Genomic DNA, 220,795 nt, shown 5'->3' with positions numbered 1-220,795 from the left:
TCGGTAATGCCGACCCATTCGTCGGGCTGGTGCGCCAGCGCCAGCTCGCCCGGACCATAGGCGATACAGTTTTTCAGTCGCCCGATGCGGTCGATATGTTTCTGGTCATAGGTGCCGGGGCTGACGACATAGCGCGCCTCGCGGCCCAGAACGGCCTCGATCGCGGCGGCGGTGCTGCGCACGACGGGGGCGTCTTTTTCGGTCATACTGGGTTGGACTTCGAACAGGTCGCGGATCTCGTAGGTGAAGCTTTCGCGCCGCGCCTTGACGCGCTCCATCAGGGCGGTGATTTCGGCTTTTACCTCGTCGATCTGTTCCTCGATCAGGAAGCGTCGGTCGATTACGATGCGGCAGCGGTCGGGGACGACGGGGGCGGGCAGGCCGGTATAACCCGGCTCTTGTTCAGCCTCGCCGCCGTGGATCGAATTGATATTCAGCGTCGATTGCCGCGCGCCTTCGGGGATCACCGGCATGGCAGTGTGTTTGGTCAGCAAAAGGGGAAACAGGGTTTCCTCCATCTCGGCCAGCACAGCCCCCATATGGCGCACCGCCGAGTCGCCAAGGAAGGGCATCGAGCCATGCGCAATGCGGCCGTGGGTTTCGATCTCGGCCCACCAGACGCCGCGATGGCCAAGGCAGATCTGGTCCTTGTGCAAAGGCTCGGGGATGATGACGTGCTGCACCCGTTCGGGGGAAAAATAGCCCTGCTGCGCCAGATAGGCCACGCCGCCATAGCCGCCGGTTTCCTCGTCCGCGGTGGCCGAAATTTCGATGGCGCCGCGATGGTCGGGGCAGGCGGCGATGAAGGCCTCGGCGGCGATTACGCTGGCCGCCAGCCCGCCCTTCATGTCGCAGGCGCCGCGGCCATAAATCCGGTCGCCCTCGACTTCGCCTCCGAACGGGTCGCGTGTCCAGCCGTGACCAACCTCGACGACATCGTGATGCGAGTTGAAATGCACGCACTCGCCGGCGCCGCGCCCCTCGCGCCGCGCGACAAGGTTCCAGCGCGGGTAGGTTTCGCTGTCGCCAGGGCTGTCATGGGCGCGGATCAGCTTGATCTCGAAACCCTGCTGCAACAGCCGTTCGCCCAGATAGTCGCAGATCTGGTGATAATGCCGCCCCGGAGGGTTGAGCGTGGGGATACGGATCAGGTCTTGCGTCAGCGCGATCAGATCGTCGCGCCGTGCTGCAATTTCAAGCTTGATGCGGCTGTGCAGGTCCATAGGGTCAAGGCTAGCGTCGCCTTTCGCGCAGGTAAACGCAAAAGCGCTGGCGGCGCGCGATGGATTTCGCTAGCTTTTTTGCGGGCAGGCACTTCAAAATCGAAATCGGCCTCCCCAGATTGTAATAACGATTAACATTGGAGGGGCCGATGTCTGTCTTTGAAACCCAGATCGCCGAAAGCCAGAAGCAGGTGGCCGAAGCGCAGGCGAAGATTTCCGAAATGACGGCGCGGATCGAAGCGGCGCGGAAAATCTCGGGGGTTGAGGACGCTGCGGGACTGGACATAGAGAACGCCTCGCTGGCCGATGTTCAGGCGCACGCAGACGCGATGAACGCCAATATCGCCGAGCTGATCATGGGGCTGGACGACGTAACCGCCGGGTTCTCCAAGGATTTCGAGGGGCTGCGCACCAAGACCGCGTGGGAAAGTTTTGTCAGCATCTTCGCCAGCGGTAAATCTGAATCGATGCGCGCCGAGCGCCTGCGCGAAGCCTCGATCGACACCAAGCTGCAGGACCTGATCGCCAAGTCGGACACGATTGTCACGCTGTTGCAGGGGCAGCTTGCCGTGCTCGAAGAGCAGAAAACCAAGGTCGAGGGCAACCTGACCGGCACGCTGGACGAGCGCGAGATGACGGTCGCAGAACTGGAAGGCGTGCGTGCCGATATTCTGGCGATGGACCCGAAAATCATCGAGCTGGAAAACAAGATCGCGGTCGAGCAGGACGCAGGAGCCCGCACCAAGCTGGAAACCGAACTGGCCGATCTGAACGTGCGCTATAACGCGCTGGTGCAGGACGAGCAGGTCAAGATCGCCAAATCGCAAACACTTGAGCGCTATATCGAGAAGGGCAAAACTTGGGTCGACAGTCTGCAAAACCAGGCGGCAACCCAGATGGTGCTGATCAACAAGCTCCAGACAGATACGCAGCAGCGTGTGGTTCTGTATGATGCGCTGACGAAATCGCTGAAAACCGCGCAGCAGCAGGAAATCGCACACCGGATCAACGAAATTGGCATCGAGACCGACAAGCAGGCGCAGACCGCTATGGCGGGCATCGGCGCGGCAACCAACGCCAAGATGGCCGAGATGCTGGAGTCGCACGAAGAGAATATGGTCTTCGCGCGCAAGGTGCTGGAGCAAAAGGCCAAGGCGGACGAACGCTTTGCGCGCCGCTTTGCCGCGATCGTCGAGAAACACGACAAGAACCTTTACGGCAGCTAAGCGGTGAAGACAGAGCTGACAAACGATCACAAGGTGCTGGATGACGATCTGGCGGCACGGCGCTACTTTGCCAAGTTCGACCGGATCACCCGCATTTTGCGTCGCGTGGCTGACGAGATGGAGGTCGACCGGGCGCTGAGCGCGGCCGACGCCGGGGTTCTGTCGACCTATGTCGATGCGATGGCGGCGAGCTTTGAGGCGCTCTCGATGAAGTATCTGGTAGCGGGGCGCATGGGCGGAACGCTGGCGCGCCACCTGACGATTGATCTGCATGAAAGCGGCTTTCCGATCTATCAGGAGCTGGTCTCGATGGCCAATGATGCGGCGCAGGCGGGGCAACACCTGCGCGGGATGGCCTCGGCGGATGATCTGCGCGACCGGATGATCCGGCGGATCGTGGGCGAGCGGGCAGTGCCGACCGATCTGCAATACGCCATGAGCCAGCGGCTTTATTTCGAAACGCTGGCGCGGCGCGGGGCGGGGCTGTTCTGGCCTCAGATGCACCCCGAAGTGCTGCCCCAAGGCGATCTGACGGGCGAGCGGCGGTCCTATGTCGTGCATTGGGCGGTTTATGACAGCCAGCAGAACGTGCCGGTCGTCTATCTGATGGACCTGCAAGACAGTGGCCGCCACGCCTTGCCGCGCGACGAGGGCCGGTGGGAGCGGGCAAAGGCGCATCTTCTGGCGCAATCGGTGGGCGGGCTGAAGCTGCTGACCATCGCCAAGGGGTTCGATCAGGATTTCGACGATCTGCACCCCAAACGGCTGCGGCGCATCCATCTGGGGCCGATGTATTCCAGCGCGTTCACGCTCCAGACCGGGCCGATCCGCGATGTTCTGGACGAGGCTAAGGCGTCGGCGGGCGATGACTGGGCCTTTGCCTGGACCGTGGAAGAGCTGGAAAGCGCGCGGGCCGAGGTTGAAAAGGGTTGGTTCTCCAGTTCCGAGCGCGAGGTGTTCGATCTGGACCCTCTGGGGGCGCAGGCCACTGAGCATGGCGCAACGCGGCTGGAGCGTTCGGTGATCTTGCCGCAGCGGCCGTTTCAGGTTCTGGCCGAAAAAGACCCGCGCGGATTTCGCGAGGTGCGCAAATTCGTGGTGGGGCAGGATGACCGGGTTCTGGTCTACGGCTAACGCGGTATTGGTTTAGGGTAAGGCAGGCAGACAATGAGTGCAGCGCGCGACGAAATGGAACTTCGGGAAGAGGCGATCCGCGCCCATTACGGGGCTGCGGCGGCCATGCTGACGGGGTTTGACCATGCGCCGCGCTTCGGCAAACCCAAGGTCGAAACGCCTGCGCCCGAGCGCTCAAGCGGGGTGGCTGCGACGGGGCGGCGGTTCCGTTCTACCACGCCGGGGCTGGTGACGCGCGCGGTCACGCGCCCCGATGGCGTGCGGCTGGCTGACCGGATCGAGGCCGTGGGCGAGGATGACCTGCCTACACCCGCGCAGGCGCAAGTGCTGCAAAGCCTTCGTCGTGGGCTGGCGATCGCGCTGGCGATCGGCGAGGCGTTTTCGGAAATCACCGGCCTGAACGAGCTGAAAAAGGCCAATCTTGAAGGGCGCCTGCCCGAAGCGCGTCGCGCCGAATTCACCGATCTTCTAAGTGCCGAAGCCTTGGCCGTGCTCTCTGTTTTCGCCAACGCCAGCGCCTTTCTGTTGGCCCCCAATGCGGGCGAAACCAGCGCCGATGTTGGCGATATCGAGGAAATCCTGACCGATAACGCGCCACTCGCCCTGCACGGCGCCTTGTGGGAACTGGACCAGATCATCGGCGCGCGGGCAGAGGACGACGGGCAGCTTGTTTCGCTTGTCATGGCCTATGCCGAGGCGCTGATGGAGCGGGTCCGCCAGCGCGGCGAAGGGGCCGCGCGGATCGGCGCTTTCACGCAGGCCGTCTGGCGGATCGAGGCGGACGACCTGCCGATCTCGGGCTTTGCGCCAGCGCGTGCGGCGCGGGGCTCGGTCCTGACGATGCAGTTCAAAAAGCCGCATGAGGTGGTCGGCAACCATATCGCGAAATATCAGGCGATGCGTCTGGCCAAGATGCTGATGGCCTATGATTTCGAGCGCCGCCTCAATCCCTTTGCCGAAATGGGCGGCTTCATCTTTACCTTCATGGGGGACGGCAAACCCGGCACCGGCAAGACCACGCTTATCCAGATGATGGCGGGTCTGTTGAACGACTATTGCCAGAACGCAGGCTACCCGTTCCGCTATCAGAACTTCGGCATCGACAATATCGACAGCTATCAGGGCAAGTCGGGCCAGAATGCCAAGGCGTTTATCCAGAATGTGATGGACCCGCATGTGATCGGGTTTGGCACGGTGGACGACATCGACCAGATCGCGGGCAAGCGCGGCGACCGGCAATCCTCGGCGGGCCAGCAAGAGGTGACGGCCGTTCTGATGGAGGCGTTCGCGGGCGCGAATACCGTGGTGCGCGGCAATTGCACCTTCGGGATGTTCTCGAACTACCCCGAGAATGTGGACGATGCGCTGCGTCAACGGGCGGGGGCGCGGTTTCTGGTGGATGGCCCGCAAACCCGCGAGGATTACATTGATATTCTGGCGCTTTTGCTGGGCAAGAACCACGCGATCCCCTTGGGCGAGCACGAGCTTTATGCAGCCCAACAGATCAAACGCGCGGTGGCTGCCTCGTTCGAGGGGCACAGCCGCCCGCATGAGGCCGGGCTTCAGGCGGTCTTCGCGGCGGTTTCGGATCGCGTCGGGCCGCTGGATACCGTCGCGAAACTGGGCGCCTATCTGAAAGCCATCCAAGAGGCGGACGACCGCTTCACCGGCCGCGCGATCAAGAACATCACCGACGCGGTGAAGGTGCGGGCGATGGATTTCGAACTGCCCGATGAATGGATGGAAAACCCCGATCTGTTCCTGTTCAAACCCTATGACGAGAAATCCGCGATGATCGCCGATCTGCGCCGCCCGATCACGGTCGAGATGGTCATTCAAGAGATCAACCGCTATGCCGACAGCGAGTTCCGTTATGCGGATAAGTCTGACGAAGCCGCGATCGAGGGCATGGTGCGCGACATGAACCGCACCCAAGAGGCCAAGCGGCGCTATCTGGAGGGTAGACCATGAACAGTTTCCTCGCGTTTTTGCTGATTATTTGCCTGATGATCGGGTTCTGGCTGTCGAAGAACAGCTGGAGCAAGCTTTTCCTTGTCATTCCGCTCGGCGTGCTGGTGCCCGCCTTCTATGGGGCGGCCACGAATTGCGGGCTGGGGTTCTTGATGGATTTCTTCGCGGAAGGAAGCTGCAAGGGCGGGAACTCCCCGCGTGAGGTGCTGGCGGGCGTCTATGTGATCTCCTTCGTGCCGGTTCTGGTTTTTGCGGTTCTGGCCAAGCTCGGGCGGATCTGGGCGCAAAAGAAGGGGGCGTAACGGGGCACGATGAGACGCCTGATCGACAAAGGTCTGATGTTTGGAAACCTCGTGCGGGTCGATGCGCCGGCTCTTGTCGCGCGCTATAACCGCGCGCTGCGCCATCTGGGCAAGCCGGAGACCAAACAGACCGAGTTCCACATCGACATTTCGGGCTATAGCCCCGAGGTGGGCGATGAATTGGGCGATCATCTGTATCTCAACCCCAACGGTGTGAACCGGCAGTTCATTCTGCTTTCGACCGAACAGAAAACTGCGCCGCTGTTGAATGCGACCTTCTCGATGGAGCGCGCGATCCTGCGTCTCTTTATCGAGGAGAACGAGGCGCAGCTCTTCAGCCTGACGGCTCGCGATGCGGTGGCAGGCGAGCTTGAGGATACCGTCTACGAACTGGCCACGCCTGCGCGCCTGTTCGACATTCGCTCGATGGTGGTGGTGGCCGATACGACGGGCAACCATGTGGCCGAGGCGCAAAAGCTGGCGGGTCTGATCGAACGGTTCCGGCAAGAACGCGACGCCTGGTTCGATGAGGCTCTGATCGGGCAGATGATTGAAATCGCGGGAAAGACCGGAGATGTGACACGCAATCCGGTCTCCCTGAAGGCCACACAATTCGTGACCGAGGATTTCTGGACTTCGCATTTCGGTGGCATCTATATGTTCCGCTCGGTGACGCATCCGGCGGCGATTTGCATGGGCGATCGCGCTGCGCTTGGAACCTTGCCGATCCGCTATGTCTTTGGCCATGAGAACCGCAACGAGATCGCGAAGTTCCTGCAACTGAATGGCCTTGTTGAGCCGATCATCGGCGCGAAGGGGTTCGATGCGGGGGCTGTGCTGCGCCAGAAGATGGACTTTATCCTGATCGAGGCGGCCTCGCGGCTGGGGCTAAACCTTGGCGACGGATCGCGGCGCGAATTGCGCCAGATCGCGCAGCGTCTGGGGCCGGACCTGCCGGAGGAATTCCAGGCGCTCGCGGCCCTTCTGCGTTGGAAAGAGGCGGGCGGTCCCTGGCCGCGGATCGACAGCCGCCATCCGGGCTATTTCTATACGCTGCGGGCCGCGGAAGGGCCGCTGAAAACGTTGGTGAACATGCTTTTGTCAGAGCTTGGCCCGCTGGACGTGCGCCAGTTATTCATCTGCCACAAAGAGCTGTTCTACCGCCTCTACGCGACATGGCCCGATGCGAAAAAAGCCTATGTGGCGAAGTTCCTTGAGAAAGAGTATCAGATCGACAAGGCCGGTGTACGTGAGGCGCTGTTCGGAAGCGAACCCTCGATGCACGAGGACGAGGCCGGAGGGCGCGCCGAACCCGAGCGTGATCCGGTTGAGCTTGTCGGGCCGTGGGGCGCGGTGTTGCGGGGGCGGCGATGATCGGTTTCTTGCGGTTGATGATTTTCGGTCTGGTCGGGTTGACCATCGCCTATTGGCTGATGCTGATCTACATGCGCTCGCTCAAGCGCGAAGACCTTGAAAACGAATGGGATGAGGTGTCGGGCGAAGGGCTGCCCCCGCGCGACACCTATATCGACGAGGGGATGTCGGGCTATGAACATAGCCTCAAGCGCAAGCTGGTCTGGCTGGTGGTGATCGTGCCGATCTGCCTGTTCGGAGTGCTCCTCTATTTTATGAATTTCAACTCGTGAGGCTGTCATGGCTTATGTGAAATGGACCTTCTACGCGCTGGTTGCGCTGATCCTGTTTTCGTTCTTCCACTACAATCTGCCCCAGCATGATGTGGTGCGGATTGTTGGCACCTATCAGGAGCGGCAGGATCTGGGCGACTGGACGCGGATCTTCTGGGCCTCGCCCGAGGATCAGTCCGCGACGCTGGTCAATCGTGACGTCCAGTTCATTCAGGCGGTCAAGGCCGATGGCGCGACCATGGTCTATCGCAACGAGGATACCGGCTGGGGCTGGCCGCCCTATTTCAAGTTCGACACGGCAAGCCTGCAAACCGAAGCTGACGATCTGCGTTCGACCCGCGAGGCGCCGAAATGGGCGGTGGTCACGCATTACGGCTGGCGCTCCGAGCTGATCTCGATCTTCCCGAACGCGGTCGGTATCTACGAGGTCGACAGCCCCGATCAGCGGATCATTCCGTGGATGAACATCATCCTGCTGACCGTGCTTTTGCTGATCGTGCTGACGCTGCGCGCGATGTGGCGCCAGTTCCGCCAGCGCTCGATCGACCCGCTGATCGAGGATGCCGAAGACGCATGGGACGAGTTAGGAGACCGCGCGGATGCCGCAGGCGACAAGGCGCGCGGCTGGTTTGGCACCTGGAAGGGCAAGCCGCGGAAATAGGCCTTTCAGCAATGGCTGCGATCGCGCCGCGAGATAAAGCGCAGGGCCATTTGCGAGGCGGTCGGTGCGGTTTCCGATGCGGCTGTGTCAGCAGGCAAGCTGAGCGGGGCGGGAGCCTTACCGGCCGCGTTGTCGCCAACCAGCCGTAAAGTGTGCTGCAGGCCATGTGTATGCGGGATCTGGTAAAGCGGCTTGTCGCCGATGGCCCGCCGCACCCAGCTTTCATAGCTGAAATACATGGGCGTATAGCCCGCCAGCTCTTCCAGCCGGTAGCTGTTGGCGGTGCGCCGGTCGAGTTCACGATGCCACTGAATGAATGGCCAAGCCTCCATCCAGATGGCCACATGCACCCCGCTAAGGGAATTCAGAACCCAGAGCTCATCATAGGCGCCCTGCTGGATGCCCCGGGCTATATCATTGTAATAGTTGATGATTTCTTTGATCTTGGCGTGCTCTTCACTGCTGAGCGTATCGACCGCCTGATTGAGTTCATGAAAACTGGGCGGGGCGCTCGGGTCGGGGCGTTGGCCAAGCGAAGCCGCAAGCTTCCCTACGCCGGAGGCATAGTGAGTGTCGCGCAACGGAAAATCCTTGTCGACCTTTTCGATTGTGGCCTTGAGCTTGTTTTGACGAGTGTGTTCGGACAGCGAATGCGTTGCCACCACGATTGCCCCCATCGAGGAGAAGATCACCATCGCCGGGGCCAAAATTTCTTTGAGCGACAGAAATTCGGCCCAGACGGCGCTTCCCAGAAGCCCCAGCATCAGAAATTGCACGAGCAGAAAAATACGCAGATACATAGCAGACTCGCAAAACAGTTCCGGGCAAAAACTACCCGGATCAAGCTATCATGCGATGTGGGCATGGGCCTAGAGCTTGTTGCTACTCAGGTGCCGTAGGGCACCCAGATCGTTTTGATCTGGGTCGCGCGGGTCAGGAAATCGCGGCCCTGTGCATCTGTCCAGTCGCGGTTCCCGATGGCCCAAGTGGCCTTGAGGTCGCCCGCGCTTTCGGCCTCGACCATCGTGCGGCCCTGCGCGTCACCCACATACCAAAGCGCCGCTACGTCATCGTGCTGTGCGAGCGTCTTCGCTAGCTCATCCTTGGCACCCGTGACGATGTTCACCACCCCGCCCGGCAGGTCCGAGGTGTCGAAGACCTGATAAAGATCGGTGGCAGCAAAGGGCATCGAGGTGGATGGCACCACCACCACGCGGTTGCCCATCGCAATCGCGGGCAGGACAAGCGAGGCAAACCCTAAAAGCGGGCTGGCATCGGGGCAGACAACCCCCATCACGCCCCAAGGTTCGTTGATCGCAAGGGTCACCTTGGCGCTTTGGGTAGATTTGACGGCGCCGTCGAATTTGTCCGCCCAGGCTGCGTAATAGAAGGCGCGGCGGATGGTGGCGTCAGCCTCGGACGGGTCGGCGCCCATCTCGGTCAGGCGGGCTTCGAATTCGGCCTGACGGGCGGCAAGGTTCTCGGCCAGATAGTAAAGCACCTGTGCGCGGTTGTGGCCCGTGGTCTTGCCCCAGCTTCCGGCCTTGTGCGCGGCCTCGACGGCGTTGCGGATGTCCTTGCGCGAGCCAAGCGGCGCGAGGCCGATCTCGCGCCCCTGCGGAGCCACGCGGTAGCTGTGACCGCTGTCGGGGCGGGTCTGTTTGTCGCCGATATACAGCTTGGCCGTGCGGTCAATGGCGGGCTGCCCTGCGGACGGGGCGCCCGGCATCGGGGCGGCATCGAGCCCCCCCGCTGCCGCCTCGGGCATGGCCCTCGGGGGGGCGGACGGCTTGAGATAGGCCTCCATCCCCTCGCGCCCGCCTTCGCGACCAAAACCGCTTTCGCGCATCCCGCCAAAGCCCGCGGCGGCGTCGAAGAGGTTGGTGCCGTTGATCCAGATAACCCCCGCCTTCACTTGTGCGGCAATATCAAGCGCGAGCGTGATGGTTTCCGACCAGATCGAGGCCGCCAGCCCATAGCGCGTGTTATTGGCCAGTTGCACGGCCTCGTCAGGGGTGCGGAAGGAGGTCAGCGTGGCGACCGGGCCGAAAATCTCTTCGACCGAGGCCGGATTGGCGGGATCGGCCCCCATCAAAAGGCCCGGCGCATAGAACGAGCCTTGCGCGGGCAGCTGCCCCTCGCATTGGACGAGGGTCGCTCCAGCGGCTTCGCCTTGCGCGACCAGCGCGCGGATGCGCGAGAGTTGTTCGGGGCTGACGATCGCGCCCATGTCAGTGCATTTGTCCAACGGGTCGCCCGTGCGCAGCTTTTGCAGCCGAGCGGTCAGACGTTCGGTAAAGAGTTTGGCGACGCTTTCCGCAACCAGGATACGCGACCCCGCGCAGCAGACCTGCCCTTGGTTGAACCAGATGGCATTCACGACACCCTCGACGGCGGCGTCCAGATCAGCGTCAGCGAAAACGATGAACGGTGACTTGCCGCCAAGTTCCAGCGTCAGCGCCTTGCCGCTGCCGGCGGTCGCGCGGCGGATCATCCGGCCCACCTCGGTCGAGCCGGTAAAGGCGATCTTATCCACCTTGGCTCCCACCAGTGCCGCCCCTGTGCGTCCGTCGCCGGTGACGATATTCACGACGCCCGCAGGCAGGCCGACCTCGGCGCAGATTTCGGCGAAGGCAAGCGCGGTCAGCGGCGTCTGCTCGGCGGGTTTGAGGACAACGGTATTACCCGCCGCCAGCGCGGGCGCCACCTTCCACGCAAGCATCAGCAGCGGAAAGTTCCACGGGATGATCTGGCCGCAGACGCCATGCGGGGCAAGGGTGGGGAACTCTGCCTCGGCCATCTCGGCCCAACCGGCGTGGTGATAGAAGTGCCGGATCGCCAGCGGAATATCTATATCGCGGCTTTCGCGGATCGGCTTGCCGTTATCCAGCGTTTCCAGAACGGCCAGAAACCGTGCGCGCTTTTGCAGGTGGCGGGCCAGCGCATAAAGCCAGCGGGCGCGCTCGTGTCCAGACAAAGCGGCCCATGCAGGCTGCGCGCGCCGCGCGGCGGTAACGGCGGTTTCGATGTCGGCCCCGCTGCCCTGAGCGACCTGTGCCAAAACCTCTGCGGTCGCGGGGTTGCGGGTGGCGAAGCTGTCGCTCGCAAGGACGAACGCCCCGTCGATGAAATGGCCGAATGTGCCACGCGTCTCCAGCCAGGCCCGCACCTCGGTGGTGCTTTCGGGGGCAGGGCCATAGTCCATGGTGTCGAGGATTTCTTTCACTGTCGGCATCTTTCCCTCAGGCAAACGCGTGGCGAGACGAGGACGCGTAGCGTCCGGTGACATGGTGTTCAAGCTGGCGTTCGATGTCGCCCAGAAGCGAGGAGGCGCCGATGCGGAACAGATCGGGGCGCAGCCAATCGTTGCCCATCTCTTCTTTCATCAGGACTTGCCACGAAAGCGCGTCCTTGGCGGTTTTCAGCCCCCCCGCCGGTTTGAAGCCGATCTTCGCGCCGGTGCGCGCGCCGTAATCGCGCAGCGCACGGACCATCGTCAGCGAGACGGGCAGGGTGGCATTGACCGCCTCTTTGCCGGTCGAGGTTTTGATGAAATCGGCGCCCGCCTGCATCGCGACCATCGAAGCCTTGTAGACATTGCCAAGCGTTTGCAGATCGCCCGTGGCCAGGATCGCCTTCATATGGGCGTCGCCGCAGGCCTCGCGCATGGCGGAAATCTCGTCATAAAGGGCGGACCAGTTGCCGCTTAAAACATGGGCGCGGGTGATGACGATGTCAATTTCGGCGGCGCCCTCCTGCACGGCATAGCGGATCTCGGCCAGACGCAGCGCGAGCGGCATCAGCCCCGCCGGAAACCCTGTCGCGACCGAGGCCACGGGAATCCCCGAGCCATCCAGCGCGCGCACCGCTGCCCCCACCATCGTCGGATAGACGCAAACGGCGCCGGTCTGCACCGCCTCCAGCCCCAGCCCCTCAAGGATATGGTCGGCCAAAGGGCGGCGCGCCTTGGCGCACAGGCGGCGCACGCGCAACTCCGTATCGTCGCCCGCAAGCGTCGTCAGGTCGATGCAGCGGATCGCATTGACCAGCCATGCCGCCTGATAGTTTTTCTTCAGCGAGCGCCGCGTGCCGATCTCTGCCGCGCGGGCCTCGGCAGCGGGGCGGTTGATCCGGATATCCCTGAACCAGTCGGGCGAAAGCGCCGTGCCGGGATTGCGGGGATGGGCATCTGCAGCCATCTTTTGTCCTTTTGGTAAAATACGCCGGAATCGGGTAGAGGCTAGCGAAAGGACGCCCCGCCAGCAACGCGTAATCGTTCTTGGCACGGATGCCGAAAAAAGTGCAAAGTTTACGCGTTTGATTGATTTAGGGGCTGCGTCGGTCCAATTCATCGAGGTCGATGAAAAGGGCCGCAGCCATGATTACGTTGCGTGACGATGAATTGCGAGTGAGTTTTGCGATCGAGAGGTTGCTGGCGCCGGGTGCCGACTGGCGCGGGCTGGTCCGTGATCTGGTGAAACGCTGGCCGGATGAGCCGCCGCTGGAGCTGTCGCTGACGCTGGTGGCAGCCGCCTCGGCTATCGAGCAATCCTTCAGCTCCGTTGGCCCCAGCGGTCAGGCGGCGATGCACGGGTATCGGCTGGCGGCGCTTCTCAGTGTCGATTTCTATGCGATGCAGCTTTTGGATATGCCCCGAGAGCGCGCCGCCGATTTTCTGGCCTATTGGGAAATCGATCCGTTCTTTGCGCGGCTTTGAAACGAAAAAGCCCCGCCAATGGGCGGGGCTTTCGAAATCCGGTGCGGCGCAGATCAGGCGTTGGCTGCGCGGATCTGGTCTGCGGCCTCTTTATTAAAGGCAACGCCGTTGGTGTCGAACAGCTGATCCAGTTCGCCCGAAAGGGTCATCTCGGTGACGATATCGCAGCCGCCAACGAATTCGCCCTTCACATAAAGCTGCGGGATCGTCGGCCAGTCCGAGTATTCCTTGATGCCCTGACGGATTTCGTCATCCGCCAGCACGTTCACGTCCTTATAGGACACACCCATGAAATTCAGCACACCCGCCACGCGGCTGGAAAACCCGCATTGCGGCATTTCCTTGGTGCCTTTCATGTAAAGAACGACGTCGTTCTCGGTGATGTCTTGTTTGATCTGGTCCTGAGCAGTCATGTGCTATCCTTTGTTCGCGCTGTCGCCTTGGGGAGAGATGTAAGGCGCGCGGGCCAACCTTCAATTGATAAAAGTCATCCCCGCAGGGACGGAACGGTCAATCCGGCGCTTTTGTGTTCAGCGCCAGTGCGTGCAATTCGCCGCTGTCCATCTTGGACTTGACCGCAGCGTTGACCATCCGCTGCTGCTGCACGCGATTCTTGCCACGGAAGCTTTCGTCGATCACCTCGGCGGCCCAGTGGTTTCCGTCGCCAGCCATGTCGGTAATGGTGATCTTGGCGTCGGGGAATTCCGCGCGGATCAGGGCTTCGATATCGGTGGCTTCCATCGGCATGGGCGTCTCCTGAGTGCTTTGCCAAAATCTAGGCTGCTGGCGCGCGGGCTTCAAGGGGGCGTCGCGGCCGAAAATGGAACGGGGGGCCGTGGCCCCCCGCGTGTCTTAGCCTTCAATCGCGGCGGCAAAGGCCGTGCGGTAAAGGGTGGAAAGCTCTGTCATGCTGGCCGAGACGGAACCAAAGGCAATCTCGGACCCGCCGAAGCGGCCCACGCGCGACACCGGAACACCTGCGGCCTTCGCGGCGGCCTCAAGCGCATCGGCATTGGCGGCAGAGGTCGCGACCAGATAGCGCGCCTGATCCTCGCCAAAGAGCGTCGGGATGTCGTCCGCGTCCAGCGCAACGCCAAACCCTGCGCCTTCGGCCATTTCAAAGGCCGCCAGCGCAAGACCGCCGTCCGCAAGGTCGGTCGCCGCGTTCAGCAGCTTGCGGCTGGTGCGCAGGAAGGTGCCGTTGGCCAGTTCCGCGTCCAGATCGACATGGGGCGCGTCGCCCGCCTCGATCCCGAAGGCCTCGAAGGCAAGGGCCGACTGGCCAAGGTGGCCCTTGGTCTCGCCGATCACCAGCGCGATGTCGCCATCTGCCGGCAGGCCCGCGATCAGGTCATCCAGCGACTTCAAAAGGCCGATGGCGCCGATGGTCGGGGTCGGCAGAATGCCGGTGCCGTCGGTCTCGTTATAAAGCGAGACGTTGCCCGACACGATCGGCACATCGAGCGCGCGGCAAGCCGCGTCGATGCCTTTGATCGCGCCGACGAACTGGCCCATGATCTCGGGCTTTTCGGGGTTGCCGAAGTTCAGGTTGTCGGTGGTTGCCAGCGGCAGCGCACCAACGGCGGTCAGGTTGCGGTAAGCTTCGGCCACGGCCTGCTTGCCGCCCTCGAACGGGTTGGCCTTAACGTAGCGCGGCGTCACATCCGAGGTGAAGGCCACGGCCTTGTCGGTGCCGTGGATGCGCACGATGCCCGCGCCACCAAGACCCGGACGGCGCACGGTGTCGCCCATCACCTGCGTATCGTATTGCTCGTAGACCCAGTGCTTCGAGGCATAGTTGGGCGAACCGATCAGCGCTTTCAGTGCCTCGACCGCGCCGATTTCGGGCAGGCCAGCCAGCGGAGCGGCAGCGGGCGTCTCGACCCACGGACGGTCATATTCGGGCGCCGAGGAGGACAGTTTCGACAGCGGAATGTCGGCCTTGACCTCATTGTGGTGCATGATCAGGAAGCGGTCTTCGGCGATGGTCTCGCCGACGATCGCGAAGTCGAGGTCCCATTTTTCGAAAATCGCGCGGGCTTCGGCCTCTTTCTCGGGCTTGAGCACCATGAGCATCCGCTCCTGGCTTTCCGAGAGCATCATCTCATAGGCGGTCATGTTGGCTTCGCGCTGCGGCACGGCATCGAGGTGCAGCTTGATGCCAAGCCCGCCCTTGTCGCCCATTTCAACCGCCGAGCAGGTCAGACCCGCCGCGCCCATATCCTGAATCGAGATGACGGAATCGGTCCGCATCAGCTCCATGCAGGCTTCCATCAGGCATTTCTCGGTGAAGGGGTCGCCGACCTGAACGGTCGGGCGCTTCTCTTCGATGGTGTCGTCGAACTCGGCCGAGGCCATCGTCGCACCGCCCACGCCATCGCGACCGGTCTTGGCGCCAAGGTAGACCACCGGCATCCCAATGCCCGAGGCCGCGCAGTAGAAGATGTTGTCGGTGTCCGCGAGGCCCGCCGCAAAGGCGTTCACAAGGCAGTTGCCGTTATAGGAGGGGTGGAAGCGCACTTCGCCGCCGACGTTCGGAACGCCGAAGCAGTTGCCATAAGAGCCGACGCCTTCAACCACGCCCTTCACAACATGCGAGGTTTTCGGGTGGTCCGGCATCCCGAAAGACAGGCTGTCCATCGCGGCAATCGGGCGGGCGCCCATGGTGAACACGTCGCGCAGGATGCCGCCAACGCCGGTCGCGGCGCCCTGATGCGGTTCGATGTAGGACGGGTGGTTGTGGCTTTCCATCTTGAAGATGATCGCCTGCCCGTCGCCAATATCCACGACGCCCGCGTTTTCGCCCGGGCCGCAGATCACCTGCTCGCCGGTGGTGTGCAGCGTGCGCAGCCATTTCTTCGAAGATTTATACGAGCAATGCTCGTTCCACATGGCCGAGAAAATGCCAAGTTCAGTGAACGTCGGTTCACGCCCGAGAATCTCAAGGAGGCTATCGTATTCATCGGGTTTGAGACCGTGGGCTTCGATAAGATCGGTGGTGATCTTCGGCTCTTCCATGACATCCTCCGAGAAAGCGCGAAAGTTGCGGCTCTCTTAGGCTATGACGGCCAAGGGGAAAAGGGGATAGCGCGTTTTTACGGCGGAAAATGCGCCTGAAGCAAAGGGGGAGGGCCGGAAACCCCCGTGATGCCGCTGTGGACTTGGCCGCAGGGTAAAAAAAAAGGCCGAGACAAAGCTCGGCCAAAGTCCAACAGGGAGGTAGAAAACGATGAGAGTTTCCTCGTATCACCATCTTCTGTGCCGCATTTATGGGCAGTGTGTGTATCGTTCAAGGAAATTCACGCTGCAAGCGCAGCATTGCCGCTATGCGCTGAGGGCATAGCTGGTTAATTCCAAGGGGATTGAGCCTATTCGGGCAGGGAGTCGTCTATCTGCTGGCGACGGTAGAGCACGATCTCTTCCTGCACGAAGTCACGGAAGGCGTTGACGCGGCGCGATGAGCGCAATTCCTCTGGATAGGCAAGGAAAACAGGCACTTCGTTGGATTCGACTTCGGGCAGGATACGCTCGATCTCGGGGTGATCCATCGTCAGATAGTCCGGCAGGATGCCGATGCCGATATGGTTGATAACCCCCTGAAGCACTCCGAAATAGTTGTTCACCGTCATCGTCGAGGGGATGTCATTGGCCAGCGCCTGTTGCGCGAGGCGCACACCGGCCGAGACCTGCGGGGTCTCGGGGTTTTGGCAAATCAGGCGGTGCCCGCGCAAATCCTGCATGCTGGTCGGACGGCCCATCCGCTCCAGATAGGTGGGGGTCGCATAGAACCGCATACGGATATTCAGCAGGCGCTTGCGGATCAGGTCGGCCTGCGTCGGCTCTTTCATGCGGATCGCGACATCGGCCTCGCGCATCGGCAGATCAAGGACGCGCTCTTCCAGCATCAGGTCGATTTTCAGCTCGGGGTAGCGGGCATAAAGCTTGTTCAGGCGCGGTGCGAGCCAGAGCGTGCCGAAACCGGTCGTCGTGGTCACGCGCAGGTGGCCAAAGACCTCCTCTTCGGAATCGCGGATCCGCGCAGAGGCCGAATCAAGCTTTTTCGCCATCGCAGAGGTCGCATCAAACAGAAGCTCCCCTTGCTCGGTCAGGATCAGCCCGCGAGCGTGACGGTGAAACAGCGTTGTCGCCAGTGCCTCTTCAAGCGCGCGAATCTGGCGGCTGACAGCGGATTGGGACAGGTGCAATGTGTCGCCCGCGTGCGTCAAAGACCCCGCATCCGCAACCGCATGAAAAATTCGAAGCTTGTCCCAGTCCATCCGATCCGACCTGTGTTTGGGCGTTTTGCCCGCTTGATATGCTCATTACCGCTAACAGTATATGATAACAAACCTGTTTCAACGACCGCAGCAGCATACATTTTGTTCAGTTCCAACCTATGTGTTGCACAGGCAGCCCCGAGGGGCGAAGGGAATATATCGCGGTGCCGCCACGAACGTCTCATTTCGACCCTTTATTTTATTTGGCGTTAGAGCGTATTACGACTGTAACGGGCTGCGTATGTCGCGTGGTCTAATTCAGGCAGGCCTGAAAGGATTTTGTCATGGCAGTGGGCGTTTTTGACAGCGGTCTGGGCGGGTTGACCGTTTTTGATGCGGTGAGCAAACGCTTGCCGGACGTGCCTTTCGTCTATTTCGCCGATAGCGCGCACGCGCCCTATGGGGTGCGCGATGCCGATGACATCTACAATCTGACCTGTGCGGCGGTTGAGCGGCTTTGGGCCGAGGGCTGCGATCTGGTCATTCTGGCGTGCAACACGGCCTCTGCGGCGGCGCTCAAGCGGATGCAAGAGAAATGGCTGCCCAAGGACAAGCGGGTTCTGGGCGTGTTCGTGCCAATGATCGAGGCATTGACCGAACGCAAATGGGGCGATAACTCGCCGCCGCGCGAGGTCGAGGTGAAGCATGTCGCGCTGTTTGCAACCCCCGCGACCGTCGCCAGCCGCGCTTTCCAGCGCGAACTGGCGTTCCGCGCAATCGGCGTGGATGTCGAGGCGCAACCCTGCGGTGGCGTGGTCGACGCGATCGAGGCGGGGGATGAAATTCTGGCCGAAGCCTTGGTGAAATCGCATGTCGAGGCGCTGAAGCGCCGGATGCCGCACCCCGAGGCCGCTATCCTTGGCTGCACGCATTATCCCTTGATGCAAGAGACCTTTCAGGACGCGCTTGGCGCGGATGTGCAGGTCTATAGCCAGGCTAATCTGGTGGCCTCGGCGCTGGACGACTATCTTAAACGCCATCCCGATATGCTTGGCAGCGGGAGCACGCAGAAATTCCTGACGACGGGCAACCCGTCGACGGTATCGAACCACGCCACGCGCTTTTTGCGCCGTAAGGTCGAGTTCGAACAAGCCTGAGCGGGCGTTTTCGCCCTTAACGTTCCTGCATGGAGAGACCCATGACCAAGAAAATCGCGATCCTCGGTGCCTCGGGCTATACGGGGGCTGAACTCGCAAGGCTGATCGCCACCCATCCCGATATGGAGATCGTCGCGCTCTCAGGCGACCGCAAGGCGGGCATGTCGATGGGCGATGTGTTCCCGCATCTGCGTCATCTGCGCCTGCCCGATCTTCAAAAGATCGAAGAGATCGACTTCTCGCAGGTCGATCTGGCGTTTTGCGCGCTGCCACATGCCACCAGTCAGGCGGTGATCTCGGAACTGCCGCGTGACCTCAAGATCGTGGACCTGTCGGCGGACTTCCGTCTGCGCGATCCGGCGGCCTATGAAAAATGGTATGGCAAGCCGCATTCGGCGATCGAGATGCAGAAAGAGGCGGTCTATGGCCTGACCGAGTTCTACCGCGAACAGATTCGCAGCGCGCGTCTGGTGGCGGGCACGGGCTGTAACGCGGCGGCGGGTCAATATGCCATCCGCCCGCTGATCGAGGCGGGTGTCGTCGACTTTGACGAGATTGTGATCGACCTCAAGGCGGGTGTCTCGGGCGCGGGTCGCAGCCTGAAAGAGAACTTGCTGCACGCCGAGCTGTCAGGCGGAACGCATCCCTATTCGGCGGGCGGCGCACACCGCCACCTTGGCGAATTTGACCAAGAATTCAGCCTCTTGGCGGGCCGCGACGTGCGTGTGCAATTCACGCCGCACCTGATGCCGTTCAACCGCGGCATCCTCGCGACGGTCTATGTGCGCGGCGAACCCGCGAAAATCTATGACGCATTGGCCGCGCGTTATGCCGACGAGACCTTCCTTGAAGTGCTACCTTTTGGCACGCTCCCCTCGACACGGTCGATTGCGGGCTCCAATTACGTTCATGTCGGTGTGATCGGGGATCGCCTGCCCGGACGGGCGCTGGTGATCGTCGCACTCGACAATCTGGCCAAAGGGTCTTCGGGGCAGGCAATCCAGAACGCCAACCTGATGCTTGGCCTCGAGGAAACGGCAGGGCTGATGCTGGCACCTGTCTTCCCTTGACTTAGGTCAGTGCAGTCCGGGGCCAATCGCCCCAAAAGGCTGCGGATGGATTGAGGAAGGAAACGCGATGAAAAGCCTCAAGAAGAAGCGCCGGATTCAGGTGTTGCTTGTTACCACTTTGGCGCTGCTCGGCTCGGTTGCCCTGATGGGGACGGCATTCAAGGACGGGATCAACTTTTTCCGCGCGCCGACGCAGGTGATGGAAGACCCGCCCAAACCCGGCGAGGTGTTCCGCCTTGGCGGTCTGGTCGAGGCCGGGACGATCAAGCGCGGCGATGGTGAGACGGTTACCTTTAGCGTGACGGATGGCGGTGCGACGGTGCCGGTGCGCTTTACCGGCGTGCTGCCTGATCTGTTTGGTGAAAATCAGGGCATGATCGGCACCGGCCAGATGGAAGGCGCGGTTTTCGTGGCCGACGAGATTCTGGCCAAGCACGACGAAACCTATATGCCCAAAGAGGTCGTGGACGCGCTGAAAGAGCAGGGCGTCTACAAGGAAGCCGGTTCCTGAGCGTTCGCCTGCTATCGGGGGCATTAACCTGAGACGCGCAGATTTTCCCAAGGGATACCTTGGGGAAATCACACATGAAATCAGTTCAGGATTTGGCCAATGAGATCGTCGCCCGCGAGGGCGGCTATGTCGATGATCCGGATGATCCGGGCGGGGCGACGAAATACGGGGTGACGCTGGCGACGCTACGCCGCTTTGGAGCGGATAAAAGCGGCGATGGAAAAGTCACCGAGCAGGATTTGCGCGGTCTTACCCGAGCAGAGGCCGCGCAAATCTACATCCGTCATTATTACTATGGCCCGAAGCTGGATGCGCTGCCCGAGGCGGTGCGCGCATCGGTGTTCGATATGTATGTGAATGCGGGCAGCAATGCGGTGATCGTGCTGCAGCGCTTGCTGAACCGGATGGGGGAAAGCGTGACGGTTGACGGGGCGATCGGCCCCGAGACCATCGCGGCGGCCACGCGCGCGCATGGGGCCGCGCCCGATCATTTCGCGGATGCTTACGGGATTGCGCGGCGCAATTATTACTATGCGCTGGCCGATGCGCGTCCGGCGTCGCGCAAATACGCGCGCACGCGGGCGGGCGGGAAGGGCGGCTGGATCAGGCGTGCCGAAGAGTTCATCTCACCGCGTTATCATCTGAGCGAGGCGCAGCACCGCGCGCGGGTGTCGAAATGGGTGTGATCGGCAGGCTGATTGGCGGGGCAGGGGCCGCGCGCGCGCTTGGTCAGGCGGCGGGCGAGGTGGCCGAGGTTTTCGTGCCGAACGCAACCAAAAAGATGGAAGCCGCGCATGACGCCTATATCGCGGCGCTTGATGAGCACGGGGCCGAGTTTCAATACCTGCGCCCCGGCGCGTTCGACCGTTTCGTGAATGGTCTGAACCGCCTGCCGCGCCCGTTTCTGGCTTTCGGGACGCTGGGGCTGTTTACCTATGCGATGATTGATCCGGTGGGGTTCGCGCGGAGGATGGTGGGGCTGAACTATGTCCCCGAGCCGCTTTGGTGGCTTTTAGGGGCGATTGTGGGCTTCTATTTCGGCGCACGTGAGGCGCATTACCTGCGCGCGAAATCGGTCGTTATGCCCGCCGCCGAGGCCTTGCCCGAGGCAGAGAACCCCGCGCTGGAGGATTGGCGCAAAGGGGCATAGGGGGAACGAATAAAGGGGGCATCGAGTCCCCTTTATTCGTCAGGGGCGGTGCCCCTGTTTCGGTGCGCTTGGCTTAGCTGCGCGTGCCTGCGAAACGGGCCTGCCATTCCTCGCGTTCTTCATCCGCAATCTTGCGGAACAGAACCTCGGGGGTGACGAAGGCGTGCCCGACCGGCAGCGCGGTTAGCGCGGCTTTGGCGTCCGTCGGCCAGCTCCAGTCCTCGGACTGCATCCCGTCCATCATCGAGGCGGCAGCATCGGGAATGAACGGGGCCGAGAGGACCGCATAGACCCGCACGAGGTTCAGCGCGAGGCGTGCAATCGCCGCCGCCTGTGCCGGATCTGTTTTGAACACCGACCACGGCGCCGAGGATTGCAGGTATTCGTTGCCCGCGACCCAAATCGCACGCAGCTCGGTCGCGGCCTTGCGGACCTCTTTATCTTCCATGAAGGTTTCATAGGCGCGGATACGGGTGTTCAGTTCGGCAATCAGTGCCTCTTCCTGCTCGCCCCATGCGCCGCCCTCGGGCAATGCCTCGCCGAATTTCGAGCGCGTGAACTTGGTGATCCGGCTGACGAAATTCCCCAGCACATCGGCCAGATCCTTGTTTGCCGCCGTCTGGAAGTTGTCCCAGGTGAACTCGGCATCCGCAGATTCGGGGGCATGGCTCAGGAGCCACCAGCGCCAGTAGTCAGCGGGCAGGATCTCAAGCGCCTGATCCATGAACACGCCGCGCCCGCGCGAGGTCGAGAACTGGCCGCCGTCATAGTTCAGGTAGTTGAAGGACTTGATGTAATCCACCAGCTTCCACGGCTCGTTCGAGCCAAGGATCGTCGAGGGGAAGGACAGCGTGTGGAACGGGACGTTATCCTTGCCCATGAACTGTGTGTAGGTCACGTCGGAGGCGCCCTTGTCGGTGCGCCACCAGCGTTCCCAATCGCCGCCCGATTTGCCCGACCATTCCTGCGTCGCGGCGATATATTCGATGGGAGCGTCGAACCAGACGTAAAAGACCTTGCCGTCCATGCCCTGCCACGGCGCGCCCTCGAATTGCGCGGGAACGCCCCAATGCAGGTCGCGCGTGATGCCGCGGTCTTGCAGGCCGTCGCCGTCAAACAACCATTTCTTCGCGATCGAGGTGGTCAGCACCGGCCAGTCGGCCTTGCTGTCGATCCATTCGGCCAGCTTGTCTTTCATTGCGGACTGGCACAGGAACAGGTGCTTGGTCTCGCGCATCTCCAGATCGGTCGAGCCGGAGATCACCGAATGAGGGTTGATCAGGTCCACCGGATCAAGCTGCTTGGTGCAGTTGTCGCACTGATCCCCGCGCGCACTGTCAAAGCCGCAGTTGGGGCAGGTGCCTTCGATGTAGCGGTCGGGCAGGAAGCGGCCATCGGCCTTGGAATACATCTGCTTTTCGCTGACTTCGCGGATCAGGCCAGCCTCGGCCAGACGCAGGGCGAAATGCTGCGTCAGGGCACGGTTTTCAGCCGAAGACGAGCGCCCGAAATGGTCGAACGACAGGCGGAACCCTTCGGCGATGCGGGCCTGAACCTCGTGCATCTCGGCGCAGTAGTCCGCCACGGGTTTGCCCGCTTTGTCGGCGGCCAGCTCTGCCGGAGTGCCGTGCTCGTCGGTGGCGCAAATGAACATCACCTCGTTGCCGCGCGCGCGCTGATAGCGGGCGAACAGATCAGCGGGCAACTGCGACCCCACAAGGTTGCCCAGATGCTTGATGCCGTTGATGTAGGGAATAGCCGAGGTAATGAGGTGACGCGCCATATCCGATCCCTTTAAGCCTTGTTGCGCGGGGTTTTACCTAGGTTTTCCGCCCGTGGCCAGCCCTGCCTTTCAGGGCAGCGTCGGGCGCCCGAAGGCGGCGCGCCAGCGCGCGATAAACCCTTCGCGTTTTTGCTTGTCGCGGGCGACCAGAAGCACCGGATCAATGCGGATCGGGCGCTCGGCGCTTTCGGGGAGGGCGGTTTCCTCTGGGTCGCGTTTGGTCACAAGGCCCGAGCGTGTGAGGATCGCCTGCCCCTCGGGGGAGAGCAGAAAGTCCAGCAGCGCACCGGCAAGCGCGGGATGCGGGGCGCCTTGCGGGATCATATAGCCGCGCGAGAGGAACAGCGTGTAGTCACTCGGGCGGATCACGCCGACATCTTCGGCGCGGGAGCTGTCGACGTAAGACCCCAGCACGTTATAGGCGATCAGGTAGCGCCCGCTGGAGACGCCCTCGATGATCTCGGCCGAGCAGCAGGTGGCGATGGCGCCCGAGCGGGCAAAGCCTTCGAGAAGCGAGCCGAAGGTGCTGGCCTCAAGCGAATCCGCGAAGGCGAACAGGTAGCCAAGCCCCGAGGCGACAATATCATAGGTTGCGATCCGGCCCTGATAGCGCTGGTCCTGACGCCGCATCAGATCAAGAAGGTCGAAGCGCGTGTGCGGGACATCCTCGGGCGGCACGAGGCGGGTGTTGTAAACGATGACGGCGGCCTCGTGGGTGACGCCCCATAATTCGTCGCGCCAGATACGTTCGGGCGGTAATTCGGCCGTTCGGGTAGAGCGATACGGCTCGGCGCAGCCCGAGTTCACCAGTTCCACCATCTGATGCACCGCCGAGGAAAACACGGCATCCGCGCGGGGTCTTTGGGTCGTGCATTCAGCCGATGTCAGGGCGTTGAGGTCGTTCGATCCCCATTGCTCATAGTCGATGGCCACGCCGGGATTGCGGGCGATGAACGCCTCCATCGCGGGGGCGAGGATCGCGGTGTCGGTGGTCGAGCGGATCAGCAGCGCCGTGCCGGATGCCGGGCCAAAGCGCGTTTGCGCCTCTTGCGCGGCCAGCGGCGCGGCGAACAGGCATAATGCGGCAAGCAGGCGGATCATGCGGTCTCCTCGATCTGGTCAAGGGTCAGGGCGACGCGAAAGCCGGTCTCGCGGCGCTCGAATGTCAGTTCGCCCTCAAAGGCTTCGGCCACCGCGCGCACGATCGACAGCCCCAGCCCTGCGCTTTGCCCGCGCGAGGCGGCGTTGCGTTCAAAGCGTTGCCCCATCCGGTCCAGCAATTCAGGTGGCGGGCCATTACCCGCATCCTCGACCCAAAGCGAGACCTTGTCGCCTTCGGTCGAAACGCCGATGCGCACCGGCGCCTGCCCGTGGCGCAGCGCGTTGTTGAACATGTTTTTTGCCGCCTCGACCAGCGACATTTCGTCCCCCAGAACCATGGCCGGATCAGGGCCGATCCGCAGTTCCACCTCGGTTTGCGGCGACAGCAATTCGTGATCGCGGCTCTCGACCACCTCCAGCGCGACATCGCGCAGATCGACGGGCAAGCGCTGTGCGCTGTCAGTGCGATGGATCACCAGCGCGCGGGCCAGCATCTGGTCAAGCAGCGTCCCGAGCGAGCGCGTGCGCCGCGACAGCCGCCCGAGCATGAGGTCGCGCTTGCGGCTGTCGGGTTCCTCGGCGATGAGTTCGGCCTGCGCGCGGATGGCGGCAACAGGTGTGCGCAACTGGTGGGCAGTGTCGGAAATCAGGTTCTTCATCGAGCCGATCTGGCGATCAAGGCGGCGCATAAAGCGGTTCATCGCGTCGATCATCACGGCCACTTCGGCAGGCACAGCGCTGTCCATCGGCGTCAGGTCGCGCGGGTCACGCGCAAGCAGGTCTTCGGCCAGGTGGTCGAGCGGGCGCATCGCGCGGCGGATCACGGCCAGCGCCAGCCCCATCAGCGCCAGCCCACCGATGGCCGTCGCGATCAGCGCGTCGCGCGTCAGGCCAAGGGCCATATCATTGCGCGCGCGCAGGGTCTGGCCAACCGTGACGGTGACAGTGCCCGAGAAATCACGCTCGGCAAAGCGGCGCGTGACGGTGATAAAGCGGGCAGGCTCGCCCCCCATCGCAGCATCAGAAAACCATATGTTCTCTGCCCCGCCGTCACGTGGCGGATTGGCAGGGGTGACGGTATCTTGCCCGGTCAGCAGCGCCCCGTCCGGCCCGCGCACCGCATAGGCGATCCGGTCATCGGCAGCGAGCGCCAAAAGCTGGAACGCCGACAAGGGCAGGTCGGTGACGGGCTGGCCCGCGATGATGGTGATCGTTTCGGCAATGTCGTTGGCCGCGCCCAGAAGCAGCCGGTCATAGGCGCTCCGCGCGGCCTGACGGCCATAGGCAAAGCTTGCAATAGCCACGACGACGCCACCGACAAGCAACAGCGCGATCACCCCGATGGCGACGCGCGAGCCTAAGGACCGGCGCTCAGGCATCTTCGCTGATCCGGTAGCCAAGGCGCCTCTGGGTCTCGATCGTCACGCCCGCGCCCGCCAGTTTCTTGCGCAACCGCCCGATATACAGCTCGATCGCGTTCAGTCCGACGTCGGTGTCGTTAAAGGTGAACAGTCCGTCATACAGCCGCTCTTTCGACAGAACCTGACCAGAGTGCCGCAGCAACAACCCCAGCAACGTCGCTTCGCGCCGGGTCAGTTCCAGCGGCTCGTCCCCGATCCGGGCCGCCAGCGTCGAGGGTGAAAAGGCCAGCTTCCCGATTTGCAGCGTGTCGCTTTTCTGATCCGATTCGCGCCGCAGAAGGGCGCGTAGCCGTGCCTCCAGCTCGCGTTGATCAAAGGGTTTGACCAGATAATCGTCGGCCCCAAGGTCCAGCGCCGAAACCCTGTCATCTACCGAAAACAGCGCGGTCAGCATCAGAACCGGCGTGCGGTCGCCCCGCGCGCGCAGCGATTGTAGCAGTTCCGTGCCCAAGCCGTCGGGCAGGTTTATATCCAGTATCAGCGCATCATAGCGCTGCACCGCCAGAAAATCCTCGGCATCCGACAGGGTGTCGGCCAGATCGCAGGCCATGCCAACGCGCCCCAGACGGATCGCCACCGCCTCGGCCATATCGGTTGCATCTTCGACGATCAGAATCCGCATCGGTCTCCGGTCCGTTTTCGTGCCTGTCATGATGACAGGTTCGTGACAGCTTGCGCCGCTAGTGTCCTTCATAGCCCGTCGCAAGGAGGCCGCATAGTGCGGAGCGACGGCGTCAAGTTCCGGGGCTGATCCCGGCCACAATTGGAGGAGTTCAAGATGATCTTCAAGGCAACCCGCCTTACCCTCGCCGCTGCGCTGCTTGGCGCGTCCGCTCTGACCGCTGCTGCCGAAGGCTTCAAGCCCGAGAACCCCGAGTGCATCGCGCCCGCGAACCCGGGCGGCGGCTGGGACTTCACTTGCCGTCAGGTCGGTAAATCGCTGCAGGATCAGGGTCTGATCGACAAGACCATGCAGGTTGTGAACCTTGCCGGTGGCGGCGGTGGTGTGGCTTACGCGGAAGTCGTGAACAAGCGCGGCGCCGATAACGATCTGATCGTCGCGGCCTCGTCGGCAACGGCTACCCGTCTGGCGCAAGGCGCCTATCCGGGCAACTCGATGGATCAGGTCCGCTGGCTGGCATCCGTTGGCGCAGATTACGGCGTGATCGCCGTGGCAGCCGACAGTGCCGTCAACACGCTGCCCGAGCTTCTGGACCAGCTGAAAAATGACCCGACCAGCGTTTCGGTTGCAGGCGGTTCGGCTGTTGGCGGCTGGGACCACCTCAAGGTTCTGATCGCGGCCAATGCCTATGGTATCGACGACGTGCGCTCGGTCAAATACATCGCCTTCGATGGCGGCGGCGAGGCTGTGACGCAGCTTCTGGCTGGTTCGGTTCAGGCCTTCACCGGCGACATCTCGGAAGCCAAAGGCTTTGTCGACAGCGGCGACATCAAGGTGATCGCGGTTCTCGCTCCCGAGCGTCTGGAAGGTGAATTCGCCAAGTTCCCGACCGCGAAAGAGCAAGGCGTCGATGCGATCGGTGCAAACTGGCGCGGCTTCTACGCTCCGGGCAATATGTCGGACGAGGCCTATAACGCATGGGTCGAGAAAATCGGCACGCTTTACGCCTCGGACGAGTGGAAAGCTGTGATGGCGGCGAACGGCATGGCTCCGCTGAGCCTGCAAGGCGCCGAATTCCAGGCCTTCGTGTCGGACTCGGTTGCCAAGATCCAGTCGATCTCGCGCGAGATCGGGATCATCAAGTAAGCGCGCCCTCTCGCGCTGCTTGAAGACCGGGGGCGGCGGGCAATGGCCGCCCCCAATCATATCCAATTCCAGCCGTATCAGGAGATCCCCATGAGTGATCGCATCTTCGGCATAGTCGGTGTCCTGTTGGCGATTGCCTTTGCGCTTTCGGCGCTGGTGATCGAAGAGAGCTTCCTCTCGGATGCCGTGGGCCCCAAAGCCTTCCCGCTTATTATCGCTGCAATCCTCGGGATCAGTTCCGCCGTGATCGCGCTGAAACCGGACGCCGCGCCGCATTGGCCAAGCCTCGGGCGTCTGGCCGAGATCGCCGCTGCCGTGGTCGTTTTGGTGCTCTACGCCGAGTTCCTGCCGATTGCCGGTTTCGTCATCGCGACGGCTGTTGCGGCCAGCTATCTGGGCTGGCGGCTTGGGTCCGCGCCGCTGTCCGCGGTGATCGCGGGCATTGGCACCGCAGGCGGCATCTACGTTATTTTCCATCTGGTTCTGGGCCTGTCGCTGGCGCGCGGCCCCCTTGGATTTTAAGGAGGACGGGTCATGGAACTGATGAACTCACTGGCGGACGGCTTTGTCGTCGCGCTGACATGGCAAAACCTTGGTCTGGCTCTGCTGGGCTGTTTCCTGGGCACGATCATGGGTGCGCTGCCGGGGCTTGGCCCGTCGAACGGCGTGGCCATTCTGATCCCGCTGGCATTCACGCTTGGCCTTGGCGCGACGCCTTCGTTGATCCTGCTGACCTCGGTCTATTACGGGGCGATGTATGGCGGGCGAATCTCGTCGATCCTGCTGAATATTCCGGGTGACGAGCCTGCGATGATGACCTGTCTTGATGGCTATCCGATGGCGCAAAAGGGGATGGCGGGGCAGGCGCTCTCGATCTCGGGGATCGCGTCGTTTGTCGGCTCGTTCCTTGCGACCTGGGGGCTGATCCTGCTGGCGCCGCAACTGGTGAAAATCGCGCTGCTGTTCGGTCCGGCCGAGTATTTCGCGCTGTTTGCGCTGGCGTTCATGACGCTTGGCGGGGTGTCCTCGACCAATCAGGCGAAGTCGGCTTTTGCGGCCGCACTTGGGCTTGGCCTTGCGATGATCGGGGTCGATACGCAGACCGGCGTGCCGCGCTTCACCTTTGGCGAGGTGCACCTGTATGACGGGATCGACTTCCTTGTCGCTATCGTCGGGCTGTTCGCGCTGTCCGAGGTGTTCATCTTCCTTGAAGAGCGTCACGGCAACGCTGATGCGGCGGGCAAAAAGATGGACATTGGCCGCCTGACGCCGCCGATGTCGATGGTCAAAGACTGCACACCGACGATGCTGCGCACCTCGTTCCTTGGCTTCCTTGCGGGCGTTCTGCCCGGTGCCGGTGCCTCGCTTGGCTCGTTTATTTCGTATTCGATGGAGAAGCGGCTGGTCGATAAAGAGGGCACCTTCGGCACGGGCGATCCGCGCGGTGTTGCAGCCCCCGAGGCGGGCAATAACGCGGCTGCGGGTGGCGCGCTGGTGCCGATGCTGGCGCTTGGCGTGCCGGGGTCGGGGACGACGGCGGTGTTGCTGGCAGTGCTGCTGTCGCTGAATATCACGCCCGGGCCTTTGCTGTTTGCCAATAACCCCGATGTGGTCTGGGGGCTGATTGCGGCGCTGTTCATCGCGAACTTCATGCTGCTGGCGATGAATATCCCGATGGTGGGTCTGTTCACCCGCGTGCTGCTGATCCCGCCACGTGTTCTGATGCCCATCGTCGCGATGGTCAGCTTTGTCGGGATCTACGGCATCTCGGGGTCGAGCTTTGACCTGCTGGTGATGATCGGTTTCGGGATTTTGGGCTGGGTTCTGCGCAAGCTTGATGTGCCGCTGGTGCCGATCATCCTTGGCACGCTTCTGGGCAACGCGATGGAATCGAACCTGCGCCGAGCGATCACGATCGACAATGGCAACTGGTTCACCCTGATTGACAGCCCGCTTTCGATCGCGCTGTGGCTGATTGCGATTATCGGCTTTGTGATGCCGCTGATCGTGGGCCGGATTGTGCGCGCGAAAATGCATCGGCGCGGTGACGAAGAAGGCAGCCTCGCGGACTGATCCGTCCGATTTCGCGCGGCATGGCCCCTGCTCTGCAAAAGGGCGGGGGCTTTGCGTTATCTAGCGCCCGAGCGTGTAGAACTCGTCGTTCGGGCGCATGTTGGTGACATTTGCCATCCGGTTCGACAGCCCGAAAAAGGCAGAAATCCCCGCGATGTCCCAGACGTCTTCGGGGGTGAACCCATGCGCGCCGAGGGTTTCGAAATCGGCGTCGTTTACAAGATGCGCCTCGTGCGAGACCTTCAGCGCGAAATCCAGCATCGCCTTTTGGCGCGGCGTCAGATCGGCCTTGCGGTAGTTGATCGCGACCTGATCCGCGATCAGCGGGTTTTTCGCGCGGATGCGCAGGATTGCGCCGTGCGAGATCACGCAATACTGGCACTGGTTCGCGTTCGAGGTCGCGACGACGATCATCTCGCGCTCGGCCTGAGACAAGTTGCCGGGCTTGTCCATCAGCGCATCGTGATAGGCAAAAAACGCGCGGAATTCGTCGGGACGATGGGCCAGCACCAGAAACACATTCGGAATGAAACCCGATTTTTCCTGCACCGCCTCGATGCGCGCGCGGATGTCCTCGGGCAGCTCGGCAAGGGTGGGAACGGGAAAGCGGCTGATGGCTGGCTGGGTCATGGGCGGTCCTTTTTGCGTGGCTCCGCCCACTGAACCAAAGGCGCTTTCGTTACGTCAATCGCGGGGCGCAAGTGACGCAGCGTTCATTGCATCCGCGCGGCCTTCCACGCCTCCCAATCCGGGGCCGAGCCGCGATAGGCGTTCACGTCCACGATGCCGCGCACACCTGGAACGACGCCAGTGCCCGTCCACTGCCAGAACTCCCAATGCGTGCCGGTGTAGCGTTCGGAGGGGTGCGCCGTGACCGAACGCAGCCAGAGGTCATAGCCGCGAAATCCCTCAAGCCCGTTGTCGCGCCAGAAATCGGGCGTGGTGTAGATCACGGGGCGGGTGCCATAGGCGGCGGTCAGCTTTTCAAGGAAGACCCGCATCTCCGCCTGCACGATATGGGCTGCGGGGCGCTTGCGGCAGGAGGGAGAAGTATGGTTCCACTCGATGTCCAGAACGGGGGGCAGGTCGCCCTTGGCGCGGGGCACATTGGCGATGAACCAGTCGGCCTGTTCCGCCGCCGAGCGGCAGAAGTAATAGAAATGATAGCCCCCGACGGGGACGCCTGCGGCGCGGGCGCGGGCGTAGTTCTGCCGGAAACCGGGGTCAAGGAAATCGCCGCCCTCGGTCGCCTTGATCCATGCAAACCCGATGCCCGCATTCGCCGCCGAGCGAAAGTCGATCAGCCCCTGATAGCGGGCCGCATCAATACCGTGCACCGGATAGCGGGCCGGAACCGCACCCGCCCAGTCGTGCGGATCGGTGTCGCCCAAGCGCGCAGGCACCCCCGGCGCGCGGTAGTTGGCCGCGCTCAGCCGGTCGGGCTGCATCAGCGGGCGCGTGCTGTCCTGACTTTTGCACCCCGCCAGCGCCGTCATAACCAGAATTGCCGTCAAAATCCCCGAAACCGGTTTCATACACGTTACTCCACTGCTGATCGGGACAGGGTCGCGCAAAAACGCCCGACTGTCACGGGGACAACCGGGCGTTTTCTTCAGATCAGCGGTTTCTTGCGCTTAGCGACTGGCTTAGCGACCGGGGCCGAAATCCTCGACGGTCAGCGCTCCGTCACCGTTGCGGTCGCGCATCTGGAACCAGAGGTCCGAGCTGTCGATGAACTCGGCCTTGGTGACGGTGCCATCGCCGTTGCCGTCGAACATACGCATTTCCTCGGCGGCGGGCATGTCAAACTCGCTCATGCCCATCTGGGCGCGACCCTGACCCATGCCCTGCGCGCGGCCAAAGCCCATGCCCTTACCCTGGCCCATCGCGCGGCCCTGCCCCTGACCGGGAACCATACCCTCGGGCATGTTGTGGCCCGGGCCTTTTCCGGCTTCGCGCTCAAGCGCCTTATGCTCGTCGATACCGGCGTATTCCTCTTGCGAGAACTGCCCGTCGTCATCCTGATCGAACATATAGAAGATATTCTCACGCTGCTCGCGGGCCTCGGCGAGGGTCACGGCGCCGTTCCCGTCCAGATCCCACTGAAGCATGAAATCCTCGCCCGGAATGAAATTGGCGGTCTGGGCAAAGCCCGCACCTGCTGCGAGGGCGATAAGAGCGGTAAATGTTGCGATGCGTTTCATGGCTGGTCTCCTTACTGGCTGTTTGATCATAAAACGCGACAGGCTCCGCGTTCCGGCGGAGCCTGCCAAAATGTCGCACCCTTGGGGTTATTCGGCGGCCAGTTCGTCCCAGCAGGCCAGCGCGTGACCGGCATACATGACGCCCGGCCCGCCCGCCATCTGGATCGCCATCGCCAGCACATCGCCCAGTTCCTCGCGCGTGGCGCCCGCTTTCATCAACGCCTCGACGTGGAAGTTGATGCAAGGCTCGCAGCGCAGCGCCAAAGCCATGCCAAGCGCGATGAATTCCTTTTCCTTGACCGAAAGCGGGCCGTTGTCCTTGACCGCTTTCGAGAGGGTCGCAAAGCCTTTCATCGCATCGGGGATCTGCTTGTTCATCACGCGCAGTTCCGAACGCATGTCGTCGATTTTCTGTTTGTAGCTCATTTTGGTCTCCTGTCCGAAGGGATGAACCCGCATGGCATAAGGGGCCGCGGGCGGCCTTGACGTGAGTCAAACAGATGCGGATTGTTGAATGTTATGCGAAACGCGCGGGCGAGATGCGTTCGATAATGTCTGCGGGTAGCTCGCTGGCGCGGCCGGCGACCAGATCGGCAACAAGCTGGCAGATCGCGGGGCAGGACTGGAACCCGTAGCCGCCCTGTCCGCCGATCCAGAAGAACGACGGCTCGCGCGGATCGGGGCCGATCACCGGCACGCGGTCGGGTGAAAACGTGCGCAGCCCCGCCCATGAGGCCAGAAGGCGGGTGACAGGCTCGGTTACACATTCCTCGTAGCGCGCCAACCCCTCGGCCAGAACCATATCGTCAGCCCATGCGTCATGCGGCTCGGCAAGGTCTTCGTCGGCAGGCGAGACGATCAGCGCACCGGCGTCGGGCTTGCAATACCAGTCCTCGTTCCCGCCCACGACCATCGGCCAGCCGCTCAGGTCATGCCCGCCGGGGGCTGGCAGTCGCGCCATCGAGCGGCGCAGCGGCGTGAACCCGATGGGCGCCAGCCCCGCAAGCGTGGCGATCTGATCGACCCAAGCGCCAGCGGCGTTAAAGATCATGCGCGTGTCATAGGTTTGCCCGCCTGCCTCGACCTGCCATCGGTTGGCAGAGCGGGTGATCGCGGTGACGGGGGCGGAGGTGACGATCTGCGCCCCCTCCGCACGGGCCTCACGCAGGAATTTCTGGATCAGCAGGTCGGTATCCAGATCCCATGCGTGGGTTGCATAGGAGGCAAACCCCACGGTGTCGGGGTTGAGGATCGGGAAAATCTCTTGCGCCTCAGGGAGGCTCAGCTCGTCAAGGTCGAAATCCTTGACGTGTTTCAGGAACCGCTCGCGCTGATCGGTGCTGTCCAGAAACATGAACCCGCGCGGTGAGAGGGTGCCAGACGCCTGAAAATAGTCGTTCGAGGCCAGCGACAGCGCCACAATGGCTGGGTTGCCGTAGCGCGGCTCATAAAGCGCGGCGGAGCGTCCCGAGGCATGGTAGGCAAGATTGGCCTCGGCCTCCAGAACGGTGACAGAGCCAAGGGGCGCAAGACGGGCTGCGGCCGAAATTCCGGCTATGCCCCCGCCGATGATAAGAAAATCGCAGGTCATGGCGCGGACGGTGGCACGGCGCGCATGAAATGAAAAGCCCCGAGTCGTGTGGCGCTCGGGGCAGGTCAGAGATCGCGCGCTTCCGGCAAGCGCAGGATTTGCCGGAGGCGCGGGTTCGGGGCCGGATCAGACGCCGAGGCACCAGCGCATGACGGCCTTTTGCGCGTGCAGGCGGTTTTCGGCCTCGTCAAAGATCACCGAGTTCGGGCCGTCCATGATCTCGGAGGTCACCTCGTCATTGCGGTGCGCGGGCAGGCAATGCATGAACAGCGCGTCCGGTTTGGCGTGGGCCATAAGGTCTTTGTTCACCTGATAGCCGCGCAGCTGATTGTGGCGGCGCTCTTTCGCGGATTCGGGGTCATGCATCGACACCCAGGTGTCGGTGACGACCAGATCGGCGCCCTCGACAGCCTTGAACGGGTCGCGCTCGATCTCGGCCTTCACGCCTTTCGAACGGGCGAAGTCCATCCACTCGGCTTCGGGGTCGAGGGGCTTCGGGCCGGTGAAGGTCATGTCGAAGCCGAACTGCCCCGCTGCATGCAGGAACGAGGCGCAGACGTTGTTGCCGTCACCCGACCAGACGACCTTTTTGCCTGCGATCGGGCCGCGATGCTCTTCGTAGGTCAGGATGTCGGCCATGATCTGGCACGGATGGGTGCGGTTGGTCAGGCCGTTGATGACCGGAACCGAGGCGTATTCGGCCATCTCCAGAAGGGTCTCTTCTTCGAAGGTGCGGATCATGATCAGATCGACATAGCGCGACAGAACCCGTGCGGTATCGGCAATCGTCTCGCCGTGGCCAAGCTGCATATCCGAACCCGACAGCACCATCGTCTGGCCGCCCATCTGGCGCACGCCCACGTCAAACGAAACGCGCGTGCGGGTCGAGGGCTTCTCGAAAATGAGCGCAACCATGCGGCCCGCAAGCGGCTGCTCGTCGTCCAGCGCGCCGCGCGGGCGACCGTTGCGGGCGTCCTTCATGGCACGGGCGGCGTCGATCATGCCGCGCAGGTCTTCGGGCGAGGTTTTGTGAATGTCGAGGAAATGGGTCATCGGTCTGGTCTTTCTGGGTCGGGGGGCAGGCCATGCCGCCCCCGCAGGAAATGGTTAGCCCTTCAGCGAGGCGGCGGTGGCCTCAAGGCGGGAAAGGGCTTCGGAGATGTCTTCTTCGGCGATGTTCAGCGCGGGCAGCAGGCGGACAACATTATCCGCCGCAGGCACCGTCAGAAGGTGCTGCGCATAGGCCGCCTTCACCACATCCGCCGCGGCGGGCTTGCATTTAAGGCCCAGCATCAGCCCCGCGCCGCGCACCTCTTCGAACACATCGGGATGCGAGGCGACCAGCCCTTCAAGACCCTGACGCAGCATCCCCGCCTTGCGGGCGATTGCGTCAAGGAAAGCGGGGTCGGACACGATGTCGAGCACCTTCTTGCCGACCGCGCAGCCAAGCGGGTTGCCGCCATAGGTCGAACCATGCGTGCCCGCAACCATGCCGGATGCCGCCTCTTCGGTGGCCAGCACCGCGCCAAGCGGGAAGCCGCCGCCGATGCCCTTGGCGATCATCATGATGTCGGGGGTAACGCCCGCCCATTCATGCGCGAACAGCTTGCCGGTGCGCCCGACGCCGCATTGCACCTCGTCGAAAATCAGCAAGGTGCCGGTCTCGTCGCACAGATCGCGCAAGCCCTTGAGACACTGATCGGGAACCGGGCGGATGCCGCCTTCGCCCTGCACTGGCTCGATCCAGATGGCGGCCGTTTTGTCCGAGACAGCGGCGCGCAGCCCGTCATGGTCGCCCCATGCGATTTGCTTGAAACCGGGCAGAAGCGGGCCAAATCCCTTGGCCATCTTCTCGGTCGCGACAGCGGAAACCGGACCCATCGAGCGGCCGTGGAAGGCGCCGCCGAAGGTGATGATCTCGGTCCGGTCAGAACCCTTTTCATACCAGTATTTGCGCGCCATCTTGATCGCCAGCTCGGCGGCCTCGGTGCCCGAATTGGTGAAGAACACGGTATCGGCAAAGGTCAGATCGACCAGCTTGTCCGCAAGGGCGCGCTGTTCGGGGATCTCGTAGAGGTTCGAGACATGCCACAGCTTCGCGGCCTGCGCGCTGAGCACCTCGACCAGCTCGGGGTTGGCGTGACCCAGCGAATTGACCGCAATGCCTGCCCCCATATCAAGGTATCGGCTGCCGTCCGCCGTCTCCAGCCAACTGCCGGAGCCTTTGACAAAGGCAAGAGGGGCGCGGGAATAGGTAGGCAGGACAGAAGCGATCATTCTTTGCTCCATAGAAGGAAGGCCAAGGGGTGCAACAGCGCGCGGGGCTCTGTCAACGGTTTCGGCCAGATAGCGGTGATGTTTGAGAAAATCTGTGGCGGATAGCCACAATCGGGCGGACGTCAGGCGCTAAAGCGGCGACGTCGCGAACGGAGGATATGATTGGCCCGTTTGATCATGAGGCCGCAGATAGAGCGTTTGGCGTGCCTTGTAAAGCGGCTTGCTGCGTCTCAGGCTTTCATGCGAAAGCCGGTCTTCAGCCAATACCAGCACAGCGTCATGACCGCGGCGACAAACAGGGCGATCACCGCAAGTCCCTGAACGGGGCTGGCGTCCGAGGCGCCAATCATGCCGAAACGCGCGCCGTCAATCAGGTAGAAGACCGGGTTCCAGTGGGTCAGCGCGTAAAACAGCGGCGGCAGCACGGATGCCGAATAGAAGGTGCCGGACAGGAACGACAAAGGCGTCACGATGAAATTGGTGATCGCGGCCATCTGGTCGAACTTGTTGGCCCAGATCGCGGCGGCAATGCCAAGGCTACCCATCAGCGCGGCCCCCAGAACCACCACCAGCACCAGCCACAGAGGATGTGTGGGCCACAGCCCCAGCGTCACGCCGACGCCCGCGCTGATCAACAGCCCCACGCACAGCGCCCGCACGATGGCGCCTGCCAGATAGCCCAGCAGAACCTCGGTCGCAGACAGCGGCGGCATCAGCGTATCAACGATATTGCCCTGCACCTTGGCGATCAGGATCGAGGACGAGGTATTCGCAAAAGCGTTCTGGATTACCGTCATCATCAGAATGCCAGGCGCGAGGAAATGCAGGTAGGGCACGCCCATTACATCGGCTCGCCCGCGCCCGAAAGCCAGTGCGAACACGGTCAGGAACAGCCCCGCCGTAATCAGCGGCGCCAGCAGGGTTTGCTGCCAGACTGTCGCGAAGCGCAGCACCTCGCGCCAGGCAAGGGTCTTCATCCCCAGCCAGTTCCACCGCCCGAAACGCCGCTCGCCCATCTTGGCCATTGCACCCTCCATCATTGCCAGCGTGGTATCATCGCCGCAGGGGAGGGTGCAATCGGTGCTGTGGCGCCTTGAAATCCCGCTCTTCAACTTGTATCTCGGCATGTCCCCACTAGAATGGGGCAAGATCCATCCCGCGCCGGTGCGGGAAAAACGCAAGGGGATAGCCATGTCCTGGACCGACGAACGCGTCGAGCTTCTGAAAAAGATGTGGGCCGAGGGCCAGTCTGCCAGCCAGATCGCCAAAGAGCTTGGCGGCGTGACGCGCAATGCCGTGATCGGCAAGGTGCACCGTCTGGGCCTGTCGAACCGCGCAGGCGGGGCAGCCCCCGAAGCGCCGGCAAAGCCGGTGAAGGCCGCGGCCAAGCCTGCGCCAAAGAAGGCGGTCAAGCCCGAAGTGGCAGAGCCCGAAGCCTCCCCCGAGCCGCAGGCCGCCCGTCCCGCGCCGCAACCCGCCGCGGCGCCCGCCTCTGCGCCCGTTGTGCCGCTGCGCAAGCCGATTGTTCCGGCGGGGCAGCCGTTGCCGCCGCAACCCTCTGCCAATGAGATCAGCCCCGAGGCTCTGGCCAAGGTGGGCGAGGTCGAGAAAAAGGCCCGCAAGCTGACGCTGATGGAACTGACCGAGCGCACCTGCAAATGGCCGATCGGCGACCCCGCAACCGAGGATTTCTGGTTCTGCGGTCTGCCCTCGCAAGCGGGCAAACCCTATTGCGAGGCCCATGTCGGCGTCGCCTTTCAGCCGATGAGCTCGCGTCGCGACCGCAAACGGTAAGCCCCGCGTGCCGCGCAAAATATGATACCTTTCTTCAAGGCGGGCCGTCAGGCTCGCCTTCGCATTGAGAGCCGCCAATGAGCCAGAACCCGCCGAACCTCCGCCCCGATCTTGCGCCCAAGGCCCGTATCGAGGATGCGCCGCGTCCCGGTCAGCCGGTGGTAGGGATGGTCTCGCTTGGCTGTCCTAAGGCTCTGGTTGACAGCGAGCGCATCCTGACGCGGCTGCGCGCCGAGGGCTACGCGATTTCGCCCGATTACAAGGGCGCGGACGCGGTGATCGTGAATACCTGCGGTTTTCTGGATTCGGCCAAGGCCGAAAGCCTTGAGGCGATTGGTGAGGCGCTGGCCGAGAACGGCAAGGTGATCGTGACCGGCTGTTTGGGTGCTGAGCCCGAGTTTATCACTGGCGTGCATCCGAAGGTTCTCGCCGTCACCGGGCCGCAGCAATACGAGCAGGTTCTGGATGCCGTGCATGGTGCGGTCGAACCCTCGCCCGATCCGTTTGTCGACCTTCTGCCCGCGACGGGCGTGAAGCTCACGCCGCGCCATTTCAGCTATCTGAAAATCTCGGAAGGCTGCAATCACCATTGCAAGTTCTGCATTATCCCCGACATGCGCGGTAAGCTGGTCAGCCGTCCTGCCCATGCCGTTCTGCGCGAGGCTGAAAAGCTGATTGATGCTGGCGTGCGTGAGCTTTTGGTGATTTCGCAGGATACCTCGGCCTATGGTGTGGACCGCAAACATGCGGCAAGCCCGTGGAAAGACGGCGAGGTGCGCGCCCATATCACCGATCTGGCCCGCGAGATGGGCAAGCTTGCGCAACCGTCGGGGGCCTGGGTGCGGATGCACTACGTTTATCCCTATCCGCATGTGCGCGACCTGATCCCGCTGATGGCCGATGGTCTGGTGCTGCCCTATCTGGACATCCCGTTCCAGCACGCGCACCCCGATGTGCTTAAACGCATGGCGCGCCCTGCCGCTTCGGCCAAGACGCTGGACGAGATCGCAGCCTGGCGCGCGGCTTGCCCCGATATGACGCTGCGTTCGACCTTTATCGTCGGCTATCCGGGCGAGACCGAGGAAGAGTTCCAGTATCTGCTGGACTGGATGGACGAGGCACAGCTCGACCGCGTGGGCTGCTTCCAATACGAAAACGTGGCTGGCGCGCGTTCGAACGACCTGCCCGATCATGTGCCCGCCGAGCTTAAGCAAGAGCGGTGGGAGCGCTTCATGGAGAAGGCGCAGGCCATTTCCGAAGCCAAGCTGGAGGCCAAAGTCGGCACGCTCCAACAAGTCATTGTGGACGAGGTGGACGCCGAAGGCGCGACCTGCCGCACGATGGCCGACGCGCCCGAAATCGACGGAAATCTGTTCATCGACGAAGGCTTCGAGGATCTGACGCCGGGCGATATGGTCACGGTCGAGGTGGACGAGGCCAGCGAATACGACCTTTGGGGCCGGATCGTCTGATCCGCCTCAGGTCAGCCCCTCGGTGTCGATATGCACCGTCGCACCGCAGTGCTTGCAGTGGATGGCATCCGCGTCATGCAGGGACAGCCCGCAAGTGGTGCATTCGTAGCGGACCTTGCTGGGGCGGAACAAAACCTGCGCCAGCCGCAAGAACAGCGTCACCCCGAAGATCATGATCCCGACGGACAGCAGCCGCCCCGTCGTGCCATGCAGCGTGATGTCGCCAAATCCCGTCGTCGTCAGCGTCGTGACGGTGAAATAAAGCGCGTCAGCGTAGTTGCGGATGTCCTCATTCCGGCCGAATTGCGTGGCATAGATCAGCCCCGTCATCACGAACAGGAAAACCCCGAGGTTGATCGAGGCGAGGACGATGTCCTCGTGCTTGCGGAAAAAGGGAAAATCCTGCCGTAGCCGCGACAAGAGCTGATAGGTGTGCAACAGCCGCAGCGTCCGCATGACGCGCAAAAACCCGAAACTGTCGCCGATGAAAGGCGCCAGAAACGAGACCATCGCGATAATATCGGTAAGCGTGGCGGGGCGGGTCCAGAAGCTGATCTTGCGGTCGGAAATCGCGAAGCGCGCGGCGAAATCCAGCACGATCAGCACCCCGATCACCGCATCCAGCGCGGTCGTGACAGGGGTGCGGGGCAGAAACGAGGTCACGATCACAAACAGGATCGTCGCCAGATCGAACCCGAGGATCGCATAGCGGAACCGATGGGCCGCATGGGTCTCGCCCTCATACAAATCGCGCAGTCTGGACAGCATGGAACATCCTTTCGTTCCTGCCCGTTTAGCGCGTTTTCGGGTGGGCGCAAAGAGAGGCTATTTACTGGCGAGGCAGCACAGCGCTAGGTTGTGTGAAGGTATCGAGTGAGAGGTTTCAGATGCGGCTGACAAAACGCGCGCCCCAAATCGTGATCGGGACAAGCACCTTCGACGGCGATGCCGATTGGCTGGATCGAACGGCGTTTGGCCAAAAGTTGTCAAACCTCGTCGATGCGTTGGACAGCCCCACGGTCATCGCGCTGGATGGTGAATGGGGCAGCGGCAAATCGCATTTCCTGAAGCTTTGGGTCGGGGCGCATAAGCTCCAGTTCAAGGGACATGCCGAGGTCGTCTATTTCGACGCCTTCAAAGAGGATTTCCTTGACGACCCGCTGATAAGCCTTGTGGCGGCGATTGCCCCTGTGACCGAACCGGAGGGGAAGCTCGCGCAAGCCGGAAAAACCCTTCGTCGGCTCGCATTACCCTTGGCAAAAGGCGGCGCGCGTATTGGTCTTGCTGCGGCGAGTTATGGTGCGACGGCCGCGGTCGAGGGCGTCTGGGATTCTGTTGCGCTTGCTGCGGGGGGCGAGGCGCAAAAAGTGGTGGATGACATCGACAAACTTTGGGCGCAGGAAGCCACCAAACGTGCAGCGATGGAGGCTTTCCAGAATACGCTCAGAACTCTGGTCGAGACTTCGGCGGAAGGCGCCCCTGCCCAAAAGCTTGTCATCATCATCGACGAGCTGGACCGCTGCCGGCCCGATTACGCGCTGTCCTTGCTTGAGACGATCAAGCATTTCTTCGCGGTGGACGGGGTGCATTTCGTGCTGGGGGTGAACCTGAGCGAGCTGGAGAACTCGGTCAAGGCACGCTACGGGGCAGGGTGCGATGCGACGATGTATCTGCGCAAGTTCATCACCTTGATGGCGCATTTGCCCGATCTACAGGATCGGGCGGGGAAGGTTATTACTGTGCCAGCATATGCGGAAAAGATTGCTAAAGCCTATGATTTCGAAGAGGAAATAGCCAAGGCGTTCGTGGGTTGGATCGAGGCGCGAAATTCGAAGAAGCCGCTCACCCTGCGCGAGATTGGCAGATGTGCGCAGCGTTTCGCGCTGGTTGCGCCCAATCTGGCAGGTAAACGCCGTGACTGGGTCGGTGCGGTGACCGCCGTAACGATTGTCGATGTGGTCGAACCCGAGATGGGAAAACGGCTAAGACGTCAGGATTTTAACGGAGAGACTCTGAACTCTTGTTTTTCGGGGGGCGTAAGTGAGAAGTGGAACTTTGACATGCTGCTGAGGTTGACCACCGCGGATTGGGATGCGCGCGCCGAGGGTGACGCCTATTTGAGCGACTACAACAAGGATGGCCTCCGCCAGATCTATACCGACTATATCGACACCTGGCTTCCTATCAAAAGCTAGCCCCTTTCCTCGCGCGCCGCTTTCCCGTATCTAGCCCCAAACCCAGAAAGTCTTTGCGCGAAAGGTGCCCTATGGCCTCGTATCAATATGTCTACCACATGGATGGCGTCTCCAAGACCTATCCGGGCGGTAAGAAATGCTTTGAAAATATCCGTCTGTCCTTCTTGCCCGGCGTGAAGATCGGTGTCGTTGGTGTCAACGGCGCGGGTAAATCGACGCTTCTGCGGATCATGGCGGGCGTGGATAAGGATTTCACCGGCGAGGCATGGGCCGCGAAGGATGCGAAGGTGGGCTACCTATCGCAAGAGCCGCAGCTTGACGAAAGCCTTGATGTGCGCGGCAACGTGATGCTGGGGGTTGCGGGCAAGCAGGCCAAGCTGGATCGCTATAACGAATTGGCGATGAACTACTCGGACGAGACCGCCGACGAGATGGCGCGCCTGCAAGACGAGATCGACGCCGAGAACCTTTGGGATCTTGACAGCCAGATCGACGTTGCGATGGAGGCTCTGCGCTGCCCGCCGGACGATGCCAATGTCGCCACCCTCTCGGGCGGTGAGCGCCGCCGTGTCGCGCTGTGCAAGCTGCTGCTTGAGGCGCCCGACATGCTGCTTCTCGACGAACCGACCAACCACCTTGACGCGGAAACCATCGCCTGGCTGCAAAAGCACCTGATCGAGTATAAGGGCACGATCCTGTGCGTGACCCACGACCGTTACTTCCTTGACGACATCACCGGCTGGATTCTTGAACTCGACCGCGGCCGGGGCATTCCCTACGAGGGCAACTATTCGGCGTGGCTGGAGCAGAAAGCCAAGCGGATGGAGCAGGAGGCCCGCGAGGATAAGGCCAAGCAGAAGGTCCTTGAGAAAGAACTCGAATGGATCCGCGCCGGTGCCAAGGCCCGTCAGGCGAAATCCAAGGCGCGTATCTCGGCCTATGAAAAGATGGCTGACCAGTCCGAACGCGAGCGCGTTGGCCGCGCCCAGATCATCATCCCGAACGGCCCGCGTCTGGGTGGTAAGGTGATCGAGGTCGAAGGCCTGTCCAAGCACTACGGTGACAAGCAGTTGATCGAGAACCTGTCGCTCTCGATCCCGCCGGGTGCGATTGTCGGTGTGATCGGCCCGAACGGCGCCGGTAAATCGACGCTGTTCCGCATGATTACCGGTCAGGAAAAGCCCGATACCGGCACGGTCGAACTGGGCGATACGGTGAAGCTGGCCTATGTCGACCAGTCGCGCGACGCGCTGGATGCGAATAAAACCGTCTGGGAGGAAATCTCGGGCGGGGCCGAACAGATCGTTCTGGGTGACGCCTCGATCAACAGCCGGGCCTATTGCGGCGCGTTCAACTTCAAGGGCGGCGACCAGCAGAAGAAAGTGGGCCTTTTGTCGGGTGGTGAGCGCAACCGCGTCCACATGGCCAAGCTGCTGAAAGAGGGCGGCAACGTGCTGCTTCTGGACGAACCGACCAACGACCTTGACGTGGAAACCCTGCAGGCGCTGGAAGCGGCGATCGAGGATTTCGCGGGCAACGCGATCATCATCTCGCACGACCGCTTCTTCCTTGACCGCCTGTGCACCCACATCCTCGCCTTCGAGGGCGACGCGCATGTCGAGTTCTTCGAGGGCAACTTCGAGGCCTACGAAGAAGACAAAATCCGTCGCCTCGGCCCCGATGCGGTCGAGCCCAAGCGGGTGAAATACAAGAAGTTCTCGCGGTAACCCATTTACCCGCGCAGCTTAGAGTTGTAGCCTCCGCACAGTGATGTGCGGAGGTTATTGTTTCTTGCACGTCTTGCAGATCAGATGGTGATTAAAAGATTGGGCAACATGATCTCGAAGTCAAAAATTGATAAAGCCGGAAAAGTGTTGAGTGATAAAGGGCGGGTGTATGATGAACTCTCGCTCGAACTTGACTATATTTTTGAAGATTTTCGTAAAGCGCATTTGGAACCGCTTACTAAACTCACATTAGATATTCAAAGTTGGCTCCAAAATTATGGCCAACAATACTATATCGCACAGCGTTTAAAGAGACGCCCGCAAATACTGCGTAAACTCCGTCGATTTAGTGTTCGCTTGTCTCAGCTTCAGGACATTGGTGGCTGCCGTATTGTTGTCGAGACAAATGAAGATGCAAACAAACTAATTTCTTATCTGCTCGAAACAATCTCTTGTAATTCCGCGTATGAAATTGTCCGTGAAACAGATTATCGAGACTGGGGCAGAGACGACTCTGGGTATAGAGCGTTCCACTTTATTTTGAAGCATGAGGGGCGGATGATGGAGCTTCAAATCCGCAGCCGCCTTCAGCACTACTGGTCGGAAAGCATTGAACGCACATCCGTCATTTATGGGAAGCGCTTAAAAGAACAGGAAGGTGACGCAGAAGTTCTTCACTATTTTAAGTTATTCTCTGATGCGCTGCACTTTATTGAGCAAGATCGACGCATAACTTCCGAAAAAGAAATTGAACTACAGCGTCACCGAGAGCTTGCAGAAGCTATAATCGGCCAGTCAACAAGGCGAGGTGTGCTTTCTAGCTATGTTAATGAGAATATCATCAAGACATTAACAGAGGTTGAGAAAGGCTCCGAAAGTGAATTTAATAATTGGATTCTTGTTTTTGATTGGAGGGACGGAAACTTTTGCCTCTGGGATGTGGTCAAACGTCATGCCGATGAGGCTGTCGAGGCGTATCAGAAGTATGAGTCGCAATACTTGGAAGAAGACAAGTACGAAGTTGTTATGATCGGCTCTTCCGACATCTCTTCGGTTAAGCATACGCACAGTCATTATTTTGGTATTGAACATCACAGTAACGCGCTTGAGGAAATGGAAAACGCAATCATCGGGCTTTCCGCGCGGATGTCGATGGATGTGGGGGCTAGACGTATTCTATCTACTTTAAATCGCCAAGGTCGATGGGGAAAAAAGAACATTAAAGTAGACACCTTAAAGAACCATTTTTGCCAGAATGTTGCAACATTTCACGATTCATTGGAGCTTTTAAGAGGCCGAGGCTTTATCATCGGAGATGACCCCATCTCTCTTGATATAAAGAAGAATAGAGAAATTCGGGACTTAGTATAAAGAATGACCATCCTCCGCCTGCTCACCTACACCGCCACCCCCGAGGAGGCCCGCGCGATTGCGGCGGGGTTGCTGGAGGCGCGGTTGGTGGCTTGTGCGAATATCGGGTCGGTGTTTGAATCGCATTATGTCTGGCGGGGCGCGCGTGAGGTCTCGGACGAGACGCAGCTTTGGCTGAAAACGCGGGTTGATCTGCGCGAGGCTGTGATGGCCGAGGTCGCCCGTTTGCACCCCTATGAGGTGCCGCTGATTGCCGCCGATGAGGTGATGGTGAACGCGGCGTATCGGGACTGGGTGATCGCGCAGACCTCTTGAAGCCGGGCACGCAAGCCGGGGGCATCGAACCCCCGCCTTGCGTCGGGCGCGTGCGCCCGTTCAGGTTCCGCGGGGTTTGGCGCGCAGTGTCGGATCGGCCTCGCGCGGGTCTTCGGGCCAGGGGTGGCGCGGATAGCGCCCGCGCATATCCTTGCGGACATCGGCGTAGCTGCCCTCCCAAAAGCCCGGCAGGTCCATCGTCACCTGTATCGGCTTTTGCCCCGGCGACAGCAGCGTGATGCGCAGCGGCAGGCGTTCGGGACCGACGGTCGGATGAACCGTAACGCCGAACAGCTCTTGCAGGCGTAGCTCGATCGAGGGGGTTTCTGCGCCGTAGTCGATGGGCACCTTGCGCCCCAGTGGCGTGGTGAAATGCGCGGGGGCAAGGCGGTCCAGCTCTTGCAATTGCTCCCAGGTCAGCGCGCCGCGAAGCGCATCGGTCAGATCAAGATTGCGCAGATCGCCTTCGGTGCGTTTGCCGCGCAGATAGGGGCAAAGCAGCGCCTCGCCCTGCTCCAGAAGCGCTGCGTCCGAGAGGTCGGGGAAATCGCCACCCTGCGCGCGCAAGAGCGCCACGCGGGCCTGAAAGCGGCGCGCGGCGGGCGTCAGCCCCAACCCGATCTGGCGCAGCCCCTCAAGCGCGCCCAATGCCAGCGCCTCGGGTGGGGCATCTTTCCAGTGGCGGTCGGCCAGCACCAGCGCGCCGAACCGTTCCTGCGTGCGGGCGATGACGCGGCCCTCGCGTTTTGACCAGTCGCAGATGTTTTGCCACCCGATCTGATCAGCAAAAAGAGCGCGGACTTCGGCTTCGGAAATTCGTATCCCTTGCCGGATGCGGGTTTCGCGCGGGTCGCCATCAAGGTCGGTTGCGACGATCAGGCGGCAGGTGCCAAGCGCGTCGCCCTCTGGCGCGACAGCCCCTTTGCCGCCCGACAGCACATAACGCGGCGCATCGCCCGTGCGGCGCAGGCCGATGCGGTCGGGATAGGCAAGGGCTGCCATCTCGGCGGGGGAATAGCGCTGCGCGGGGACGGTTGTCATGCGGGCAAGGCGTTTGGCCTCTTGCCGCGCGCGTTCAAGCGTGCCGCGATGGATTGGCCAGGGGTGCGCGGCCTCGAACCGCTTCGGATCGTGATAGGCCTCAAGGCGCAGAGACAGATCGACCGGTGCGCCCTTAAGCAGGTCGCGTTCCGCCAGCAGCGCGGCAAGGGGGGCGGCATCGGGGCCGGCGGTCAGCAGCATATGGCCAAGGCGCGGGTGCAACGGCAGGCGCGCGAGCGCCCGCCCGTGGTCGGTTATGCGGCTGACCTTTAGCGCGCCAAGCTCGGTCAGAAGGGCGCGGGCCTCGGCCATTGCGGCGGCGGGCGGTGGCGTCAGGAAGGTAAGGTCTGCCCCGTCCGTGCCCCAAAGCGCCAGATCAAGCGCCAGCCCAGCCAGATCGGCAACCTGAATCTCGGGCGGCGCGAAGGCGGGCAGGGCGCCTTCTTCGCCCTTGGCCCAAAGGCGGTAGCACACCCCTTCGCTGACACGGCCCGCGCGGCCGCGGCGTTGCTCGGCCTCGGCGCGGCTGACGCGCTCGGTCACAAGGCGCGCCATGCCCGACGCCGGATCGAACCGCAGGCGCCGCGCGCGCCCGCCATCTACGACGGTGCGGATGTCCTGAATGGTCAGTGAGGTTTCGGCAATCGAGGTAGCCAGAACCACCTTGCGCCCGCTTGCGGCAGGGGTGATCGCCGCGCGTTGGGCGGCAAACTCCATCGCGCCAAAGAGGGGGCGCAGCGCGACGCCTGCGGGCAGGCAGGGTTTGAGCAATGCCTCGACGCGGCGGATTTCGCCCTCGCCCGGCAGGAACACCAGAACGCCACCCTCGGTTTCGGCAACCGCCTGTTCGACCAGCCCGGCAAGTGCACCCTCGAACCGCATCGAGCGGTCACTGGGACGGTCCAGCCAGCGGGTCTCGACGGGGAAGGCGCGGCCCTCGGAAACCACAACCGGCGCATCATCCAGAAGCACCGCGACGGGTTCGGCGTCCAGCGTGGCCGACATGACGACCAGTTTCAGATCGTCACGCAGCGCGCCGCGCACCTCCCATGTCAGCGCAAGGCCAAGATCGGCATTCAGGCTGCGTTCGTGAAACTCGTCGAAAATCACGCAGCCGATGCCCGAAAGCTCGGGGTCGGATTGCAGGATACGGGTCAGTATGCCTTCGGTCACGACCTCGATCCGCGTGACGCCTGATACTTTCGCCTCGCCGCGAATACGGTAGCCGACGGTCTGGCCGACGGGTTCGCCCAAGGTTTCCGCCATCCGCTCGGCGGCGGCGCGGGCAGCGAGGCGGCGCGGTTCCAGCATGACGATCTTGCCCGTCACCTCGGGGAGCAGGGCCAAAGGAACGCGCGTGGTTTTCCCCGCGCCGGGCGGCGCCATAAGCACCGCCACTCCCCGCGCACGAAGCGCAGAGATCAGCCCCGGCAGAGCCTCGTCAATGGGAAGAGTCGTTTGGTCACTCACACCGGCCTTATCGCCGTTCCAGCCGCCCTTGGCCATAGATTGTGTCGGTCGCAACGCGGGTGACTTGCAGGCGACCGTCCTTGGTCGGGCGGTAGGTCAGGGTAAAGGCCATGCGGCGTTTCTTGGCGATGTCCTTTTTCGAGAACCCGTCCAGGCGCTGATACTCGCCCGCGCAGGTCACGCCTTCTCCGTCAGGTTCGGGCGGGCCGATAGATACCCGTGTGCGCCGCGCGCCATCGAACATAAAGGTCGAGAAATTGCAGGCCGCACCCGCATCGACATCGCGCAATACGAGATAGAGCGCGCTGAGCGGATCAAGCGTGCCGCCCTGCGTCGCGGGGGCGACATCGCGCGCCTTCGGGGGGCGGGGCGGGGTGCGCTTTACCTTGACCGGCGTGCCATTGGCGTAGGTCATGTTGAACACGGTATTGCGCGAGGGGGTGTCGGCCGTCTCGGTGTACTGTGCGGGCACAAACCCGTTCGAGATCGCGCCGTTCACCCGCGCGGTATAGCGCACCTTGCGCAGCATCGCGGCGAGGCCCGTCGTTTCCAGAACTCCCGCGGCGGAATAGTGCGTCTCGTTGCGGCTGCCGTTGATCGCAAGGCGTCCAGCGGGAATCCCCTTGAGCACAACATCGAACTCGATCTTGTCGTCGATGGTTTCGGCGCTTGCGGGCGTCAGGGCGCAAGCCAGCACAAGGGCCAGAAGCGGGCGGGATAGTCGGGCGAAAGAACTGGTCACGGGCGGGAGGCTCCTGAAGAAAAACGCATCCACTCTGGACATACACCGCGCGGAGAGGGCAAGAAACCCAAACCCGTTCACATTCTCTGACGGTTTTGTCAGAGGCAGATGGAATTGCAACGTCCGAGGCCCAGATGACCGCACAGCTTCCCCCCGATATGGCGACCAAAATTCTGGCCGGAGATCGCCGGTCGCTGGCGCGGGCCATCACGCTGGTGGAATCGGGGCGGGCAGACCATCGGGCTCAGGCGACGGCTTTGCTGGAGGAACTGGCGGGCGCGGGCCGGCAGGCGCTGCGGATCGGTCTGTCGGGGACGCCGGGGGTCGGCAAATCTACCTTCATCGAGAGCTTCGGGATGCTGCTGACAGCGCAGGGGCTGAAGGTGGCGGTGCTGGCGGTCGACCCGTCTTCGGCGCGCTCGGGCGGGTCTATTCTGGGGGATAAAACGCGGATGGAACGCCTCTCGCGCGACCCGAACGCCTTTATCCGCCCCTCGCCCAGTCAGGCGCAGCTTGGTGGCGTGGCGCGGCGCACGCGCGAGGCGGTGTCGCTGTGCGAGGCGGCGGGTTTTGACGTGGTGCTGATCGAGACCGTGGGGGTCGGCCAGTCGGAAACGCTGGTCGCTGAAATGACCGATCTGTTCATTCTGCTCATGGCGCCTGCGGGCGGGGATGAGCTGCAAGGCGTCAAGCGCGGGATCATGGAAATGGCCGATATGATCCTTGTGAACAAGGCGGATGGCGACCTGAAACCCGCAGCGATGCGCACAGTTTCGGATTACGCAGGCGCGCTGCGGCTCTTGCGCAAGCGTCAGCAAGACCCCGAGGGTTTCCCCAAAGCGCTGGCCGTTTCCGCGCTTGAGGAAAACGGGTTGCAAAAAGCGTGGGACGAGATGACCGCACTGGCCGACTGGCGGCGTGAGAACGGGCATTTTGCCCGCCTGCGTGCGGAACAGGCGCGCCACTGGTTCGAGGCCGAGGTGCGCGAGGGACTTCTGGCGCGGCTCCACTCTGATCCTGAAATCCGCGCGCGGATGGTCGAACTGGGCAACGCGGTCGCCGAGGGTCACTCGGCCCCCGCAGCGGCCGCGCAGGATATGCTGGCCGCGCTGCGCCGCACCTGAAGCCCTGTCTGGTGGCTATTTGTCCTGTCGGGGTTTCGTCGAGCGTTTCGCATTCGCACGCCGCGCTTTAATCCGTTGACTGGGACGGGCGCCCCCCTTTTCCTTACCTGCTGAAAAGCCGCTCTTTCAGGGTCTCGCCAGCATAGGTAAGCCGAAGATCTGTTGCCACAGGCAGACCAGATCGAGCTATGGGCCGATCCCTCCCCCCGCGCGCAGGCCTGCCTTTGGTATACGCTTGCCGATCTGCACCGTATGGGCATCAGTCACGAACGCATTCGCCTGTGTCGCTTTGACGATCTGAAAAAGGAACGCGGCAAAGGTATCTGCAAGACACTTCTATGTGACGATCCCAAGCGCGAATTTCCGGCCGAACCGATCACCGCCGAAGACATGGAGAACGCATGCGCTCTGTGGCTGGCCGTCCAAGCTTCCCGCGCATAGTGAAATTTCAAAGCAGGATGACACGACAGCGCGGATTTTCACGCGGCTGGCCGGACGTTTCCCGAACCCCGAGACCGGCCTGACCGAGCTGCAACACCGCCTGCTTGACGCCACCCGATCGGATTGGCTTTCCATGGCCCCCTATAGGCGAGGCGATGACTGAAAGCAGCATACTCGGCGACCCTGTCGGAGATGAAATCCTGAGGCATGAGCTGGAACAGATGGCCTGCCTCACCCCTGCCCCCGTCGAGATCGAAGGCTCGGGGCAGATGCGTTTTTGCAAAGTCAGGCTTACTGATGCGGACGCTCTATACCTGCCTTAGTGTCCTTGATGAGGTCTTCGAAGGAAACATCTGGGGCGAACTGGCCCCAGATATAATAGTAGTCAATAATGCCGTCGATTTTGGGCCAATACTCTGCGAGAGCGGCGCGAAAATGGTCGGGCTTGTCCCAGTTCGAGCGTGGTCCGACGGTGAAATCCTCATGTGAGTAAAACCCGAAGATATTCTCGGGCAGGTGACGCGGAGCCTCAAAGAAGGGGTAAGCAAGCGCAAGCACAATGCGTATGGGGTAAGTAATCCTATTGATAATGCCCCAAGTTTGCACAGCGCGCAGGGGCGCTGCAATCCCGAGGTTTCCGGCGTGCTGAAAGCGCAGCTTGGCGCGCGGATCGGATTGGCCGTCATACCCGCGCGGCACGGCAGACACCGATCTCTGCATAAGGGCGGGACTGAAAATGCGTCCCTGTCCGGGGAGGGGAGTTTTTTCTGGGAACCATCCCCGCCACACCCTGCGAGGGCACGTAGGCCGGGCGGGGACGAACCCTGATCTTACGCGGCAGCTCCGTCGGGAACCGGCCTGCCGCGCCTGTCGAGGGATTAGTTCTGATGTTGGTGCTGCGGGGCCATCCCCTCGGGGGCGCCCTGCATCGTCTGCATCTGCGCGCCAGTCACCGAGACGGTGCCGCGCTCCAGATCAACGGGAACATCAATCTCGATTTCGCCCGCTTTCTCGAAGACCAGCGTCAGGTGAACCGTATCGCCATGCGCGAGGCGCTGCTGCAGCCCCATGAACATCACATGGTCGCCGCCGCGTTCCAGCAAATGCAGTCCGCCCGCCGGGATCGGGAACCCCTCGGGGACGTGAAGCATCTGCATCATGCCATTGGCGTCGGCTTTGTGGGTGTGCAGCTCGGTCCGCGCGGCGATTGCGGATTTCACGTCGATCAGCCGGTCCTCCTCGGGGCCGGAATTGTGGATCGCCAGAAAGGCGGCCCCCGAGGTGGACATGGCGGTCGAAACCCGCGCATAGGCATCGGATACGGAGATTTCGGCCCATGCAGGCAGGGCAAAAGCAATTGCGCCTGCGCACAGGAGCGATTGGGTAAAGGTCATCTGGTTCTCTCTGACTGATGAATTCGGTGGGACGAAGGGATCAGCCGAGAAAAGGGGGCGCGCGGGCGCGGGGGGCAGGGGCGGTAAGGCCGTGGGCGGAGACGATGGCGGCAAGCGCGATCACCTCGGTCGAGCCTTCGGGACGCGAGACGCTCGGGGCGGGCGTGTCGAGCGCCGACATCATTGCCAGCACCATGTCGGGACAGAGTTGAACCGGACCAGTAGGGTCGCCATTCTCGTCGACCGAGATCGTCGTCACCCCGTAACCGGTGCAGATGACCACTTCGCCCGCGACATAGGTATGCCCCCGCGCAACCGCCATTGTCAGGCTGGTCAGCGCAAGTATCACGACCATCAGGGCCGTTGTCATAATCGAGGCGGGGCTCCGGTTCATCGCGTTCATGCTAGCGTTTGGCGCCGGAAAAGGAAACGGTTTTGGTTGAGGTGGCATAAGCCACAGGTTGTTTCGCGCCAAAACGGGGGCAGATGGGACGTAAGGTCTTGAGGGATAGCCCGTTCAGCCCCGTTGACTTCGGAACGGGGCTGCACGATGCCGGTATCGGGAAAAACCAGGATGCCGCAGGAGGGCGCGATGGGGGATACGCTGAGATATGGGGCGATCATGCTGGCGGCGGGGATCGGGATTCCGGTGCTGGCCGCGCTGAATGCCCAACTGGGCGCGCGGATCGGCTCGCCCGTGGTGGCGGCGGTGGTGTTGTTTTGCGTCGCGCTGACGGGCGCGATTGTCGCGATGATGCTGACGCAAGGCCCGCTCGCGTTCCGCCATGTGCCCGCGCAGCCCAAGCATCTGTTTTTCGCGGGGCTTCTGGTGTGCTTTTATGTGCTGTCGATCACATGGGTCGCGCCGAAATTCGGGGTCGGGAATGCGGTGTTCTTTGTGCTGATGGGGCAGATGATCTCGGCGGCGGCGATTGACCAGTTCGGCCTGTTCGGTGCGATCCAGAAACCGCTGACGATGATGCGGGTGGCGGGGCTTGGGTCGATGGTTCTGGGGTTGATGCTGATCGTGAAGGCTTGACCCGTTGGCCTACGCGCAGTAGGTGCGCGCCCCATGACAGATACGCCCGAAACCCCCGAAACCGAAGATCAGGCCACGCCCGAGCGTGGCTGGCGCAACTTCTATGGTCGTCGCCACGGCAAGACGCTGAACCGCGCGCAGAAAGACTATCTGAACGAGGATCTGGAGGCGCTTTCGCCCGGGCATGTGTTCTGGGAGGATAACCCCGACCGTGTGCCGCTGGATCTGGCAGCGCGGTTTGGCGGGCGTCCGGTCTGGCTTGAGGTGGGCTTTGGCGGCGGCGAGCATCTGGCGCATATGGCCCAGACTTACCCCGATGTCTCCCTGATCGGCTGCGAGCCGTTCATGAACGGTGTGGCAATGCTTTTGGGCAAGATGCGCCGCGAAGGGATCGAGAATATCGCCGTTCATGCGGGCGATGCGCGCGACCTGATGGATGTGCTGCCCGACGGGAGCCTTGAAAAGGCGTTCCTGAACTACCCCGATCCGTGGCCGAAGAAACGCCATCACCGGCGGCGTTTCGTGACGCAAGAGCATCTGGAACCGCTGTTCCGCGCGCTGAAATCCGGCTCGGAGTTCCGCATCGCGACCGATATTCCCGATTATGTGCGTCAGGCCGTCGAAGAGGTGCCGAAGGCGGGCTTTGTGGCCGAGTTCGAGGTGCCTGCGGCCTTTGATTTCGAAAACCCCGCCGAGGTCTCGGGCGACTGGGACACGCCTTGGGCCGACTGGATCTCCACCCGCTATGAGCAAAAGGCGATCCGCGAGGGGCGCAAGCCGCATTACCTGACCTATCGTCGCCCTTAAGGCGCGAAAAACAGGGCGGATCGAAGGGGCGAGGATTGTCGCCCCTTTTTTCATGCGCTAACAGGACAGCAACACCTATGAGGGAGGCAACCCATGTCCGGCCACGGCGATCCTATTCCGATGATGTCCCGCAAGGGCGGGCCTCTTTCGGGCACGGCCAATGTGCCGGGGGATAAATCCATCTCGCACCGCTCACTGATCCTTGGTGCGCTGTCAGTCGGCAAGACCGAGATCACGGGGCTTCTTGAGGGGCAGGACGTTCTGGATACCGCCAAGGCGATGGAGGCATTCGGCGCCACCGTCACCCGCCACGGAGAAGGCGAATGGTCGGTTGAGGGCGTGGGCGTCGGCGGCTTCAAAGAGCCCGAGCAGGTGATCGACTGCGGTAACTCTGGCACGGGCGTGCGGCTTATCATGGGCTGCATGGCGACCTCGCCGATTTCCGCGACCTTTACGGGTGACGCGAGCCTGCGCAAGCGCCCGATGGGCCGTGTGACCGATCCGATTGGGCTGTTCGGGGCGCGCTCTTACGGGCGCGCGGGCGGCAAGCTCCCGATGACCATCGTCGGTGCGGCCGAGGCGGCTCCGGTCAGCTACACCACGCCGATGGCCTCGGCGCAGGTGAAGTCGGCGGTGCTGCTGGCGGGGCTGAATGCGCCGGGGCAAACCGTGGTGATCGAAAAGACCCCGACCCGCGACCATACCGAGCGGATGCTGCGCGGCTTTGGCGCCGAGATCAGCGTCGAGGAAACCCCCGAGGGCCACAAGATCACGCTTCAGGGCCAGCCCGAACTGGTGGCGCAGAAGGTTGCTGTTCCGCGCGATCCGTCTTCGGCGGCGTTTCCGGTCTGTGCGGCGCTTCTTGTGCCGGGGTCGGATATTCTGGTGCCGGGCGTGTCGCAAAACCCGACCCGCAACGGGCTGTTCCTGACGCTGAAAGAGATGGGCGCAGACATCGAGTTCCTGAACGAGCGCGAAGAGGGTGGCGAACCTGTCGCCGACCTGCGCGTGCGCTATTCCGAACTGCACGGCATTACCGTTCCGGCCGAACGTGCGGCGGCGCAGATTGACGAATATCCGGTGCTTTCGGTTGTGGCGGCCAATGCGACCGGCACGACGATCATGCCTGGCGTGCACGAGCTGCGCGTGAAGGAATCCGACCGGATCGACGCGATGGCGCGCGGGCTTGAGGCCTGCGGCGTGACGATCGAGGAAGACGAGGACACGCTGATTGTTCATGGTATGGGGCCGGGGAATGTGCCCGGCGGCGCGACCTGCAAAACCCATATCGACCACCGTATCGCGATGTCTTTCCTTGTGCTTGGCCTTGCCTCGCAACAGCCGGTCTCGGTGGATGACGGCTCGCCGATTGCGACCTCGTTCCCCGTGTTCGAAAGCCTGATGGCCGCGCTTGGCGCCCAGATCGAGCGGACGGCCTGATGACGGTGACGGGGCATTGCCTGTGTGGCGCGGTGCGCTACCGCATCGAGGGGCCGATGCGTCCGGTGATTGCGTGCCATTGCGAACAATGCCGTCGCAGTTCGGGGCATTTCGTGGCGGCCACCGCGGCCCCGCGGGAAAGCGTGACCATCGAGGGACCGGTGAGCTGGTATCAGTCCTCGGAAGTGGCGCGGCGCGGTTTTTGCGGTGCCTGCGGCAGCAACCTGTTCTGGGACGGGCCGGGGCCGGGGATCTCGATCATGGCGGGCACGCTGGATCAGCCGACAGGGCTGGTGCTGGACGGGCATATCTATGTGGCCGACAAGGGTGACTATTACGCCATTACCGACGGCTTGCCGCAGGCAGAGCAGGGCAGTGCCGACATCCAGCGCGGCAGCCAAAGGGGCTAATGATGAAATTCACGGTTGCGATCGACGGTCCGGCTGCGGCAGGCAAAGGCACCATCAGTCGCGCGGTGGCCGAGAGGTTCGGCTTTGCCCATCTTGATACCGGCGCGCTGTATCGGGCGGTGGGCGTCAAAGGCGGCGATCCGGTCGAGGCGGCCAATACGCTGGCGCCTGCGGATCTGGCGCGCGACGATTTGCGCTCGCTTGAGGCGGGGCAGGCGGCATCGAAAGTCGCCGTGATCCCCGAGGTGCGTGCAGCCCTTCTGGAGTTTCAGCGCAAATTTGCAGCCCAAGAGGGCGGCGCGGTTCTGGACGGGCGTGACATTGGCACCGTCATTTGCCCCGAGGCCGAGGTGAAGTTGTTTGTCACCGCCAGCGCCGAGGTGCGTGCGCATCGTCGCTGGCTTGAGGTCGGCGGCGACGAGGCGAAGGTGCTGGCCGAGGTGCGCGAGCGCGACGAGCGCGACATGAACCGCGCCGACGCGCCGCTAAAGCCTGCGCCCGATGCTGTTTTGATAGACACCTCCGAGATGAGTATCGACGAGGCGGTCGCGCGGGCCTGCGCCGAAATCACTGCCCGCCTGCCTGCCTGACGCGCCCCGGTCAGAAACACCAATAAAAGCTTGTGGAATTGGGGAATCGCGCCTATACGGGCGCGGTCCCGAGGGTCTGGCTTTGCCACGGCCCCTTTGGACGCATTCACATAAAGACCGGCGGAGCCAACCGCATGGCCAGAAAACCCATGTAAAGGAAACTCAGACGCATGTGCGCTAAAGCAACCATGGAAGAATTCGAAGCCCTTCTGAACGAAGCCTTCGAAATTGACACCCCCCAAGAGGGTTCGGTCGTCAAAGGCAAGGTCATCGCCATCGAGGCTGGCCAAGCCATCATCGACGTCGGCTACAAAATGGAAGGCCGTGTCGAACTCAAAGAATTCGCAAACCCGGGTGAAGCTCCCTCGATCGCTGTTGGCGACGAAGTGGAAGTGTTCCTCGACCGCGTCGAGAACGCCCGCGGTGAAGCCGTAATCTCGCGCGAGAAAGCACGCCGCGAAGAAGCCTGGGATCGCCTTGAGCAAGCCTACGCAAGCGAAGAGCGCGTCGACGGCGCCATCTTCGGTCGCGTCAAAGGCGGCTTCACGGTTGACCTTGGCGGCGCTGTGGCCTTCCTGCCCGGCTCGCAAGTCGACGTGCGCCCCGTGCGTGACGCTGGCCCGCTCATGGGTCTCAAGCAGCCGTTCCAGATCCTCAAGATGGACCGTCGCCGTGGCAACATCGTTGTCTCGCGCCGCGCGATCCTCGAGGAAAGCCGCGCCGAACAGCGCGCCGAAGTCATCGCGAAACTCGCCGAAGGCGAAGTCGTCGATGGTGTGGTCAAGAACATCACCGAATACGGTGCGTTCGTTGATCTGGGCGGCGTTGACGGCCTGCTGCACGTCACCGACATGGCATGGCGCCGTGTGAACCACCCGTCCGAGATCCTTGCGATCGGCGAGACCGTGAAGGTCCAGGTCGTGAAGATCAACAAAGACACCCACCGCATCTCGCTGGGCATGAAGCAGCTCCAGTCGGATCCGTGGGATGCCGTCGAGAACAAGTTCCCGCTCGGCTCGGTCCACAAAGGCCGCGTGACCAACATCACCGACTACGGCGCATTCGTCGAACTCGAAGCCGGTGTCGAAGGTCTGGTCCACGTCTCCGAAATGTCCTGGACCAAGAAAAACGTGCACCCCGGCAAGATCGTTTCGACCTCGCAGGAAGTGGACGTCATGGTCCTCGAGATCGACACCACGAAGCGCCGCGTTTCGCTTGGCCTCAAGCAGACCCAGCGTAACCCGTGGGAAGTCTTCGCAGAAACCCACCCCGTCGGCACCGAGATCGAAGGCGAAGTCAAGAACATCACCGAATTCGGTCTGTTCATCGGCCTCGAAAACGACATCGACGGCATGGTCCACCTGTCCGACCTCTCGTGGGAACAGCGTGGCGAGGACGCCATCCAGAACTACCGCAAAGGCGACATGGTCAAGGCCGTTGTCACCGAAGTGGACGTCGAGAAAGAGCGTATCTCGCTCTCGATCAAAGCTCTGGACGCAGACACCTTCTCGGATGCTGTTGACGGCGTGAAGCGTGGTTCGGTTGTGACTGTTGAAGTCACCGCAATCGAAGACGGCGGCATCGAGGTTGAATACAACGGCATGAAGTCCTTCATCCGTCGTTCGGACCTCGCTCGTGACCGTGCCGACCAGCGCCCCGAGCGCTTCCAGGTTGGCGACAAGGTTGACGCCCGCGTGACCAACGTTGACTCGAAAACCCGTAAGCTCGGCGTTTCGATCAAAGCACGCGAAATCGCTGAAGAGAAAGAAGCTGTCGAGCAGTATGGCTCGTCCGACTCGGGTGCGTCGCTCGGCGACATCCTCGGCGCAGCGCTCAAAGGCGACAAGTAATCGAACCTTTCAAAAGGTTTGTGGCTCCGTCCCTCGAAAGAGGGGCGGAGCTTTCTTTTGCCGATTCGTGATCCGCTGTCTTTGCAGTTGCAGCAAAAGGCCGCGCTGCGCGGATTGTTGCGCAAACGGCGCGAAAGCCGGGGCGGAAATGCCCGTTCGACGCGAAATCGGTCCAAAATTCTTACGAATTTCAAAGCCTTTCACTTTGAGCTGGCAAAAACTTTTCATATAGTCAGGGGAATAACGTTTAACCGGCGTCTGCCAGCCGGAGCCCTTGGGGGGATGAAAGATGATCCGATCGGAACTGATCGCCAAGATTTCGGAAGAAAACCCGCACCTGTTCCAGCGGGATGTCGAGAAAATCGTAAACACTATTTTTGACGAGGTCGTCGATGCGATGGCACGGGGCGACCGCGTGGAGCTGCGCGGCTTTGGCGCCTTCTCGGTCAAGAAGCGTGACGCCCGCACGGGCCGCAACCCGCGCACTGGCGAATCCGTTGATGTTGACGAAAAACATGTACCCTTCTTCAAGACCGGCAAGCTGCTGCGTGATCGCCTGAACGGAAACGAGAGCTAAGATGTTCCGACTGTTGCGTCTGTTGTTCCTCGGTGTGACCGCCGTGGTGTTGATTACCATTGCGATGGCGAACCGCGCGATTGTGACTCTGTCGGTGATCCCAGAAGAGGTTGCGGCCCATCTTGGCATGAACTGGACGTTGCAAGTCCCGCTGTTTGCCGCGATTTTTGCGGGCGTGCTGCTGGGGCTCTTGATCGGCTTCGTGTGGGAGTGGCTGCGTGAGTTCCGCATCCGCTCGACCGCGACCAAAGCCAGCCGCCGCGCGCAATATCTGGAAAAAGAGGTCGGTCGCCTGAAGAATACCCAGGCCGGTCCGAAGGACGACGTTCTGGCGCTTCTTGACGCCTCTGCCAAGTAAATGGTGACGCTGGCGGTCAATCACACCGGCCCCAAAGGGGTGCGGATCAAGATCTGTGGACTGCGCGATGCGGCCCATGTGCGCGCAGCCGCCGAGGCGGGCGCTGCCTATATCGGCCTTGTGTTCTTTCCGAAAAGCCCGCGCCATGTGACGATCGACGAGGCGCGTGCGCTGGCCCTCGAGGCGCCTTTCGGCATGGCGAAGGTCGCGCTGATGGTGAACCCGACGGATGCCGAGCTGGACGCGGTCCTGCAGGCCGTTCCCCTTGATATGATCCAGCTTCACGGCGCTGAAACGCCCGAGCGTGTGACCGAAGTGCGCGCGCGTGCGGGATTGCCCGTGATGAAGGCGGTCGGCGTGGCCGACGCCGCTGATCTGGAGCGTTTGCCTGCCTATGAGGCTGTGGCTGACCAGATCCTTGTTGATGCCAAGGCGCCCAAAGACGCCGATCTGCCCGGTGGTAACGGTCTGTCCTTTGACTGGCGCCTGATTGCAGGGCGCGAGTGGGAAAAGCCGTGGATGTTGGCGGGGGGGCTGACGCCCGAAAACGTGGCCGAGGCCATCCGCCTGACGGGGACGACTCAGGTCGATGTGTCGTCGGGTGTCGAAGCCGCGCCGGGCGTTAAGGATGCCGCCCTGATCCGTGCCTTTGTCGCGGCGGCGATTGGCTGATCTCACATGCTGCGGGTCGAGTCGAAATACCCTGCGCGGACCGCCTGACCGCCCGGCAAACCGGCATTCGGCGCGACACGGTTCAGGCACATGAACAGGTGGGTGTATTGCATCGCGTTCCCGTGTCCGCGGGTCGAGGCATATTCGGCATGTAGCCCCTGCGTGCGGCAGATACGCTCGGCCTCGTTATAGACATCGCGCGTGGCTTGGCGGGTGCCGGACTGAATGCGGATGCTGCTTCCGTTGTAATCTGTAACGGCGATCTGCGAGCAGGCGGTCGTAAGAAGGATCAACGGAAAAACAAGCCGCAGCATGGATAAGCTCCTGAAATGGATTGAGTTAAAATCACCCTGAGCGGGTATTTATTGTGATTTGATATGCTAATGGGTGCATTTTGTCCGCGCAAGCCGGATGCCTGCGTTTTCTGCGCGTAAGGATATTTTCAGTGAAGATATTGGCCCAACTTTACCAAGCCCTGTAATCGCGCTATCTGCGGTGGGGACAATTTGCGCGAGGACTGACGATGGACGATCTTCCCAACAGCTTTATGAATGCGCCGGACGAGAAGGGGCGTTTTGGCATTCATGGCGGGCGCTTTGTGTCGGAGACGCTGATGCCGCTGATCCTCGAACTTGAGGCGCAGTATGAGCACGCAAAAACCGACCCGAGTTTCTGGGCCGAGATGGAGCTGTTGTGGCGCGACTATGTTGGCCGTCCGTCGCCTTTGTATTTCGCGCCGCGCATGACCGAAGAGCTGGGGGGCGCGAAGGTTTACCTTAAGCGCGAAGAGCTGAATCACACTGGTGCGCATAAAATCAACAACGTGCTGGGGCAGATTTTGCTTGCGCGGCGCATGGGCAAGAACCGGATTATCGCAGAAACGGGCGCGGGCCAGCATGGCGTGGCGACCGCGACGGTTTGCGCGAAATTCGGCCTTCAATGCATCGTCTACATGGGCGCGACCGACGTCGAGCGTCAGGCGCCCAACGTCTTCCGTATGCGGCTTCTGGGGGCCGAGGTCGTGCCGGTAACCTCGGGTCGCGGCACGCTGAAAGATGCGATGAACGACGCGCTGCGTGATTGGGTAACCAATGTGCGCGACACGTTTTATTGCATCGGCACGGTCGCTGGCCCCGCGCCCTATCCGGCGATGGTGCGCGATTTTCAGTCGATCATCGGCAAGGAAACCCGCTGGCAGCTTGAGACGCACGAGGGCGAGGGGCGTTTGCCCGATACCGTCGTGGCGGCTGTCGGGGGTGGCTCGAACGCGATGGGGCTGTTCCACGAGTTTCTGGATGAGCCGACGGTGAATATCGTTGGCGTTGAGGCGGGCGGCCTTGGGGTTGATGACCGGATGCAGCATTGCGCGAGCCTGACCGGCGGTCGCCCCGGTGTGCTGCACGGCAACCGCACCTATCTGTTGCAGGACGAGGACGGCCAGATCCTTGAGGGGCACTCGATCTCGGCGGGTCTTGATTACCCCGGTATCGGCCCCGAGCATAGCTGGCTGCATGACACGGGCCGCGCGCAATATGTCTCTATTACGGATGCCGAGGCGCTTGAGGCGTTCCAGTTCTGCTGCCGGACCGAGGGGATTATCCCTGCGCTTGAAAGCTCGCACGCGCTGGCCCATGTGATGAAGCTCGCGCCGACCTTGCCGAAAGACCATATCATCGTGGTCAACCTGTCCGGGCGCGGTGACAAGGACATCTTTACCGTGGCCAAGCATCTGGGCGTGGAAATCCGCACCTGAACGCGCTGCTTATGAATGAAAAGCCCGCAGTCGTCTGCGGGCTTTTTGTTATCGGGCGGAAAGGCAGGCGATCAGGGTTTCGCTCATCTTTTCCAGCAATTGGCCATAAAGAGCAGGGCCGGGTTCCAGTGACGACCCCGATGGGTCCAGCGCGCCGCCAAGCCGGACCGATGTCCCCTCGATCAGAAGCTCCATCTGCTTGGGGTCGTGCTGCGCCTCTGGAAAGGCGCAGGCTGCGCCGCTGTCCTCAAGCGTCTGGCGCAGTGCAGAAATCCGCGCGACCCCCGGTGCGGCAGCATCGCCAAGCGCGACCGATCCGGCGTTCTGCAGGCCGAAATGGCTGGTGAAATAACCATAAGCGTCGTGAAACACGATGAAAGGGGTATCCTGCGCCATTGCCAGATCGGCGGTCAGTTGCGCGTCCAGCGCGGCAATGGCGGCGGCGGCCTTTTGTGCGTTGACCTCATAGGTAGGACGGTTTTCGGGGTCTTGCTGCGACAGCGCCCCGGCGATCACCCCAAGCCAGTGTTGCGCGTTCGTCGGGTCCAGCCAGGCGTGCGGGTCGATAGTGCCGTGATCGTGCTCGTCCTCTTCGTGGTGCTCGTCCTCTTCCTCGGCAAATTCGCGCAAGGTTGTTCCCTCTCTGTCGATCAGGGCGACCTGCGTGGCGCCTTCGCCAAGGCTATTGAGTGTCCGCTCCAGCCACGGGGTCATTTCCGGCCCGATCCAGAAGACCAGATCAGCAGACTGCAGCGAACGTGCCTGTGACGGGCGCAACTGATAGCTATGGGCGCTTGCCCCTGCGCCAAGAAGAAGCTCCGGCGCCCCTAATTCACCCATGACCTGCGAGACCAGCGAATGCACGGCGGGCAGGTCTGTCACAACATGCGGGGCTTCGGCCTGTGCCGCGAGGGGGAGCGCCAAAAGCGGCAAGGTCAGGGGGATACGGTGCAAAAGAGCCTCCATCGAACAGCTTGAACATCGGAGGTGACTTTTGTATGTTATATCGTAACACGTCAAGCGAAATGTGATAACGTAACATGCAAAGCCCCCCTGATCCAACATTGGCCTTTGAACGCCACGACCATGGTTGCTGCCTGCGCGACACGCTGGCGCGCGCCGAAGAGGTGGCCACGCGCGCAGGTGCGCGGCTGACGCCGGTCAGGCGACGCGCCTTGGAGATTTTGCTGGAAGAGCACCGTGCGATGGGCGCCTACGAGGTTCTGGAAAAATTGGCGGAAGGGGGCTTTGGCAGCCAGCCGCCGGTGGCTTACCGGGCGCTGGAATTCCTTGTAGATCATGGGCTTGCGCATAAGGTGCGCCGTTTGAATGCCTTTGCTGCCTGTATGCACCCGGGCGAGGATCACGCGCCGGTTTTCCTGATTTGCCGCGCCTGCAATGCTGTGGCCGAGGCTGAAGGGCAAGGAGTGCGTGCGGCCCTTGATGATGCGGCGGAAGTAGCAGGTTTCCGCGTGGAACGCGCCAATATCGAGGCGCTTGGCCTTTGCCCCGCCTGCGCAAAGGTGCTGAACGAATGAGCACCCTGATTTCGACCCGCGATCTTGCGGTGGGCTATGGCGAGACCCGTGTTCTGTCGCATGTGAATTTCGCGCTGGAGCCTGCCGAGATCGTGACGATCGTCGGGCCGAACGGCTCTGGCAAGTCGACGCTGATCCGCGCGTTGATCGGGCTGGAACCTGCCGCTGCGGGGCATGTCACGCGCAGGGCGGGGCTGCGGATCGGCTATGTGCCGCAAAAGCTCCATATTGACGCGAGCCTTCCGATCACCGTGCGCCGCTTTCTGTCGCTGCCCAAGCGGGTCAGCGATGCTGAGGCCGAACACGCGCTGGAGCGGACGGGCGTCGCGGGGCTGGGGCCGCGGCAGTTGGCGCGGCTGTCCGGCGGTCAGTTGCAGCGCGTTTTGCTGGCGAGGGCGCTCTTGATGCGGCCGCATGTGCTGATCCTGGATGAGGCGACACAGGGGTTGGACCAACCCGGCACGGCGGCCTTTTACCGGCTGGTCGAGGAGTTGCGGCGCGAAACCGGCGCGGCGGTTCTGATGGTGAGCCACGATCTGCATGTGGTGATGGCGACGTCGGATCGGGTGATCTGTCTGAACGGTCATGTCTGTTGCGAAGGCACACCGCAGGTGGTTTCCGAAGCACCCGAGTATCGTGCGCTCTTCGGGCTGGGGACGGGGGGCGCGTTTGCGCTGTATCGGCACGAGCACGACCACGCCCACGAGGGCAACGCAAGTTGCACGCATGAACATGAAGGCGAGCACGACCATGTTTGACGATTATCTGATGCGCGCGGCACTGGCCGGGATCGGCCTGACCTTTGCGACGGGGCCATTGGGCGCCTTCGTTGTCTGGCGGAGGATGGCCTATTTCGGGGATGCGACGGCGCATGCGGCGATTTTTGGCATCGCGCTCAGTTTTGCCTTCGGGATTTCGGTCTATGCGGGGACGCTGGCCGTGGCCTTGGGGATGGCGCTGACGGTGGCAAGCCTGTCGGGGCGGGGTCATGCGATGGATACGGTGCTTGGCGTTCTGGCCCATTCCGCGCTGGCCTTCGGGCTTGTGGCGGCGTCCCTCCAGTCGGGGCTGCGGGTCGATCTGAGCGCGTGGCTGTTCGGCGACATTCTGGCGGTGAGCCGTGCCGATCTGGCAATTGTCTGGGCAGGCGCGCTGGTGGTGGCGGGGCTGCTGGTCTGGCGCTGGCAGGGGCTTTTGACAGCAACGCTGAACGAGGAGTTGGCGCAGGCGTCCGGCATCAATCCGAGGGCCGAGCGGTTGGCGCTGACCCTTGCGCTGGCTTTGACGGTGGCGGTGTCGATCAAGATTGTCGGCGCGCTGCTGATTGCGGCCTTGCTGATCATTCCGGCGGCTGCCGCGCGGCAGGTGGCGCGCACCCCCGAGGCGATGGCCGTGGGGGCGATTGTCGCAGGCGGGGTTTCCGTCCTTGGTGGCCTGGGCGCATCGCTGAATTTCGACACGCCCGCAGGGCCGTCGATTGTCGCGGCGGCGGCGGTTCTGTTTGTGGTGTCGCTGTTTCTGAGGCGCGCGCACTGAGCGAGCGAACGCTCCAAGGGGGCATCGAACCCCCTTGGAGCGTAAGGGGCAAAGCCCCTTAGTCCGCTGCGCCGATGCCTTTGCGCCCGATGCAGGCGTAGCCCTCAAAGCCTGTGCGCTTGGCGTCTTTCGGGCTGTAGATGTTGCGCAGGTCGGCCATGCGCGGGGTTGTCATCTTCTTCGCCAGTTTCTTCAGGTCGAGGCCGCGGAACTCGTTCCACTCGGTCAACAGCACCACGCAATCGGCGTTCTGCGCGGCTTTGTAGGGATCATCCACCCAATGCACGCCCGGCAGCAGATGCTCGCCCTCGCGCTGGCCCTGCGGGTCCACCACGCGCACCTTTGCACCATTGCCGACCAGCGCAGGCACGATGGTCAGTGAGGGCGCCTCGCGCATGTCGTCGGTATTGGGTTTGAAGGTCACGCCCAGAACCGCGATGGTCTTGCCGTTGACCGAGCCGTCACACAGATCGACCACCTTATCGACCATGCGTCGCTTGACCTCGTCATTCACGCGGATCACGGTTTCAACGATCTCCATCGGAGAGGCATAATCCTGCCCGATCCGCGCCAGCGCGATGGTGTCTTTCGGGAAGCAAGACCCGCCATAGCCCGGCCCCGCGTGCAGGAACTTGTTGCCGATCCGGCCATCAAGCCCCATTCCGCGCGAGACCTGCTTCACATCCGCGCCGACCTTTTCGCACAGCCGCGCGATTTCGTTGATGAAGGTGATCTTGGTCGCCAGAAAGGCATTGGCGGCGTATTTGATCATCTCGGCGGTTTCCAGATCGGTGTAGAGGATCGGGAATTCGCGCAGGAAAAGGGGGCGGTAGACCTCGCCCATGACCTCTTCGGCGCGCTCCGAGGTGACGCCGACGACAACACGGTCGGGGCGCATGAAATCGTCGATCGCCGCGCCTTCGCGCAGGAATTCGGGGTTCGAGGCGACATCGAAGTCAAGATCGGGGCGAACTTTGCGGATCTCTTGCTTGACCTGACGATTGGTGCCGACCGGAACGGTGGATTTCGTGACAACGACGGCATAGCCGGTCATCGCCTCGCCGATTTCGCGCGCGGCGGCCATGACGTAGGACAGATCCGCGTGGCCATCGCCGCGCCGCGTGGGGGTGCCGACGGCGATGAAGATCGCATCCGCACCGGCCACTGCCGCTTTCAGATCGCCGGTAAAGCTCAGCCGCCCCGCTTCGACGTTTTTCGCCATCAGATCGTCAAGTCCCGGCTCGTAGATCGGCACTTTTCCCGCCTCGAGCATCTCGATCTTGCGCGGGTCTTTATCGACGCAAATCACCTCGTGGCCGAAATCCGAAAAACAGACGCCGGAAACCAACCCGACATACCCTGTGCCAATCATCACGATCTTCATGACGTATCCTCTTGCTGCCCGAAACGAGATCGCCGGGCTTTCCGTTAGGGTCTAGCAGATATGCCCCTTCCGGCAAGTATCGAGCGTTCGGCGTGGCCCAGATTTTCATCCAGTGATGCAATCTGTGTTTGAATCGGGCCTCGTGCCGGGGGCGCGGGAGGGGCGCCCATCGGCCTTTATTTATAGACCCGTGCTAAACTGCAACAGTTGTGGCGGGGTGAGTGGTTGCTCTCAGATTCGCTCTTTGCAATTGCGCGACGTTATGCGAGTGTCACCGCGATGCTGCCGAACAAGGCCGCACTTAAAAAGTAATGACGGAGATTACTATGAAAAAACTCGCTACTGTTGCTCTGGCCCTCGGCCTCACCGCTACCACCGCTTTCGCTGGCGGCTACGAAGCCCCGGTCGTCGCTGAAGAGCCGATCGTTGCTGAAGGCGCTTCGTCGTCGAACGCTGGCCTGCTGATCCCGGCTCTGCTGCTGGCAGGCATCGCGATCGTTGCTTCGAACAACTAATTCGAAGCGGCATACGCCGAAAAAAGAGACCGGAAAGCGTTTGCTTTCCGGTCTTTTTCTTTGTGTATGAAAGAGAGGCACGCGGGTCTTAGTCGCGCAAAGCCGTGATCGTCAGATAGCCCATGCGCGGCCCGATCCACTGGCGCGATGCGATGATCTGGCCCGCCTCGTTCACCATATAGCTGTTCTGGGCCTGGGCTGGTTCGCAAAGCTCTGTCACCGGCGTAACGGTCAGGCTTTGGTCGCCTGTGCCTTGGGTGACAGGCTCAGTGGGCGTGATTGTGCAGGTCATCGGATAGGGGCGCTCGCGCCCGTCGCCGTCAAGATAATACTGAACGCGGGGCACGGTGCCGCCTTGCCGCGCGCTGACAAGAGCCGCGCTTTGGGTGGCGTCGGAGGACATAACGTCGCGCCCGAAACCGCGTGTTGCGGCAATCATCCCGCCCCGCAGAGATAGCGAGCGTCCGTCGGGCGAAAGATAGGTCCGCATCTCGCCATTGCGCCCGCGTTCGGCAAAGATAACCGTTGCGCCATTATCGAACTGCGCCAGCAGCACCGGCCCCTCGATGGATTGCAGCGCGGATGCCGCGATCTGCTCAGCGCTGGCGGGTTGAGCAGGTGTCGGCTTGCCAAAGGGCAGCATCCTGGACAGCGTTCCCTTGGCCGGGCCGGCGCCGGATTTCGCGCCGATCTCGGCGCTGTCACGGCTGCACGCCGCCAGCGAGAGCGCCGTCAGGGCGGCCAGAGCGAGCGCGCGGCTCATCGCCACACGCGCCCCCAGTTCTGGTAAAGCTCGCCGATATGGCCCGAGCGGATGGTGTCGTAAAGCCGCCCGTCTACGTCGACCCGCGCGCCGCCGTCGCCCGAGTAGGGCCGCAGCGTCTGGTTGAAGGTGGCCAGAGACGGTTGCCCGATGGCCCAGCTCAGCGGGATCGAGAGGCGGATGCCCTTGTCAAACGCGCCGTTGCCGAACTCGGCCGAAGACATATCGGTGAGCGTCGCAAAGGCGCCGACCTTCCAGCCGTTTGCCAGTTCGCGATCGACCGCGATGGTCGCGCCCCAGTCTTCGGCAAGGTAGCGGCCCAGATCAAGCTGGCCGGTGATGCCTTCACCAAAATCGTAATAGGCCGACAGGTGCCCGCTGACGGTTTCGTAATCGGCAAACGAGAAATGCTGCTCGTAATCGCGCTTTTTCACATAGTCGATCTCGGCGCCAAGGGCGAGGCGCGAGTCGACGGGCTTCCACAGCAACTCACCCGAGATACCGCCATACATGCGTTCCAGATAGCCGACCGTCACGCGCGAATAGAGGTTCTCGGCCGGGCGGGCATACCAGGCCAGCGTCAGGTTCTGCACCGCCAGATCCGAGTTCGATTTGTAGGTGTTGATGTCCGAGCGCACGATCGCGGGCGAGGTGCCCGACGCGCTATAGCTGCCATCCGCGATGTTGCCGACAAGCTTCTGACGCACTGTCCCCGAGAGCAATAGCCCCGGCGTCAGCTCGATCTGGGCCTTCGCCTGAAGCCCCGCGTCGGCGCGCAGCGATTGGCCGGGCTCGTGGCTGGACAGCTCCAGATAGGGTGAGAAGGCGTATTTGACGCGCGGATAAACTGCCGTGGCAGCTGTGAACCCGTCACTGCCAAGGCCCGCCTCGGTGATTTCAGTGCGCGCCAGCAACTCATGCGCGGGACCGTTCTCCATCGCCTCGATGTCCGAGCGGCGCAGTCGGGTCGAGGAAACCGGCATACCCTTTTCGACCAGTGTGATGGTGAAATTCTCGACGCTGGCGGGCATCGCGCGGGTCAGCATCCGCGCGGCATGGCCGATCGCCTGCGGGCGCGCGTTATAGGTTTCGTTGCGCAGACGAATTTCGACGCCGGTCGTGGTCAGCTTCATCGCCTCAAGGATCTGGCCGTCGGATTTCAGCGCGTCGCCTAGCGCCTTCTGGATCGCGGGGCGGGCGGTCGGATCGGCGCTCCATGCGCCCGACCAGCCGCTTGCTGCGGCGGCACGCGGGCGCACTGGCAGCGGCGCCTTCTCCAGACCCGAGGGCGCCGGCGGGTCACGCGGGTCCATCGCGATGGTTGCCTGAAGCCCGATTTCAGAGCCGTGCAGTAGATAGGCGCCAAGCGAAACCGCCTTGTTTACCTTGTAATCCGCGCCGAAATTGAGCGAGGTTTTCCGTTCGAACCCGTTGCCAACCTCGGTCGTGTAGGCGTCCGAACTGATCTCGGCCTTGAGCGTCAGGCGGTCATTCGCCGCAAAAGAAAGCCCCGCGAAGGGCGCCACAGGGCCACGGAACCACTGATCCGCGTTAAAGCCGCCATCGCCCGACGGGGCAGGGCGGGTGCCGCCCGAACCGCCCTCAGAACCAAGCCGCCCCCAGCCAAGCCCGACGCTGGCGCGCAGGCGGGGGGTCAAGGTTTTCGTCGCCACAAGGTATTCGCTGCTTTGGCCGCTGTCGCCCACAATGTCACGCAGGCCCAATGCGATCGCGGGGCGCCAGCCAGCCTCTTCGAACACTTGCCAGTGCAGGTCGAAGCTGCGGTCCTTGAGTTTGCTGCCGCCCGTGCCCAGATCCTCGCTCTCCGAGAATCGCAGCGTGCCCGACAGGCTCGGCGCGATCTGGAAGTTGAACGCGGCGCGGCTGTCACCCTGCCGTGCGGCGACGGTTGCGGAAAACTCGCCGGCGGGGCGGGTTTCGGCTGTTGGCATGTCGATCAGGCCCGGGGCGCCGAAGCTGCCGAAGGAATAGCCGGTGGTCGGCTCGGACGATGCGCTTGCCGCCAGACCAAGCCCCGCCATCACGGCCAGAATGCTGATTTTTCCGAAATGTCCACCAGTCACAGCGCACCCCCATAATACTTTGCCGAGTCTTTAGCGCGGAATCCCGCTTTGTGCGAGGATAAAGCGGGATTTTGCACCCTTGCGAGGAGGTTTTGTCGCAGACTGTTGCCTTCGCCGCATGGCGGGTCTTGATTTTCCGCCCGGCTGTGCGAGCATGGGGGAAAGGAGGACATCCAGATGACGGAAATTTCCAAAGATTTCAACGGGCAGACGGTGATTTGCACCTTCGAGATGACACCAGCTACCGCGAGCGAGCTGATGGAGGCGCTGCAAGATGCCTATGATAATTGTATCAGCCGCCAGCCCGGTTTCCTTGGCGCAGGGCTGCATATGAACGATGCGCAGACGCGGATTGCGAACTATTCGAAATGGGAAAAGCGCGGCGACTATCAGGCGATGCTGCGCACCCCCGAGATGATCGAGCGTAACCGCAAAATCGGGCAGCTCTGCCGCCATTTCGAACCGGTCATGTATGAGGTGATGGCCGATTTCTAGGCCGGCAGCTAGCGGGCGAGTGCCGTGGGGGTGGCGGCAAAGGCGCGCAGGCTCCAGCCTTTGGCGGGGGCGGCGCGTGTTTGCAGCGCCCCGCGCAATTTGAGCGGCGTGCCGTCTGCCGTTTGCGCCAGCATCTCGAGTGTGGTGCCGATTGGCAAAAGGACGCTGGCGAAGACCTGATGCCCGTTCGGGCAAGCCTCGGAGCGATGCGCCCGCGCGCGCCGGACAAGCGTTTCGCACAGCGCGGGCGAGGGAGGATTGCTGGCAAATTCCACAAGCTGTTCGCGTGGAACCCAGATCAGATCGAGTGCCTGCTGAAGAGACCCGCTCGGCGTCGGCACAAGCGATTGGCATACCAGCCCTGCCGCTGACCCCGTGTCGTCCGCGGCAATGTCGCTGGGGTGAGCTTCCCACATGTAGTCAAGCAGGCCGGTCTCGCCCAAAAGGCACTCTGAAATCAGCACAGAAAATGTGCGTCCCTTCGGGTGCGTAAAAAATAGCGTCTGGTTCAATCGATTCATTCGGCGCGCCTAAAGAATTTTTGAAAATAGTATCTCAACGCGCGATGCAATGCGTTGATTTGACGCAAGTCAGGGTTGTCTTATTGGTTGGCCGAGATGCCTTTGGGCGAACGGAGTCTCACGCGTAATTGCGCGCCGGTCGTGCGAGGAATTCAGGGTGCCGCGATCACGCTCCTTTGCGCAACTCGTTCATGGTGGAGTGGATCAACTCGTGGATCGCGTCCGGATCGGTGATCTCCAGCCCGTCATCAAAGGATTTGACCCCAAAAGCTTTCAGCTTGGACAAGGCGCGCGACAGGCTTTCGGGTTTGATCCCAAGATAGGCCGCCATCAACCCCTTTTCATAGGGCAGACTTACGATCAGGCGTTCCTGACGCTTGCGTGCGTGTTGCAGCAGGAAAGCCGCCACGCGCTGCATCCCCGACAGGCATTTTAGCGTCTCGATCTGCTCGGAGAGCGCGTCGATCTGCTCGAAGCTGTTGGTCAGCATGATGGCTCCGAACTCGGGGTCTTTCGCGATCGTCGCGCGGATCGCGGCCGCCGGAACCTCAAGCGCGATACATTCCGAGGCCGCATCCGCGCCGGTCTGATAGGTGCCGCCGCGCAGCGCATCGGCGAAACCGATGGTCTCGCCGGATGTATGCATCCGCATCACCGCCTCGGCGCCCGAGGGCATGATCCGGTAAAGTTTGACCCAACCGTTCACGAGCACATAACAATTCGCCGCCTCGTCCTCGTGCAGGAAGATAGACTCCCCCCGCTCGAAACGCCGCATGCGCGCGTGTTTTATCAGGTAATCGCGGCTCCCGCTGGAAGCCTTGGACAAAACAGGACACTTGTTACTCGCGGCAAACAGATTCGGTTGCATTGTGCGTCTCCGTGAGTCTCGGAATGCTAAAATAGCGGTAGGATTGTGCGACGCTTTGACGCAGATCAAGGAAGTTCGGGCAGAAGAAAAAAATCGTCAGAACGATTCTAAACCGGTAGAGGAACTCGCATGACGCCACGCCCGATTCCGATCAGAGCGGGGCGTTTAGTCCGATTGTCGAAGAATGACAAGGGTTTGATTAGCGTCTTTTCTTGAAACCGCCCCGCTGCCCCGGTCGTCCGGCGGTCGAGCGTCCGCGCGCGGCAACCGCTGCCTCGGCGGCGCTGTCGATGGCGGACTGACGGGCAAGCGGGTCATCAGCCACCGCAAGCTCAACCGCCTCAAGGCGTTTGATTTCATCCCGAAGGCGAGCGGCTTCTTCGAATTCAAGGTTCTCGGCGGCCTTGCGCATCGTGGTGCGCAGCGCGTCAAGGTGGCTGGCCAGATTGCTGCCGACCAGCGGCTTTTCAACCTTGGCGGTGACGCGCGCCATGTCGGTGTCGCCTTTATAGAGGCCCGCCAGAACATCCTCGATATTCTTGCGCACGGTTTGCGGCGTGATGCCGTGTTCCTCGTTATAGGCGATTTGCTTGGCGCGGCGGCGGTTGGTCTCGGCGAGGGCACGCTCCATCGAGCCGGTAATCCTGTCGGCATACATGATGACCCGCCCGTCGGCGTTGCGTGCGGCGCGCCCGATGGTCTGGATCAGCGAGGTTTCCGAGCGCAGGAAGCCCTCTTTGTCGGCATCGAGAATCGCCACCAGCCCGCATTCGGGAATATCCAGACCTTCGCGCAGCAGGTTGATGCCGATCAGCACGTCAAACGCGCCAAGCCGCAGGTCGCGCAAAATCTCTATCCGCTCGATCGTGTCGATGTCCGAGTGCATGTAGCGCACGCGGATGCCCTGTTCGTGCAGATATTCGGTCAGGTCTTCGGCCATGCGTTTGGTGAGCGTCGTGACCAGCACCCGCAGCCCCTTGGCGGCGACGATACGGATTTCGTCGAGCAGGTCATCGACCTGTGTCTCGACCGGGCGGATCTCGACCACAGGGTCCAGAAGGCCGGTCGGGCGGATCACCTGTTCTGCGAAGACACCGCCAGCCTGTTCCATCTCCCACGCGGCGGGGGTGGCCGAGACAAAGACCGACTGCGGCCGCATCGCGTCCCATTCCTCGAATTTCAGCGGGCGGTTGTCAGTGCAAGAGGGCAGGCGGAAGCCATGCTCGGCCAGCACCGATTTGCGCCGATAGTCGCCCCGATACATGCCGCCGATCTGCGGCACTGTGACGTGGGATTCGTCTGCGAAAACAATAGCCTGATCTGGAATGAATTCAAAAAGCGTGGGCGGCGGCTCGCCTGGCGCGCGCCCCGTCAGATAGCGCGAATAATTCTCGATCCCGTTGCACACGCCCGTGGCTTCCAGCATCTCGAGGTCAAAGTTCGTGCGCTGCTCAAGGCGTTGGGCCTCAAGCAGTTTTCCCTCGTCATTCAACTGCTTCAGCCGGTGCTGCAGCTCGACCTTGATCCCCTTGATCGCTTGCTGGAGCGTCGGGCGCGGGGTGACGTAGTGCGAGTTCGCATAGATACGGATCACCTCGAAGCTGTCGGTCTTTTTGCCTGTCAGCGGGTCGAATTCGGTGATCGCCTCCAGTTCCTCGCCAAAGAACGAAAACCGCCAGGCGCGATCCTCAAGGTGGGCGGGCCACAGGTCTACCGTGTCGCCCTTCACGCGGAACGAGCCGCGCTGGAACGCCGCATCAAGGCGCTTGTATTGCTGTGCGACCAGCTCCGACAGGAATTTGCGCTGCTCCAGCAGATCGCCTACCCGCAAATCCTGCGTCATCGCCGAATAGGTCTCGACGCTGCCGATACCGTAGATGCATGACACCGAGGCCACGATGATCACATCGTCGCGCTCCAACAGCGCACGGGTGGCCGAGTGGCGCATCCGGTCGATCTGTTCGTTGATCTGCGATTCTTTCTCGATATAGGTGTCGGTGCGCGCGACATAGGCTTCGGGCTGGTAATAGTCGTAGTAGGAAACGAAATACTCGACCGCGTTATCGGGGAAAAAGCCTTTGAACTCGCCATATAGCTGGGCGGCGAGGGTCTTGTTCGGGGCCAGAATGATCGCGGGGCGTTGCGTTTCCTCGATGACCTTGGCCATGGTGAACGTCTTGCCCGTGCCGGTTGCCCCCAGCAAAACTTGGTCGCGCTCGCCCGAAGAAATCCCGCCTGTCAGTTCCGCAATCGCCGTCGGTTGATCGCCTGCAGGCGAAAATTCCGTTTTCAAAACAAAGCGTTTTCCGCCCTCAAGCTTGGGGCGGGTCAGAACATCGGGGCGCTCGGACGGGGCGTTGGTGTTGTTGTGGGGCATCCTGCCAGCCTTTCGTTGCCGGTATAGTTGATCTCTTTTCGTTCTCTTTCAAGGGGGCAGGGGAAGTTAATGGAAAATGAATCTATGGTGAAAATTTTATATTTTAAGTCAGTTGGTTATGGATTCTTTCTGTTGCGCAAAGAGTGAGGTTGTTCCTATATTGTTCGGGCAAGCAGCATAGGGCTGCCGACCGGCGCACCCACCCCACCCCTCGCTCCCCCGCCCGGTCGGCAGCCACCCCTTTATTTGCGGGCGCAATCGCCGCAGGCAGGCAATGGGGACTTGCGCTTTCGCGATGATCCACTAGAAAAGGCGGGACTTTCAGGAGGACGACCCATGCGCGCTCGCATCTATCAACCGGCCCGTAACGCGATGCAGTCCGGTCAGGCGAAAACCAAGCTCTGGTATCTTGATTTTGCTCAGGCCGAAGCGCGCGAGATCGACCCGCTGATGGGCTGGACCAGCTCGGGCGATACCCAGTCGCAGATCCGCCTGAAGTTCGAAAGCCGCGAGGCCGCCGAGGCTTATGCCAAAGAGAACGGTCTAGATTACGTCGTGACCGAAGGTCACAAGCGTAAGGCAAACATCCGCCCGATGGGCTACGGCGAGAACTTCGCCTCGGGCCGCCGTGCGAACTGGACGCACTAAGCCTGTTAAAGTCACCTAAGTTTTTCCCGTGGAAGGCTAAGTTCTTCCCGAGATCTGGGTTTAGTGCCGCAGGACGCAGTTCGGGCGAAAGTCGCGCTTAAATAGGGCCGGGTTCCCCCGGAATCGGGTAAAATTCTATAAGCCATTGAAATCACGTGTCGCCCGAACCGAGGCCGGTGCGGGCGAATGTCGTTTTGGCCGCCTCTCTCTGGCGTGAAGCGAACTGCCGGTCTCTTGGTTGCTGGAGTGCCAAGGGACTTTCGTTCAGCAGGGCATGAGAAAGCCGTGATGGCTCGGCGGTGCCAAAGGCCGAATTGCGGTTCGTGACGACACCTTGCCTTTGCCGGCGGTCTCCGGTTTTCTGACGGTCCCGCTAAGTGCGGAACCGGAGAGGCCCCGCACGATGCCAAAAATCCTGATCCTCGCGGATCTGCATCACGACTTCTGGCAAGAGGCCGGAAAGGACCCGTTGGCGAACGCGGATTTCTCGGGGGTTGATCTTCTGCTGATCGCGGGCGACCTGAGCAACAAGGCCCATGTGCGCTGGAAATATGCGCTGGCAAGCATCGGCCAACACATCAATCTTTCGAAGGTCTGCATCTTTCCGGGCAACCACGACTATTACGACGGGCGGCTCGACCGCGAGGACAAGCTCGAGGCCATCGCGCAGGGGATGGGCGCCCGCTTTGTGCAGCAGCACGAGATCATCCTCGGCCGCACCCGGCTCCTGTGCTGCACGCTCTGGACCGACATGATGCTCGGCGGCAATCGCGGGCGCAATGGCGCCGAGGCGATGGAGCGGATGAATGACTTCCGCTGCATCCGCGTCGAGCGCGAGCATTACCGCAAGCTCCGGCCGCATCACACGACCGATGTCCACGCGCGGCACCTTGGCTGACTGTCGCCCCGTTGCCCGGACAGCTGTAAAACCCGCGCAAGCGTGAGCGTGATCAGCCTGTCCACCGCGCGGGCCGTCCGCCCCGGAGTTGCGTCGCCCAGCAAGGGCAGGTTGGCGGACATGAAATGCAGCACATTGACCCGATCGGCGCCTCGTCCACGCGCCGCGCAGGCGCTTTGATGCCGCCAGCAAGGGTGATACTGCTCTGTTCAGCCATAATCAGATCTCCTCTGTAGATCAGGTGGTGGTGAGGCTCTAGTCGGCGTTGCAACCGCTGATTAGAGCCGCTTGCGGTGTATATGTGATGTATATACGATTGAATTTAAGATGTAAAGCGATTGTATATACAAAATGGCAAAAGAACTCAAAAGCACGCAAATCAACCTGCGTATCACACCGAGCCTCAAGGAGGTCGCTGATAAGGCCGCGGCTGATGACCAGAGGTCTCTAACCTCTCTGATAGAAAAGCTGCTGACTACCTATCTGAAAGAAAACGGCTACCTGCCAAAGTAGGCCGCCTCTTCCCTATCGACCGCCCAAATGGAAGGGCATTCAATATCTGCATTGGACGCTTTGGTGAGCTGCGAAGCGCACCATTACTATCGCTGCATGCTCATCGGTGAACATTTGGGCGGTTGCGGGTGAGCTTTTGCGCCCCCCCCCACCGTGCCCGTGGCATCGTGGTGCTGGGTCTGGATGCGCCGGAAGACGAGCTGGCCGCAAGCTTTGCGGTCGCGGCGGGCTTCCCGCTGGTCAAGGGCTTTGCGGTGGGCCGCACGATCTTCGGCTCGGTCGCACGGGCCTGGTTCGAGGGCGATCTGTCGGACGCCGAGGCCGTGGCCGAGATGGCACGTCGCTATGACCGGCTCTGCGGGATTTGGGATGCAGCGCGGGCCAAAGCGCAAGCCGTGGCTGCGGAATAAGGATGACGGGAATGGGCAATACACTCCGGCTGACAGCGGCGCAGGCGATGGTCAAATGGCTGTCGGTGCAAATGACCCCCGCCGCCTCAAGTAGCGAAGCGGTAGGCGAACAAAAACTTGAGCGCTTTATCGAGGGTATCTGGGCGATCTTCGGCCACGGCAACGTGGCGGGGATCGGCGAGGCGCTGCATGCCTATCGCGATACCTTTCCGACCTGGCGCGGCCAGAACGAGCAGACGATGGGCCACGCCGCCATCGCCTACGCCAAAGGCAAAAAGCGAACCCGCTTTGAGCAAAACATTACACAAATCGCGTAGCAGCGCCTGTTGAACTGAGAGGGTAAAAGATGACCAATCTTCTTCGCAAACCGTTTGGCTCGCATGGCAAGGTGCACGAGATTACGCCTGTAAGCGCAGGCTGGCGCTATGTGGGCTTCTCGCTGTATCGGCTGCGCGCGGGCGAAACTGCGGCCGAAGCCACGGGCAGCAACGAGGTGATCCTTGTTATGGTCGAGGGCAAGGCGCAGATTACGGCCGCAGGCCAGGATTGGGGCGCCTTGGGCGAGCGGATGGATGTGTTTGAAAAGACCCCGCCGCATTGCCTTTACGTCCCGAACGATCAGGACTGGGCCGCCGTGGCCGAGACCGATTGCACCATCGCCGTCTGTGCGGCTCCGGGGCACGGTGGGCATCCGGCGCGCCGGATCGGACCGGACGGGATCACGCTGACGCAGCGCGGCAAAGGCACCAACACGCGCCACATCAACAATATCGCGATGGAGGGTGAGGACTACTGCGACAGCCTTCTCGTGACCGAGGTCTTCACCCCCGCGGGCCACTGGTCGAGCTATCCGAGCCACCGCCACGACGAAGACGATTTCCCGCGCATCACCTATCTCGAAGAGACCTATTACCACCGCCTGAACCCGCGCGACGGCTTTGGCATCCAGCGGGTCTACACCGAGGATGGCTCGCTTGATGAGACGATGGCAGTGCATGACGGCGAGGTCGTGCTGGTCCCGCGCGGTCACCACCCCTGCGGCGCGCCCTACGGCTTTGAGATGTATTACCTCAACGTCATGGCCGGCCCCCGCCGCAACTGGCGCTTCATCCCCGACCCGGCCGTCGAATGGATCATGGAGCGTGACGCGAAGTCCGACGCGTAAGGGCGGCTCCTGCCGTGCCCCGCCTCTGGCCGCCATCCCCACGGATGAGCGGCCTTTTCTTTGGCATCAAGGCCAAGCGTTCAGATGGATCGCGACATTTAACAGGAGTGTCCAGAGTTGAGGCGCGTGGGCGGCGGCTTTGGGCCTGCGCGCCATTCGGCATGAGACGCTGGCGCATCCCATTGCCGATATTCGGGCCGCTCCTCCGCGTCCCGAGTTACCGCCTCCGGCGGGGAGACTCCGAAGAAGGGAGTGTGGTTGGGGGTGCGGGGAAAAGGCGCAGTGAGCCGCTGTCTGTGACGTCTGTCAGTTCTCTGGGGGTGCCGGTTCAGAGGGCCCGCTCCTTAGGTTCTTCGCGCACGGGAAATCTGATGTTTCTCGGGCGTGGGAAAACCTGATGCGTCTCTGGCCCGATAAATAGCCGCAACGCATTTCGGAATTTCTATGTCTTACCAATGATCTGGAAGAAGCCCCTCAGGGTAGGGGCGGCGCCGTGACGTGCCGCACCCTCCGAGTGACCGAAAAAATCGAAGTTCTCCACATAAAAGCGACAGGCGAGCCGATTTCACCGGGTTTCCCGCATTGGTTGCTTGTGCCGAGGGGGCTATAATCACCCACAGGCTCATAGGGGCCAACCTCAGAAAACGAACGGGCGGGGCGATGCTGATCGTGCAGCGCGTAAGCCAGCGCCGTGAGTGGGCAAGCGTGCAGGCGCGGGGCAAGATGCCGGTTGGGGTGTCGATGGCGCTGGCGACGGTTGCGTTTCTGGTGTCGCTATAATTTCGCACCCCGCCGCGAAGCCGCAGCGGGGTGCAACGCCGGAGGACACCGTTCGGCCCTGAGGGGCCCTCCGCCGGTTCTTAGCCGTGGTATTTCTGGTCGACCGCGTCGATAGCGGCGACATTGCTTGCCGAGCGCCCGTTCTGGTCAAATGTCTCGCGCAGGAAGGCGTCGACGATGGTTTTGGCGACTTCGGGGCCGATAACGCGCGCGCCCATGGTGATGATCTGCGCGTTATTCGACAGCGCCGCGCGCTCGGCCGAATAGGTGTCATGGGTCAGTGCGGCACGGATGCCCGGCACTTTGTTGGCTGCAATGCACACGCCGATGCCGGTGCCGCAGACAAGGATCGCGCGGTCATATTCGCCCGCCATGACGGCGCTGGCGACCCGGTCCGAGATATTCGCATAAAAGGCGTCGGGGCCTTCAGCGGTTTGCGAAATTTCGGAAACGTCATGTTTATCAGACAGATACTCGGCAAGAAGTTTGGCAAGCGCTTCGCCTGCGCTGTCTCCGGCAAGGGCAATCTTCATTTGGTCCTCCAAGGGGCGGTCACGCCTGTATCGGGCGTGGTGGTCAGTGCGTGCGTCACGCGGTGCCTTTGATGGCGGCCGAGCAGCGCGAGAGAATATCAAGGTAGCCTTCGGGCTCCCATGCGGAGCGCCCGATGAACAACCCGTCGATATGCGGGCAGGCAATCAGCTCTTCGCAATTGGCCGGATTGACCGAGCCGCCATACAGACAGGGCAGGGGGCGCCCCATGACTTCGGTGGCGGTGGCGATGATCTCGGCGTGGCGGGCGTCAGCATAGTCCGAGGTCGCGGGGATGCCATTCACGCCGATCGCCCAGACCGGTTCATAGGCCAGCAGAACGGGGGCATGCTTTTGCGCCTCCGACAGGCGTCCAAGGGCGCCACGCACCTGCGCGGCCAGAACCTCGGTCGCGCGGCCCGCTTCGCGCTCGGCCAGCGTTTCGCCGATACAGATCAGCGGGATAAGCCCGTGGCGCACCGCGGCTTCGGTTTTCAGGCCGACCGTCTCATCGGTTTCGCCAAAGAATTCGCGCCGCTCCGAATGGCCAAGCTCGACGATATCCAGATCGCAATCTTTCAGCATCAGGGGCGAAACCTCGCCGGTCCAGGCGCCCGCATCATCCCAATGCATGTTCTGCGCGCCGACCTTGACGGAGGTGCCTTTCAGCATCGATTTCACCTCGCGCACCGCCGTAAAGGGCGGGATGACAAAGCGCTGAATCGCCGGATCGCGCACCGCGTCGCTTGCGGCAAGGGCAGAGGCAAAGCGGGTCGCCTCGGCCAGGGTCTTGTTCATTTTCCAGCTGGTGCCGATCCAGAAACGGGGTGTCATGTCAGTGGGCCTCCTGTGCCAGAGTGAGGGTCAACCCGGCCCGCGCCAGCGCATCGCGCGCCGTGTCGGAGGGCTGTTCATCAGTGATAATCGCGTCGAATTCGGACAGGTCCGCCAACAGGTGCAGGGCGGTGCGGTCGAACCGCGCGTGGTTGATCAGCAGGATCGAGCGTTGCGCGCCATCCATCATCCGCCGCTTCACGCGCACGATGTCGTCGTCCATGTGAAAGGTCTGTGTGCCCGAAACCGCGGGGGTCGAGATAATCGCCAGATCGGCGCGCAGATGGGCCAGCGCATCCTCGGTCACGCGGCCAACCCAGGCGTTGTATTTTGACGAATAGCGCCCGCCAAGCGCGATCACCGTGATGCCCGGCTCGGATTTCAGGGCGCCGATCACCGCATCGTTGTTGGTGATGATCGTCAGCGGGCGCTTGTGGCGCAGCATGGTGCCGACGAAAGCGGCGGTGGAGCCATCGTTCAGCATGACGGTCATGCCCGGCTCGATGAAATCCAGCGCGGTTTGCGCCATGCGGGCCTTTACATCGGGGCCTTGGCGTTCGCGGAAGCGGAAATCGCTTTCGAACTGGGTGCCGGCCTCGATGGTGGCACCGCCGCGGATCTTGCGCAGCAGCCCCTCGGCCTCAAGGTCATCAAGGTCGCGGTGGATGGTCATCTTCGAGACGCCAAAGCGGTCGGCCAGTGCCTCAAGCTCTACCGCGCCCTGTTCGACCAGAAGGTCCATGATCAGCTGTCTGCGTTCGTCTCGTTTCATGTCCTCGCCTCCTCGAATGGGTCTCGAGTCGGTCTTAACCGGTCTCATGCATAACATCACCCTTGATGTTTGCAACAGTCATTATGTGATTTTGTGATTTACGCTTGTGAAGCTTCGGGGAGGGCGCTAACACGATACGCAGAGGGACTCGCCTGTGCCGGACCACCACACACCGCCCGCGCCAAGGCGCCTTGGGCATGAAAGGAGAAGAGGGATGAAGTTTTTTGTCGATACCGCGATTATCGGGGACATTCGCGAGCTGAACACGCTCGGGCTTTTGGACGGGGTCACGACGAACCCTTCGCTGATTGCGAAATCCGGTCGTGATTTCAAAGAGGTAATTGCTGAAATCTGTGCCGAGGTCGAAGGGCCGGTTTCGGCCGAGGTTGCCTCGATGGAGTATGCGCAGATGGTGGCCGAGGGCGAACATCTGGCCAAAATCGCATCCAACGTGGTGATCAAGCTGCCGCTGACGCTGGACGGGCTGAAGGCGTGCCGCCACTTCTCGGACAAGGGTATCAAGACGAATGTGACATTGTGCTTTACGCCGGTTCAGGCGCTTTTGGCAGCCAAGGCGGGCGCGACGTTCATTTCGCCCTTCGTCGGGCGGCTGGATGACCTGAACCTCGACGGGATGGAGCTGATCCAGGACATCCGCACTATCTACGACAATTACGATTTCCAGACCGAAATTCTGGCGGCTTCGGTGCGCTCGATCAACCATGTGAAAGAGGCAGCCCTTGCCGGTGCCGATGTTGCGACGATCCCGCCTGCGGTGATTAAATCGCTCGCCAGCCATGTGCTGACCGACAAGGGGCTGGATCAATTCGCGAAAGACTGGGCCGCGACGGGCCAGACGATCCTTTGATCAGAAAAGGGGCCTTCTCTGGCCCCTTTTACTTTGTTTCCAGCAGGTTGCGCGCTGTGGCCTCGTCGGTAATCAGCCCCGAAATCCGCCCCGAGCGTAGCACCGCACGGATCGCGGCCGCCTTGCGCGGTCCGCCCGCGATGGCGATGACCTCTTCTTCGGGGGCGTGGTCATGCGTGACGGCAATCGTGCGCGCCGACAGCGCCGTATCCAGCACGCGGCCCTCGGCATCATAGAAATAGCCCAGCATCTCGCCCACCGCGCCAAGGGCGGCGATCTCGTCGATCTCGGCGGGTTCGATCATCCCCGAGGACACAAGCTGCGCGCCCACATCCACCGTGCCTATGCCGACGATCTTCAGCGTCGCGGCCTCGGCCATGCGGAACACCTCGTCCACGCCGCGCTGCGCGAGCAGAACCTCGCGATCCTCGACGGTATTGGCGAAAAACGGCACCGGCATCACATAGGCCCGCGCGCCGGTCTTTTCCGCGATCCGGTGCATGACGTCATGCGGGTTGGCCGAGAAATTCCGCGTGAGCCCCCCCAACAGAGAGACAAACCGCAGCCCCGTCGCATCCATCTTGGGCAGCGCGCGGGTGGTTTCGGCCAGCGTGCTGCCGTGGCCAAGGCCGATGGTCTTATGCTCGCCCGCCTCGAACTGGCGACGCAGAAAGCCCGCGCCCGCCAGCGCAAGTGCGCGATAAGGCAAGCCTTCTTCGCCCAGATCCGGTGCAACCTCGCAATGGCGCAGGCCAAAGCGGCTGACCAGTTCGGCCTCAAGCCGCACACATTCGACGATGTCGCCCTCAATCGAGACCTTGACCTTCCCCTCGGCCACCGCTTTCGCGATCAGCCGGTGGGCCTTGACCGAGGGCACGCCAAGCCGCTTGGCGACGGCTGACTGGGTCATGCCGCCCACATAATGCAGCCAGGCTGCGCGCGTCGCGAGACTATCTTCACCCTCGGTCATCTTGGCTTATACCTCCAGATCCGCGACCATACGCACCGCTTGCGCGGCCTCGGCGCCCTTTTTCACGAAATGCCGCCAGTAGAATTGCTTATGTTCCTCGGTCGGCTGGAAGTGGTGCGGCGTCAGCGAGACGGAATAGACCGGAACGCCCGTGTCCATCTGCGCCTGCATCAGCCCGTCCACCACGGCGGCGGCAACGAAATCGTGACGGTAAATCCCGCCATCGACCACCAGCGCTGCACAGACAATGGCATCGTAATTCCCGCTTTGTGCAAGCTTTTTCGCCAGAAGCGGCATTTCGAAAGCGCCGGGCACATCAAAGGCGGCCAGCGTATAGGCGCGCCCGTCAACATCCATATCGTTTTCGAAACCTTCCAGCGCGCGATCGACGATCTCGGCGTGCCAGCGTGCCTTGATGAAGGCGATCTTGAGAGTCTTGGTCATGGAACCATTCCTTTGCGTTTACAAATGGCCCCAAGGCGACAAACGGCCAAAAAGGCGGGCCTTGACCCGTCTTTGACCATTCTCTTCCATCCGGACTATACCGTCGGCCCCGGAATTTCACCGGATCTGCTGACCCTGCCGATGGCAGGCGCTCGCGGGCTATCACCGCCGGTGGGGAATTTCACCCCGCCCTGAGAACGATCACGTTTTAGATCGGCCCGCTAAAAACGCAAGCCACGAGTGAACCCCGGCCTGAACGATGGGCCGGGGAGAGGGGTCAGAGGAGGAGGTCTCCGGCCCCGCTGTCGATATGCGGCGCCCAGAAGGCGATGCTTTCCGCGATTTGTGCGATGACCTGCCGGTCGTTCGGGTCGCGCTCTTTGAAGGACAGCTCAAGACAAATTTCGTTGTCCTGTGCTCCGCCCTCGTTGAAGGCCGCCAGCAGTGGTTCGGGCTGGATGCGGCCCTTGGCGTTGAACTCGGCGGTGAAGGGGCGGTGGCCGCCCTTGTCCATCAGAGATTGCTTGATATGGATGATCGGGCTGACCTTCGGCACCGCGCGCGCCCAGGCGTAAGGGTCGAAATCGTCGGGGTTTTCGCTGGTTACATCGCCGTGGTCGATGTCGGCCATCATCCACATCGGCACGGCCATATTTGCTGCGCTCAGGCGGTCTTGCAGAGCCATGCATGCCGAGATCGTCTCGCCGAACTCGCGCCCGACCGACATCGGCTCCCAGAACACATATTTCAGCCCTGCGGCCTTTGCGTGCTCGGCCACTTCGCCCCAGCAATCTATGGCGATCTGCGTCAGTTCCTCGCGCCGCGCCGGATCGTCAAAGTCGCGGTAGGTGAAAATCGCAAACTGCGTGCCGACCGAGGAGCCACCCAGATCGGCGGTGATGTCTGAGAAGGTCTTGAACCAGTCAAGGTAATAGCGGCGCACATCGCGGTCGGGGTGGCCAAAGTGGTTCAGCCGCCCGTAAGGCCCGGTCATGCCACTTGTCACCCGCACCCCTGTGCGCGCCAGAGCAGCCCCCATCTGCCGCGTGAGGCGGCGGATAACCGGCGCGGACCAGCTTGGGTTGATGAACTCGTGGGTGAGTTGCAAATCGCGGATGCGCAGATCGCGCGCGACCGTCTCGATCAGGTCGTCGGGATCGGCAAAGCGGTTCACCAGCGGGTTGGTGTTCAAGGAAAGCGTCAGCGCCATCTTATGCCGCCTTCGCCTGCGTTGCCGCGAACCACTCGGCAAAGGCGGCTTGCTCGGGCTCGCTCAGATGCAGCCGATGCTTGGTGCGCCGCCAAAGGATATCCTCGGCGGTTTCGGCCCATTCATGCGCAACCAGATAGCGCACTTCGGCCTCGTAAAGCGTGCCGCCAAAGTGCCGCCCCAGCCCGTCAAGACCCAGCGCATCACCCACGATCTGTTCAATCCGCGCGCCGTAAAGCCGCCCGTAATGTTTGCGCAGCTCGCGCGGCATCCACGGGTAACGCGCTTTGATGGTTTCGCGGAACGCCTCGTAATCGGCGTTTTCGATCTCGCCACCGGGTAGGGGGGCGCCATGCGTCCAATCCGCGCCCATCGCGGGGAAGAACTTTTTAAGCCGGTGCATGCCGCGCTCTGCCAGTTCGCGGAAGGTGGTGATCTTGCCGCCAAACACGTTCAGAAGCGGTGCGTTGCCGGTTTCGTCCAGATCGAACACATAGTCGCGCGTCACCGCCGAGGGGTTGCCCTGACCGTCATCGAACAGGGGCCGCACGCCCGAGAAGCTTTCGATCACATCCTCGCGGCGCAGCTTTTCCTTAAAGTAGCGGTTCACCGCCGCCAGCAGATAGGCAATTTCTTCCTCGTCGCAGGTCACGTCTTCGGCGCGGCCTTCGTAGGAAATGTCGGTCGTGCCGATCAGCGCCTTGTCGCCCTCATAGGGGTTGATAAAGATCACCCGCTTGTCGTGGTTCTGCACAAGATAGGCGTTCGCCCCCTCCCAGAACTTCGGCACGATGATATGCGAGCCTTTCACAAGCCGCACGTTGCGGGGCGATTGCGACCCGGCAACCCGCGTCACCACATCGCTGACCCACGGGCCTGCCGCATTAACCAGAACCTTGGCGCGGAAAGTTTGGGTCTCGCCCGTCACGGTGTTTGTCGTCGTTACGGTCCAGCCGCCGTTTTCGCGCCGCGCCGAGGTGCAAGGGCTGCGCGTCAGCACGACTGCGCCGCGCTCGGCGGCATCTACCGCGTTCAGGATCACAAGGCGCGCGTCATCGACCCAGCAATCGGAATATTCGAACCCGCGGGTGTAGCGGTCCAACACCGGAGCGCCTTCGGGGTCGCGCAAGAGGTTCAGAACCCGCGTGCCCGGCAGCTTTTTGCGCCCACCCAGATGGTCGTAAAGAAACAGCCCCAACCGCACGAGCCACGCCGGACGGTCGTCGGGCGAATGGGGCAGCACAAAGCGCAACGGCCAGATGATATGCGGGGCCGCATTCATCAGCACTTCGCGCTCGATCAGCGCTTCGCGCACAAGGCGGAACTCGTAATATTCAAGATAGCGTAGACCGCCATGCACAAGCTTGCCCGAGCGCGACGAGGTGCCCTCGGCCAGATCGTCCTTTTCGCACAGCACCACCTTAAGCCCGCGCCCCGCCGCATCGCGCGCAATCCCCGCGCCGTTGATGCCGCCGCCGATGACAAAGAGATCCACCTCTGTGTGGCTCATCTTATTCTCCTTCCGAAAGGCCCGCGCGATCTGCGGCGGGCGACTTGTTCTGATGGGTGCGGGCCGAGGCGGCGCGATGCGCGGCTAGATCGGACCAGACAGGGGCCAGCGCGTCGCGCGCACGGGCATAGGCGGGGTAAATCCCGCCGTAAATGCGTTGCAAATCAGGGGCAGGGGCTTCGGGTGCGCCCAGAAGCGGCGTGACCCATTCGGCGATGCAGGCGTCCATGTCGGGGTAGGCACCAATCGCCACCGCCGCCATCATCGCGCAGCCTGCGGCGCCTGCTTCTTCGCGTGCGGACACACGCACCGGCGCGCCGGTCGCCGCCGCCAGAACCCCGCGCAAGGCCTCTGATCGTGCGGCGCCCCCCGTCAGGCGCAATTCGGTCGGCATTTCGCCCATTGCGCCATAGCAATCACGCGCAGCCAGCCCCAGCCCTTCGACGACGGCGCGCAGAAGATCGGGGAAGCGGTGATGCGCCGACAGCCCGATAAAGCCCGCCCGCGCGGCGGCATTGACCATTGGCCCGCGCTCGCCCGCCTCGGAGATATAGGGGTGATAGAGGATCTGTCCGGGGTCCGAGCGCGCCATCCAGCCATCAATCCGGCGCACCATCTCGGCGTGATTTGGCGCGGGGCCAGTCTCGGCCTGCAGATCGGCGGCCATGTTCAGCACCCAGTCGATGTTCAGCGTCGCGGCCATATTGGTCTGGACCTGCGTCACCATCCGCGCAGCAGGCAGGCAGATCACATAGCCCGTGCCTGCGTCATTCAGGTGGATCGCGTCATCGCGCACCGCTTTCATATGCACGCCGGTTGAACCGATGGTCGAACACGCCGCCCCCGCATCGCCCGTATGCACCCCCGCGCCAAGCGCCGTCATCACCATATCCACATAGCCAAGGCTGACCGGCGTTCCGGCTAGAAGGCCGGTTTCGCGCGCGGCGGCCTCGGTCAGCGGATGGGTGGTTTCGGTGCCGTCGATGATCTGCGGCAAGAGCGCGCGCCGATGCGTCAGGCCAAGCGCCTCAAGCACCAGATCGTCATAGGCGCGGGTGCGGAAGTTGCCGAAGGTGAAGCTTGCCTCTGACGGGTCGGTCGCGCGGATGCCCGTGAGGTTCAGATAAAGCCAGTCTTTGCAGTGCAGCGCCGTTTCGCTTTGCGCCAGAAGTGCGGGGAAGTGACGCTCCATATAGGCAAGCTGCGCGCCCTGCTGGCAGGTATTGAGACCCGTTCCAGTCGCCTCGAACCGCGCGCGATTAAGTGGGCCAGCCGCCAAATCTGCCGTTGTCGCAGCCGCGCGCGCATCCAGCCAGAGCCACGCATCCGAGACGGGCGCATTACTCGCCCCCACCAGCCAGGTGCCATCGCCCTGCGCTGTAACTCCAAGCGCCGCTGTGCGTTTGGCCAGCCCGTCAACCTTGTCTCCAAGCCCGCGCAGCGCCGCCGCACAATCGGCCCATGTCCGCGCCATATCCTGCGTCGCGGCCCCGTCGGGGGTCGTTACATAGCGGTTTTGCACCGCCGAGGTCGCGATCTGTTGCCCGTCACGGCTGAACGCCACGGCCTTGATGACCGAGGTGCCGGCATCAATGCCGATGATAATGTCCCGTGCGGGGGCGGATGGCTCGGGGTGGGCGAGCATGGCATGTCCTCCTTGGGGCCGGTTGGCGCCTTCGGATATAATGTTATTTTGTGATAATTCAAAATAACGGTAGATCTGTTTATGTTAGATTATCGGAAAAATCTCCACTGTCGAGTGCAACTTTTTACTTTAAGCGAAAAAAATTTCATATACACTGAGTTGAGAGGGGGTTGGCTGTTTTGTTGGTCTGTATGTGGGAGGTCTTCGATCTGGGTGGAGCAGGTAATCCATTATAATTTAATTATAATTTGGTTTTGTGTAAGAAGAGATGCACTTCTGCCCCCGATGTCGAATCGTTGTGATGATAAGGTTTGTGATGTGTTTCTGAATCGTGCTGCAGGGTGTTTGGGTGATATGTGATCCTAAAAACGCCGATTGACAGTGTTTCGATGAAACAACAATATCACACAAAATATAACATCACGGAGTCGCCCGATGTTGGCGATGAAGGGTGTTTTCCGCTGAGGGGCGGGCGCCGGAGGGGCGCGGAATTGGGAGGGATGCGCGATGAGTGCTGCGAATGTCACTATCGGAAACAAGCCGCGGATCAGCCGCCGGTCGCTGGTTCTTGGCGGGGTCGGTGTGGCTGTGGTTGCGGCGATTGCGCTGGATACGACCGTTGTGCGGATCGGCTCTGAGGCGGATTTGCGCCAGCAGGCATTTTCGCCGGACAGCTATGGCGCGCAGGAATTCCCGCGTATCCGCAAGCATGTTCTGACCCGCGCCGCCGATGCGGGGGCGCTGGTGGCGCAAATTGCCAGCGATAAGGCGAGCGCGATCAAGGCGCATGGCACCGAGGGTGGTGTCGGCCCGATTTTTGCGGTGCGCCTGCATGGTGTTGTCGGCAAGGGCAAGGGCGGTATTCATGATGTCGCCGCCGAAGGGGTCGAAGGCGTGCGGGTGCGCGTCCAGTTCGGTCCTGCGATCAATGGCACCGATCTGCGTGACGTGCCCGGTGATATTGCCTTTGGCCAGTTCAAGAACCAGATCGAGTATCAGGACGCAGGTGCGGGGATTAACCGCGCGATGAAGGCGGCCGTGCTGGATGGCATCGACGGCGCTGCGCTTGAGGGCAAGCAGGTTTCCGTGACCGGCGTCTTTCGCCTGATCAATCCGAAAATGTGGCTGATCACGCCGGTTGAGGTGCAGGTCCAATGACGCTTCACCCGAACTCCTTTATTCCGCAAGAGGGTGGCGAGGTCGTCATGTCGGCGCGCCATGTCGAAAAGACCTATGGCGCGACCCGTGCGCTCAAGGGCGTGAATTTCGATATCCATCGCGGGCAGGTGACCACGCTGTTCGGCGAGAATGGGGCTGGAAAATCCACTCTTATGAAGGTCTTATCTGGGGTTATTCAACCGACGACGGGTGAGGTTTTGCTCGATGGCCAGCCGGTAATCTTTCACAACTCCAACCACGCCCGCGCGATGGGCATCTCGATTATCCATCAGGAATTGTCGCTCGCCCCGAACCTGAGCGTGCGCGACAACATCTTTATGGGCCGCGAGATCATGACGCGCGGCGGTGTCGATTTCGCCGAGGAAGAGCGGATTACCCGTGAGCTGATGGCCGAGCTTGAAGAAGAGATCGACCCGCTGACCCCGGTCGAGGAATTGCGCCTTGGTCAGCAGCAGATCGTCGAGATCGCCCGTGCGCTTCAGGCCAAATCGCGCATTCTGATCATGGACGAGCCGACCTCGGCACTGTCGGCCTCGGAGGTCGAGGTGCTGTTCAAGGTGATCCGCGATCTGACCTCGAAGGGCGTGTCGATTGTCTATATCTCGCACCATCTGGAAGAGGCGCTGCAAGTGACCGACCACGCGGTCGTTCTGCGCGACGGGGCGATGACGGCCTATGCGCCGCGCGCCGAGATTGATCTGGAATGGATCGTGCGCAACATGGTGGGCGACCATTTCGATCTGGGCAGCCCCCCCGAGACCACCTTTGGCGCGCCTGCGCTGACGATCGAGCAGCTTTGCGTGGCCGATCCGTCGGGGCATGGGCTGGCCGTCGATCACCTTGATCTGGAGGTCCGCGCGGGCGAGATCGTCTGCATTTACGGGCTGATGGGGGCAGGGCGCACCGAGATGATGGAATGTGCGGCCGGACGTATCCGGGCTGCGGGCGGGGCTGTGCGTCTGATGGGGCGCGATGTTTCGCATCTCTCGATTGCCGAGCGGATCGCGCAAGGGCTGGTGCTGGTCCCCGAAGACCGCCAGCGCGACGGCCTGGTGCAGACGATGACAGTGGGGCAGAACCTGTCGCTCGCCTCGATTGCCGCGTTCACGCGCGGGCTCTTTACCTCGACCAAAGCCGAGGCGCAGGTCGTGGAAAACTCGATCCGCGAAGTGACCGTCAAGACCGACGGTGGCGGTGCGATGATCGGCTCTCTTTCGGGGGGGAACCAGCAAAAAGTCGTTATTGGCAAGATGTTGGCGACACATCCTGATGTGATTTTGCTGGATGAGCCCTCGCGCGGGATCGACATCGGTGCCAAGGCCGAGGTGTTCAAGCTGCTTGCCAAAGGGGCCGCGGAAAAAGGGCTGGCGGTTCTTTATTCGACCTCCGAGGTGGGCGAGTGCCTTTCGATCGCGCATCGGATCATCGTGATGCATCGCGGGAAGATTTCTGCGGTCTTTGACCACACTGTCTCGAAAGAAGAGATCATGGCCGCCTCGGGCGAAGCCGTGGTCCACTGAACGCAACGGAACCGGAAAATGGCTGATATGACCACAAATCAAAAAACCACCGGAGCACCGGGCCTGAATATCGGGCGGCTTTTGCTGGAAGGGCGCGCGTTTTTCGCCCTGATCGCGATCATTGCAACCTTCTCGGTGCTCTCGCCCAACTATTTCAGCGCCTCGAACTTCCTGATTATGTCCAGCCATGTGGCGATCTTCGGCCTTCTGGCGGTAGGGATGCTTTTGGTGATCCTGAACGGCGGGATCGACCTGTCTGTTGGCTCGACGCTGGGGCTGTCGGGGGTGGTTGCGGGCTTTCTGATGCAAGGGGTCGAGATCCCCGCGATGGGGGTGATCCTCTATCCGCCGGTCTGGGCCGTGGTGGTGCTGACGCTGGCACTTGGAGCCTTTGTCGGCGCGGTGAACGGTGTGCTGATCGCCTTCTTCCGGGTGCCCGCCTTTGTCGCCACGCTTGGCACGCTTTATGTGGCGCGCGGTGTGGCGCTGTTGATGACCAACGGGCTGACCTATAACAACCTTGGCGGGGCGGAAAGCTTTGGCAACACGGGCTTTGACTGGCTTGGCTTCAACCGCATCGCGGGGGTTCCGATCGGTGTGATCGTGCTTGCGCTTGTTGCGATTGCGGCGGGCGTGATGCTGGCGCGTTCGGCCTTTGGGCGCTGGCTTTATGCCTCGGGCGGGAACGCCCGCGCGGCAGAGCTTTCGGGGGTGCCGACGCGCTATGTGCAGGTCATGGTCTATGTGCTTTCGGGGGTTTGCGCGGCGGTTGCGGGGCTTGTGCTTAGCTCGCAGCTGACCTCGGCTGGCCCGACCGCGGGAACCACCTATGAGCTGACCGCGATTGCGGCGGTGGTGATCGGTGGCGCGGCGCTGACCGGCGGGCGCGGCAATGTGCGCGGCACGATGCTGGGCGCGTTCGTGATCGGGTTTCTTTCCGACGGCCTCGTGATCATCGGCGTCTCGGCCTATTGGCAGACCGTCTTTACCGGCGCGGTGATCGTGCTGGCAGTGCTGCTCAACAGCCTTCAATACGGCGGTGTCGGGCGGCGCAGCTAAGCCTCGCCCCGCACCAAACGCTCTTCGAATTCTTCTGCGATTGAACCCGGGCCGGAGGAGCCCGGCATCGGAGAAGGCTTGCCGAATAACCGGCTTACAACCCCAAGGGAGGATCCCAATGAACCTGACCAAACGTGCTCTGCTCGCTTCTTTCGTTGCTCTGCCGCTGATGGCGTCGACCGCTCTGGCTGACGGGCTGATCTCGATCATCGTTAACGACCCGTCGAACCCCTACTGGTTCACCGAAGGCGAAGTGGCGAAGAAAACCGCCGAGGATATGGGCTATGAGGCGAATGTCGCGGCCCACAAGGGCGACACCAACACCGAGTCGAACCTGATCGACACCGCCATCACCAACAAGGCCCGCGCGATCATCCTTGATCCGGCGAATGCTGACGGTTCGGTCGGCGCGGTGAAAAAGGCTGTGGATGCGGGTATTCCGGTCTTTATCGTGAACGCCGAGATCAACACCGCCGGTCTGGCGAAGGCGCAGCTAGTGTCGAACAACGCACAGGGCGCGGCCCTTGGCGCATCTGCATGGGTTGAGGCTGTGGGCGGCGAGGGCGACTATGTCGAACTCTTCGGCGCACCGTCGGATAACAACGCGCAGACCCGTTCGAACGGCTTTGAGACCGTGCTGAGCCAATACCCCGACCTGACCAAAAAGGCGCAGGAAGTGGCCAACTGGGACCGCACGCAAGGCTACACCAAGATGCAGTCGATGCTTCAGGCGAACCCCGATATCAAGGGCGTGATCTCGGGCAATGACGAGATGGCTCTTGGCGCGATTGCAGCGTTGAAAGAGGCGGGCAAGCTGGACGGTATGGTCGTGGGCGGCTTTGACGGCTCGCCGGACTCGGTTGATGCGGTGAAGGCGGGCGAGCTGGCCTATACCGTGCTCCAGCCGGTCGCGATCTTCTCGGCCGAGGCGGTGAAGCAGGCCGATCACTTCATCAACACCGGCAATCTGGCCGTCGAGACCGAAAAGCAGTTGTTCGACTGCCTGCTGATCGACGCCTCGAACGCCGACAAATACACCGCAGCCTTCACGCTGTCGGAATAATCACGCGGGAAGGGGGCCATCTGGCCCCCTTTCATTTGCGCCCTTGACCCTTCTTGCTTCGCCCCGGAGGGTGCCAAGTTAGGCCGTCACATGATTTCCGTGCTAAAGTCAGCAAGAAAGCGCTCCAGCACATTGCCGCGTTGGGAACTTCGGCCTTAATTTCGTCGGTAGTCGGAGGCTGTTAGGGAGCCTGCTGCGTTATGATCGAGGGGCTCAACGAGATGGTAAATGCTCTGCCGCATCGTCGGCGCCGGCTTGATGACGAGACCTTCTGATCACCGCGTTTATGGCCATCCCTGAGACGGGTGCCAAAATGTAGGCGCGACCCATCACGTTGACACAGCAGAGTTTTTTAAGGTCTGGGGTGGAACCCGGCAAGAGCAATTCGACCTTATACCATCTTCTGATCTTCGTGGCTCGGATATTCACGCGGCCTCGCGGGTGTAGGATGTGACGATGCCGCCAAGCTGGCGTCTGCGGCGGATCGGGCCGTCACAGGTCGGCCGGAAGTCGACTTGCAGCACGTTGTTGCCGATTTCCCGCCCACGATGTGGTCGCTCAACGTTGTAGTGGCGCACCCAGGTCCGCAGGATGTAATCGAGTTGGGGGCGGCTGAAGCAGACGAAGAAGTCGAGGCATTCGCGCTTGAGGCTGCTAATGAACGATTCCGCGAAGCCGTTTGCGTCTGGCGCTCTGTGCGGGATCTGAATGACTCGAGCAGTTTCCGACTCCCAGACTGTATCGAAGCTTGCGCTGAATTTGGTGTCGGCATCGCGGATCAGGAACTCCGGCGTGATGCCTTGTTTTTCGCACCACATCAGAGCGTTGCGAGCCTGCTGGGTCACCCAAGCCGAGTCCGGGGCATAGGTCGGTGCGCTGCAGAAGACGCGGCGGCTGCCGAGATGGATGAACATCAGCACATAAGCCGTCCTTGGCCCGCGTAGCGTGAACACGGTCTTCGAGAAGAAGTCGCAGGCGACCATGGTTTCCCTATGCGCGCGGATGAACGTGGCCCAGGGCAGGGCGGGCTTCTTCTTGCGCTTTTCCGGACTCGGGTGGATGCCTGCCTCGTTCAGGATGCGTTTGACCGAGTTGGCACCGGCATAAAGCCCGAGCTTTTTCAGCTCGCCCGCGATCCGCTTGTAGCCCCAAAGAAGGTTTTCAGATCCGATACGGATGACGACATCGCGCAGCTCTTGCGTCAAACGCGGTCGCCCTAGCGCTTTGAAGGGGCGGCCCACGCGCATCTGGGCGAGCCAGCGCTTGTAAGTTGCGGGCTTGGCCACCTCCATCAGCCCGTCGATCTCGTGACCGAACTCCTCTCCAATGCGCAGCAGCTCGGCCTTGGGCGTACCTGACGAGATCGTGCAGGCGTTCCGCGAATTCAGCCTGTTTGATACCGGCGTGGCACTGTTGCAGGGTCTGTGGGATGGCATGGCCTCGCTTGTGCCACAGATGGTTTCCGCAATTTCCGCGAAACTCTCGGCCATTGTGCCGTCTTGGATGAAAGATGCCTGGAACTGGGTAAGCGGGGGCGGTGATGGCGCTGATGTGGCCGCTGCCGCAGAATCAGCCGCAGCGGTTGACGAGTTTGCAGGCGGGCGTGACAGTGGTGGACCGGTGCGTGCGGGCATTCCCTATCTCGTTGGCGAGCGTCAGCCCGAAATTTTTGTGCCTGGCGTATCGGGAAGCATTCTTCCGACGCGGGTTCTGAAGGCGGCGATGGCCGCGTCCGCATTGGCTACGCCAGTCGCGGCGATGCCTTCGAAGGCAGAGATCGCCGCAACCCTTGATCGGCGCCCTGTGATTTCGGCTCCGGCGGCAGCACCGCAGATTACCCGTCACGGAGACACAATCACGATCAACATCCATCCGCACGCAGGCATGAGCGCAGAGGACGTTGGTCGAGAGGTTGAACGCCGTCTGGCGCGCCGTGAAAACGCGCGCCGTGCGGATCTGCATGACGGGGTGGATTACTGATGTCGATCGGGTTGGTCATGATGGCGCTTGGCGGCTTCCGGTTCGGAATGACGAACGGGGCTTACCAGCAATTCTCACGCAGCGCCGGGTATCGCTGGAACAAGGTCGATCGGCTCGGTCGTGAACCCGCCTTGCAGTATCTCGGCCCCGACACGCAAGAGGTCACGATCGAGGGTGTGATCTACCCCCATTTCAAGGGTGGTTTGCGTCAGGTCGATCTGATGCGCCTGAAGGCGGACACCGGCATGCCGATGATGATGGTCGACGGGCTTGGCTGGGTCTGGAAAAAGTGGGTGATCGTGCGGGTGGAAGAGCGCAAGAGCTATTTCCTGCGTGATGGTGCGCCCCGCAAGATCGAGTTCTCGCTGACCCTGAACAGCTATGGCCCGGATGCGGGTGGCTTGGCCTCAATCGTCGGAGGGCTTCTCTGATGTGTTCACTTGAGGACGAGAAATGACCACCTATCGCACGAACGACGGAGACATGGTCGATGCCATTTGCAAGGCGCATTATGGCAGCGAGGAGATGACCACGGTTGTCTATACCGCCAACCCCGGCCTTGCCGCCCTCGGGCCGATCCTGCCGAACGGTATTCTGATTGATCTGCCAGATCGTGCGGAAACCACAACCCGCAAACCGATCCGGCTGTGGGGTTGATCCATGCACGTCGCGTATCAGATCATCGCGGATGGCACGGACGTCACCAGCAATTTTCAGGACCGCCTGATCAGTCTGACCATCACCGATGAGGCGGGCCAGAAATCTGACACGGCCGAGATCGTGATCAATGATCGTGATTACCTTGTTGCGCTGCCGAAAACCGGCGCAAAGCTCCAGATCGCGATGGGCTTCAAAGGTGATCTGGTCGATCTGGGAACCTTCGTCGTCGATGATGTTAGCGGCCAGCTCGCCCCCGATACGATGACGATCAGTGCCAAAGCGGCCGATATGCTGGGCGGCATCCGCGCCCGAAAAACACGCAGTTGGTTCAAGGTGACCATCGCAGACATTGTTGACAAGATCGCCGGTGAACACGGCCTTAAACCGCTTGTAAGTGAGGGCTTGAAAGCCTGTTCATACGCCTATCAGGCGCAGACCTCGGAAAGTGATCTGAACTTCCTTACCCGTCTGGCAAAGGGTCTCGACGCCGTAGCCAAACCCGCAGGCGGCTACCTGATTTTCTCCAAACGCGGCGAGGGTAAAGCGGCAGATGGATCGGAACTGCCCGTTTTCGTCGTAGATCGCCGCCAGATGAAAGGCGGGTCGTGGCAGATTACGGGGCGAGGCAAGTATGGGCGTGTCACCGCCGAATGGGGCGAGCGCGGCACAGCCACGACCCACAAAGTGACCGCCGGAGACAAAGAGCCAGAACTGGCGCTGCGCCATCGCCACCCCACCGAGGCCGAAGCCCAAAATGCGGTCGATGCTGCCCTTGCGCGTTCGCGCCGGGCCCGCGGCAAGATCAGCATCGAACTGGGCGGCTTTTGGGGCGATCTCATGGCCGAGGCCAAAGTCGATCTTCAGGGTATCAAGCCCGAGTTGACCGGGGAGTGGTTGATCACCCGCGTTCAGCACCGCCTGAGCAACACTCTGACCACCAGCTTCGATGCAGAGCGCGACAATGAGGGGTAATGAAATGAGCGCAACGCCTGACGTCTCATGGTGCCGCCAAGGCGGTAGCCGGGGCTATGTGTCCACAGTTTGCGTGAGCTGGAACCTGATGTGGAAGGGATCGCCCTTTGTCCTGGACATCCCGGCCGGGCGTGAATTTGAAAGCTCGGTGCCGCGCAGTCTGCGCTGGATTTGGTCGCCCGATGACCCGTATTTTCTGCGCGCGGCCCTGATCCATGACGTGCTGCTTGAAAGCGGCGCACGCGGTTTCGAGGCCGATAGCCAATGGCGCGCCGCTGCGCTGGCCAATCATGCGCCGCCATTCCGGACCGGTGTGGCCTACGCAGGCATGATTATGCGGCGCTACCTCCAGTGGGTCATTCAGCCCCCCGGCAACGCGGAGGGCCTGTAAGATGACCTATCGCGACAAAGTCGGGCATTTCGCTGTGGGCGCCCTGATCGCGACGGGCGTGGGCGGACTGACAGGCTGGCCGATTGGCTTCGGCTTGGCTGTCACCGCCGGGCTTCTTAAAGAGGCATGGGATAGTGAAGGACACGGCCATGTGGAGGCTATGGATTTCGTTGCGACCGCCGCTGGCGGTGTGCTGGGAGCGGTGATGGTAGCCGTAACGTAAGACGGACAACCCAAAGAAGACTCGCCGAATCGACATATCGCTGCGAAAAATAGTAAATAGCTGTTTCACGGAGAATATGTTGTTGAACGTTTTGGATTGCCTTCAGAGGCGAATGAATTGGACTTCCGCACGAACCGTCCTTGTTATGGCAGGCCTTCAGCCAGGCAAAGGGTTTGCCAAAACACAAGAGAAATACCAAACTGACTCTGAGGCTTTATTGAATGTTCAAGGAAAGCTAGAGGACAGCCTGAAAGAGCACATCCTTTGTGGAGGGAAGTTCACCAAGCTCTATCCTATCGACGAAGCACACAAAGAGCTCGTGCAGACGCGAATAGCCGCTCTCTCACCGAATGAGTGTGTGGCGGCGGAAACCTACCCGTTACTGCTTAGTGATGAACAGCTTTCCGCGCAGAAGTCCGGTAAAATTGATTTGGTTTCCGTCGAGAAAAACGATGATGGTATCGGGGCAGTATTTAGCTCCGTATTCAAAATGCGGGTTCGGGAAGAGATCGACTTTAATGATCTAGCTGAATTTGAAAACCTGCGTGAGAGCTTTGACGAAATCATTGGCCTAAAATTCAAGCCTGTGCAGTTGTTCCATGTGGTTTGGATGCCGCACTTTCGGCCGCAGCTTGAAATTCGCGCAGACTGTCCGCGTGGGATCAAAGAAGCGGATATACACAGCATTCACTCTGTGCTGAAGGCTATGATCATTGATCTAGGACTTGCGAACATTGATCAATCCATCAATCTTTTTCCTGCGGTGAAGGGCTTCTACGAAGATAAAAGGGATGGGCTCGTATCCGAGATAACTTTTTCAACAGTGACGTCTGCAATCAAACACGAAAAGATGCTGCGCCGTGGCGTTGTGATGGTCGACCAGAGGGAGGAAGCCTATCACCTAGCGGGTAAGGATGCTCTGGATGAGGATATACGAGTATTCAAAATCACGGTTGAGTGGCCGAAAGTCGAAGACAGCTTTAATTTCTGCCCTTCATTGTCTCTTGCCGCGAGCGGCCCATCTGGAGCAGAAGGCAATCGCGATCCAAGGATTTCAGGCGTGCTGATTGAGAATTGTTTTCGTGCTATAGATTATGAGTTTGTTATAGATCGGCTTGGTATCCAAGCACGGTTAGCCCCCGAGGAATAGGCCGTCGCCGATGGAAGCGATTGCACTCACATATGAAAGATTGAAGCGTCTTCCGTTACCAGAAGGCGTTCTTTCTCGGTGTGAGCATATCTCAAGGAAGCTCGATAAGCTTTCGCCGGGACAGGGCAAATTTCTTACCCTGGATTTTTTTGCTTCCGAAGGGGATCAAGACGTCGAGGTGATACAAGCTGTAAATCTGTTGTGTTCACAACCCAATAGCCCACTTAGATCGGGTGGGTACATCGTTGATGAGGGTGAGTTTGTTTTCTTGGAGAATGAGGATTTTCTAGAAACTCTTCGAACAGGAGACTTAGTTCATCCTGAAACGGGCGAGTTGATACGTGGCGGAAGCAATCAGGTCTTCCTGTATTTTTTCATCGAGCCAGAAGGAAAATAGGCGAGTTGAAAGTTGACCGACCGGTAGCGTTGGCGGAATTGCCGTTACCCTTGCAGTTAGGGCTGCAATTTAATGCTGCGACTTCACATGCTGACAGGTATCGTATCATTCGAGAACTGCTCGACCATTCATTTCTTCATCTGACCGACAGTAGGAAGGAATTCGCTGCGTCATCGGAAGACGCCCTGACTTGCACAGTCATCCTTGGTCTTACATCGGTCGGCGTATCGGCCATCCACGACAAGCAAATCGGTGGACATGCTGACTTAGTCGTCGAGGGCCGTGACAATTTCCGCTGGATAGGCGAAGCAAAGTTATATTCCGGACCATCGCAAGTGCATGGTGGCTATCTTCAGCTCACGACACGCTATGGCGTTTCACAGCCAGGGCGCGACAGTGGCGATTTGATCATCTACTGTAAAAGAGACAATGCGACGACCAAGTTGGAAGGGTGGAAAGGCTATCTTTTCAAAAAAACCACTGGTGTCACCCTGGTTGAACCACTCGATCCAGAACGGCCGTTCGAGTTTAAGACTGTAGCAACATGTGAAGCGACTGGGCTTCCTTTCAATACAAGGCATGTCATTGTGCCGATGTATCACAATCCCAAGAAGTGATTATCACAAACGGTGCTGCTGCAACTTTATCTGTCACTCACTGAAAAAAATTTTGGCGAGCTACACTAAGCGCCACGCTTGAAAATTTCCCTGCAAAAGCTGGCGCGCGGCTACAAGTGATACGAGCGCAAGCCTTTGTTTTATTGGGTAAAAATGGTGCCCGGAGGCGGATTCGAACCACCGACACGCGGATTTTCAATCCGCTGCTCTACCAACTGAGCTATCCGGGCACTGGGCGCTTGGCCTCGTGTGAGCGGGTTACTAGACGAGGGCGTGGGGGCTGTCCAGAGGGTTTTGCGGATTTTTTCGCGTGGAGCGAAATTTCTTCTGGGTGTAGCCGCGCGCCAGCTTTTGCAGAGAATTACAACGGCTTTTGCAGGGAAATTTTCAAGCGTGGCGCTTAGGCCAGCGCCACCATCACCGCTCCCGTCACTCCGCCCGCCACGGTCGCGCCGAAATCCAGAGCCTCCACATGGCTGTGTCCCTCGCTATCCCATGCCGCTTTGAGAAGTCCGGCGGTGCCAGCCAAGCCTAGGCCAAGCTGCCAGCAGGTTGACCCACCGGTGCCGATTGCGATCCCCGCGCCGAACGCAAAATGGCCCGCTTCATCGCGCCACGTCAAAACCCGCCCTCATCGACCTCTGGTGCGTCGTAAGACGGCAGGGTGACGGGCCCGTCTGTGGCTATTTCAAGCGGCGCTGGAAACAGCGTCTCCTGCGGCGCGTTTATCTCTGTGCAATCGAACTTTCATATCGTCAGCCACCCAATAGCGGCCCCGATCCCCTTGAGACGTTAGGTTTTTTGGCGCTTTTTGGGGGAATGAAATCCGCTTCTCTTTCAACTGCAAAAGTTAGCCCCCCACTGCACGGGGCCGCGAAATTCCCGCGAATACAGGCTAGTGAAGCGGGCCGTCATCCGTGCCAAACGGGTCGCTCGGGGCGCGCTCTTCCTCTTCGGCGATGTCGCCGGGGATCACATAAGAGCCGTTCAGCCATTTGGCCAGATCAATGTCGGCGCAGCGTTTCGAGCAGAAGGGGCGGAACTTTGGGTCTGCCTCTTTGGCGCAGATCGGGCAGCTCATTCCGTGCCCCCGATCAGCATGGCGCGGGCGACGCGGTCGCGCTTGCGCTGCATCTCGAAATTGCCAAGAGGGGTCCATCCGGCAAGGCTGGTTTCGGTCTCGCCCTTGATCGCGGCGCGTAGCTGTTGTTCGAGCGCCTGACGGTCGCGCTTGGGCATCGGCGCAAAGTCGATGGTGATCTGGCCACCAAGGCCGCGCAGACGCAACTGGCGGGGCAATTCACGCGCGGCGATGATATTGGCCTTGAGGGCGGCGGCGGGCGAGGTGTCGTTGCCGGTGTTCACATCGACCGCGACAAGCGCGCGGGTCGGCTCGATCATCATGTAGCCCGAGCCGGGCAGGTCGACGCGCGGAGAGGCCAGTGCCTCGATCGCGTCCAGCACGCCGTGGGTGGCGAAATCGCCCTCGATCACCTCGTCGGGGGCAGGTTCGGCCCATTCGCGCCAGGCTTCTTCATGGGGGGTGGGGGCGTCGACCAGCAACTCGGGCGCGCCGTCGAGATCGGCCATTACGGCCTCGGCCAGATCGCGCATCGCGGCGATGTCCTCGACGATCTCGCCGTCTTCGGTGCCCTCACAGGCCGAGCGCAGGATCAGCCCCATATCGGAGCCTTCCATCACCATATCGGCCAGCGCTTGCAGCCCATCGCGGGTCTCTTCGTCGCGGATGCGGCGCGAGATATTCAGCCCCGGAGCCCCCGGAGTCACGATAGCGTAGCGCGATTTGAACAGGACGCGCAGCGACACGGGCAGCGCTTTGCCGGGTTCTGCCCCGCCTGCGACCTGACAGATGACCGTGTCGCCCGGTCGCAGCCCTTTGCCTTCGCGCAGAAAGCCGGTCTGACCTTCGGGGAGATCGACGAACACCCCGCCTTGGCCCTTCATCTGTCGCCCAAGCTTCGCGCGGCATATCGCGCCAGGGGGCAGGGGAGCGAACCCGGAGCTGTCGATCAGCAGGTCTTCAAGCTGGCCATCCACCATCAGCGCGGCGGCCTCAAGCCCGTTGATCTGGCCCAGAATGACGCTGCGACCCTTCATGCCCGCTCTCCTTTGATGCCGCTCGCGGCCAATAGCGTTGCTGTTTCGGCCAAAGGCAGGCCCACCACGCCGGTAAACGAGCCTTGAATCCACGGTATGAACGCGCCAGCGAGGCCTTGAATTGCGTAGCCGCCAGCTTTGCCTTGCCACTCGCCCGAGGCAAGATAGCCGTTCACATCCTCGTTCGACAGCGGACGGAATTTCACGATGGTATCGACAAGGCGTTCACGCAATCCAGTGGGGCCGCGCACGGCGACAGCGGTCAGCACATGATGGCGCCGACCTGACAGAAGCCAAAGGAACTCGGCCGCCTCGGCCTCGTTTTCGGGTTTTCCAAGAATGCGCCGCCCGCAGGTGACGGTGGTGTCGGCGGCAAGGATCACCTCATCAGCCGCGCACTCCAGCGCCATCGCCTTTTCGCGCGCCATGCGCGCCACGTAATCGCGGGGAAGCTCGCCCTTCAGGGGCGTCTCGTCGATGTCGGCCGGGCGCAGATCGTCCGGCACCAGACCAAGCTGGCCCAGAAGCTCGCGCCGCCTCGGGCTTGCCGATCCCAGAACCAGTTTCATGAGGCGCTTACTTGAAGCGGTAGTTGATGCGACCCTTCGTCAGGTCGTAGGTGTTCATTTCCACCTGAACCTTGTCGCCAGCCAGAACGCGGATGCGGTTCTTGCGCATCTTGCCTGCCATATGCGCGATGATCTCATGGCCGTTTTCCAGCTCGACCTTGAACGTCGCATTCGGCAGGAGTTCCTTTACGACGCCGGGGAATTCGAGCATTTCTTCCTTGGCCATGGTCACTCCATATCTGAAAACCCGCCAAAATCTGCGGGCGCCGCCTAAATGCGCCCGGATCAGTTAAAATTCAAGCGCAATATCAGGGATTGAAGGGCTTTTCGCGCGCGATCCGCGTTTTCGCGATGCGTGCGGACTGTTCGGACCAGTGCTGGAAGGGCAAAACGGCCCCGTCCGCGCGCGATCTGACGACCAGATCAAGGTCCACGCGCGCGATCACCCAGCCGGAGGCATCCATATCGCCTTGCGCCAGAATGCCGGTTTCCGGCCAGCCGCGGTCCGCGGGGCCAAAGATTGCCGCAGCCCCTCGGTTTTCGTCGATCGCAGGACACCACATCGCGTCGCCCACGGTCGGCGCCTGCACCACGACGCACTGGTTTTCCAGCGCGCGCGCCATCGCGCCCACACGCACCCGCGTATAGCCCGCCACCGTATCGGTGCACGACGGCACAAGCACGATCTCGGCGCCCATCTCGCATAGCTGGCGCGCGAGCAGTGGAAACTCGCTGTCGTAGCAGACCGCTACGCCGATCTTGCCTATCGCGGTCTCGAACAGCGTTAGATCGCCGCCCGAAGAGACCGACCACTCCTCGCGCTCGAACCGCGTCATGATCTGCTTGTCCTGATGCCCGATCAGCCCCATCGGACCGAAGAGCGACGCGCGATTGACCCGCTTGCCGCCCTCGACCACCGGCCCCGAGGGCGCAAGGATATAGACGTCATGCGCGCGGGCGAGGCGGGCAAACAGCGCCTCCATCTGCGCGCGGTGGGCGACAACCTCGTGCAATGCGGCCTCAAGATCACCCGCGACCGCCGTGCCGCCAAGCGACGCCAGCTCCATCGCGCCATATTCGGGAAAGACCAGCAGTTCCGCGCCCTGATCGGTCGCATCGCGGACCCAGCCTTCGGCCTTGGCCTCGTAGGCGGCCCAATCTGCCAGCCAGTCAAGCGGGTAGGCAGCAGCGGCGATGGTCAGGGAATTCATAGGCTGCGCCCCCAGAATTGCAGCGGTTTCGTGGTTTGGTGGTCGTCGCCCAGATCGGTCCAGTCGAAATGCGCGATTACGCCGTCCATCGGCGCATAGCCGCGTTTGCGCCAGAAGGCGTCAAGCGGGCGGTAGCTGGCGGGGCGGAGCGGATGATCGACGGGCCGGATGACCGAGCAAAAGGCCGAATGCGTGCGGCCAAGCGCGCGGGCGTGCGCCTCTCGGTGGTCAAAGAATGCGTGTCCCAGACCGCGCCCGCGATAGTCAGGCAGCAGAACCGACTCGGCGCAGTAGAACACCTGCTCCAGATCCAGCCCCGTGCCCGCGAAGGGGGCGGCAAAATCGCGGGCGTGATCTTCAAGCGGGGTTCCGGTCGCCGCCCCCACAAGCTGCGCCCCGTCGAACGCCCCCACCACGACCGCGCGGGTGTTGTTGCGATAGCTTTCCAGATAGCGCCGTTCATAGTCCAGCGAGCCATCATAGATATAGGGCCAGTCGCGAAACACCGCGATGCGCAGCCGCGCCACATCGTCAAGTGCAGCATCCAGCGCGTCGCCCGTGAGGGTGCGAACCTCCATCACGAGACCTGACGGACCCAGTCCGCAAGGTTGTAATAGGTCGTCACGCGGGCAATCCCGCGCTCATCAAGGGTAAAGAACGTGCCTGCGGGCAAGACGTATTCCTGCCCTTTCGCGGTCGGCAGATCGCCGTCGGTTTCCAGATAAACACCGTTCACGACAAACTCGGCTGCCGCGCGGGTTCCTGCGTCATTGGCCATGATGACGATGTCGGTCAGGTGCTCTTTGTAGCAGCGCGTCATATGAGCGTTGAAGTCGCGAAACGCCTCGGCGCCCTTGCGGATATTGCCCTCGTTGACGTGATGCTCGAACCCGGGCGACAAAAGCGCCTCCATCGCGTCGGTGTCGCCTGCGTTGAAGGCAGCATAATAGCGGGAAATCAGATCAAGGGCGGTTGCGCGGGGCATTGGAAACTCCTGTTGGTTTGGCTAGTCGTGCCACGCGTGCCGCGCCTCGTCAAACCCCGCGCGCGACACAATTCGCCCCGCTTGCGTCAGGCGTTGGGCGGGCCGAAACGATCAATCATGCGGCTGCGGATCTGTTCGCGCGTCTGGCGGTAGGCAGAAAGCTTGGCCTCGCGGGTTTCACCGATGCCGGTCGGGTCCATGATGTGCCAGTATTCGACCTCAAGGTGATAGACCCGCGTCAGTTCCAGCGCCTGGCGCTGCGAGGCGGGCGACAACGCGATCACCAGATCAAAGGCCGACAGATCGTCGCCCCATTCGCGCAACTGGTCGAAGGAGCGCACCTTGTGTCGGCTCAGGTCGATGCCCATTTCGGCCATCACCGCGATGGTGAAACCGTCCACTTCCAGTTCGGATTTCACGCCGACCGACTGCACATAACAGCCCGTGCCGTAAAAATGCTTCATCATCCCTTCGGCCATCGGCGAGCGCGTGGAGTTGTGGTCGCAGCAAAACAGAACCGAGGAGGGAAGCTCACCCATGCGTTACGACCTCGGCGTGAGCGCGCAAACAAGGGTGAACAGGCGCCGCGCGGTGTCGATGTCGATGGTCGCTTTGCCCTCAAGGCGCTCCTGCAGCAGGCGCGCGCCCTCGTTGTGGATGCCGCGCCGCGCCATGTCGATGGCCTCGATCTGCGAGGGCGGCAGGCGTTTCACCGCCTCGAAATAGCTTTCGCAGATCTGGAAATAGTCCTTCACGGTCTGGCGGAAGGGGCCGAAAGACAGGTGGAACTCGGCCACCTTGTCGCCCGCTTCGGTCGCGGTATCAAAGACCAGCCGCCCGTTGCGCACGGCCAGCAAAAGGGCGAACGGCCCTTCGGGCGCGTCGGCACCATCGCGGCCCGGTATCTGGAACGAGTTATCCTCAAGCAGGTCGAACACCGCCACGCGGCGTTCCTGCTCCATCTCGGGCGTGGGCGCGGGCAGGCCCGAATCGTCGATCTCAAGCCGCACAATCCGCGACATCACTCGTTCCCTTCATTGAGCGCATCAAGGCGCGCACGCACAGACAGGCCGTGGGCCTGCAAACTTTCGGACTTTGCCAGAACCTCGGCCGAGGGGCCGATGGCTTTAAGCGCCGCAGGGGTCATCTTGGCCAAAGTCGTGCGCTTGAGGAAGTCCAGAACGGACAGGCCAGACGAAAACCGCGCCGAGCGTGCCGTCGGCAACACATGGTTCGGGCCACCGATATAATCGCCGATGGCCTCGGGGGTGTAGCTGCCAAGGAAGATTGCGCCCGCATGGGTGATTTCGTCCGCCAGCGCGTCAGGGTCCGCGACGCACAGTTCAAGGTGTTCGGGGGCGGCGCGGTTCGACAGGGCTGCGGCCTCGGACAGATCGCGGGTCACGATCACCGCGCCAAAGTCCTGCCAGCTTGGCCCCGCAATCGCGCGGCGTTCCAGCGTTTCGAGGTGTTTCTCGACCGCGGCGACGACCGCGCGGCCCAGATCGGCGTCGGGCGTAATCAGGATCGACTGCGCCGAAGCATCGTGTTCGGCCTGACTAAGCAGATCAATCGCGATCCAGTCGGGGTTGGCGGTGCTGTCCGCAATCACCAGAATTTCCGACGGCCCCGCGATCATGTCGATGCCGACCTTGCCGAACACGCGGCGCTTGGCTGCGGCGACAAAGGCGTTGCCGGGGCCGGTGATCTTATCGACCGGCGTGATCGTGTCGGTGCCATAGGCCAGCGCGGCCACAGCCTGCGCACCGCCGATGCGGTAGACGGTATCCACGCCTGCAATCTTTGCCGCCAGCAGAACAAGCGGGTTCACCACGCCGTCGGGCGTCGGGCAGACAACAACAAGGCGCTCGACCCCCGCGACCTTGGCGGGGATCGCGTTCATCAGAACCGACGAGGGATAGCTTGCCAGCCCGCCCGGCACATAAAGCCCCGCCGCCGAAACAGGCGACCAGCGCCAGCCAAGTTCCGCGCCGGTGGGTTCGGTCCAGCGCGCATCCTCGGGCATCTGGCGCAGGTGATAGTCGCGGATGCGCTCGGCGGCCAGTTCAAGGGCTGCGCGTTCCTCGGGCGAGACTTTGGCGATTTCCGCCTCGATCTCTGCCTCCGAGAACGCCAGCGTTTCGGGTGTCAGATCCAGCCGGTCGAATTTCGACGTCAGCGCAATCACCGCCGCGTCACCGTTCGCGCGCACATCGGCGATGATCCCCGCCACGGCGGTATCGACATCGGGGCTGTCCTCGCGCTTCATTCCCAGAAGCTCGGTGAAGCGTAGATCGAAATCGGCGGCGCTGGTATCGAGGAAATGCGGCATCGGTCTCTCCTTGGTCGCCAAGGGGATAGAGCCTTGCGCGACGCTTGCCAAGCGGGGTTCAGTCGGGATGGTGCGGCGCTTTGCCTGAAACGGCGCGGTAGGGGCGGGTGACATCGCGCAGATCGACCGAAAGGCACTCGACCGAGGCCGCGATTGCCCCGTCGCCCGCCACGGTCAGGATCAGGCGCCCCGCGCCCTCGGATGTCTCTTCGAAACTCAGGTCGAGGACCGACAGCACCAGTTCGCGGTCCTTGCGATCCACGCCCATGCTCTGCACCGAGGCCACATCCGAAATCACCAGCAGCGATTGCACGCGTTCGAACGGGCGGCCCTCGGCCTCGGCGGCGTCCTTGTCCTCCCATCGAAAGCGGTTGAGAAGGCACGCCAAACGCCGCGCCTTGGCATCCCAGGCAATCTCCGAGGTCGGCAGAACCGCGTCTTGCACGAGTGCTGCAATCACCGACAGGTCTTCGGCGGTTTCGGCCCGAAGTGCCAGCGGGCCTTCGCTGCCATCCTCGAAGCGCGCGTCGCGGGTCATTCTTCTTTCACCCGCTCGATTTTGGCGCCCACCGCCTTGAGCTTGCGCACGAGGCGCTCGTAGCCGCGATCAAGGTGATAGACGCGGCGCACGATGGTTTCGCCCTCGGCGGCAAGCCCCGCGAGGATCAGCGAGACCGAGGCGCGCAGATCGGTCGCCATCACCGGCGCACCGCGCAGGCCCGTCACACCATGCACCGTTGCATGGCCGCCGTGCACGTCGATCTTGGCGCCCATCCGCATCAGTTCGGGCGCGTGCATGAAGCGGTTTTCGAAGATGGTTTCCTCCAGCACCGAGGTGCCTTCGGCGGTGCACAAAAGCGCCATCATCTGCGCTTGCAGGTCGGTCGGGAAGCCGGGGTAAGGCTCGGTCACGATGTCGACCGCGCGGATGCGGTCGCCCTTGCGTTTGACCTTCAGGCCGCGCGCGGTTTCCTCGACCGAGATGCCCGCCGCGTCCAGTTTCTCGCAGAAGCTTTCCAAAAGGTTGATCCGCCCGCCCAGGCACTCCACCTCGCCGCCCGCAATCGCAGGGGCCAGCATATAGGTGCCAAGCTCGATCCGGTCGGTCACGACAGGGTGGGTTGCACCGTGCAGGCGGTCCACCCCCTGAATCTCGATGGTCGAGGTGCCGTCGCCCTCGATCTGGGCACCCATCTTGCGCAGGCAATCGGCCAGATCGACGATCTCCGGCTCGCGGGCTGCGTTTTTCAATACACTCGTGCCCTTGGCCAGAACCGCCGCCATCAGGAAGTTTTCCGTCGCCCCGACCGAGGCAAAGCGCATCTCGTGGACCGCGCCCTTCAGCCCGCCTTGGGTTTTCGCGTGCAGATAGCCGTCTTTCAGCTCGATCTGCGCGCCAAGGGATTCGAGTGCGTCGATGTGAATATCCATCGGGCGCGCGCCAATCGCGCAGCCGCCGGGCAGCGAGACAACCGCATGACCCAGCCGCGCCAGAAGCGGCCCCAGCACAAGGTTCGAGGCGCGCATCTTGCGCACGATGTCATAGTCCGCGACCGGGTTCATTTCGCCATGCGAGGCCATCGCCAGAACCTGACCGTCCTGCAACTGCGTCACCTCGGCGCCAAGCGAGGCCAGAAGCTGCTTCATCGTCGCAATATCTGACAGGCGCGGCGCATTGGTCAGCGTCAGCGGCTCTTCCGACAAAAGCGTCGCCGGCATCAGTGCCAGGCAGGCGTTCTTGGCCCCCGCAATCGGAATCTCGCCATTCAGCGGCCCGTTGCCCGTTACGATAATCTGATCCATGCGCTACTCGCCCTCTTTTGCCCCGTCATCGGTCTTGCGCGCGCGTGTTTGCGCCTTGCGCCGCTGCAGATTCGCCCGCAGCGCGGCACGCAAACGCTCTTCGCGCTCGATCTCGGACCGTGATTTTCCGTTGCCGGACTGGGATTTTTTCTCGTTCATGTTCTTCTCTCTATAGGGTTCGAAAATTCGTGTCGAGAGAAGTCGAGATTTGTGCTTGCGCCCCTCGGCGAATACCGCTAAATCCCCGCCCACGGTCGAAACGGACCGCGCCGGTGCTGTGGTAGCTCAGTGGTAGAGCACTCCCTTGGTAAGGGAGAGGTCGAGAGTTCAATCCTCTCTCACAGCACCATTATCCTCTTAAAATCAATGCCCAGATCTTAGCTAAGCATCTGTAAATGCTCTCGTTTTTCTTCAGGCTCGTCTTCGGGCTAAGCACGGGTGTTGATCAAATTGCTGACCAAGAGAATCCCTTATACGTTTAACCGTCATGGTTATTACTATTGGCGAATGGAGATGCTCTGGTTTGGCTTCTTTGCGGCTGGGCTGATGTATCTACTGTAGTGCTAGATGCGTTTGGCATTGGATGCTCCGGGTTGGGCCGGATCCCCGACGACGAGGACATCGGCACCGTGACCACGGATGTCTGGGCGCGTTCCGTGACCGTCGGGTTGTCCCATCCATTCCTTGCACCGAATATTCCAATCTTGCGCCTCTTTATCGCAGGACGAAGGCGGTTTCTTCAGCGCGTAGCGCCTCATATTGGCATGATCTCCCCCATCTATCCCCAGATTTTGTGGCGGCCTCCCGAGTTATCCACGACAATTTGCTTTACAGGTGGCGGTTTTGGGAACACGATATATTGTATGCACGGCGCGCTGCCACGCGCCAGTTAGTGCAGTCACCAAGGGTTAGGGGGTGTGATCCCCTTGGCGCAAAGAGCAGGGGGATTGGGGCAATGGCACTGAGCGAGGACTTCCTGTCGTTCGAAGATCTGCATCCGATTGATGTGGTCGAATATCTGGCCGAGGCGCATGAATGGGAATTCGACCGCGTCACCGAAGACCAGATCGCGATGACGGTCGAAGGACAGTGGCGCACCTATTCCATCACCCTGGCGTGGTCCGCACAGGACGAGACCCTGCGGCTGATCTCGACCTTCGAGATGGACCCGCCGACCGACCGGCTGCCGGTGCTGTTCGATATTCTGAACCGCGCGAATGACATGTGCTGGACGGGCGCGTTTACCTATTGGCACGACCAGCGCCTGATGGTTTGGCGCTACGGGCTGCTGCTGTCGGGCGGGCAGGTTCCGGCTCCTGACCAGATCGACCGGCTGATCGGCGCGGCGGTCATCGCATCCGAGCGCTTTTACCCCGCGTTCCAGCTTGGTTGCTGGGGCAATGAAACGCCCGAGGCCGCGATGCAGGTCGCCATTGCAGAGGCTTACGGGCGCGCCTAATCTGCACCCCGACGACAAAGGGGGTTTCATGGATTTTTCGGATATTGCAATGCGCGGCCTTGTGCTTCTGGGCTGTGGCAAGATGGGCTCGGCTATGTTGCAGGGCTGGCTGTCGAATGGGCTGCCCGCAACCAGCGTCTATGTGCTGGACCCGCATCCTTCGGACTGGCTTAAGGCGACGGGGGTTCATCTCAACGCAGGTCTGCCCGAGGCGCCGGCGGTGGTTCTGCTGGCGGTCAAGCCGCAGATGATGGGTGAGGCGCTGCCGCAACTGGCTGCGATGGGCGGTGGCAAGACGCTGTTCGTGACGGTGGCTGCTGGTATCACGATTGAGACCTACGCGCGGCTTTTGGGGGGTGATACGCCGCTTGTGCGCGCGATGCCGAACACGCCGGCGGCGGTCGGGCGCGGGATTACCGCGATTGTCGGTAACACCGTCGCGACGCCTGCGCATCTGGATCTGGCCGAGGCGCTGTTGCTCGCGGTGGGGCAGGTCGTGCGGCTGGAGGACGAAGGCCAGATGGATGCAGTCATCGGCGTTTCCGGCTCCGGTCCGGCCTATGTGTTCCACCTGATCGAGACGATGGCCGCCGCCGGTGTCGAGCAGGGGCTTTCGCCCGAACTGGCCATGCAGCTTGCCAAGACGACGGTTGCGGGGGCGGGAGAACTGGCTGAAAAATCCGACGACAGCCCCGCGCAACTGCGTATCAACGTGACCTCGCCAGGTGGCACAACCGCTGCGGCGCTTGAGGTGCTGATGGAGCCGGAGACCGGTTTCCCAGGGCTTCTAAGCCGCGCGGTCGCCGCCAATATCAAACGCAACCGGGAGCTTGCCGGATGACCATCTCCTTCGACGATTTCCTGAAGGTCGATATCCGCGTGGGGCAGGTGGTTCAGGCCGAGCCCTTCCCCGAGGCGCGCAAGCCCGCGATCAAGCTCTGGGTCGATTATGGCCCCGAGATCGGGGTGAAGAAAAGCTCGGCTCAGATCACGGTGCATTATGCGCCCGAAGATCTGGTCGGGCGGCGCGTGATGGGGGTGGTGAACTTCCCTCCGCGCCAGATCGGGCCGTTCATGTCCGAGGCGCTTGTGCTGGGGGTGCCGGATGAGGCCGGCGAGGTGGTGCTGCTGGTGCCCGACAAGGATGTCCCAATCGGCGGGCGCATGTTCTGATGCGCCTGCTTGTCACGCGGCGCCAGACCGCAACTGTCGAGGCAGCGATCGCGGCGGAATTTGATGCCGAGTTCCGCCACGATCCGACGCCGTTTTCGGTGGCGGACGCCCGCGCCGCGATGGCCGGGTATGATCTGATCCTGCCGACCTTGGGTGACGCTTTCCGCGCCGAGGCATTTGAGGGCACCCTGCGCTGCAAGCTCTTGGCGAATTTCGGGGTGGGCTATAACCACATCGACGTGGCGGCTGCGCGGGCGGCGGGTATCGCCGTGACCAACACGCCCGGTGCCGTGACCGATGCGACTGCCGACATCGCGATGACGCTGATCCTGATGAGCGCGCGCCGTGCCGCCGAGGGGGAACGGCTGGTGCGCTCGGGGCAGTGGACGGGGTGGCAGCCGACGCAGATGCTGGGCCTTCATGTCTCGGGCAAGCGGGTCGGGATTATCGGCATGGGCCGGATCGGCAAAGCTATCGCGAAGCGCTGTCATTTCGGCTTCGGGATGGAGGTTGTCTTTTGCAATCGCTCGCCCGTGGCGGAACCGGGCTGCCCGGCGACGCAGGTCTCGTTTGCAGAGGCGCTAAAGGCGGACATCGTGGTGATTGCGGTGCCTGCGACAGCGCAAACGCATCACCTGATCGACGCAGGCGCACTTGCACAAATGCAACCTCATGCGCATCTGATCAACATCGCGCGCGGGGACATCTTGCAAGAAACCGATCTTATCGCCTGTTTGCAGGCGGGCGGGATTGCCGGGGCCGGGCTTGATGTCTACGAGTTCGAACCGCGCGTTCCAAAGGCGCTGATCGGGCTTGATAACGTCACTTTGCTGCCGCATCTGGGCACCGCCGCCGAAGAGGTGCGCACTGCGATGGGGATGATGGCGCTGGATAATCTGCGCGCATTCCGTGACGGCAACCCTCCGCCGAACCTGCTTTGAGAACTTGACCTTTGCGGCAACGGGGCAAAGACTCCGCGAAAGCCCCGTGGAGGATAAGATGTTCAAAGTTGCGATCACCGGAACCGGCGTTTTTACCCCGCCAGAAGCCATCAGCAACGATGAGCTGGTGGTCGCGTTCAATGCCTATGCCGACCGCGTGAACGCTGCGAATGCCGAGGCGATTGCGGCGGGCAGCGTTGAGCCGATCCCGCATTCGTCGAGCGAGTTCATCTTCAAGGCGTCCGGCATCGAAAGCCGCTATGTGATGAACAAGTCGGGCGTTCTGGACCCTGCGCGGATGTATCCCGAGTTCCGCCAGCGCTCGGATGACGAGCCGGGGATCATGGCGGAAATGGCGCTGCGGGCCTGCGAAACCGCGCTGGCCAATGCGGGGCGCAAGGGGGACGAGATTGATCTGGTGATCTGTGCCGCCTCCAATATGGAACGCGCCTATCCGGCGATAGCGATTGAAATTCAAAAGCTTCTGGGCGCGGGCGGCTTTGCCTTCGACATGAACGTCGCCTGTTCCTCGGCGACTTTCGGGATACAGGCGGCGGCGGATATGATCCGTGCGGGATCTGTCCGGCGCGCGATCGTGGTGAACCCTGAAATCACCTCGGGGCATCTGGAATGGCGCGACCGCGATTGCCACTTCATCTTTGGCGACGTGGCCACCGCGACGGTGATCGAACGGATGGAGGACGCCACGCACGGGTTTGAAGTCCTCTCGACCCGCTGCGCGACCGAGTTCTCGAATAACATCCGTAATAACAATGGTTTCCTGCGCAAAACCCGCCCCGATGGCATGGCGGACCGGCGCGACATGCAGTTCATGCAAGAGGGCCGCAAGGTGTTCAAAGAGGTGCTGCCGATGGTCTCGGCGCATATCCTTGGCCATCTGTCCGAGGCGGGTATCGAGGCGGGCAGCCTAAGGCGCCTCTGGCTGCATCAGGCCAACAAGACGATGAACGATTTTATCGGCCGCAAGGTGCTGGGGCGCGATCCGGTCGAGGGAGAGCAGCCCAATATCCTGCAAGATTACGCGAATACCTCGTCGGCAGGGTCGATCATCGCGTTCGACACCTATTCCGGCGATCTGGCGGCGGGCGAGACGGGGCTGATCTGCTCTTTCGGCGCAGGATACTCGGTCGGCTCGGTCATTGTGCGCCGGTTCTAGCGCGCGGCCCGCTTGATCAGGTCTGCGCCACGCTCGGCGATCATGATCGTGGGCGAGTTGGTGTTGCCCGAGGTGATCGTCGGCATCACCGAGGCATCGACCACGCGCAGCCCCTCAATCCCGCGCACCCGCAGTTCGGGGTCGACGACCGAGGCCGCATCCGCCCCCATCCGCGCCGTGCCGACAGGGTGGAAGATCGTCGAGGCAATATCGCCCGCGCCCTCGGCCAGTTGCGCGTCGGTTTCGTAATTCGGGCCGGGTTTGAACTCTTCGGGGCGGTATTTCGCCAAAGGTTCTTGCGCCATGATCTTGCGCGCCAGCCGGATCGAGCGGGCCGCGACCAGACGGTCTCCCTCGGTCGAGAGGTAATTCGGCTGGATGTCAGGGTGCACGTTCGGATCGGCCGAGGTGATGCGGATATGCCCGCGGCTTTCAGGACGCAGGTTGCACACGCTGGCGGTAATCGCGGGGAAGGGATGGGGCGCCTGGCCAAAGGCCTCAAGCGAGAGCGGCTGGACATGGAACTCCAGATCTGGCGTCGCCATCTGATCCGAGGAATAGGCGAAGGCGCCAAGCTGGCTGGGCGCCATTGACATCGGACCCGAGCGTTTGAGCACATATTCCAGCCCGATCTGCGCTTTGCCGATCAAGGAGTTCGCCATTGTGTTCAGGGTCTTGACGCCCTGCACCTTATAGGCGCAGCGGATTTGCAGATGGTCTTGCAGATTGCCGCCGACACCCGCGTTTTCATGCACAACCTCAATGCCAAGCCCATTCAGATGCGCGCCGTCGCCAATGCCCGAAAGCTGCAAAATCTGCACCGACCCGATAGAGCCGGAGGACAGGATCACCTCGCCGCTGGCGCGCGCCATCGCGGGCTGACCCTTCAGGTTAAAGCGCACACCGCTGGCACGTTTGCCCTCGATGATCAGCTTTTCAGCCTGGGCATGAGTGACGACGCGCAGGTTCGGGCGGCCTTGGGCGGGGCGCAGAAAACCCTTGGCCGTGCTCCAGCGCCAGCCGTTGTGCTGGTTCACCTTGAAATAGCCCACCCCGTGATTGTCGCCGGTGTTGAAATCATCCGTCGCGGGCAGGCCTGCGGCAATCGCGGCCTCTTTCCACGCGTCCAGAATGTCCCACCGCAGGCGCTGGTTCTCGACCCGCCAGGGGCCGCCTTGCCCGTGCAGGTCGTCCGAGCCTGCGTAATAATCCTCGGACTTGCGGAAATAGGGCAGCACATCGTCCCAGCCCCAGCCGGTATTCCCAAGCTGGCGCCAATGGTCGTAGTCCGCCGCCTGACCGCGCAGGTAAAGCATCCCGTTGATCGACGAACACCCCCCCAGCACCCGCCCGCGCGGATAAATCAGCGACCGCCCGTTCAGCCCCTCGCAGGGCGAGGTGCGATAGCGCCAGTCGGTGCGCGGATTGTCGATGCAATACAGATAGCCGACGGGGATATGGATCCAGTGGTAGTTGTCCTTGCCGCCCGCCTCCAGCAGCAGAACCTTTTTCGAGGGATCTTCGCTTAGCCGGTTCGCCAGCACGCAACCCGCCGAGCCTGCGCCCACGATGACATAGTCATATTCGCCCAGATCCTGCATCTCACTCCCCCGAAAACCGGTCTCATCTGTCTGCGCTATTTAATCGCGCCTCCCCCCGTGATAGGAATGACTAAATTTGCACATATGCTGTCTGTTTTTGCGCGAGGGGCGATGAGCGGCTTTGACTGGGAAGATCTGCGCTATTTTCTTGAGACCGAGCGGGCGGGGCGCCTGTCGCGTGCGGCGCGGCGGCTGAAGGTGAGCCATACCACCGTTGCGCGGCGGATCGAGCGGCTGGAGGCCTCGCTGAAAACGCGGCTTTTCGACCGTGGCGATGACGGGATGGTGCTGACGGCGGCGGGGGCGGAAATTCTGCGCCATGCGGTCGCGATGGAGGCGGCCTCGCAGGCGATCGAGGATCATTCGGGCGCCTCGCTAGAGGCACTCTCGGGCACCGTGCGGGTGGGCGCGCCCGATGGCTTTGGCAATGCGTTCCTGTCGCGGATGCTGCCGCATCTGCTGGCGCGCGAACCGGAGCTGACGGTCGAACTGGTGCCGGTTCCCGTGAATCACAAGCTGTGGAAGCGTGACGTTGATATAGCAATCAGCCTTGAGCGCCCCGAGACAGGGCGCCTCGTGATGCGCAAGCTGCTGGATTATGACCTGCGCATCTACGGCGCGCCCGCGCTGTTTGAGGAGCGCGAAGTTCCCACCACGCGTGCGGCGCTAAGCGCGTTTCCTTTCGTCGGCTATATCGACGATCTGATTTTCACCCAAGAACTTGATTTCAATTATCAAATCGACCCGGATTTGCGCGTTTCCTATAAGGCCGCGACCGTCAAGGCGCAGTTCGATGCGGTGCGTGCGGGGGCGGGGCTGGGGGTGCTGCCGTGCTTTATGGCGAATAACGCGGGGCTGGTGCCGGTGATGGCGGACGACATCCCCTTTACCCGCAGTTATTGGCTGCTCTTCCCCGAGGATTACCGCAACGTCGCGCGCATCCGCTATGTCTGCGATTTTATCGCCGCCGAAACGCTGGCCCATCAGGCCGAGTTCACCTTCCGGCCCTAGGCGCCCATTTCCGCGCGCCAGTGGCGGCGACAGAGCGACACATAGGTCTCATTGCCGCCGATCTGGACCTGGTCGCCATCGCGCAGCGCTTGCCCGTCCGGCCCCTTGCGCACGACCATCGTCGCCTTCTTGCCGCAATGGCAGATCGTGCGGACCTCGCGCATCTCGTCGGCCAGCGCCAGAAGCGCGGCAGAGCCGGGAAACAGGTTGCCCTGAAAATCGACCCGCAGCCCGTAGCACATCACCGGCACGCCAAGGTCATCGACCGCGCGCGCCAGTTGCCAGACTTGCTCTTTGCTCAGGAATTGCGCCTCGTCGATGAACATGCAGGCGCAGGGGGCGGCGGCCAGTCGCTCTTCGATCACGCGGAACATATCGGTGCTGGCGTCAAAGGTGGCCGCATCCTCGCCGATGCCGATGCGGCTTGCGATCCGGCCCTCGCCCGCGCGCGCATCAAGGCGCGCGGTCATCAGCAAGGTCTGCATCCCGCGTTCGATATAGTTGTGCGAGGCTTGCAAGAGGATCGTGCTCTTGCCTGCGTTCATCGTCGAGTAGTTGAAATAGAGCTTGGCCATAGGGCCGCAATAGCGCGCCCGGTGCCTCCGTTCAAGCAAGACGGCGGAGGCGCCAGGTTCCTCCGCCCAACCTTAGAACTTTTTAAACCACTGCTCACTCATACGCGTCGGTCTGGCCCCTCCGAGGCTTGAGTGATGACATGAGGCGGCTGGCGGGCTAATGGGAAAGGGTGTGGTGATTTCCCCCTGTAAGGAGGCGTGGCGTGGCGGATCGTGTCGGTGGCTATCTGAAGAAACATACCGAGGCGCTGGTAAAGGCGATCGGGATCGAGCGGGCGGCAGAGATCTGCGGCAAGTCAAAGGCGACGCTCGGGCGGTATTACTCGATGGATGCCGAGAACGCCGATCGCTTCATGCCGGTCGATGTGGTGGCCCATCTGGAGGAGGCCGCAGGCTACCCGCATGTCACGCAGGCGCTGGCCGATCTGACGGGGGTGACGCTGTCCTTCGATGACGAGCGCCGCAACGAGGACGAGGGGCATCTGAACTCGGACATCGTGGCGCTGAGCCAGCGGTTTGCGATGCTGATGAGCGAGTATCACATCTCAATTCAGGACAACACAATCACCATCAACGAGGCAAAACGCCTGCTGTCCGAGACGCAGGCGCTGCAAAAAGTGCTACTGGATATCAAGCTGCATCTCGAAGACGAGACGACGCATTAACCGCGGCGTTTAGGCGGCGCGTTGCCGCCTGCGGCTTTGGGCGGGCCGTTGCGGCGACGCTTGGGCTTGGCCGCTTTGGGCGCCGAAGGGGCCGCCGATTGTGCCTCACCTGTGGGCTTTTTCTTTTTCTTCGGGCGGGATTTCTGCTGCTGATCGCGGCGGTTCTGCTGGCTCGCGCGCGAGCGCGCGCCGGGGCGCATCCCTTCGGGGTCTTCGTGCGGGGTGCCGCCGATCACCGGGATTTTCGCCTTCATCGCCTTTTCGATTTCCAGCAGGTCGCCCATTTCCAAAGGCGCACAGAAGGCAACGGCGCGGCCATGACGGCCCGCGCGCGCGGTGCGCCCGATCCGGTGGACATAGTTCTCGGGCACATTCGGCAGGTCGTAGTTATAGACGTGCTCGACCAGCGGAATATCAAGCCCGCGCGCCGCGACATCGGTCGCCACCAGCACCTCAAGCTCGCCCGCGCGGAACGCGGCCAGCGCGCGCTCGCGCTGGTTTTGCGACTTGTTGCCGTGGATCGCGCCGACCGACCAGCCCCAGTTCTCCAAGAGCTTCGCCAGCTTGTCCGATCCATGCTTGGTGCGCGAAAACACCAGCGCGTGCTCGCCCTTATGCTCGCCCAGATATTGCGCCAGCAGCGTGGCCTTTTCCTTTTGCGTGGTGAAATGCACGCCCTGTTCGATCTTGTCGACGGGCTTACCGGCGGGCGAGGCCTCAACGCGGATCGGATCGGTCAGATAAGAAGATGCGAGTTCCTCCATCAGGGGCGGCATCGTGGCCGAGAACAGAAGCGTCTGGCGTTCGGCCGGAATAAGTTTCGCGATCTTGCGCAGCGCGTGGATGAAGCCGATGTCGAGCATCTGGTCAGCCTCGTCCAGCACCAGATAGCTGGTCTCCGACAGCACCAGCGCGCGGCGGTCCAGAAGGTCCAACAGGCGTCCGGGCGTTGCGATAAGCACATCGACCCCGCGCGCCAGCCCTTGTTCCTGTTTGTTCAGCGAGGCGCCCCCCACAACGCGCTGGATCGACACGGGCGCGCCATCGGCGAACTGGCCAAGGCTCTCGTGGATCTGGTTCGCAAGCTCGCGCGTGGGGGCCAGCACCAGCGCGCGCACGGTTTTCGGGCGCGGGCGCTTGCCGTAATTGATGATGCGCGTCAGCATCGGCAGGCCGAAGGCGGCTGTCTTGCCGGTGCCGGTTTGCGCCAGACCCAGAAGGTCGCGCCCCTTCACCACATGCGGAATTGCCTTGGACTGGATCGGCGTCGGGCGGGTAATCCCGATCTTGCCGAGGTTTTCCAGAAGCACGGGCGCAAGGCCAAGGTTATCAAAGTTTTCCACGGGCGGCTTTCATTAGCAAAGGACCAGACCCCCTTGCGGGAGCGCGCCCGTTAAGTCAAGCGCGGTCCGCTGTATCCAGCCAGATCGTGACCGGTCCCTGGTTCAGCAGACTTACATTCATATCCGCGCCGAACTCGCCATTCGCCACTTGTAGCCCCAGCTTGCGCAGCGCCTCCGAGAAGTGCTGATACAGGCGTTCCCCCACCTCGGGCGGGGCGGCATAGGAAAACCCCGGTCGGTTCCCGCGCGAGGTATCGGCGGCCAGCGTGAACTGGCTGACGACCAGACAGTCCCCGCCGATGTCGGTGACAGACAGGTTCATCTTGTCGGCGTCATCCTTGAAGATGCGCAGCTTGGAAATCCGCGCGGCCAGCTTGTCGGCCTCGGCCTCGGTGTCGCCCTGCATCGCGCAGACGAGGATCATCAGCCCTTGGCCGATCTCGCCGGTGGTGCGGCCCTCGACCTCGACCTTCGCGTGCGAGACGCGTTGCAGCAATGCCCTCATGCGACCAGCTCCGCGCGCGTGGGCGGGTTGGCGCCCGCGCGGCTGACGGTGACGGCGGCGGCGCGCACGCCAAGGGTCAGGGCGGCCTCGATCAGCGCGGCATCCGCGTTTGCAACTGCCTCTTTCGACAGCGCGCCAGCCTCTTCCAGCGCGGCCAGAACGCCCGCGTTGAACGTGTCGCCCGCGCCCACGGTATCAACCACCTCGACCTTGCGGGCGGGGGCAAAGACGGAATGCGCGGCGCTGAACCCATGCGCGCCCTTCGCGCCTTCGGTGATGCAAACAAGCTTCGGCCCCTTCGCCAGAAGCGCGCGCGCCAAGGGTTCGATCTCGCCTTCGCCCATCAGCCAGACAAGGTCTTCATCCGAGAGTTTCACAATATCGGCCACCGCGATCATCCGGTCCAGCCGCGCACGATAGGCGGGTTCGTCCTTGATGAAACCGGGGCGGATATTCGGGTCGATCATCGTCAGCTTGCCGCGGGCCGCTTCGCGCAGCATCAGCGCCTCGTAGGTGCCGCCACAAGGGTCAACGGGCAGCGAGATGCCGCCAAAGAACAGCGCTTTGACATCGGGCAGGTCGGCGGGCAGATCGGCGGGCACCAGCATCCGGCCGGCGGTGTTCTCATCGTAGAACGCATAGCTCGCGTGGCCATTGACCAGTTTGACGAAGGCCAGCGTCGTGGGCCGGTCCGAGCGGATCGCGAGCGAAGTATCGACGTTCGACTGCGCAAGGGCCGCCTCAAGAACCTCCCCCATCAGGTCGGTCGAGATGCCGGACAGAAACCCCGCCTTCGCCCCGAGCCGCCCAAGTGCGATGGCAGTATTGAACACCGCGCCACCCGCATAGGGCGCAAAAGCGGCCTCGCCCGCGCGCGTTTCACGCGGCAGCATGTCGATCAGCGATTCACCACAGCTCAGGATCATAGGGGCCTCCGGTTCCGTCGGGTATGTTTGCGCTAACAGCCGTTACACCCTTAGCAGCCTCGGGACAATCGCTTTTGCGCGGAGTTAATTCAAGGCGCCAGTGTCATACAGGTATTTCAGATAGGCCGACCCGCCCGCAACCATCAGCCCCAAAGCCACCGCCAGTGCGATCTTGATGGCCGACCACGGGCGGTCGCCGCGCACCTGCCCTGTCTGAGCATTGACCACAAACCGGTAGCTGCGCCCGCGGTATTTGTAGGCGGCGGTCCAGATCGGCAAAAGGACGTGCTTGAAGGTCTCGTCGGTGAATTGCGGCTCCATCTGCGAGATGCGCTGCTCGTCGCCGCCAATGTCGCGGCGGACATCCGACTGGATCACATGGACCATCTCGGCGCGAGCCAGATGGTGCCCTTCCAAGAGTTCGACCGTATAGCCTTCGGCCTCGAACCCCGCCAGATAATCGGGGCGGTAAGGTTTGAGGTCCGACAGATCCCAGGGCCGCAACGCCGCCACATACTCGGGCGGCAGCGAGCGCGCGGCATAGACCAGCACGTCATCGAAGGCGCGCGCAACCCGCCCCGAGACCGAGCGCCAGCGGATTTTGCGCACCTGCTCGCGCCGCGTTTCCGACCGGCCATCCACGCGGACGGTGCGGGTGCGGGTCTCGTAATAATAGTCGCCGCGCTGTCCGGCGTAATCGGTGCGCGTGTCGGCGTCAAAGGTCCAGAACGGCGCGTAAATGCCGCGCATCCGGCGCCCCTTGCGCGCATAGTCCGACAGCCCCGAGGGCGCGAACCACAGCCCCTTGAGCCAGCGGCTCAGCGCCTTGCGCGCGGCCTCTTCGGTCAGGGCAAAAGGCACCACGCCTTGCGGTTTGATCAGCCGCCTTGTGCCGGTGTCGGTGACCACGGGCGTCGCGCAATAGGGGCAGTCGGTGGCGTGGGTCTCGCCCTGAAACTCAATGCTGGCGCCGCAATTCGGGCAAGAGGTGGTGCGCTGTTCCTCGGTCTCCGAGGCGGGCAGGCGCGCGGCCAGACCATCGGCAAGCGCGAGTTCCGTCAGCACGGCTGTGCCTTGGCCTGTTGCCTGCGGGATGTCCTGCACATGGCCGCAATAGTCGCAGACAAGCCGCGTTTGACCGGGCGCGAAACGCAGGTCCGCGCCGCAGGACTGGCAGGGGTAGTGATGCTCGCCGCTGACGGGCGCAGGCGTTGTCATGGGGCGATCAGGCCGCGGGCGGGGGCGGTGGCTGGATGGTGAAAAGCTGCGCCAGTTCCGCGATCTCTCCCGCCGCGATCCAGCCGTCCTGACCGGGGGTCCAGACCAGCGTTTCGCGTGTCAAAGACCCGTCCGCCGCCATCCGGCCCAGATGTCCGCGCCCGAAGGGACCGGTGGCCGCGCCGCTGGCTGCGACATGCCAGACCTTCTCGACCGCAGGCGGCAGGGGGGGCGGGGCGATCTGCTGCGGGGCAGAGGCGGCGGGGGAGGCGCCCCAAGGCCCGCTTGCCTGCACTATCTGTTGCCCGAACCCAAGGCCAAGCCCTGCGCCAACTGCAGCGCCCACGCCGGACCCCGGCTGCGCCAGCCCTTCGGCGGCGTTGAACTGCATATAGCCGCGCAGATCACCGACGATCCCCATCGAGGTGCGCTTGTCGAGCACCGCTTCGACCGCCTCGGGAAGCGAGATATTCTCGATGTAGAATTCGGGGATCGAGAGGCCGTAATCCGCGATCACGGGTTTAATCGCCTTGGCGATCATCTTGCCAAGCTCGGCGGTATTACCCGCCATATCCAGAATCGGTATCCCCGAGGTCGCGATCACGCGGCTGAACGCCTGCACGATCACATTCCGGATCTGGAAGCTGATCTCGTCAGCGGTGAACTCGCCGTCTGTGCCGACGATCTCGGCCATGAAGCGGGCAGGATCGGCGGCGCGCATCGAATAGGTGCCAAAGGCGCGGATGCGCACCGGGCCGAACTCGGGGTCGCGACAGATGATCGGGTTCTTGGTGCCCCATTTCAGGTCGTTGAACCGCGTCGTGTTGACGAAATAGATCTCGGATTTGAAGGGCGAGCGGAAGCCGTGGTCCCAGTGCTGGAGCGTGGTCAGCACCGGCATATTGTTGGTCTCCAGCATGTAAAGGCCGGGGCCGAAGACATCCGCGATCTGGCCTTCGTGCACAAACACGGCCGCTTGCCCTTCGCGCACCGTCAGCTTGGCACCGTATTTGATCGCGTGGCCTTCGCGCTCGAACCGCCAGACCATTGTATCGCGCGTGTCATCGACCCAGTGGATCACGTCGATGAATTCGCCGGTCAGGAAATCGAGAATGCCCATCGGAGCCTCCTTAACTGTCTCCGCCCATCAGTTCGGCGGCAATCATGTGAACAATCGGGCGCGCCTCGGCCTCGGTCATGCCGGGCTTGAGGCGCGGGTCGTAAAGCATCTGCAACAGCATCTCGTCATGGCGCGTCAGCAGCGCGAATTCTTCGTCGTCGTTAAAGATCGAGGGACGCGCGCGGGGGCTATCGTTGGCCAGCCCCATCCCCTGCGCCAGTTCTTCGTGGATGCATGAGGTGCGCAGCAGATCGGGGTGTTCGCCGCGAATGACCGCGACGACATTGCTATATTCGGGCGAGTTGCCCTCGGAAAAGGCAAAAGCGACGCAGAAGGTCGAGGGCGCAAGCCCCGCGATGGCGCGCACCGATGCCTCGTCGATGCCCGGCACGATCTGGCGCAGGCGCGGGCCGATGGCGCGACGCTCGTCCTCGTTCACGATCAGCACGGTGAAATTGCCGCGCCCGTAGCCAAGCCGGACCGGATGACCGCTGGCGCGCGCAAGCTGCCCCGCGTAGGCGGAAATGGCGGCGCGGTCGGCCTTGCGCTGCGCGGGCGGAACCGAGGTGCCAAACTCGACGCTCATCCGCACGGGCCGCGTCCAGCGCCGCAGCCGCGAGGCGCTTTGCTCGGCGACGAAATTGCCGTTGCGGGCGGAATATTCGTCATAAAGCGCGATGCGGATGAAATTCTCGGCCAGTTGGCGGGAGTTGAACGGCGCGTCGCGCGGGGCAACATCCTGGCGCAAAAGTCCCTGACCAACAAGCGTCGCCTCGATCCGTGCCAGATAATCCGACATCGCCTGCGAGGATTCCGAGCGCGGTGCTCCATCGTTCAGCGGTGCGTCAGGCGGGGGGGGAGATGTGCTTGGTGCGCCGCTTCCCAAGGGTGAAAAAGGCGGGCCAACACAGCCGGCAACAAGGGCCGCCAGCGCAAGCGCCAGCCCCCCTTTGCGCCAGGACAAGGCCCGCCCGCGCATTCAGGCGGCTCCGCCGGTTTGACGGGCCTTGGCCGAGGCGAGCGTGTCGCGCAGCTTCGCTTCCATCTCGATCAGATCCTTTTCGGCGGCGGCGCGGTTGCGCTTGCCTTCGTCGGCGATGCGCAGGCTGTCCTCAATCGAGCCGATCAGCTCGGCATTGGCGGTCTTGATCGCCCCGATGTCAAAGACGCCGCGCTCCATTTCCTCGCGCACGACCTGATTGGCCTGCCGCAGGTTCTTGGCGTTCGCGGTCAGCAATTCGTTGGTCAGGTCGTTCGCATCGCGCACGGCCTCGGCCGCCTCGCGCGAGCGCTGGATCGTGACCGCCTGCGCCAACTGGGTCTCCCACAGCGGCACGGTGTTCACCAGCGTCGAGTTGATCTTGGTGACGAGCGATTTGTCGTTTTCCTGCACCAGCCGGATCGAAGGCAGCGATTGCATCGTCACCTGACGGGTGAGCTTCAGATCATGCACGCGGCGCTCCAGATCATCGCGGGCCGAGCGCAGATCGCGCAGTTCTTGCGCGCGCATCACCTTGTCGGCCTCGGGCGCGGCCTCGACGGCGGCTTCGCACGCGGGGATATCTTTCGCGTCGATCTCGGCCAGCTTTTCCTCGCCCGCGGCGATATAAAGCGCGAGTTCGTCATAGAAATTCAGCGTCTTGTCATAGAGCACATCCAGCGACTTGATGTCTTTCAAAAGCGTATGCTCATGCCCCAGCAGGTTGTCGGTGATCTTGTCGATCTGGCCCTGCACCTCTTCGAAGCGGGCAAGAAAGCTGGCGAAGGGGGCGGCGCGACCCAAGAGCTTTTCCCACCAGCTCCGCTCGCGCCGGACGTCAAGCTCGGACACCGAGAACCCGCGCAGCGTAGTCACGATCTGGCGCAGGCTGTCACCCGCAGGGCCGACGTCCTTGTTCTTCACATCGGCCAGCATCGCCTGAGAGATTTGCTGCAACTCACCCTGCGCGCGGGCGCCGAAATGCACAATGGACCCCGTGTCGCCCAGATCAATTTCGGCCATGCGGGCGCGGATTTCGGCGCTCGTCGCCTCGGGGGCTTCGGCCAGCGGCACGATGGCGCCGGTCGGTTCGGGCAGGACGACCGCCGTTACGCTTTCGATCTCGGCCAGCGCGGCGGCGGCTTTTTCGCGGGTTGTTTCGGTCATCATTGGCCCTCCTTCGGGTCGCTTAATCTTTACGGGTTACAGGCGCCATTGCCAGCCCCTCGCGGGCGAGCCTGTCGCGCAAAACGTCGATCTCGATGTCCAGCCCGTCGCGCCCGTCGGCAATCAGCGCGCGGGTGCGGGCGGTGTAATTCGCTTCCATATCGTCCAGCAGCGCCTCGTAGGCATCGCGCGCCGAAGGATCGCGGGTCTGCGTCCAGAGGTCTGCAAACTTGACCGAGGCATCGCGCGCGCCCATCAGATAGACCCCCATGTAGCGCCGTGCCGAGGACAGGTCGCCGGGGTCTTCCTCGACCACGCGGAACATCTCGCGCGCGGTGGTGGTGAAGCGGTCGATGCGGGCCAGAAGGGCGTGGTCGCCCGTGCGGGTGATCGCGTCGCGCATCGCGGCAAGGTGCTTCTCGCCCTCGGCCACAATGCGCAACACGCGGTCTTGCTGGAAGGTGTCGACGCCTTCCATGCCCTTGCTTTTCAGCGGATCAAGACCAAAGGCCAGAAGGCTCAGCACCGCGCCTACCGCGCCAACAGTGATCGCGCCGATCAGCCCCATTTCCGGCGCCTGTGCGCCAAGCCCCAGCCCCGCGCCAAACAAGATTGCGCCGAAAATCTTGCGCGGGAAGGCGGGTTTGCGCGCTTTGCTTCGCGCGTCAAAGGCGGCCTCGGTCCGCAGCCCTTCGCGGGTCAGCATCGCGCCCGCGCCGATCAGGGCAAAAGCACCAAGCGCACGGATCAGCCCGACCAGCCCGTCACCAAAGGCTGTCAGCAGGAAGGGCGCGGCGGCAAGGGTAATCCAGAACGGCCGCCCCTCAAGGCGGTGCTTCAAAGGGGCAGGGGGGCGCTTGTCGATCTCGCGTCCGGCAAGGTCGCGCTTGGGGGAGGGGCTATACTGCCCGCCGAACCGTTCAGCCATATGCCCTATACCCCGCCGGTCAATGCAACGGTCAGGGTCAGGCCGAGAACCAGATAGAAGGCGATGCGCTGCATGGCCGTCTTGGACATCATACCCCCTCGCGGGGCGCAACAAATACCCCGACGCCATATGTATAGGTAGCAAAACGCCCCCGCGCTAGGGCGGGGGCGTGAAAAACCGATGACAGGCAAGAATTTGCGCGTGCCGCGTTACGAGCGCGGTTTCGGGCCGCGCGGGCCGCCCGAGTGCGGTTTGAAGCCGCCTGCGCGGGGTTTGCCGCCCATCGGGCGATCTCCGCGCGGACGGTCGTCACGGTCGCGGCCGCCAAAGCCTTTGCCAGCGGGTTTGCCGCCGCCGAATTTATCGCCGAACTTGCCGCGCGGCTTTGCATCGGACTGGCTGCGGAAGCCGTCGGATTTATACCGCTTCTGACCGTCGCCTTTGGGGGCGCCATCCTCGCGCGGCGGGCGCGGGGCTTTGCGGTCATCCGCGCTCCAGCGTTCCTTGCGGGGGCGGTCGCCTTGCGGGCGATCGTCGCTGTCGCGGCGCGGCTGATAGGGCTTTTTGTCGCCAAAGCTCTTGCGCTCGCCACCATCGCGCGAGCCGAAGTCGCGCTTGCCGAAGCCGCCCTTGCGCTCGTCACCGTCACGAGCGGGCTTGTCGCCCCAACGCGGCTTCGAGGGACGCTCGCCACCATCGCGCGATCCGAAGTCACGCTTGCCGAAGCCGCCCTTGCGCTCGTCACCGTCGCGAGCGGGCTTGTCGCCCCAACGCGGCTTCGAGGGTCGCTCGCCACCATCGCGCGATCCGAAGTCACGCTTGCCGAAGCCGCCCTTGCGCTCGTCACCGTCGCGAGCGGGCTTGTCGCCCCAACGCGGCTTCGAGGGACGCTCGCCACCATCGCGCGAGCCGAAGTCACGCTTGCCGAAGCCGCCCTTGCGCTCGTCACCGTCGCGGGCGGGCTTGTCGCCCCAACGCGGCTTCGAGGGACGCTCGCCACCATCGCGCGAGCCGAAGTCGCGCTTGCCGAAGCCGCCCTTGCGATCATCACCGTCGCGCGAGGGGCGATCACCGAAGCGGGGTTTGCGCGGACGATCCTCACCGTCGCGGTCTGCAAAATCACGCTGGCGGCCAAAGCCTTTGCGCTCGCCGCGATCATCCCCGTCACGGTCGCGACGCGGCGGTTTGTCACCGAACCCACGACGCGCAGGGCCGTCGCGGCGGTCATCCGAGCGGCCACGGGGACCGCGGGGCGCCTCTTCCTCTGGCCCTTCGCCGGTCAGCAGGCGGTCGCCAAGCTGGTCGCGCAGCACCTTGCGGCGGATTTCCATCACGTCGCCCGCCTTCATGTCATTCAGGCGGAACGGACCGTACGAGATACGGATCAGGCGGTTCACCTGCAGGCCGATCTCGGCCATCGCGCGACGGATCTCGCGGTTCTTGCCTTCGCGGATGCCGACGGTCAGCCAGCAGTTCGCGCCTTGCTGGCGGTCGATGGTCACTTCCATCGGCTGGAAGTCCTCGCCGTCGATGGTGATGCCGTCGCGCAGCGGGTCAAAGGTGGTGTCCACGGGGCGACCGTTGATGCGCACGCGGTATTTGCGCAGCCAGCCGGTCTCGGGCAGTTCAAGACGACGCTTCAGCCCACCGTCATTGGTCAGCAGCAACAGCCCTTCGGAGTTAAGGTCAAGGCGGCCAACGTTCAGCACGCGCGGCATACCCTCGGGCATTTCGTCGAAAATCGTGCGGCGGCCTTGTTCGTCCTTCTCGGAGGTAATCAGCCCGAGCGGCTTGTAATACAGCCACAGCCGCGTTTCCTGCGGCGCGTCGATCGGTTTGCCGTCGATGGCAACCTTGTCCTTCGGGGCCACATCCAGCGCGGGCGAGTTGATCGCCTTGCCGTTCACGGATACGCGGCCAGCGAGAATCATTTTCTCGGCGTCGCGGCGCGAGGCATAGCCGGAGCGCGCGATAACCTTGGCAACGCGTTCGACGGATTGGGGTTTTTCTGTGGGGGAGGTCATATCATCCATGTCCTTCTAGGGGAGGGGGCGCGCGATCATCGCGGGCGAAGGCCCGCTCATACATCTTTCCGCAGCACATGGGAAGCGGCTTGAATGGCCGCGAAATCCAAGCGATGAAGGGCCATGCGCTTTACGTCATTCATGGATCAGGCTTTGCTAGAGGCTCGCGCCGCCGCCGCGCGCGGTGAGGTTCCTGTGGGGGCGGTGATCGTCTCGCCGGACGGTGCGGTCGTGGCGCGCGCGGGCAACCGGACGCGCGAGCTGAACGACCCGACGGCGCACGCCGAAATTCTGGCGCTGCGGGCGGCCTGTGCGCTGGCTGGATCCGAGCGCCTGCCGGGCTATGACCTGTATGTGACGCTTGAACCCTGCCCGATGTGTGCCGCGGCCCTGTCGAACGCGCGGATTGCGCGGATTTATTATGGCGCGGCTGATCCCAAGTCGGGCGGCGTGGCGCAAGGGCCGCGCATTTTTGCGCATCCCCAATGCCACCACGTCCCCGAGGTCTATGACGGGATTGCCGCCGCCGAGGCCGAGAGGCTGCTCAAAGAGTTCTTCGCCGCGCGGCGTTAAAGCGTGATCGGCGCCATTACCTGTGGCTCGATCACCTGCACGCCCGGCAGCCCGGCTTTCAACGCATCGGCGTTTTGCTCCAAAAGCGGGAAGGTCTTGTAGTGGCACGGGATCACGGTCTTGAAGTCGAAATATTTTTGCGCCGCCCAGGCTGCCGCCTTCATATCCATCGTGAAATGACCGCCCGCGCAGAGGATGCCGATGTCGGGCGCGTGATATTCGCCCATCCAGCCCATGTCGGCCATGATGGTGGTGTCGCCCGAGACATAGATCGTATGGCCTTCCCCCGCGATCATATAGCCCGCCTCGCCCCCCGCGTAGACCGGCCCCTTGTCGGACCCGAGCGAGGACGAATGGATCGCCGGAACCATCGTGACTTTCGCGCCGTTCAGGTCGATCGTGCCGCCCTTGTTATAGCCGATCCCCTTGATCGCCTCGTGCTGCTCCCAAAAGCTGATCAGGTCATAGATGCCCGCAACGGGGATGCCTTGATCCTTCGCGATGGCCAGCGCGTCTGACGAATGGTCGCCGTGGCCGTGGGTCACCAGAATGTGGGTCGCGCCTGCGATTGCCTCGGCGCGGCGCTCGGCCGGGAAAGCCGGATTGCCGCTTAGCCACGGGTCGATCAGGATCACCGCGCCTTCGATTTCCAGCCGAAACCCCGAATGCCCAAGCCACGTCAGTCGCATCTTCCCCTCCGTTTTGCCGTGCCCTTAGACTAGCGCAGATCGCGCCAGAGGGAAGCGCGGCTTGAAAGCCACCCGCCTTGCCGCTAAACCCGTGCGCAAGACAACCGGAGAGCCCAATGTCCATTGACATCGACACCGCCCGCAAGGTGGCGCATCTGGCCCGCATTCAAGTGGCCGAGGACGATCTGCCCGAGCTCGCACGCGAGCTTTCGGGTATTCTGACCTTCATGGAGCAACTGAACGAAGTGGACGTGGAGGGGATCGAGCCGATGACCTCTGTCACGCCTATGCGCCTTAAGCGCCGCGTCGATGTTGTGACCGATGGCGGCTATCAGGACAAGATCCTCGCCAATGCCCCCGACGCCCGCGAGGGTTTCTTTGCCGTTCCGAAGGTGGTCGAATGAGCCTGAATAAACTGACGATTTCCGCCGCCCGCGACGCGCTGCGCAAGGGCGAGACGACCTCGGTCGCGCTGACCGAAAGCTGCCTTGCGGCGATTGATGAAGCCGGTGTGCTGAACGCCTATAGCACCAAGACGCCCGAGATCGCGCTGGAGCAGGCGAAGGCCGCTGATGCGCGCATTCAGGCCGGTGATGCCCCCGCGATGTGCGGTATCCCGCTGGGGATCAAAGATCTTTTCTGCACCAAGGGTGTCGCCTCGCAGGCCGCGAGCCGCATTCTTGAGGGCTTCAAGCCCGAGTATGAATCGACCGTGACCCAGAACCTGTGGGATGCGGGCGCGGTTATGCTGGGCAAGCTCAGCATGGACGAATTCGCGATGGGCTCGTCGAACGAGACCGCCTGCTATGGTCCCGTTGTGAACCCGTGGAAAGTCGATGATGTGCAGCGCACGCCGGGCGGCTCGTCGGGCGGGTCTGCGTCTGCTGTGGCGGCGGACCTGTGTCTGGCCGCGACCGGCACTGATACCGGCGGCTCGATCCGCCAGCCCGCCGCCTTCACCGGCATCGTGGGCATCAAGCCGACCTACGGACGCGTGTCGCGTTGGGGTGTGGTGGCGTTTGCGTCTTCGCTCGATCAGGCGGGGCCGATGACCAAATCGGTGCGCGATGCGGCGATCATGCTGGGCACGATGGCCTCGCATGACCCCAAAGATTCGACCAGCGCCGACATTGCGGTGCCGGATTTCGAAGCGGCGCTGACGGGCGACATTCGCGGCAAGAAGATCGGTATCCCGAAAGAATACCGCATGGACGGTATGCCCGCCGAGATCGAGAAGCTTTGGGCCGATGGCGCCGCGATGCTGAAGGATGCTGGCGCCGAGATCGTCGATATTTCGCTACCGCACACCAAATACGCGCTGCCCGCCTATTACGTTGTGGCGCCGGCCGAGGCGTCTTCGAACCTCGCGCGCTATGACGGGGTGCGCTATGGCCACCGCGCCAAGCTCGGCAAGGGCGACGGCATCGTCGAGATGTATGAAAAGACCCGCGCCGAGGGCTTTGGCCCCGAGGTGCAGCGCCGCATCATGATCGGCACCTATGTGCTGTCTGCGGGCTTCTACGACGCCTATTACAACCGCGCCCGCAAGGTCCGCGCGCTGATCAAGCGCGACTTCGATCAGGCGTTTGCCGCGGGTGTCGATGCGATCCTGACGCCCGCAACGCCCTCGTCGGCCTTCGGTCTGGGCGAGATGGCTTCGGCTGATCCGGTCGAGATGTATCTCAACGACGTCTTCACCGTGACGGTGAACTTGGCGGGCCTTCCGGGGATTTCGGTTCCGGTGGGTCTGGATGCCAAGGGACTGCCGATGGGGCTGCAACTGATCGGTCGCCCGTGGGAAGAGGGCGATCTGCTGAACCATGCCTATGTGCTTGAAAAAGCGTCAGGGTTCACGGCCAAGCCCGAAAAATGGTGGTAATCGTAAAGGTGGTATGATGCGCAAATTCGCCCTTATCCTTCCGGCTCTTCTGGTCGCGGCCTGCGATCCGGTGATCCCCAATTCAGGGGCAGGTGTCGGGTTTGGCGATTACGCGAATTATGCCGCCAAGCGCGAAGCAGAGTTGCGCGGCCAGCAGGCCGCGGCGCAAATGCCGATGTCGTCCGAAGCCTCTGCCGCGCAAAGCGCGCCGATGAGCGCGCTTGCGCCGCAGCCCGTGACCGCACCGGCCCCGGCTGCAACGCCCGAGGCATCGCTTGGCGCCGATGCGATGGCCTCGCTGGGGCTGTCTGCCCCTGCGGCTCCGGCCCCTACGGGGCCTGTTGTCACCAGCGGCACGGCAGGGCCGAACCTTGCCGCCTATGCCTTGTCCACGACCCATGCACCGGGCACGGCGCTGTATCAGCGTGGCGGTATCCATCTGATTTCAAATGAAAAGGCTTGCGCCAAGTTCATCTCGCCCGATCTGGCGCAGATGGCGTTCCTTGAGGCGGGTGGCCCCGCGAAAGACAGCAAGAACCTTGATCCCGACGGCGATGGCTTTGCCTGCGGCTGGGACCCGCGCCCGTTCCGCGCCGCGCGGAACTAAGGCCATGACCTTTCCGTCGCCTAATTTCGGCGCGCGGCGCGATGGGGCGGTGCCCGAACTCGTGGTGATCCATTACACGGCGATGACCTCGTGCGAGGCGGCGCGCAAGCGCCTGTGTCTGCCCGAGGCCGAGGTCTCGGCGCATTGGCTGATTTCCGAGGATGGCCGCGCCGAACAGCTTGTCGATGAGGCGATGCGCGCGTGGCACGCGGGCGCCGGAAGCTGGGGCGGGCGGGGCGATGTGAACTCGCGCTCCATCGGGATTGAGCTGTCGAACACCGGGTTTGCGCCCTTCCCCGAGCCGCAAATGGCGACGCTGGAGCAGGTTCTGGGCGGTATCCTGACGCGCTGGTCGCTGGGGCCAGAGGCGGTGATCGGGCATTCCGATATGTCCCCCGACCGCAAGATCGACCCCGGTCCGCGCTTTGACTGGCTGAGGCTGGCACGGCAGGGGCTTGCGCTCTGGCCCGAGCCGATGGCCGCGGCCCCCGCGCCCGATCCGGCGCGCTTTGCAGCTTTGGCGATGGCGTTTGGCTACCCTGATTTGTCCCCCGAGACCCTTCTGGCGGCCTTTCGGCTGCGGTTTCGCCCGCGCCACGACGGGCCGCTGGATGCCACCGACATGGCGATGATTGCTGACCTCTCGCTGCGCGCGGGCGCCGATGGCGGGGCGTGGCGCTCGTGCTAGTTCTTGACGCGCCCTGCCTGTGGGGCGTAAGGCACTCCTCGCGCGGATGGCTGGATGGCTGCGGCGCCCCGTAGCTCTGCGTTCGCGGATAGCCGGGGGGTCGAGGAAAGTCCGGACTCCATGAAGTAACGGTGCCGGGTAACGCCCGGCGGGGGCAACCCCAGGGAAAGCGCCACAGAGAACAAACCGCCCTGCATGTCGGGGTAAGGGTGAAACGGTGGGGTAAGAGCCCACCGCGGGACTGGTAACAGGACCGGCACGGCAAGCCCCACCGGGAGCAACGCCGAATAGGGACCGTGCGCCGCAATGGCAGGGGAACTTCGCCCCGAGCGGTCCGGGTTGGCGGCTAGATCCTGCGGGCAACCGCAGGGCCAGAGGAATGGTCATCCAGAGGGGTCCGCCCCTTGGACAAAATCCGGCTTACAGGCCATCCGCGCATATTCACACGGAAATGTAGGCCCATGCGGCTTGACGGGCGCGTCTCTTCGCGCGCCAATGGGGCGACCAGAAGGAGCTACCCCATGAGCTATACAATCGACCGTGTGATCTCTGACGCCGATTTCGCCACAGTCGAGGCGCGCACCCGTGCCGCCCTTGCCGATGCCGGTTTCGGCGTGCTGACCGAGATTGACGTCTCGGCCACGATGAAAGCCAAGATCGACGCGGATATGCCTGCCTATAAAATTCTGGGCGCGTGCAATCCGAAGCTCGCGTTTCAGGCGATCACACATGAACCGAAAATTGGCTCGATGCTGCCGTGCAACGTGATTCTGCGCGCGGTCGAGGGCGGCGTCGAAGTGTCGGCGGTGGACCCGATCGCCTCGATGCAGGCGATCGAGAACCCACATCTGGGCGAGGTCGCGACCAAGGTCAAAGGAATGCTTGCAGAGGTTGTCGCGGCGGTCTGATGCCCGCCCGCGTTGTTCAAAGGAGAGTAGGATGAGTTTTGTCAAAACACTGGCCACGCTGGCGGTCGGATTCGCGGCAGCCAAAGGCGTCGACAAGTTCCGCAAGATGGGCGGGATGGACGGCATGAAGGAGGCGCTGCGCGGGGCAGGGACTCCGGGCGGCATTGGCGACCAGATGGGCGAGATGGCCGAGAAATTCGGTGTGCCGGGCGGCAAGGATGCGGTGCGCGACATGTTCGCCAAATTCGGCGCGCAGGCCGCCACCGCAACCGAGGCGACCGAGGCCGGTCTTGGGTCGCTCATGGGGGCGATGACGGGGGCTGCGGCGGCTGGGGCCAAAGGCTTGGGCGACATGATGTCGGCAGTCACCGCTGGCACTCCGGTCAACGCGATGATGGAAGATCAGGCCAAGCTGATGATCCGCGCGATGATTCAGGCCGCCAAATCGGATGGCGAGATCGACGCGGAAGAGCGCCAGAATATCCTCGATCACCTAGGCGATGCCACCGACGAAGAGATCGCCTTTGTTCAGGCCGAGCTTGACGCGCCCGTTGACGTAGCGGCCCTTGCGGCGGCTGCGGGCGATGCCACCAAGGCGCAGGTCTATTCGGCGGCCCTGATGGCGATTACCGTCGATACCGAGGCCGAAAAGCAATATCTCGCGCAGCTTGCCTCGGCGCTTGGGCTTGAGACCGCAAAACTGTCCGAGATCCACAAGGCGATGGGAAAACCCTTTATCTGAGGGGGCGCAAAAATATTTCTGCGCTCGGGGAACGAATTTTTCACCCGAGCGCGGGTTTCATGGTTGACTCCGCCCCGATGCTGGCTAAAAGGCGGGCTTCAAGGATTTCGCGGGCGAGCGGGCCATTCCCGACCGCCCAGTGCTATGGAGACGAAAATGGCGAAGCCGACGACGATCAAGATCCGTCTGAACTCCTCGGCGGGCACCGGGCACTTCTATGTGACCAAGAAGAATGCCCGCACCATGACGGAAAAGATGACCGTGAAGAAATACGACCCGGTTGTCCGTAAGCACGTGGAATACAAAGAAGGCAAGATCAAGTAAGATCTGCCCTCTTGGGTTTCCAAAGGCCGCGCCTCGTGCGCGGTCTTTTGCGTTTTGACCTCGGTCATGGCGCGGGCACGCGGGGCGGCGCATGATCCCTTTGGCGCGCGGGAAAGGGGTATTCATGCGAAACACTCTCGGAATTGCAGTGGTGGTGGGCCTGATGGCGGGGAATGCGGGCGCCGAAGTGTGCGACGTCAACCCGATCATGACCGAACTGGTTGACGGCTATACGGTTTGCGCCTCGTCGGCCCTTCCGGCGGGCAAGTATTCCTATCGGCCCGCAGGGGTGTTTGCGCCCGATGCTGCGGGTTGGTGCGAGGGCGTGGCGGGCGATGGCACGGGCGAGTGGATCGAGTTGCGCCTGAACGAGCCTTACCCGCTGGACCGGCTGGTTCTGTATAACGGCTATGTCCGGCGCGGGGAGGTCAGCTATTCTGAAAACGCCCGCCCACGCCACCTGCTGATCGAGACCGACACGGGGCTTTCGGTGTTTCTTGAGGCGCGCGACACGCACGAGCCGCAGGAATTGCTGCTGGGGGATTTCCACAGGCTTCAGCGCATCCGCGTGACGCTGCTTGATAGCTATCCGGGCAGCAAATACCACGACACCTGCATTGACGCGCTCTTCCCCGATTTCGAGGCGATCCGCACGCTGGAATGGGAGCAGATGCAGGAGAGCGGCGGGTAGGGGGCTTGGCGCGCCCCGTGAGGGGCCGCAAGGGCTAGTCGCGCCGGAAGTGGTCCTTGAGCCGCTCGAACGGGCTGAGAGGGGCGCTGTCGGGCTTGGGCGCAGGCGTCGCGGCTGGCGCCTTCGGGGCGCCGGTGCCGGTGGACGAGCGCGGGGGTGCCACGCGCAGCGAGACCGCGTTCAGGAACTTTTGCGGCTCGCCCGCCGCCAGCATCGGAGCACCATCCGACAGCCCGCGCAGAAGGTCGTCCAGCAGGTCGCCCTCGGCCTTGGCGAAATCGGAAAGGACATAGCCCGCGACCCGCGCCTTATCGCCCGGATGGCCGATGCCAAGGCGCACGCGGGCATAGTCTGCGCCCATGTGCTGATGGATCGAGCGCAGCCCGTTATGGCCCGCGTGCCCGCCGCCAACCTTATGGCGGCATTTGCCGGGGGCAAGGTCCAGCTCGTCGTGGAAAACGGTGATGTCCTCGGGCGCGACCTTGTAGAAATCGGCGGCTGCGCGCACGGATTGACCGGACAGGTTCATGAAGGTCTCGGGCTTGAGCAATACCACACGGGCCGAGCCGAAGCGCCCCTCGCTGACCTGCCCCTGAAACTTGGCGCGCCACGGGCCAAAGCCGTGATCGGCGGCGATGCGGTCCAGCGCCATGAAGCCGATGTTGTGACGGTTCATCGCATATTTCGCCCCGGGGTTCCCGAGACCAACCCAAAGCTGCATGGCACTCTCCTTTGTCCTGCGGGTGATAGCGGGTCAGGGCCAAGGGCGCAAAATGAAAAACGCGAGGCCGAGGCCTCGCGCTGATCCTTGTCGAAGAACCGGAGGATTATTCCTCGGCGGCTGCTTCTTCCTCGTCGTCGGCACCACCGCCCAGACCTTTCGGTGCGGCGATGTTGGCGATCACAAAGTCACGCTCGATGGTCGGCTTGACGCCTTCGGGCAGCACGACGTTCGAGATGTGGATGACGTCGCCGATCTTGTGCTTTTCAAGGTCCACAACGATCTGCGAGGGGATGTCGCCGGCGAGAACGTTCAGTTCCACTTCCGGACGGACGATCGTCAGGGTGCCGCCGCGCTTGAGGCCAACGCACTTGTCTTCGTTGATGAACTCAACGTGGACGAAGAGGTTGATGCGCGATGCGCGGTGGGTGCGCATGAAGTCGATGTGCGTCGGCAGATCCTTGACCACGTCTTTCTGAACGCCGCGGCAGATCACGCGCACGTCTTCCTGACCTTCAACCTTGAGGTTGAACAGCGTCGACATGAAGCGGCCCTTGCGCAGGCGGGTCAGCAGCTTGTTGTAGTCGAAGTTCAGGGCAACAGGGTCTTTACCGTCGCCATAAACGATGCCGGGCACATAGCCCTCACGACGTGCTTGCCGAGCGGCCCCCTTGCCCGTCCCCGAACGCACGACGGCTTCGATCGTTTCGATCTCTTTAGCCATTTTGGTATCTCCAAGTTAAAAGTTCCGGGCCGCCTCCAAGGGTGTCGGGCCCATGAGGCGCTGGCCTTACGCGGAATCCGCCAAGATGGCAAGGGAAAAGGGGTCAGCCGTTGATGATTATGCTTGATCCCGGATTGAGCGTGCAGCCTCCGAACGAGACGGTTTTACGCACGGCAAAGATCACACGATTTTCGGGGATAGAGAAGCGCAGGCTTGCCGTCGCATCAGGCGCGTTCGGGTTCACGAATACGGCCGAGCTGTTGCCAGCGTTGAGCGTCACCGTGCGTGATGCGTCGTCAAATTCGAGCGACCAGACCGAGTCCGTCCGCAGGTTCAGCCGCAGGTTCGTATGCACGCAGGCACCCGCGGCGATAAAGTTTTGGTCGAAGAACACGACATCGCCGGAAAAATCCGAATAACGATAGCGGAACTGGCGGCAGTTGTAGTTCAGATTGCCAGAGACGCGCGTCGCGATGGTGTTCTCGTTATAGCTGACGTTCAGGCTCGCAAGGCGTTTGGCCAGCGCGGTATGCTGGGCGTTGATGTCGTCGGTGCTGAAGGCTTCAAAATTGCTATCTTCTGGAGTCATAACGACCTCTCGTTCGGGTGGGGTTACTCCCGAACGATACAGGCTGAGGTCTCTGGCGCAAGGTCTTAGGGGCGTTCGCTCAGGTATAGGTGTCCAGAAACCCCTTCGGCACCAGCACGTTGCCGCGGTGCAGGTTTTGCACGCTTTTCTCGCCGCACAGCGCCATCGAGGTATCCAGTTCCTTTTGCAGGACTTCCAGCGCCTTGGTGACGCCCGCCTCGCCCATCGCGCCAAGCCCGTTGACATAGGCCCGCCCGATCATCGTGCCTTTCGCGCCAAGCGCCATCGCCTTCAGGATGTCCTGACCCGAGCGGATGCCGCTGTCGAGCCAGACTTCGGTCTTGTCGCCCACGGCGTCCACGATCGAGGGCAGCACGCGGATCGACGAGAGCGCCCCGTCAAGCTGGCGCCCGCCGTGGTTCGAAACCACAATCGCATCGGCGCCCGCAGCCGCCGCGCGTTCGGCGTCTTCGGGGTGCAGGATGCCCTTGAGGATCACCTTGCCGCCCCACATATCCATCAGGCGGCGGATGCGGTCCCAGTTGAGCGACTGGTCGAATTTCTCGGCCGTCCAGGAGGCCAGCGAGGACGGATCGGCCGCGCTGTCGACATGGCCCACGATATTACCAAAGAAGCGGCGCTTGGTGCCCAGCATCTCGAGCCCCCACCGCCATTTCGTCGCGAGGTCCAGCATCACCGGCACGGTGAATTTCGGCGGCGCGGTCAGGCCGTTTTTCAGGTCTTTGTGGCGCTGCCCCAGAAGCTGCAGGTCAACCGTGATAACCAGGGCCGAGCAGCCAGCCGCCCGCGCGCGTTGCAGGACGCGGGTGTTATAATCGTCGTCGGTCAGTGTGTAGATCTGGAACCAGAAGGGCGCGTCGGTGTTGTCGGCCACATCCTCGATCGAGCAGATCGACATCGTGGACAGCGTGTAAGGCACGCCGAATTTCGCGGCTGCGCGGGCGGCCTTGATCTCGCCGTCGGCGCGCTGCATCCCCGTCAGGCCAACGGGCGCAAGCGCGACCGGAAGCGAGACATCCTGCCCAAGCATCTTGGTGCCCGTCGAGCGCCCCGTCATATCGACCGCGACACGCTGGTTGATGCGGATCTGGGCGAAGTCGGAGGTATTTTCGCGGAAGGTCTGTTCGGTGTAGGAGCCGCTTTCCGCGTAATCGTAAAACATCTTGGGCGTGCGTTTTTTATGCAGCCGCTTGAGGTCTTCGATGCAGGTGATGACGGGCATGACAACTCCTTCGGGTTGAATTGGTTATGTTCTATTACCAATTCTGACCGCTTCGCGCAATCCTTTGTGTGTTTGTCCTGACCAATTCGCGAATGGCGCGTCCGAAGCCGGGGCTTGCGCGGCTTGGGGGCATCGAGCCCCGCGCGCCGCGCCGGGACGCTGCGCACCCCGTTTCAGCGCTGGCGGATACCGTTGATCCAGATGTCCGAAATCGCGCGGTCATCGCCCATCATGATCGTCGGGAAGAGCGCCTCCCAGAAGCTATCCGCCCGCGCGTGGCGTTGGGCAATCGCGTCGGTCGAGGCGAGGTCGATCACCATCAGGTCGGCCTCCATCCCCGCTGCCAGATTGCCGACCTTGTCGCTGATCCGCAGCGCTTCGGCCGAGCCTTGGGTCGCCAGCCACCACAGTTCTGCCGGATGCAGCGGGCGGTGGCACAGTTGCGCGACCTCATAGGCCGAGGCCATCGTGCGCAGCATCGAAAACGACGAGCCGCCGCCGGTATCCGTGGCCAGCCCGATCACCGCGCCGTCGCGCGACAGCCCGTCCATGTCGAACAGCCCCGAGCCGATAAAGGTATTCGACGTCGGGCAATGCGCCAGTGCCGCACCGGTTTCCAAAAGCCGCGCCCGCTCGCGCGGTTCAAGGTGGATCGCGTGGCCGTAAACGCCGTTTTGCCCCAGAAGCCCGTGGGATTCGTAGATGTCCAGATAGTCGCGCGCCTGCGGATACAGCGATTTGACCCATTCGATTTCGTCGGTTTGCTCGCTCAGATGGGTCTGCATCAGGCAGTCGGGATGCTCGGCCCAAAGCGCGCCAAGGGCCGAAAGCTGTTCGGGCGTCGAGGTGGGGGCAAAGCGCGGGGTGATTGCATAGCCAAGCCGGTCCACCCCATGCCAGCGCTGCAAGAGCGCCTTGCTGTCGTCATAGGCCGATTGGGCCGTGTCGCGCAGCCCCTCGGGGGCGTTGCGGTCCATACAGGTCTTGCCGCCAAGCGCGCGCATCCCGCGCCGCCCGGCCTCGGCAAAGAAGGCCTCGACGCTTTCGGGGTGGATCGTGCAATAGGAGCACATCGTCGTCGTGCCATGCGCGATCGCCAGATCGAAATAGCTGCTGGCGATTTCGGCGGCATGGGCGGGGTCGGCAAAGCGCATCTCTTCGGGGAAGGTATAGCTGTTGAGCCAGTCGATCAGCCGCTTGCCCCAGCTCGCGATGATCGCGGTTTGCGGATAATGCACATGCGCATCCACAAATCCCGCCGAGATCAGCCGCTCGCCATAATCGTGGATCTGCGCGGTGGGGTGGGTGGCGCGCAGGCTGTCCGCCTCGCCCACGGCGGCGATATGCCCGCCCTCGACCAGCACCGCGCCGCGGCGGATATGATGGGCGGTCTCCAGCCCCTCTCGCAGGGGATTTCCCGAGAAATAAAGCACTTGGCCGAGTAAGAGGTGGGGCATCGCGGGTCTCCTTCGGTGCCATGCTATGCGCGCGGACCGCACAGGTAAATCCGCGATTATTTTCTCGCCGCTTTTCAGGGTTTTTTCCGGCGGCCCCCTGTTTTTCCGCGGCCCGTCCGGCTAATCTCCGCCGCGCGAGAACACGGGGGATGTAGGGCGGATGGCGGAAGAGCGCGAAGAAGAACTCGAACGCGAAGAAGAGGATTTTCGTCTCGACGCTGATCTCGTCGATGAAATCCTCGAGGCGGTCGAGGCCGAGGACGCCGCGCGCCTTGCCGAACAGCTTGAACCGCTGCACGCCGCTGACATCGCCGACCTTCTGGAACAGGTTTCGGGCCACGAACGGCGCGGGATTTTGCGCCTGTGGGGCCATGAGATGGACGGCGACGTCCTCTCGGAAATCGACGAGGGGATTCGCGACAAGGTTATCGCCGAACTGCCGGCTGACGTTCTGGCGGACGCGGTGCGCGAGCTTGATTCGGATGACGTTGTCGACCTGATCGAAGACCTCGAAGAGCCGCAACAAGAGGCGATTCTCGACGCGCTGGACGAAAGCGACCGTGTCGCGGTCGAGCAGTCGCTGACCTATCCTGAATATTCTGCCGGCCGTCTGATGCAGCGCGAGGTGGTGACCGCGCCCGAGCATTGGACCGTGGGCGAGGCGATTGACTTCCTGCGTCGCGCTGAATGGCTGCCCGATCAGTTCTACCATGTGATCCTTGTCGATCCGGCGCATCATCCGGTGGGCTATGTGACGCTTGGGCGGCTTTTGGCGACGACGCGGGCGACGCCGCTTGCGACGATTGCCGAAGAGAGCTTCCGCACGATCTCGGCCTATCAGGAAGAGGCCGACGTCGCTTATGCATTCAACCAGTATCACCTGATCTCTGCGCCGGTTGTTGATGATGACGAGCGCCTTGTCGGTGTGATTACCATCGACGACGCGATGTCGGTGCTGGACGAGGAACACGAAGAGGACATCCTGCGCCTTGCAGGTGTGGGCGACGACTCTGCTATTACCGACACCGTGATCGAAACCGTGCGTCAGCGCATCCCGTGGCTGTTCGTGAATATGCTGACTGCGATTCTGGCCTCCAGCGTGATTGCGCTGTTTGAAGGGACCATCGAAAAGCTGGTGGCGCTGGCGGTCTTGATGCCGATTGTCGCCTCGATGGGCGGTAACGCGGGCACGCAGACGCTGACGGTTGCTGTGCGCGCCCTGGCCACCCGCGACCTGACCGAAAGCAACGTCTGGCGGGTCGTGCGACGCGAAGGCATGGTGGGGCTGGTGAACGGGCTGACCTTCGCGCTGGCGATGGGGGCGGTTGCGTGGTTCTGGTTCGGCACGGCAGAGCTTGGCCTTGTGATCGGTGTCGCAATGGTGGTGAACCTGGTCGTTGCCGCGCTGGCGGGGATCGTGATCCCGCTTACGCTTGAGAAACTGGGCGCGGACCCTGCACTGGCCTCGGGCACCTTTGTGACAACGGTGACCGATGTGGTGGGGTTCTTCGCCTTCCTTGGGCTGGCCGGAGTGATATTGCTATGACGAAACAACAGACACGCGCTGCGGCCTATAAAACCCGTGCGGCGCTGTTCGCAGATGGCGCCGAGCGTTCGGCGCGGGCCAATGACTGGCTGGCGACGATGCTGGCGCATCACGCGGGGCAACGCCTGTCCTTCTATATGCCGATCCGCACCGAGCTGGACCCGCGTCCGGCGGTGGCCTCGCATAACGGGCCGCTGTGCCTGCCGGTGGTCGATGCGCCCGATACGCCGCTGAGCTTCCGGTCGTGGCACGAGGGCGCGCAGATGGAAGAGGGTGCTTTCGGGGTCATGGTCCCCTCTGACCGCACCGAGATCACGCCCGAGGTTCTGATCGTGCCGCTTCTGGCCTTTGACCGGCGCGGGTTCCGGCTGGGCTATGGTGGCGGCTTTTATGACCGCACGCTGGAAAAGCTGCGCGCGGCCGGTCCGGTTACGGCCATCGGGTTTGCTTTTGCAGGGCAGGAAATGGCACATGTGCCGACCGAGCCGACGGACCAGAAGCTGGACCTTATCGTGACCGATCAGGGGATTTTCCAGCCCTGATTTGTCGCGTCGCCTTCGGGCGTGTGGCAAATTTTCTTTCGATATTGACACCAGTCAAGGCGCGTTTCCGGCGGGCGGGCTACTCTCTGATCGTAACAGAAGAAGGGAGACGCCTCTATGTCCAATACCCCGCACACGCTGCAGGAAGAATTTCCTCATGCAATGGAAAAGCTGCACGAGTTGAAAGTGTCGAACGCGCACTTCTCCAAGCTGCTGGACCAGTATGACGAGATCAATGATCAGGTCCACCGCGCAGAGACCCTTGTCGAGCCGATGGAGCAGCTAGCGGAGACGGCCCTGCGCAAGCAGCGTGCCGCGCTGAAAGATGAGATCGCGCAGATGCTTGCGACCGCCTAAGGCGCGAACAGGCATCAAGCAACTGGAGCCCCGGGGAAACCCGGGGCTTTTTTAGTCGATGTCGTAGGGCAGAAGGCCGCGGCGGTTCGGATCGACCGAAAGCCGGCGCTCCAGCGGCGGGACCGAGCGCTGGTGGCAATCCTTGCGCTCGCAGATCCGGCAGGAAATCCCGATTGGCTGATAGGCCTTGGGCGTGTTCAGCTCCATATCGTCGGCATAAACAAGGCCGCGCGCATGGCTGACCTCACAGCCCAGACAAATCGCGTAACGGCGCACCGGCGCGGTAAAGCTGCCCCCCGGTTTCGACACATCGCGCGCAAGACACAAATAGCGCACCCCGTCAGGCGTCTCGGCCAGTTGGCGCAGGAATTTTGTCGGGGTTTCAAAGGCCTGATGCACGTTCCACAGGGGGCAGGCGCCGCCGAAACGGGCGAATTGCAGGCGCGTGGCCGAGTGGCGCTTGGTGATAGTGCCCGCCTGATCGACGCGCACAAAGAAGAACGGGATGCCCTTGGCGCCGGGACGCTGAAGCGTAGACAGCCGATGCGCCACCTGCTCGATCGAGGCGCCGAAAATATCGGCCAGACGTTCAAGGTCATGGCGGGTTTCCTGCGCCGCCTCAAGGAAGGCACGATAGGGCAGAAGGGCGGCGCCCGCGAAATAGTTGGCCAGCCCGATTTTCGCGATGGAGCGCGCGGTCTCGGACTGGAAACGCGCCAGATCCAGCGTCGCCTCCAGCAGGTCGTTTTGCGAGATCAGCGCGACCTGATGCAGCAATTGAAACGCCTGCGTTGCCCGCCCCGCATGGGCGCCGATCCGCAGCACATTGCCCGCGCGCTGGCGCAGGTCCGTGGTCTCTGCGAATTGCACTTCGATGCCGCGCGCGCGCAGCGCCTCGGTCGCGCGTGCGATCGGGTCCAGCACCTTGCCGTTCGGGCTGATGAAATGCTCGGCCGCGCGGTCCACGGCGTCGATATAGTTGTCGCAATAATGAAAGAAGTCGCGCACCTCCTCCCACGGGCTGACCACGGTTTGCGCGCCTTCGCGGCCCAATGCCTCGTCGAGCGAAGCCAGCCGTTCATGCGCCTGCCGGTATGATCGGTGCATCTCAAGGAAGGCGCGGGCGAGGGCGGGCGCGTTCGAGGCGGTCAGGCGCAGATCGGCCAGGGGGGGCGCGGCGTCGGCAAAGATCGGGTCGGCCAGCGCCTCGCGCATATCCGAGACAAGCCGTTCGGCATCGCCCGCCGAAAGCTCGGTCACATCCAGACCAAACTCGCCCGCCAGCGCCAGAACCACCGCCGCCGAAACCGGACGGTGGTTGTTTTCCATCTGGTTCAGATAGGGCAGCGAGACCCCCAGCCGCTCGGCAAAGGATTTCTGCGTCAGCCCCAATCGCGTGCGGGTTTCGCGCAGCTTGACGCCTGCATAAAGTTTCTGGGTCGCCATGGAGCCTCGGTGGGTTGGTTTGCAAAGATCAGCCTATCTTTGCAAAGCGTCCGCGTCAAATGCCACGCTTCTAGCGGTCCAGAAATACCAGCGCGGCACCGATTGCGATCAGGGCAAAGCCGCCAAGCCCCATCCAACCCATCCTCTCGCCCAGATAGACCCAGCTGAACACGGCAAAAACGCTGAGCGAGATGAACTCTTGCATCGTCTTGAGTTGCGCGGCGCTGAGCGCACCATGCCCGATCCGGTTGGCCGGAACCTGCAAGGTATATTCGAAAAACGCGATTCCCCAGCTTGCCAGAATGACCACCCAAAGCGCGGTGGTCTTGAATTTCAGATGGCCATACCACGCGAAGGTCATAAAGACGTTCGAGGCGAGCAAAAGCAAAGCGGTCGCAAGAGGGGCGGGCATGAGGCCTCCGGGGCATTTGCGCCATTGCAGCCAAACCGCAGGTCCGGTCAAGAGGCCGCGTTTTTGCAGATTTGCAATTCGCAATCACGCATCTGCCAATTTTTTGCAAATTTACGCAAATCCGCTTTGTAATAAACTTGCGTCAAGCTAGGGTGCGCCAAACCTTCGGAGGGGAGTCCATGAAAGATATCCTGCAACAGCTGGAAGAGCGTCGTGCACAGGCGCGCCTTGGCGGCGGCGAGCGCCGCATCGACGCACAACACAAAAAAGGCAAGCTGACCGCGCGCGAGCGTATCGAGCTGCTGCTGGACGAGGATTCCTTCGAAGAATTCGACATGTTCAAGTCGCACCGCTGCACCGATTTCGGCATGGAATCGGATAAACCCGCGGGCGATGGCGTGATTACGGGCTGGGGCACGGTCAACGGCCGCATGGTCTATGTCTTCTCGCAGGACTTCACGGTGTTTGGCGGCTCGCTGTCGGAAACCCACGCCGAGAAGATCTGCAAGATCATGGATATGGCGATGCAAAATGGCGCGCCTGTGATCGGCATGAACGATTCGGGTGGTGCGCGGATTCAGGAAGGCGTGGCCTCGCTTGCGGGCTATGCCGAGGTGTTCCAGCGCAACATCATGGCCTCGGGCGTGGTGCCGCAGATCAGCCTTATCATGGGGCCGTGTGCAGGTGGCGCGGTCTATTCGCCTGCGATGACCGACTTCATCTTCATGGTGAAAGACACGTCCTACATGTTCGTGACCGGTCCCGACGTGGTGAAGACCGTGACGAACGAGGTCGTGACCGCCGAAGAACTGGGCGGGGCTTCGACCCACACCAAGAAATCTTCGGTCGCGGATGGCGCCTATGAGAACGACGTCGAGGCCATTGCCGAGACCCGCCGTCTGATCGACTTCCTGCCGCTGTCGAACCGCGAGAAGGCGCCGGTGCGCCCGTTCTTTGACGATGTCGCGCGGGTCGAGGATTCGCTTGATACACTGGTTCCGGCGAACCCGAACATGCCCTACGACATGAAGGAACTGATCCAGAAGATCGCTGACGAGGGCGATTTCTTCGAGATCCAAAAGGATTACGCGGGCAATATCATCACCGGTTTCGTTCGCATCGAAGGGCAGACCGTGGGCGTTGTCGCCAACCAGCCGCTGGTTCTGGCGGGCTGCCTTGATATTGACAGCTCGCGCAAGGCCGCGCGTTTCGTGCGCTTCTGCGATGCGTTCGAAATTCCGATCCTGACGCTTGTTGACGTGCCGGGCTTCCTGCCGGGAACCTCGCAGGAATATGGCGGGGTTATCAAGCACGGCGCGAAGCTCTTGTTCGCTTATGGCGAGGCAACCGTGCCGAAGGTCACGGTGATCACGCGCAAGGCCTATGGTGGCGCTTATGACGTTATGGCCTCCAAGCACCTGCGCGGCGATTTCAACTACGCCTGGCCGACCGCCGAGATCGCGGTGATGGGCGCGAAGGGTGCAGTTGAGATCCTCTATCGCTCGGAACTGGGCGACGCGGAAAAGATCGCGGCGCGCACCAAGAACTACGAAGACCGTTTCGCTAACCCGTTTGTGGCGGCGGAAAAAGGCTTCATCGACGAGGTGATCCAGCCGCGTTCGACGCGCCGCCGTGTGGCGCGTGCCTTTGCGTCTCTGCGCTCGAAAAAGCTCTCTAACCCGTGGAAAAAACACGACAATATTCCGCTGTAAGGGGGCTTGATGGGCTTTTCGGCAGGTAGGGCGAAGGGCGGATTGGCTAGCGGTCTGGTGACTGCTCTGATCTTCGCTGTGTCTGCCGGAGCCCAAAACGCGCCGGAAGGGCCGCTTGGCCCCGAGGGCACTTTCGGCGCGGCAATTCCGGTTCCCTCCGGTCAAGAGGTCTGGTGGGTGGATGCCTCACAGACCGAGGAAGGGCCGCAGGGATTGACCTACCGCTTCCGGTTTCTGGCGCCGCGGATCGGCGGTGTCGGGGCTTTGTCGCCGGATGTGGCGCTGCTGGATATTACGGCGCTGTGCGAGACCTATGTGGCGCCCAGATTGCCGTCGGGCGGGGCGCCGCAACCCGAACAGGTGGTGCTGAGCCTGTCAGACAGGATCGTGCCACTGGGCGAAGCCGTCCCCGAGGCGGTGCAATATTTCGAAGCCTACTCTGTCAGCGACGGGGTGTGCGAATGGGAGTTTTTCTGATGCGCAACCGGCGCGAGACTTGGCAGGCGATACAGGGGCAGGGCGCGCAGCCTTTTGTCGCCCCCTGCGCGTCGCCAAAGTTTCGCTTCGCCTTTGCCGATTTCCGCGCTACTCTCGCGGGCGGGCAAGTTGTTGTGCCTGAAACCAAAACCGGCCGCCGGATGACCGGTAAGCGCCGCACGGACAGGAGAAGTCTATGTCGAAGAAAGTTTTTGTCGCTCTCGCTCTCGTTGCATTCGCAGCCGCCTGCGCTCCGAAGCCCGAGCCGATGCCCGAGCCCGTCTCGGTCGAACCGGCCTACACCGGCAAATACAAATAATCCCGAAACGGGGTTTGGCGCTGGCCGCCGGACCCGTTTGAGTGATCTTTCACGGGGGCGGGCGCTTGCACTCGCCCCCGTGGTATGCCTGATGCAGCCTCAGATACAGGAGGGCATCAGATGCTGAAACACCGTTTCTTCCCCGGCCGTTTGTCGGGAACGGATTACCAATTCACCATTCGACGCGCGAATAAGAACGGCGCGACCAAGATTATCCGACGCGAGCGGTTCAAGGACCGCGCGCCTGCGGATCGTCGCGCGGACGCCGGTTTCATGGCGGCGCTTTGGGCGCATTTCGGCGAAGAACCGTTCGAGCGCGGCAATCTGGACGCCGGGCGGCTGAGCTGGCTCTTCGGGCGCGAGGTTGTCCCCGCCGAAGAGCCGTTTGACCCCGAATCCTATGACGCGCTTCTGAAAATTGATGTGGCAAAGGCGCAGGTCTCGTTTTCCGAGGTCTTCGCAAATCCTGACGCCTTTGATTGGGACGATGACGAGGGGGATTGGGCATGATCCTGCCGTGCGCCCCCGTCAATCGGCGCTTTGTTGCGCATGGTTGCGCGCGCCCGCAGTTTGGCTTTGCCAGCGCGGGCCGCGGGGCGCATGATGATCTGGCTTGCGCGAACCCGTCGCAGAACGGCGGCAAGCTGATCCCTATCCCTTCCCCGATCGACAGATCCGGCCTTCGGGCCGGATCCCTTGGGGATGCGTCGCTTTGGCGCAACTTTGCCGATTGCGGGCAATTGCGCGGCTATCACGCTGAAATGAACTTGGAACTTCCCGAAATCGGAGTAGGATTCACTGGAATAACTACTCAGAACGGAGGCAGTTCCACATGCGTAAATCTCTCTTCCTTCTCGCGCTTCTTGGCGCAACGGCAGTCGCGGGCTGTATGCAGACCGATGGCGAGCGCGCCCTTGCGGGTGCCGCCACGGGCGCAATCGTCGCGGATGTGCTTGATACCAACATCGTTGCCGGCGCAGCCGTCGGCGCGCTTACGGGCACCTATTGCGACGACGCGGGCGTCTGCCGCTGATCTTTACCGCACGCCGCGCCTGAACGTCCGTTCGCGCCGCGCAGCACCATCGCTGAATACCGCCACCGGGGGACTGTCCTCCGGTGGCGTTTTTGTTTCAACCGATCGATCTGAAATCACGAAGAGCGGGGCGGGGGTAATGACCTCTGCACCCGATGGGAAGGGACCGACATGTTCAAGAAAATCCTGATCGCAAACCGCGGCGAGATCGCCTGCCGCGTGATCAAATCGGCACGCAAGATGGGCATCAAGACGGTTGCCGTCTATTCCGATGCCGATGCGCAGGCACTGCATGTGCAGATGGCCGACGAGGCCGTTCATATCGGTCCGCCGCCCGCGAACCAGTCCTATATCGTGATCGACAAGATCATGGATGCGATCCGTCAGACCGGTGCCGAGGCTGTGCATCCGGGCTATGGCTTCCTGTCCGAGAACATGAAATTCGCCGAAGCGCTTGAAAAAGAAGGCGTTGCCTTCATCGGCCCGCCGTCCCCCGCGATCGAGGCGATGGGCGACAAGATCACCTCGAAGAAGATCGCGCAAGAGGCCGGTGTCTCGACGGTTCCGGGCTATATGGGCCTGATCGAGGACGCGGAAGAGGCGGTGAAAATCTCGCAGCAGATCGGCTATCCGGTGATGATCAAGGCGTCTGCCGGCGGCGGCGGCAAGGGGATGCGGATTGCGTGGAACGACACCGAGGCACGTGAGGGCTTCCAGTCGTCCAAGAACGAGGCTGCGAACTCGTTTGGCGATGACCGTATCTTCATCGAGAAGTTCGTGACCCAGCCGCGCCACATCGAAATTCAGGTGTTGGCCGACAAGAACGGCAACTGCGTCTACCTGCACGAGCGGGAATGCTCGATCCAGCGCCGGAACCAGAAGGTGATCGAAGAGGCACCCTCGCCGTTCCTTGACCCCGAGACCCGCAAGGCGATGGGTGAGCAGGCGGTCGCGCTGGCCAAGGCTGTGGGCTATGCCTCGGCGGGGACGGTGGAATTCATCGTCGATGGCGACAAGAATTTCTACTTCCTTGAGATGAACACCCGCCTTCAGGTGGAGCACCCCGTGACCGAGCTGATCACCGGCGTCGACCTTGTCGAGCAGATGATCCGTGTGGCGAACGGCGAGTCGCTGCCCTTCAAGCAGGAAGATCTGAAAATCAACGGTTGGGCGATGGAATCGCGCCTGTATGCCGAAGACCCCTATCGCAACTTCCTGCCCTCGATCGGGCGCCTGACCAAATATCGCCCGCCGGTCGAAGGCCAAAGTGCCAGCGGCGGCATCGTGCGCAACGATACCGGCGTCTATGAGGGCGGCGAGATCTCGATGTATTACGACCCGATGATCGCGAAGCTTTGCACCTGGGGCGAGGATCGCGCGCATGCCATCGAGGAAATGCGTCTGGCGCTGGATACCTTCGAGGTGGAGGGCATCGGCCACAACCTGCCGTTCTGCTCGGCGGTGATGGACCATCCGAAGTTCTGCTCGGGCGATATGACCACGGCCTTCATCGCCGAGGAATATCCCGAAGGGTTCGAGGGTGTGACGCTGGGGGAATACACGCTCAAACGCGTGGCTGCCGCAGCCGCCGCGATGAACCGTGTGGCCGAGATTCGCCGCACGCGCATCTCGGGGACGCTTGGCAACCACGAGCGTAAAGTCGGTGACGACTGGGTCGTGAGCCTGCAAGACGAGGATTTCACGGTTCAGATTTCGGCCGACAAGCAAGGCTCGACCATCCGCTTTGACGATGGTTCGGAGCTGCGCGTCGAAAGCGACTGGACGCCGGGTGACTCGCTGGCGACGCTGTCGGTTGGCGGTGAAACGCTGGTGCTCAAGGTCGGCAAAATCCCGATGGGCTTCCGCCTGCGCGTGCGCGGCGCCGATCTTAAGGTCAATGTCCGCACCCCGCGCCAGCACGAGCTTGCACAGCTTATGCCGGTGAAGCTGCCGCCGGATACCTCGAAGTTCCTGCTCTGCCCGATGCCGGGTCTGGTGGTCTCGATCGCGGTCGAGGAAGGCCAGGAAGTGCAGGAAGGTCAGGCACTTGCGACCGTCGAAGCGATGAAGATGGAAAACATCCTGCGCGCCGAGCGTAAGGGCATCGTGAAGAAGGTCAACGCCGCCGCCGGAGCCTCGCTCAAGGTCGACGATGTGATCATGGAGTTCGAATAACGCCTCCTCCGGCCCTGCCAAGCGCGCAGGGCCGGACATGAATTTCAGAACAGACGCCAAGGGGGGCAGCCCCGCCTCGGGTCAGTCGAAGGAAGGATCGGTCCGATGACCAACAAGACAGAAAAATGGCGCGCCCTTGCCGAGAAAGAGCTTCGTGGCAAGCCGGTCGACAGCCTGAACTGGAACACCCTCGAAGGGATCGAGGTGAAGCCGCTTTACACCGAGGCCGACCTTGACGGGCTGGACCATCTGGGCACCATGCCGGGGATCGAACCCTTCACCCGTGGCCCGCGCGCGACCATGTATGCGGGCCGCCCGTGGACGATCCGCCAATATGCGGGTTTTTCGACCGCCGAGGAATCGAACGCGTTCTACCGCAAGGCACTGGCCGCCGGTCAGCAGGGTGTTTCGGTCGCGTTCGATCTGGCCACGCACCGCGGTTATGACAGCGATCACCCGCGCGTTGTGGGGGATGTCGGCAAGGCCGGTGTGGCGATCGACTCGGTCGAGGATATGAAAATCCTCTTTGACGGTATCCCGCTGGATCAGGTCTCGGTCTCGATGACGATGAACGGCGCGGTCATTCCGGTTCTGGCGAATTTTATCGTCACCGGCGAAGAGCAGGGCCATGACCGCTCGGTTCTGTCCGGCACGATTCAGAACGACATTCTCAAAGAGTTCATGGTCCGCAATACCTATATCTATCCGCCCGAGCCTTCGATGCGGATCATCGCGGACATCATTGAATACACCTCGAACGAGATGCCGAAATTCAACTCGATCTCGATCTCGGGCTATCACATGCAAGAGGCAGGCGCGAACCTCGTGCAGGAACTCGCCTACACGCTTGCGGACGGGCGCGAATATGTGCGCACGGCCATTGCCGCAGGCATGGATGTCGACAAGTTCGCAGGGCGTCTGTCGTTCTTCTTCGCGATCGGCATGAACTTCTTCATGGAAGTCGCCAAGCTGCGGGCCGCGCGCCTTTTGTGGACGCGGATCATGAAAGAGTTCAACCCGCAGAAACCCGGTAGCCTGATGCTGCGCACCCACTGCCAAACCTCTGGCGTCAGCTTGCAGGAACAGGACCCCTACAACAACGTTGTGCGCACCGCCTACGAAGCGATGGCCGCGGCCCTTGGTGGCACGCAGTCGCTGCACACCAACGCGCTGGATGAAGCGATTGCCCTGCCGACCGAATTCTCGGCCCGCATCGCGCGCAACACGCAGTTGATCTTGCAAGAAGAGACCGGCGTGACCAATGTCGTCGATCCGCTGGCGGGGTCGTATTACATCGAAACGCTGACCGCGCAGCTTGCCGATGAGGCATGGAAGCTGATCGAGGAAGTCGAGGAAATGGGCGGCATGACCAAGGCAGTTGCCAGCGGCATGCCCAAGCTGCGCATCGAGGAATCGGCCGCGCGTCGTCAGGCGATGATCGACCGTGGCGAAGAGGTGATTGTGGGCGTGAACAAGTATCGCCTCGCCAAAGAAGACCCGATCGACATTCTCGACATCGACAACGTCAAGGTCCGCGAGGCGCAGATCGCGCGTCTGGACAGCATCCGTGCAACCCGTGATGAGGCAAAGTGTCAGGCCGCCTTGGCGGAGCTTACGCGGCGCGCGAAAGAGGGTGGCAACCTTCTGGAGGCGGCCGTCGAGGCCGCGCGCGCGCGCGCTTCTGTTGGAGAGATTTCGATGGCGATGGAAAACGAGTTCGGGCGTCACCGCGCCGAGGTTCGCACGCTCGCAGGGGTTTACGGCTCGGCCTATGAGGGCGACGAGGGCTTTGCCCAGATCCAGAAAGACGTCGATGCATTCGCCGAGGCCGAAGGCCGCCGTCCGCGGATGCTGGTCGTGAAGATGGGGCAAGACGGGCATGACCGCGGCGCCAAAGTGATCGCGACGGCCTTTGCGGACATCGGCTTTGACGTTGACGTCGGCCCGCTGTTCCAGACGCCGGAAGAGGCCGCTCAGGACGCCATTGATAACGATGTGCACGTCGTGGGCATCTCGTCTCAGGCAGCAGGTCACAAGACCCTCGCGCCCAAGCTGATCGAGGCGCTGAAGGAAAAAGGTGCCGAGGATATTATCGTGATCTGTGGCGGCGTTATCCCGCAGCAGGATTATGACTTCCTGAAAACGGCTGGCGTGAAGGCGATCTTTGGCCCCGGCACCAATATTCCGGCCGCCGCGCGCGAAATTCTGGAAATCGTGCGCAAAGCGCGTAGCTAAGCGGTGCTCGGATGAATTCGTAAAAGGGCAGGGGAAACCTTGCCCTTTTCGTGTTTTTGGCGCTTGAATGCGCACGAGGTTTTGAAGGTGGTGCAATCGGGCTTCGGGCGCGCTAGATTTGAGTTATGGACAAGCCGGTTTCTCTTTGGTCGCGCATCGCACATGCATTGGCCGCCCTTGGGCGCGGCGAGGGGCTGTCGAGCGTCTTTGACCATCTGCGCGCGCCGCCCGAACGCACTGTGGCCTTTACAATCGCGGTGATCGCGCTTGGCGCGAAGATGGCAAAGGCCGACGGTCAGGTGACGCGCGACGAGGTGACGGCCTTCCGCCGCGTGTTCCAGATCCCAGCGGGTGAAGAGGATAACGCCGCGCGCGTGTTCAACATGGCGCGCACCGATGTGGCGGGGTTCGATGCCTATGCGCGCAAAATCGCGGGCATGTTTGGCGCGGGCAGTCCGGTTCTGAAAGACCTGCTCGAGGGGCTGTTCACCATCGCGATGGCGGATGGCGAATATCACGAGGCCGAGGATGCATTCCTGCACGAGGTCGCCTCGATCTTCGGGCTGGAGGAATGCTGTTTCCGCGCGCTTCGGGCGAGCTATGTTCCCGACGCCGATCCCGACCCGTTTACCGTGCTTGAGATTGCGCCGGATACCCCCATCGACGCGGTGCGCAAGGCGTGGCGCGCCGCCGTGCGCGAGGCCCACCCCGATCGCGCCATCGCGCGCGGCCTGCCACCCGAGGCAGTGCGTCTGGCCGAGGACCGCGTGCACGCGCTGAACAAGGCCTGGGAGGAGATCAAGGGGAGGGCTGCGTAATGCGGATCGCGACCTATAACGTCGAGTGGTTCACCAACCTGTTCGACCGCAACGGCAAGCTTCTGGAGGATGACCAGTGGTCGGCGCGCTATAACGTGACGCGGGCAGAACAGCTTGGCGCGCTTGGCATCGTGTTCACCGCGCTTGACGCCGATGTCGTGATGGTGATCGAGGCGCCCGACAACAACAGCCGCCGCCAGACCGAGCCGATGCTCGAAGCCTTCGCCGCGCATTTCCAGTTGCGCCAGCGCAAGGCATTGGTGGGGTTTTCGAACGATACGCAGCAGGAAATCGCGCTGCTTTACGATCCCGATGTGGTCAGCGCCGTGCATGACCCGCAAGAGGGCGACCCCGAGGCGCCGCGCTTTAACGGCTCTTTGCGCATTGATCTGGATATTGACGCGACGATGGACACGGTGACGTTTTCCAAGCCGCCCCTTGAGGTCGCGCTGGAAACCAAAGCGGGGCGCAAGCTGCGCCTCATCGGGGTGCATATCAAGTCGAAAGCGCCGCATGGGGCGACCAGTCCCGAAACCGAGACCCGCATCGCGATCGAGAACCGCCGCAAGCAACTGGCGCAATGCATCTGGCTGCGCCGCCGGATCGACGCGCATCTGGCCGCGGGCGACAGCCTGATCGTCCTGGGCGATTTCAACGATGGTCCGGGGCTGGACGAATACGAAAAGCTGTTCGGGCGCTCGGGGCTGGAGATCGCTTTGGGCGAGGGGCGTCCGCTCAGCGAGCGGATGCGCGACCCGCACGCACGGCTGCGCAGGCCGCATGTAACGGCCGCGATGCCCTCGTCCGCACGGTTCTATCTGCCCGAGCAGGGGCAGTATTTCTCGGCGATGCTGGACTATGTCATGCTCTCGCCCGATCTGTGCGCCGATGCGCCCGCATGGCGGATCTGGCACCCGTTCGACGACCCCGCCTGCTATCGCACGCCCGAACTGCGCGAGGCGCTGTTGCAGGCCTCCGACCACTTTCCGGTGAGTGTCGATATTTCACTCTGACCCGCGCGCGCGGGGTGGTATAGTCGCGCCATGAAGAGCTTTGTAACGATCCCCGTTGTCGTGCTGGCCGGATGGCTGGCGGCTGGTCCCGTGCTTGCGCAAGAGGCTGAAACCCCGCCCGAAGGCGACCTTGAGGAAGGTATGAGCCTTCTGGAAAAGGGTATGGCGATGGTGCTGCGCGGTGTGCTGGACGAGATGGAACCAGCCCTGGGCGAAATGCAGCGCGGCATCGAAGAAGCGGGACGCGACCTTGCGCCTGCGGTCGACAAGCTGATCTCGCTCTTGGACGACATCCGCAACTATGACGCGCCCGAGCGCCTGCCGAATGGCGATATTATCATCCGCCGCCGCCCGGATGCGCCAGCTTATGTTGACCCCGCGCCGGAAACGACCGAGCTTTAGGGGAATTTCACCCGCGGCTTGGCCTTGAGCGCAGAGGCGAGCGAGGCAAAACGCGCCTCGGCCACTTCGCCAAAGAGCCCTGCACCTTTTTGTGTCAGCGTCAGTGTCAGCGTTTGTTTTTTTGGCGAATATTCCAGCTCGCCCGCCTCTTGCGGGCTGTGCAGCGCGAACATCGCCCCGAAACGCATCGCCTTGCCCAGAACCTCGGCTTCGTTCAGATCGTCCTCGCTGAGCAGATCGAAGAGATAGCTGAACCGCGAGCCGTTGCGCGAATTCTTGTAGCGGTGCAGCAGCGCCACCCCCAGATAGACCCGCTCGGGGTGCGACAGTGCCGCCATATTGGCGCGGGTCACGTTATCGAAACAGGCCTCGGCGCGGTAATCGGGATGGGTGCGCCATGTCGTGTCGTGCAACAGACAGGCGGCGCGGATCAGGCGGAATTTCTCGGGGGCGGCATTGGCGAAAATCGGCGCGATGAAATTGTGCAGGCGTTTGCCGAAGCCAGGAAGCCGCGATTGCGTGCGCTCAGAGTGGCGGCAGGCCTCGATCAGCGGGTCGCGGCGGCGCAGGCGCTCGGGCATCTGCTCGTAAAGCATCCCCTCGCGGATACCATAGGCCGAGACGTCGATCTCTTTGGGTGCGAAGGTCGTGACCAGTTCGCGCAACACCTGCGCGGCCCAAGGCACCAGCGACATGCGCGCCGAGGATGTGCCGGTTTTTGAACGCAGCGCATCCAGATCATTCGCGCCGATCCAGTCGAGCGTTTCTACAAGCGTGTCGGGCATCATCCGGTATTCGTGCAGCACCACCAGCGGATAGTTGCGCCGCTCCATGTCAAGCCGTGCAATCGCGCGCCACGATCCGCCCACCAGATAGATCCGGTCGTGATCGGTGCCGACCTGATCGGCCAGTTCGCGGATCGTCGCCTTGATATGGGCGGCCTGATCCTTTTTCGGGATCTGCATCAGCCGGAAGGGGCCAAGCTGCGAGGTCACGCGCCGCCAGACCTTGCCGCCGCGCACCTCGGCCAGCTCCATCGAGTTGCCGCCGATGTCGCAGATCAGCCCTTCGGCCTCGGGCCAGCCCAGAAGCACACCCTGCGCGGACAGCCGCGCCTCCTCGATCCCGTCGATGACGTGGATATGCAGGCCGGTTTCCTTTTCGATCTGGCGCTTGAACTCGGGGCCGTCCTCGGCGTCGCGCATGGCGGCGGTGGCCACACAGGTCAGCGGGCCGATGTCCATGCCCTTGGCCAGCAGCGCAAAGCGCTTGAGGGCCGCGAAGGCGCGCTTGCGCCCCTCGGGGCTAAGCCGTCCGGTTTCGGCCAGACCTTGCCCCAGCCCCGCCATGACCTTTTCGTTGTAGAAATAGGCAGGCGAGCGCGCGGCCCCGTCAAACACCACCATCCGCACCGAGTTCGACCCGATGTCGACCACCCCCACGCGCGACAGCGCCCGCGCCGAGGGATCGTCGAACAGCGGCACCCCGAACGGATCCCAGTCATCGCCAAGCGTCAGCGGGCGGGAGGACGAGTGGTCAGCGTTCATGCAGTGGCCTTTGTTGCTGGCGGGGGTGTCCCCCCCGCGCGAGCCTAGTGTCAGTCGAAGCTATGGGCAAGCTTTGGCACGTCTTTTGCGCCCGCCGAGCCGCGCCCCGAAAGCGAGGGGTATTCCATGAAGAAGCGGTGGCAACTGAACAGGTCTTCCTTGCCTTCGGGCAGCGGGCGGACAAAGCGTCCGTCGGGCTGGAGGATCCAGCTTTGCGCCTCGTCGGCAAGGTTCGCGGCCATGATCTGGTTGACGATCTGCGCCTTCACCGTGTCGTTCATCGCCTCGACCAGCGTCTCCACGCGACGGTTAAGGTTGCGCCCCATCCAGTCAGCCGACGAAAAGAACACCCGCGCCTTTTTCGACGACAGCCCGTGTCCGTTGCCGAAACAGACGATCCGCGAGTGTTCAAGGAACCGCCCGACGATGGATTTCACGCGGATATTCTCGGACAGACCCTTGATGCCGGGGCGCACGCCGCAGATGCCGCGGATAATCAGGCTGATCTTCACGCCCGCCTGCGAGGCCTCGTAAAGCGCGTCGATGACCACGGGGTCGATCAGCGAGTTCATCTTGGCCCAGATTTCGGCGGGGCGGCCCGCGCGGGCGTATTCGGCCTCTTTCGCGATCAGGTCCAGAAGGCGGGGCTTCAGCGAAATCGGTGAAATCGCAAGGTTTTCAAGCCCCTCGGGCTGCACATAGCCCGACAGATAGTTGAACACCTTGGTCGCATCGCGCCCCAAGGCGCTGTCGCAGGTAAAGAAGCTGAGATCGGTGTAGATTTTCGCGGTGATCGGGTGGTAGTTGCCGGTCCCGTAGTGCGTGTAGGTGACAAGCTGATCCCCCTCGCGGCGCACCACGGTCGAGATCTTCGCGTGGGTTTTGTAGTTGATAAACCCATAGACCACATGCGCACCCGCACGTTCCAGCCGGCGCGACTGGCGGATGTTGGCGGCCTCGTCAAAGCGGGCTTTCAGCTCGACCAGCGCAGTGACGGATTTGCCCGCCTCCGCCGCCTCGCAGAGCGCCGAGACGATCGGGCTGTCCTTGGAGGTGCGATACAGCGTCTGCTTGATCGCCAGCACATTCGGGTCCGAAGCCGCCTGATTGAGGAAGCGCACCACCATATCGAAGGTCTCGTAGGGGTGATGCAGCAGCATGTCCTTTTGCCGGATCGCGGCGAACATATCGCCCTCGTGGTCCTGCACGCGCTCGGGCACGCGCGGCGTGAAGGTGGGCCACATCAGATCGGCGCGCTCGGACAGCACCAGCTCTTTCAGATCGGCAATGCCCAGAAGCCCCTTCACCTCGACGACCTCGTCATCCGAGACGTGCAGCTCGTCCATGATCAGCGATTTGAGGCTTTCGGGCGCGCCTGCGGTGATTTTCAGGCGGATCACCTGTCCGCGGCGGCGGCGTTTCAGCGCCGTTTCGAACTCGCGCACCAGGTCTTCGGCCTCGTCCTCGACCTCAAGATCGCTGTCGCGCAGCACGCGGAAGGCGCAATGGCCCGCGTCGCTATAACCCGGAAACAGCATGTCCAGATGCAGAAGCAGCAGGTCTTCGAGCGGCAGGAAGCGCGGGCCACCGGGCAGCCGCACAAAGCGGTCGATCTGCTGCGGGATCGGCAAAAGCGCCTGCAAGCGGCGTTTGTCCGCTTTGCGCTCCAGCTCCAGCGCCAGACAAAAGCCGGTGTTGGGGATGAACGGGAAGGGGTGCGCGGGGTCAATGGCCAAGGGCGAGAGCACCGGAAAGACCTTGTGCAGGAAGTGATCCTCAAGGAAGGTCCGGTCGCGTTTGGTCAGTTTCGAGCGCGGCACAAGGTGGATGCCTTCGCCCTCCATCTCGCGCTTGAGCTTGTTCCAGGTGGTCTGCTGCGCGGCCAAAAGGCGGCGCGCGTCCGCGTTGATCAGCACAAGCTGTTCGGCAGGCGTCAGCCCGTCATGCGACGGCGTCGTGTTTCCCTCGCGCACCAACTCTCGCAGGCCCGCCACGCGGACGGTGTAAAACTCGTCCAGGTTTGTCGCCGAGATCGAGACAAACCGCACCCGCTCCATCAGCGGCACGCGCGGGTTCGTCGCCTCTTCGAGGACGCGTGTATTGAACGCCAGCCACGACAGTTCGCGGTTGAAGAAACGCCTGGGGCCGGAGAGCACCTCTTTGGGCATCTCGACGGGGGCGGGGAAGGGGGTTCTTAGAAAATCAGCCTGTGTCATAGCGGCGCTTATCGTTGTGAATTGTAAAGGCGCGATGACAGCATTCTGCGCCCTGCGTCACAGAGTGTCCAGAACCTGCGCGGCAAGTTGGCGCGAGATTTTACGGCCCTCTTCCAGCGCACGGGTATCCAGCGCCTGAACCAGCTTGCGCGCGGTGGCAAGCGAGCGGTCCATCCGGGTTACCAGCCAGTCGATCAACTGCGGCTGCACGGTCAGTTGCCGGTCGTTGAAGAGCTTGACCAGAACAGCGGCGAGCAGAGCATCGTCGGGGGGCGAGATTCGCACCGAGGCGACCGAACCCATCCGCGAAATCAGGTCGGGCAGCGTCAGCCCCCAGTCGCGCGGCGGCGCGTCGGCGGTCATCAAGAATATGCGCCCCTCGGCCTGCATCAGATTGTAAAGGTGGAACAATGCTTCTTGCCGCGCCGGATCGGCTCCGATGGTTTGCGCATCCTCCAGCACCAGCGCCGAACGGGCGAGGGCTGGAATATCGGCATCCGTCAGGCGTGTCGCGGGCAGGATCGACGCCCCGCGCTCATCCGCCCAGATCTGCGCCAGATGCGACTTGCCCGCGCCCTCTGGGCCAATGAGCAGCATCCGCCCGCCGGGCCAGCCCTCAGGTGCGTCCAGCGTCGCCAGCGCCAGCGCATTCGCGGGCGCGACGAAGAAATCCTCGCGCCCCTGCGCCTGTTTCAGCGGCAGGTCAAATGCCAGTTGGCGGTTCATCTCAGGCCTCGTGCTCGTTTTCTTCTTGGGGCGTGCCGGAGCCTCGTCCGGTAATCCCGATATACAGCCTGCCCCCCAGATATTGGTCGAGGAAGAAACGTGCAACCACTCCGATCACTGCCGCGACCGGAACCGCGACCAGCATCCCCAGAAAGCCGAAAACCGTGCCAAAGGCCGACAGTGCAAAGAGCAGCCACAACGGATGCAGCCCGACCGAGGTGCCGACCAGTTTCGGCGTGATAATATTGCCCTCAAGGAATTGTCCGGCGGCGAATATCCCCGCGACAATCCCGATCGAGACCCAATCGCCCCAGAACTGGAACAGCGCCAGCCCGATGGACAGAACGCCCCCGATGATCGCGCCGACATAGGGGATGAAGGTCAGCGCGCCCGCGATCGAGCCGGCAACCAGCCCGAATTTCAGCCCCGCCAGCATCAGCGCAATCGAATAGAACGCGCCAAGCAGCAAACAAACGGAAACCTGCCCGCGCACAAAGCCCGACAATACCTTGTCGATGTCGCGCGCGATCTGGCGGATCGTTTCTACATGGTCGCGCGGCAGCCAGCCGTCGATCTTGGCGACCATCCGGTCCCAATCAAGCAGCATGTAGAAGGTCACCACCGGCACGACGACGATAAAGATGACCGCGTTGACGACGCTCATGGCGGAGCTGAGCAGCGTCTGCGCCAGCTCGCCGCCGCGCGCCTTGACGGTCTCGCCCAAGGTTGCCAGCGTTTCGTTGATGACCGAACCTTGCTCCATCATCGAAGGGAAGGTGGTGGTCAGGAAGGATTGCAGCCGTGCCGCAATATCGGGGGCCGAGGCGACAAGCTGGGTCAACTGGCGCATCAGCATCGGTAAGACCGCCAGCGACACCACCACGAAAGCCAGCGTCGCAACGACCGCTATCGTCGCGGTCGCGGCAACCCGCGTCAGGCCTAGTCGCTCCAGCCGGTCAGCCAGCGGATCAAGGAAATAGGCAATCGCGCCGCCCATGATGAAGGGCAGGATCACATCGCCAAGCCCCCAAAGCGCCAGCCCTGACAGAGCGATCGCCGCGCCCCAATAAACAACCTGTTGCCGCACCGGCAGGGACATAACCCGCTCCTTCTTACGAATACCCGTGCAAAATCGGGGTAAAGCGCGGAATTTTCAAGCGTATTGCCTCAAATCGGGGAATTGACCATTCCGGCGCGCCTCTTTCTAATGGGGGCGAATTTGTTAGAGGTGACGCTATGCCCCGTGTTCTGCGCCGTGCCGTGATGGCGATTTGTGTTCTGGCGGGGGCGGCTTTGCCTGCGGCATCCTTTGAAATCGAGACGGGTTTCGAGGCGCTGAACGATCCGCAAACCAAAATCGAAGGGCTGCACCGGCTGTATGTCGGGCACGAGGTCGCGCCGGGCCTGAGCTTTGGCCAGTCGATCTATTCGGCCGCCAGTGGCGATGCGGGGGGCGCGTTCTTCTGGGGCTTCGAAGCGGTCAAGACAATGCCGGTGAGCCCCGATCTATCCCTGAAATTGCAAGGGTTTATCGGTGGCGGTGGCGGGGCGGCGCAGGTTGTCGGTGACGGGCTGATGCTGCGCGCAGGTGTTGCTGCCGATTATGCGCTCTCGCCCCATTGGGGGCTGCAAGCGGGCGCTTCATGGATGCGGATCGCGGGGGCGAATATCGACGGGCCCGCGCTGGGCGTCGGGGTGCGCTATTCGGTCGATCCGGATCAGGTGCGCGCGGGCGGGGCGCTGTCCCTGCCGCTGCGCTCGGTCTCTCTCGGGGCGGCGCAGGTGGTGGCGCGCTCGGGCGCGCAGACCCGCGCAGGCCAGCCGCAACCCGATCTGAGCCTTGTCGGTGCCGAGGCGAGCTTTCTGCTGTCGGCCCGCAACGAGCTGACCTTCGGCGCGGCGGGGGCCGCGAAAGGCGGCGAGGGCTATATGCAGGTGATGGGCGGCCTGCGCCACCGCATCCCGATGGGGCCGGTTGATCTGTTTGGCGAGGCGGCGCTTGGCTTTGGCGGCGGCGGCGAGGTGGATACCGGCGCGGGGCCGCTGGTTTCCGTTGCGGGCGGGGTGAGCGTGCCGCTGGCCAATTGGCTGGATCTTGATCTGGCGGTGGGCGGCACCAAGGCGCTCTCGGGCGATCACGGCGGGGCTTTGGCCTCGGTGCGCCTCACGCGGGTGTTCAAGCGCGCAGCGGGCCAGTCGACCACCGGGAAGCCGCAGAAATGGGCCTATAGTTTCGGCGTTTCGGTGCAAGACCCGAACGCGGGGTTCCGCAAGGCGGGGGCACCCGGATCGGGCCGCCCGATTATGCAAGAAAGCTCGGTCGATATGTTCCTGACCGACCGCCTTTATCTGACGGGGAACGCGCAAACCGCGATGGGCGGCGAGGTGGCGGGCTATGCCATCGGTCTGTTGGGGCTTGGCTACGAGATGCCGCTCTCGCCGCGCTGGAGCGCCTCGGTCGAGGCGCATCTGGGCGCGGCAGGGGGCGGCGGCGTCAACGCGGCGGGCGGGCTGATCGGGGGCTTGCGCGCGGAACTGGACTGCGCGCTGCGCGACAACCTGCGCCTGTCGCTGGGGCTTGGCACGCTGCGGGCGCTGAAATCGGGCGGGCTTGCGCCCACGGTGGCGACGGTTGGCTTGAAAATCCCGTTCGAAACCCGCTAGGCGACCCCGCGCGGACACTTGCCCCGCTGGCCTAATTCCTCTAGGCCAAGTGGCGACAGATAACCCAATCCGCAGGACCGCCAGATGCGCCTTTCCCGCTATTTCCTTCCCGTTCTCAAAGAGAACCCCGCCGAGGCCCAGATCGTCTCGCACCGCCTGATGCTGCGCGCGGGCATGATCAAGCAGCAATCCGCAGGCATCTATTCGTGGCTGCCCTTGGGCTACAAGGTGCTCAAGCGGATCGAGCAGATCGTCCATGAAGAGCAAATCCGCGCGGGCCACATTCCGCTTTTGATGCCGACGCTGCAATCGGCGGACCTGTGGCGCGAAAGCGGGCGCTATGATGACTACGGTCAGGAAATGCTGCGCATCAAGGACCGTCATGGCCGCGATATGCTTTACGGTCCGACCAATGAGGAAATGGTGACGGACATCTTCCGCGCCCATGTCGAAAGCTACAAATCGCTGCCGCTGACGCTCTATCACATCCAGTGGAAGTTCCGCGACGAGATCCGCCCGCGTTTCGGCGTGATGCGGGGCCGCGAGTTCTTTATGAAAGACGGCTACACCTTCGACCTGACCCGCGAAGACGCGCTGCACGCCTATAACCGCCACCTCGTGAGCTATCTGCGCACCTACGAGCGTATGGGGCTTCAGGCGATCCCGATGCGCGCCGATGGCGGCCCGATCGGCGGCGATTATACGCATGAATTCCTCGTGCTGGCGGAGACCGGCGAATCCGAGGTCTTCTATGACAGCGAAGTGACCGATCTGACCTTCGGCGACCGCGAGATCGACTACGATAGCCGCGAAGAGTGTCAGGCCGTGCTGGAGGAATTCACCTCGCGTTACGCCCGCACCGACGAGACCCACGATGAAGCGCTGTTCAACGAAATCCCCGAGGAACGCCGCCGCGTCGCCCGCGGGATCGAGGTCGGGCAAATCTTCTACTTCGGCACCAAATACTCCGAGGCAATGGGCGCCACCGTCACCACCCCCGATGGTGCGCGCGTGCCGGTCGAGATGGGCTCGCACGGGATCGGCGTGTCGCGTCTTCTGGGCGCGATCATCGAGGCCAGCCACGACGAAAAGGGCATCATCTGGCCCGAAGGCGTCACCCCGTTCCATGCCGGTATCGTCAACCTCAAGCAAGGTGACGCCGCCTGTGATGCGGCCTGTGACGCGCTCTATAAGGCGATGGTCGCGGCGGGTCTTGATCCGCTTTACGACGACCGCGAAGAGCGCGCAGGCGCCAAATTCGCGACGATGGACCTGATCGGTCTGCCGTGGCGTGTGACGGTCGGCCCGCGCGGTCTGGCCAACGGTGTGGTCGAGCTGACCAGCCGTCGCACCGGCGAAAGCGAAGAGATGTCGGCCGAAGCCGCCGTTGCGCGCATCGCCGAGATTTACGCCGCTCACCGCTAAGAATTCCCCCCGTCGCATTGGTGGCGGGGGTATTATTATGTTCGGGTGTATGAAAGGGCGGACAATGGCTTCCAAGGGCGTTTTGATCGGGCTTTCGGCGTCAGTTGTCGCGCTGGCGGGGCTTGGCGCGGTGATGCTCTGGCCGCATGAGCCGGCGTTCGTTTCCCATTCGCGCCCCTCCGAGCATGACGCCAACCACCTTGAGCATATGGCCGGCGGCACTCACGCCGAGATCCACCAGATGATCCACGGGGACGATCAGGCGGCAAGCCCCGCCACGGCCCCTGCGCCCGCGACGCTTGAGGACTGGGGCGCGCTGTTGTTCATGGATACCAACCTGTCGCAAAACCGGACGCAAAGCTGCGCGACCTGCCACGATCCCGATTTTGCCTTTGTCGATCCGCGCGAAACGGCGGCGGGGCGTGCGGTGTCTTTGGGGGATGACGGGCGCTCTTTGGGCGACCGCAACACTCCAAGCGCGGCCTATGCGATGGCTTCGCCTGAGTTCCATCGCTCGGAAAAGGGGGAATGGATCGGCGGGCAGTTTCTGGACGGGCGTGCCGCGACGCTGGCCGATCAGGCCAAGGGGCCGCCGCTGAACCCGCTGGAAATGGGCTTGCCCTCGGTCGAGGCTGTGGCCGAGCGGCTGGCTGAAACGCCCGCTCATCGTGCGGCGCTAAAGCAGCTCGCGGGAATTGATGACCCGCTTGCCGATCCCGAGGCCAGCTTTGATGCGATGACCCGCGCGATAGCGGCTTTCGAGAAAACGCCGGTCTTTGCACCATTCGATTCCAGATATGACCGCTTTTTGCGTGGCGAGGTGCGGCTGACCGAAGAGGAAGAGCTGGGGCGTCTGCTGTTCTTTTCGTCCGAGTTTACAAATTGCAACATTTGTCACCAGCTTCAGGCGGGGCCGCTGTCACTGAATGAGACTTTTTCAACATATGCCTATCACAACATCGGCGTTCCGGCGAACCGTAAGGCGCGGGCGCTAAACGGTGCCGCGGCGGATTATCGCGATAACGGGTTGTTGGACAATCCCGACATTTCGCAAGAGGACATGCGCGGGCGTTTCAAGGTTCCATCGCTTAGAAATGTCGCAGTAACAGAGCCTTACATGCATAATGGCGTGTTTGAAGACCTGCGCACGGTTGTTCTGTTCTATAACAAATACAACTCGGCCCTGCCTGAGGACCAGATCAACCCTGAAACGGGCGCCCCTTTTGCTGCGCCCGAGGTTGAGGGCACTTTGTCTATGACAGAACTCGAAACCGGCCCGGCTCTGGATGACAAGCGGATCGACGCGATCGTCGCTTTTCTGAAAACCCTGACCGATGCGCGCTACGAACATCTGCTGGGGGAATAACGCGCGCCGAACGGCTCTGTGATCGGGCGCGGGCTTGACCTTTCGGGCATAAGAGGCGAGCGTGCCGCATCTTTTGGATTAGACCCGATGGCCACCCGAACAGCACCTTTCGCCCCTTTCGAGTTTTTGATCGCCTGGCGATACCTCCGCGCGCGCCGCGCCGAGGGGGGCGTGTCGGTGATGACATGGATTTCGCTGATCGGGATCATGCTGGGCGTTGCCGCGCTGATTGCGACACTGGCCGTGCGTGCGGGCTTTCGCGCCGAATTTGTTGATACGATCCTTGGTTCGAACGCACATGTGACGGTCTATTCCGCACCGATGGAAGTGGTCGAAGGCTCGGGCGCCTATTCCACGCTGATGCGCGACTACGCCGACCGCGCCGCCCGGATTGAGGCGATCCCCGGTGTGACCCGCGCTGCCCCCTTGATCCGCGGGCAGGTGATGGTCAGTAGCGGGAACCGCTCGAATGTTGCGGAAGTCTATGGAATTTCAGAGAAAAACATGAAAACCATCCCGCGCGTCGCAAACCCGCAAGACAGCCTTGGTGACATTAGTCGCTTCTCGGATGGGATCGCGATGGGCTCGGGGCTGGCGCGGGAGCTTGGCGTCGGGCTTGGCGATAAGGTCAAGCTGATCTCGCCCGACGGGGCGAAGACCGCCTTTGGCACCAGCCCGCGGGTTAGCGCCTATCCGGTCACTTATATCTTCACCGCTGGCCGGTGGGACATTGACCGGACGCGCATCTATATGCCGTTTGCCGAGGCGCAGAGCTATTTCAACCGCGAAGCCGGGGCTGACGAGATCGAGGTGATGGTGGACACGCCTGAAACGCTTGATCCATTTCTGCCGCCGCTGGTGCAGGCGGGGGGGGCTGGCACGATGCTCTGGACGTGGAAGGACAGCTCGTCGTCGTTCCTGCGCGCACTGGACATCGAGGATAACGTGATGTTCGTGATCCTCTCGATTTTGGTTTTGATCGCGGCGATGAATATCACCTCGGGGCTGATTATGCTGGTCAAGAACAAAGGGCGCGACATCGGCATTTTGCGCACGATGGGCCTGACCGAAGGCTCGGTGATGCGGGTGTTTTTCCTGTGTGGCGCGTTTACGGGCGTGATTGGCACGGTGGGCGGGGTGATCCTTGGCTGCCTGTTCGCGGTCTATATCGACGAGGTGATGTCCTTCGTGAACTGGCTGAACGGTGGCGGTGCGTGGGATCCCTCGATCCGCGGCATTTACGAGCTTCCGGCCAAGTTGCAGGGCTATGATGTGGCGAAAGCTGTGGCGCTGTCGCTTGGGCTGTCTTTTGTCGTGACGATCTTTCCGGCGCGTCGCGCGGCGCGTCTGAACCCGGTGGAGGCCTTGCGCTATGAGTGATGTGCTGACGCTGGAGATGATCGAAAAGTGCTATAATCGGGGTGCTCCGGGCGAGATTTCGGTCCTGAAAGGTGTGAATTTAACAATTTCCCGAGGTGAGGTCGTGGCCCTTGTCGCGCCTTCGGGCGCAGGGAAATCGACGCTTTTGCATATCGCGGGGCTGCTGGATACGGCGGATCGGGGACGTGTTGTGCTGAATGGTCAGGACATGAGCGGTGCGTCGGACCGTCGCCGGACAGAGGCGCGGCGCACCGATCTGGGCTTTGTCTATCAGTTCCACCACCTGCTGCCCGAGTTCTCGGCGCTGGAGAATGTCGTTCTGCCGCAGTTGGCGAATGGTGTTGCGCGGGGGGCGGCCGAGGCGCGGGGGCAGGCGCTTTTGGCTACTGTCGGCCTATCGGCGCGGGCCAGCCATCGTCCGTCTGAACTTTCGGGCGGAGAGCAACAGCGCGTCGCCTTTTGTCGGGCACTGGCCAACCAGCCCAAGCTGTTGCTGGCCGATGAGCCGACCGGCAACCTTGATCCGGCGACCTCGGACACGGTGTTTGCGGCGCTGATGGGGCTGGTGCGGGACACCGGTCTGTCGGCCCTGATCGCGACGCATAATCTGGAGCTGGCCGCGCGGATGGACCGTGTGATGCGCCTTGAGGCGGGGCATTTGACAGAGGATCAGCCATGATCGTTTACGGGATCAAATCTTGCGACACGGTGAAGAAGGCGCTGAAGGCGCTGGAGGGGGCAGGTCGTGCGCCCGAGTTTCGCGATGTGCGAGGGGCGCCGCTGACCGACGCGGAAATCGCGCGCTTTGTGGCGGCATTTGGCGAAGCTCTGGTGAACAAATCCTCGACCACCTGGCGCGGCTTGACTGATGATGAACGCGCCGCCCCCGTGGCCGATCTTATCGCCCGGCATCCGACGCTGATGAAGCGCCCCGTGATCGAAGAGGGCGAGACGCGCACGCTTGGCTGGAAGGCCGATGCGCAGGCCGTCTGGATATGAAAAGACCCGCAAGATCGCTCTTGCGGGCCGAATTCTTGACCGAGGAAATCCTCAGAGAAGCTGCAGGTCCGAAGCCGAAGCGCGGCCGTCGCGGCCTTCTTGCAGTTCGTAGCTGACTTTCTGGTTGTCGTTCAGACCTTTGAGGCCCGCGCGCTCAACAGCCGAGATGTGGACGAAAACGTCCTTGCCACCCTCGTCGGGTGCGATGAAGCCGAAGCCTTTGGTCGAGTTGAACCATTTGACGGTGCCCGTAGCCATACCGTTCTCCTTTTCGAATTTCCCTCAGGCGAGATTGCCCGGGGCCGTGCAGCCAGGTCTTTCAAATCTTCCGGCTGCCCCGTTTGTGAGAAGGGAGGCGGTAGGAAAGGTAGCAGTCACATGCGCAATAGAGTGCCACAAGCATCCGGAAATGCAATTGAAATTCCGATGACAGGCCAAGCCCATAGAAATTCGAAGAAAAACGCCGCGACCGGGGAAGGGGCGCGGCGTTTGCGGCTCAACTGAAGGCTGATTCTGCGGTCAGAGCAGATCGGGCGGGGTCGCCTCGGCCTTAAGCTGTTCGATCAGCGTGTCGATGGCGACGGTCTCGGTGCGGTTTTCACCCAGACGACGCACGGAAACGGTGCGCTCCTCGATCTCGCGCATCCCGACCGCAAGGATCACCGGCACTTTGCCAAGGCTGTGCTCGCGCACCTTGTAGTTGATCTTCTCGTTGCGGGTGTCGGTCTCGGCGCGGATGCCCGCGGCGCGCAGCATCTCGGTTACCTCGCGCACATAATCGTCCGCGTCCGACACGATCGAAGCTACAACCACCTGACGCGGCGCCAGCCAGAACGGCAGTTTGCCCGCGTGGCTTTCGATCAGGATACCGATGAAGCGCTCGAACGAGCCAAGAACCGCGCGGTGCAGCATGACGGGGCGGTGACGCTCTCCATCCTGACCGATATAGCTTGCATCCAGACGCTCGGGCAGGTTCGGGTCCACCTGAAGCGTGCCGCATTGCCATTCGCGCCCGATGGCGTCGGTCAGCGTGAATTCAAGCTTCGGCCCGTAGAATGCGCCTTCGCCTTCCTGAATCTCATACTGATAGCCTGCCGCGTTGCACGCATCGCCAAGCGCCTTTTCGACACGGTCCCAGCTTTCATCCGAGCCGATGCGCTTTTCAGGCCGGGTCGAGAGCTTGATCGTCCAGTTCTCGAAGCCCAGATCGGCATAGATCATCGCCAGAAACTCGATGAATTTCCTTGTCTCGGATTCGATCTGCGCATCGGTGCAGAAAATGTGGGCATCGTCTTGCGTGAAGCCGCGCACGCGCATGATGCCATGCAGCGCGCCCGAAGGCTCATAGCGGTTGCACGAGCCGAATTCGGCCATGCGGAGCGGCAGATCGCGATAGGATTTCAGGCCGACGTTGAACACCTGCACATGGCACGGGCAGTTCATCGGTTTCAGCGCATTCACGGTTTTTTCGCGGGCATGATCCTCGTCCACTTCGACGATGAACATGTTTTCCTGATAGTTCTCCCAGTGGCCCGAGGCCTCCCAGAGCTTGCGGTTCACCACCTGCGGCGTGTTCACCTCGACATAGCCGTCGCGGTCCTGCTGGCGGCGCATGTAGTCTTGCAGTGTGGTGTAGATACGCCAGCCGTTCGGGTGCCAGAAGACCTGCCCCGGAGCCTCTTCCTGCATGTGGAACAGGTCCATCTCGCGGCCCAGTTTGCGGTGGTCGCGCTTGGCGGCCTCTTCCATCATGGTCAGGTGGGCTTGCAGATCCTTGCGGTTCTTGAAGCCCACGCCGTAGATACGCTGGAGCATCGGGCGGGTGTTGTCGCCCAGCCAATAGGCGCCTGCGACATGGGTCAGCTTGAACGCATCCGCCGGCACCTGTCCGGTGTGTTGCAGGTGCGGGCCGCGGCAAAGATCCTGCCATTCGCCATGCCAATACATGCGGATGTCCTCGCCCTCGGGGATGCGGGCGATAAGTTCGACTTTGTAGGGCTCGTTCGTGTCTTCGTAATGCTTGATCGCGCGGGCACGGTCCCAGACCTCGGTTTTCACCGGATCGCGGGCGTTGATGATCTCGCGCATCTTCGCTTCGATCTGGCCAAGGTCTTCGGGGGTGAAGGGTTCGGTGCGGTCGAAATCGTAGAACCAGCCCTTGTCGCGGACCGGGCCAATGGTGACTTTGACGTCGGGCCAGATCTCTTGCACCGCGCGCGCCATGATATGCGCCAGATCGTGGCGGATCAGCTCAAGCGCCGGTTCGTCATCCTGCATCGTGTTGATCGCGATTTGCGCATCCGCAGTGATCGGCCATTGCAGATCGAAATGCGCGCCGTTCACCTGTGCCGAGATCGCCTTTTTCGCCAGCGAGGTCGAGATGCTTGCAGCCACTTCGGCGGGCGTGGTGCCGGCCGGATAGTCGCGCGAATTTCCATCGGGGAAGGTGAGGGTGATTTGGGACATCGGTTGTCCTCCTCGTCAGTTTGGCGCCCACGGAACGCCCGGTTGCGGGTTATGATGGGGTGCTTTTGCGCCGCGCGGGCGGCAGTGTCAACGCGCGAACGGAAAACGCGCCCCGAAAAGGGCGCGTTTCGTGGGATTTTATCGCGAAATCAGAGCTTCGAGAGCTTGGATTGCAGATCGGCGAGCTGCTTTTTGATCGCGTTCAGCTCTTCCTTGCCGTCCTGCTTGCCGGTGCTTTCGTCCTCGGGTGCGGGGCCGGATGATCCGGTCGTTCCCCAGCCTTTCATCATCTGTTCCAGAAAGGCCTGTTGCTGGCGCTGCAGCGCGTCAAACCCCGGCATCGAGGCCATCGGGTTCGGCATATGGGTCAGGTTTTCCATCATATGCGACTGGCCCTCGCGCAGCATCTCGAACGAGGCGGCAAGGAATTGCGGCACGACCGACTGCGCCGAAGTCGTATAGGAGCGCACCAGATCGGTCAGCACATCGACGGGCAGCACATTCTCGCCGCGGCTTTCGTGCTCGGCGATGATTTGCAGCAGATACTGGCGCGTCAGGTCATCGCCCGATTTCAGATCGACGATCTGCACCTCGCGCCCCGCGCGGATGAATTTCGCGATGTCCTCAAGCGTGACGTAATCGCTGGTCTCGGTATTGTAGAGCCGACGGCTCGCATACCGTTTAATCAGCAACGGCTTTTCATCACTCGCCATCTTATCCTCCCCGGGTGCGTGCTTATTATGCGCTTGCGGCGAGTTTGATGCGGCGCGGCGGCAAAAGCAACAATCTTGTTGCCCAGGGGCCGCAACGGAAAAGGGCGAGCCGGTGGCTCGCCCAGTTCGGGACCGCTGCAATCGGGAGGAGGAGATCGCAGCGGCAGTAATCCGTCGGGCGCCGAAGGGGGAGGAGGGCGCCCGGAACCGGATTATTTCGCAGCAGCCGCTTTCTTAGCGGTTTCGGTTGCGGTCGCAGTGGCTTTTTTCACAGCTTCCGAGGCTTCTTCCGACAGGTCTTTGCCAGCAGCCATCATCAGCTCGACGGTTTCCATCTGCACTTTTTTCGCGATTTCAGCGAAGGCAGCCAGGTTTTCAGCAGCCAGTTCAGCCGAAGCCGAAGCGAAGTCGTTGACGGCTTTCGCGTAGTCAGCCGGCTCTTCCTGGGTTTTGGTCAGAGCGCCGACTTTGGTCAGAGCGTCTTTCGCCCATTTCGACGAAACTTCGGTCGATTTCTCAGCAGCTTCCAGAGCCACTTTCGAGAATTTCTCGCCGATCGCGGCTTGCGATTTGAAGGCGTCCTGGAACTTGGCTGCGTCCACCGGGAACGAAGCCATCATGTCCTGCATGATCTTGGTGTAATCTTGGGTCTTAGCCATTTTAAGTCTCCATTCACGAGAGCCATATCCGAATGCGCGGCCCGTTCGCATCAGTCTGTCGCGTCGGTGTGACGCCTTGTATGAAGACAGATATAAATGCTGCGGTGCAGCAAATCAAGAAAAAAACGCTGCGTCGCAGAAACTTCACAATCATTAACCAACAAATAGTTAATAAATAAAGGCGCGGAAGCTATTCCGCGCCCTTGGCTTGAAAAATGCCGCGTCGCAGCAATTCCAGCTTAAATCGCAACATTCTCCGAGACATAGGTGCCCGGCGCCGGGGCCAGAACGGGGTGGTTTTTGCCCCCCGGCTCGCGGGCTGGCACCATCCTGCCGGATTTCTCGGCCAGCCATTCGCCCCATCGCGGCCACCAGCTCCCCTGGTTATAGGTGGCTGTGCCCTTCCATTCGTTCGGGTTCTCGATCGGCAGATCCGAGGTGTAATGCCCGTATTTGTTCTTTGAGGGCGGGTTCACGATGCCGGCGATATGGCCCGATTCGGAGATGATGAAGGTCTTGTCCTTCGATCCCATCTTCGCGACCCCGTTGAACGAGGCGATCCAGGGCGCGATATGGTCGGTCTCGCAGGCAATCGCCATTAGCGGCACCTTCACATCCGACACCTTCAGCACTTCTCCGCAAACCTCGATCCCATCGCGCGAGAACCTGTCGGCCTGACACAGACCGCGCAGATACTCGGTCGCCATGCGGCCCGGCAGGTTGGTGGAATCGCCGTTCCAGAACAGCAGGTCAAAGGCGGGCGGCGCCTCGCCCATCATGTAAGAGCGGATCGCGGGCTGATAGATCAGGTCATTGGCGCGCAGGAAGCTGAAGGTCCGCGTCATGAAATAGCTCGACAGGATGCCGTCTTGCTGGATCTGCGCCTCGATCCCGTCGACGAAATCGTCTTGCAGGAACGAGGTGAACTCTCCCTGATCCGAAAAATCGGTCAGCGTGGTGAAGAAGGTTGCCGATTTGATCGACTTGTCGCTGCGCTTGTCCAGAAGCGAAAGCGTCAGTGAAAGCGTGGTGCCCGCGATGCAATAGCCGACCGCATTCACCTGCTTTTCGCCGGTGATCTGCTTGGCCTGCTCGATCGCGGTCAGGTAGCCTTCTTCGATATAGGTATCCATGCCGACATCTGCATAGCTGGCGTCGGGGTTCTTCCATGCCACCACAAACAGCGTGAACCCCTGATCGACGATCCATTTGATCAGCGAGTTCTGCGGTTTGAGATCAAGAATGTAGAATTTGTTGATCCACGGCGGGAAGATCACCAAGGGCGTTTTATGCACCTGCTCGGTCGTGGGCTTATACTGGATCAGTTCGAACATGCGGTTGCGATAGACGACCGACCCTTCGGTGGTGCCGATATTGCCGCCCACGGTAAAGGCGTTCTTGTCGGCCAGCGTGACCAGCAGGTCGCCGCGGTTCTGCTCGATGTCGCGGACAAGGTTTTCCATCCCGCGCACAAGGCTTTCGCCCTCGGTCTCGATCGCGCGTTCCAGCGCGTCGGGGTTGGTCGCGAGGAAATTCGTCGGCGCCATCAGGTCGATAATCTGGCGGGTGAAATACTCCAGCCGCTTGCGGTCGGTATTATCCAGCCCGTCAAGGCGGTTCATCGCATCCTCAAGCGCGCGCGACGACATCAGATACTGCTGTTTGATGAAGTTGAAATAGGGGTGGCTGTCCCACAGCGGGTTCTTGAAGCGGCGGTCGGTCGGGCCGGTGTTTTCTGGCGGTTTCATGCCGCCTTTCGCCAAGGCCTCGCTTGCCTCCATGTAATGCTTCACGGCATCGGCCCAGTAATTGACCTGCGCCTCCAGCATCTTCGAGGGGCGCTCGGCCATTTCCTTCATGAAAGCAGCCGATGCGGTCATATAAAGGTCAAGGCCCGGGCCGTCCAAAGCGGGTGTATGCGGGCGTTTGCGCGAGACAGCTTCGACCATCCGTTGCGTCAAATCCTCGATCTTTGCCAGATTTTCCTGCATCTGCGCGCTCATCTGAGGGGCAGCGGCTTCTTCGGCCTCGTCTTTAGTTGTCATGACGCATTTTCCTCCCTATCTTCACTTCAACCATAATGCTGCTTTTCAGGGGCCGTAAAGCGGGGTTTTGGAGTTATTTAGGCCGGATGGGAGATGCCGCCTCATGAAGGGTATGATGAGCTACGACCTGATGGAGACCATCAGGAATACTAACGAATGGATGGGAGCATCCGCGCGGGCTATGGCCTCTTACCCGATCTGGGGACTCGCGCCGCATCCGATGTTCAAGGCGCTGTCCGCATGGGGCCGCGTGACCGAGCGGTCTTTTGCCCGCATGGTGATCAAGCCCGACTGGGGCATCCGCTCGATTACGGGAGACGACGGCCGCGACCATCTGGTCAGTGTCGAGACTCTGATCGACAAGCCGTTCGGCGGGCTGATCCATTTCAAGGTGACGGGCCGCGAGCCGATGGCGCGCCGTATTCTGCTGGTCGCGCCGATGTCGGGGCATTACGCGACGCTCCTGCGCTCGACCGTGGCCTCGCTGTTGCCCGACGCCGACGTCTATGTGACCGATTGGCATAACGCGCGCGATATTCCGGTCTCCGAGGGCAAGTTCGACATCGAGGATTACACCCTCTACCTGGTCGAATTCATGAAATTCCTCGGGCCGGACATCAATGTGATCGCCGTGTGCCAGCCCGCGCCCCTGACGCTGGCCGCCACCGCCTATCTGGCCGAAGAAGAGCCCGAGGCGCAGCCGCGCACGCTGACGCTGATCGGTGGGCCGATTGACCCCGACGCCGCCGCGACCGAGGTGACCGACTTTGGCCGCCGCGTCACGATGGGGCAGCTTGAACATATGGTGATCCAGCGCGTCGGCTTTAAATATAAAGGCGCGGGCCGCCTGGTCTATCCGGGCCTGATGCAGCTTGCCTCGTTCATCTCGATGAATGCCGACAAGCACTCCAAGGCGTTTTCCGACAAGATCATGGCCGAAGCCAAGGGCGAAGGGTCTGAACACGACCACCACAACCGCTTCTATGACGAATATCTCTCGGTGATGGATATGACGGCCGAGTTCTACCTCTCGACGGTGGAACGCATCTTCAAAGGGCTGGAGATCGCGCAGAACAAGTTCACCATCAACGGCAAGACTGTAGATATTGGCAAGATCACCACGGTCGCGGTGAAAACCGTCGAAGGCGCGAATGACGACATTTCCGCGCCGGGGCAATGTGTGGCGGCACTTGATCTGTGCACCGGCGTGCCGGACGCGATGAAGGCGCAGCACCTTGAGCCGGGCGCGGGGCATTACGGCATCTTCGCGGGTGGCTCGTGGCGGACGAATATCCGTCCGCTGGTGCTTGATTTCATCGACACCCATGCTGGAGGGGTCAAGCCTTTTCGCAAGGGGCGCTCGAAGGTGACGCCGATCCGCGCCAATTAAGGGACGACGGAACGGCAGCAAAACAGGGCGCGCCCCCGGGCGCGCCTTTTCATGGGGACAGGAATGGAGCCTGAGGCAGATACACCGCAGACGCGCCGCGCGACGCGGCTGTCATTTATGGTGGCGGGGCTGGTGTCGGCCTGCTGGGCGCCGCTTGTGCCTTTGGCCAAGGCGCGCAGCGGGATCGGCGAGGGGGAGCTTGGGCTTTTGCTGTTGTGCCTCGGGATCGGGTCGCTGATCGCGATGCCGCTGACGGGGTGGATTTCGGCGCGCGCGGGGGCGCGTCCGATGGTGCTGGCCGGCGGAGCGGGGCTGGTTCTGGTGCTGCCTGCGCTGGCGGTGTTTTCGGCGCCTCTGGCGCTGGCGGGCGCGCTTTTGCTGTTCGGCGCGGCGCTTGGCACGCTGGATGTGGCGATGAATGTCCACGCGGTCGAGGTTGAACGCGCCGCCCCGCGCCCCCTGATGTCGGGCTTTCACGCGATGTTCAGCCTTGGCGGGATCATCGGGGCAGGGGGGATGGTTGCCCTTTTGTCGCTGGGGCTGTCGCCTTTTGCTGCGACGCTGGTCGCCAGCGGGCTGTCTGCGCTGGCGCTTGGGATGGCGGCGCCCGATCTCTTGCGCGCGCAAGGCGGAGAGCCGCTGCCGCTGGCGCTGCCGCGCGGGCCGGTGTTGCTGCTCGCGGCACTGACGGCGATCGTGTTTCAGGTCGAAGGGGCGGTGCTGGACTGGGGCGCACTGCTGGCGATCGGGCGCGGTCTGGTCACGCCCGAGGGCGCGGGGCTAGGCTTTATGCTTTTTGCCACCGCCATGACGGTGGGGCGGTTCACGGGGGACCGAGTGGTGCTGCGTTTCGGGGCGTTTGCGGTGCTGGTGGCGGGCGGTCTTTGCGCCATTGCGGGGATCGCGCTCTTGTTGCTGGCGCCGCCGGTTCCGGCGCTTGCGGGGTTTGTGCTGATCGGGTTGGGGGCGTCGAACCTTGTGCCGGTGCTCTTTAGCCTTGCGGGACGGCAAAGCGTGATGCCTGCGGGGCTGGCCATCGCGGCGGTGACGACCACGGGTTATGCAGGTATCCTCGTGGCACCTGCGGGGATCGGCTATGTCGCCGAGGCTACAAGCCTGCCGACCGCATTCTGGATACTTGCGGGCTTTATGGCGCTGGTGCCGCTGAGTGCGCGGGCGATAACGCGGGCCGGGTGACGCCGCGCCCCTCTTGCCTTTTGCGAACGCCCGCGTAGCTTGGCGCCATGATAACGATCACGCTCGAACACCCCGTTCAGGAAGACCTCGCGTTGCTGCACGCGCGCCATCACGGCGCGATGCATGCCGACACCCCGCCCGAGTCGATCCATATGCTCCCGCCTGACGCGCTGGCGAAACCCGGTATCCGGTTCTATGTCATGCGCGAAGCGGGGCGTGCGCTTGGCATGGGGGCGCTGAAGGCGCTGTCGGGCACTCATGCCGAAATCAAGTCGATGCATGTGCTGATGGAGGAACGCGGGCGCGGGCTGGCGCGGCTCATGCTGGACCATCTGATCGCCGAGGCGCGGGTTGCGGGGATTGTGCGGCTCAGCCTTGAAACCGGCGCGCAGCCCTCGTTCGCGCCCGCGCGGCGGCTTTATGAGGTCGCGGGCTTTGCCTATTGTGACCCGTTCGAGGGCTACCACCCCGATCCGATGTCCGCCTTCATGACGCTGGAAATCTAGCCTCGGGCGCTTGCCGATGCCCGAAGGGCGCGCTAAAGCTCGTCCCGCGCGTCTGGCCCCTTAGCTCAACTGGATAGAGCAGCCGACTTCTAATCGGCAGGTTGAGGGTTCGATTCCTTCAGGGGTCGCGCGCTTGTCCTGACCGGCAAACGAAAGGCGGGCCTGACGCCCGCCTTCCTGTGGTTTTCCGAAAGTCCTAGCCCTTCTTGACGGCCTTCAGCTTGTCTATCCCCAAGAGCTTCATCAGCTTACGCTCGTAAAAGGTTTCCGAGGTGCCCTTGCGCAGCTTGTGGATAAAGTATTTCTCGAAGGCGGCCTTCGCCCAGTGGACCCATTTGCCCTGGCTCGACCAGTTGACATTGCGTGGCGGGATCTGCGGTTGCGCGACAAAGGCGATGCCCTGATCGCCGAAATCGGCAAGGCAGACAGCGTTCCATGTGCCGACCTCGTCGGGCTCTTGCCCGCGCACGATATTGCCGATGTTATGCGCGGTTGCCGTGACCATCGATTCAATCATGAAGCCGGTTTTCGGCACGCCGCAGGGAACGGGAGTCGGCCCCATCGGCGGAATGGCGACACAAACGCCAACCGCAAAGATGTTCTGATACTTCGGGTTGCGCTGGTATTTGTCGACGATGGTAAAGCCGCGCGGGTTCGACAGCCCCTCGATGCCCGACACGGCGGGAATGCCGCGGAAGGCGGGCAGCAGCATCGAATAGCCAAACGGCATTTCGCTGGTCGCCTTGACCGAGCCGTCATCGGCGATTTCCTCGACGAACATCTTGCCGTCCTCGACCTTCTGGATGCGCGAGGAGGTTTTCCACTTGATGTGGCGCTCGCGCATGGCCGATTCCAGCAGACCCTTGGTGTCGCCCACGCCATCAAGGCCAAGGTGGCCGACATAGGGCTCCGAGGTCACAAAGGTGATCGGCACCTGATCGCGGATCTTGGCGCGGCGCAGCGCGGTATCAAGGATGAAGGTGAATTCGTAGGCCGGACCATAGCAGGACGCGCCCTGCACGGCGCCAACGATGATCGGCCCCGGGTTCTCGCAGAAGCGGTCAAAGGCAACGCGGGCGGCCTCGGCATGGTCGACGTGGCAGATCGACTGGGTGAACCCGTCGGGACCAAGCCCCTCGATCTCGTCAAAGGCCAGTTCGGGGCCGGTGGCGATGACCAGATAGTCGTAGGACACGCTCTCGCCATTCTCCAGCTCGACCCGGTTTTCATCGGCATGAAGCTTTTTCGCAGCAACCGGAATGAAGTCGATGCCGCGTTTTTTCATTGTGGGCGCAAGATCGACCGTGATGTCCTTGCGATCCCGCCAGCCAACGGCGACCCACGGGTTGGACGGCACGAAGTGATACTTCGGGTCCTTGGTGATGACGGTGATCTTGTCTTCCTTACGCACCGAGTCACGCAGCTCATACGCCTGAATTGCGCCACCCAGACCTGCACCGAGAACAACGATATGTGCCATGAATTCCTCCCTATGTTGCCGGAAGCCAGCCCCGAGCCAACCTATTTGTATGCGCGAGATTGAATATGTCTTTGATGCAGGTCAAGGGAAACTGCTGGAAAGGCAGGAAATTAAAGCGATTCTAATCGGTGCGCGGCCCCATGAAAAAGGCGGGCCGGTTTCCCGACCCGCCTTTCCTGTTTTCGAGCACTGCCTTAGTTCGGCAGTTCGGCGGTGATGCCTTCGACGAAGAAGTTCATGCCGGCCAGATCGCCGTCATTGGCAACTTCGCCATCCGCCAGCCAGGCCGAGCCGTCTTGTTTGTTCAGCGGGCCGGTGAAGGGGTGGTAGGTGTTGGTGCGCATCGATTCAACAAGCGCGAGCGCCTCTTCCTTGACTTCGGCCGGAACGGCGTCCGAGATCTCGCCGATGCCGACCATGCCGGTGTCGATGCCGCCCCAGGCGCCCTCGGAGGCCCAGCTACCGTCCATCACCGCGCCAACGCGCTGAACGTAATAGGGCGCCCAGTTGTCGATGGTCGAGGACACGCGCGGCATCGGTGCAAAGGACGACATATCCGACGCCTGACCGAAGGTGATGACGTTGCCAGCTTCCTGCGCTTTGGCCTGCGGCGCGGTCGAGTCGGTGTGCTGCATGACCACATCGACGCCTTCTGCGATCAGGGCTGCGGCGGCGTCAGCCTCTTTCGCCGGATCGAACCAGGTGTAGGCCCAGACGACCTTCATCTCGACGTCGGGGTTGACCTTCTTAGCGTGGATATAGGCGGCGTTGATGCCCTGAATGACCTCGGGGATCGGGAAGGAGCCGATATAGCCGATCTTGTTCGACTTGGTCATGCGCCCGCCGATGGTGCCCTGAACCGCGCGGCCCTGATAGAAGCGCGCGTCATAGGTGGAGACGTTGTCGGCGCGCTTGTAGCCGGTGGCGTGTTCGAACTTCACATCGGGGAATTTGGCCGCGACATTCATCACCGCATCCATATAGCCGAACGAGGTCGCGAAGATCAGCTTGTTGCCTTGCAGCGCAAGCTGGGTCAGGGCGCGCTCGGCGTCCGGGCCTTCGGGAACCGATTCCATAAAGGTTGTCTGCACCTTGTCGCCATAGGCGTCGACGATCGCCTGACGGCCCTGATCGTGCTGATACGACCAGCCCATGTCGCCCACGGGGCCGACATAGATGAAGCCGACTTTCAACGCTTCTTCGGCAAATGCCGGAAGGCTGGCGGCGGCCAGAACGGCGGCGGCTGCGGTGGTGGTAAGGAAGGATCTGCGCTTCATGGGAACTCCCGTTGGTTTGCGGGCGCAATCGCCCTTGGGTGTGTGGGCCTCAGGATGAGGCATGGAAGGACTTGCCAAGCGAGGCAGGGGCGGCCTGCACGCCGTGGCGGTGAATGGCGGACAAGAGGACCAGAACGACAATGGTAATCACATAAGGCGCCATCGACAAAAGATGCACCGGAATAGAATACTCCGCCGCCTGTAACTGCAATTGCAAAGCGGTGATGCCACCAAAAAGATAGGCGCCGATCAGCACGCGCTCGGCCCGCCAGCTTGCGAAAACGACGATGGCAAGCGCGATCCAGCCTGCGCCCGCGGTCATGCCTTCGGTCCATTGTGGCACCCGCACGAGGCTCAGGTAAGCGCCGCCAAGGCCCGCCAGCGCCCCGCCAAAGGCCAGTGCGGCACAGCGCACGGCAACAACGCGGTAGCCAAGCGCATGGGCGGCGTCGTGGTTTTCACCCACAGCGCGCAAGATCAGCCCCGCGCGCGTCTTGCGCAGCACGAACCACGTTGCGACGACAAGGCCGAGTGAAAGATAGACCATCCAGTCGTGGCGGAAGAATATCTGCCCCAGAACCGGAATATCCGACAACGGGCCGAAATTCAGCTTCGGCGTCGCGGGCGGGCGCACCCCTTCATAGCCCTTGCCGACCAGTGCCGAGAACCCCAGCCCGAACAGCGTCAACGCAAGCCCCGTAGCTACCTGATTGGACAGGAAAACCTGCGTCAGCAGCGCGAACAGCATCGCCAGCGCAGCGCCCGCAATAGCACCCGCCGCGAAGCCCAGAACGGGGCTTCCGGTGGCAGTGGCAACGGCGAAACCGCCCACCGCGCCCATGATCATCATCCCCTCGACCCCAAGGTTCAGAACACCCGATTTCTCGGCAACCAGTTCACCCGTAGCGGCCAGAAGAACCGGCGTCGAGGCGGTCATCAGCGTGGCCGTCAGTGCGACGGCATCAATGCCTCCGATAATCATGCTGCGGCCCTCCCCAGACGGACGCGGTAGTTGGTTAACACGTCGAACCCCAGCAGGAAGAACAACAGCATCCCCTGGAATACCTGAATGGCGGCGGCGGGCAGGCCCAGCATCAGTTGTGCCATGTCGCCGCCGATATAGGTCAGCGCCATCAAAAGCCCCGCCAGCAGGATGCCGATCGGGTGCAGGCGGCCCAGAAAAGCGACGATGATCGCGGTGAAACCGTAGCCCGCGTTGAAGCTGTCGGTGATCTGGCCGCTGGGACCGGAGACCTCGAACAGACCGGCCATCCCCGCGAGCGCGCCGGACAGGCCAAGGCAGAACACCACCAGACGTGGCGGAACGACTCCGGCAAAACGTGCGGCGCGCGGGGCTTCGCCCGCGACACGGATACGGAAGCCCGCGATATGGCGGTGCATCAGGATGTATGTTGCTATAACGGCAACAATAGCGGCCATGACTCCCCAATGCGCGCCGGTTCCGGCAAACAGCTCGGGGTTATGGGCCGAGGGGTATTGTTGCAGGTTGCGCGAGCCGGGGAAGCCATAGCCTTCGGGGTTTTTCAGCGGGCCAAAGGCGACATAAGCCAAAAGGTTCTGCGCCACATAGACCAGCATCAGAGAGACCAGAATCTCGGAGGTGTTGAACCAGTTTTTCAAAAGCGCCGGGATCATCCCCCAAAGGAACCCGCCAAGCGCGCCAAGCACGACCATAGCGGGGAAAAGCCAAGTGCTTTCCGCCGGATAGATCGAAAGGGCCAGCCATGCGCCCGAGATCGCGCCAATGATATATTGTCCCTCGGCGCCGATGTTCCAGATACCTGCGCGAAAGCCCACGGCAAGCCCTGCCGCGATCAGGATCAGGGGCGCGGCCTTGACCAGAAGCTGGCCACGGAAATAGGCCGCGTTCGGCCCCAGAAGCGGCTCCCAGAAGATCACGCGGATCGCCTCGATGGGGTTTTTTCCAAGCGCCGAGAATAGAATTCCGCCCGCGATCATTGTTGCGATAACGGCAATAATCGGTGTGGCCCAAGCCCAGAATTGCGACGGTGTCGGCCGTTTGATCAGCGTAATCACAGTGCCGCCTCCTGCATTCCATGCGCTCCGCCCAGCATCAGGCCGACCTCGTCGATTGTCAGCCCTTCGGTCGGGCGCGGGGGCGAAAGCCGCCCCTCGTTCAGCGCAGCAAAGCTGTCGGCGATTTCCATCAGCTCATCAAGATCCTGACTGATGACGATCACGGCGGCGCCATCGGCGGCCAGATCAAGCAGTGCCTGCCGGATTGCGGCGGCCGCAGCCGCATCCACGCCCCAGGTCGGCTGGTTGACCACCAGAACCTGCGGCGCCTGCAAAACTTCGCGCCCGATCACGAATTTCTGGAGGTTCCCGCCCGAGAGCGCACGGGCCGCAACATGGGGGCCGGGCGTGCGCACGTCGAAGGCGGCGATGATCTCTTCGGCAAAGCCTTTGGTCGCTTTTGTGTCGATAAATCCGTTCGAAGTCAATGGCTTGCGAACCGTTCCGGTCAGGAGCGCATTTTCCGTCAGGCTCATTGCGGGCACCGCCGCATGGCCCAAGCGTTCCTCGGGCGCGGCCAAAAGGCCCATCTTGCGCCGCGCGTTCGGGTCGGTCGCGGAAATATCGGTGCCGTTCAGCCGCACCGTGCCTCTGCCCGACGGGCGCTCGCCCGACAGCGTCGCCAGCAACTCCTCTTGCCCGTTGCCCGCAACCCCGCCGATGCCGAAGACCTCGCCCTTGCGCAGGCGCAGCGAGACGTCCTTCAGCGAAGGGCCGAATTGCGACATCGGCGCCATCGACAGCCCTTCGACGATCAGAACCTCGTCGCCAAGATCGCGTGCCCCGCGACTGGCGGGGCGAAACTCGGCCCCGACCATCATTTCGGCCAGCTCGCGCGCGGTCTTTTCCCTGGGCGAGCAGCTATCCACCACCTTGCCGCCGCGCAGGATCGTCGCGCCATCGCAAAGCGCGCGGATTTCTTCAAGCTTGTGGCTGATATAGAGGATCGCCGTGCCCTCGGCGGCCAGCTTGCGCAGGGTGTGGAACAGGATCTCCACCTCTTGCGGCGTCAGCACCGAGGTCGGCTCGTCCATAATCAGAAGTTTCGGGTCTTGCAGCAGGCAGCGGATGATCTCGACCCGCTGGCGTTCGCCCGCCGAGAGGTCGCCCACAAGGCGCGCAGGGTCCAGCGGCAGGCCATAGGTTTGCGAAATCTCGCGGATACGCACGGAGAGTTCGCGCATCGGCGGCGGGTTTTCCATGCCAAGAGCGACGTTTTCGGCCACGTTCAACGCCTCGAACAGCGAGAAATGCTGGAACACCATCGCCACGCCGTCAGCACGCGCCGCACGGGGTTCGGGCGGGGCAAAGGGCGCTCCGGCAAATTCCATCGTGCCCGCGTCGGGTTTGACCAGCCCGTAGATCATTTTGACGAGCGTCGATTTGCCTGCGCCGTTTTCACCCAGCAGCGCGTGCACCTCGCCCTCGGCGATGCGGAAGCTGACGCCATCATTGGCCACAACTCCGGGATAGGCCTTGGTCAGACCCTCGATCCTTAGCAGTGTGTGATCCCCCGTCACGCGATCCGTCCCTCTTGTTCTGCCGCTCCTGCATGGGAAGCGGTTGATTTTCCTTTCAGTAGCGCGGCTGCTACCCCTATCGCAATGGCTTGTGGCTGTTTCCCGAGCGTCGGATCGCCTATCGGGCAGGCAATGCGGGAAATTTGGGCGTTCGCGTGGCCAAGGGCGCGCAGGCGGCTTTGGAAACGCGCCCATTTCGTTGCCGATCCGATCAGGCCCGCCGAGGCAAACCCGTGCCCGAGCAGTTGATGACACAGCTCCAGATCAAGCGCGTGCGAATAGGTCAGGATCAGATGGCGGGCGTCATCGGGCGCGTTACTGACAAGGCTTGCGGGATTGGCCGCGCTGATCTGCCGCACGCCCGCGCGCGCTGCCGGAAAGCGCTCGGGGGCGGTGTCGGCCCATGTGATCTCGAACCGCGCGAGAGGGGCAAGCACATCGACAATCGCGCGCCCCACATGGCCCGCGCCCCAGATCCACAAAGGCGCAGGCGGGGGGGGGATCTGTTCGACCAGCCAGCCGTCGATCCAAAGGCGTGGGCGCTGGCCGCGGTCCCGCGCGCGGGCAACGGCGCGACGGACGGAGAGCGGCATTTCGGGCGGGCCGCAGAGGTTGCGCGCAAAGACCGGTTGCTCGCTGGCTGCGATCCAGGCGGCGTCGATCCGCTCGAACGCAAGGACCACCGCACCGCCGCAGCATTGGCCTTTTTGGGGGCCAAGGGCGGCGCGCTCAACGCCGGTTTTGCCCGCGCGGGCAGCGGTGATCGCATCGAATTCAAGCTGTCCGCCGCCGATGGTCCCCTCGCAGCGGTCGGGCCAGACCCACATTTCGGCCCCCGTTTCGCGGGGTGTGGAGCCTTTGGTCTCGGCGACCAGCACCCGCGCGAAGGGGCCGTGTGCCATCAGGGCAGTCAATAGCGCGTGGCGGTTCATTCGCTGACCCTCGCGCGCCCGATCGCGGCGAGCAGGGCTTCGGGCGTGGCAGGGGCTTGCAGGTCGGGGAATTGCGCGCCACAGGCCGCGCAGGCATCGGCCAGCGCCAGCCAGGCCGAGACCCCCAGAACAAAGGGCGGCTCGCCCACGGCCTTGGACCGATAGACGGTCTCTTTCGGGTTGGGTTCGTCCCAAAGCGTCACGTTGAACTGGTCAGGCGCGTCCGAGGCCGTGGGGATTTTATAGGTCGAGGGCGCATGGGTGCGCAGCCGCCCCGTCTGATCCCAGACCAGCTCTTCGGTCGTCAGCCAACCCGCGCCCTGCACAAAGCCGCCCTCGATCTGGCCGATGTCAAGCGCGGGGTTCAGGCTGGTGCCCGCGTCATGCACGATGTCGGTGCGCAGGATGCGGTTTTCGCCGGTCAGAGTGTCCAGCACGACCTCGGTCACGGCGGCGCCATAGGCAAAATAATAGAACGGATGGCCGCGACCGGCGGCGCGGTCCCAGCTGATTTCGGGGGTCGCGTAAAATCCGGTCGAGGACAGGCTGACACGCGCCTGATAGGCGGCGGCCACCAGATCGGCAAAGCTTTGCGATTGCCCGCCTGCGCTGACCCGTCCACCCGCGAATTGCACGTCTTCGGGGGCGCAGCCCGCGCGGTCTGCGACAAAGGCGGCAAGGCGGTCGCGGATCGCCTCGCAGGCCGCCTTAACCGCCATCCCGTTCAGATCGGCCCCCGAGGACGCCGCCGTCGCCGAGGTGTTGGGCACTTTTGACGTATCGGTTGCGGTGATCCGCACCTTGTCGCCCGTAATCCCGAAAACCCGCGCCGCGATCTGGCAGATTTTCTGGTGCAACCCTTGCCCCATTTCGGTGCCGCCGTGGTTCAACTGCACCGAGCCATCGGCATAGACATGCACCAGCGCGCCTGCCTGATTGAGGTGCGTCAGCGTGAAGGAAATCCCGAATTTCACGGGCGCAAGCGCGATCCCGCGCTTTAGCGTGCGATGCGTCGCGTTCCATTCCTCCACGCGGGCCTTGCGCGCCTGATACTCGGCGCGTTCCTCCAGCGCATCGGTCAGGCGGTGCAGGATGCAATCCTCGACCGGCTGGCCGTAATGGGTGTCTTGCAGCGTGGCGCTGCCGGGTGGGGCGTAGTAGTTGCGTTGGCGTAAAAGGGCCGGGTCGATCCGCATCTGGTGCGCCAGATGGTCGATCGCGCGCTCCATCCCGATAATCCCCTGCGGCCCGCCAAAGCCGCGAAAGGCGGTGGCGCTTTGGGTGTTTGTGCGCAGGCGGTGGCTTTCGATCCGCATCGCGGGCACGAAATAGGCGCTATCCGCATGAAGCATCGCGCGGTCGCAAACCGGCAGGCTCAGGTCCATCGACCAGCCGCAGCGCGCCATCTGAACGAACTCGGCGGCCAGAATGCGCCCTTCGGCATCGGCACCCAGCCGATAGCCGATGCGGAAATCATGACGCTTGCCGGTGATCTTCATATCGTCGTCGCGGTCGTAGCGCATCTTGCAGGCGCGCCCCGTGGCCTTTGCCGCCAGCGCACAGGCCATCGCCAGCGCATTGCCCTGACTTTCCTTGCCGCCAAAGCCTCCGCCCATCCGGCGCATCTCGACGCGGACATCGTGGAACGACAGACCAAGCGCCTCGGCCACCTTGTGCTGGATCTCGGTCGGGTGCTGCGAGGAACACCTGATCTCGATCCCCTGATCAAGGGGCAAGGCCAGTGCGACTTGCCCCTCCAGATAGAAATGCTCTTGCCCGCCGATGTCGAGGCTGCCCTCGACAATATGGGTGGCCTTGGTAAAGCCCTCGGCCAGATCGCCGCGCGCCCAGACGACAGGCCCGCCCTCGAAATGGCTGCCCGCCTCCAGCGCCTGATCTATGGTCAGGATCGCGGGGCGGTCGTCATAGGTGATCTTGGCCAGACGGGCGGCGCGGCGCGCGGCCAGATGGCTGGTCGCAATGACCAGAAATACCGGCTGGCCAAGGTAATGCACCTCGCCTTTGGCCAGCAGGGGTTCGTCATGCACGCTGGGGGATGTATCGCAACCTTCGGGCAGGTCATCCGCCGTCAGGACCGCGACCACGCCTGCGGCGGCGCGCACCGATGTCAGGTCCATCGCGACGATCCGCGCGTGGGCGCGTTCAGACAGGCCGAACGCCAGATGCAGCGTGTCCGCAGGGCAGGGGATGTCGTCGGTGTAGCGCGCGGCCCCCGTCACATGCAGGCGCGCCGAGTCGTGCGGCAAGGGGGTTCCGGTGCTCATGCGCGCACCTCCAGAACCGACGTCGCCTCGCCCGACGCCTCGCGCAGATAGCGACGGACCAGTCCCTTGGCGGCCTCCATCCGGTAGGCGGCCGAGGCGCGCATGTCGCTGAGCGGGGTGAAGTCGTCCTCAAGCGCGGCAAGGGCGGGTTCGATGCCGGTTTCGCTAAGCGTGGCGCCGGTTAGCGCGGCCTCAAGCGCGCGGGCGCGTTTGGGCGTCCCCGCCATGCCGCCAAAGGCCACGCGCGCGCTGGTGATCGCATCGCCATCGTGCGTCAGGTTGAACGCCCCGCAAAGCGCCGAGATGTCCTGATCGAAGCGCTTGGAGATTTTGTAAAGTGCAAGGCCCAGTGGTTCGGGCGGGAGCCAGATGCTCTCGACAAACTCGCCGCCCGCGCGGTCCTGCTTGCCGTAGTCGATGAAGAAATCCTCAAGCGCGATCTCGCGCAGGGCGTTACCTTTGCGCAGCCGAAGCCGCGCGCCCATCGCGATCAGCGCGGGCGGGGTGTCGCCAATGGGAGAGCCGTTCGCGATATTCCCGCCAAGGGTCGCCGCCTGACGCACCTGATCCGAGGCAAAGCGGCGCAGGAAATCGGCCAGAACGGGGGCCGGACCTTGCGCCCAGTCACGCAGAGCCGCGATGGTAACGGCCGCGCCGATACGGGTTCCGCCTGCCTCGGGAGAGACCCTGCGCAGATCGTCGCAGCCCGAGAGGAACGCCACCGTTCCGAGGCGCCGCATCTGCTTGGTGACCCACAGCCCGACATCGGTTCCCCCCGCGATCAGCGTGGCGTCGGGGTGGTCCAGATACCACGCTGCCAGCTCGTCGGTCGAGCGCGGCAGATAAGCGTTCCCGCTTTGCACGGTGTCCGGCGTCGCAAAATCGGGCGCGGCCAGCCAGTCCGGCACCGGCGCCTCTTCGCAAGCCTTGGCCGCGCGCAGAATCGGAGCGTAGCCCGTGCAGCGGCACAGGTTTCCCGCCAGCGTATCCTCGTGATCGGTGCGGTGGTTCATATGCGCAGTCGCCAGCGACATCACGATCCCCGGCGTGCAGAACCCGCATTGCGAGCCGTGATGTTCGATCATCGCCTCTTGCACCGGATGGAGCGCGCCCTTCGGCCCGCTGATGCCTTCGATCGTGCGCAAGGCTTTGCCGTGAAGCTGCGGCATGAGCAGAATACAGGCGTTCAGCGCGCGAGAGCCGGAGGCATCGCTGACCATCACGGTGCAGGCGCCGCAATCGCCTTCGTTGCAGCCTTCTTTCGTGCCGGTCAGGCCTTGGGCGCGCAGCCAGTCGAGAACAGTTTGTGTCGGATCGCTCACCTCGACCCTGACGGTTTCTCCGTTCAGAAGAAACGTGATCTCCATGTGTATAGTCCGCCGCGGTACCGGTGTTTTTCTGGCGGCGCGCTCGATGCGGCGTAGAACGCGGACCTCTCCCTGAGGCTCAGCATCGGTCAAGTTTTGGCCGTTTGGCAAGAAAATCCGACATGGGGGCGCTTGTTTTTGCGGGATGCATTGAAAGCGCAGGGAAATGCGGATCGCGCAAGAGGGCTTACATCGGGCGCGCGCGGGCGATAGCTTTGGCGCATGACCCAGCCCCGATTCATCCATTTGCGCGTGCACACCGAATATTCGCTCCTTGAGGGGGCGGTCCCGGTGAAAAAGCTGATCAAGATGTGCGACGCGGCGAATATGCCTGCGGTCGCGGTGACGGATACGAACGCGCTGTTTTCGGCGCTGGAGTTCTCGGTTCTGGCAAAAGGGGCGGGGCTGCAACCGATCATCGGGTGTCAGGTGTCGGTCGCCTATGATCCGGCGCAGCCCGGCGAAAAGCCGCGCCTGCCCGCGCCGGTCGTGCTGTTGGCGCAGAACGAGCGCGGATACGAGAACCTGATGAAGCTGTCGAGCTGTCTGTATGTGGACAAGCACGGCGGGTTGATCGAGGTGACGCCCGAACAGCTTGAGGCACATTCCGAGGGGCTGATCTGCCTGTCCGGCGGGCCGGACGGCGCGGTCGGGCGGCTGTTGCGCGCGGGGCAGGCGGGCAAGGCGCGGCTCTTTATGGAGCGTCTGGCGCGGATCTATCCCGACCGTCTGTATGTCGAGTTACAGCGCCATCCGGGCGAGGGCGGGCGCCTGCCCGAGGCCGAGGCCGTGACCGAGCGGCCCTTTATCGAGATGGCTTATGATATGGCGCTGCCGCTGGTGGCGACCAACGACGTCTACTTTCCGAAATCCGATATGTTCGAGGCGCATGACGCGCTGATCTGTATCGCGGAAGGGGCATATGTCGATCAGCAGGAACCCCGCCGGCGCCTGACGCCGCAGCATTATTTCAAATCCGAAGCCGAGATGTGCGCGCTGTTCGCGGACCTGCCCGAGGCATTGGAAAACACCGTCGAAATCGCAAAGCGCTGCGCCTTTGGCGCCTATAAACGCGCGCCAATCCTGCCGAAATTCGCTGATGACGAGGTCGAGGAACTCCGCCGTCAGGCTTGGGATGGCTTGCGTGCGCGTCTTGAGGTGATCCCTCATGCAACCTCGGTCGAGGAATATGAGGAACGCCTGAAATTTGAACTGGGCATCATCGAGCAGATGGGCTTTCCCGGCTACTTCCTGATCGTTGCCGATTTCATCAAATGGTCCAAGGATAACGGTATCCCGGTGGGGCCGGGGCGGGGATCTGGTGCAGGCTCTCTGGTGGCCTATGCGCTGACCATCACCGACCTTGATCCCTTGCGCTATTCGCTGCTGTTCGAACGCTTCCTCAACCCCGAACGTGTCTCGATGCCGGACTTCGACATCGACTTCTGCATGGACCGGCGCGAGGAAACGATCCGCTATGTGCAGGGCAAATACGGCCGCGACAAGGTGGGGCAGATCATCACCTTCGGTGCGCTTTTGTCCAAGGCGGCGGTGCGCGATGTGGGGCGCGTGTTGCAGATGTCTTACGGGCAGGTGGACCGTCTGTCCAAGATGATCCCCGTCGAGGGCGTCAAGCCGGTCAGCATCGAAAAGGCGCTGGCCGACGAGCCGCGCCTGCGCGATGCCGCCCGCGAAGAAGAGGTCGTCGCGCGGCTTCTGGATTATGCCAAGCAGGTCGAGGGGCTCTTGCGCAACGCCTCGACCCACGCGGCGGGTGTTGTTATCGGGGACCGCCCGCTGGATGCGCTGGTGCCGCTCTATCAGGATCCGCGCTCGGACATGCCGGCCACCCAGTTCAACATGAAATGGGTGGAACAGGCCGGTCTGGTGAAGTTCGACTTTCTGGGCCTGAAAACCCTGACGGTCGTGCAATCCGCGATGGAACTGATCTTTAAATCAGGCCGCCCTTTGCATGTCGATGCGGCGGGCAATCGGCTTTATGACCCCGCCGAGGGGGCCGAGAACGAGATCAACGCGATCCCGCTGGATGACGCGAAAACCTACGATCTTTACGCCAGCGCGCGCACGGTTGCGGTGTTCCAGGTGGAATCCGAGGGCATGAAATCGGCGCTGCGCCAGATGAAGCCCACCTGCATCGAAGACATCGTGGCGCTTGTGGCGCTCTATCGCCCCGGCCCGATGGAAAACATCCCGACCTATTGCGAGGTGAAACACGGGCTGAAGCCTTTGGCCTCGCTGCACCCGACGATCGACCCGATTCTGGCCGAAACGCAGGGCATCATTGTTTATCAGGAACAGGTGATGCAGATCGCGCAGGTCATGGCGGGCTATACGCTTGGCGGCGCTGACCTGCTGCGCCGCGCGATGGGCAAGAAGATCGCCGAAGAGATGGCCAAGGAACGCCCGAAGTTCCTTGAAGGGGCTAAGGCCACCCATAACATCGACGCGAAAAAGGCCGGAGAAGTCTTTGACCTGCTAGAGAAATTCGCGAACTACGGCTTTAACAAATCGCACGCGGCGGCCTATGCGGTGGTGTCCTATTACACCGGCTGGCTGAAGGCGAACCACCCTGTCGAGTTCATGGGCGGGGTGATGAACTGCGATATTCACCTGACCGACAAGCTCGCGATTTACGCGACCGAGGTGAAGAAGGAGCTTGGCTTCGAGATTGTGCCGCCTTGCGTGAACCGCTCGCTGGCGACCTTCGATGTGGTCGACCAAAAGCTGGTCTATGCGCTAGGCGCGCTGAAAAACGTGGGCCTTGATGCGATGCAGCTGATCGTGACGGCGCGGGGCGATCAGCCCTTCGCCAATATCACCGATTTTGCGCGCCGCTGTGACCTGAAACGGATCGGCAAGCGGCCGCTTGAGATGCTGGCGCGCGCAGGCGCCTTCGACCTGCTTGATCCGAACCGCAAGCGTGTGTTCCAAAGCCTTGAATCGCTGATGAACTGGTCGGCTGCGGTGATCGAGGCGAAGGCCTCGGCGCAGGTGTCGCTGTTTGGCGAGGCGGGCGATGATCTGCCGCCGCCGCGCATGGCCGATACTGACGACTGGCTGCCGGGCGAACGTCTGGCCGAAGAGCACAAGGCCATCGGTTTCTACCTGTCCGGCCACCCGCTGGAGGATTACCTGCCCGCGCTCAAACGCAAGAAGGTGATGACGCTTGATGAGGTCATGGCCAAGGCGCAGGGCGGCTCGTTTATCACCAAAATCGCGGGCGAGGTGAACGCGATCCGCGAGAAGAAATCGGCCAAGGGCAACCGCTTTGCCTTTGTCATGCTGTCGGATACCTCGGGTCCATACGAGGTCGCCTTCTGGTCCGAGGCGCTTGAGGCCTGCCGCGAGCAGTTGGAAACCGGCAACCTTCTGGTGCTGACCGTCAAGGTCGAGGTCGACGGCGAATCCGTGCGCATGGTCGCCAATTCCGCGCAGCGCGTGGATGCGGCAACGGCGGATGCGGGCGGCGTGGGGCTGTTGATCCATCTTGAGGCGCCCGAGGCGCTGCCCTCGATTGCCTCGCTGCTGGAGCGGCTCGAACAAGAGGGCAAGGTGCGCTCGCGCGGGCCTGTGTCGTTCATGGTGTTCGACCCCGATAAGGGCTATCGCTATCAGCTGAGCGCGGGTCGCCAGTTCCCCGTCAACCCGCAGGTGAAAGGCGCGATCCGTTCGCTGCGCGGGGTCTCGATGGTCGAGGAAATCTAGTCGCGACTCACGCGGGCGGCCAGCATCCGTGCCGCCAGAACCGCCAGCACAATGCGCAGCGCGTGATGGGCGGTCACATAGACAAGGCTCATTTGCAGCGACAGCGCGATCAGCGACATTTCGGCCAGCCCCCCTGGCGCGAAGGCCAGAAACACGGCCGCATGGGGTTCCCCGATGAAGGGGGCCAGTGCGAAGGCCACGCCGATGGCGAGCACAATCGAAACGGTGGTCGAAAGCGCGGACAGCCGCGCCGCCACCATGACTTGCGACAGGGGCATCCCCGCGAAGCGCACCCCAAGGGCTGTGCCGATGACCAGCTGCGTGATGCTAACCAGCACATTGGGCGGTGATCCTTCGACCCAACCCGTCAGGTGAAACAGCCCCGACAGCAGGATCGGTCCGGTCATGAAACCTGCGGGCAGGCGGATGGCGCGCCCGGCCCCCGCGCCGATCACCGCGGCTGCGATCAGCCACGGAACTTCGGCCAATGTCATCGGCGCGCGGGCGAGTGTTGCCCCTCCGGCCGAGCCGACAGCGTGCCCTGTCATCCAGGTAAAGAACACCGGAACCGTGATGATGGTGACGATCACCCGCAGGAATTGCAGGATCGTCACCATCGCCGGGTCGCCGCCCCGCTCTTCGGCCATCTGCACGGTCTCGATCAGCCCGCCGGGTGCGGTGCCGAACAGCGCCGTCATCGGGTCGATCTTCCCCGAACGGCTGACCAGACGGAAGCCAAGGTAATGCGCGATCGGGATGAAGACCGCCAGCACCAGAAGCGAGGGCCACCAGAACCGGACCTCGGCCAGAATGGCCGGCGTAAAGGTCGACCCGATTGCCACGCCGATGATCGGAATAAAGACAAACCGCAGCCTGGGCGGAAACTGCACGCTATGGCCCATCGGCTTCCATCCCGCGAGCGCCGCCCCTGCCACCGCCAGAAGCGCCCCCAACAGCATCGGCAGCGGAAAATGCAGCGCCTTTGCCACCAACCCGCCCACCGCTCCAAGGGCAATCGTCAGGCCGACGGTTGGCCAGTGGCGCGAAGTGGTGGTGATCTGCGGAGGGTGGTTCGGCATGATCCCCTCTAGTTGCATCAAGCCCGCGCGGTTTCAAGCACCCGCAAGCGCTTCGCGCTGCCAAGACAGCCGCGTCGTGGCCAGAACGCTCCAGCCAAGGATGCACTCGGCCCAACGCAGGAACGTAAAGCGCGGCAAAAAGGCGGTGCTGTCGCGCGCGCCGGTCGCGAGGATGTCCAAAAGCCCCAGCTCGTGCATGACCATGCCGAAAATCGCGCCGGTGCCCAGAAAGGCGGGCAGCAACAGCCAGCGCACGGCGCCTTCGCGCGCGCCCCAGATCAGCGCGATCAGTGCCGGCTGCCCGATCAGCGCTTGCATCAGGACCATCCGGCTGCCCTGCCAGACCTGCAAGCGTGCAATCACGACATGAAATCCGTAGCCCGCAGGCCAGAGCAGAAGCAGCATGAACAGCCCGGCCTGAAGGGCAGCAAAGACAATCGCCGCGCGCCAGAGCCAGTCGCGCATGGGCTTACCAGTGCGGCGGCTTCTGGTCGGCCAGCGGGATCTGCCCGCCTGCCGAGAATTCGCGTTCTGCCTCACGCTCCATCACAAGCTGCAACTGTCGCTCAAGCCGCGCAAGGCGGCGCGCCTGATCGGCGACCACATCGGACAGATCCTCAAGCATCCGTGCCTGATGGGCGATCATCTCTTCCAGATCTGTGCTTTTGCTCATCGAAACGGGCCTCCTTGACCCATCTCATAGCGCGCCCCGCGCCGCTGCGCGAGCCTCGTTTCGCGCGGGCATCGAAACTGGAGTAGAACGATGCGTGAATTCTGGCTTGTGGTGGGGCTGTTGGGTCTGGTGGCAGGGGCCGCCCTGGCCTATTCGGGCGAGCAATATGTGGTGTGCAATCTTGATCCCGCGGGGGACAACTGGCTGGCGCTGAAAGCGGGGCCGGATATTAAATCGGATCGCCTGATGAAGCTGGGGCCGGGGACGTTTTTGCAGACATGGGAGCCTGACCCCGTGGGCAACTGGCGCGAGGTCACGGTGATGCGCGATAGTCAGGACTGGTATGGCGACGGGCCGCACGGCTGGGTCCATACAAACTACATCTGTTACGTCGACTGGACGGGCAAAACGCCGGGCTAGCCCCCCGCGCGCGATAAAACCCCTGATTTCCCCCGCGATTGGCCCTTTGCGCGCCTTGCCCCGTGGGGTTTTGGCCGCTAAACCCCGAGCCAAAGGACTCGAGGGATACCGACCCATGGCGAAAGAGAAAAAGCAGCCGCGCCCGAAGGCGGAGCCTCCCAAGGGCTTTCGCGACTATTTCGGCGCAGAAGTGACCGAGCGCAACGAGATGCTCGCCACCATCGCCGAGGTCTATCGCAAGCATGGCTTCGACCCGCTGGAAACCTCGGCGGTCGAAACGGTCGAGGCTTTGGGCAAGTTCCTGCCCGATGTGGACCGCCCGAACGATGGCGTCTTCGCGTGGCAGGAAGAGGACGACGGCAAGTGGCTGGCGCTGCGCTATGACATGACGGCGCCCTTGGCGCGCGTGGCCGCGCAGTTCCGCAACGATCTGCCCGCACCTTATCGGCGCTATACGATGGGGCCGGTCTGGCGCAACGAAAAGCCCGGTCCGGGGCGTTTCCGCCAGTTCTATCAATGCGATGCCGATACGGTGGGCGCGCCCTCGGTCGCGGCGGATGCCGAGATTTGCGGGATGCTGGCCGATACTCTCGAGGCCGTGGGTATCCCGCGCGGCGATTACATCGTGCGGGTGAACAACCGCAAGGTTCTGAACGGCGTGATGGAGGTTGCGGGCGTTCTGGACCCGACCGATCCCGCGCGGTTCGAGGCCGAGCGCGGTATCGTTCTGCGCGCCATCGACAAGTTCGACAAGTTCGGTGAAGAGGGCGTCCGCCTTCTGATGGGGCCGGGGCGTCTGGACGAGTCGGGCGACTTTACCAAGGGCGCGGGTCTGTCCGACGCGCAATGCGATACGGTGATGGGCTTTATGTCGGCCAAGCGTGACACGGGCGCGGCGACTGCGGCGCGCCTGCGCGAGTTGGTGGGCGGATCGGCCCTTGGCCTCGAGGGCGTGGACGAGCTGGAACAGATCGCTTCGCTTCTGGATGCCCAAGGTTACGGCCCCGACCGGATCGTCATTGATCCGTCTGTCGTGCGCGGGCTTGGCTATTACACCGGCCCCGTGTTCGAGGCCGAGCTGACCTTTGAAATCCTCGACGAAAAGGGGCGTCCGCGCCAGTTCGGCTCGGTTGCGGGCGGCGGGCGTTATGACGACCTCGTCAAGCGCTTTACCGGCCAGCCGGTGCCTGCGACGGGCGTGTCCATCGGCGTTGACCGGCTGCTGGCCGCGCTGCGTGCCAAGGGGCGTCTGAAGGGCCGCATGGAAGGCCCGATCGTCGTGACGGTGATGGACCGCGACCGGATGGGCGACTATCTGGCGATGGCGGCGGATCTGCGCAACGCGGGCCTGCGCGCCGAGGTTTATCTGGGCAACCCCAAGAATTTCGGCAACCAGCTTAAATACGCCGACAAACGCGAAAGCCCCGTGGCGATCATTCAGGGCGGCGACGAGGCCGAGCGCGGCGTCGTGCAGTTGAAAGACCTTGTTCTGGGCGCGAAACTTGCGCAGGAGGCGACGCTCGAAGAGTGGAAATCGCAGCCCGCGCAGGTCGAGGTTTCGCGCGCCGATCTGGTGGCCGAAGTGCGCAAGATGCTTGCGCGCTACGACAACGCGTAAGGGGGCAACATGGCCAGCAAAGCCCAGGCCCGCGCCACTGGCGAGCGTATCCTTCAGGCGTTTCGCGCCGCCGGAGCGGCCGAGATCCAGCCCGATATTCTGCAACCCGCGGATACCCTGCTGGATCTGTATGGCGAGGACATCCGCGCGCGCGCCTATGTGACCTCGGACCCGCTGCGCGGCGAACAGATGCTGCGCCCTGACTTCACCGTGCCGGTCGTGCAAGAGCATATGGCCAACGGCGCGGAACCCGCGCGCTATTGCTATCTGGGCGAGGTGTTCCGCAAGCAGGATCATCGCGGGGCGGCGCGTGTGTCCGAGTATAATCAGGTGGGCTACGAGGTCTTTGATCGCGAGGCGCCCGAGGCGGCAGATGCCGAGGTTTTCGCGCTGATCGCGGCACAGCTTGGGCATCTGAACCTTAGCGCGACGATTGGCGACATCGGTATTCTTTCGGCGGCGATCGAGGGGTTGGACACGATCCCCGCGCGCAAATCCGCGCTCGCGCGTCACATCTGGCGCCCGCAGCGGTTCCAGAGGTTGCTGGAGCGTTTCGCGGGCCGCGCCGAGGTTCCGGTCTCGCGCGTGGCGCTGCTGGAAGGGGCGCGTTCGGGCGCGCCGTGGATCGGGTTGCGCAGCGGCGACGAGTTTGACGCCCGCCTTGCTCGGCTGACCGAGGATGCGGCGGCGGCCCCGATTGATCGGGCGGCCTTTGGGGGGTTCGCGGCCCTTCTGGACCTGAGTTGCCCGGCCTCCGAGGCGCCTGCACGTCTGGCGGCGCTTGGCCTTGCCGGACTTGCCCCCGCGATTGCGCGACTTGAGGTGCGTCTGGCGGCATTGGCGGCGCGCGGTGTCGATCTGTCGGCTCTGATCTTTGATGCGAGCCACGGCCGCACCACGATGGAATATTACGACGGTTTCGTCTTTACCTTCTCGGCGGGAGATGCGGATCTGCCGCCGGTCGCGACGGGCGGGCGCTATGATGCGCTGACCCGCGTTCTGGGGCAGGGGCGCGAAATTCCGGCCGTTGGCGGGGTGATCCGTCCGGGGCTTCTGGCCGATCTGGAGGCAGCACAATGAGCGCGATCAAACTCGGCGTGCCGTCCAAAGGGCGCCTGATGGAAAAGACCTTCGACTGGTTCGCCGCGCGCGGTGTGACGCTGAAGCGCACCGGCTCTGAACGCGAATACGCGGGCGCGGTCGAGGGGATCGAGGGTGTCGAACTGGTGCTGCTCTCGGCGGGTGAAATTCCGCGCGAACTGGCGGCCGGGCGCATCCATTACGGCGTGACGGGGTCGGACCTCGTGCGCGACAAGCTGGCGGACTGGGAAACGCAGGTGCGCGAGCTGGCGCCCTTGGGCTTTGGCCATGCAGATCTGATCATCGCTGTGCCGGCCTGCTGGGACGATGTCGACACGCTGGAGGATCTGGACGCCGCCGCGCATGCCTTCCGCGCGGCCCACGGGTTCCGCCTGCGGATTGCGACGAAATACCACCGCCTTGTGCGCGAGTTTCTGACCCGCGAGGGCGTGGCCGATTACCAGTTGGTCGACAGCCAGGGCGCGACCGAAGGCACGGTGAAAAACCTTACCGCCGAGGCGATTGCCGATATTACCTCGTCGGGCGAAACGCTGCGTGCGAACCACCTGAAAATTCTGTCGGATGGGCTGATCCACCAATCGCAGGCCACGCTGTTCGAGGCGCGCGCGGCCGATTGGTCGGGGCTGGAAGCGGCGCGTGAGACGCTGATTTCGCAGCTCGGGCTGTAAAGGTTGCGATCCTCATTCAAAGGCGCTCCGGTCGGGGGATCGGGGCGCCTTTTGCGATCCCGCGTTCTGGTATGCAATGGAATACGACATGGGGCGTGTCGCTTTTCGCCCAATAGTGTCGATTCCGGATTTTCCTCTTGTCAGGGGGGCTTGGCGCGCGCTATCGGGAGGTGTCGGACACGGGAGAATCTGGTCTCGTGCCAGTGCCGAAGGAGCAACCGCCCCGGTAAACTCTCAGGCAAAAGGACCGGTCTGACCATAACTCTGGAGAGAGGCGCGCACCCCGCGCCCGCCGAAGGGATAACGATCTCAGGCGCCTGCGAACGCGGGTAAGGACAGAGGGGGCATCGAGCGGGCATATACGCCCAACGCAATCGATGCCGGTATTCCGGCCAGACAGGGGAGGGCGGCATATGACCGACCTGAAACGGACGGGGCTTTATGACCTTCACGTCGAGCTTGGCGCCAAGATGGTGCCATTCGCGGGCTATGAGATGCCCGTGCAATACCCGCTTGGCGTTCTGAAAGAGCACCTGCATACACGCGCGGCCGCGGGGCTGTTCGATGTGTCGCACATGGGGCAGGTGCTGGTGCCGCTTGACCAGATCGACGCGCTGGAGGCCTTGGTGCCGGTCAGCGTCGCAGGGCTGAAACCGGGCCGCCAGCGCTATGCGTTTTTCACCAATGACGCGGGCGGTATTCTGGACGACCTGATGATCACGCATCTGGGCGACACGCTGATGCTGGTGGTCAATGCTGCCTGCAAGGACGCCGACATCGCGCATCTTCAGGCGCATCTTTCGGGCGTTCAGCCGCTGCCAGACCGCTCGCTTCTGGCGCTGCAAGGACCGCAGGCCGAAGAGGCTTTGGCAAGCCTTCTGCCCGGTGTTGCCAAGCTTGAGTTCATGGGGGTTGATCGCTTCCAGTGGGATGGCGCTGATCTGGTGATCTCGCGCTCGGGCTACACGGGCGAAGACGGCTACGAGATTTCCGTGCCGACCGTGCGCGTCGATGAACTGGCCCGTGCGCTTTTGGCCCATCCGGCGGTCGAGGCGATCGGTCTTGGCGCGCGCGACAGCCTGCGCCTTGAATCAGGGCTGTGCCTCTATGGTCATGACATCGACACCACGACCTCGCCGGTCGAGGCTGGCCTGAGCTGGGCGATCCAGAAAATCCGCCGCAAGGGTGGCGCGCGCGAAGGCGGCTTCCCCGGTGCCGCGCGCATTCTGGCCGAGCTGGAAAACGGCCCCGCGCGCCTGCGCCGTGGCCTGAAACCCGAAGGCCGCGCGCCGATGCGCGAAGGCGTCGAAATCTTTGCTGGCCCCGAGGGCGGCGCGCCCATCGGCACCGTGACGTCGGGCGGCTTTGGCCCCTCGATCGAAGGCCCGATGGCGATGGCCTATCTGCCTGCCGATCTGCCCGTGGGCGCAACCGTTTATGGCGAGGTGCGCGGCAAACGTCTGCCCGCGACCATCGTCCCCATGCCCTTCAATCCCCATTCCTACAAACGCTGAGGAGATCCGAACATGAAATTCACCGAAGAACACGAATGGCTGCGCGTCGAAGGCGATCTGGTTGTCGTCGGCATCACCGAGCACGCGTCCGAGCAACTGGGCGATGTGGTGTTCGTTGAACTGCCGGAAACCGAAACCAAGGTCGCCACCGGTGACGAGGTCTGCGTGATCGAATCCGTGAAAGCCGCCTCGGACATTCTGGCCCCCGTGGACGGCGAGATCGTCGAGGTGAACGAGGCGCTGTCCGACAACCCCGGTCTGGTCAACGAAGACCCGTTGGGGGGCGCATGGTTCTTCAAGATGAAGGTCGAGGACATGGAACAGCTCGACGCCTTCATGGACGAAGACGCCTATAAAGAATTCATCGGCTAAGGGCTGGAAAAAATGTTCACCCCCACGAATTACGACACCTACGATTTTGCCAACCGCCGCCACATCGGGCCTTCTCCGGCCGAGATGGAGGAGATGCTGAAGGTCGTGGGGGTGCAAAACCTCGACCAGTTGATCGACGAGACCGTGCCCAAGGCGATCCGCCAAGAGGCCGCGCTGTCGTGGAAACCGATGACCGAACACGCGATGCTGGCCAAGCTGCGCGGCGTTGCGGCGAAGAACAAGGTGATGACCTCGTTGATCGGGCAGGGCTATTACGGCACCGTCACGCCGCCCGCGATCCAGCGCAATATCCTTGAAAACCCCGCGTGGTATACGGCCTATACGCCCTATCAGCCCGAAATCGCGCAGGGCCGGCTCGAGGCGCTGTTGAACTATCAGACGATGGTCGCGGACCTGACCGGCCTTCCGGTTGCCAACGCCTCGCTTCTGGATGAGGCCACGGCGGCCGCCGAGGCGATGACGATGGCGCAGCGCTCGGCCAAATCGAAGGCGGGCGCGTTCTTTGTCGATGAAAACCTGCACCCGCAGACCATCGACGTGATCGAGACCCGCGCCGCCCCCTTGGGGATCGAGATTATCAAGGGCCAGCCCGAGGATATGGATGCGACCGCTGTCTTTGGCGCGATCTTCCAATACCCGGGCACCTATGGCCATGTGCGCGACTTCACCGCGCAATGCGAGGCGCTGCACGCGGCCAAGGCGGTGGCGATTGTCGCAACCGATCTGCTGGCGCTGTGCTTGCTGAAAGAGCCGGGCGCGATGGGCGCGGATATTGCCGTTGGGTCGGCGCAACGCTTTGGCGTGCCGATGGGCTTTGGCGGCCCGCACGCGGCCTTTATGTCGTGCCGCGATGATCTTAAGCGCGCGATGCCGGGGCGGATTGTGGGGGTTTCGGTCGATGCCAATGGCACGCCCGCCTATCGTCTGTCGCTGCAAACCCGCGAGCAGCATATCCGCCGCGAAAAGGCCACCTCGAACGTCTGCACTGCACAGGCTTTGCTGGCTGTCATGGCCTCGTTCTTTGCGGTGTTCCACGGGCCGAAGGGGCTGCGCTCGATTGCCGAGCGCGTGCATTTCAACACCGTGCGCCTGCGCGATGCGTTGGTGGCGGCCGGTGCGACGGTCGAGCCCGAGCACTTCTTCGACACGATCACCGTGAAGGTCGGCGTCGGGCAGTTGGGGATCCTGGCGGCGGCAGAGCTGCGCGGCATCAACCTGCGCAAGATCGGGCGTGACCGCGTGGGAATTTCGCTGGACGAACTGACGGACGACGATGTGCTGGCGCGCCTCTTGGACGCCTTCGGCATTGCCGAGCCGCCCAAGGCTTACAGCGCGCTTGGCCTGCCCGACGGGCTGTTGCGCGAGAGCCATTACCTGACCCATCCGGTGTTCCACATGAACCGCGCCGAATCCGAGATGATGCGCTACATGCGCCGCTTGTCGGATCGCGACCTTGCGCTGGACCGCGCGATGATCCCGCTTGGCTCGTGCACGATGAAGCTCAATGCCGCTGCCGAAATGGACCCGATTTCGTGGCCCGCCTTCTCGGCGCTGCACCCCTTTGCCCCCGCAACCCAGACCGAGGGCTACCGCGAGGTGATCGAGGATTTCACCGCCAAACTGTGCGAGATCACCGGCTATGACGCTTTCTCGATGCAGCCGAATTCCGGCGCGCAGGGCGAATATGCGGGGCTGTTGACCATCGCTGCCTATCACCGCGCCCGTGGCGAGGCGCATCGCGACATCTGCCTTATTCCGGTCTCGGCGCATGGCACCAATCCGGCCTCGGCGCATATGGCGGGGATGAAGGTTGTGGTGGTGAAATCCGCGCCCAACGGCGACGTGGATCTCGAGGATTTCGAGGCCAAGGCGCGCGAGGCGGGCGGCAATCTGGCGGCGTGCATGATTACCTATCCCTCGACGCATGGCGTGTTCGAGGAAACTGTGCGCCGGATCTGCGAAATCACGCATGAACACGGCGGTCAGGTCTATCTGGACGGCGCCAATATGAACGCGCTTGTGGGGCTTGTGAAGCCCGGTGAGGTTGGCTCGGACGTGAGCCACCTTAATCTGCACAAGACCTTCGCGATCCCGCATGGCGGCGGCGGTCCGGGCATGGGACCGATCGGCGTGAAATCGCATCTGGCGCCCTATCTGCCGGGTCATTCGGCCACGGGCGGCTCTGAGGGTGCGGTCTCGGCGGCACCCTACGGGTCGGCCTCGATCCTGCTGATTTCATGGGCCTATTGCCTGATGATGGGTGGCGAGGGGCTGACGCAGGCGACCCGCGTTGCGATCCTGAACGCGAACTATATCGCCGCGCGCCTGAAGCCTGCCTACCCGATCCTGTTCATGGGCAACCGTGGCCGTGTGGCGCATGAGTGCATTCTGGACACCCGCGCCTTTGGCGAGATCGGGGTGAGCGTGGATGACATCGCCAAGCGCCTGATGGATAACGGCTTCCACGCCCCCACGATGAGCTGGCCGGTTGCCGGCACGCTGATGGTGGAGCCGACGGAATCGGAAACCAAGGCCGAGATCGACCGCTTCATCACCGCGATGCTGGCGATCCGCGACGAGATTCAAGCCGTAGCGGATGGCGAATATCCGGTCGAGGATAGCCCACTGCGTCACGCGCCCCATACGGTCGCGGACCTCGTGGCTGACTGGACGCGCCCCTACACGCGCGAACAGGGCTGCTTCCCGCCCGCCTCGTTCCGGGTGGACAAATACTGGCCGCCGGTCGGGCGCGTGGACAACGTCTATGGCGACCGGAACCTGATCTGCACCTGCCCGCCGCTTGAGGCTTATGCCGCCGAATAAGGCCGCCTGAGGTCGCATCAATACACCGGAGCCGCCCTTGTAATCGCAAGGGCGGCTCCCAATATATTCGATAAGATGAATGTAATGGAGGCCGCTATGGCGCAATCTTTCCGCGTGACTTGCCTTGGGTGCGGGCAGGCGAACCGTGTGCCCTCGGAGAAGCTGGCGTCGGGGCCGAAATGCGGCACCTGCGGCGACAAGCTGGTGTCGGGCAAAGTGACCGAGATCGACGCCGGTATTCTGGCCAAAGCCGAAAAGGACGACCTGCCGCTTCTGGTCGATTTCTGGGCGCCGTGGTGCGGCCCGTGCCGCCAAATGGCGCCGCAATTCCAGACGGCTGCGGGGATGCTTGCGCCCCATGTGCGGCTGGCGAAACTGAACACGCAGGTGAACCCGCAGGCAACGCAGCGCTACCGGATTCAGGGGATACCATCGTTCATCCTGTTCGCGAAAGGCCGCGAGGTTGCCCGTGCCGCAGGTGCGCGTCCCGCGTCGGCATTGGTCGAGTTCGTGCGCTCCAAACTGCCCGCGATGGCCTGAGCCGCGTCAAGCGCCGCGCGAGCGCTTGACAAGCCCGCGCCGCTGCGCGAAATACCAATCAGTTGGGGCCGTAGCTCAGTTGGGAGAGCGCGTCGTTCGCAATGACGAGGTCAGGGGTTCGATCCCCCTCGGCTCCACCAATCTTCCCGCTTTCTTCGATTTGCGTGCTTTTGGGCATAGCCTTGCGCGACCCGCGTTCAGCGGGTTTTGCAGGCCGTGGGCAAACTATGGTGGTCGTGCGCTATGGGGCGGGCAAGGTCACTTCTTGCGCATCGCCGCCAGAAGCGCATCCCCTAGCGCGCCTCCGCCCGAGCCTTTGGGCGCACTGGTTTGGGGCGGGCGCTTGCCGCCGCCGCGCGGACCTTTGGGGGGCGTGTCGCGCGGGCCTTTCGGCGGAGCGGTTGCACCATCCTTGCGCATCGACAGGCCGATGCGCTTGCGCGGGATGTCGACCTCGGTCACGCGGACCTTTACGATGTCGCCTGCCTTCACCACCTCATGCGGGTCTTTGACAAAGCGGTCGGCAAGCTGGCTGACATGGACCAGCCCGTCCTGATGCACGCCGATGTCGACAAAGGCACCAAAGGCCGCGACATTCGTCACCGTTCCTTCCAGCATCATGCCGGGTTTCAGGTCCGAGATGGTTTCAACGCCATCGGTGAAGCTTGCGGTCTTAAAGCTGGGTCGCGGGTCGCGGCCCGGTTTCTCCAGTTCGGCAAAGATGTCGCGCACGGTCGGCAGACCGAAGGCGCCGTCGACGAATTGCTCGGCCCGCAGACCGCGCAGGGCCTCGGGGTGGCCCATGATCTCGCGGATGTCGCGCCCGCAGGCCTTCACTACGCGGCGCGCCACGTCATAGGCCTCTGGGTGGACGGACGAGGCATCCAGCGGCTCGGCCCCGTCGCGGATACGCAGGAAGCCTGCGCATTGCTCGAACGCCTTGGGGCCGATGCCTGCGACCTTCATCAGTGCCTTACGGGACGCGAAGGCCCCCACCGCATCACGATGCGCGACAATGGCCTGCGCCAGCGACGGCCCCAACCCCGCGACATGCGCAAGCAAGGGGGCAGAGGCGATATTCAGGTCAACGCCGACCGCGTTCACCGCATCTTCGACCACGGCTTCCAGCGTTTGCGCAAGGCGGCGCTGGTCCACGTCATGCTGATACTGGCCAACGCCGATGCTTTCGGGGGTGATTTTCACCAGCTCGGCCAGCGGGTCTTGCAGCCGCCGCGCAATCGAGACCGCACCGCGCAGCGACACGTCAAGATCGGGGAACTCACGCGCCGCCAGTTCCGAGGCCGAATAGACCGACGCCCCCGCCTCGGAGACCACAACCTTGGTGGGCTTCGGTCCCTCGGGCAGCAGTTTGATCGTGTCCGAGACCAGCCGCTCGGTCTCGCGGCTGGCGGTGCCGTTGCCAATCGCGATCAGCTCGACCCCGTGGCGGCGGATCAGCTCGATGATCTTGGCCTCGGACCCGCGAATGTCGTTTTTCGGCTGGAACGGATAAATCGTCGCCGTCTCCAAAAGCTTGCCGGTCGCATCCACGACCGCAGCCTTCACGCCGGTGCGGATGCCCGGATCAAGGCCAAGTGTTGCGCGCGCCCCCGCGGGGGCCGCCAGCAGCAGGTCTTTCAGGTTGCGCGCAAACACCGTGATCGCCTCTTCATGGGCGCGGCGGCGCAGGTCGGACAAAAGGTCGATATACATCGACAGCGACAGCTTGATCCGCCATGTCCAGCTTGCGGCATCGCGCAGCCAGGTGTCGCCCGCGCCGTTGCCTTTGATGCCGATCGCGTTGCACACCATACCGATGGCGCGATCTTTGCCGGTCTCGGGGTCGGGGGCAATGTCGACCGTCACAACCTCTTCTTTCGAGGCGCGCAGGATTGCCAATGCGCGGTGCGACGGGATCGTTGCCCATTTCTCGCGGTGGTCGAAATAGTCCGAGAATTTGGCGCCAGCCTCTTCCTTGCCCGGCACGACGCGGGCGGCAATAAAGGCGTCCGCCTGCATGAAGGCGCGCAGGGTTCCCAGCAGTTCGGCGTTTTCCGTCAGCTCTTCGGCCAGAATATCGCGCGCGCCGTCCAGCGCCTCTTTCACGCCCGCGACTGCCTCTGACAGATAGCCTTGGGCCAGTTGCGCTGGCTCGGCCGCGCGGTTGTCCTGAATGGCGCGCAACAGCGGCTCCAGCCCGTTTTCGCGCGCGATCATCGCCTTGGTGCGGCGCTTCGGGCGGAAGGGCAGGTAAATATCCTCCAGCGTTGCCTTGCTGTCGGCCTGCGCGATGCGCCGCGCCAGATCGTCGGTCAGCTTGCCCTGATCCCTGATCGAGCCGAGAATCGTCACGCGCCGTGCCTCCATCTCGCGCAGATAGGTCAGCCGGTCGGCCAGTGTCCGAAGCTGCGTGTCATCAAGCCCGCCCGTGACCTCTTTGCGGTAACGCGCCACAAAAGGCACGGTCGCGCCGCCATCCAGAAGGCCCGCCGCCGCGATGACCTGCGCGGGGCTGGCGGTGATTTCGGTGGCGATGGTGCGGGCGATACGCTGGGTCGTGTCCAAGGAGGCCTCCTGATGTGCGAAGGGCTGTCATAGCTTCTGCTGCCGCCCGCGCCAAGGGCGCACGCGCGTTTGAACGGATACAATCGGGTGCTTTTCTCGCGCGCAAAGGCCGCGTAGAACTGCGCCAACAAGGGAGCGGAACATGCGCGTATTCATCAACGGATTGGGCCGGATCGGGCGCTCGGTGCTGCGCGCGTGGCTGCAAGAGCGCGCAGCCGGCGGGCCGCGCTGGAAGGGGCTGGAGGTCGTCGGGCTGAACGACATCGCCGCTCCCGATATTTGCGCCTACCTTTTTGAATACGATAGCGTTTTCGGGGTCTGGAAAGGATCGGTCGAGCAGCGTTCGGATGCGCTTGTGATCGACGGGCATGTGTTGCCACTGTCGCGCGTCGATGACCTGAGCAAGCTGGATCTGGCGGGCGTGGATGTGGTGCTGGAATGCACCGGCCGCGCGGTGACGCCTGCGATCGCGGGGCAGGGGCTGGCGGCGGGGGCGTCGCGCGTGCTGATCTCGGGGCCGTCGCCTGCGGCCGATCTGACGCTGGTGATGGGGGCGAATGACGCGGCGCTGAAGGACCAGTTGATCGTGTCGAATGCCAGCTGCACGACGAACGCGCTGGCGCCGCTGGCGAAGGTGCTGCACGCGCGTTTCGGAGTGGTTTCCGGGACGATGACGACGATCCATTGCTACACTGGCAGCCAGCCGACGGTGGACGCGCCGCAGGGCGATTTCGCCCGCTCGCGCGCGGCCGCTTTGTCGATGGTGCCAACGACGACTTCGGCAGGGCGCTTGATGGATGAGGTTCTGCCCGAAATCGCGGGACGCATTCTGGCGCAGGCGGTGCGGGTGCCGACGGCCAGCGTGTCCGCCGTTGACCTTGCGGTGATGCTGGAGTGTCCAGTTAGTGCCGAGGCGGTGAACGCGGCGCTGGCGGGGACGGGTGGCGTGATTGGTGTGACGACGAAGCCCTTGGTCAGCTCGGACCTGCGCGCGCGGCCTGAAAGTATCGTCATGGCGCTGCCCGAAACGCGGGTGGCGGCAGGGGGGCTTGTGCGGGTCTTTGGCTGGTATGACAACGAGTGGGGGTTCTCGAACCGGATGCTCGATGTCGCCTGCAAGATGGGCTAGGCCCGCAGGCGCCGCACCGAGACCCAGCTTGCCGCCGCCAGTGCGCCCGCGGTTGCCAGACACAGCGGCAGCCCGCCGATCTGATAGCTGACCCCTGACAAAAGCGTGCCCAAAAGCCGCCCGCCCGCATTGGCCATATAATAGAAGCCCACGTCCATCGTGACCCGTTCCGCCCCCGCAAAAGCGAGGATCAGGTAGGAATGGACCGAGGAATTCACCGCAAAGACAAAGCCGAAGGCCAAGAGCCCCAGAACCAGTGTGATCGTCAGCCAAGCCGCTGGTTCGCCCGCGATCAGCGCGCAAATCGCCAACGCAAAGGGGAGCGGCGTCAGGTATCCCGCCCAATGGCTGGCGGTGGTGACGATCTCGGCCTCGGGGCGGGATTTTGCGCGCAACAGGCGGGGCGCATAGGCCTGCACCGCGCCATAGCCGATGATCCAAAGCGCCATAAAGCCGCCGATCAGGAAAAACGCGCTGCTTTGCCCGTCGGTGCCGTGCGTGAGTGCAGCCTCGAAATAGACGGGGATGCCGACGACGAACCACACGTCGCGCGCGCCAAACAGGAACATCCGCGCGAGGCTGAGCTGGTTGATGCGCCTGTCGCGCGACCAGACGGACGAGAATTTTGCGTCCTTGCGGCCAGCAGGCAGGCCTGCGGGCATGAGCAGCACGACGCCCGCCAGGATTGCGGCGAGAATGGCGGCCATCCCCCAAAGTGCAGGCGCGAACCCCGCCAAGGCCAGTAGCGCCGCGCCCAGGAAAAAGCCCGCGCCCTTGACCGCGTTTTTCGACCCCGTCAGCACCGCGACCCAATGGAACAGCGCGCCATCGCCTTTGGGGGCCAGCAGTTTGACCGCGGATTTCGATGACATTTTTGCCAGATCCTTGGCCACCCCGCTTGCGCCTTGCACCGCCATGACAAAGGCGACTGACGCGGGGATGCTCCAACCCGGATCAAGCTGCGCCAGTGCAAGAAGCGCCGCGATCTGCAATGCCAGCCCGCCATAAAGCGTGGATGCCAGCCCGAAACGCGCGGCAATCCAGCCTGCGGTCAGGTTTGTCACGATGCCCGCGACCTCATAGAGCAGGAACAGCCATGCAAGCTGAACGGGCGAAAACCCGAGCGTGTTAAAGTGCAAAAGCACCAGCATCCTCAAAGCGCCGTCCGACAGCATGAAGGCCCAATAGGCCGCCGTCACCGCCACATAGGCGCGCATCCCCGACATGCTCACATCGACCCCGCGACCATGCGCGCAATATCGGCCAGACGGCAGGCATAGCCCCATTCGTTGTCATACCACGCGTAGATTTTGACCTGCGTGCCGTTGATGACCATGGTCGAGGCCGCGTCGATAATCGAAGAGCGCGGGTCGTTGGTGTAATCGGTCGAGACCAGCGGGCGCGGCTCGTATCCCAGAATGCCCGTCAGCGGGCCTTCGGCGGCGGCCTTGAAAAGAGCATTGACCTCTTCGGCGGTGGTGGGGCGCTCGACCTCGAAGACGCAATCGGTGAGCGACGCATTCAACAGCGGCACCCGCACGGCATGGCCGTTCAGGCGGCCCTTCAGCTCGGGGTAGATCAGCGTGATTGCCGTGGCGGAGCCGGTCGTTGTCGGGATCAGGTTGGTCAGGGCAGAGCGCGCGCGGCGCATGTCTTTCGCGGGGCGGTCAACGATGGTCTGCGTGTTGGTGACATCGTGGATCGTGGTGATCGAGCCGTGTTTGATGCCCAGATTTTCGTGGATCACCTTGACGACCGGGGCAAGGCAATTGGTCGTGCAGCTTGCCGCGGTGACTAGGTTGTGCGCGCCCGCGTCGTAAAGATCATGGTTGATGCCGTAGACGATATTCAGCGCGCCGCCGTCCTTGACCGGCGCCGAGACCACAACCTTTTTCACGCCCGCCGCAAAATAGGGGGCGATCTTGGCCTCGGTCTTGAACGCGCCCGAGCAGTCGATCACAAGATCAATGCCCAGTTCTGCCAGCGGCAGGTCTTCGATCCGGCGCTCGGCGGTCAGGCGGATGCGCTGGCCGTTCAGGGTCAGGCTGTCGTCGTCATGCGAAATATCAGCTTTCCAGCGCCCGTGGATGCTGTCGAATTCAAGCAAAAGCGCGTGTTGCTCGGGCGTGCCAACGGGGTCGTTCAGAAGCACGATTTCGGCGCCCGCGTCGATCAGGTTACGAAGCGCAAGCTTGCCGATGCGGCCAAGGCCATTGAGGGCGATACGGGGCATGGGATGGTCCTTTATTCCTGGTCGAGGCTGATGCGGTCGAGGCGGTTTTGCAGGGAAAGCCGGTCAAGCCCGGCAATCGGTAGCGCCGCGAAGGCGGTGATCCGGCGGTTCAGTTCCGAAAACGCGGTCGCATAGGCCAGCGCGCGTTCGGCCTCGGAGCCGGTGGCGAGGTTCGGGTCTTTGACGCCCCAATGCGCGGTCAGCGGCTGGCCGGGCCAGGGCGCACATTCCTCGGCGGCGGCGGCATCGCAGACAGAAAAGACGAAATCCATCTGCGGCGCGTCGGGGGAGCGGAAGCCGGCGGCGTCTTTTGAACACAGGGATGACGTGTCGAACCCTTGGCGCGCCAGCAGTTCCAGCACCGCCGGTATGGGACCCCGCGCTGGCGTCGTCCCTGCCGAAAACGCGCGAAATCGTCCCGCGCCGATCCGGTTCAGGATCGCCTCGGCCATGATGGAACGCGCCGAATTGGCGGTGCACAGAAACAGCACGTTGAAAGGGGCGGCGGCCCGCTGCGCCCCTTCGGCAACCAACCGGCTGTGCAGATCGGGGCGCGAGCGGCCGCAATCCGTTACCAGATAATCAACCAGCGCCGCTGTCTGCGTCAGATCGACCGTGTAAATCAGCGCGCGGCCTTCGCGGCGCGAAGAGATCAGCCCTGCTTGTTCCAGCGTCGCCAGATAATGTGACAGGGTATTCGCCTTGAGGTTCAGCGCAGCCGCGATTTCTGTGGGTCTTGCGCCCGTCGGGGCACGGCGCATCAGCAGCCGGAATACAGCCAGTCGACCAGGCTGCCCGAGGGCGGTAAATGCGGTGATTGCAGTAGTTAATTCCATAATTCAGGAATTATCGAGAATGTAGGCGGGCGGCAAATGAAAGTTTTGTAACGCGCGCGGGTTTGATGAAAACGTAGAGCAACAAATACACGCATAAGTTGAAATTGATGAGATGGTAAAATTGCCCTCCTAATTTTTGAAAGCGGAATTTTGTTTCTCTTGTGCCGGTTTCTCGACGCTCTCCGAGTGTATATCTTTCAGCATTTAAAGGGTGGGTGCTGTGGCGGGGCGGCCTGGGCCGGTATTTTTGTATCCTTGCGGGAAACGCTGTTTTTCAGAATCATTCAAACAAATGCAATCACGCGGCGAATTTATCTATTTGATAAGTTCGAAATGATTGTTATCCTACCAAAGTATTGGTTGCGCTATCTAAGGATGGCTTTGGCGATTTTTTCCCGATGATGCCTGTCCAGATGTTTGGTTGCCATGAACTTCTCCGCACCCGCGTATATCATCCAGAACGAGAGCCTCGGAATTGTCGGGGCCAGCGAAGGGTTTTCCTTACTTGTCGGGAGTGCTCTACCTGAGGTTGTGGGTCGTTCGCTGGGCGATTTCATCGTCGAGGAAGATCGCTACCTGTTCCAGCGCGCGCAGGTCCGATACCTGCAGGACCGGCGCAATCATCGTGCGGTCTGGCGGCTGGCGCGTCGCAGTGGCGGGCCGGTTTCGGTGGTGATAACCTCGGCCGAGGTCGAGACCGACGCGGGCGTGCGCGTTGTCGCTTCTTTCGAAGATGCAACGGGGGATGAAGTCGTTGCTCTGCCGCGTTCGGACGGCGAGACTTATGATGCGCTGTTACTGGCGCGGAGTTTCCTCAATCACCAGATTACCAGCCCACTGAACTCGATGCGCGGTCTCTTTGCAACGCTGCGCGCGGGCGAGGAGGCGTCGATTGTTGCGCTTTTGCCGAAGATCACAGCGCGCCTTGACCGGATGGTTTCGGATTGTCAGACGGTTGCGCGCGAGTTTGTCTATCTGGCCGATGCAACCAGCGGCCATGTGGCGATTGCCCGGGATGTCCTGATTGCGCGTGTCGAGGCGATGTTGCGCGATGCGGCAATGGACATCGGATGCGTCGAGGTGGATGTCATCGGCGCGCGCGATGTGGCGGTCTCGCTGGAAACTCTGGATGCGATGGTCTGGAACGTGCTGGCGCTATGCGACGAGGCGCAGGGAACGGGCTGCGTGCGGATGATTTTTGGCGACAGCTATTTGCACCTGTCCATCTCGGCGCCCGATGCGCCGGAGGTGAATCTTCTCGATCAAACGCAGCTCGATGGTTGCGCGTCGCATATGTCGACGGCGCCGATCCGCGAGAGATTTCTGATGTGTCAGCTACGCTCGGCGGTCCGGCGTCTGGGATTGCAGCTGACATTCGAACCGGCCCCCATGTGCGTAGGGGGCGCAGTGGGGGCGCCATAACGCAAGGAGAAAAGGCGCAGGGTTTTACCTGCAACGAGGGTCACAGGATGGGCGATCAGCCGCCGGAATCTGGCAAGCGCATTTTCGCTGCCGGTGTTTCGTTGTTTTTAATTTGTTTTGAATTGCTGCGGGATATTCTTCCCGCGGCACTGCCGGAGATTGCACAGGTCTTTGCGCCGCTGCCGGTGGGGCAGCCGGTGCTTGCGTTCATGCTGCTGCTGGTGCTGACCGCTTATGCGGTGGAGGAGTATCCCGCGCTCACGGTCGTGGGAGAGGTCTGCGCCGGTCTGATCTATCTGACCTTCGCTGCGGCTGTTCTGGCTTATCTTGGCGGCGCCAATCTGTTTGCCGCAGTGGGGGGGCGCGAAGCCGGAGCGGAGCTTGCCGGTGTGCCCTCGTTTGCCGGGTTGTTTTCCGCTGTGGTGCTGGTGCGACTGCGTAAACGCCAGGATCTGAATACGCCGTTCTATATGGTGCGGGTCTATGTGGTGATGTGCCTGGCCGTCTATTCTCTTCTGCTGCGGGTGATCCCCTGGCCGTCTTCGATCGAAGGGGTTGGCGATCGCGGTATGTCGGCGTTCTCGGCGGCGCTTGTGCTTTGTGTTCTGGCTGCCCGCGTGCCAGTGGCCAGGCACCTTTCAATCGCGCGCGGCTATGGTGTGGAGATCGCCCTGGCGGTGACCTTTGTCCTGTCTCTCTATTGGCTGGCAGGCGGGCTGGTGTTCGCGGGAACGGTTGAAAAGCTGCTGACCCTTGGATGGTTCGCACTGAACAGCTTTGCGCTGTGGAAGCTTGGTTCTGTGGCGGATCAGAACCGGCGGCTTCTGGCCATCAAAGAGCGCCAGATCGTCCAGCTGAACGAGAAGCGGCAGAAGTTGCGGGTGCTGAGCCATTCGCTGTCGCACGATCTGCGCTCTCCGATCCGCAATGCGCGGACCTTGCATCAATATCGCGACGAATTGCGCGCGGAGGGCGGAGGCGGGATCAAGGATGTGGATGCGCGGCTGACCCAGAACCTCGATCGGGCGATGGCTCTGTCCGAGGTCTTTGTGCGCTATCTGACGCTTGGGGATGCGCCTGTGCGGGCCGAGGTTTTGGACCTGCGCCAGACGCTTGCGCCGATTGCGGCGCGGTTCGCGGGGCGAGTGCCGGTCGCCTTGGGGGCGATGGAGGATGCGCGCATCATTGCCGAGCGCGAGGGCTTCGAGCGGGTTGTCGAAAACCTGTTGGAAAACGCGCTCAGGCATAATCCCGACACGCCCTCGCTCGAGGTCCGCATCGAGGGCGAGGTTCTGGCGGGCGGGCGCTACAGGCTTCGGATTTGCGATAACGGTATCGGCATTCCGGCGGAATTCCGCGAGCGTGTTTTCCAGCCGTTCGAGACCCTGCGCCCGAAGTCGCAGACCGGGTCAAGCGGGCTTGGGTTGGCGATCTGTCAGGATCTGATGGCGCGGGTTGACGGGGCGATCTCGGTGCATGATGGCGCTTTGGGGGGCGCCTGTTTCGATCTGGATTTTGTTTTGGCGAAGGAGGGGGCGCATGTCGGATCAGGTTAAAATTCTAGTCCTCGAGGATGACGATCTGGACCAGTTCATTATCCGGCGCGGGTTCCGGATGCGTCGGATTGCGAACCCGCTGATCTTCGTCAAGGACGGGTTCGAGGGGCTTGCGGTGCTGGACCGGCTTTATCGCGAGGACGGCGGGGCGTTTTCGGTGGTTGTCTTATGCGACATCAATATGCCGCGGATGAACGGGTTCGAGTTTATCCATGCAATCAAGAGGATAGAGCGCTTCAAGCGGATACCTGTCTTTGTTTTGACCTCGTCCGAGAACCAGCTCGACATCGACCGCGCCTATGAGGCGGGCGCTGTGGGCTATATGATCAAGCAAAATGCCGGCGATGCTTTCGTCGACGCGGTCGAGATGTTGGGGCTGTGGATCAAGGTCTCGTTGCTGCCCGGCCCCGGCGCAGACGGACCCGAGGGCACAGGCGAGGGGGCGGGCAGTTAGCATGGATCGAATTGTTGTTGTCGAGGATGACGTTATCGACCAGATCCTTGTGCGCCAGCATCTGGCCCTTGTCGCGCCGGGTGCCGAGGTCGATGTCTATTCCAGCGCGGACGGGTTTCTGGAGGCCAAGCTCGCGGGTTGGGAGGGTGAAGTCGCGTTTATCTTCGATTTCAATGTTGGCGGGATGTCGACCATTCCGCTTATCCGCGAGCTGCGCTCGGATACCAACGCCTTTGCGATTGCGCCGATCATCCTGATGACAGGGATGTCGTCGCGCCATGTCTCGGCGGCGGCGGTGACCTCGGGGATCGACGAGTTGCTGTTCAAGCAGGATCTCTCGATCGACAGTTTGCAGCGCGCCTTGATGCGGGCGCGCGAGGCCTCGCGCCACCGGCTGCAGCGCGCCGAGCAGGTGGACCGCCTGCGCGAGATCGGGCGGATGCTGGCGCATGACCTGCGCTCGCCGATCTATGGCTTGCTGCTGAGCGCCGAATACATCCGCGACAAGGAAAACCTGCCCGAGGACGTGCGCACCTTCGCGGACAAGATGTATCACGCAGCCTTTCAGGCGATGGAGTTGATCGCCGAGCGGGTCGAGACGCTGCAATACGATGCCATCGCGCTCGAGGGGGCTTTGACTGACGCGGTGACGCTTGAGGATATTCTCGACGAGTTGCACGCGCTCCATACCCCCTCGCTCACACGGATTGGCGGTAAAATCGTCCACAAGCGCCTTGCCCGCATCGACGCCGATCAGACGGTGGTCAAGCAGATCCTCGCCAATCTGATCGACAATTCGATCAAGGCGCATGGGGTGGAGCCATTGGTGGTCGAGATCAACGTCAAACGCCGCAAGGACGGGTCTGTCCTGACGCTCAGGGATAATGGCGTGGGCATCGCGCCCGAGCGGATTTGCCAGCTGTTCCAAAGCTCGCACGGGGTTTACGGTAACGGTCTGCCCTATGTGGCGGGGATGATGGCGCGCCTGGGTGGCGAGATTTCATGCGAGAGCGACGGCAAGTCGTTCACCTGCTTCACGCTGGTTTTTCCGGCGGCAACGATGGATTAACCGCGCGCGTCAGTGCGGCGGCGATCAGGGCGGCGGTCTCGGGCCAGTCGATAAAGGGTGGCAGGACGGGGCCGTCAAATCCGGCGCTTGCCAGTGCGGCGGGAACGTCGTCGAGCACATGACCCGCGTTTAGTGCAAAATATTGCAGGCAGATCGCTTGACCAAGCCCCACGGCGGTGGGTTGCAAAAACGGCTCTTGCTCGACAAAGCCCGCGCGGACAAGCCGGAAGGGCAGGCGCTGCGACAGGGTCTCGGCCAGCGCAAGGGTGGTCTCGGCGCTGGTGCGGGATACCGAACTGCCATGCGCGGCAACCAGAAGCGCAGTATCCTTGGCGCGCCATCCTTGCTGCGCCAGCTCGCGGTCAAGGCGCTGCCCGATAGCTGAAACCAGCCCCGCTTCGGTGCCGAACGGGGCCACCTGTGTTACTGCCCGCCCGTTCAGGCGGTCTTTCAAAATCTTGCCGGTGAAATAGCCCCGCGCCATGAAGAACGGATAGAGAAGCGGCGCGTCGAGCCCTTCAAGCGCGGCGTCGAACCGCCCTTCGGCGGCCAGTGTTGCCCCGCGCACGGTCCAGCCCGGAAGCTGCGCCTGCACCTGAGCCGCCAGCGTCCGAAGCGCGGCCTCTTGCGGGACGGGGTCGGACGGGCTGCCATGAGCGACGATCACGGCGCAATTCGGGGTGGGCATGGGCTGGCTCCTTGGCTGACGGCTGTTTGTCGCTGCAAATGCGCGGCGGGTCAACGCGCCCTTATGATGTTGCGCCGCGCCCACAGTGAGCGGGTGCCGTGCGGCAAGGGGTCGCGCCTGCCCATTTCCTGCCGTAATCCCCTGTTAGCCGGCTTTCAAAGGCAGGTGACTCTCCGGCGCGCCGGACGAACAGGGGCAGAGTTCATGAGATATGTAACCACGCTGATCGCGGGGATTTTGGCGATTTCCATGCTGGCGGGCAGCGCTCAGGCCGAAGAAGGCTTCGCGCGACGCACGCTTGGCTGGGGGCATGTGTTCAATAATGATTATATCGGCGACGGGGCGGACCGCTGGCAGACGGGGTCGTATTTCCTCTCGGTGCTGCGTGGCTCGCGCTGGACGGGGGAGCTGCCCGATAGTCCGTTCTCGGTGATGGAATACCGCTTTGGCACCTCAATCATCGCGCCCACCGATCTGGTGGCGCCTGCGGCGATTGACCGGCGCTATGTCGGGCGGCTGCATTTCGGCGCGAACACCTATTGGCAGGCGCATGGGGCCGAGCTGCGCCTCGGGCTTGGCGCGGTGACGATCGGTCCGGGCACTGGCGTCTCTGATCTGCACGGCACCTTCCACCGCTGGTTCTCGGCGCCGCAGCCCTTGGTGGCGGCGAACGAGTTGGGCAACCGGATTATCCCCGTGGCCTCGGCCGAGGCCGCGCGCGATTACCGGCTTGGGGCTGCGGTGATCCGCCCCTTCGTGGCGGCCCGGGCGGGGGATGAAGAGATCCTGCGCGCGGGCGTCGATCTGTCCTTCGGGCCGCGCGAAGAAGGCGCTTTGTGGTTGCGCGACGAGATCACGGGCCAGCGCTACGTCGGGATTTCGGGGCAGGAGATCGCGCCGCCCTGGGCCTTTACCATCGGTGCGGATGCCGCGCGGGTGTTCGGCTCGGACTACTTCCCCGCCGCTGATGGCGTCGATTTCGAGGAAACCCGCTACCGCGCCCGTGCGGGTGTGAATATGCGTTTCGGCGGTATGGGGCTGTTTTACGGACTGACCTGGCTCTCCGAGGAATTCGTCGGCCAGCCCGAGGGGCAGGTGCTTGGCTCGCTCCGGTTCCGGATGAATTTCTGACGTCTCCAAGGTTTTGCCACAATTGTTAACAAAGGGGATTCACACGACGAATCACCCGTGTTAGCCTGACCCTAATCAAGGACCAAAAGGTCCATTCTATGGGGCAGGACATACAGGCAATGAAAACGGGCTATGAGGGCACGTTTGTCATCTCTTGGGCGCAGACTGAGCTGGACGGCAATGTGGCTGCGCCCGTCGGGGCAGTGGCGATAGGCGCGTGTTGGCGCTGGTGGGGCGAGGCCGTCCGCGTGGACGGGCCGAACGATCTTCTGATTTTGTCGAATGCGCGCGGTGAGGATGCAATCCGCGCCAAGGCCGCGCGTGTGGTGCGCCGCCTGATGGGGGCGGCCGTGTCGGGCGGCACTTTGGCGGGCACCGTCGAAGAGGACATCCCCGAGCAAAGTTTCTCCGTCACCGATGGCTATCAGGTCTATGTTGTCACCCTGATCGAGCTGGCCGATGCCCGCGCGCGGCTGCTGATGTTTGCGGGGCGCATTCCTCCGTCGAATTGCGATTTGTGGGTGGTGGACCGGACGCTGGATATTCGCCCCGAGCCTTTGCGGCTGGAGGAGCCGGGCGTCATTTGTTTCACGCCCGGAACCCTGATCGACACGCCCGATGGTAAACGCCCGGTCGAGGCGCTGCGTCCCGGCGACCGCGTGTCCACGCGCGACGATGGCGGGCAAGAGATTCTGTGGGTAGGCCAGCGCCGGATGAGCGGCGCGCGGCTTTATGCGTTGCCGCATCTGCGCCCCGTGCGGATCCGTGCGGGCGCCTTTGGGATTGGAGAGCCGGACGGCGACCTGCTGGTCTCGCCGCAGCATCGGATGCTGATCCGTGGCCGCGCTGCGCTGGCGCTGTTCAATGAGCCCGAAGTGCTGGTGCGCGCCTGCGATCTGGTCAACGATACCAGCGTGCGCATCGAGGCTCCGATGGCGCAGGTGACTTATATCCATCTGCTGTTCGATCGCCATCAGGTGATCCACGCGAACGGGTTGGCGACGGAAAGCTTCCATCCGGCCTCGACCGCGCTTGATATGATAGCCGAAGATCAGCGCGCGGGGCTTTTGGATCTTTTGCCGGGGGTAGAGGATGATCCGCTTGGCTATGGCGCCTTCGCGCGTCGTGCGCTACGCGCCTCGGAGGCCGCGATCCTGATGCACGATCTGGCCGCCTGAGCATTCTTTGCCCGAAGGGCGTTGACTCCGGTCCGTCGCACTGTATAAGCCCCCTCATCCCGGTAGCCAAAGCTGCCGGGTCATTTATTGGTGTTGGTGGACCCCGTAAGGGGAAACCTGTCGCCCAAAGCCCACAAGGCCGCGGGAGGAGGACAACGCCCTTCAAAACGAACGAAGGAGATCAGCCGTGACCAAACGCACGTCTGCCAAGTACAAAATCGACCGCCGCATGGGCGAAAACATCTGGGGCCGCGCCAAGTCGCCGGTCAACCGCCGCGAATACGGCCCGGGCCAGCACGGCCAGCGCCGCAAGGGCAAACTGTCGGACTTCGGTCTGCAGCTGCGCGCCAAGCAGAAGCTGAAAGGCTACTACGGCGACATGACCGAGAAGCAGTTCCGCCGCATCTACGCCGAAGCCGAGCGTGTGAAGGGCGACACCGGTGAAAACCTGGTTGGTCTGCTGGAGCGCCGCCTCGACGCGCTGGTTTACCGCGCGAAATTCGTCCCGACCGTCTTTGCTGCACGTCAGTTCGTGAACCACGGCCACGTGACCGTGAACGGCAAGCGCGTCAACATTCCGTCCTACCGCGTCAAAGAAGGCGACGTGATCGCTGTTCGCGACAAGTCGAAGCAACTCGCCCTCGTGCTCGAGGCTTCGCAGTCGGCAGAGCGTGACGTGCCGGATTACCTCGACGTTGACCACTCGAAAATGACCGCGACCTTCGTGCGCACCCCGGGTCTCTCGGACGTGCCGTATCCGGTGGTCATGGAACCGAACCTGGTCGTCGAATTCTACGCGAAGAACTAATCGGTTCTTCGCTGCGCTACGGCTACCAAAGGCCGCCCTTCGGGGCGGTCTTTTGCATTTCAGCCAAAAAGCGGAAGGGTCTGGCGTATCCAGCCGGACAGGCCGCCTGATCGGGTGCGCTCCTGTGTCGCGATCAGGGCCGAAAAGCGCTCGTGTCCGAGGTCTTCGATGAAACGACCCGCGCCTGACAGGCTGCGCAACTCGGGTTTGACCCGCGCGCCGCTCGCCATCATCACCAGATCGGCGGCGCGTAAAAGCGCGCGCTCCAGCCCGTGTCCCCAACGCCCGTTGATCTCTCCGAAATACAGCCCCGCCGCCGACAGAACCGTCTGCGTGCGCTGGCGCAAAGCCCGATCCGCGCTGCGCCACCCCATTTCAAGCGCCGAGGCGCCCGCGTTTGCGGTCTGGGCAAATGCGGGGGCGGCAACTATAGCGAGTATGAATGTGCGGCGTTTCATTTAGGGTTGTATCTTGTTTCTTAAGGCTTCGTTCACCTATGCTTCGCGCCAGAATGTGGCCCGAATCCGGCGTGAAACGGCTGGAAATCGCGAAACTCGATCAAATTTTATCAATCGGCCCCGCGCAAGTTGCGCTGGCTTTGGCGCGCGCCGCTCGCTAGAAAGCGCCGAGAGTTCAAGGAGTCCGTCATGAGCCAGCTGATCGTGCCCCAACCCGGCATTATGGATATCGCCCTTTACGAGGGTGGGCAGGCGCATGTTCCCGGCCGCACCGATGCCATCAAGCTCAGCTCGAACGAAAATCCGTTCGGCTGCTCGGACAAGGCGAAAGAGGCGCTGGCGCGTTCGGTGCACACGCTGCATCGCTATCCGAATACCGACCACGCGGGCCTGCGCGCCGCGATCGGCGATGTGCACGGGCTGGACCCGGATCGCATCATTTGTGGCGTCGGCTCGGACGAGATCATTCACTTCCTGTGTCAGGCCTATGTCGGCCCGCGTTCAGAGGTGGTGTTCACCGAGCATGGCTTCCTGATGTATCGGATCTCGACGATGGCAGCGGGCGGCAAGCCGGTCTCTGTGCCTGAACGCGAGCGCACCACCGATGTGGATGCGATCCTGAAAGCCTGCACCAAGAACACCAAGCTTGTGTTCCTGGCCAACCCGAACAACCCGACCGGCACGATGATTGCGCTGGCCGAGCTGGAACGCCTTGCGAATGGTCTGCCCAAAGGGTGCCTTCTGGTGATTGATGGTGCCTATGCCGAATATGTCGAAGGGTATGACGGCGGCGCCGATCTGGCGACGCGTCTGCCCAACGTTTTCATGACGCGCACTTTTTCCAAGATCTACGGCCTTGGCGGGCTGCGGATCGGCTGGGGCTATGGCGCGCGCGAGGTGATCGACGTTCTCAACCGCATCCGCGGACCGTTTAACCTCTCGGCCGCGCAGCAAGACGCCGCCGAAGCGGCTGTGCGCGATCAGGACTGGGTCGCGCGGTGCCGCGATGACAACACGCGCCTGCGCGCCTGGCTGGCCGAGGCGCTGGCCGAAAAGGGCGTGCCCTCGGACACTTCGACGGCGAACTTTATCCTTGCGCGGTTTTCCTCGCCCGAGGAGGCAAGCGCCTGTGATGATTATCTGAAATCCGAAGGCATCATCGTGCGTCGGGTGGCGGGCTACAACCTGCCGCATTGCCTGCGTATCACAGTGGGCGACGAACCCTCATGCCGCCGCGTGGCGCATCTGATTGGCGTGTTCAAGGCAGGTGGAGCATGAGCGCGCCAAAGTTCAAACGCGTTGCCCTGATCGGGCTGGGACTGATCGCCTCCTCCATCGCCCATGCGGTGAAATGGAAGGGGCTGGCTGATACGGTTGTGGGCCACGCGCGCTCGGCCGAGACGCGGGCGACGGCGCGCGAAATCGGGCTGGTCGCGGAGGTGTTCGAGACGCCGGAAGAGGCTGTCAAAGGCGCGGATCTTGTGATCCTTTGCGTGCCGGTGGGCGCGATGGCGGCTGTGGCCGAACGCATCGCCCCGCATCTGGCCGAGGGCGCGATTGTGACCGATGTCGGTTCGGTCAAGCAGGCGGTGATCGAGGCTGTCGGCCCGCATCTGCCCGCGCATGTGCACTTCGTCCCCGGTCACCCGCTGGCCGGAACCGAGCATTCCGGCCCGCGCTCGGGCTTTGCCACGCTGTTCGTGAACCGCTGGTGGCTGCTGACCCCGCCCGAGGGCGCCAACACGGCGGCGGTTGCGCGCCTGCGCGGCTTTATCGAGGGGATCGAGGCGAATGTCGAAGAGATGGAGGCCGCGCATCACGATCTGGTGCTGGCCGTCACCTCGCACACGCCGCACCTGATTGCCTATACGATGGTGGGGGTGGCGGACCACCTGCGCCGTGTCTCGCAATCCGAAGTTATCAAATTCTCGGCCTCGGGCTTTCGTGATTTCACGCGGATCGCGGCCTCGGACCCGACGATGTGGCGCGATGTGTTCCTGACGAACAAGGATGCGACGCTCGACATTCTGGGGCGCTTCACCGAAGAGCTGTTCGTGTTGCAGCGCGCAATCCGCATGGGCGATGGCGATACGCTGTTCGACTATTTCACCCGCACCCGGGCAATCCGCCGCAGCATCATCGAGGCGGGTCAGGATACCGACGCGCCCGATTTTGGCCGCTCGGGCGCGCCGAAGGCGGGCGAATAACCGTCAGAACAGGCGCGGCGCCGGCCCCAAGGGTATCGGACCCAGACGGATCTGCCCGCGCGCAAAGACAAGGGGGAGGGGAACCGTTCCGTCCGCCGATTGCTGCGCCATCATCTGGCCGATGCTTTCCAGCATCGGTTTGCGCCTGGGATCGAGCAGCCCAAGTGCCTCGGCCTTTGCCAGCCAGTCGCGCCAGTTGCCCAGTTTCAGGTTAATCGTGCCCTCGGGGATGCCATCGGCGGCGAGCGTCAGCCGTCCTTCGGCATCAAGGCGGCGATCCCCCCACAGCAGTTGCGCGGAACTGATGTCCAAGGCCAGCGGGCGTGGTGCGGCCGTAAGGTGCCGATCCAGCGGGGCGGCAAATTGCGCGACGCCATCAAGGAACACCCGCCCGACCGCCTCGGCCGAAATCTCGGGCGGTAGTGCCAGGCCGGTCATCTCGAATCCGATGCGATATGAGGGAGCGGTGCCACCCTCAAGCGCCGCGATCGACGCGCGCAGTTCGGTCGCCTTGGCGGCGGCGCCCATTCCATCGGGAGTGATGCGCGGCTCTTTGACCACAAGGCTTGCAAGCGCAAGCGGCAGATCGGGGGTAAGACCCGCGCGCACCGAGGCGCGCATGTCGTCGTTCTTGAGGACGAATTTCTGACGCCCGACGCGCAACTCCTGCTCGGGCGCGGCCCAAAGGATCACCGCGTTCGGCTGATAGGAGAGCGCCAGCGCCTGCGCGACGGGCGCGCTCCATTCCACCTGCCCATCGGGGCTGCGCAGATGCGGGGCCGAGAAGCTCAGATCAAAGCGCGAGGGGAACCCCGCCAGGCTGATTTCTTCGGTATCGGCCCAGCCATCAGCGCGCGCCTGCGCAAGTGCCGCCTCGCTACCCTGGCGCAGCACCACCGCGCCAAGTGTCCAATAGCCCGCATAAAGCCCGGCGAGACCCGCAACCAGAACGATCAGCTTGCGCATGACCTCTCCCTTCCCATTCGACCCTGCCAGATGTAGGAGAACGGAACGCGAAGGGAAAGACACATGACCGAACAACTCTGGATCTTTGGCTATGGCTCGCTGCTGTGGAACCCGGGCTTCGACCCCGCCGAGGCGGTGACCGCCTGTGCCGACGGGTGGCATCGGTCGTTCTGTATGCGCTCGGTGGTGCATCGCGGAACGCCCGAGGCGCCGGGGCTGGTGCTGGCACTGGACGCGGCAGAGGGCGCCCATTGCCACGGTGTCGCCTTCGCGGTGAAAAAGCCCGAGGAAGACGCCGTTCTGGCCGAAATCCGCGCGCGGGAACTGGTGACCGACGCCTATCTGGAGGCGCGCATTGCGCTGACGCTGTCAGATGGACGCAAGATCGAGGCGATCACCTATGTCATCGACAAGGCGCATGACCAGTATTGCAGCCACGCGCTGGAAGAACAGGCGCAGATCATCGCGGGAGCCACGGGCGGGCGCGGGCCTAACCGTGACTACCTGTGGAACACCGCCGCACATCTGCACGCGCTTGGTCTGAATGACCCCGATCTGGACTGGCTGGCCGAACGGGTGCGCGCACTGACCGTCTGACGCGCTGATAAACCCTTGGCAATTCCCGCCCCGCGCGCCTATCCTCGCGCCAACAGGCAAAAAAGAGGCCCAAGAATGCGCACCAAGGCCGAGCGGTTCGAAACGCAGTTTTCCCAACCCGTCCGTCAGGTCACACTGATGCTTGCGGTTCTGGGGCTTGTGGGGGCGGGGGGCTGGTTCGCCTATGCCCGCATCTTCCCGATTTTCATCGCGAACCCCTGGCTGAACGGGCTGATCCTGACGGTCTTTGCACTCGGCATTCTGGCGTGCTTCTGGCAGGTCTGGCAACTGGCGAAGGCGGTCTACTGGATCGAGAGTTTCGCTGCCGACCGACCGGGCCGGCCCGAATATACCCCGCCCGGGATGCTGGCGCCGCTGGCGGCGCTGTTGCGCTCGCGCAAGGGGCAGGGCGAGATTGCCACCTCCTCGGCGCGCTCGATCCTTGAATCGGTTGCGACACGCATTGACGAGGCGCGCGACATCACGCGCTACATTACTAACCTGCTGATTTTCCTTGGTCTTCTTGGGACGTTCTACGGACTGGCCACCACTGTCCCCGCAGTGGTCGAAACCATCCGCGCGCTTGCTCCGCAAGAGGGTGAAAGCGGGCTGGCGGTGTTTGACAAGCTGATGGCGGGGCTGGAAAGCCAGCTTGGCGGTATGGGCACGGCGTTTTCCTCGTCGCTTCTGGGGCTTGCGGGGTCTTTGGTCGTGGGGATGCTGGAGCTGTTCGTCTCGCACGGGCAGAACCGGTTTTACCGCGAGCTGGAAGAGTGGATTTCCTCGATCACGCGGCTAAGCTTTACCGGCGCGGATGGCGAGGGCGAAGGCTCGATGGTGGCGGGCATCCTTGACCATATGTCCGAGCAGATGGACACGCTGCGCGAGATGTTCATGCAAACCGAAGCCGCGCGGCAGCACACCGATGCGCATCTGAACACCCTCGCCGCCGGTGTTGTCGAGCTGGCCGAGCAACTGGGCGGCGAGATGGCCGCGCGGGGCGAGCAGGTGAACGCGCTTCAGCGGATGGCCGAGGGGCAAGAGCGCCTGAGTGGCGCGCTGGAAGCCAATGCCGCGCGGGCCGCGAATGCGGGCGACGAATACGACATTCAGGCCGAAATGCGGATGCGGCTGCGCTCGATCGACCAGCAGATGTTGCGGATGCTTGAGGAGCTGACCGCCGGTCGGCAGGAAAGCATGGCCGAGCTGCGCAACGATTTTGCTGCGCTCACGCGGGCGATCCTGTCGCGCAGGGACCACTGAGATGGCGCTGAGCCGACGCAATACGCAGCGCTTTGCCTCGACGGTCTGGCCCGGCTTTGTCGATGCGATGACGGCACTCTTGCTGGTGCTGATGTTCGTGCTGACCATCTTTATGGTGGTGCAATCGGTGCTGCGCGAAACGCTGACCTCGAAGGAGCACGAACTTTCCGACCTGACCTTGCAGGTTGCCGATCTGGCGCAGGCGCTGTCTTTGCGCGAGGCGCGAGTAACCGAGCTGGAGGGCGATCTGTCGACCGCGCGCACCAAGGCCGATGCGCAGGCTGCGCTGATCGCGACGCTCAGCAGCCAGCTGGAGACGCGCACCGCCGAGCTGGATGAGGCAGGGCAAAAGATCACGGCCTTCGAGGCGCAGGTCGCCTCGCTTCTGGGCGAACGGGATGCGGCGCGTGCCGATGCGGCGGGCAAGGCCGAGGAATTGCGCCTTGGGGCCGAGCAGATCGCGGAATTACGCGATCGGCTGAAATCTTCGGGCGATGAACTGGCGGCGATGACGCTGGCGTTAGAAGCGGCGCGTCTGCGGGCCGAGGAAACGCTGACGCTTCTGGCCGCTGCCGAGGCCGCGAAGGCGAACCTTCAGGCCGAACTCAGCGCGCAACTGACCGCCGCCGAGAAAGAGGCCGCACTGAAGGGCGCCGCGCAAAAGGCGCTGGAATCGCAGACAGAAATCGCTGAAACCGCCGCCAAAAAGGTTGCGCTGTTGAACGAACAGGTCGCTGCACTTCGCGCGCAGATGGCCGAGTTGCAGGGTATTCTGAACGAGGCGCAGGCCCGCGACGAAGAGGCAAAAGTGCAGGTCGACAAGCTTGGCTCGCAGTTGAATGCAGCCCTGGCGCAGGTCGCCGCCGAGCAACGCCGCCGCGCGGAAGCCGAGGCTGCGCGGGCTGAACTTGAGGCCGAGCGCGCCCGCAACCTCGAACGCTACCGCTCTGAATTCTTCGGCCGCCTGTCCGAGATCGTCGCAGGGCGCGAGGGCGTGCGCATCGTGGGCGACCGTTTTGTGTTCTCCTCCGAGGTGCTGTTTGCGGCGGGATCGGCGGATCTGGCCGAGGCAGGAAAGACGCAGATCGCGCAGGTCACGCGGCTTTTGACCGAGTTGTCGCAGGAAATCCCGCCCGATATTGACTGGATCATCCGCGTCGATGGCCACACCGACGATGTGCCGCTGTCGGGTGAGGGGGAGTTCAAGGATAATTGGGAGCTAAGCCAGGCGCGCGCGCTGTCGGTGGTGCGCTATATGGTTAATTCGCTCGGCTTTCCACCGCGGCGTCTGGTGGCGGCGGGCTTTGGCGAATACCGTCCCGTTGTCGGGGGGATTTCACCGCAAGCGCGGGCCGCAAACCGCCGGATCGAGCTTAAGCTGACCGAGCGCTAATCCCCGATCCGCAGCGTGACTGCGCGGCTTTGCAGCAGCTTTTCGTCGCGGATCAGGGTGATCTGCCCCTGATAGTCGCCCGCAGACCAACCGACCGCCGGACGTTTGCGCCCGCCTGCACGCATGAACAGCGCTTGCGTGTGTTCGAGCGTGGCGTCATGTGCAAAGCGAAACCCAAGTGGCCCCGAGATTTCCAGCCGCAGCACATCGCCGGCCCGCGCGCCGTGCCCATAGGCCCAAAGAACCAGCGCGGGGGCATTTGCGTTGGGCGTGGCAGGAAACTGCCCCAGTTTCAGCGCCGTATAATCGGGCACTGCATTGGCAAAACCTACCTCCAACAACCCGCCGCCGGGGGTGGCAGGTTGGGTATCCCAAAGCGTTTGCGCGGGATCGGTAGCACAGCTTGCCCCGGGTTCGGGGTCGAACGGATCAAGGCTTTGCCCGTCTTTTTGCACCTCGAAATGCAGATGCGGATGCTCGGTCTTTCCCGAAAGCCCGATCTGCCCGATCACGGTGTCGGGGCCGACCATCTGATCGGGGCGGACCTGCACCGATCCTTTGCGCAGGTGGCAATACAGCCCCGTCCAGCCCTTGCCGTGGTCAATCACGACACCATTCCCACACTCGCGCCCGTTAACCGATTTTCCCGCCAGATAGGCGCCGTCCGGTTCCCCGTCGCGCACGCGCAGGACTGTTCCCGTCGCCGCCGCGCGCGCCGCGACACCCGCCTGCATCGCCGCAAGGGTCGGCAGCGCGATGTCAGTGCCGTCGTGGCCATCATAGGTTTGCGTGGCGCAGAGGTGATCAAGGGTCTTGGGGCCGGGATCACGGTCAAAGAAATTCAGGAAAAAGCAGCTTTCGCCCAGAGTGCAATCAACGGGCCACTGGGCAGAAAAGCCACCGGCGGCCGCAGCCGCCGGAAGCAAAAGAGCTATTGCCAGAGTGCGTAGCATCAATCTGCGGGCAGAAGTCGCGGTTTGTTGCCCGCGATGCGGCGCGCCTGCGGTTCCTCGGTTTCCAGAACGATCTCGCCATTCTTGACCAGAACGCGCACGACGCCGCCCTTGGTCAGTTTGCCGAACAGCAGCTCCTCGGCCAGCGGTTTCTTGATGTGCTCTTGAATAACGCGGCCAAGGGGGCGCGCGCCCATCTTGTCGTCATAGCCCTTTTCGGCCAGCCACTCCGACGCCTCGGGGCTCAGTTCGATATGCACATTGCGGTCGATCAGCTGTGCCTCAAGTTGCAGCACGAATTTCTCGACGATCTGCAAGATCACCTCGCGCGGCAGGGGCGCGAAGCTGACCACCGCGTCCAGACGGTTGCGGAACTCGGGGCTGAAGGTGCGCTCGACCGCAGCCGTATCCTCGCCCTCGCGCCGTTCGCGGCCAAAGCCGAAGGCGGCTTTCGCCTGCTCGGCCGCGCCCGCATTCGAGGTCATGATCAGGATCACGTTGCGGAAATCGACAGTGCGTCCGTTGTGATCGGTCAGGCGGCCATTATCCATGACCTGAAGCAGAATGTTGAAGACATCCGGGTGCGCCTTTTCGATCTCGTCCAGAAGCAGCACGCAATGCGGGTTCTGGTCGATGCCGTCGGTCAAAAGGCCACCCTGGTCAAAGCCGACATAGCCGGGCGGCGCGCC

223 protein-coding genes, 4 tRNA genes, 1 other RNA gene, 2 pseudogenes and 2 riboswitches (2 of these 232 running past the window's edge) are annotated in these 220,795 nt (G+C 62.6%); of the genes and pseudogenes, 123 read left to right on the top strand and 107 right to left on the bottom strand.

Features of this window, described 5'->3' with window-relative positions:
* Positions 1-1,223, bottom strand: partial view of an acetylornithine deacetylase/succinyl-diaminopimelate desuccinylase family protein gene (locus RYZ20_RS11420; protein ID WP_317673557.1) — the 5' portion only. It extends 58 nt beyond the left edge of the window; the window shows 1,223 of its 1,281 coding nt (coding positions 1-1,223); the start codon lies at positions 1,221-1,223; the stop codon falls past the left edge of the window.
* Positions 1,224-1,372: 149 nt separating this feature from the next.
* Here RYZ20_RS11420 and RYZ20_RS11415 point away from each other — a divergent pair, with 149 nt between their 5' ends.
* The 7 genes from RYZ20_RS11415 to RYZ20_RS11385 are packed head-to-tail and all read left to right on the top strand — an operon-like array spanning position 1,373 to position 8,163.
* The gene (locus RYZ20_RS11415) at positions 1,373-2,449 is read left to right on the top strand and encodes a hypothetical protein (RefSeq protein WP_317673552.1); all 1,077 of its coding nucleotides are present in this window, start codon (positions 1,373-1,375) and stop codon (positions 2,447-2,449) included.
* A 3-nt stretch (positions 2,450-2,452) separates the two neighbouring features.
* Positions 2,453-3,583, top strand: a complete 1,131-nt coding sequence (locus RYZ20_RS11410; protein WP_317673550.1) for a hypothetical protein — start codon at positions 2,453-2,455, stop codon at positions 3,581-3,583.
* A 33-nt stretch (positions 3,584-3,616) separates the two neighbouring features.
* Positions 3,617-5,554 carry an AAA family ATPase gene (locus RYZ20_RS11405; protein ID WP_317673548.1) on the top strand — a complete coding sequence of 646 codons (1,938 nt, stop codon included), beginning with the start codon at positions 3,617-3,619 and terminating at the stop codon, positions 5,552-5,554.
* Entirely contained in the window at positions 5,551-5,856 is a 306-nt protein-coding gene (locus RYZ20_RS11400) for a hypothetical protein (protein ID WP_317673546.1), read from the top strand. Before RYZ20_RS11405 ends, RYZ20_RS11400 begins: the two co-directional genes overlap by 4 nt.
* A gap of 9 nt (positions 5,857-5,865) precedes the next feature.
* Complete coding sequence (locus RYZ20_RS11395; RefSeq protein ID WP_317673544.1) at positions 5,866-7,230, top strand: DUF6638 family protein; 1,365 nt, start codon at positions 5,866-5,868, stop codon at positions 7,228-7,230.
* On the top strand, positions 7,227-7,502 hold the full coding sequence (locus tag RYZ20_RS11390) for a hypothetical protein (protein WP_317673543.1): 276 nt from the start codon (positions 7,227-7,229) through the stop codon (positions 7,500-7,502). Before RYZ20_RS11395 ends, RYZ20_RS11390 begins: the two co-directional genes overlap by 4 nt.
* A gap of 7 nt (positions 7,503-7,509) precedes the next feature.
* On the top strand, positions 7,510-8,163 hold the full coding sequence (locus RYZ20_RS11385; RefSeq protein ID WP_317673542.1) for a DUF1523 family protein: 654 nt from the start codon (positions 7,510-7,512) through the stop codon (positions 8,161-8,163).
* 5 nt (positions 8,164-8,168) lie between these two features.
* Here RYZ20_RS11385 and RYZ20_RS11380 read toward each other — a convergent pair whose 3' ends face one another.
* The 3 genes from RYZ20_RS11380 to deoC all read right to left on the bottom strand — a co-directional run bounded on the left by RYZ20_RS11380 (position 8,169) and on the right by deoC (position 12,362).
* Positions 8,169-8,963 (bottom strand): DUF4760 domain-containing protein, encoded by a 795-nt coding sequence (locus tag RYZ20_RS11380; RefSeq protein ID WP_317673541.1) that lies wholly within the window; start codon positions 8,961-8,963, stop codon positions 8,169-8,171.
* 86 nt (positions 8,964-9,049) lie between these two features.
* Entirely contained in the window at positions 9,050-11,398 is a 2,349-nt protein-coding gene (locus RYZ20_RS11375) for an aldehyde dehydrogenase family protein (protein WP_317673540.1), read from the bottom strand.
* A 7-nt stretch (positions 11,399-11,405) separates the two neighbouring features.
* Entirely contained in the window at positions 11,406-12,362 is a 957-nt protein-coding gene (gene deoC, locus RYZ20_RS11370) for a deoxyribose-phosphate aldolase (protein WP_317673539.1), read from the bottom strand.
* 179 nt (positions 12,363-12,541) lie between these two features.
* Between deoC and RYZ20_RS11365 the strand changes: the two genes are divergently transcribed.
* Positions 12,542-12,880 (top strand): hypothetical protein, encoded by a 339-nt coding sequence (locus tag RYZ20_RS11365; protein ID WP_317673537.1) that lies wholly within the window; start codon positions 12,542-12,544, stop codon positions 12,878-12,880.
* Positions 12,881-12,933: 53 nt separating this feature from the next.
* Here the strand turns inward: RYZ20_RS11365 and grxD are convergent, their stop codons facing one another.
* From grxD to RYZ20_RS11345, 4 genes are all read right to left on the bottom strand, one after another.
* Positions 12,934-13,293, bottom strand: a complete 360-nt coding sequence (gene grxD / locus RYZ20_RS11360) for a Grx4 family monothiol glutaredoxin (RefSeq protein WP_317673535.1) — start codon at positions 13,291-13,293, stop codon at positions 12,934-12,936.
* A 97-nt stretch (positions 13,294-13,390) separates the two neighbouring features.
* Positions 13,391-13,627 carry a BolA/IbaG family iron-sulfur metabolism protein gene (locus RYZ20_RS11355; protein ID WP_317673533.1) on the bottom strand — a complete coding sequence of 79 codons (237 nt, stop codon included), beginning with the start codon at positions 13,625-13,627 and terminating at the stop codon, positions 13,391-13,393.
* Between the two features lie 105 nt (positions 13,628-13,732).
* Positions 13,733-15,898 carry a phosphoribosylformylglycinamidine synthase subunit PurL gene (gene purL / locus RYZ20_RS11350; RefSeq protein WP_317673531.1) on the bottom strand — a complete coding sequence of 722 codons (2,166 nt, stop codon included), beginning with the start codon at positions 15,896-15,898 and terminating at the stop codon, positions 13,733-13,735.
* A 350-nt stretch (positions 15,899-16,248) separates the two neighbouring features.
* Positions 16,249-17,157: a LysR family transcriptional regulator gene (locus RYZ20_RS11345; RefSeq protein WP_317673529.1), complete on the bottom strand. Its 909-nt coding sequence runs from the start codon at positions 17,155-17,157 to the stop codon at positions 16,249-16,251.
* Positions 17,158-17,441: 284 nt separating this feature from the next.
* Between RYZ20_RS11345 and murI the strand changes: the two genes are divergently transcribed.
* The 5 genes from murI to RYZ20_RS11320 all read left to right on the top strand — a co-directional run bounded on the left by murI (position 17,442) and on the right by RYZ20_RS11320 (position 20,985).
* On the top strand, positions 17,442-18,254 hold the full coding sequence (murI, locus tag RYZ20_RS11340) for a glutamate racemase (protein ID WP_317673527.1): 813 nt from the start codon (positions 17,442-17,444) through the stop codon (positions 18,252-18,254).
* Between the two features lie 41 nt (positions 18,255-18,295).
* Positions 18,296-19,324, top strand: coding sequence for an N-acetyl-gamma-glutamyl-phosphate reductase (gene argC, locus RYZ20_RS11335; RefSeq protein WP_317673525.1), 1,029 nt, complete (start codon positions 18,296-18,298; stop codon positions 19,322-19,324).
* Between the two features lie 67 nt (positions 19,325-19,391).
* On the top strand, positions 19,392-19,835 hold the full coding sequence (gene ccmE / locus RYZ20_RS11330; RefSeq protein WP_317673523.1) for a cytochrome c maturation protein CcmE: 444 nt from the start codon (positions 19,392-19,394) through the stop codon (positions 19,833-19,835).
* A 74-nt stretch (positions 19,836-19,909) separates the two neighbouring features.
* Positions 19,910-20,521, top strand: coding sequence for a holin-associated N-acetylmuramidase (locus tag RYZ20_RS11325; protein ID WP_317673521.1), 612 nt, complete (start codon positions 19,910-19,912; stop codon positions 20,519-20,521).
* On the top strand, positions 20,512-20,985 hold the full coding sequence (locus RYZ20_RS11320) for a holin family protein (RefSeq protein ID WP_317673519.1): 474 nt from the start codon (positions 20,512-20,514) through the stop codon (positions 20,983-20,985). The genes RYZ20_RS11325 and RYZ20_RS11320 overlap by 10 nt, the downstream gene beginning before the upstream one ends.
* A 73-nt stretch (positions 20,986-21,058) precedes the next feature.
* On the opposite strand, the gene metG is transcribed toward RYZ20_RS11320, so the two are convergent.
* The 4 genes from metG to RYZ20_RS11300 form a co-directional block, all read right to left on the bottom strand.
* Positions 21,059-22,768 carry a methionine--tRNA ligase gene (metG, locus tag RYZ20_RS11315; RefSeq protein WP_317673517.1) on the bottom strand — a complete coding sequence of 570 codons (1,710 nt, stop codon included), beginning with the start codon at positions 22,766-22,768 and terminating at the stop codon, positions 21,059-21,061.
* 69 nt (positions 22,769-22,837) lie between these two features.
* Positions 22,838-23,869 (bottom strand): ABC transporter substrate-binding protein, encoded by a 1,032-nt coding sequence (locus RYZ20_RS11310; protein ID WP_317673515.1) that lies wholly within the window; start codon positions 23,867-23,869, stop codon positions 22,838-22,840.
* A complete protein-coding gene (locus RYZ20_RS11305; RefSeq protein ID WP_317673513.1) occupies positions 23,866-25,248 on the bottom strand; it encodes a sensor histidine kinase in 1,383 nt (460 codons plus the stop codon). Before RYZ20_RS11305 ends, RYZ20_RS11310 begins: the two co-directional genes overlap by 4 nt.
* Positions 25,241-25,912: a response regulator transcription factor gene (locus RYZ20_RS11300; protein WP_317673511.1), complete on the bottom strand. Its 672-nt coding sequence runs from the start codon at positions 25,910-25,912 to the stop codon at positions 25,241-25,243. Before RYZ20_RS11300 ends, RYZ20_RS11305 begins: the two co-directional genes overlap by 8 nt.
* A gap of 156 nt (positions 25,913-26,068) precedes the next feature.
* Between RYZ20_RS11300 and RYZ20_RS11295 the strand changes: the two genes are divergently transcribed.
* The 3 genes from RYZ20_RS11295 (at position 26,069) to RYZ20_RS11285 (ending at position 29,131) form a co-directional block, all read left to right on the top strand.
* The gene (locus RYZ20_RS11295; RefSeq protein ID WP_317673509.1) at positions 26,069-27,058 is read left to right on the top strand and encodes a Bug family tripartite tricarboxylate transporter substrate binding protein; all 990 of its coding nucleotides are present in this window, start codon (positions 26,069-26,071) and stop codon (positions 27,056-27,058) included.
* A gap of 90 nt (positions 27,059-27,148) precedes the next feature.
* A complete protein-coding gene (locus RYZ20_RS11290; protein ID WP_317673507.1) occupies positions 27,149-27,580 on the top strand; it encodes a tripartite tricarboxylate transporter TctB family protein in 432 nt (143 codons plus the stop codon).
* Positions 27,581-27,592: 12 nt separating this feature from the next.
* Positions 27,593-29,131: a tripartite tricarboxylate transporter permease gene (locus RYZ20_RS11285; protein ID WP_317673505.1), complete on the top strand. Its 1,539-nt coding sequence runs from the start codon at positions 27,593-27,595 to the stop codon at positions 29,129-29,131.
* A 60-nt stretch (positions 29,132-29,191) separates the two neighbouring features.
* Here the strand turns inward: RYZ20_RS11285 and RYZ20_RS11280 are convergent, their stop codons facing one another.
* The 8 genes from RYZ20_RS11280 to RYZ20_RS11245 form a co-directional block, all read right to left on the bottom strand.
* On the bottom strand, positions 29,192-29,761 hold the full coding sequence (locus tag RYZ20_RS11280) for a peroxidase-related enzyme (RefSeq protein ID WP_317673503.1): 570 nt from the start codon (positions 29,759-29,761) through the stop codon (positions 29,192-29,194).
* 83 nt (positions 29,762-29,844) lie between these two features.
* Positions 29,845-30,666 carry a glycoside hydrolase family 25 protein gene (locus RYZ20_RS11275; RefSeq protein ID WP_317673501.1) on the bottom strand — a complete coding sequence of 274 codons (822 nt, stop codon included), beginning with the start codon at positions 30,664-30,666 and terminating at the stop codon, positions 29,845-29,847.
* Between the two features lie 111 nt (positions 30,667-30,777).
* On the bottom strand, positions 30,778-31,335 hold the full coding sequence (locus RYZ20_RS11270) for an EF-hand domain-containing protein (protein WP_317673498.1): 558 nt from the start codon (positions 31,333-31,335) through the stop codon (positions 30,778-30,780).
* 87 nt (positions 31,336-31,422) lie between these two features.
* A complete protein-coding gene (locus tag RYZ20_RS11265; RefSeq protein ID WP_317673496.1) occupies positions 31,423-31,761 on the bottom strand; it encodes a carboxymuconolactone decarboxylase family protein in 339 nt (112 codons plus the stop codon).
* A 91-nt stretch (positions 31,762-31,852) separates the two neighbouring features.
* Entirely contained in the window at positions 31,853-32,926 is a 1,074-nt protein-coding gene (locus RYZ20_RS11260; RefSeq protein WP_317673494.1) for an NAD(P)/FAD-dependent oxidoreductase, read from the bottom strand.
* A gap of 126 nt (positions 32,927-33,052) precedes the next feature.
* Positions 33,053-33,979 carry an ornithine carbamoyltransferase gene (gene argF, locus RYZ20_RS11255; RefSeq protein ID WP_317673492.1) on the bottom strand — a complete coding sequence of 309 codons (927 nt, stop codon included), beginning with the start codon at positions 33,977-33,979 and terminating at the stop codon, positions 33,053-33,055.
* 54 nt (positions 33,980-34,033) lie between these two features.
* Positions 34,034-35,203 (bottom strand): aspartate aminotransferase family protein, encoded by a 1,170-nt coding sequence (locus RYZ20_RS11250; RefSeq protein WP_317673490.1) that lies wholly within the window; start codon positions 35,201-35,203, stop codon positions 34,034-34,036.
* A gap of 230 nt (positions 35,204-35,433) precedes the next feature.
* Complete coding sequence (locus tag RYZ20_RS11245; RefSeq protein WP_317673488.1) at positions 35,434-36,228, bottom strand: ABC transporter permease; 795 nt, start codon at positions 36,226-36,228, stop codon at positions 35,434-35,436.
* 166 nt (positions 36,229-36,394) lie between these two features.
* Between RYZ20_RS11245 and RYZ20_RS11240 the strand changes: the two genes are divergently transcribed.
* Both RYZ20_RS11240 and rimO read left to right on the top strand, forming a co-directional pair.
* A complete protein-coding gene (locus RYZ20_RS11240) occupies positions 36,395-36,997 on the top strand; it encodes a GcrA family cell cycle regulator (RefSeq protein WP_317673486.1) in 603 nt (200 codons plus the stop codon).
* 77 nt (positions 36,998-37,074) lie between these two features.
* Entirely contained in the window at positions 37,075-38,469 is a 1,395-nt protein-coding gene (rimO, locus tag RYZ20_RS11235) for a 30S ribosomal protein S12 methylthiotransferase RimO (RefSeq protein ID WP_317673484.1), read from the top strand.
* 6 nt (positions 38,470-38,475) lie between these two features.
* On the opposite strand, the gene RYZ20_RS11230 is transcribed toward rimO, so the two are convergent.
* Positions 38,476-39,237, bottom strand: a complete 762-nt coding sequence (locus RYZ20_RS11230) for an ion channel (protein WP_317673482.1) — start codon at positions 39,235-39,237, stop codon at positions 38,476-38,478.
* A gap of 119 nt (positions 39,238-39,356) precedes the next feature.
* On the opposite strand from RYZ20_RS11230, the gene RYZ20_RS11225 reads away from it, so the two are divergent.
* The 4 genes from RYZ20_RS11225 (at position 39,357) to cutA (ending at position 44,077) form a co-directional block, all read left to right on the top strand.
* A complete protein-coding gene (locus RYZ20_RS11225; RefSeq protein ID WP_317673480.1) occupies positions 39,357-40,664 on the top strand; it encodes a KAP family P-loop NTPase fold protein in 1,308 nt (435 codons plus the stop codon).
* A gap of 71 nt (positions 40,665-40,735) precedes the next feature.
* Positions 40,736-42,391: an energy-dependent translational throttle protein EttA gene (gene ettA, locus RYZ20_RS11220; RefSeq protein WP_317673478.1), complete on the top strand. Its 1,656-nt coding sequence runs from the start codon at positions 40,736-40,738 to the stop codon at positions 42,389-42,391.
* Positions 42,392-42,499: 108 nt separating this feature from the next.
* Complete coding sequence (locus tag RYZ20_RS11215) at positions 42,500-43,762, top strand: RelA/SpoT domain-containing protein (RefSeq protein WP_317673476.1); 1,263 nt, start codon at positions 42,500-42,502, stop codon at positions 43,760-43,762.
* Between the two features lie 3 nt (positions 43,763-43,765).
* Positions 43,766-44,077 (top strand): divalent-cation tolerance protein CutA, encoded by a 312-nt coding sequence (cutA, locus tag RYZ20_RS11210; protein WP_317673474.1) that lies wholly within the window; start codon positions 43,766-43,768, stop codon positions 44,075-44,077.
* A 60-nt stretch (positions 44,078-44,137) separates the two neighbouring features.
* Here the strand turns inward: cutA and hrpB are convergent, their stop codons facing one another.
* Positions 44,138-46,624 (bottom strand): ATP-dependent helicase HrpB, encoded by a 2,487-nt coding sequence (gene hrpB, locus RYZ20_RS11205; RefSeq protein ID WP_317673472.1) that lies wholly within the window; start codon positions 46,622-46,624, stop codon positions 44,138-44,140.
* Positions 46,596-47,330 (bottom strand): DUF3108 domain-containing protein, encoded by a 735-nt coding sequence (locus tag RYZ20_RS11200; protein ID WP_317673470.1) that lies wholly within the window; start codon positions 47,328-47,330, stop codon positions 46,596-46,598. The genes hrpB and RYZ20_RS11200 overlap by 29 nt, the downstream gene beginning before the upstream one ends.
* Positions 47,331-47,464: 134 nt before the next feature.
* On the opposite strand from RYZ20_RS11200, the gene meaB reads away from it, so the two are divergent.
* Positions 47,465-48,454: a methylmalonyl Co-A mutase-associated GTPase MeaB gene (meaB, locus tag RYZ20_RS11195; RefSeq protein WP_317673468.1), complete on the top strand. Its 990-nt coding sequence runs from the start codon at positions 47,465-47,467 to the stop codon at positions 48,452-48,454.
* Between the two features lie 162 nt (positions 48,455-48,616).
* Positions 48,617-48,895: a hypothetical protein gene (locus RYZ20_RS11190; RefSeq protein WP_317673466.1), complete on the top strand. Its 279-nt coding sequence runs from the start codon at positions 48,617-48,619 to the stop codon at positions 48,893-48,895.
* Positions 48,896-49,186: 291 nt separating this feature from the next.
* Here RYZ20_RS11190 and RYZ20_RS11185 read toward each other — a convergent pair whose 3' ends face one another.
* The 3 genes from RYZ20_RS11185 to RYZ20_RS11175 all read right to left on the bottom strand — a co-directional run bounded on the left by RYZ20_RS11185 (position 49,187) and on the right by RYZ20_RS11175 (position 50,683).
* A complete protein-coding gene (locus RYZ20_RS11185) occupies positions 49,187-49,615 on the bottom strand; it encodes a hypothetical protein (RefSeq protein WP_317673464.1) in 429 nt (142 codons plus the stop codon).
* Positions 49,616-49,773: 158 nt separating this feature from the next.
* The gene (locus RYZ20_RS11180; RefSeq protein WP_317673463.1) at positions 49,774-50,289 is read right to left on the bottom strand and encodes a copper chaperone PCu(A)C; all 516 of its coding nucleotides are present in this window, start codon (positions 50,287-50,289) and stop codon (positions 49,774-49,776) included.
* Between the two features lie 40 nt (positions 50,290-50,329).
* Entirely contained in the window at positions 50,330-50,683 is a 354-nt protein-coding gene (locus tag RYZ20_RS11175) for a hypothetical protein (RefSeq protein ID WP_317673461.1), read from the bottom strand.
* A 180-nt stretch (positions 50,684-50,863) separates the two neighbouring features.
* Between RYZ20_RS11175 and RYZ20_RS11170 the strand changes: the two genes are divergently transcribed.
* From RYZ20_RS11170 to rpsA, 6 genes are all read left to right on the top strand, one after another.
* Complete coding sequence (locus tag RYZ20_RS11170) at positions 50,864-51,328, top strand: DMT family transporter (RefSeq protein ID WP_317673459.1); 465 nt, start codon at positions 50,864-50,866, stop codon at positions 51,326-51,328.
* A 33-nt stretch (positions 51,329-51,361) separates the two neighbouring features.
* Positions 51,362-52,135: a tRNA (guanine(46)-N(7))-methyltransferase TrmB gene (trmB, locus tag RYZ20_RS11165; RefSeq protein WP_317673457.1), complete on the top strand. Its 774-nt coding sequence runs from the start codon at positions 51,362-51,364 to the stop codon at positions 52,133-52,135.
* A gap of 93 nt (positions 52,136-52,228) precedes the next feature.
* A complete protein-coding gene (gene aroA / locus RYZ20_RS11160; RefSeq protein ID WP_317673455.1) occupies positions 52,229-53,575 on the top strand; it encodes a 3-phosphoshikimate 1-carboxyvinyltransferase in 1,347 nt (448 codons plus the stop codon).
* On the top strand, positions 53,575-53,985 hold the full coding sequence (locus tag RYZ20_RS11155) for a GFA family protein (protein ID WP_317673453.1): 411 nt from the start codon (positions 53,575-53,577) through the stop codon (positions 53,983-53,985). The genes aroA and RYZ20_RS11155 overlap by 1 nt, the downstream gene beginning before the upstream one ends.
* A 2-nt stretch (positions 53,986-53,987) precedes the next feature.
* Entirely contained in the window at positions 53,988-54,575 is a 588-nt protein-coding gene (locus tag RYZ20_RS11150; RefSeq protein WP_317673451.1) for a (d)CMP kinase, read from the top strand.
* 170 nt (positions 54,576-54,745) lie between these two features.
* On the top strand, positions 54,746-56,425 hold the full coding sequence (gene rpsA, locus RYZ20_RS11145) for a 30S ribosomal protein S1 (RefSeq protein WP_317673449.1): 1,680 nt from the start codon (positions 54,746-54,748) through the stop codon (positions 56,423-56,425).
* Positions 56,426-56,434: 9 nt separating this feature from the next.
* Here the strand turns inward: rpsA and RYZ20_RS11140 are convergent, their stop codons facing one another.
* The gene (locus tag RYZ20_RS11140; RefSeq protein ID WP_317673447.1) at positions 56,435-56,740 is read right to left on the bottom strand and encodes a hypothetical protein; all 306 of its coding nucleotides are present in this window, start codon (positions 56,738-56,740) and stop codon (positions 56,435-56,437) included.
* On the opposite strand from RYZ20_RS11140, the gene ihfB reads away from it, so the two are divergent.
* Genes ihfB through RYZ20_RS11125 form a run of 3 tightly spaced genes read left to right on the top strand, consistent with a single transcriptional unit; the run spans position 56,715 to position 58,032 of the window.
* Positions 56,715-57,002, top strand: coding sequence for an integration host factor subunit beta (gene ihfB, locus RYZ20_RS11135; protein ID WP_317673445.1), 288 nt, complete (start codon positions 56,715-56,717; stop codon positions 57,000-57,002). The genes RYZ20_RS11140 and ihfB overlap by 26 nt on opposite strands.
* Before the next feature lies 1 nt (position 57,003).
* Positions 57,004-57,360, top strand: a complete 357-nt coding sequence (locus RYZ20_RS11130) for a LapA family protein (protein WP_317673443.1) — start codon at positions 57,004-57,006, stop codon at positions 57,358-57,360.
* Entirely contained in the window at positions 57,361-58,032 is a 672-nt protein-coding gene (locus RYZ20_RS11125) for a phosphoribosylanthranilate isomerase (protein WP_317673441.1), read from the top strand. It abuts the gene before it with no gap.
* Between the two features lie 2 nt (positions 58,033-58,034).
* Here RYZ20_RS11125 and RYZ20_RS11120 read toward each other — a convergent pair whose 3' ends face one another.
* Complete coding sequence (locus RYZ20_RS11120) at positions 58,035-58,346, bottom strand: hypothetical protein (RefSeq protein WP_317673439.1); 312 nt, start codon at positions 58,344-58,346, stop codon at positions 58,035-58,037.
* A 209-nt stretch (positions 58,347-58,555) separates the two neighbouring features.
* On the opposite strand from RYZ20_RS11120, the gene trpB reads away from it, so the two are divergent.
* The gene (gene trpB, locus RYZ20_RS11115) at positions 58,556-59,785 is read left to right on the top strand and encodes a tryptophan synthase subunit beta (protein WP_317673438.1); all 1,230 of its coding nucleotides are present in this window, start codon (positions 58,556-58,558) and stop codon (positions 59,783-59,785) included.
* Between the two features lie 48 nt (positions 59,786-59,833).
* Here trpB and RYZ20_RS11110 read toward each other — a convergent pair whose 3' ends face one another.
* On the bottom strand, positions 59,834-60,739 hold the full coding sequence (locus RYZ20_RS11110) for a zinc ABC transporter substrate-binding protein (RefSeq protein ID WP_317673437.1): 906 nt from the start codon (positions 60,737-60,739) through the stop codon (positions 59,834-59,836).
* A gap of 86 nt (positions 60,740-60,825) precedes the next feature.
* On the opposite strand from RYZ20_RS11110, the gene RYZ20_RS11105 reads away from it, so the two are divergent.
* From RYZ20_RS11105 to RYZ20_RS11095, 3 genes are read left to right on the top strand one after another with little or no spacing between them, the layout of a single operon-like run.
* Entirely contained in the window at positions 60,826-61,323 is a 498-nt protein-coding gene (locus RYZ20_RS11105) for a Fur family transcriptional regulator (RefSeq protein WP_317673436.1), read from the top strand.
* On the top strand, positions 61,320-62,081 hold the full coding sequence (locus RYZ20_RS11100) for a metal ABC transporter ATP-binding protein (protein WP_317673435.1): 762 nt from the start codon (positions 61,320-61,322) through the stop codon (positions 62,079-62,081). Before RYZ20_RS11105 ends, RYZ20_RS11100 begins: the two co-directional genes overlap by 4 nt.
* Positions 62,074-62,859 (top strand): iron chelate uptake ABC transporter family permease subunit, encoded by a 786-nt coding sequence (locus tag RYZ20_RS11095; protein ID WP_317673434.1) that lies wholly within the window; start codon positions 62,074-62,076, stop codon positions 62,857-62,859. Before RYZ20_RS11100 ends, RYZ20_RS11095 begins: the two co-directional genes overlap by 8 nt.
* A gap of 58 nt (positions 62,860-62,917) precedes the next feature.
* Here the strand turns inward: RYZ20_RS11095 and RYZ20_RS11090 are convergent, their stop codons facing one another.
* Positions 62,918-64,243 (bottom strand): UDP-glucose dehydrogenase family protein, encoded by a 1,326-nt coding sequence (locus RYZ20_RS11090; RefSeq protein WP_317673433.1) that lies wholly within the window; start codon positions 64,241-64,243, stop codon positions 62,918-62,920.
* 326 nt (positions 64,244-64,569) lie between these two features.
* Between RYZ20_RS11090 and RYZ20_RS11085 the strand changes: the two genes are divergently transcribed.
* Entirely contained in the window at positions 64,570-64,758 is a 189-nt protein-coding gene (locus RYZ20_RS11085; protein ID WP_317673432.1) for a hypothetical protein, read from the top strand.
* An 88-nt stretch (positions 64,759-64,846) separates the two neighbouring features.
* Here RYZ20_RS11085 and RYZ20_RS11080 read toward each other — a convergent pair whose 3' ends face one another.
* Positions 64,847-65,521: a YjbF family lipoprotein gene (locus RYZ20_RS11080; protein WP_317673431.1), complete on the bottom strand. Its 675-nt coding sequence runs from the start codon at positions 65,519-65,521 to the stop codon at positions 64,847-64,849.
* Entirely contained in the window at positions 65,518-67,605 is a 2,088-nt protein-coding gene (locus RYZ20_RS11075) for a YjbH domain-containing protein (protein WP_317673430.1), read from the bottom strand. The genes RYZ20_RS11080 and RYZ20_RS11075 overlap by 4 nt, the downstream gene beginning before the upstream one ends.
* Positions 67,606-67,782: 177 nt before the next feature.
* Here RYZ20_RS11075 and RYZ20_RS11070 point away from each other — a divergent pair, with 177 nt between their 5' ends.
* Positions 67,783-68,100 carry an antibiotic biosynthesis monooxygenase family protein gene (locus tag RYZ20_RS11070; RefSeq protein WP_317673429.1) on the top strand — a complete coding sequence of 106 codons (318 nt, stop codon included), beginning with the start codon at positions 67,783-67,785 and terminating at the stop codon, positions 68,098-68,100.
* Positions 68,101-68,108: 8 nt separating this feature from the next.
* Here the strand turns inward: RYZ20_RS11070 and RYZ20_RS11065 are convergent, their stop codons facing one another.
* The 3 genes from RYZ20_RS11065 to uvrB all read right to left on the bottom strand — a co-directional run bounded on the left by RYZ20_RS11065 (position 68,109) and on the right by uvrB (position 71,866).
* Entirely contained in the window at positions 68,109-68,564 is a 456-nt protein-coding gene (locus RYZ20_RS11065; RefSeq protein WP_317673428.1) for a hypothetical protein, read from the bottom strand.
* Between the two features lie 223 nt (positions 68,565-68,787).
* The gene (locus tag RYZ20_RS11060; RefSeq protein ID WP_317673427.1) at positions 68,788-69,396 is read right to left on the bottom strand and encodes a Crp/Fnr family transcriptional regulator; all 609 of its coding nucleotides are present in this window, start codon (positions 69,394-69,396) and stop codon (positions 68,788-68,790) included.
* Between the two features lie 292 nt (positions 69,397-69,688).
* Positions 69,689-71,866, bottom strand: coding sequence for an excinuclease ABC subunit UvrB (gene uvrB, locus RYZ20_RS11055; RefSeq protein WP_317673426.1), 2,178 nt, complete (start codon positions 71,864-71,866; stop codon positions 69,689-69,691).
* Between the two features lie 336 nt (positions 71,867-72,202).
* Between uvrB and RYZ20_RS11050 the strand changes: the two genes are divergently transcribed.
* The 6 genes and pseudogenes from RYZ20_RS11050 (at position 72,203) to iolB (ending at position 75,500) form a co-directional block, all read left to right on the top strand.
* A complete protein-coding gene (locus tag RYZ20_RS11050; protein ID WP_317673425.1) occupies positions 72,203-72,514 on the top strand; it encodes an ETC complex I subunit in 312 nt (103 codons plus the stop codon).
* A 403-nt stretch (positions 72,515-72,917) separates the two neighbouring features.
* Positions 72,918-73,412 carry a metallophosphoesterase gene (locus RYZ20_RS11045; protein ID WP_317673424.1) on the top strand — a complete coding sequence of 165 codons (495 nt, stop codon included), beginning with the start codon at positions 72,918-72,920 and terminating at the stop codon, positions 73,410-73,412.
* A 351-nt stretch (positions 73,413-73,763) separates the two neighbouring features.
* The gene (locus RYZ20_RS11040; RefSeq protein ID WP_317673423.1) at positions 73,764-73,925 is read left to right on the top strand and encodes a type II toxin-antitoxin system antitoxin; all 162 of its coding nucleotides are present in this window, start codon (positions 73,764-73,766) and stop codon (positions 73,923-73,925) included.
* 155 nt (positions 73,926-74,080) lie between these two features.
* Positions 74,081-74,335 (top strand): annotated as a pseudogene (locus RYZ20_RS11035) (2-deoxy-5-keto-D-gluconate 6-phosphate aldolase domain-containing protein); the annotation flags it as partial.
* Positions 74,336-74,346: 11 nt separating this feature from the next.
* Positions 74,347-74,616 (top strand): annotated as a pseudogene (locus RYZ20_RS11030) (hypothetical protein); the annotation flags it as partial.
* 65 nt (positions 74,617-74,681) lie between these two features.
* Positions 74,682-75,500 carry a 5-deoxy-glucuronate isomerase gene (gene iolB / locus RYZ20_RS11025; protein ID WP_317673422.1) on the top strand — a complete coding sequence of 273 codons (819 nt, stop codon included), beginning with the start codon at positions 74,682-74,684 and terminating at the stop codon, positions 75,498-75,500.
* An 860-nt stretch (positions 75,501-76,360) separates the two neighbouring features.
* Here iolB and derI read toward each other — a convergent pair.
* Genes derI through RYZ20_RS11010 form a run of 3 tightly spaced genes read right to left on the bottom strand, consistent with a single transcriptional unit; the run spans position 76,361 to position 78,417 of the window.
* Positions 76,361-76,813, bottom strand: coding sequence for a D-erythrulose-4-phosphate isomerase (gene derI / locus RYZ20_RS11020; RefSeq protein ID WP_317673421.1), 453 nt, complete (start codon positions 76,811-76,813; stop codon positions 76,361-76,363).
* A 55-nt stretch (positions 76,814-76,868) separates the two neighbouring features.
* Positions 76,869-77,645, bottom strand: a complete 777-nt coding sequence (locus RYZ20_RS11015; protein WP_317673420.1) for a triose-phosphate isomerase — start codon at positions 77,643-77,645, stop codon at positions 76,869-76,871.
* 1 nt (position 77,646) lies between these two features.
* Positions 77,647-78,417, bottom strand: a complete 771-nt coding sequence (locus RYZ20_RS11010) for a DeoR/GlpR family DNA-binding transcription regulator (protein ID WP_317673419.1) — start codon at positions 78,415-78,417, stop codon at positions 77,647-77,649.
* Positions 78,418-78,631: 214 nt separating this feature from the next.
* Here RYZ20_RS11010 and fsa point away from each other — a divergent pair, with 214 nt between their 5' ends.
* The gene (gene fsa / locus RYZ20_RS11005; RefSeq protein ID WP_317673418.1) at positions 78,632-79,285 is read left to right on the top strand and encodes a fructose-6-phosphate aldolase; all 654 of its coding nucleotides are present in this window, start codon (positions 78,632-78,634) and stop codon (positions 79,283-79,285) included.
* 28 nt (positions 79,286-79,313) lie between these two features.
* On the opposite strand, the gene RYZ20_RS11000 is transcribed toward fsa, so the two are convergent.
* The 5 genes from RYZ20_RS11000 to RYZ20_RS10980 all read right to left on the bottom strand — a co-directional run bounded on the left by RYZ20_RS11000 (position 79,314) and on the right by RYZ20_RS10980 (position 85,064).
* Positions 79,314-80,255: a sugar-binding transcriptional regulator gene (locus RYZ20_RS11000; protein WP_317673416.1), complete on the bottom strand. Its 942-nt coding sequence runs from the start codon at positions 80,253-80,255 to the stop codon at positions 79,314-79,316.
* 6 nt (positions 80,256-80,261) lie between these two features.
* Positions 80,262-80,699 (bottom strand): 6,7-dimethyl-8-ribityllumazine synthase, encoded by a 438-nt coding sequence (locus RYZ20_RS10995; RefSeq protein WP_317673414.1) that lies wholly within the window; start codon positions 80,697-80,699, stop codon positions 80,262-80,264.
* 74 nt (positions 80,700-80,773) lie between these two features.
* Positions 80,774-80,902, bottom strand: a riboswitch (FMN riboswitch).
* Positions 80,903-80,976: 74 nt separating this feature from the next.
* Positions 80,977-81,909, bottom strand: coding sequence for a sugar phosphate isomerase/epimerase family protein (locus tag RYZ20_RS10990; protein WP_317673412.1), 933 nt, complete (start codon positions 81,907-81,909; stop codon positions 80,977-80,979).
* Between the two features lies 1 nt (position 81,910).
* Positions 81,911-83,419 carry a glycerol-3-phosphate dehydrogenase gene (locus RYZ20_RS10985; protein WP_317673410.1) on the bottom strand — a complete coding sequence of 503 codons (1,509 nt, stop codon included), beginning with the start codon at positions 83,417-83,419 and terminating at the stop codon, positions 81,911-81,913.
* A gap of 1 nt (position 83,420) precedes the next feature.
* Positions 83,421-85,064: an FGGY family carbohydrate kinase gene (locus RYZ20_RS10980; protein WP_317673408.1), complete on the bottom strand. Its 1,644-nt coding sequence runs from the start codon at positions 85,062-85,064 to the stop codon at positions 83,421-83,423.
* A gap of 507 nt (positions 85,065-85,571) precedes the next feature.
* Between RYZ20_RS10980 and RYZ20_RS10975 the strand changes: the two genes are divergently transcribed.
* The 4 genes from RYZ20_RS10975 (at position 85,572) to RYZ20_RS10960 (ending at position 89,885) form a co-directional block, all read left to right on the top strand.
* Positions 85,572-86,222: a DUF2291 family protein gene (locus tag RYZ20_RS10975; protein WP_317673406.1), complete on the top strand. Its 651-nt coding sequence runs from the start codon at positions 85,572-85,574 to the stop codon at positions 86,220-86,222.
* A complete protein-coding gene (locus RYZ20_RS10970; protein WP_317673404.1) occupies positions 86,219-87,763 on the top strand; it encodes a sugar ABC transporter ATP-binding protein in 1,545 nt (514 codons plus the stop codon). The genes RYZ20_RS10975 and RYZ20_RS10970 overlap by 4 nt, the downstream gene beginning before the upstream one ends.
* Positions 87,764-87,790: 27 nt before the next feature.
* Positions 87,791-88,822, top strand: coding sequence for an ABC transporter permease (locus RYZ20_RS10965; RefSeq protein WP_317673401.1), 1,032 nt, complete (start codon positions 87,791-87,793; stop codon positions 88,820-88,822).
* Positions 88,823-88,940: 118 nt separating this feature from the next.
* The gene (locus tag RYZ20_RS10960) at positions 88,941-89,885 is read left to right on the top strand and encodes a D-ribose ABC transporter substrate-binding protein (protein WP_317673399.1); all 945 of its coding nucleotides are present in this window, start codon (positions 88,941-88,943) and stop codon (positions 89,883-89,885) included.
* Positions 89,886-90,310: 425 nt separating this feature from the next.
* On the opposite strand, the gene RYZ20_RS10955 is transcribed toward RYZ20_RS10960, so the two are convergent.
* Positions 90,311-91,177 carry an integrase core domain-containing protein gene (locus RYZ20_RS10955; protein WP_317673397.1) on the bottom strand — a complete coding sequence of 289 codons (867 nt, stop codon included), beginning with the start codon at positions 91,175-91,177 and terminating at the stop codon, positions 90,311-90,313.
* A gap of 34 nt (positions 91,178-91,211) precedes the next feature.
* On the opposite strand from RYZ20_RS10955, the gene RYZ20_RS10950 reads away from it, so the two are divergent.
* The 9 genes from RYZ20_RS10950 (at position 91,212) to RYZ20_RS10910 (ending at position 96,275) form a co-directional block, all read left to right on the top strand.
* Positions 91,212-91,865, top strand: a complete 654-nt coding sequence (locus RYZ20_RS10950; RefSeq protein WP_317673395.1) for a hypothetical protein — start codon at positions 91,212-91,214, stop codon at positions 91,863-91,865.
* Positions 91,865-92,296, top strand: a complete 432-nt coding sequence (locus RYZ20_RS10945; protein WP_317673393.1) for a phage tail protein — start codon at positions 91,865-91,867, stop codon at positions 92,294-92,296. Before RYZ20_RS10950 ends, RYZ20_RS10945 begins: the two co-directional genes overlap by 1 nt.
* Before the next feature lie 22 nt (positions 92,297-92,318).
* The gene (locus RYZ20_RS10940) at positions 92,319-92,522 is read left to right on the top strand and encodes a tail protein X (RefSeq protein ID WP_317673391.1); all 204 of its coding nucleotides are present in this window, start codon (positions 92,319-92,321) and stop codon (positions 92,520-92,522) included.
* A 3-nt stretch (positions 92,523-92,525) separates the two neighbouring features.
* Positions 92,526-93,497, top strand: a complete 972-nt coding sequence (locus RYZ20_RS10935) for a contractile injection system protein, VgrG/Pvc8 family (RefSeq protein ID WP_317673389.1) — start codon at positions 92,526-92,528, stop codon at positions 93,495-93,497.
* 73 nt (positions 93,498-93,570) lie between these two features.
* Positions 93,571-93,888 carry a DUF1353 domain-containing protein gene (locus tag RYZ20_RS10930; RefSeq protein WP_317673387.1) on the top strand — a complete coding sequence of 106 codons (318 nt, stop codon included), beginning with the start codon at positions 93,571-93,573 and terminating at the stop codon, positions 93,886-93,888.
* A gap of 1 nt (position 93,889) precedes the next feature.
* Entirely contained in the window at positions 93,890-94,111 is a 222-nt protein-coding gene (locus RYZ20_RS10925) for a hypothetical protein (protein ID WP_317673385.1), read from the top strand.
* Positions 94,112-94,256: 145 nt separating this feature from the next.
* Positions 94,257-95,261: a glutathione S-transferase family protein gene (locus tag RYZ20_RS10920; RefSeq protein WP_317673383.1), complete on the top strand. Its 1,005-nt coding sequence runs from the start codon at positions 94,257-94,259 to the stop codon at positions 95,259-95,261.
* Positions 95,262-95,271: 10 nt separating this feature from the next.
* A complete protein-coding gene (locus RYZ20_RS10915) occupies positions 95,272-95,658 on the top strand; it encodes a hypothetical protein (protein WP_317673381.1) in 387 nt (128 codons plus the stop codon).
* A 5-nt stretch (positions 95,659-95,663) separates the two neighbouring features.
* Positions 95,664-96,275, top strand: coding sequence for a hypothetical protein (locus RYZ20_RS10910; protein ID WP_317673379.1), 612 nt, complete (start codon positions 95,664-95,666; stop codon positions 96,273-96,275).
* 154 nt (positions 96,276-96,429) lie between these two features.
* Here RYZ20_RS10910 and RYZ20_RS10905 read toward each other — a convergent pair.
* From RYZ20_RS10905 to RYZ20_RS10835, 15 genes are all read right to left on the bottom strand, one after another.
* A tRNA-Phe gene (locus tag RYZ20_RS10905) sits at positions 96,430-96,505 on the bottom strand.
* A 170-nt stretch (positions 96,506-96,675) separates the two neighbouring features.
* Positions 96,676-96,897: a hypothetical protein gene (locus RYZ20_RS10900; RefSeq protein WP_317673377.1), complete on the bottom strand. Its 222-nt coding sequence runs from the start codon at positions 96,895-96,897 to the stop codon at positions 96,676-96,678.
* Positions 96,898-97,170: 273 nt separating this feature from the next.
* A complete protein-coding gene (locus RYZ20_RS10895; protein ID WP_317673375.1) occupies positions 97,171-97,356 on the bottom strand; it encodes a DNA gyrase inhibitor YacG in 186 nt (61 codons plus the stop codon).
* Positions 97,353-98,393 carry a ribonuclease E/G gene (locus tag RYZ20_RS10890; protein WP_317673373.1) on the bottom strand — a complete coding sequence of 347 codons (1,041 nt, stop codon included), beginning with the start codon at positions 98,391-98,393 and terminating at the stop codon, positions 97,353-97,355. The genes RYZ20_RS10895 and RYZ20_RS10890 overlap by 4 nt, the downstream gene beginning before the upstream one ends.
* The gene (locus RYZ20_RS10885) at positions 98,390-98,962 is read right to left on the bottom strand and encodes a Maf family protein (protein WP_317673371.1); all 573 of its coding nucleotides are present in this window, start codon (positions 98,960-98,962) and stop codon (positions 98,390-98,392) included. Before RYZ20_RS10885 ends, RYZ20_RS10890 begins: the two co-directional genes overlap by 4 nt.
* Before the next feature lie 7 nt (positions 98,963-98,969).
* Positions 98,970-99,188 carry a translation initiation factor IF-1 gene (gene infA, locus RYZ20_RS10880; RefSeq protein ID WP_036716789.1) on the bottom strand — a complete coding sequence of 73 codons (219 nt, stop codon included), beginning with the start codon at positions 99,186-99,188 and terminating at the stop codon, positions 98,970-98,972.
* Positions 99,189-99,270: 82 nt separating this feature from the next.
* Positions 99,271-100,164, bottom strand: a complete 894-nt coding sequence (locus RYZ20_RS10875; RefSeq protein WP_317673684.1) for a carbon-nitrogen hydrolase family protein — start codon at positions 100,162-100,164, stop codon at positions 99,271-99,273.
* Between the two features lie 5 nt (positions 100,165-100,169).
* The gene (locus tag RYZ20_RS10870) at positions 100,170-100,751 is read right to left on the bottom strand and encodes a GNAT family N-acetyltransferase (RefSeq protein WP_317673366.1); all 582 of its coding nucleotides are present in this window, start codon (positions 100,749-100,751) and stop codon (positions 100,170-100,172) included.
* A complete protein-coding gene (locus RYZ20_RS10865; protein ID WP_317673364.1) occupies positions 100,751-101,158 on the bottom strand; it encodes a ketosteroid isomerase-related protein in 408 nt (135 codons plus the stop codon). Before RYZ20_RS10865 ends, RYZ20_RS10870 begins: the two co-directional genes overlap by 1 nt.
* Positions 101,159-101,244: 86 nt before the next feature.
* Positions 101,245-101,697: an arsenate-mycothiol transferase ArsC gene (locus tag RYZ20_RS10860; protein ID WP_317673362.1), complete on the bottom strand. Its 453-nt coding sequence runs from the start codon at positions 101,695-101,697 to the stop codon at positions 101,245-101,247.
* A 3-nt stretch (positions 101,698-101,700) separates the two neighbouring features.
* Positions 101,701-102,180, bottom strand: a complete 480-nt coding sequence (locus RYZ20_RS10855) for a UPF0262 family protein (protein ID WP_317673360.1) — start codon at positions 102,178-102,180, stop codon at positions 101,701-101,703.
* Positions 102,180-103,490, bottom strand: coding sequence for a histidinol dehydrogenase (gene hisD, locus RYZ20_RS10850; protein ID WP_317673358.1), 1,311 nt, complete (start codon positions 103,488-103,490; stop codon positions 102,180-102,182). Before hisD ends, RYZ20_RS10855 begins: the two co-directional genes overlap by 1 nt.
* A gap of 58 nt (positions 103,491-103,548) precedes the next feature.
* Complete coding sequence (locus RYZ20_RS10845; protein WP_317673356.1) at positions 103,549-104,028, bottom strand: DUF2948 family protein; 480 nt, start codon at positions 104,026-104,028, stop codon at positions 103,549-103,551.
* Positions 104,025-105,293 carry a UDP-N-acetylglucosamine 1-carboxyvinyltransferase gene (gene murA, locus RYZ20_RS10840; RefSeq protein WP_317673354.1) on the bottom strand — a complete coding sequence of 423 codons (1,269 nt, stop codon included), beginning with the start codon at positions 105,291-105,293 and terminating at the stop codon, positions 104,025-104,027. Before murA ends, RYZ20_RS10845 begins: the two co-directional genes overlap by 4 nt.
* Before the next feature lie 3 nt (positions 105,294-105,296).
* Positions 105,297-105,452 carry a hypothetical protein gene (locus RYZ20_RS10835; RefSeq protein ID WP_317673352.1) on the bottom strand — a complete coding sequence of 52 codons (156 nt, stop codon included), beginning with the start codon at positions 105,450-105,452 and terminating at the stop codon, positions 105,297-105,299.
* Between the two features lie 115 nt (positions 105,453-105,567).
* Here RYZ20_RS10835 and RYZ20_RS10830 point away from each other — a divergent pair.
* The 6 genes from RYZ20_RS10830 to RYZ20_RS10805 all read left to right on the top strand — a co-directional run bounded on the left by RYZ20_RS10830 (position 105,568) and on the right by RYZ20_RS10805 (position 110,043).
* Positions 105,568-105,642, top strand: a tRNA-Thr gene (locus tag RYZ20_RS10830).
* Between the two features lie 606 nt (positions 105,643-106,248).
* Complete coding sequence (locus RYZ20_RS10825; RefSeq protein ID WP_317673350.1) at positions 106,249-106,752, top strand: type III secretion system chaperone family protein; 504 nt, start codon at positions 106,249-106,251, stop codon at positions 106,750-106,752.
* 28 nt (positions 106,753-106,780) lie between these two features.
* Complete coding sequence (gene proC / locus RYZ20_RS10820) at positions 106,781-107,593, top strand: pyrroline-5-carboxylate reductase (protein WP_317673348.1); 813 nt, start codon at positions 106,781-106,783, stop codon at positions 107,591-107,593.
* The gene (locus tag RYZ20_RS10815) at positions 107,590-107,925 is read left to right on the top strand and encodes a tRNA-binding protein (protein WP_317673346.1); all 336 of its coding nucleotides are present in this window, start codon (positions 107,590-107,592) and stop codon (positions 107,923-107,925) included. Before proC ends, RYZ20_RS10815 begins: the two co-directional genes overlap by 4 nt.
* Positions 107,925-108,866, top strand: a complete 942-nt coding sequence (locus RYZ20_RS10810; RefSeq protein ID WP_317673344.1) for a 2-hydroxyacid dehydrogenase — start codon at positions 107,925-107,927, stop codon at positions 108,864-108,866. The genes RYZ20_RS10815 and RYZ20_RS10810 overlap by 1 nt, the downstream gene beginning before the upstream one ends.
* Positions 108,867-108,924: 58 nt before the next feature.
* Positions 108,925-110,043: a beta-ketoacyl-ACP synthase III gene (locus RYZ20_RS10805; RefSeq protein ID WP_317673342.1), complete on the top strand. Its 1,119-nt coding sequence runs from the start codon at positions 108,925-108,927 to the stop codon at positions 110,041-110,043.
* On the opposite strand, the gene RYZ20_RS10800 is transcribed toward RYZ20_RS10805, so the two are convergent.
* Positions 110,040-111,644 carry a GMC family oxidoreductase gene (locus RYZ20_RS10800; protein WP_317673340.1) on the bottom strand — a complete coding sequence of 535 codons (1,605 nt, stop codon included), beginning with the start codon at positions 111,642-111,644 and terminating at the stop codon, positions 110,040-110,042. The genes RYZ20_RS10805 and RYZ20_RS10800 overlap by 4 nt on opposite strands.
* A gap of 66 nt (positions 111,645-111,710) precedes the next feature.
* Between RYZ20_RS10800 and RYZ20_RS10795 the strand changes: the two genes are divergently transcribed.
* Positions 111,711-112,655: a LysR family transcriptional regulator gene (locus tag RYZ20_RS10795; protein WP_317673338.1), complete on the top strand. Its 945-nt coding sequence runs from the start codon at positions 111,711-111,713 to the stop codon at positions 112,653-112,655.
* Here RYZ20_RS10795 and RYZ20_RS10790 read toward each other — a convergent pair.
* On the bottom strand, positions 112,652-113,230 hold the full coding sequence (locus RYZ20_RS10790; RefSeq protein ID WP_317673336.1) for a thymidine kinase: 579 nt from the start codon (positions 113,228-113,230) through the stop codon (positions 112,652-112,654). The genes RYZ20_RS10795 and RYZ20_RS10790 overlap by 4 nt on opposite strands.
* Before the next feature lie 203 nt (positions 113,231-113,433).
* On the opposite strand from RYZ20_RS10790, the gene RYZ20_RS10785 reads away from it, so the two are divergent.
* Positions 113,434-113,895 (top strand): hypothetical protein, encoded by a 462-nt coding sequence (locus RYZ20_RS10785; RefSeq protein ID WP_317673333.1) that lies wholly within the window; start codon positions 113,434-113,436, stop codon positions 113,893-113,895.
* Here the strand turns inward: RYZ20_RS10785 and RYZ20_RS10780 are convergent.
* The 9 genes from RYZ20_RS10780 to RYZ20_RS10740 all read right to left on the bottom strand — a co-directional run bounded on the left by RYZ20_RS10780 (position 113,892) and on the right by RYZ20_RS10740 (position 124,105).
* Positions 113,892-115,238 carry a DEAD/DEAH box helicase gene (locus tag RYZ20_RS10780; RefSeq protein WP_317673331.1) on the bottom strand — a complete coding sequence of 449 codons (1,347 nt, stop codon included), beginning with the start codon at positions 115,236-115,238 and terminating at the stop codon, positions 113,892-113,894. The genes RYZ20_RS10785 and RYZ20_RS10780 overlap by 4 nt on opposite strands.
* A 55-nt stretch (positions 115,239-115,293) precedes the next feature.
* The gene (dtd, locus tag RYZ20_RS10775; protein ID WP_317673329.1) at positions 115,294-115,743 is read right to left on the bottom strand and encodes a D-aminoacyl-tRNA deacylase; all 450 of its coding nucleotides are present in this window, start codon (positions 115,741-115,743) and stop codon (positions 115,294-115,296) included.
* Positions 115,740-116,669 (bottom strand): carbohydrate kinase family protein, encoded by a 930-nt coding sequence (locus RYZ20_RS10770; RefSeq protein WP_317673327.1) that lies wholly within the window; start codon positions 116,667-116,669, stop codon positions 115,740-115,742. Before RYZ20_RS10770 ends, dtd begins: the two co-directional genes overlap by 4 nt.
* 84 nt (positions 116,670-116,753) lie before the next feature.
* Positions 116,754-117,887, bottom strand: coding sequence for a TFIIB-type zinc ribbon-containing protein (locus tag RYZ20_RS10765; RefSeq protein WP_317673325.1), 1,134 nt, complete (start codon positions 117,885-117,887; stop codon positions 116,754-116,756).
* Positions 117,888-117,894: 7 nt separating this feature from the next.
* The gene (locus RYZ20_RS10760; protein ID WP_317673323.1) at positions 117,895-119,007 is read right to left on the bottom strand and encodes an SPFH domain-containing protein; all 1,113 of its coding nucleotides are present in this window, start codon (positions 119,005-119,007) and stop codon (positions 117,895-117,897) included.
* 10 nt (positions 119,008-119,017) lie between these two features.
* On the bottom strand, positions 119,018-119,986 hold the full coding sequence (locus RYZ20_RS10755) for a DUF2927 domain-containing protein (RefSeq protein WP_317673321.1): 969 nt from the start codon (positions 119,984-119,986) through the stop codon (positions 119,018-119,020).
* A complete protein-coding gene (locus RYZ20_RS10750) occupies positions 119,987-121,153 on the bottom strand; it encodes a toxic anion resistance protein (protein ID WP_317673319.1) in 1,167 nt (388 codons plus the stop codon).
* Between the two features lie 22 nt (positions 121,154-121,175).
* On the bottom strand, positions 121,176-122,081 hold the full coding sequence (locus tag RYZ20_RS10745; protein WP_317673317.1) for a 5-bromo-4-chloroindolyl phosphate hydrolysis family protein: 906 nt from the start codon (positions 122,079-122,081) through the stop codon (positions 121,176-121,178).
* 209 nt (positions 122,082-122,290) lie between these two features.
* Positions 122,291-124,105 carry a pseudouridine synthase gene (locus RYZ20_RS10740; RefSeq protein ID WP_317673315.1) on the bottom strand — a complete coding sequence of 605 codons (1,815 nt, stop codon included), beginning with the start codon at positions 124,103-124,105 and terminating at the stop codon, positions 122,291-122,293.
* A 123-nt stretch (positions 124,106-124,228) separates the two neighbouring features.
* Here RYZ20_RS10740 and RYZ20_RS10735 point away from each other — a divergent pair, with 123 nt between their 5' ends.
* Positions 124,229-124,678, top strand: coding sequence for a nucleoside deaminase (locus tag RYZ20_RS10735; RefSeq protein ID WP_317673313.1), 450 nt, complete (start codon positions 124,229-124,231; stop codon positions 124,676-124,678).
* Here RYZ20_RS10735 and RYZ20_RS10730 read toward each other — a convergent pair.
* Complete coding sequence (locus tag RYZ20_RS10730; RefSeq protein ID WP_317673311.1) at positions 124,675-125,367, bottom strand: metal-dependent hydrolase; 693 nt, start codon at positions 125,365-125,367, stop codon at positions 124,675-124,677. The two genes, RYZ20_RS10735 and RYZ20_RS10730, sit on opposite strands and share 4 nt — an antisense overlap.
* Positions 125,368-125,483: 116 nt before the next feature.
* Between RYZ20_RS10730 and gatC the strand changes: the two genes are divergently transcribed.
* The 9 genes from gatC to RYZ20_RS10685 all read left to right on the top strand — a co-directional run bounded on the left by gatC (position 125,484) and on the right by RYZ20_RS10685 (position 131,206).
* Entirely contained in the window at positions 125,484-125,771 is a 288-nt protein-coding gene (gatC, locus tag RYZ20_RS10725; protein WP_317673309.1) for an Asp-tRNA(Asn)/Glu-tRNA(Gln) amidotransferase subunit GatC, read from the top strand.
* A complete protein-coding gene (gene gatA, locus RYZ20_RS10720) occupies positions 125,768-127,246 on the top strand; it encodes an Asp-tRNA(Asn)/Glu-tRNA(Gln) amidotransferase subunit GatA (RefSeq protein ID WP_317673307.1) in 1,479 nt (492 codons plus the stop codon). The genes gatC and gatA overlap by 4 nt, the downstream gene beginning before the upstream one ends.
* A gap of 16 nt (positions 127,247-127,262) precedes the next feature.
* Positions 127,263-127,853, top strand: coding sequence for a hypothetical protein (locus RYZ20_RS10715; RefSeq protein WP_317673305.1), 591 nt, complete (start codon positions 127,263-127,265; stop codon positions 127,851-127,853).
* Between the two features lie 4 nt (positions 127,854-127,857).
* Positions 127,858-128,541, top strand: coding sequence for an N-acetylmuramoyl-L-alanine amidase (locus RYZ20_RS10710; protein WP_317673303.1), 684 nt, complete (start codon positions 127,858-127,860; stop codon positions 128,539-128,541).
* Positions 128,542-128,583: 42 nt separating this feature from the next.
* Positions 128,584-128,980, top strand: an RNA gene (gene rnpB / locus RYZ20_RS10705) — RNase P RNA component class A.
* Positions 128,981-129,062: 82 nt separating this feature from the next.
* A complete protein-coding gene (locus tag RYZ20_RS10700) occupies positions 129,063-129,449 on the top strand; it encodes a DUF302 domain-containing protein (RefSeq protein ID WP_317673301.1) in 387 nt (128 codons plus the stop codon).
* 31 nt (positions 129,450-129,480) lie between these two features.
* Positions 129,481-130,191: a DUF533 domain-containing protein gene (locus RYZ20_RS10695; protein WP_317673299.1), complete on the top strand. Its 711-nt coding sequence runs from the start codon at positions 129,481-129,483 to the stop codon at positions 130,189-130,191.
* Between the two features lie 156 nt (positions 130,192-130,347).
* Positions 130,348-130,515, top strand: coding sequence for a 50S ribosomal protein L33 (gene rpmG, locus RYZ20_RS10690; protein WP_317673297.1), 168 nt, complete (start codon positions 130,348-130,350; stop codon positions 130,513-130,515).
* A 124-nt stretch (positions 130,516-130,639) separates the two neighbouring features.
* A complete protein-coding gene (locus RYZ20_RS10685) occupies positions 130,640-131,206 on the top strand; it encodes an NADase-type glycan-binding domain-containing protein (protein WP_317673295.1) in 567 nt (188 codons plus the stop codon).
* Between the two features lie 34 nt (positions 131,207-131,240).
* Here RYZ20_RS10685 and pth read toward each other — a convergent pair whose 3' ends face one another.
* From pth to guaD, 5 genes are all read right to left on the bottom strand, one after another.
* A complete protein-coding gene (gene pth, locus RYZ20_RS10680; protein WP_317673293.1) occupies positions 131,241-131,927 on the bottom strand; it encodes an aminoacyl-tRNA hydrolase in 687 nt (228 codons plus the stop codon).
* A 106-nt stretch (positions 131,928-132,033) separates the two neighbouring features.
* Entirely contained in the window at positions 132,034-132,651 is a 618-nt protein-coding gene (locus tag RYZ20_RS10675; RefSeq protein ID WP_317673291.1) for a 50S ribosomal protein L25/general stress protein Ctc, read from the bottom strand.
* 103 nt (positions 132,652-132,754) lie between these two features.
* Entirely contained in the window at positions 132,755-133,240 is a 486-nt protein-coding gene (locus RYZ20_RS10670; protein ID WP_317673289.1) for a hypothetical protein, read from the bottom strand.
* A gap of 79 nt (positions 133,241-133,319) precedes the next feature.
* On the bottom strand, positions 133,320-134,483 hold the full coding sequence (locus RYZ20_RS10665; RefSeq protein WP_317673287.1) for an alpha-hydroxy acid oxidase: 1,164 nt from the start codon (positions 134,481-134,483) through the stop codon (positions 133,320-133,322).
* A gap of 173 nt (positions 134,484-134,656) precedes the next feature.
* On the bottom strand, positions 134,657-135,940 hold the full coding sequence (gene guaD, locus RYZ20_RS10660; protein WP_317673285.1) for a guanine deaminase: 1,284 nt from the start codon (positions 135,938-135,940) through the stop codon (positions 134,657-134,659).
* A 160-nt stretch (positions 135,941-136,100) separates the two neighbouring features.
* Here guaD and mgtE point away from each other — a divergent pair, with 160 nt between their 5' ends.
* From mgtE to RYZ20_RS10645, 3 genes are all read left to right on the top strand, one after another.
* Entirely contained in the window at positions 136,101-137,486 is a 1,386-nt protein-coding gene (gene mgtE, locus RYZ20_RS10655; RefSeq protein ID WP_317673282.1) for a magnesium transporter, read from the top strand.
* Positions 137,483-138,028 (top strand): 5-formyltetrahydrofolate cyclo-ligase, encoded by a 546-nt coding sequence (locus RYZ20_RS10650; protein ID WP_317673280.1) that lies wholly within the window; start codon positions 137,483-137,485, stop codon positions 138,026-138,028. The genes mgtE and RYZ20_RS10650 overlap by 4 nt, the downstream gene beginning before the upstream one ends.
* Before the next feature lie 117 nt (positions 138,029-138,145).
* Positions 138,146-138,385 carry an HP1242/YdcH family protein gene (locus tag RYZ20_RS10645; protein ID WP_317673278.1) on the top strand — a complete coding sequence of 80 codons (240 nt, stop codon included), beginning with the start codon at positions 138,146-138,148 and terminating at the stop codon, positions 138,383-138,385.
* Between the two features lie 51 nt (positions 138,386-138,436).
* Here the strand turns inward: RYZ20_RS10645 and RYZ20_RS10640 are convergent, their stop codons facing one another.
* Both RYZ20_RS10640 and RYZ20_RS10635 read right to left on the bottom strand, forming a co-directional pair.
* Positions 138,437-139,831 (bottom strand): helix-turn-helix domain-containing protein, encoded by a 1,395-nt coding sequence (locus tag RYZ20_RS10640; protein ID WP_317673276.1) that lies wholly within the window; start codon positions 139,829-139,831, stop codon positions 138,437-138,439.
* A gap of 70 nt (positions 139,832-139,901) precedes the next feature.
* A complete protein-coding gene (locus RYZ20_RS10635) occupies positions 139,902-140,243 on the bottom strand; it encodes a DMT family protein (RefSeq protein WP_317673274.1) in 342 nt (113 codons plus the stop codon).
* Between the two features lie 179 nt (positions 140,244-140,422).
* On the opposite strand from RYZ20_RS10635, the gene RYZ20_RS10630 reads away from it, so the two are divergent.
* The 10 genes from RYZ20_RS10630 to RYZ20_RS10585 all read left to right on the top strand — a co-directional run bounded on the left by RYZ20_RS10630 (position 140,423) and on the right by RYZ20_RS10585 (position 150,427).
* The gene (locus RYZ20_RS10630; RefSeq protein WP_317673271.1) at positions 140,423-141,955 is read left to right on the top strand and encodes an acyl-CoA carboxylase subunit beta; all 1,533 of its coding nucleotides are present in this window, start codon (positions 140,423-140,425) and stop codon (positions 141,953-141,955) included.
* 57 nt (positions 141,956-142,012) lie between these two features.
* On the top strand, positions 142,013-142,432 hold the full coding sequence (locus RYZ20_RS10625) for a DUF6497 family protein (protein WP_317673269.1): 420 nt from the start codon (positions 142,013-142,015) through the stop codon (positions 142,430-142,432).
* A 196-nt stretch (positions 142,433-142,628) separates the two neighbouring features.
* A complete protein-coding gene (locus RYZ20_RS10620) occupies positions 142,629-142,751 on the top strand; it encodes a hypothetical protein (RefSeq protein WP_317673267.1) in 123 nt (40 codons plus the stop codon).
* A gap of 120 nt (positions 142,752-142,871) precedes the next feature.
* Positions 142,872-143,261 carry a hypothetical protein gene (locus RYZ20_RS10615; protein ID WP_317673265.1) on the top strand — a complete coding sequence of 130 codons (390 nt, stop codon included), beginning with the start codon at positions 142,872-142,874 and terminating at the stop codon, positions 143,259-143,261.
* A 322-nt stretch (positions 143,262-143,583) separates the two neighbouring features.
* Positions 143,584-143,784, top strand: a complete 201-nt coding sequence (locus RYZ20_RS10610) for a hypothetical protein (protein ID WP_317673263.1) — start codon at positions 143,584-143,586, stop codon at positions 143,782-143,784.
* A 171-nt stretch (positions 143,785-143,955) separates the two neighbouring features.
* Positions 143,956-145,959 (top strand): acetyl-CoA carboxylase biotin carboxylase subunit, encoded by a 2,004-nt coding sequence (locus RYZ20_RS10605; RefSeq protein WP_317673261.1) that lies wholly within the window; start codon positions 143,956-143,958, stop codon positions 145,957-145,959.
* Positions 145,960-146,064: 105 nt separating this feature from the next.
* Positions 146,065-148,194, top strand: coding sequence for a methylmalonyl-CoA mutase (gene scpA / locus RYZ20_RS10600; protein ID WP_317673259.1), 2,130 nt, complete (start codon positions 146,065-146,067; stop codon positions 148,192-148,194).
* Between the two features lie 125 nt (positions 148,195-148,319).
* Positions 148,320-149,012, top strand: coding sequence for a TerB family tellurite resistance protein (locus RYZ20_RS10595; protein WP_317673257.1), 693 nt, complete (start codon positions 148,320-148,322; stop codon positions 149,010-149,012).
* Positions 149,012-150,025, top strand: coding sequence for an endonuclease/exonuclease/phosphatase family protein (locus tag RYZ20_RS10590; RefSeq protein WP_317673255.1), 1,014 nt, complete (start codon positions 149,012-149,014; stop codon positions 150,023-150,025). Before RYZ20_RS10595 ends, RYZ20_RS10590 begins: the two co-directional genes overlap by 1 nt.
* A 30-nt stretch (positions 150,026-150,055) precedes the next feature.
* Positions 150,056-150,427, top strand: coding sequence for an AAA+ family ATPase (locus tag RYZ20_RS10585; RefSeq protein WP_317673253.1), 372 nt, complete (start codon positions 150,056-150,058; stop codon positions 150,425-150,427).
* On the opposite strand, the gene RYZ20_RS10580 is transcribed toward RYZ20_RS10585, so the two are convergent.
* The 4 genes from RYZ20_RS10580 to RYZ20_RS10565 are packed head-to-tail and all read right to left on the bottom strand — an operon-like array spanning position 150,424 to position 156,015.
* Positions 150,424-151,974 (bottom strand): Ppx/GppA family phosphatase, encoded by a 1,551-nt coding sequence (locus RYZ20_RS10580; RefSeq protein WP_317673251.1) that lies wholly within the window; start codon positions 151,972-151,974, stop codon positions 150,424-150,426. The genes RYZ20_RS10585 and RYZ20_RS10580 overlap by 4 nt on opposite strands.
* A gap of 50 nt (positions 151,975-152,024) precedes the next feature.
* Positions 152,025-154,190: an RNA degradosome polyphosphate kinase gene (locus RYZ20_RS10575; RefSeq protein WP_317673249.1), complete on the bottom strand. Its 2,166-nt coding sequence runs from the start codon at positions 154,188-154,190 to the stop codon at positions 152,025-152,027.
* Positions 154,191-154,247: 57 nt separating this feature from the next.
* Positions 154,248-154,916, bottom strand: a complete 669-nt coding sequence (locus RYZ20_RS10570) for a P-loop NTPase family protein (RefSeq protein ID WP_317673247.1) — start codon at positions 154,914-154,916, stop codon at positions 154,248-154,250.
* Between the two features lies 1 nt (position 154,917).
* Entirely contained in the window at positions 154,918-156,015 is a 1,098-nt protein-coding gene (locus RYZ20_RS10565; RefSeq protein WP_317673245.1) for an AI-2E family transporter, read from the bottom strand.
* 137 nt (positions 156,016-156,152) lie between these two features.
* Here RYZ20_RS10565 and RYZ20_RS10560 point away from each other — a divergent pair, with 137 nt between their 5' ends.
* The 6 genes from RYZ20_RS10560 (at position 156,153) to RYZ20_RS10535 (ending at position 162,750) form a co-directional block, all read left to right on the top strand.
* Positions 156,153-157,580 (top strand): hypothetical protein, encoded by a 1,428-nt coding sequence (locus RYZ20_RS10560; RefSeq protein WP_317673243.1) that lies wholly within the window; start codon positions 156,153-156,155, stop codon positions 157,578-157,580.
* Positions 157,581-157,664: 84 nt separating this feature from the next.
* Entirely contained in the window at positions 157,665-159,005 is a 1,341-nt protein-coding gene (gene proS, locus RYZ20_RS10555) for a proline--tRNA ligase (protein WP_317673242.1), read from the top strand.
* A gap of 64 nt (positions 159,006-159,069) precedes the next feature.
* On the top strand, positions 159,070-160,371 hold the full coding sequence (locus RYZ20_RS10550; protein WP_317673241.1) for a cytochrome-c peroxidase: 1,302 nt from the start codon (positions 159,070-159,072) through the stop codon (positions 160,369-160,371).
* An 87-nt stretch (positions 160,372-160,458) separates the two neighbouring features.
* Entirely contained in the window at positions 160,459-161,751 is a 1,293-nt protein-coding gene (locus tag RYZ20_RS10545; RefSeq protein WP_317673239.1) for a lipoprotein-releasing ABC transporter permease subunit, read from the top strand.
* A complete protein-coding gene (locus RYZ20_RS10540; protein WP_317673237.1) occupies positions 161,744-162,430 on the top strand; it encodes an ABC transporter ATP-binding protein in 687 nt (228 codons plus the stop codon). The genes RYZ20_RS10545 and RYZ20_RS10540 overlap by 8 nt, the downstream gene beginning before the upstream one ends.
* Complete coding sequence (locus RYZ20_RS10535) at positions 162,427-162,750, top strand: arsenate reductase family protein (protein ID WP_317673235.1); 324 nt, start codon at positions 162,427-162,429, stop codon at positions 162,748-162,750. Before RYZ20_RS10540 ends, RYZ20_RS10535 begins: the two co-directional genes overlap by 4 nt.
* 51 nt (positions 162,751-162,801) lie before the next feature.
* Here the strand turns inward: RYZ20_RS10535 and RYZ20_RS10530 are convergent, their stop codons facing one another.
* From RYZ20_RS10530 to phaC, 5 genes are all read right to left on the bottom strand, one after another.
* Positions 162,802-163,008, bottom strand: a complete 207-nt coding sequence (locus tag RYZ20_RS10530; RefSeq protein ID WP_317673233.1) for a cold-shock protein — start codon at positions 163,006-163,008, stop codon at positions 162,802-162,804.
* 261 nt (positions 163,009-163,269) lie between these two features.
* The gene (gene thrS / locus RYZ20_RS10525) at positions 163,270-165,216 is read right to left on the bottom strand and encodes a threonine--tRNA ligase (RefSeq protein WP_317673231.1); all 1,947 of its coding nucleotides are present in this window, start codon (positions 165,214-165,216) and stop codon (positions 163,270-163,272) included.
* A gap of 149 nt (positions 165,217-165,365) precedes the next feature.
* Complete coding sequence (gene phaR, locus RYZ20_RS10520) at positions 165,366-165,929, bottom strand: polyhydroxyalkanoate synthesis repressor PhaR (protein ID WP_317673229.1); 564 nt, start codon at positions 165,927-165,929, stop codon at positions 165,366-165,368.
* Positions 165,930-166,141: 212 nt separating this feature from the next.
* The gene (locus RYZ20_RS10515) at positions 166,142-166,588 is read right to left on the bottom strand and encodes a Phasin (protein ID WP_317673227.1); all 447 of its coding nucleotides are present in this window, start codon (positions 166,586-166,588) and stop codon (positions 166,142-166,144) included.
* A 239-nt stretch (positions 166,589-166,827) separates the two neighbouring features.
* The gene (phaC, locus tag RYZ20_RS10510) at positions 166,828-168,633 is read right to left on the bottom strand and encodes a class I poly(R)-hydroxyalkanoic acid synthase (RefSeq protein WP_317673225.1); all 1,806 of its coding nucleotides are present in this window, start codon (positions 168,631-168,633) and stop codon (positions 166,828-166,830) included.
* 103 nt (positions 168,634-168,736) lie between these two features.
* Between phaC and phaZ the strand changes: the two genes are divergently transcribed.
* The 4 genes from phaZ to RYZ20_RS10490 all read left to right on the top strand — a co-directional run bounded on the left by phaZ (position 168,737) and on the right by RYZ20_RS10490 (position 171,854).
* Positions 168,737-170,023, top strand: coding sequence for a polyhydroxyalkanoate depolymerase (phaZ, locus tag RYZ20_RS10505; protein WP_317673223.1), 1,287 nt, complete (start codon positions 168,737-168,739; stop codon positions 170,021-170,023).
* A 63-nt stretch (positions 170,024-170,086) separates the two neighbouring features.
* Complete coding sequence (locus tag RYZ20_RS10500) at positions 170,087-171,220, top strand: MFS transporter (protein WP_317673221.1); 1,134 nt, start codon at positions 170,087-170,089, stop codon at positions 171,218-171,220.
* A gap of 47 nt (positions 171,221-171,267) precedes the next feature.
* A complete protein-coding gene (locus RYZ20_RS10495) occupies positions 171,268-171,726 on the top strand; it encodes a GNAT family N-acetyltransferase (protein WP_317673219.1) in 459 nt (152 codons plus the stop codon).
* Between the two features lie 54 nt (positions 171,727-171,780).
* Positions 171,781-171,854, top strand: a tRNA-Arg gene (locus tag RYZ20_RS10490).
* A gap of 68 nt (positions 171,855-171,922) precedes the next feature.
* Here RYZ20_RS10490 and RYZ20_RS10485 read toward each other — a convergent pair.
* From RYZ20_RS10485 to xdhA, 8 genes are all read right to left on the bottom strand, one after another.
* Positions 171,923-173,206: an NAD(P)/FAD-dependent oxidoreductase gene (locus RYZ20_RS10485; RefSeq protein WP_317673217.1), complete on the bottom strand. Its 1,284-nt coding sequence runs from the start codon at positions 173,204-173,206 to the stop codon at positions 171,923-171,925.
* A gap of 194 nt (positions 173,207-173,400) precedes the next feature.
* Positions 173,401-174,483 (bottom strand): BMP family ABC transporter substrate-binding protein, encoded by a 1,083-nt coding sequence (locus tag RYZ20_RS10480; RefSeq protein ID WP_317673215.1) that lies wholly within the window; start codon positions 174,481-174,483, stop codon positions 173,401-173,403.
* A 49-nt stretch (positions 174,484-174,532) separates the two neighbouring features.
* Complete coding sequence (locus RYZ20_RS10475; RefSeq protein ID WP_317673213.1) at positions 174,533-175,465, bottom strand: ABC transporter permease; 933 nt, start codon at positions 175,463-175,465, stop codon at positions 174,533-174,535.
* Entirely contained in the window at positions 175,462-176,541 is a 1,080-nt protein-coding gene (locus RYZ20_RS10470; protein ID WP_317673211.1) for an ABC transporter permease, read from the bottom strand. Before RYZ20_RS10470 ends, RYZ20_RS10475 begins: the two co-directional genes overlap by 4 nt.
* Positions 176,538-178,061: an ABC transporter ATP-binding protein gene (locus tag RYZ20_RS10465; protein WP_317673209.1), complete on the bottom strand. Its 1,524-nt coding sequence runs from the start codon at positions 178,059-178,061 to the stop codon at positions 176,538-176,540. The genes RYZ20_RS10470 and RYZ20_RS10465 overlap by 4 nt, the downstream gene beginning before the upstream one ends.
* Positions 178,058-178,993 (bottom strand): xanthine dehydrogenase accessory protein XdhC, encoded by a 936-nt coding sequence (gene xdhC, locus RYZ20_RS10460; protein ID WP_317673207.1) that lies wholly within the window; start codon positions 178,991-178,993, stop codon positions 178,058-178,060. The genes RYZ20_RS10465 and xdhC overlap by 4 nt, the downstream gene beginning before the upstream one ends.
* Positions 178,990-181,278: a xanthine dehydrogenase molybdopterin binding subunit gene (xdhB, locus tag RYZ20_RS10455; RefSeq protein ID WP_317673205.1), complete on the bottom strand. Its 2,289-nt coding sequence runs from the start codon at positions 181,276-181,278 to the stop codon at positions 178,990-178,992. Before xdhB ends, xdhC begins: the two co-directional genes overlap by 4 nt.
* On the bottom strand, positions 181,275-182,645 hold the full coding sequence (gene xdhA / locus RYZ20_RS10450) for a xanthine dehydrogenase small subunit (RefSeq protein ID WP_317673203.1): 1,371 nt from the start codon (positions 182,643-182,645) through the stop codon (positions 181,275-181,277). The genes xdhB and xdhA overlap by 4 nt, the downstream gene beginning before the upstream one ends.
* 222 nt (positions 182,646-182,867) lie before the next feature.
* Here xdhA and dnaE point away from each other — a divergent pair, with 222 nt between their 5' ends.
* A complete protein-coding gene (dnaE, locus tag RYZ20_RS10445) occupies positions 182,868-186,371 on the top strand; it encodes a DNA polymerase III subunit alpha (protein ID WP_317673201.1) in 3,504 nt (1,167 codons plus the stop codon).
* Here the strand turns inward: dnaE and RYZ20_RS10440 are convergent.
* From RYZ20_RS10440 to RYZ20_RS10430, 3 genes are read right to left on the bottom strand one after another with little or no spacing between them, the layout of a single operon-like run.
* Complete coding sequence (locus RYZ20_RS10440) at positions 186,368-187,468, bottom strand: AbrB family transcriptional regulator (RefSeq protein ID WP_317673199.1); 1,101 nt, start codon at positions 187,466-187,468, stop codon at positions 186,368-186,370. The two genes, dnaE and RYZ20_RS10440, sit on opposite strands and share 4 nt — an antisense overlap.
* A gap of 15 nt (positions 187,469-187,483) precedes the next feature.
* On the bottom strand, positions 187,484-187,915 hold the full coding sequence (locus tag RYZ20_RS10435) for a hypothetical protein (RefSeq protein WP_317673197.1): 432 nt from the start codon (positions 187,913-187,915) through the stop codon (positions 187,484-187,486).
* A 4-nt stretch (positions 187,916-187,919) separates the two neighbouring features.
* Positions 187,920-188,123, bottom strand: coding sequence for a SlyX family protein (locus RYZ20_RS10430; RefSeq protein WP_317673195.1), 204 nt, complete (start codon positions 188,121-188,123; stop codon positions 187,920-187,922).
* A 90-nt stretch (positions 188,124-188,213) separates the two neighbouring features.
* Here RYZ20_RS10430 and RYZ20_RS10425 point away from each other — a divergent pair, with 90 nt between their 5' ends.
* From RYZ20_RS10425 to RYZ20_RS10385, 9 genes are all read left to right on the top strand, one after another.
* Positions 188,214-188,543, top strand: a complete 330-nt coding sequence (locus tag RYZ20_RS10425; protein WP_317673193.1) for an SH3 domain-containing protein — start codon at positions 188,214-188,216, stop codon at positions 188,541-188,543.
* Between the two features lie 115 nt (positions 188,544-188,658).
* Entirely contained in the window at positions 188,659-190,161 is a 1,503-nt protein-coding gene (hisS, locus tag RYZ20_RS10420; protein ID WP_317673191.1) for a histidine--tRNA ligase, read from the top strand.
* 9 nt (positions 190,162-190,170) lie between these two features.
* The gene (locus RYZ20_RS10415; protein ID WP_317673189.1) at positions 190,171-191,241 is read left to right on the top strand and encodes an ATP phosphoribosyltransferase regulatory subunit; all 1,071 of its coding nucleotides are present in this window, start codon (positions 190,171-190,173) and stop codon (positions 191,239-191,241) included.
* Positions 191,238-191,930, top strand: a complete 693-nt coding sequence (hisG, locus tag RYZ20_RS10410; RefSeq protein WP_317673187.1) for an ATP phosphoribosyltransferase — start codon at positions 191,238-191,240, stop codon at positions 191,928-191,930. Before RYZ20_RS10415 ends, hisG begins: the two co-directional genes overlap by 4 nt.
* A gap of 170 nt (positions 191,931-192,100) precedes the next feature.
* A riboswitch (glycine riboswitch) is annotated at positions 192,101-192,189 on the top strand.
* 154 nt (positions 192,190-192,343) lie between these two features.
* Positions 192,344-193,444, top strand: coding sequence for a glycine cleavage system aminomethyltransferase GcvT (gcvT, locus tag RYZ20_RS10405; protein ID WP_317673185.1), 1,101 nt, complete (start codon positions 192,344-192,346; stop codon positions 193,442-193,444).
* A gap of 12 nt (positions 193,445-193,456) precedes the next feature.
* The gene (gcvH, locus tag RYZ20_RS10400; RefSeq protein WP_317673183.1) at positions 193,457-193,816 is read left to right on the top strand and encodes a glycine cleavage system protein GcvH; all 360 of its coding nucleotides are present in this window, start codon (positions 193,457-193,459) and stop codon (positions 193,814-193,816) included.
* 12 nt (positions 193,817-193,828) lie between these two features.
* Complete coding sequence (gene gcvP / locus RYZ20_RS10395) at positions 193,829-196,660, top strand: aminomethyl-transferring glycine dehydrogenase (protein WP_317673181.1); 2,832 nt, start codon at positions 193,829-193,831, stop codon at positions 196,658-196,660.
* A gap of 96 nt (positions 196,661-196,756) precedes the next feature.
* A complete protein-coding gene (gene trxC / locus RYZ20_RS10390; protein WP_317673179.1) occupies positions 196,757-197,200 on the top strand; it encodes a thioredoxin TrxC in 444 nt (147 codons plus the stop codon).
* 64 nt (positions 197,201-197,264) lie between these two features.
* A tRNA-Ala gene (locus RYZ20_RS10385) sits at positions 197,265-197,340 on the top strand.
* Positions 197,341-197,458: 118 nt separating this feature from the next.
* Here RYZ20_RS10385 and RYZ20_RS10380 read toward each other — a convergent pair.
* Positions 197,459-199,765 (bottom strand): Tex family protein, encoded by a 2,307-nt coding sequence (locus RYZ20_RS10380; protein ID WP_317673177.1) that lies wholly within the window; start codon positions 199,763-199,765, stop codon positions 197,459-197,461.
* 142 nt (positions 199,766-199,907) lie between these two features.
* Here RYZ20_RS10380 and RYZ20_RS10375 point away from each other — a divergent pair, with 142 nt between their 5' ends.
* Complete coding sequence (locus RYZ20_RS10375) at positions 199,908-200,894, top strand: type I glyceraldehyde-3-phosphate dehydrogenase (protein ID WP_317673175.1); 987 nt, start codon at positions 199,908-199,910, stop codon at positions 200,892-200,894.
* On the opposite strand, the gene arsJ is transcribed toward RYZ20_RS10375, so the two are convergent.
* From arsJ to RYZ20_RS10360, 3 genes are read right to left on the bottom strand one after another with little or no spacing between them, the layout of a single operon-like run.
* On the bottom strand, positions 200,891-202,120 hold the full coding sequence (gene arsJ, locus RYZ20_RS10370; protein ID WP_317673682.1) for an organoarsenical effux MFS transporter ArsJ: 1,230 nt from the start codon (positions 202,118-202,120) through the stop codon (positions 200,891-200,893). The two genes, RYZ20_RS10375 and arsJ, sit on opposite strands and share 4 nt — an antisense overlap.
* Positions 202,121-202,122: 2 nt before the next feature.
* Positions 202,123-203,127: an ArsJ-associated glyceraldehyde-3-phosphate dehydrogenase gene (locus RYZ20_RS10365; RefSeq protein ID WP_317673173.1), complete on the bottom strand. Its 1,005-nt coding sequence runs from the start codon at positions 203,125-203,127 to the stop codon at positions 202,123-202,125.
* Between the two features lie 11 nt (positions 203,128-203,138).
* Positions 203,139-203,963 (bottom strand): metalloregulator ArsR/SmtB family transcription factor, encoded by an 825-nt coding sequence (locus tag RYZ20_RS10360; protein ID WP_317673171.1) that lies wholly within the window; start codon positions 203,961-203,963, stop codon positions 203,139-203,141.
* 426 nt (positions 203,964-204,389) lie between these two features.
* On the opposite strand from RYZ20_RS10360, the gene RYZ20_RS10355 reads away from it, so the two are divergent.
* From RYZ20_RS10355 to RYZ20_RS10340, 4 genes are all read left to right on the top strand, one after another.
* Positions 204,390-205,385: a PAS domain-containing protein gene (locus RYZ20_RS10355; protein WP_317673169.1), complete on the top strand. Its 996-nt coding sequence runs from the start codon at positions 204,390-204,392 to the stop codon at positions 205,383-205,385.
* A gap of 122 nt (positions 205,386-205,507) precedes the next feature.
* Positions 205,508-206,941 (top strand): sensor histidine kinase, encoded by a 1,434-nt coding sequence (locus RYZ20_RS10350; protein ID WP_317673167.1) that lies wholly within the window; start codon positions 205,508-205,510, stop codon positions 206,939-206,941.
* A complete protein-coding gene (locus RYZ20_RS10345) occupies positions 206,925-207,395 on the top strand; it encodes a response regulator (protein ID WP_317673165.1) in 471 nt (156 codons plus the stop codon). The genes RYZ20_RS10350 and RYZ20_RS10345 overlap by 17 nt, the downstream gene beginning before the upstream one ends.
* 1 nt (position 207,396) lies before the next feature.
* Positions 207,397-208,464, top strand: a complete 1,068-nt coding sequence (locus tag RYZ20_RS10340) for an ATP-binding protein (RefSeq protein WP_317673163.1) — start codon at positions 207,397-207,399, stop codon at positions 208,462-208,464.
* Here RYZ20_RS10340 and RYZ20_RS10335 read toward each other — a convergent pair.
* Positions 208,430-209,152 (bottom strand): cobalamin biosynthesis protein CbiX, encoded by a 723-nt coding sequence (locus RYZ20_RS10335; RefSeq protein WP_317673161.1) that lies wholly within the window; start codon positions 209,150-209,152, stop codon positions 208,430-208,432. The genes RYZ20_RS10340 and RYZ20_RS10335 overlap by 35 nt on opposite strands.
* Positions 209,153-209,356: 204 nt before the next feature.
* Here RYZ20_RS10335 and RYZ20_RS10330 point away from each other — a divergent pair, with 204 nt between their 5' ends.
* From RYZ20_RS10330 to rpsD, 3 genes are all read left to right on the top strand, one after another.
* Entirely contained in the window at positions 209,357-210,283 is a 927-nt protein-coding gene (locus RYZ20_RS10330) for a lipid A-modifier LpxR family protein (RefSeq protein ID WP_317673159.1), read from the top strand.
* Positions 210,284-210,402: 119 nt separating this feature from the next.
* Positions 210,403-211,461 (top strand): Hint domain-containing protein, encoded by a 1,059-nt coding sequence (locus RYZ20_RS10325; protein ID WP_317673157.1) that lies wholly within the window; start codon positions 210,403-210,405, stop codon positions 211,459-211,461.
* A gap of 187 nt (positions 211,462-211,648) precedes the next feature.
* A complete protein-coding gene (gene rpsD / locus RYZ20_RS10320; RefSeq protein WP_317673155.1) occupies positions 211,649-212,269 on the top strand; it encodes a 30S ribosomal protein S4 in 621 nt (206 codons plus the stop codon).
* A 59-nt stretch (positions 212,270-212,328) separates the two neighbouring features.
* On the opposite strand, the gene RYZ20_RS10315 is transcribed toward rpsD, so the two are convergent.
* Positions 212,329-212,727 (bottom strand): hypothetical protein, encoded by a 399-nt coding sequence (locus RYZ20_RS10315; protein WP_317673153.1) that lies wholly within the window; start codon positions 212,725-212,727, stop codon positions 212,329-212,331.
* Between the two features lie 189 nt (positions 212,728-212,916).
* Here RYZ20_RS10315 and hisC point away from each other — a divergent pair, with 189 nt between their 5' ends.
* Positions 212,917-214,005, top strand: a complete 1,089-nt coding sequence (gene hisC, locus RYZ20_RS10310) for a histidinol-phosphate transaminase (RefSeq protein WP_317673151.1) — start codon at positions 212,917-212,919, stop codon at positions 214,003-214,005.
* Complete coding sequence (locus tag RYZ20_RS10305) at positions 214,002-214,934, top strand: prephenate/arogenate dehydrogenase family protein (RefSeq protein WP_317673149.1); 933 nt, start codon at positions 214,002-214,004, stop codon at positions 214,932-214,934. Before hisC ends, RYZ20_RS10305 begins: the two co-directional genes overlap by 4 nt.
* Before the next feature lie 3 nt (positions 214,935-214,937).
* Here RYZ20_RS10305 and RYZ20_RS10300 read toward each other — a convergent pair whose 3' ends face one another.
* The gene (locus tag RYZ20_RS10300; protein WP_317673147.1) at positions 214,938-215,900 is read right to left on the bottom strand and encodes a DUF2125 domain-containing protein; all 963 of its coding nucleotides are present in this window, start codon (positions 215,898-215,900) and stop codon (positions 214,938-214,940) included.
* Positions 215,901-215,963: 63 nt separating this feature from the next.
* Between RYZ20_RS10300 and RYZ20_RS10295 the strand changes: the two genes are divergently transcribed.
* From RYZ20_RS10295 to RYZ20_RS10285, 3 genes are all read left to right on the top strand, one after another.
* The gene (locus RYZ20_RS10295) at positions 215,964-216,497 is read left to right on the top strand and encodes a gamma-glutamylcyclotransferase (protein ID WP_317673145.1); all 534 of its coding nucleotides are present in this window, start codon (positions 215,964-215,966) and stop codon (positions 216,495-216,497) included.
* A 75-nt stretch (positions 216,498-216,572) separates the two neighbouring features.
* Positions 216,573-217,760 (top strand): biopolymer transporter ExbB, encoded by a 1,188-nt coding sequence (locus RYZ20_RS10290; RefSeq protein ID WP_317673143.1) that lies wholly within the window; start codon positions 216,573-216,575, stop codon positions 217,758-217,760.
* Position 217,761: 1 nt separating this feature from the next.
* Positions 217,762-219,153 carry a peptidoglycan -binding protein gene (locus RYZ20_RS10285; protein ID WP_317673141.1) on the top strand — a complete coding sequence of 464 codons (1,392 nt, stop codon included), beginning with the start codon at positions 217,762-217,764 and terminating at the stop codon, positions 219,151-219,153.
* Here RYZ20_RS10285 and RYZ20_RS10280 read toward each other — a convergent pair.
* Both RYZ20_RS10280 and clpA read right to left on the bottom strand, forming a co-directional pair.
* Positions 219,150-220,106 carry a M23 family metallopeptidase gene (locus tag RYZ20_RS10280; RefSeq protein ID WP_317673139.1) on the bottom strand — a complete coding sequence of 319 codons (957 nt, stop codon included), beginning with the start codon at positions 220,104-220,106 and terminating at the stop codon, positions 219,150-219,152. The genes RYZ20_RS10285 and RYZ20_RS10280 overlap by 4 nt on opposite strands.
* Positions 220,106-220,795: the end of an ATP-dependent Clp protease ATP-binding subunit ClpA gene (clpA, locus tag RYZ20_RS10275; RefSeq protein ID WP_317673137.1), read on the bottom strand. It continues 1,638 nt past the right edge of the window; the window shows 690 of its 2,328 coding nt (coding positions 1,639-2,328); its start codon lies off the right edge, out of view — the gene reads right to left on this strand; it ends in the stop codon at positions 220,106-220,108. The genes RYZ20_RS10280 and clpA overlap by 1 nt, the downstream gene beginning before the upstream one ends.

It is taken from the genome of Pseudothioclava alba (assembly GCF_033100795.1).
Taxonomy (GTDB): domain Bacteria; phylum Pseudomonadota; class Alphaproteobacteria; order Rhodobacterales; family Rhodobacteraceae; genus Pseudothioclava.
Note: the sequence above shows the minus strand (reverse complement) of the source record. Positions and strands in the feature narration are given on the sequence as shown.

Coding starts and splice junctions, on each gene's coding strand:
- RYZ20_RS11415 (WP_317673552.1), top strand. CDS start 1,373: ATGTCTGTCTTTGAAACCCAGATCGCCGAAAGCCAGAAGCAGGTGGCC.
- RYZ20_RS11405 (WP_317673548.1), top strand. CDS start 3,617: ATGAGTGCAGCGCGCGACGAAATGGAACTTCGGGAAGAGGCGATCCGC.
- RYZ20_RS11400 (WP_317673546.1), top strand. CDS start 5,551: ATGAACAGTTTCCTCGCGTTTTTGCTGATTATTTGCCTGATGATCGGG.
- RYZ20_RS11395 (WP_317673544.1), top strand. CDS start 5,866: ATGAGACGCCTGATCGACAAAGGTCTGATGTTTGGAAACCTCGTGCGG.
- RYZ20_RS11390 (WP_317673543.1), top strand. CDS start 7,227: ATGATCGGTTTCTTGCGGTTGATGATTTTCGGTCTGGTCGGGTTGACC.
- RYZ20_RS11385 (WP_317673542.1), top strand. CDS start 7,510: ATGGCTTATGTGAAATGGACCTTCTACGCGCTGGTTGCGCTGATCCTG.
- RYZ20_RS11380 (WP_317673541.1), bottom strand. CDS start 8,963: ATGTATCTGCGTATTTTTCTGCTCGTGCAATTTCTGATGCTGGGGCTT.
- RYZ20_RS11375 (WP_317673540.1), bottom strand. CDS start 11,398: ATGCCGACAGTGAAAGAAATCCTCGACACCATGGACTATGGCCCTGCC.
- deoC (WP_317673539.1), bottom strand. CDS start 12,362: ATGGCTGCAGATGCCCATCCCCGCAATCCCGGCACGGCGCTTTCGCCC.
- RYZ20_RS11365 (WP_317673537.1), top strand. CDS start 12,542: ATGATTACGTTGCGTGACGATGAATTGCGAGTGAGTTTTGCGATCGAG.
- grxD (WP_317673535.1), bottom strand. CDS start 13,293: ATGACTGCTCAGGACCAGATCAAACAAGACATCACCGAGAACGACGTC.
- RYZ20_RS11355 (WP_317673533.1), bottom strand. CDS start 13,627: ATGCCGATGGAAGCCACCGATATCGAAGCCCTGATCCGCGCGGAATTC.
- purL (WP_317673531.1), bottom strand. CDS start 15,898: ATGGAAGAGCCGAAGATCACCACCGATCTTATCGAAGCCCACGGTCTC.
- RYZ20_RS11345 (WP_317673529.1), bottom strand. CDS start 17,157: ATGGACTGGGACAAGCTTCGAATTTTTCATGCGGTTGCGGATGCGGGG.
- murI (WP_317673527.1), top strand. CDS start 17,442: ATGGCAGTGGGCGTTTTTGACAGCGGTCTGGGCGGGTTGACCGTTTTT.
- argC (WP_317673525.1), top strand. CDS start 18,296: ATGACCAAGAAAATCGCGATCCTCGGTGCCTCGGGCTATACGGGGGCT.
- ccmE (WP_317673523.1), top strand. CDS start 19,392: ATGAAAAGCCTCAAGAAGAAGCGCCGGATTCAGGTGTTGCTTGTTACC.
- RYZ20_RS11325 (WP_317673521.1), top strand. CDS start 19,910: ATGAAATCAGTTCAGGATTTGGCCAATGAGATCGTCGCCCGCGAGGGC.
- RYZ20_RS11320 (WP_317673519.1), top strand. CDS start 20,512: ATGGGTGTGATCGGCAGGCTGATTGGCGGGGCAGGGGCCGCGCGCGCG.
- metG (WP_317673517.1), bottom strand. CDS start 22,768: ATGGCGCGTCACCTCATTACCTCGGCTATTCCCTACATCAACGGCATC.
- RYZ20_RS11310 (WP_317673515.1), bottom strand. CDS start 23,869: ATGATCCGCCTGCTTGCCGCATTATGCCTGTTCGCCGCGCCGCTGGCC.
- RYZ20_RS11305 (WP_317673513.1), bottom strand. CDS start 25,248: ATGCCTGAGCGCCGGTCCTTAGGCTCGCGCGTCGCCATCGGGGTGATC.
- RYZ20_RS11300 (WP_317673511.1), bottom strand. CDS start 25,912: ATGCGGATTCTGATCGTCGAAGATGCAACCGATATGGCCGAGGCGGTG.
- RYZ20_RS11295 (WP_317673509.1), top strand. CDS start 26,069: ATGATCTTCAAGGCAACCCGCCTTACCCTCGCCGCTGCGCTGCTTGGC.
- RYZ20_RS11290 (WP_317673507.1), top strand. CDS start 27,149: ATGAGTGATCGCATCTTCGGCATAGTCGGTGTCCTGTTGGCGATTGCC.
- RYZ20_RS11285 (WP_317673505.1), top strand. CDS start 27,593: ATGGAACTGATGAACTCACTGGCGGACGGCTTTGTCGTCGCGCTGACA.
- RYZ20_RS11280 (WP_317673503.1), bottom strand. CDS start 29,761: ATGACCCAGCCAGCCATCAGCCGCTTTCCCGTTCCCACCCTTGCCGAG.
- RYZ20_RS11275 (WP_317673501.1), bottom strand. CDS start 30,666: ATGAAACCGGTTTCGGGGATTTTGACGGCAATTCTGGTTATGACGGCG.
- RYZ20_RS11270 (WP_317673498.1), bottom strand. CDS start 31,335: ATGAAACGCATCGCAACATTTACCGCTCTTATCGCCCTCGCAGCAGGT.
- RYZ20_RS11265 (WP_317673496.1), bottom strand. CDS start 31,761: ATGAGCTACAAACAGAAAATCGACGACATGCGTTCGGAACTGCGCGTG.
- RYZ20_RS11260 (WP_317673494.1), bottom strand. CDS start 32,926: ATGACCTGCGATTTTCTTATCATCGGCGGGGGCATAGCCGGAATTTCG.
- argF (WP_317673492.1), bottom strand. CDS start 33,979: ATGACCCATTTCCTCGACATTCACAAAACCTCGCCCGAAGACCTGCGC.
- RYZ20_RS11250 (WP_317673490.1), bottom strand. CDS start 35,203: ATGATCGCTTCTGTCCTGCCTACCTATTCCCGCGCCCCTCTTGCCTTT.
- RYZ20_RS11245 (WP_317673488.1), bottom strand. CDS start 36,228: ATGGCCAAGATGGGCGAGCGGCGTTTCGGGCGGTGGAACTGGCTGGGG.
- RYZ20_RS11240 (WP_317673486.1), top strand. CDS start 36,395: ATGTCCTGGACCGACGAACGCGTCGAGCTTCTGAAAAAGATGTGGGCC.
- rimO (WP_317673484.1), top strand. CDS start 37,075: ATGAGCCAGAACCCGCCGAACCTCCGCCCCGATCTTGCGCCCAAGGCC.
- RYZ20_RS11230 (WP_317673482.1), bottom strand. CDS start 39,237: ATGCTGTCCAGACTGCGCGATTTGTATGAGGGCGAGACCCATGCGGCC.
- RYZ20_RS11225 (WP_317673480.1), top strand. CDS start 39,357: ATGCGGCTGACAAAACGCGCGCCCCAAATCGTGATCGGGACAAGCACC.
- ettA (WP_317673478.1), top strand. CDS start 40,736: ATGGCCTCGTATCAATATGTCTACCACATGGATGGCGTCTCCAAGACC.
- RYZ20_RS11215 (WP_317673476.1), top strand. CDS start 42,500: ATGATCTCGAAGTCAAAAATTGATAAAGCCGGAAAAGTGTTGAGTGAT.
- cutA (WP_317673474.1), top strand. CDS start 43,766: ATGACCATCCTCCGCCTGCTCACCTACACCGCCACCCCCGAGGAGGCC.
- hrpB (WP_317673472.1), bottom strand. CDS start 46,624: ATGGCCAAGGGCGGCTGGAACGGCGATAAGGCCGGTGTGAGTGACCAA.
- meaB (WP_317673468.1), top strand. CDS start 47,465: ATGACCGCACAGCTTCCCCCCGATATGGCGACCAAAATTCTGGCCGGA.
- RYZ20_RS11185 (WP_317673464.1), bottom strand. CDS start 49,615: ATGCAGAGATCGGTGTCTGCCGTGCCGCGCGGGTATGACGGCCAATCC.
- RYZ20_RS11180 (WP_317673463.1), bottom strand. CDS start 50,289: ATGACCTTTACCCAATCGCTCCTGTGCGCAGGCGCAATTGCTTTTGCC.
- RYZ20_RS11175 (WP_317673461.1), bottom strand. CDS start 50,683: ATGAACCGGAGCCCCGCCTCGATTATGACAACGGCCCTGATGGTCGTG.
- RYZ20_RS11170 (WP_317673459.1), top strand. CDS start 50,864: ATGCCGCAGGAGGGCGCGATGGGGGATACGCTGAGATATGGGGCGATC.
- trmB (WP_317673457.1), top strand. CDS start 51,362: ATGACAGATACGCCCGAAACCCCCGAAACCGAAGATCAGGCCACGCCC.
- aroA (WP_317673455.1), top strand. CDS start 52,229: ATGTCCGGCCACGGCGATCCTATTCCGATGATGTCCCGCAAGGGCGGG.
- RYZ20_RS11155 (WP_317673453.1), top strand. CDS start 53,575: ATGACGGTGACGGGGCATTGCCTGTGTGGCGCGGTGCGCTACCGCATC.
- RYZ20_RS11150 (WP_317673451.1), top strand. CDS start 53,988: ATGAAATTCACGGTTGCGATCGACGGTCCGGCTGCGGCAGGCAAAGGC.
- rpsA (WP_317673449.1), top strand. CDS start 54,746: ATGTGCGCTAAAGCAACCATGGAAGAATTCGAAGCCCTTCTGAACGAA.
- ihfB (WP_317673445.1), top strand. CDS start 56,715: ATGATCCGATCGGAACTGATCGCCAAGATTTCGGAAGAAAACCCGCAC.
- RYZ20_RS11130 (WP_317673443.1), top strand. CDS start 57,004: ATGTTCCGACTGTTGCGTCTGTTGTTCCTCGGTGTGACCGCCGTGGTG.
- RYZ20_RS11125 (WP_317673441.1), top strand. CDS start 57,361: ATGGTGACGCTGGCGGTCAATCACACCGGCCCCAAAGGGGTGCGGATC.
- RYZ20_RS11120 (WP_317673439.1), bottom strand. CDS start 58,346: ATGCTGCGGCTTGTTTTTCCGTTGATCCTTCTTACGACCGCCTGCTCG.
- trpB (WP_317673438.1), top strand. CDS start 58,556: ATGGACGATCTTCCCAACAGCTTTATGAATGCGCCGGACGAGAAGGGG.
- RYZ20_RS11105 (WP_317673436.1), top strand. CDS start 60,826: ATGCAAAGCCCCCCTGATCCAACATTGGCCTTTGAACGCCACGACCAT.
- RYZ20_RS11100 (WP_317673435.1), top strand. CDS start 61,320: ATGAGCACCCTGATTTCGACCCGCGATCTTGCGGTGGGCTATGGCGAG.
- RYZ20_RS11095 (WP_317673434.1), top strand. CDS start 62,074: ATGTTTGACGATTATCTGATGCGCGCGGCACTGGCCGGGATCGGCCTG.
- RYZ20_RS11090 (WP_317673433.1), bottom strand. CDS start 64,243: ATGAAGATCGTGATGATTGGCACAGGGTATGTCGGGTTGGTTTCCGGC.
- RYZ20_RS11085 (WP_317673432.1), top strand. CDS start 64,570: ATGAAAAAACTCGCTACTGTTGCTCTGGCCCTCGGCCTCACCGCTACC.
- RYZ20_RS11080 (WP_317673431.1), bottom strand. CDS start 65,521: ATGAGCCGCGCGCTCGCTCTGGCCGCCCTGACGGCGCTCTCGCTGGCG.
- RYZ20_RS11070 (WP_317673429.1), top strand. CDS start 67,783: ATGACGGAAATTTCCAAAGATTTCAACGGGCAGACGGTGATTTGCACC.
- RYZ20_RS11060 (WP_317673427.1), bottom strand. CDS start 69,396: ATGCGGCGTTTCGAGCGGGGGGAGTCTATCTTCCTGCACGAGGACGAG.
- uvrB (WP_317673426.1), bottom strand. CDS start 71,866: ATGCCCCACAACAACACCAACGCCCCGTCCGAGCGCCCCGATGTTCTG.
- RYZ20_RS11050 (WP_317673425.1), top strand. CDS start 72,203: ATGCGCGCTCGCATCTATCAACCGGCCCGTAACGCGATGCAGTCCGGT.
- RYZ20_RS11045 (WP_317673424.1), top strand. CDS start 72,918: ATGCCAAAAATCCTGATCCTCGCGGATCTGCATCACGACTTCTGGCAA.
- RYZ20_RS11040 (WP_317673423.1), top strand. CDS start 73,764: ATGGCAAAAGAACTCAAAAGCACGCAAATCAACCTGCGTATCACACCG.
- iolB (WP_317673422.1), top strand. CDS start 74,682: ATGACCAATCTTCTTCGCAAACCGTTTGGCTCGCATGGCAAGGTGCAC.
- derI (WP_317673421.1), bottom strand. CDS start 76,813: ATGAAGATTGCCCTTGCCGGAGACAGCGCAGGCGAAGCGCTTGCCAAA.
- RYZ20_RS11015 (WP_317673420.1), bottom strand. CDS start 77,645: ATGACACCCCGTTTCTGGATCGGCACCAGCTGGAAAATGAACAAGACC.
- RYZ20_RS11010 (WP_317673419.1), bottom strand. CDS start 78,417: ATGAAACGAGACGAACGCAGACAGCTGATCATGGACCTTCTGGTCGAA.
- fsa (WP_317673418.1), top strand. CDS start 78,632: ATGAAGTTTTTTGTCGATACCGCGATTATCGGGGACATTCGCGAGCTG.
- RYZ20_RS11000 (WP_317673416.1), bottom strand. CDS start 80,255: ATGACCGAGGGTGAAGATAGTCTCGCGACGCGCGCAGCCTGGCTGCAT.
- RYZ20_RS10995 (WP_317673414.1), bottom strand. CDS start 80,699: ATGACCAAGACTCTCAAGATCGCCTTCATCAAGGCACGCTGGCACGCC.
- RYZ20_RS10990 (WP_317673412.1), bottom strand. CDS start 81,909: ATGGCGCTGACGCTTTCCTTGAACACCAACCCGCTGGTGAACCGCTTT.
- RYZ20_RS10985 (WP_317673410.1), bottom strand. CDS start 83,419: ATGAGCCACACAGAGGTGGATCTCTTTGTCATCGGCGGCGGCATCAAC.
- RYZ20_RS10980 (WP_317673408.1), bottom strand. CDS start 85,064: ATGCTCGCCCACCCCGAGCCATCCGCCCCCGCACGGGACATTATCATC.
- RYZ20_RS10975 (WP_317673406.1), top strand. CDS start 85,572: ATGAGTGCTGCGAATGTCACTATCGGAAACAAGCCGCGGATCAGCCGC.
- RYZ20_RS10970 (WP_317673404.1), top strand. CDS start 86,219: ATGACGCTTCACCCGAACTCCTTTATTCCGCAAGAGGGTGGCGAGGTC.
- RYZ20_RS10965 (WP_317673401.1), top strand. CDS start 87,791: ATGACCACAAATCAAAAAACCACCGGAGCACCGGGCCTGAATATCGGG.
- RYZ20_RS10960 (WP_317673399.1), top strand. CDS start 88,941: ATGAACCTGACCAAACGTGCTCTGCTCGCTTCTTTCGTTGCTCTGCCG.
- RYZ20_RS10955 (WP_317673397.1), bottom strand. CDS start 91,177: ATGGAGGTGGCCAAGCCCGCAACTTACAAGCGCTGGCTCGCCCAGATG.
- RYZ20_RS10950 (WP_317673395.1), top strand. CDS start 91,212: ATGCGCAGCAGCTCGGCCTTGGGCGTACCTGACGAGATCGTGCAGGCG.
- RYZ20_RS10945 (WP_317673393.1), top strand. CDS start 91,865: ATGTCGATCGGGTTGGTCATGATGGCGCTTGGCGGCTTCCGGTTCGGA.
- RYZ20_RS10940 (WP_317673391.1), top strand. CDS start 92,319: ATGACCACCTATCGCACGAACGACGGAGACATGGTCGATGCCATTTGC.
- RYZ20_RS10935 (WP_317673389.1), top strand. CDS start 92,526: ATGCACGTCGCGTATCAGATCATCGCGGATGGCACGGACGTCACCAGC.
- RYZ20_RS10925 (WP_317673385.1), top strand. CDS start 93,890: ATGACCTATCGCGACAAAGTCGGGCATTTCGCTGTGGGCGCCCTGATC.
- RYZ20_RS10920 (WP_317673383.1), top strand. CDS start 94,257: ATGGCAGGCCTTCAGCCAGGCAAAGGGTTTGCCAAAACACAAGAGAAA.
- RYZ20_RS10915 (WP_317673381.1), top strand. CDS start 95,272: ATGGAAGCGATTGCACTCACATATGAAAGATTGAAGCGTCTTCCGTTA.
- RYZ20_RS10895 (WP_317673375.1), bottom strand. CDS start 97,356: ATGAGCTGCCCGATCTGCGCCAAAGAGGCAGACCCAAAGTTCCGCCCC.
- RYZ20_RS10890 (WP_317673373.1), bottom strand. CDS start 98,393: ATGAAGGGTCGCAGCGTCATTCTGGGCCAGATCAACGGGCTTGAGGCC.
- RYZ20_RS10885 (WP_317673371.1), bottom strand. CDS start 98,962: ATGAAACTGGTTCTGGGATCGGCAAGCCCGAGGCGGCGCGAGCTTCTG.
- infA (WP_036716789.1), bottom strand. CDS start 99,188: ATGGCCAAGGAAGAAATGCTCGAATTCCCCGGCGTCGTAAAGGAACTC.
- RYZ20_RS10870 (WP_317673366.1), bottom strand. CDS start 100,751: ATGGAGGTTCGCACCCTCACGGGCGACGCGCTGGATGCTGCACTTGAC.
- RYZ20_RS10865 (WP_317673364.1), bottom strand. CDS start 101,158: ATGCCCCGCGCAACCGCCCTTGATCTGATTTCCCGCTATTATGCTGCC.
- RYZ20_RS10860 (WP_317673362.1), bottom strand. CDS start 101,697: ATGGGTGAGCTTCCCTCCTCGGTTCTGTTTTGCTGCGACCACAACTCC.
- RYZ20_RS10855 (WP_317673360.1), bottom strand. CDS start 102,180: ATGTCGCGGATTGTGCGGCTTGAGATCGACGATTCGGGCCTGCCCGCG.
- hisD (WP_317673358.1), bottom strand. CDS start 103,490: ATGCCGCATTTCCTCGATACCAGCGCCGCCGATTTCGATCTACGCTTC.
- RYZ20_RS10845 (WP_317673356.1), bottom strand. CDS start 104,028: ATGACCCGCGACGCGCGCTTCGAGGATGGCAGCGAAGGCCCGCTGGCA.
- murA (WP_317673354.1), bottom strand. CDS start 105,293: ATGGATCAGATTATCGTAACGGGCAACGGGCCGCTGAATGGCGAGATT.
- RYZ20_RS10835 (WP_317673352.1), bottom strand. CDS start 105,452: ATGAACGAGAAAAAATCCCAGTCCGGCAACGGAAAATCACGGTCCGAG.
- RYZ20_RS10825 (WP_317673350.1), top strand. CDS start 106,249: ATGGCACTGAGCGAGGACTTCCTGTCGTTCGAAGATCTGCATCCGATT.
- proC (WP_317673348.1), top strand. CDS start 106,781: ATGGATTTTTCGGATATTGCAATGCGCGGCCTTGTGCTTCTGGGCTGT.
- RYZ20_RS10815 (WP_317673346.1), top strand. CDS start 107,590: ATGACCATCTCCTTCGACGATTTCCTGAAGGTCGATATCCGCGTGGGG.
- RYZ20_RS10810 (WP_317673344.1), top strand. CDS start 107,925: ATGCGCCTGCTTGTCACGCGGCGCCAGACCGCAACTGTCGAGGCAGCG.
- RYZ20_RS10805 (WP_317673342.1), top strand. CDS start 108,925: ATGTTCAAAGTTGCGATCACCGGAACCGGCGTTTTTACCCCGCCAGAA.
- RYZ20_RS10800 (WP_317673340.1), bottom strand. CDS start 111,644: ATGCAGGATCTGGGCGAATATGACTATGTCATCGTGGGCGCAGGCTCG.
- RYZ20_RS10795 (WP_317673338.1), top strand. CDS start 111,711: ATGACTAAATTTGCACATATGCTGTCTGTTTTTGCGCGAGGGGCGATG.
- RYZ20_RS10790 (WP_317673336.1), bottom strand. CDS start 113,230: ATGGCCAAGCTCTATTTCAACTACTCGACGATGAACGCAGGCAAGAGC.
- dtd (WP_317673329.1), bottom strand. CDS start 115,743: ATGAGGGCATTGCTGCAACGCGTCTCGCACGCGAAGGTCGAGGTCGAG.
- RYZ20_RS10770 (WP_317673327.1), bottom strand. CDS start 116,669: ATGATCCTGAGCTGTGGTGAATCGCTGATCGACATGCTGCCGCGTGAA.
- RYZ20_RS10765 (WP_317673325.1), bottom strand. CDS start 117,887: ATGACAACGCCTGCGCCCGTCAGCGGCGAGCATCACTACCCCTGCCAG.
- RYZ20_RS10760 (WP_317673323.1), bottom strand. CDS start 119,007: ATGGGCATTCTCGATTTCCTGACCGGCGAATTCATCGACGTGATCCAC.
- RYZ20_RS10755 (WP_317673321.1), bottom strand. CDS start 119,986: ATGCGCGGGCGGGCCTTGTCCTGGCGCAAAGGGGGGCTGGCGCTTGCG.
- RYZ20_RS10750 (WP_317673319.1), bottom strand. CDS start 121,153: ATGACCGAAACAACCCGCGAAAAAGCCGCCGCCGCGCTGGCCGAGATC.
- RYZ20_RS10745 (WP_317673317.1), bottom strand. CDS start 122,081: ATGGCTGAACGGTTCGGCGGGCAGTATAGCCCCTCCCCCAAGCGCGAC.
- RYZ20_RS10740 (WP_317673315.1), bottom strand. CDS start 124,105: ATGACCTCCCCCACAGAAAAACCCCAATCCGTCGAACGCGTTGCCAAG.
- RYZ20_RS10735 (WP_317673313.1), top strand. CDS start 124,229: ATGCGCTTTACGTCATTCATGGATCAGGCTTTGCTAGAGGCTCGCGCC.
- RYZ20_RS10730 (WP_317673311.1), bottom strand. CDS start 125,367: ATGCGACTGACGTGGCTTGGGCATTCGGGGTTTCGGCTGGAAATCGAA.
- gatC (WP_317673309.1), top strand. CDS start 125,484: ATGTCCATTGACATCGACACCGCCCGCAAGGTGGCGCATCTGGCCCGC.
- gatA (WP_317673307.1), top strand. CDS start 125,768: ATGAGCCTGAATAAACTGACGATTTCCGCCGCCCGCGACGCGCTGCGC.
- RYZ20_RS10715 (WP_317673305.1), top strand. CDS start 127,263: ATGCGCAAATTCGCCCTTATCCTTCCGGCTCTTCTGGTCGCGGCCTGC.
- RYZ20_RS10710 (WP_317673303.1), top strand. CDS start 127,858: ATGACCTTTCCGTCGCCTAATTTCGGCGCGCGGCGCGATGGGGCGGTG.
- RYZ20_RS10700 (WP_317673301.1), top strand. CDS start 129,063: ATGAGCTATACAATCGACCGTGTGATCTCTGACGCCGATTTCGCCACA.
- RYZ20_RS10695 (WP_317673299.1), top strand. CDS start 129,481: ATGAGTTTTGTCAAAACACTGGCCACGCTGGCGGTCGGATTCGCGGCA.
- rpmG (WP_317673297.1), top strand. CDS start 130,348: ATGGCGAAGCCGACGACGATCAAGATCCGTCTGAACTCCTCGGCGGGC.
- RYZ20_RS10685 (WP_317673295.1), top strand. CDS start 130,640: ATGCGAAACACTCTCGGAATTGCAGTGGTGGTGGGCCTGATGGCGGGG.
- pth (WP_317673293.1), bottom strand. CDS start 131,927: ATGCAGCTTTGGGTTGGTCTCGGGAACCCCGGGGCGAAATATGCGATG.
- RYZ20_RS10675 (WP_317673291.1), bottom strand. CDS start 132,651: ATGGCTAAAGAGATCGAAACGATCGAAGCCGTCGTGCGTTCGGGGACG.
- RYZ20_RS10670 (WP_317673289.1), bottom strand. CDS start 133,240: ATGACTCCAGAAGATAGCAATTTTGAAGCCTTCAGCACCGACGACATC.
- RYZ20_RS10665 (WP_317673287.1), bottom strand. CDS start 134,483: ATGCCCGTCATCACCTGCATCGAAGACCTCAAGCGGCTGCATAAAAAA.
- guaD (WP_317673285.1), bottom strand. CDS start 135,940: ATGCCCCACCTCTTACTCGGCCAAGTGCTTTATTTCTCGGGAAATCCC.
- mgtE (WP_317673282.1), top strand. CDS start 136,101: ATGGCGGAAGAGCGCGAAGAAGAACTCGAACGCGAAGAAGAGGATTTT.
- RYZ20_RS10650 (WP_317673280.1), top strand. CDS start 137,483: ATGACGAAACAACAGACACGCGCTGCGGCCTATAAAACCCGTGCGGCG.
- RYZ20_RS10645 (WP_317673278.1), top strand. CDS start 138,146: ATGTCCAATACCCCGCACACGCTGCAGGAAGAATTTCCTCATGCAATG.
- RYZ20_RS10640 (WP_317673276.1), bottom strand. CDS start 139,831: ATGGCGACCCAGAAACTTTATGCAGGCGTCAAGCTGCGCGAAACCCGC.
- RYZ20_RS10635 (WP_317673274.1), bottom strand. CDS start 140,243: ATGCCCGCCCCTCTTGCGACCGCTTTGCTTTTGCTCGCCTCGAACGTC.
- RYZ20_RS10630 (WP_317673271.1), top strand. CDS start 140,423: ATGAAAGATATCCTGCAACAGCTGGAAGAGCGTCGTGCACAGGCGCGC.
- RYZ20_RS10620 (WP_317673267.1), top strand. CDS start 142,629: ATGTCGAAGAAAGTTTTTGTCGCTCTCGCTCTCGTTGCATTCGCAGCC.
- RYZ20_RS10615 (WP_317673265.1), top strand. CDS start 142,872: ATGCTGAAACACCGTTTCTTCCCCGGCCGTTTGTCGGGAACGGATTAC.
- RYZ20_RS10610 (WP_317673263.1), top strand. CDS start 143,584: ATGCGTAAATCTCTCTTCCTTCTCGCGCTTCTTGGCGCAACGGCAGTC.
- RYZ20_RS10605 (WP_317673261.1), top strand. CDS start 143,956: ATGTTCAAGAAAATCCTGATCGCAAACCGCGGCGAGATCGCCTGCCGC.
- scpA (WP_317673259.1), top strand. CDS start 146,065: ATGACCAACAAGACAGAAAAATGGCGCGCCCTTGCCGAGAAAGAGCTT.
- RYZ20_RS10595 (WP_317673257.1), top strand. CDS start 148,320: ATGGACAAGCCGGTTTCTCTTTGGTCGCGCATCGCACATGCATTGGCC.
- RYZ20_RS10590 (WP_317673255.1), top strand. CDS start 149,012: ATGCGGATCGCGACCTATAACGTCGAGTGGTTCACCAACCTGTTCGAC.
- RYZ20_RS10585 (WP_317673253.1), top strand. CDS start 150,056: ATGAAGAGCTTTGTAACGATCCCCGTTGTCGTGCTGGCCGGATGGCTG.
- RYZ20_RS10580 (WP_317673251.1), bottom strand. CDS start 151,974: ATGAACGCTGACCACTCGTCCTCCCGCCCGCTGACGCTTGGCGATGAC.
- RYZ20_RS10575 (WP_317673249.1), bottom strand. CDS start 154,190: ATGACACAGGCTGATTTTCTAAGAACCCCCTTCCCCGCCCCCGTCGAG.
- RYZ20_RS10570 (WP_317673247.1), bottom strand. CDS start 154,916: ATGAACCGCCAACTGGCATTTGACCTGCCGCTGAAACAGGCGCAGGGG.
- RYZ20_RS10565 (WP_317673245.1), bottom strand. CDS start 156,015: ATGTCCCTGCCGGTGCGGCAACAGGTTGTTTATTGGGGCGCGGCGATC.
- RYZ20_RS10560 (WP_317673243.1), top strand. CDS start 156,153: ATGCCCCGTGTTCTGCGCCGTGCCGTGATGGCGATTTGTGTTCTGGCG.
- proS (WP_317673242.1), top strand. CDS start 157,665: ATGCGCCTTTCCCGCTATTTCCTTCCCGTTCTCAAAGAGAACCCCGCC.
- RYZ20_RS10550 (WP_317673241.1), top strand. CDS start 159,070: ATGGCTTCCAAGGGCGTTTTGATCGGGCTTTCGGCGTCAGTTGTCGCG.
- RYZ20_RS10545 (WP_317673239.1), top strand. CDS start 160,459: ATGGCCACCCGAACAGCACCTTTCGCCCCTTTCGAGTTTTTGATCGCC.
- RYZ20_RS10540 (WP_317673237.1), top strand. CDS start 161,744: ATGAGTGATGTGCTGACGCTGGAGATGATCGAAAAGTGCTATAATCGG.
- RYZ20_RS10535 (WP_317673235.1), top strand. CDS start 162,427: ATGATCGTTTACGGGATCAAATCTTGCGACACGGTGAAGAAGGCGCTG.
- RYZ20_RS10530 (WP_317673233.1), bottom strand. CDS start 163,008: ATGGCTACGGGCACCGTCAAATGGTTCAACTCGACCAAAGGCTTCGGC.
- thrS (WP_317673231.1), bottom strand. CDS start 165,216: ATGTCCCAAATCACCCTCACCTTCCCCGATGGAAATTCGCGCGACTAT.
- phaR (WP_317673229.1), bottom strand. CDS start 165,929: ATGGCGAGTGATGAAAAGCCGTTGCTGATTAAACGGTATGCGAGCCGT.
- RYZ20_RS10515 (WP_317673227.1), bottom strand. CDS start 166,588: ATGGCTAAGACCCAAGATTACACCAAGATCATGCAGGACATGATGGCT.
- phaC (WP_317673225.1), bottom strand. CDS start 168,633: ATGACAACTAAAGACGAGGCCGAAGAAGCCGCTGCCCCTCAGATGAGC.
- phaZ (WP_317673223.1), top strand. CDS start 168,737: ATGAAGGGTATGATGAGCTACGACCTGATGGAGACCATCAGGAATACT.
- RYZ20_RS10500 (WP_317673221.1), top strand. CDS start 170,087: ATGGAGCCTGAGGCAGATACACCGCAGACGCGCCGCGCGACGCGGCTG.
- RYZ20_RS10495 (WP_317673219.1), top strand. CDS start 171,268: ATGATAACGATCACGCTCGAACACCCCGTTCAGGAAGACCTCGCGTTG.
- RYZ20_RS10485 (WP_317673217.1), bottom strand. CDS start 173,206: ATGGCACATATCGTTGTTCTCGGTGCAGGTCTGGGTGGCGCAATTCAG.
- RYZ20_RS10480 (WP_317673215.1), bottom strand. CDS start 174,483: ATGAAGCGCAGATCCTTCCTTACCACCACCGCAGCCGCCGCCGTTCTG.
- RYZ20_RS10475 (WP_317673213.1), bottom strand. CDS start 175,465: ATGATTATCGGAGGCATTGATGCCGTCGCACTGACGGCCACGCTGATG.
- xdhC (WP_317673207.1), bottom strand. CDS start 178,993: ATGAACCGCCACGCGCTATTGACTGCCCTGATGGCACACGGCCCCTTC.
- xdhB (WP_317673205.1), bottom strand. CDS start 181,278: ATGAGCACCGGAACCCCCTTGCCGCACGACTCGGCGCGCCTGCATGTG.
- xdhA (WP_317673203.1), bottom strand. CDS start 182,645: ATGGAGATCACGTTTCTTCTGAACGGAGAAACCGTCAGGGTCGAGGTG.
- dnaE (WP_317673201.1), top strand. CDS start 182,868: ATGACCCAGCCCCGATTCATCCATTTGCGCGTGCACACCGAATATTCG.
- RYZ20_RS10440 (WP_317673199.1), bottom strand. CDS start 187,468: ATGCAACTAGAGGGGATCATGCCGAACCACCCTCCGCAGATCACCACC.
- RYZ20_RS10435 (WP_317673197.1), bottom strand. CDS start 187,915: ATGCGCGACTGGCTCTGGCGCGCGGCGATTGTCTTTGCTGCCCTTCAG.
- RYZ20_RS10430 (WP_317673195.1), bottom strand. CDS start 188,123: ATGAGCAAAAGCACAGATCTGGAAGAGATGATCGCCCATCAGGCACGG.
- RYZ20_RS10425 (WP_317673193.1), top strand. CDS start 188,214: ATGCGTGAATTCTGGCTTGTGGTGGGGCTGTTGGGTCTGGTGGCAGGG.
- hisS (WP_317673191.1), top strand. CDS start 188,659: ATGGCGAAAGAGAAAAAGCAGCCGCGCCCGAAGGCGGAGCCTCCCAAG.
- RYZ20_RS10415 (WP_317673189.1), top strand. CDS start 190,171: ATGGCCAGCAAAGCCCAGGCCCGCGCCACTGGCGAGCGTATCCTTCAG.
- hisG (WP_317673187.1), top strand. CDS start 191,238: ATGAGCGCGATCAAACTCGGCGTGCCGTCCAAAGGGCGCCTGATGGAA.
- gcvT (WP_317673185.1), top strand. CDS start 192,344: ATGACCGACCTGAAACGGACGGGGCTTTATGACCTTCACGTCGAGCTT.
- gcvH (WP_317673183.1), top strand. CDS start 193,457: ATGAAATTCACCGAAGAACACGAATGGCTGCGCGTCGAAGGCGATCTG.
- gcvP (WP_317673181.1), top strand. CDS start 193,829: ATGTTCACCCCCACGAATTACGACACCTACGATTTTGCCAACCGCCGC.
- trxC (WP_317673179.1), top strand. CDS start 196,757: ATGGCGCAATCTTTCCGCGTGACTTGCCTTGGGTGCGGGCAGGCGAAC.
- RYZ20_RS10375 (WP_317673175.1), top strand. CDS start 199,908: ATGCGCGTATTCATCAACGGATTGGGCCGGATCGGGCGCTCGGTGCTG.
- arsJ (WP_317673682.1), bottom strand. CDS start 202,120: ATGTCGGGGATGCGCGCCTATGTGGCGGTGACGGCGGCCTATTGGGCC.
- RYZ20_RS10365 (WP_317673173.1), bottom strand. CDS start 203,127: ATGCCCCGTATCGCCCTCAATGGCCTTGGCCGCATCGGCAAGCTTGCG.
- RYZ20_RS10360 (WP_317673171.1), bottom strand. CDS start 203,963: ATGGAATTAACTACTGCAATCACCGCATTTACCGCCCTCGGGCAGCCT.
- RYZ20_RS10355 (WP_317673169.1), top strand. CDS start 204,390: ATGAACTTCTCCGCACCCGCGTATATCATCCAGAACGAGAGCCTCGGA.
- RYZ20_RS10345 (WP_317673165.1), top strand. CDS start 206,925: ATGTCGGATCAGGTTAAAATTCTAGTCCTCGAGGATGACGATCTGGAC.
- RYZ20_RS10340 (WP_317673163.1), top strand. CDS start 207,397: ATGGATCGAATTGTTGTTGTCGAGGATGACGTTATCGACCAGATCCTT.
- RYZ20_RS10335 (WP_317673161.1), bottom strand. CDS start 209,152: ATGCCCACCCCGAATTGCGCCGTGATCGTCGCTCATGGCAGCCCGTCC.
- RYZ20_RS10330 (WP_317673159.1), top strand. CDS start 209,357: ATGAGATATGTAACCACGCTGATCGCGGGGATTTTGGCGATTTCCATG.
- RYZ20_RS10325 (WP_317673157.1), top strand. CDS start 210,403: ATGAAAACGGGCTATGAGGGCACGTTTGTCATCTCTTGGGCGCAGACT.
- RYZ20_RS10315 (WP_317673153.1), bottom strand. CDS start 212,727: ATGAAACGCCGCACATTCATACTCGCTATAGTTGCCGCCCCCGCATTT.
- hisC (WP_317673151.1), top strand. CDS start 212,917: ATGAGCCAGCTGATCGTGCCCCAACCCGGCATTATGGATATCGCCCTT.
- RYZ20_RS10305 (WP_317673149.1), top strand. CDS start 214,002: ATGAGCGCGCCAAAGTTCAAACGCGTTGCCCTGATCGGGCTGGGACTG.
- RYZ20_RS10300 (WP_317673147.1), bottom strand. CDS start 215,900: ATGCGCAAGCTGATCGTTCTGGTTGCGGGTCTCGCCGGGCTTTATGCG.
- RYZ20_RS10295 (WP_317673145.1), top strand. CDS start 215,964: ATGACCGAACAACTCTGGATCTTTGGCTATGGCTCGCTGCTGTGGAAC.
- RYZ20_RS10290 (WP_317673143.1), top strand. CDS start 216,573: ATGCGCACCAAGGCCGAGCGGTTCGAAACGCAGTTTTCCCAACCCGTC.
- RYZ20_RS10285 (WP_317673141.1), top strand. CDS start 217,762: ATGGCGCTGAGCCGACGCAATACGCAGCGCTTTGCCTCGACGGTCTGG.
- RYZ20_RS10280 (WP_317673139.1), bottom strand. CDS start 220,106: ATGCTACGCACTCTGGCAATAGCTCTTTTGCTTCCGGCGGCTGCGGCC.